This window comes from Xanthomonas citri pv. citri (genome assembly GCF_000961215.1).
Classification (GTDB): Bacteria; Pseudomonadota; Gammaproteobacteria; order Xanthomonadales; family Xanthomonadaceae; genus Xanthomonas; species Xanthomonas cissicola.
The window spans coordinates 1,436,945-1,667,630 of record NZ_CP008998.1; the positions used below are offsets into that span (position 1 = coordinate 1,436,945).

The following is a 230,686-nucleotide window of genomic DNA, read 5'->3' on the forward strand; positions in this document are numbered from 1 at the left end:
GGGCTATCTCTGGAAAGAGTGGTTCACCTCGGTGGATCACAAGCGCATCGGCGTGATGTACATCATCGTGGCGCTGGTCATGCTGCTGCGCGGCTTTGCCGACGCGGCGATGATGCGCACCCAGCAGGCGCTGGCCGGCGGCGGTGGCGAGGGCGTGCTGCCCCCGCATCACTACGACCAGATCTTTACCGCGCACGGCGTGATCATGATCTTCTTCATGGCCATGCCGTTCATGACCGGCCTGTTGAACCTGATCGTGCCGCTGCAGATCGGTGCGCGCGACGTGGCGTTCCCGTTCCTGAACTCGCTGAGCTTCTGGCTGTTCGTGGCCGGTGCGGCGCTGATCAACATCTCGCTGGGCGTGGGTGAATTCGCGCAGACCGGTTGGCTGGCGTATCCGCCGTTGTCGGGGCTGGAATACAGTCCGGGGGTCGGTGTCGATTACTACATCTGGGCATTGCAGGTGTCCGGCTTAGGCACATTGCTGACCGGCATCAACTTCTTCGTGACGATCATGCGCATGCGCGCGCCGGGCATGACCCTGATGCGCATGCCGATCTTCACCTGGACTGCGCTGATCACCAACATCCTGATCATCGCCGCGTTCCCGATCCTGACCGTGGCGTTGGCGCTGCTGGGTGCCGACCGTTACCTGGGCACGCACTTCTTCACCAATGACGGTGGCGGCAACGCCATGATGTACGTCAACCTGATCTGGATCTGGGGTCACCCAGAGGTCTACATCCTGATCCTGCCGGCATTCGGCATCTTCTCCGAGTTGATCGCGACCTACAGCCGCAAGCGCCTGTTCGGCTACACCTCGATGGTGTACGCCACCTCCTGCATCGGCGTGCTGTCGTTCGTGGTGTGGTTGCACCACTTCTTCACCATGGGCTCGGGTGCCAACGTCAATGCCTTCTTCGGCATCACGACGATGATCATCTCGATCCCGACTGGCGTGAAGATCTTCAACTGGCTATTCACCATGTTCCGCGGTCGCGTGCACATGACCTCGCCGGTGCTGTGGACGATCGGCTTCATCATCACCTTCACCATCGGCGGCATGACCGGCGTGATGCTGGCGATTCCGGCGGTGGACTTCGTGCTGCACAACAGCCTGTTTCTGATCGCGCACTTCCATAACGTGATCATCGGCGGCGTGGTGTTCGGTTACCTGGCGGGCCTGACCTACTGGTTCCCGAAGGCGTTCGGCTTCAAGCTCAACGAAAAGATCGGCAAGGCCTCGTTCTGGTGCTGGATCATCGGCTTCTTCGTGGCCTTCATGCCGCTGTACGTGCTCGGCTTCATGGGCATGACCCGTCGCATGAACACCTACAACCACCCCGAATGGGCGCCGTGGCTGTACGTTGCCGCCGTGGGTGCTGCGATCATCGGCATGGGCATCTTCTTGAACCTGGTGCAGATCGGTTACAGCGTGTGGAAGCGCAAGGAGCACATGGACTACACGGGCGACCCGTGGGATGGCCGTACGCTGGAATGGGCAACTTCCTCGCCGCCGCCGTTCTACAACTTCGCCGTGCTGCCGCACATCGACGACCGCGATCAGTTCTGGGCCGACAAGCAGAACGGCAAGGGCTGGGTGCGTCCGTCCAAGTACGAAGCGATCCACATGCCGCGTAACACCGGCGCCGGCGTCTACATCGGTGCCTTCAGCGTGCTGCTGGGCTTCGGTCTGATCTGGCACATCTGGTGGCTGGCCATCATTGGCCTGGTGGGCATGATCGGCAGCTTCATCGCACGCACCTTCGATGACGACATCGATTACTGGGTGCCGGCCGACGAAGTGGAGCGCATCGAAAACGCACGTTTCGCCCTGCTCGAACAGCAACAAGCGGCGCAGGCCGCGAAGGTGGTATGACCATGGCTTCCTCGACCACGCTTGACCACGCCGCCCACGTGGGCGGCCACGATCACGACCACGAGCATCACGACGGCGGTGGCAACACCGTCTTCGGGTTCTGGGTCTACCTGATGAGCGACTGCCTGCTGTTTGCCTGTCTGTTCGCCACCTATGCGGTGCTCTCCGGCGCCACGGTGGACGGGCCGACTGCCAAGGAGCTGTTCGATCTGAAGTTCGTGCTGGTGGAAACCTTCCTGCTGTTGTTCAGCAGCCTGAGCTTCGGCTTTGCGATGATTGCCGCGCACAAGCGCAAGATGGGCGGCCTGTACGGCTGGCTGGCGGTGACCGCGCTGCTGGGTATCGGCTTCCTGTGCATGGAAGTGTGGGAGTTCAACCATCTGATCCATGAAGGTGCCGGCCCGGGGCGCAGCGCGTTCCTGTCGGCGTTCTTCACCCTGGTGGGCACGCACGGCCTGCACGTGGCCTCCGGCCTTCTGTGGATGGCCGTGCTGGTGATCCAGATTTCCAAGAACGGCCTGACAGCGCGCAACAGCACGCGTCTGGCCTGTCTGAGCCTGTTCTGGCACTTCCTGGACATCATCTGGATCGGTGTGTTCACCGTCGTCTATCTGCTGGGAGCGCTGTAATGGCCAATCACCACCACACCGATACCGCTGCCGACGCGCATGCCGGCGGCCTGAAGTCCTACCTGATCGGCTTTGTGATGGCCGTGATCCTCACCGTCATCCCGTTTGCGATGGTGATGAGCGGCGCATTCTCCAAAGGCGTCACCATCGTGGTGATCTCGGTCATGGCCGCGGTGCAGATGCTGGTGCACATGGTGTACTTCCTGCATATGGACCGCACGCCCGAGCAGCGCTCCAACGTGCAGGTGGGCCTGTTCTCGCTGCTGATCATCGGCATCGTGATCGTGGGTTCGCTGTGGGTGCTGCACAACATGAACGTCAACATGATGCATTGAGACGGCCGCTAGCTGGATCGATGTCCCGTTGAAGAAGAAGCCGCCAAGCAATTGGCGGCTTTTTTTCGCCCGCAGCATGACCAATGGCATACGGGGAAGCACAGGCAGGCGCTTAGCATCGTGGACTTGCCTGTTTCAGGTCACCTGCGGAGTTGCGATGAAAATGCCCACCCTGTTGTCCGTGTCGTTGCTGGCGGCGTTGTCGCTGCCCGCGGCCGCGCAAACCGCACCGCCGCAGGACGTGCCGTTCGACGGCACCTTGAAGATCGACGTGGATGCCACCGATCTGGCGCACCGCATCTTCAAGGTCAAGACCACCATGCCGGCCAAGCCGGGCCCGATGACGCTGCTATACCCGCAGTGGATTCCCGGCAACCATTCGCCGACCGGACCGATCGACAAGCTTGCCGGTCTGGTGATCAAGGTCGATGGCAAGGTGGTGCCCTGGAAGCGCGACCAGTTCGACGTCTATGCGTTCAAGGTGGATGTGCCACAAGGCGCCACCGAGCTGACGGCCGAGTTCAAGTTCCTCTCGCCGCAGGCCGGCAACCAGGGCCGGGTGATGATGACCCCGGAAATGCTCAACCTGCAGTGGAACACCACGGCGCTGTACCCGGCCGGTTATTTCGCGCGCAACATCAAGGCGCAGGCCAGCGTCACGCTGCCGGCCGGCTGGAGCTATGCCACGGCACTGGAAACCGATCGCCGCGTCGGCGACACGGTGAGCTTCAAGCCGATCGATTTCGACGACCTGGTCGATTCGCCGATGTTCGCCGGCAAGTACTACAAGCGCGTGGAACTGAGCACCGGCAAGCAGCCGGTCTATCTCAACGTGTTCGCCGATGAAGCCAAATCGTTGGAGGCCAAGCCCGAGCAGATCAAGGCGCATGCTGCGTTGGTGCAGCAGATGGACAAGCTGTACGGCGCGCGTCATTTCGACCATTACGAATTCCTGCTGGCGCTGACCAAGAAGCTGGGCGGCATCGGCCTGGAGCATCACCGTTCCAGCGAAAACAGCGGCCCGCCGAATTACTTCACCGAGTGGGACAAGAGCTGGACCATGCGCGACCTGCTGGCGCACGAGTTCAACCACTCCTGGAACGGCAAGTACCGCCGTGGCGCCGACCTGGCAACGCCGAACTTCAACGTGCCGATGGGCGACAGCCTGTTGTGGCTGTACGAAGGCCAGACCCAGTTCTGGGGCGAAGTGGTGGCGGCCCGTTCGGGCCTGTGGACGCAGGACCAGGCGCGCGACATGCTGGCCGGCGTCGCGGCAACCTACGAGCGCGGCCGCCCCGGCATGGCCTGGCGCACGGTGCAGGACACCACCAACGACCCGACCATGTCGATGCGGCGTCCGAAGGCGTACCGCAGCTATCAGATGAGCGAGGACTATTACTCCGGCGGCCAGATGATGTGGCTGGAAGTGGATAGCAAGCTGCGCGCGCTCACCAACAACAAGCGCTCCATCGACGATTTCGCCAAGGCGTTCTTCGGCATGAAGAACGGCGATTGGGACGTCAATCCGTACACCTTCGACGACATCGTGAGCACGCTCAACGGCGTGGCCGCATACGACTGGGCCAGCCTGTTGCGCGAGCGCATGGACGGGCACGGTTCGTTGAACGGCGGCATCGAAGCCAACGGCTGGAAGCTGGTCTACAACGACGAGCCGAACCTGGCGATCAAGACCTACGAGAGCAACGAGAACGACGTCAGCCTGACCTATTCGCTGGGCCTGTCGCTGGAAGGCTCGGGTGAAGTCAACGAGGTGTTATGGGACAGCCCGGCGTTCAATGCCGGCATCATCAACGGCAACACCCTGGTGGCCGTCAACGGCCGCGCCTTCAGCGCCGATGTGATCAAGGATGCGATCAAGGCGGCCAAGGGCACCACTGCGCCGATCGAACTGCTGGTCAAGCGCGGCGACCGCTACGAAACCGTCCGCATCGACTACCACGGCGGTCTGCTGTATCCGCATCTGGAACGCGTCGCCGGCAAGCCGGATCGCCTGAGCGAGTTGTACAAGGCGCGCTAAGTGGCGCACGCCCACGTCGTTGACCGGCGTGGGATCGGTGGAATCCAAGCGGCATGGCCGGTCTTCACCGGTCATGCCGCTGTTGTGTGAGCGCAGCTGGTCGATCGCTTGCACTACACAACAGTAAGTCGTCGAATTGCCCGAATCCCGAATCCCGAATCCCGAATCCCGATTCCCGAATCCCGATTCCCGATTCCCGATTCCCGATTCCCGATTCCCGATTCCCGATTCCCGATTCCCGATTCCCGATTCCCGATTCCGCAAAGCCCTGCGTCGCGTACACTGAGACCGTCAGCCACTATCCTGCTGCTTCAGCAACGATGGGCAAGAACGATGGCGAAGGCGAAAACGGCCTATGTCTGCGGCGAGTGCGGTGCCGAGTACACCAAGTGGCAGGGGCAGTGCACCGAATGCGGTGTCTGGAACACGCTGAGCGAAATCGTGCTCGAAAGCGCCACCCCGGGCGGCAAGACATCGCCAGCGGCATCGCGGCGTAGCGGCTGGGCCGGCAAGGCCGAGGCACCCAAGATCACTGCGCTCAAGGACGTGCAGCAGTCCGAGCAGGCGCGCGTCTCCACCGGTATCGGCGAGTTCGATCGGGTGCTGGGTGGCGGGCTGGTGGAAGGGGCGGTGGTGCTGATCGGCGGCGACCCAGGGATCGGCAAGTCGACGTTGCTGCTGCAGGCGCTGGCGAGCATGGCCTCCACGTTGCCGGTGTTGTATGTGACCGGCGAGGAATCGCTGGCCCAGGTGGCCGGGCGCGCGGTGCGCCTGGATCTGCCGCTGGAAGGCCTGAACGCCCTGGCCGAAACCGGCATCGAAAACATCCTGCAGCACGCCAGCGTGGCCCGGCCGAAGCTGATCGTGGCCGATTCGGTACAAACCTTGTGGACCGAGTCGTTGACCGCAGCGCCGGGCTCGGTGAGCCAGGTGCGCGAGAGCGCAGCGCGGCTGGTGCGCTATGCCAAGGAAACCGGCACCGCGGTGTTTCTGGTCGGCCATGTGACCAAGGAAGGCGGCATCGCCGGGCCACGCGTGCTCGAGCACATGGTCGATGCGGTGCTGTATTTCGAAGGCGAGAGCGGCAGCCGGTTCCGCCTGCTGCGTGCGTTCAAGAACCGCTTCGGTGCGGTCAACGAACTGGGCGTGTTCGCCATGGGCGAGAAGGGCCTCAAGGAGGTCTCCAACCCGTCGGCGATCTTCCTGTCCGGCGGTAGCACCCAGCAGCCGGGCAGTTGCGTGATGGTCACCCGCGAAGGCACCCGCCCGCTGATGGTGGAGGTACAGGCGCTGGTGGATGCATCGCCGTTGTCCAACCCACGCCGGGTTGCGGTGGGTCTGGAGCAGAACCGGCTGGCGATGTTGCTGGCGGTACTGCATCGCCATGGCGGTATCGTGGTGGGCGACCAGGACGTGTTCGTCAATGTGGTGGGCGGCATCCGCGTGCAGGAAACCGCGGCCGATTTGCCGGTGCTGCTGGCAGTGCTGTCGTCGCTGCGCGACCGGCCGCTGTCCGAAAAGACCATCGCGTTCGGCGAAGTGGGGCTGTCTGGCGAAATCCGCCCGGTGCCCAATGGCGAGGACCGCCTGAAGGAAGCAGCGACCCATGGTTTCAAGCGTGCCATCGTGCCCCGCGCCAATGCGCCCAAGACCACCAGCATCAAGGGCATGGAAATCATTGCGGTGGAGCGCTTGAGCCAGGCATTGGAAGCGGCGGCGGACTGAAGCCGCGCGGTGCGCGCATGTTGCGATAGGCCAGGCCAGCGACCTGCCGACGCGACGCAAGCACCGCATTGGCCATGTTCGGGAGCAGCATGCAGCCATCGTTCCGACCGACTGCCGGACGACCATCGATGGTCGTCCGGCTTGGTCACTACAGGTGCGGCCGTCCTGTCACCTTCAAAAAACGCTGAGCGCAGAGGCGTCGCGCGCCTTTCAGACCTGCTCCGTGAGGCGGGCACGGCATGCGCCGCGGAGCAACCGGACGCCTGCAAACCGTTTGTCGGACAAACGCCGGGATTTGCATTTGGTTGTCGAGAAAGCGTTTTCAGAAAGAGTGAGGCTATGGCAACATGCGCGGCCCGTTGCACTGTGCACCGGATCACAGACACCGCTCACTGCCGTTTTCAGGAGAATCACGATGGAATGGATGTTGCTGCCGCTCAAGCGCTACGCCGACTTCAACGGTCGCTCGCGTCGCAAGGAATACTGGATGTTCGCGCTGATGCAGTTCCTGGTGCTGTTCGTGTTTGGCGGCCTGTTTGCCGTTGCCGCAGTGGCGATGGGGAACGAGAACGGCCCTGGCGCGCTGGCTTGGCTGATCTGTGCGGTCATGGTGATCGCTTGTCTGGCGTTGATCGTGCCCGGCATTGCAGTCACGGTGCGCCGCCTGCACGACCAGGACAAGTCCGGCTGGTTTTACCTGATCAGCCTGGTGCCGTATGTTGGCGCTTTCGTGTTGCTGGTCTTCATGTGCATCGAAGGCACGCCCGGCCCGAACCAATACGGCGAAAATCCCAAGCAGTAACTCGCGCGTTATGAAAGCGGACAACGGCGCAGGGGTCTCCCTGCGCCGTTGTCGTTTGTGAGTGCGCCAACGGTGCCATTGCGCGTCGCCCATAGGCGGAACGTCACTGCTCCGCAGACGGGTGTCCGGATCCGGATCCCCAGACATGGACGGTGGCGACACAGCGACATGCTTGGGGCGTCTTTCGCTCAGCAGTCCGGGGGCAGCTGACAGTGCCTCATTCGTCGCTGCCACACCGCTGTAGAGATGCAGCGATATCGCTCAACGCTGATCAGCATGTACCCCGCGCTGTGCAGTGAGCGATGCAGTTGCAGTCGTATGGCCCGCACCTGCAGAACTCGAATTGGGACACAGCCTGCGGGCCAGGTGCGCGTGTAGACCGCTCTGCCTTTGAGAGCGTGCCGACGCTCATCGTGTCATCAAACACCCTTCGCTTTAACGCAAGCGAGAGTGCGCAATGCAGATCGCAGATCGGCAGCGGTGCGCTTGCTCAGCAGGCGGCTGCGTGATGTGCAGGGCCAAGGCTTGGGCTCACGGCCTTGCTCATTGTCGTTGCCTCCGTATCGTGCAGCGCGAGCTCCAACTTGTAGCCGTGCGAATAGACGGTTCTGATGCGCACTGCGCTGCTGTCACTGCTCAGCTGCAGTTTCTTGCGCAACTTGTAGATGTGCTGCTCCATGGTGCGGTCGGTGAATTCGGTGTGGCTGCCCCAGACGGCCTTGGCCAGTTGGCAACGCCGGAAACACACGCCGGGGCTGGAAAAGAGCAGCCAGGCAATCGAGAACTCGCGTGCGGTCAATACGATCGGCTTGCCGTCCAGATAAACGGTATTTTCATCGCGGATCAACCGGTATGGACCAACGCTCAGGTGCTGCGTCTCCGGGCAGGCATGCGCCACCGGCGATATCGCCAGCGCCGCGCGCACGTGTAACTCGTGCGAATTGAAAGGCAGCGCAAGGACTTCCTGCGCGCCTGCGCGATACCAGGCCAGAATGTTGTCTGCGCAATCGAAACGTCCAAGCACGATCAACGGGGTGGGCTGGCCGCTATGGCAGCGCTGCCATGCCAGCAGTGAACTGTCATCGGCGGCGACATAGCTGGCATCGAAGATCAGCAGCTCGCACGGCGAATGCCGCAGCGTACGCAAAAGCTCCAGTTCATCGGAAAACGTCGAGACATTGCGCGCAAGCGGTGCGAGGCTGGCGTTGACCTGCGAGACCAGGCGCGCATCCTGCGTCAACAGGAACACCGATCCGGCGTTGGGGGGAGAGTGGTCGTTCATTTAGGCGGCCTTCGCGTGTCGGCGTAGAAGCCACGCATGGGGCGGGCGCCGGTGCTGGTCGGCCAATGCCAGGACAAAATCCATCTTCAAAGATCGCTGCATCGTCGGACCAGTCGGTTGGCGGGGGAGAGTCCAGCGGAGCTGGACGAATGGTATGTACCATTGCCGGGACCAAAAGTTTCACACTTGCGTACGCGGCTTCGGATTTGTCGCCAGCGGCTTTAGCTCGCGCTCATTTAGACGTAACAGAGCTCTTACATAGCGGGCATGTCTGGTCCGAATGCAATCGCTACATGCAGTCATGCAGCAAGGCATGGACCGACACGCGTGACCAGAGACATCGGTCCGCCGAGGTCTAGACCAACCTATTGCGATTGGTCGTGTGATCGCGCGTGACTGGAATAGGTCGGCAGTGATCTGCCCTCGTGTCATGTCTGCTTCTCTCGATCAAATGCGCTTGGGCATACGTGTCCGTACAGTCATCGGGCATCGCCTTGGTCATCGCCGACAGCCATCAATGCGCATGGACGCAGCGCGTTCGCAGACGTTGTCCGACTGTGCCTTGGATATTGGCGCAGACCGGCGACATCAATACTCAACCGGATGGCGCGAAATGTCTGGCGTTACGACGACGTCGACGGTGTGCAACTGCGCTTTGCGCCGCGAAAAAACGCATCACATGGATGTTTGACAGAGTGAGCTTTTTTGATTTTTTCGATGGCTTTCAGAGAGAAATTCTATTGGATCCGCTGCATACAATCGTTTGCGCCAGCGAGTTAGGCGCCTGTTGTCTTTTGCTCCGCCCCCCAAAGAGAGAGACCGGCATGATCCTTTCCACTTACTTTGCAGCGATCTCTGCGTTGTCCTACGCAGAACGTCTTCCTACGTATACGAGCAGGATGCTGGTTGGTGCTTGGCCACAGGGACTGCAACATCTCCAACAGCGACGCGACGGACAGGGCGCTGTGGATGGCGCCGATGATGAGGTCAGTTTGTTCGGTGCCAGCGGCGATGCGTTGCTGATCCTGGAATATCAGGAAGAGGCCGAAGATGCGTATCGGCAGGCCTTGAAGGCAATGCGCGGGCATCAGCGCCAATTGCGCCTGCTGTCGTGCAGGAACACCGCCTGGTTGATGCTGAGCCAGCGGCGCCTGAGCGCGGCGTTGAATTGCTTTGCGCAGTTGGCAATGGACCGCGAAACGTCGCCCAGCCTGTGCGGCGAGAGCCTGCTGGGCAAGTCGCTGACCCACTTCCATCTCGGCCAGAGTACGTTGGCCTTGCAGACCCTGGAGCGCGCCAGCGAGGTGCTGGCCGACCTGGAGAGCGGGGCGTCGGAATGGCTGCGGATCGCCAATGCGCTGCGTCTGGACATGATTGCGCAGCTGCGTATCCGTCGCTCCGATCGCATGAGCGACCATGTGTTCTGGCAAGCCACGCTGCGCCAGGAAGATGCCGCGCATGCCTTCGAGCCCAGCGACCTGCGCGCCTGCATCGCCGATCTGGCAGAAAGCATGCCGGTGCTGGCGCAGCGCATGCGGCATGTGCGTAGCCTGCTGCGTATTGCCGGTGGCGACACCTTCGGCTTCGACGCGCAGATCGACGCATTGCCGGCCGCGGCCACCGGCTGCCCGCCGTGCGCGCGTCAGGACGCGCAGGTGGAGCTGGCGCTGGCGGCATTGGCGGTGGGCCGTGCCGATCTTGCCGAGCGTGCGCTGGCCGGCGCCGGTCGGCATCATGCGCCGCGCTGGAATCTGGAGTTCGAGTACTGCCAGGCCAAGATCAGCCAGGCGATGGGGCGCACCGAACAAGCGTTACTGCTCTACAACCGCTACGCGCTGGACGCGGTGCAGTGTCTGCGCAGCGAAGTGCAAGCGCCGCGCTTGCTGGAAAGCGGCACACCGGCCCACGTCAGCGACGATATCTCCGCCCGGTTGCCGGCCAAGTATCGACGCGCCTACAGCTACATGATCACCAATGCGCATCGCTCGGATCTGTCGATCAACGAAGTGGCCGCACAGATCGGAGTCACCGGGCGCGCGCTGCAGCAAGCCTTCAAGTCGGCTACCGGGCTATCGCCGACGCAGGTGCTGCGCCGTTACCGGATGCAAAGCATCCGCGACGAACTGCTGGCCGAAGGCGGCTGCGGCAGTGTGTTGCAGGCGGCCAGTCGTTGGGGCGTCGGTAGTCGTTCGGCGTTGGCCAAGGGCTATCGCCAGCACTTCAATGAAGCGCCGATGGAGACCTTGCAGCGGTAATTTCCGCAACCCACGGATTGGTAGCGCTACCGATCCGTGGTGGGTCAACCCGACGCGGTGCAGTGCGCGTCGCTGTGCGCAACGGAGGGCAGGGGCCAAACTGAGACGTGCGTGCAATGTGGGGTTCCGGCTATCCTTTCCGGCTGGCACTGGCACCCAGGGGGACGCGTCCGAGGATGGGCGTCGTCGCCGAGGAAACGACGACCGATCATGCAAGATCCCACTCCCGGGGCGACCGACGCCTCGCAGATCCGCCGGGCAGGCGTCGATCTCAATGGACTGATGTCGGTCCTCAGCAAGCACCTGTATTCCACCCCGGTGGTGGCGCTGCGCGAGTTGGTGCAGAACGCGCACGATTCCATCCTGCGTCGTCGTCTGGAACAACCCGATTGGGACGGCGAATCGCGCATCGAGGTGCATGCCGATACCGCGCAGGGCATCGTGCGCATCGTCGATACCGGTGCCGGACTGACCCAGCAGGAGATCCACGACTACCTGGCTACCGTGGGCGTGGGATATACGCGCGGGCTGCGCCAGGGCGGCCACGAGGACAGCGGCCTGATCGGCATGTTCGGGCTGGGTTTCTTGTCCGCCTTCGTGCTGGCGCGGCGGGTGACCGTGCGCACCACCTCCTACCAGTCCCCCACGCTGGGCCATTGCTACATCTCCAGCAACGCCGAGCAGTACACGGTCAGCCCGATTCCTGCGCGTGCGCAGGTGGGCACCGAGGTGGTGCTGGAGTTGCACAGCGACTATCTGTCGTTGGCTCAGGAAGGACGGCTGCGCGAGATTCTGTCGCGCTATTGCGCGCTGTTGCGCGAGCCGATCTGGATCGGCGCTGCGACGCAGCCGATCAATCCCGAGCCGCCGCCGTGGCGCGTGCAGGACGCCGCACCGCTGCATCCGGTGCAGGCCTGGCGCCGTCAACGCGAGTTCGCCGCGCGCTTCGAGCGCAATTTCGAGCCGTTGTGCTGCATGCCGGTACGTGCGGAAGAGGGCAGCGATGCAGTCGGCCTGCTGTGGGTGCAGGACGGTGCGACCTACGGCACCAGCGACAACCGCAATCTCTCGGTCTTCCTGCGCGGCATGTTGCTGGATGACAACGCGCGCGAACTGCTGCCGCCGTGGGCGGGCTTCATCGGTGGGGTGATCGAATCCAATCGGTTGACGCCTACCGCAAGCCGCGAGGATCTGCAGCGCGATACGGTCTATAGCGCGGTGCAGCACGCCTTGTCCGAAGCCTTGGTGCAGGGCCTGGCCGATGTGGCGCGTCAGCAACCGGAGGCATGGCGACGCATCCTGCTGCGGCATAACGAAGCCCTGCTGGGCGCAGCGTTGTGCGATGAGCGCCTGTTCGGATTACTGCTGGAACACGTGCGGGTACCGACATCGCAAGGCGATCTGCCGGCACAGCAATTGCCATCGCGCGGCGCGGTGCACGTGATCCTCGATAGCGACAGCGGTTTCGAAGAAATGCTGTTCCGCGCGATGGGCGTGCCGGTCGCCTATGGCAACCGGTATGCGGTGGTGCCGTTTCTGCGGCGCTGGGCGCAGGCCAAGGGTGTGCGTCTGGTCGAGCTGGGCACCGAGCAGGGCAACCGCCAGCTGTTCCACCTCGATACGCTGCCGGCCGACGAACTGGCCTGGCTGGAACAGCATTTGGGCGATGGCGAAGCGCTGGTGCCTGCGCGTTTCAGTCCGCAGGAACTGCCGTTGGTGGTAGTGCCCGACCGCGAGGCCGAGCTCAAACGCCGCCTGGAGCAGGACGAGAGCGACAAGCGCGTGTCCACCGCCGCGTTGCGCCTGGCGCGGCAGTTCACCGCGCGCATCGAAGCGCGGCAGACCCAGCGGCTGTATCTGAATCTGGATAATCCCGCGCTGCAGGCCTTGCTGGACGCGCAGCGCGCAGGCAACCCACAGGCAGCGGTGGCGGCACGCTTGCTGCGCGCGCTCAAGGTGATCGTCTCGGCGCAAGGGCGCACGCAGCCGCAGGCGGGCAGCACCGAATCGGGCGTTTCCGATCTCAACAAGGCCTTCGGCGATTTCGCTGGGACCGTGACCCAATTGCTGGCGCGCTGAGCGCCGCATCGCAGGAGCGACACGATGGAAATCTGGAACTGGGTAGAAAAGCTGCAGGACGATCTGGGCGAAGCCGGCCAGCCGCAAAATGCGCAGCTGCTGACGCGGCTGACCGACCACATCTGCGATCTGCAGATCGACCGCGCCGAGGCCTTGTTGCCGGAGGCGCGTGCGCTGGGCAAGACGTTGGCCAACCCGTGGCTGGAGGTGTTCGTCGGGCATTGGGAAATGCGTAACCGGGTCGGCAATCTGTGCGAAGGCGAGCGTGCGCTGGGCGATGCGGTGGCGCTGTTCGAGCGTGCGCATCGCGCCGACGCAGTGGAGTGCCCGCAATCGGTCTGCGTGACCCAGGATCTGGCCGCGTGTTACGCCAACATCGATGGCCCGGGCTGGGTGGAAGAACGCATCGAGGTGTGCGACGAAACCCTGGGGCGCATCGACCCGAGCTGGTCGTGTTACCAGTGCCTGAGCTGCGAAAAAGCCGACGCATTGCTCGACGACGGGCGCGGTGACGCGGCGCTGCAGTATCTGGAGCAGCAGTCGCAGACCATCCTGGCCCATGGCGGTGAAATCTACGACGGCGTGCCGGACATGCGCATCTCGATCCTGCTTGCGCTTGGGCGTGCGCAGGACGCGCTGGCGCTGGTGGAACAGCGCGAACGCGACGCCGCGCGCGAAGGCGCCGAGTGGGCCAATTGCAGCCAGCCGCGCCGCCTGCAGAAAGCGCGCGCGTTGGCCCTGTTGCAGCGCGATGACGAGGCCATGGAAGCGCTGCTGCCATGGCGCGAGATTGCGCCGCGTTATCGCCTGCACTGGCTGCGTGCGGTGGCGGTGCTGGTGGCGCGCGCGCCCGAGCGCAATAGCTGGGACCTGGGCAGCCGCGTGCAGCAGATGCTCGACCATTACGCGCAGGTTGGCGCGCATCGCATCCTGATCGAGGCAGCCGAGCTTGCGATCGGGCTGGCACTGCAACGCGGCGCGGTGTGGACCGCGCGCCGGCATCTGGCGCTTGCGCGTGCGCATCTTCCCAAGCTGCGTCACGACCGCGGCGCAACGCAGTTGCTGGATGGTCTGGCCGCGCGCATCGATGCAGCGCCTGCGGGTGAGGCCGCGCCGGCGCCGGCCGCACACCTGCTGGAATGGTTGAACGCGCAAGGCGACGATGTCGTGCGCAATCCCGAGCGCGAAGCGCAGTGGCTGCTGCAGGCCGTTGCGCAGTGTCCGGACGATGCCGAGCTTGTCGACACCGCCGCATCGGCCTTGAGCGCCTGCGCGGCCGACGAAGAAGCCATCGCACTGTTGTGGTCATTCGTGCAGCGGCATGCCGATCGCGAAACCAGCCCCACGTTCCGTCTGATGAATCTGTTGCTCGGCCGCGGCGACGAAGCAGGTCTGCGCCGGTTGACGCAGCTGTATCGCCCACAGGCGCCGGTGGCGGCGTTGTGGTGCGAGGCGCAGCTGGCGCAGCGGCTGGCCGATTGGCCGGCGCTGGAGCAGGCCTGCACCGCACTGCTGGAACTGTCACCCGGCTCGCATGGTGCGCGTGGGCTGCTGGCGCGCATGTATCTCAACGCCGGCCGGTTTGCCGAGGCCGCCGCGGTCTATCGGCAACTCACCGAGCTGCTGGAAGAGCCGCGCTCTGCGCATTGGGACCACATGACGGCGGCCAGCGCGGCGCAGGATTGGGACGCGGTGCGTGCCTCTGCGCAGGCCATTGGCATGGAGCTGAGCAGCACCAGCGGCGTAGTCGAAGAGACCTGGGGCTGGGTGATCATTCGTTGCATGGATGATGGCGAAGTGGCCGAGTACTACGCGCGCCGCACCGGCCCGGTGACTGCGCGTATCGTCGAAAACGCGCCTGCGCATCGGCGCCAGCATGTCGGTGACTGGGTGGTGTTCGATGCCGAATTGCTGTATTCGCCGCCGGAAGACGAAGCCGAACGCGAGCGTTTCGTGCCGACCTACGCGCAGGTGCATGTGCTGCAAGCCGGTGGCTATGCCAATAGCTGGCTGGTGGACGGCGTGCATCCTGGCGACGAGGTCATCGAGGCGATGCGTGCAGACATGGAAATGCGCGGCTGGAAGATGTGGCTGCACAGTCGCGACGACTACCGCGTGGTCGACCCGGACCATCCGGATGCGTTCGACCCGGAGGATGCAACATCCGGACTGCCGGGCGTGTTGTTCACCGTGGCGCTTCCGGAAAACCTCGCCCCGCAGGAACTGCATCGCGTCCTGCGATGCACGACCTCGCGCTGGTCGCATCCGATGTGCTGGCTGCGGCTTGCCGAGGCCTGCGGCCAGGATCCGCAGCCGCATCTGGATGCGGTGGAGCGTTACGGGTTGTAGGGCGGCGATTCGCGTTATCCGGCGGCGGCCGGTCATGCGATCGCCGCCGGGATTGGGCATTCGGGGTGTGTGGCGTGCGTTCTGGCGTCACTTTTGATGCATAGCGATGCATCTGTTGTCGGGGATTCTGCCAATCCATTCATGGGTTTGCTGGCGGCGTTCATGTCGCTATACGGCGCCACCCTGGATGCAACGCCGCGCTTTCAGCGTGCCTTCTGAATTGAGCGTATTGCGTCCGAGCGCAGCGCGCAGGCAGATCGCCTCGTCACTGCCGTAGCGCTTCGGCCGGTGTACGTACCCCGGCGGCGGCCGCAATGTGCGCATGCCCGGCCCGGTGACAACACGCAACCGGTGGCACCACGCACTGCAGGTGATGCGGGGCAGGGATGGCGGCTGTCCGCGGGTATTTCCCGTTTCGCCAGGCACTTGCAGCGGAACAGCGCATGTCCGCAGGCGTGGACCGGCGCACGTTCGGCATGTGCGCGGCAATGTCACACTGCGCTCTTGGGCCCGGATGACTGCTACAGGTTGGCTCGCTGGTTGGCCAATCTGAATTGCTTTATTCTGCTACGCATCGGCGTGGGGGCGCCGCGTCGGTCAGGGCGCAGTCCAGCCCGCATGCCCAACCTCTTTTCTTTTGGTGGGTGATCTCATGGTGGCATTGCAGCAGCGCTCGATCGATGCGATTGGTGACCAGGAACACGCGTTGTTGGCCGCATGGTTGGAGTCCAGCCTGGGCAGCGATGCGCGTCTGTCGCGGCAGGAATTCGAAGCGCAGGCCGGCGAATTCCTGCGCTTGCTGGTGGCGTCGTTGAAGCACGACGGTAGCAGCCTGGACAGTGCCGAATGGAGCGAGGTGCGCCGCTTCCTGGAAAATCTCTCGCGCGACCGCGCCACGCGTGGTTTCGATTCGCAGGAAACCGCCAACTTCATCTTTTCGCTCAAGCGTGTGTTGTTTGCGTTGGTGCAGCGCCAATACGCCAGTCGCCCGGAAGAACTGGGGCAGCAGTTGTGGGCGTTGTCGGAATTGCTCGACCGCCTGGGCTTGTACACCGTGAAGGTTTTCCAGAAGACCCGCGAAGACATCATCGTGCGTCAGCAGGAAGAGATGCTGGAGCTGTCCACCCCGGTGGTGAAGCTGTGGGAGGGCGTGCTGGCGCTGCCGATGATCGGCACGCTGGATTCGCAGCGCACCCAGGTGGTGATGGAATCGCTACTGCAGCGCATTGTCGACACCGGCTCGGAAATCGCCATTATCGACATCACTGGCGTGCCAACCGTGGACACCCTCGTGGCGCAGCATCTGCTCAAGACCGTGACCGCGATCCGGCTGATGGGGGCCGACGCCATCATCAGCGGCGTGCGCCCGCAGATTGCGCAGACCATCGTGCATCTGGGCCTGGACCTGCAGGGGATCGTGACCAAGGCCAACCTGGCCGATGCGTTGGCGCTGGCGCTCAAGCGCACTGGCGTGGCCGTCAGCAGGGCGGACTGACATGGAGCGTATTCCGATCCTGCGGATGGGCCATCTGTTGTTGGTCACCATCCAGGTGGACATGCACGACCAGCTGGCGCTGCAACTGCAAGACGATCTGTCCGAGAAGATCAGCGCCACCTCTGCGCGCGGCCTGTTGATCGACATTTCCGCGCTGGATATCGTCGATTCGTTCATCGGGCGCATGATCAGCACCATCTCCGGGCTGGCGACGCTGATGGGCGCACAAACCGTGGTGGTGGGCATGCAGCCGGCGGTGGCGATTACCCTGGTGGAGTTGGGGCTGACCCTGCCGTCGGTGCGCACCGCGCTCGATGTCGAGCGCGGCATGCGCCTGCTGCAGCAACCCGATGCGGCTCCATGACGGCCGGCTCGCAACCGGTGCGCACCGAGCAGGATGTGGTGCTGGCGCGGCAGACCGTGCGCAAACTGGTGGTGCAATGCGGGCTGCGGCTGGTCGATCAAACCAAGCTGGTCACCGCGGCCAGCGAACTGGCGCGCAATACCGTGATCTACGGCGGTGGCGGCGACATGGACTGGGCACTGGTTGAAAGCGGCATTCGCAAGGGAGTGCAGCTGACGTTCCGCGACCAGGGACCGGGCATTGCAGACCTGGAACTCGCCTTGACCGATGGCTGGACCTCCGGCGGTGGCCTGGGGCTGGGACTGTCCGGCAGCCGGCGGCTGGTGGACGATTTCGTGCTCGACACAGCGCCGGGCGAAGGCACGCGAATCACCATCACCAAATGGAAGTGAACGTTACCGGCTTGGTGACCCGTTCGTTTCGTGTCGACGAAACCAGCCAGGTCGGACAGTCGCGCCGTGAGGCTACCGCCTTGGCGCAGATGCTCGCCTTCGATGAAGCCAGCTGTGGCCGGGTGGCACTGGTTGCCACCGAACTTGCCACCAACATGGTCAAGCACGGGCGTGGCGGCTGCCTGCAGTTGTCCACGGTGGCCGCGCGCGACGGCGGCATGGGCGTGGAGCTGTGCGCCATCGATGACGGCCCGGGCTTCGCGCTTACAGACGGCCTGCGCGATGGCTATTCCACCGCCGGAACGCCGGGCACCGGTTTGGGTGCGATCAAGCGCCAGGCGCAGCTGCTGGATGCGTCTTCCGATGCCAAGGGTGCGATCGTGTTGGCACGCGTGTTCGCCCAGCCACGCGCCGAGCTTGATCTGCCCTACGGCGCGCTACGCGTACCGCTGCATAACGAAGTGGTGTGCGGCGATGGCTGGCATTTGGCGATCGATGCGCAACGGGTGACCGTCAGCGTGATCGACGGCCTGGGCCACGGGCCAGACGCGGCCGATGCCGCCGATGCCGGCACGCGCGCGGCGGCGCTGGCCAGTGGCGAGCCCGGCGAGCGCATCGCGCGCCTGCATGCCGGCATGAGCGGCACGCGCGGTGGCGCGGCGGCGGTCATGCAGTTCGATGCCGGCAGCGGCCAGGTGCGCTTTGCCGGGGTGGGCAATATCGTCGCCTCGCTGTGCGATGGCGATGGGGTGCGCGGCATGCCCTCGCACCCTGGCATCGTCGGGGTTCAGTTCCGCAAGGCGCAACCGTTCGACTTTCCACACGCGGCCGGCAAGTTGCTGGTCATGCACAGCGACGGCCTGCAATCGCGCTGGACCCTGCGCGATCACCCGGGCCTGCTGTCGCGCCATCCACGCATCATTGCCGCAGTGCTGGCACGCGATTACGCGCGCGGCCGCGACGATTGCTGCGTGTTCGTCATGCGCTTGGGAGGCATGCAATGAATTCAACCACCGATCTGCCGGCAGCCGAGATGGCTGAACTTGAAAGCCTGCGCCAGCAGAACCAGGCCTTGCGCGAAGAGCTGGAAGAAACCAACCAAGGCGTGCTGGCCTTGTATGCCGAGCTCGACCAGCAGGCCGAACAGCTGCGCGACGTGTCCGAACTCAAGAGCCGCTTTCTGTCGTACATGAGCCACGAGTTCCGTACCCCGCTAGGCTCGATCCTGAGCATCACCCGGCTGCTGGAGGACGGCATGGACGGGCCGCTCAACGCCGAGCAGCTCAAGCAGGTGCGCTTTGTCAGCGGTTCGGCGCGTGAGCTCACCGAGATGGTGGACGACCTGCTGGACCTGGCCAAGATCGAGGCCGGGCGCATCACCATCTCGCCGGGCTGGTTCGACCTGATGGACCTGTTCGCGGCGCTGCGCGGCATGTTCCGGCCGCTCACCGATATGGGCAGTACCACGCTGATCTTCGAGGATCCGCCGGTACTGCCGATGCTCTACACCGACGACAAGAAGCTGGCGCAGATCCTGCGCAATTTCATATCCAATGCGCTCAAGTTCACCCCGCAGGGACAGGTGCGCGTGTTTGCGCAGCTGGAAGGCGACAGCCATGTACGCTTTGGCGTGCAGGACACTGGCATCGGCATTCCGGCCGAGCTTCACGAGGCCTTGTTCGAAGATTTCGTACAGGTGGACTCGCCGCTGCAAAAACGCCTGACCGGCACCGGCCTGGGGTTGTCGATCTGCAAACGGTTCGCCGAATTGCTGGGCGGCCGGGTGGGGACCAACAGCGTGGTCGGGCAGGGTTCTGAATTTTACGTGGTGCTGCCGGTGACCCTGGCAGCGGAGGAGACACGTGGGCAGTAAGCACCACATTCTGGTCGTCGACGACAACGCGGTGACGCGTTATTCGGTGCGGCGCGTGCTCGAACACCATCAGTTCGTGATCGAAGAAGCCGGCACCGGGACCGAGGGGCTTGCGAAACTGGCCACGCAGACGTTTTCTGCGGTGTTGCTGGACGTCAACCTGCCGGACATGAGTGGCTTCGACATCGTGCGGACGCTGCGTGCCGAGCCGCGCACCGCATTGCTCCCGGTGGTGCATGTCTCGGCGGCCTCGATCGCCACCGGCGACATGATCACCGGGCTGGATGCCGGCGCCGACGCCTACCTGATCCATCCGGTCGACCCCAACGTATTGCTGGCCACGTTGCGCACCCTACTGCGCGCACGCCGCGCCGAGGAGGCGCTGCGGATCAGCGAGGCGCGTTTCCGCGAAATCTTCGAACACATCAGCGCGCCGATTGCGGTGGTGGATGCCAACCTGCACATGCACGAGGCCAATGCCGCGTTCCAGCGTTTGATCGGGAGCGCCACGCCCGGCGCCGCGATCCACGCCGCCGGGTTGGATCAGGCCGCCGCTGTGCATGCCCTGACCACTGCGTTGGCGCAGCGCGAGCGCTGGAGCGGCACCTTGTCGCTGCTGCGCGATGGCAAGCTCTGCGAAACCGAATGGCGGGTGTCGCCCTACCGCGAGCCGGATCTGGGGCTGTTGCTGGTGGAAGACGTCACCGAGCAGCGCCTGCGCGAGCGCGAGCAGCGCCAGGAACTGGATACCGCCACCAGCGAGCTCGCGCATCAGATCGCGCAGCGCCAGCACACCGAAATCCAGCTGCTGCAGGCGCAAAAGATGGAAGCGCTGGGCAAGCTCACCGGTGGCATCGCGCACGACTTCAACAACCTGCTGACCAGCATCATCTCCGGGCTGGACATGATCCAGCTCGCAGTGGAATCCAACCGCATCGAACGGGTGCCGCGCCTGGCCGAGATCGCCACCGGCTCTGCGCACCGCGCCGCCGCGCTGACCCAGCGCATGCTGGCGTTCGCACGCAAGCAATCGCTGGACGCGCAACCGTTCGACGTCAACATCCGCGTGCGTTCGCTGGAAGACATGCTGCAGCGCTCGATCGGCGAAAACATCGCGCTGGAGCTGGAGCTTGCATCCACGCCGCTGGTGGCCATAGCCGATGCCAACCAGCTCGAAAACGTGGTGCTCAACCTGGTCATCAATGCGCGCGACGCATTGAAAGGGCAGGGCACCATCCGCATCCAGAGCGCGGCCTACACTGCGCACAACGATCCGGAACTGGACGACGGCGACTATGTCGCGGTGAAGGTGATCGACAACGGGAGTGGGATCGAGCCGGCCATTCTCGACCAGGTGTTCGAACCGTTTTTCACCACCAAACCCATCGGCGAAGGCACCGGCCTGGGTCTGTCGATGACCTACGGGTTCGCACGTCAATCCGGCGGCACCGCGCGCATCACCAGCACCGTGGGCCGTGGCACCACGGTGGCGTTGTTGCTGCCGCGTGGGCTCTCGGCCAACGAGCTGTTGCCGCCACCGGCGCCCAGCGTGCCACGCACGCGCAACGAGCGCATCTTGCTGGTAGACGACACCGACGTGGTGCGCATGATGGTGAGTGAAGTGCTCAGCGATGCCGGCTACCAGGTCATCGAAGCCGAGGATGCCAACGGCGCGCTGGAACAATTGCGCACCGAGGTGCATATCGACCTGGTGGTCTCCGATGTCGGCCTGCCCGGCATGAACGGGCGCGACATGGCCGATGTGGCGCGCATGCTACGCCCGGGTCTGCCGGTCCTGTTCATTACCGGCTACGCCGAAAACGCGGCCACGCGGCAAGAATTTCTCGCAGAAGGCATGGCCTTGCTGCCCAAGCCTTTCAGCCTCAACGATCTGCTCAACACGGTGGGGCAGATGCTCGACAGCAGCGTCCTGGCGCGGGCGTAGGGCGTTAAGCGGCTGCTGAAATGCATGCGTAGCTGCGGCGCGGGCGCGGCCGGCGTTGGGACCCTGCATGCACCACGCGTGCAGCCCCGTTCCTGCACGCCGCTCAGCGCGCATACGCGTACGGCCCGAATGTGGCGCCAAGAAAACCGCCGGCCGACTCGGTGCTGAGCACACTTGCATCGCCCTGTTCGAGCAGCGTCTGCCACTGCCCCTGGCCGACGGCGTAATCCACGTGCACGCGGGCGGCATCCAGCGCAAAGCGCAGTCTCACCGGTTGCGTGGCATCGGGCAGGGGGGCGCGTGCCAGTTCGGTGCCGGTGCCGGGCTGTTGCGATCCGGCGCGGCGATACAGCACCACCGCAGCGCCGCTGTCCTCGCGCACCAGCATCGCTGCCAGGAAGTTGCTCTCCTTGGCCACGATCGCCAGACCGGCCTGTTCGCCTGGCGCCAGCGCGCTGCCATCCACGCTGGCGACCAAGGTGGCGACCAAGGTGGCGTGATGGTGCTGCAGGCGATGACCCAGATAGGCCGGCGGACCACGGCCGAGATCGCCTAGCGCAACCTTTGCCGGGGTCACGCGCAAACCTTGCGCGCCGGGCTGATACCACGGTCTCGCGGGTGGGTGGATGGTCATCCATTGCATCGGCACGCGCGCATCCTGGAAGCGTTCGCTCCACTGCATCGGCCCGGTGGTCGGCAGGGTCTGCACGCCCGCCGGCAAAGGTGGGCGCGCGGTCACTGCAGGGACCGCGGCGCCATGCGGCAGCACCACCGGCCAGCCATCGCGCCATTGCACCGGCAACAGGAAGGTTTCCCGGCCCAGGTTGTAGTGATTGCCGCGGTAAGGGCGCGTCGCGAGGAACACCGCCCACCATGTGCCGTCCTTGAGTTCGATGAACTGCGCATGCCCGGCCGAGGTGATCGGCGCAGTGCGAGACGGGTCCAGGTCGCGTTGGGTGAGCACCGGATTGCCGCTCCAGGTCTCGTATGGCCCGGCGATCTGGCGGCTGCGGTAGATCATCTGCGCATGCTGCTCGCCGGTGCCGCCTTCGGCCGCGGTAAGGTAGTAGTAGCCATCGCGGCGGAACAGATGCGGGCCTTCGATGTGTTCGGGATTGGTCGCCGGCTTGAAGCCGGAATCCACGATCACCTGACGGGTGCCGACCAACCTCATGCTGGCCAGATCCAGCTGCTGCAGCCAGATGGCGCGGTGCCCGTCGTAGCGCATCTTGCCGGCCGGCACGTCGTTGTTGACCAGCCAGGCGCTGCCATCGTCATCGAAAAACAGCGAGGGGTCGATGCCCTTGGCGTCCAGCCAGATCGGATCGGACCATGGCCCGGCAGGATCGGTGGCGGTGATCAGGAAATTGCCGCCATCGCAGTAAAAACAGGTGTTGGCGATATAGAAGGTGCCAGCGTGGTGGCTGATGCTGGCGGCAAACAGGCCGCGGGTCAGTTCGTCGTTGCCGTAGTTGATCTGGGTTGGACGGTCGATCGCGTTGCCGATCTGGTTCCAGTGCACCAGGTCGCTGCTCTTGAAGACCGGCAGGCCGGGGAAGTAGCCGAAACTGGAATTCACCAGATAAAAATCGTCGCCGACGCGCACCGCCGACGGGTCCGGATGAAAGCCGGCCACGACCGGATTGCGGTATTGCGCGGCAGTTGGCACGGGGCCACCATCGTCGCCTTGGTAATCGATCTGCGTGATCAACGCGGTGCCGGCTTGTGCCAGCTGACAGATCAATGCGGCCAGCAGGCCGGCCATCCATGCGAGTCGTTTCAAGAGATCCCCGTGTGCCATGCCCTGGCGCAACGCCAGTACGACACCAGCATGACAGCACGCAGGGCGGCGTGGCATGACGTTTTGCGATGCCAGCGCTGCGTGATGGCATGCCTGCACGCGCGTGGCGGCGTGCGGTGATCGGGCGCTGCCACTTCGCTGCAACATTGCTGACATATCGTGCGCGCGGCGCCACGCGGCGCCACGCGGCGCCGCCAGCAGGCATGCCATGCCAAATGGCTTCGACGCTGTGTCATCACCTCGTATCACTTCTAGGATCAGTCCGCATGCCGTTGTACTCGCCTGTCTTTTCGTTGCCGGTGTCCGCTATTGCACAGGTCGCTGCGCGCCGCCGCACCGCCTTGCAGCGCACGCCGCTCGCGCGTGCCTGCGCGTGCCTGTTGCTAGCCTCGTTGGCGGCAACCGCGTCTGCGCAGCAAGCGCCGGCGGCCCAGGGCGAAGCCAGCCCCACCGCGCTGGACACGGTCACCGTCACTGCCGAGCACCGCGAGCAGAACCTGCAGGACGTGCCGGTCTCGGTCGGCGTGGTGCAGGGCGCAGCGATGCGCGACTACACCGCCGGTGGCGACGACACGCTGCTGGCGCTTTCCGGCCGCGTACCGGGCTTCTACGCCGAAACCACCACCGGGCGCATCTTCCCGCGCTTCTATATCCGTGGCCTGGGCAATATCGATTTCTACCTGGGTGCCTCGCAGCCGGTGTCCATCATCCAGGACGATGTGGTGCTGGAGCATGTCGTGCTCAAATCCAATCCGGTCTATGACGTGGACCAGGTCGAAGTGCTGCGCGGCCCGCAAGGCACGCTGTTCGGGCGCAACACCACCGCCGGCATCGTCAAGTTCGATACGGTCAAGCCCAGCGACACCTACACCGGTCGCGTCAACGCCAGCTACGGCAGCTACAACACTCTCTCGCTGGATGGCGGCTTCGGTGGCCCCATCAACGATGTGCTGTCGTTCCGTGTGTCCGCGTTGTACCAGCACCGCGACGATTGGGTGGACAACACCTTTGCCGGTAGCAGCGCCGACGGCACGCGCACGCCGCGCAAGGACGCGATGGGCGGTTACAACGACCGCAATGCGCGCTTGCAGGTCTCGCTCAAGCCCAACGATGCGTTCTCGCTGCTGGGCTCGGTGCACACGCGCGATTACGACGGCACGTCCACCTTGTTCCTGCGCAACGCGATCACGCGTGGCAGCGACAAGGTGGACGTGCCGCGCGACCGCGTGGCCTACGACGAAGGGCACGACAACCCGCAGGCGTATCAAACCGATGGCGGCTCGCTCAAGGCGATTTACGACTTCGGTGGCGTGTCGCTGACCTCCATCACCGCCTACGAAACCACTTCCGGCTACAGCCGTGGCGACACCGATGGCGGTGCTGCCGCCAATTACCCGGTCAATGGCGTGCCGAACGGCTTTGGCCAGTCGATGGGGCAGATCCGCGACCTGGACCAGTACACGCAGGAATTGCGCCTGGCCAGCGAAGGCGACGACGCCCTGCAGTGGCAGGTGGGCGCGTTCTATTTCGACGGCCGCGACATCACCGATTTCTATCAGCGTGCCTATTTCCTGCAGACCGCCGCGCGCAACCCGAACAACTGGGTGCGCCTGCGCAATACCAATACCTCGTGGGCCGGCTTCGGTCAGCTCAGCTACAAGGCGACCGACGCGCTGACGCTGACTGCCGGCATCCGCCAGACCAAGGACACCAAGCAAACCCGCCTGCTCAAGACCGCCGATACCGCGGCCGGTGTGGTGACCTACCGCGGCCGGCGCGATGTGCGCATGTCCGATACCCAGCCCAGCTGGGATCTGAGCGCGATGTATGAGATCGATCCGCAGCTGAGTGTGTATGCACGCGTTGCGCGCGGCTTCCGCGGCCCCACCATCCAGGGCCGCAGCGCAGTGTTCAATTCCGATTTCACCACTGCCGATTCGGAAACCATCCTGTCCTGGGAAGCCGGCATCAAGAGCAGCCTGTTCGAGAACCGTCTGCGCCTGAATGTCAGCGGCTTCACCTACACGGTCGACGATATCCAGCTCAACGGCAACGACTCGGACGGCAATGGCGTGCTGTTCAATGCCGACAAGGCCAAGGCCTACGGCATGGAAGCGGATCTGGACTGGCGCCCGATCTCCAACCTGTCGATCACCGCCGGCCTGAGCCTGTTGCATAGCGAAATCCACGACGAGCGCGTCTACGCCCAGGTCTGCGCGCTCAATGGCGTGGTGGTGTGCACGGTCAACGACCCGACCATTCGCGTAGGTGCCAACACCTTCGCCCAGATCGACGGCAACCCGCTGCCCAACGCGCCCAAGTACAACCTCAACCTGGCCGCGCGCTACGACATCCCGGTCGGCAACGACGGCGCGTTCTTCGTGTCCACCGACTGGAACAAGCAGGGCCAGACCAGCTTCGTGCTGTACGACTCCACCGAATTCCGCTCCGACGGCAATTTCGAAGGTGGCCTCAAGCTGGGCTACACCGGTGGCTACGGTGCGTGGGAAGTGGCGGCGTTCGCGCGCAACATCACCAACGAAAAGAACCTCAAGGGCGTGATCGAAAACTACATGGCCGCGGTCTACAACGAGCCGCGTGTCGTCGGGGTGTCGGTCAACGTCAACTGGCAGTGACGGGTTGATCGCCTGATTGCAGTCACTGCGGCGTCTGCGCCGCAGTGATGTTTCCTGCAGGTGGGCAGGCCAGCTGCGTGCATGCGCAGCTGACCTTCGTGTTGCGTCACCGCTTGCTCAGGACAGAGCGCACCCAGGTGACGATTTGCGTGCTGCTCACCGCGCCGGAATGACGGCCCAGTTCCTGGCCACCCTGGATGACCAGCAAGGTGGGAATGCTGCGGATGCCAAAGCGCGTGCCCAGCGCCGGATGCAGGTCGGTATCCACCTTGGCCAGGCGCACCTGCGGTTCCAATGCTGCGGCGGCTGCGGCAAATTGCGGCGCCATGCTCAGGCATGGCCCGCACCAGGGCGCCCAGAAATCCACCACCAACGGCAATGCGCTGCGCACCGCATGCTTGTCGAAATCTGCAGCCGACAAGGCCACCGGCGTCCCCGGGAACAGCGGCTTGTGGCAGCTGCCGCAGTTGGGTGCATCGCGCAGGCGCGTGGGCGCAATACGGTTCATCGCAGCGCAGCTCGGACAGGCGATCAGTAGCGGTGCGTCGGTCATGTGGGTCTCCAGTCGGCGGCGCTGCCTGCGCTATCTCCGGCCATCGCTGGCGGCGCATGCTGCATGCCGCCAGTGTAGCGATCACCACAAACGATTCCGTGCCGAACGCAGCGGCAGTACCAGCCTGCGCATGCCTGATCAACGTCCCGCGGGGCCATCGCGCGCTGCATCGCTCAAGCCGATTGACCCAGCGCCACGATCGGTACGAAGCCACCGTAGACCATGCGCTTGCCATCGAACGGCATCGGATTGACCGACGGGTCCATGCGTGGGTCTTCCATCATCTTGCGCATGCCTTCATCCCGGGTGGCCTTGTCCGGCCATTCGATCCAGGAAAACACCACGGTCTCTTCGGCGGTGGCATCCACTGCGCGATAGAAGTCGGTCCATTGCCCCGCTTGGACATCGTCACCCCAACACTCCACCACCCGCAGGGCACCGTACTCCATGATGACCGCATCGCCCATGCGGGCATGCGCGATAAAGGCTTCTTTGTTGGCCGTGGGGACGGCAAGCACGAAACCATCGATATACGACATAACCACCTCCGCAGATGGGCTGCACGGCGTGCACGTGAGGATGACCAAGAAGGGATATTTGGTGCGACCAACAACTGGAGAGCAGTGGGGCAGGAGCGTGCATCCAGCGCGCTGGCCGCACGAGCATACTGTGCATGGGGTGCAACGGCACTGCTTGAGCTGGCTGTCGCCTGGGCTGTCAGGCGCACTGCCGAGGTCCTGCCTGTCGGGCTCGCTGGCGCGGCGGCCGCGGATCTGTCGTGCCTCGATCGACGGCAGCGCCCTGCAAGCACTTTTGCTGGAGGCCGCGGCAGTGCATCGGCCAAGATGCGCTGGTCGCAAAGCTGCGCGAGCAACGGCAACGCGGTCGCCGCCACAGTGCGGCGGTCAGGCTGCCAGGTTGTGGCGGCGTAATCTTGCCTCGAACACCACGTCGCCGTCCTCGTTGCGCGCCTGCAGCGTACCGCCGTGTGCCTTGACGAACTGGTCGGCGATGAACAGGCCAAGTCCCAGCCCCTGGCTTGCATGGAAGCTGGCCTTGAACGGTTCGAACAGACGCGGCATCAGGCTGTCGGGAATGCTGCCGGCGTTGCGCACCGACAGGCGCAGGGTGTCGTGTTCGCGGCCATCCAGATGCACCTGCACCGGATGGCGTCCGCCATGCAGGACCGCGTTGCCGACCAGATTGGACACGACCTGCGCCAACCGGTCGCCGTCGCCATCGCCATCCAGGTCGCCCTCGGTGCGCAGGTCGATCGTGGTGTGCGGATTGGCCTGCGCCACTTCGCCCACCACGCTGTGCACCACCTCGCCCAGGTTGCATGGGCCGAACTGCATCGGCAAACCATCGGTGCGCAGGCGCGAAAAATCCAGTAATTGCTCGACCATGCGCGACATGCGGTGCGCGCTGTTTTCCAGGTGTTCCAGCGTGCGCGCAGCCGAACTGTCGGCATCGACATCCAGGCCGAGTTTGTCGGCGCACAGCAGGATCACCGACAGCGGTGTGCGCAGGTCGTGGGTGAGCACGGCCATCATGGTCTCGTTGAGCTTGAGCGCGCGTTCGAGCGAAGCATTTCTCGCCTTGAGCAGCCGCCGCTGCTGATACAACTCGATGAATACGTTGACCTTGCTCAGGATGATGTGCGGCTCGATCGGCTTGTGCAGAAAATCCACGGCGCCGGTTTCGTAACCCTGGAAGGCGCGCATCGGATCGTTCGGCGATGCGGTCAGGAAAATGATCGGCACATGCCGGGTGCGCTGCGAACCGCGCATCAATTCCGCCAGCGAAAACCCGTCCATCTCCGGCATGTGCACGTCCAGCAGCGCCAATGCCACGTCGTGTTCGAGCAGTAGTTCCAGCGCCTGCGCACCGGAGGCGGCGCACAGCACGCGGATGCCGTCGCGTTGCAGCAGCGCTTCCATGGCCACCAGATTCTGCGGCACATCGTCCACGATCAGGATCTTGGTCGATTCGGTGTCGTCGCTGCTTGCAGCCAGGCCGGTCGCGGTAAGGTTCATGCGTGAAAAGCTTCCAGTCGGGTGCAGATGGCTTGCAAGGTCAGCACCGCATCGGCGCCGGCGTGGGCGAGAGCGGAGGCGGGCATCAGCGACGCGGCGGCGTCATCGGGGCGCTGGATCCAGGCAATGCCGCCCATCGCACGCACCGCGGCCACACCGGCGCTGCCGTCGCTGCTGGCACCGGTGAGCAGGATTGCCAGCAGGCGTTCGCCGAAGACATCGGCAGCCGATTCGAACAGCAGGTCGATCGCCGGGCGCGAAAACAACACCGGGGCATCCATCGACAACGCCAGGCTGTCGCGGTCTTCCACCAGCAGGTGGTAGTCGGGCGGGGCGATGGTGACGGTGCCGGGCAACAGCGGCTGCTTGTCTTCGGCCTCGCGCACCGGCAGCGCGCAGCGCGCGTCCATCAGCTCGGCGATGTGGCTGGGGCGGTCGCGCGGCAGATGCAGCACGACCAACACCGGCATCGGCAAGTCTGCCGGCAGCCCGGACAACAACGCCTGCAGGGCCATCACGCCACCGGCGGATGCACCGATCACGATCGCATCGAAACGCTGGGCTGCAGACGCGCAGCTCATGCGGCTTTCCGATACAGCCGCTGCTCGCGCGCACAGGCTTCGAACGCCTGCGCGTGCGCGCCGAACTGCAGCGACTCCTTGCTGCCCAACCCGAGAAAGCCGCGATGCACCAATGCGTCGTAGAACAACCCCACCGCACGATCCTGCAAGCTGCGGTTGAAATAGATCAGCACGTTGCGGCAGGACACCAGGTGGACTTCGGAAAACACCGTGTCGGTCGCCAGGCTGTGGTCGGCGAAAACGATATTGCGTTTCAGGCGCCGGTCGAACACCGCACCGTCGTAAGCGGTGGTGTAGTAGTCCGACAGCGAGGTGCGGCCACCGGCGTCCAGATAGTTACGGCTGAACTGCGCGATACGATCGATGCCATAGGCGCCGGCTTCGGCCATGCTCAGCGCTTCGGGGTTGATGTCGGTGGCGTAGATCACCGCCTTTTCCAACAGGCCTTCTTCGTGCAGCAGGATGGCCAGGGACCAGACTTCTTCGCCGGTACTGCAGCCTGCCACCCAGAGCTTGATCGAGGGATAGGTGCGCAACACCGGTACCGCATGCTCGCGCAGGACGCGGAAATATGCCGGGTCGCGGAACATCTCCGAGACCTGCACGGTGAAGAACTGCATCGCCTGCGCAAAGGTGTCCGGCTCGTGCAGCAGACGGTGCTGCAGATCGGCCACGCGCGCGCAGTCGAAACGCGCCATTGCGTGGCGCATGCGCCGTCGCAACGAGGACACCGCATAGTCGCGGAAGTCGTAGTGATAGCGCTGGAACACCGCTTCCAGCAGCACGCGCAGTTCCAGGTCGAACAGCTCTACCGGGTTCATTGCCGCGAGCACCATACGCGGCAGAGCGAGACCAGCTTGTCCACGTCGATGGGCTTGGCGATGTAGTCGTTGGCGCCGGCTTCCAGGCAACGTTCGCGGTCGTCGGCCATGGCCTTGGCGGTCAGCGCGATGATGGGCAGATCCTGCCATTGACGATTGGCACGGATCTGCCGCATCGCGGTGATGCCATCCATCTCCGGCATCATGATGTCCATCAGGACCAGGTCCACCTCGTGCTTGGCCAGGTGCTCCAGCGCCTCGCGGCCATTGCGTGCGATCTGCAGCGTGACGCCCAGCGGTTCGAGCACGCTGGACAGCGCAAAGATGTTGCGCACATCGTCTTCGGCCAGCAGCACGGTGGCGCCGTCCAGCACCGCGTCGCGGCGGCGTGCTTCGCGCAGCAGGCGCTGCTGATCGCTGGGCAACGAGGCTTCCACGCTGTGCAGGAACAGCGTTACCTCATCGAGCAGACGCTCCGGCGAGCGCACGCCCTTGATGATGATGCTCTTGGAATACCGGCGCAGGCCTTGCTCTTCGTCGCGGGTCAGTGCGCGCCCGGTGTAGACGATCACGGGAGGGAAGGCGACCGCATCGTTGCCGGCCATGCGTTCGAGCAGGTCGTAGCCGCTGCCGTCGGGCAAGGCCAGATCGGTGACCATGCAATCGAAGGTGGAACTTGCCAGCTGGTCCATCGCCTCGGCAATGCTGCCGACCGCCACGATGTCCAGCTGGTCGCGCGCCAGCAGCAATTGCAGATTCGCGCGCAAGGCGCTGTCGTCTTCGACGATCAACAAACGACGCACTGCGCGTGCGTTGGTTTCTTCCAGCTGGCGGATCGCACCGGCCAGCAGTTCGCGTGTTGCAGGCTTGATCAGGTAGCCAACCGCACCAAGCTCCAGCGCAATCTGGCTGCGTTCCAACGCGGACACCACGTGGACAGGCACATGGCGTGTGGCCGGATCGCGCTTGAGGCGTTCGAGCACGCTCAGACTGGACGCATCCGGCAAGCCGATGTCGAGCAGGATGCCGCTGGGGCGCAGTTCGGCGGCCAGGCGCAGGGCTTCTTCTGCGTTGGGGGCCACCACGCAATCGAAATCCAGTTCGTGGGCCAGTTCCACCAGCGCTTGCGCAAAGCGGGTGTCGTCTTCCACCGCCAGGATCAGCCGGCCTGGGCGGCTGCGTTGGTCGCGATCGTCGTCGGCCCGCTGGATCGGTGCGGCATTGGGCGATGCGATCGGCACTGGCGCCATGTGGGCCGCCGCAAGAGCAGGTGCGCCGGATTGCGCACCTAGCGTGCTGCCAGTGCGTTGTTGCACGTGGGCTCCAGACGCCGGGGCTGCGACCGCGGCGACGTTCGCAGCTGCATCGGCAGGGCCGATCACCTCCGCAGGTGCGCCATCGGTCGGCAATTCCAGCGTAAAGCAGCTGCCGCGCCCCGGCTCGCTGTCCACACTGATGCTGCCGCCCATGCGTTGCGCCAGGTCGCGCGAAATCGACAAACCCAGCCCGGTACCGCCATAGCGGCGGCGCGTGCTGCCATCGGCCTGACGGAACGCTTCGAAGATCACCTCGCTCTGTTCGCGCGCGATGCCGATGCCGGTATCGGTCACCGCGAAGCGCACGCGGCCCGGCGCAGATGCCTGGACCAGCAGGCCGACCTTGCCGTGTTCGGTGAACTTGATGGCGTTGGCCAACAGGTTCTTGAGGATCTGCTGCAGGCGCTGGTTGTCGACGACCAACTGTGCCGGCGCACCGGCAGCTGCCGTGATCTCCAATGCCAGGCCCTTCTGTCGCGCCAGCGGTTCGAAGGTGTCGCGCAGGCGTTGCAGCACCGAACCGGTGACGACCGTTTCGTCGGCCAACTCCACGTGCCCGGCTTCGATCTTGGACAGGTCCAGGATGTCGTTGATCAGCGCCAGCAGGTCGTTGTTGGACGACAGGATCGCCTGCGCATACTTCACCTGCTCGGCGCTGAGCGTGCCGTCCTTGTTGTCGGCCAGCAGCTTGGCCAGGATCAAGGCGCTGTTGAGCGGCGTGCGCAACTCGTGCGACATGTTGGCCAGGAATTCCGACTTGTAGCGCGAGGCAGTGGACAACTCGTTGCTATTGCGCACCAGCTGATTCTGCGCGATCAACAAGGCCTGCTTCTGCGCTTCCAGTGCCTGGGTGCGCTCTTCCAGCTGCACGTTGGTCTGTTCTAGTTCTGCCTGCTGCACTTCCAGGTCGCTTTGCGACTGCTGCAGGCTACGGCTCTGTTCTTCGAGTTCCTCGTTGGCCACGCGCAGCTCTTCCTGCTGGGTCTGCAGTTCCTCGCTCTGTCGCTGGGTTTCTTCCAGCAGGGCCACCAGCTGCGCGCGCAGCAATGCGGTGCGCAGTGCCAGGCCGATGTTCTCGCCGCAGCGTGCCAACAGTTCTTCTTCGCGCGAGCCGGCGGTGCGTGGGTCGGTCACGCGCCCGAGCTCGATGATGCCGATCACCCGGTCGTCGGCGGTGATCGGCGCCAGCAGCAACTCCTGGCAGCTGCTCTGGCCCAGCCCGGAGGCAATCTGCAGATGACCGGCGTCCATGCCGCGGATGCGACGCACTGTGCCACGTTGCAGCACCTCGCCGAGCTGGCCGGCAGCGGTTGGCAGCGTCTGCGGCAGATCGGGCGGCAACGCCGCACCACCGGTGAGTCGCAGACGGTCGCCCTCGATGCGATAGAGCGCACCGACCTGCGCATCCAGCGTCTGACACAGTGCGCGCACCGCGGCGTCGGCCAGCTCCTGCGGCGCCTGATCGCCGCGCAAACTGGCCTCGACCGTGTTTTCTGCCTGCTGCAGCCACAGTGCGAATTCGGCCTGCCGGCGTGCGCGGATCGCCTGCATCACCACCAACGCCATCGCCAGGAACGACACGCCGCCAATGCTGCGATTGACCGAGGAAAAACTCGAATTCGTGCTCGGTGGCGCAAGCTGAAAACCAATCGCCAGCAAGATACACGACAGCACGCCCACGATGAGCGGCACCTGCGGGCGGTTCTGAAACACCGTCACGCCTACTGCTACGAAGTAGGTCAGCCACACCGCATAACCCAGCGGAGTCACCAGTTCCATGCCCAGCGTTCCCGCCATCAAGGCCCCCGCGATGACCCAAATCCAGCGGTCGCGTGTGGTCGAGATGGTTTGCATAAGGTGCGTGGACCGAACTGGAAGGGCAGTCATGGTAGCCGATAACTTTCACGCACAAATCGCCGGAAATTTGACGCTTTTTGCTGCCGCGTTGGCTTGCACGCAGCCTTCACGCAGCTATCAATATGGTCCCGCGCTTTTCTGGGGGAATCATCGCGCGATGGATGCGGAAACGGCCGTCGACAGCGCAGGGCCGCTTTCTTACGACAGCCGGCAGTGTCAACTGTTGGTGCAGAGCGTGTCCGATCATGCGATCTACATGCTCGATATCGGTGGGCATATTCGCAGCTGGAACCCCGGCGGCGAGCGCATCAAGGGCTACAGCGCAAGCGAGATATTAGGCACGCATTTCTCGCGGTTCTACCTGCCCGAGGATGCGCAACGCGACGAACCCAGCCGCAATCTGGAAATCGCCAAGCGGGAAGGGCGCTTCGCTGCCGAAGGTTGGCGCTTGCGCAAGGACGGCAGCCGGTTCTGGGCCAGCGTGGTGATCGAACCGGTGCTGGAATTCGGCGTGCTGGTGGGGTTTGCAAAAGTCACTCGCGATCTGACCGAGCGCCGTGAGGCGCAGCATTTGCTGCAACAGGCGCAGCAGGCGTTGCTGCAATCGCAGAAGGTCGAAGCCTTGGGTCGGTTGACGCTGGGCATGGCCCACGATTTCAACAACCTGCTCACGGTGATGGTGACCAGTCTGGATCTGATTGCGCTGCGCGCAGGCGAGGACGCGCGCACCCGCATGTTGATCGAAGTGGCGCAAACTGCGGTGGATCGCGGCACCTTGCTGACGCGGCAACTGCTCGCGTTCGCGCGCGGTCAACAACTGAACCCTGAGCGCCACCCGGTCAATGACATCGTGACGCGTTCGTTGGAACTGTTGCGGCGTGCCTGTCCGCCGGGTGTGAGCTTGTCGTTGCAGTTTGCCGACGCACTGCCGCATGTGCGCGTAGACCCCGGTCAGCTGGAGGCGGCGTTGCTCAATCTGGTCTTCAATAGTTGCGATGCGATGCCCTCTGGCGGCAGCATCGCGTTGCTCACTTCTGCTGCGCAGCGATCCGAACCGTCAAGCCCACAAGGCGTCCGTCGCCCATACGTCGCCCTTGCCGTACGCGACGACGGTCCGGGCATGTCCGCGCACGTTGCACAACGCGCCAGCGAGCCATTTTTCACCACCAAGGATGTCGGCAAGGGCTCCGGCCTGGGCTTGAGCCAGGTCTATGGCTTCGCATCCCAGTCCGGTGGCTTCGTCGAGCTTGAGACCGCACCTGGACGCGGCACTACCGTCACCGTGTTTCTCCCGGCCGTCGAGGAGGCCGAGCATGACTGAATCCCTTCGCCTGCTGATGGTGGAAGACCAAGAAGAACTGCGCGAATTGATCGGCGAAGCGCTGCGCGATGCCGGCATCAGCGTCGACACCGCCGATGATGGTCACAGCGCGTTGCGCATGGTGCGCGACAGTGGCCCGTACGACGTGGTGTTCAGCGATATCCGCATGCCCAACGGCATGTCGGGCATCGAACTGAGCGAGCAGGTGGCGCAACTGCTGCCGCAGGCGCGCGTGATTCTGGCCTCGGGGTTTGCCAAGGCGCAGTTGCCGCCGTTGCCGGCGCAGGTCGATTTCCTGCCCAAACCGTACCGCCTGCGTCAACTCATCGACATGCTCAAGGCCACCCCAGCCAACGCGTAGACGTTGGCTGGGCGTGCGGCCTCAACGGCTCTGGTAGTACACCTTGTCGATGGCGATCTCCACCGGTGCAGCCGGTGGATCGGCCACCAGCGTGAAGGGCTGTTTGACCGCCTGCAGATCCAGATCGTAGAAGGCGCTGAACGGGATGCTCACCTCGTGCCAGGCGCCATCGCGCACCAGTCCGTACTGGTTGCCGCCAGCGACAAAATCCACCCAGCTATCGCCGAAGCTGGTGTTGATGCCGATCTTGAATGTCGACGGCGTGGTGGTCTTGACGTGCAGTTTCAATGCACCGCCGGCATATGCAGCGAGATTGCGGTAGTCGCTCTGGATGCCCAATCCAAACCATGCCCCGGCGTTGGCGCGGTAGGCCATGACACTGCCGCCCTCGAAAGGCGCCTGCGCAATCGGGGTGAGATTGTTCCACAGATACAACTCGGCATCCTGGCCGAAGGTCAGCCGTGCACTGGTATCGGTCTGTTCGGTAAACACCCCGAACCGGCCCGCGGGCACGGCATGTTGCGTGCCCACGTACAACTGCGACCCTGGGTTCTGATACAGGCGGATGTAATCGACCTCCATTTTGCCAGGGAGCGGGGCCGTCACCGCAGCAGGCGAGGTCACACCAGTGAAGGTGCCGCCCACCGCCAGGTTGAGCAACAGATACTGCTGCTGATGGAATTCATGCAAGGAAGCGCCTTCGATATTGGGAATCGCAAATTCGAAGTATTGCTGCCCGTCGATCGAGACGCGGATGAATTGCGGGTCCCAGGTCAATCGGTACACATGAAAATCGTCATGCAGATTCACCGGGTTGGTGTAGCTGGTGTCGTAATCGGCCTGCGACCCGTTGTAGTCCCAGTGCACCGCCGCGCCGATGCGACGGTTCGCGGTGCCATTGGCGATCGCGGCGGCCATGCCGGCTTCCATGAGGTCGATTTCGCCGCGACCCGGCCACACGCCGATGGTGCCGAGCATCCAGTACGCCGGCCACAAACCGTTGCCCACCACCGGCGTTTTGATGCGCGCCTCCAGCGTGCCGTACGTGAAGTGCATGCGGCCCTCGGTCTTGAGCCGTGCTGAAGTGAACGGCATGCCGCCGAAGGCTTCGCGGCGTGCTTCGACCACCAACCTGCCGTTTTCGATCCGCGCATTCTCGGTGCGGCTGGTGTAGTACTGCATCTCGCCGTTGCCCCAGCCGCACAAGCCGATCTGGCATCCGTTGCCGACGTCGTAGGTCCATTTGGTGCCGTCGATGGAAGGCCCGTTGAAGTTGTCTTCCCATACCAGCGTCTGCGCACTCGCGCTCGTTGTAAGCGCGACGCCAAGCAGAACAGCGAACTGCACAGTCACAGCGCGTAGTGTGTTCATTGCGAGCCTCTCCTGGTACGGAATCAAATCCGTGGAGGGGCGACGCTGCGTAGCGGCTGCCTGGGTGTCAAAGAAAATGTCGTGCGTGCTTCAGATTCGTGGTGTTCATTCCGGAATAATCAATCATTGGCATGATGCCGGTCGCAAACCCTGCCGGCGACATGTTGCGCGGCAGCAGCCAGTGGCGCGGCGGATCGATGATGTGTGCTTTCCCCAATGCCGATTGCACGTCCGGATACGCGAAGCCGCGACCGCCTCAGCCGAACTCGCTTGCAAGCGGTTGCAAGACCGTGGCCTGTGGTACGCGTGCCCAGTGCGCATGGACGTGGTCTGTGCACGATAGATGCCGCGTACTGCCGATGCGCCGGCACACGTCTTGGCGAGCGATTGCAGTCCAGTGTTTTCAACTCCGAAACCGGGCCTCAACAACAGCGCCATCTGCCTTTAGAAACGGCGCATCGCCTGCAACGCGATACGCCTCCGGTACGCGCCTTGAACCTGTGGTCGCGTCGGCATGGCGACGTGATCACCAGGCACATGCGAAATGCAACGATCGCGCTCCCTTGCAAGGCGCGTCCGAACGAGGCAACCCGGTGCCCACATGGCTGGCCGTGTCCGGCACGTACGCCCTGTGCATTGCATCCGATCGCTCATTGCAGCTTGAGCATCACGATCGAATGCGCCGGCAGCGCCACGTTCACTGTCTTGCCTTGGACACGTGCGCCCTTGAATGCCACTGGCGCAACGGCCTGTGGCTGCGCATAGGTGTTGTACGTGGCGATCGCCGGTGCCGTCAGGATCTGTCCCTCCACCGCACGCAGCGGCAACCCTTCCACCTGCACGCTCACAGTCGCCGACGCGCTCGCGTCCAGATTGGTCAGTGCGATATACACATGGCCATCCTTCGCCTTGACCGCCGAGCCGTGCACTGCCGGCACCTGCGTATCGCCATGACGGTATTGCGGTGTCTGCAATTGCAGCGGCAGGTGGGTGGCGTCCTGGTAGGGCTTGTAAAGCGCAAACACGTGGTAGGTGGGCGTCAGCACCATCTTGTCGCCATCGGTGAGGATCATCGCCTGCAGCACATTGACCATCTGCGCGATGTTGGCCATGCGCACGCGCTCGGCATGCTGGCTGAAGATGTCGAAGTTGAGGGACGCCACCAGCGCGTCGCGCAGGCTGTTTTGCTGCTGCAGGAAACCGGGGTTGGTGCCTGGCAATGGCGCATACCAGGTGCCCCATTCGTCCACGACCAGAGCCACTTTCTTGGCTGGGTCGTACTTGTCCATGATCGCGCTGTGCTTGGTGATCAGCTCGTCCATCACCAAGGTGCGCGACAAGGTCTGGATCCATGCGGCTTCGTCGAACGTGGTCGACGACGCGCGCGGCGGCCAGCCACCGGGAATGGTGTAGTAGTGCATGCTCAGCCCGTCCATGAACTTGGAGGCCTCGCGCATCATCACTTCGGTCCAGTGGTAGTCGTCGTCGCTTGGGCCAGGCGCGATCTTGAGGATCTTCTGGCTGGCCGGCGACTTGACGAAGGTCTGGTAGCGGCGAAATACATCGGCTGCGTACTCCACGCGCATATTGCCGCCGCAGCCCCACAACTCGTTACCCACACCGAAGTAGGGAACCTGCCAGGGCGCATCGCGGCCATTGGCGCGGCGCTCGTTGGCCAGGCTCGAGCGTGTGGGCGCGGTCATGTATTCGGCCCACTGCGCGATCTCCTCCGGCGCAGCATCGCCCACGTTCCCGGCGATATAGGCCTGGGTGCCGAGCAGTTCGGTAAAGTCCATGAACTCGTGCGTGCCGAAACGGTTGGACTCTTCCACACCGCCCCAGTGCGTGTTGACCCTGATCGGGCGCTTGGCCGGCGTGCCGACGCCATCGCGCCAGTGGTATTCGTCGGCGAAGCAACCTCCGGGCCAGCGGATGTTGGGGACGGCAATGGCTTTCAGTGCGGCGACCACGTCGTTGCGATAGCCGTGCGTGTTGGGAATCGGCGACTCCTCGCCCACCCACACGCCACCATAGATGCCGGTACCCAGATGCTCGGCGAATTGGCCGAACAGTTGCCGCGACACCTGCGCGCCGGGCTGGTCCACGCGCAACGTGCCGTTGACCTTGACCTCGGCAGCGAAGCTGGCCGGCACGCTGGCAATCGAGGCGGCGACGAAAACGGCGTTCAACAGCTGCCTGCGCGATGCCTGCAACGCGGGGGAAATCCACTGCATCGGGTCGGTGCTCCTGTGCTGGTCGATGGTCGGGTGGGTGCTGCTGCGATGGGAAACGCGCTGCTAGCGTAGTGCCGGTGGCCGCCCTTTGTATTGCTGCAGCGCGGCCGTTGCAGGCGGGCGCGGCAGTCGCTTCGCCGCCGCAATCGCCTCGCCGGCCAGGATGTGCGCAGCAGCATGGTCGGCAGCCACCGCATGCGGCTATGCTCGCGGGCTACCTCATCGGCAGGACGATCCATGCAGCGAGTGTTCGGGCAGTTGCCAGACGGTGTCGAGATCCACGCGCTCACGCTACGCAGCGAGGCTGGTCTGGAAGCGGAGGTGCTTACCTACGGCGGCATCCTGCATACGCTGCAGTTGATCACCGCACAGGGTGTGGTGCCGCTGGTGCTGAACCTGCCGGATCTACCCGCCTATGCTGCCGACGGCGACAGCCTCAACATTCTGGTGGGCCGCTTCGGCAACCGCATCGCCGGTGCGCGTTACACCCTGGAGGGCGTCACCCACGTGCTGGCCGCCAATGAAGGGCGCAACCAGCTGCACGGCGGGCTGCGCGGCTTCGGACGACGGGTGTGGAGCGTGCTGGAGCAGGCGCCGGACCAGGTGCTGCTGGGCTACGACTCACCCAATGGCGAAGAGGGCTACCCCGGCAATCTGCACGTGCGTGCGCGCCTGCAGCTTCAGGGGTTGAGCCTGCAGCTGGAGTTCGAAGCGCACTGCGATGCCGCGACTGCGTTGAATCTTACCCATCACCCGTATTTCAATCTGTCCGGCGACCCGCAGCTGCGGGCCGCAGCGCAGGTGCTGCGCGTGCCAGCCGATCGCTACCTGCCGGTGGATGCCGAGTCGATCCCCACGGGCGAGATCGCATCGGTGACCGGTACGCCATTCGATTTCCGCCAACCTGCCGCGCTGGCAGACAACACCGACACGGCGCATCCCCAGATCATCCTCGGCAAGGGCTATGACCAGTGTCTGGTGCTGGCCGCCGACGCGGACTGCGTTGCCGAGCTGTACTCCCCGCACAGTGGCGTGGCGCTGCGTATCAGCAGCGATGCCCCGGCGGTGCAGGTGTACGAGGGCCAACATCTGGACGCCCACCATCCCGGACTGGGCCGTGGCGTATGCCTGGAGCCGCAGGATTATCCGGACGCCCCCAATCACCCCAACTTTCCTTCGACCATCCTGCGGCCGGGCGACACCTATCGCCGCCGTATCAGCTATCGCTTTGCCAACGCGGGGCCGGGCCAGCCCTGGGACGCCGTGCGTGCCGCGCTGGATGCGTGAGAGGTTTCAGAGCTGAGGAGTTAGCTGGGCTGCGTCGTGCGGGCGCGACCCAGTGCCGCTGATCGCAGTGTCAGTCTGGTGCGGGTCTATGCCCGTCGCAGGCTGCACAAGATCGATCCATGCGCGCCCGCCCAGCGCACGCGTACGCCCAAGGCGCTCAACGCGGCCCCAGCACCAGCTCGATGACGAACTTGCTGCCGAAGAACGATAGCACCAGCAGCGCCATCGCGGTCAGCGTCCAGTGCACCGCCTTGGTGCCGCGCCAGCCATTGCGCCAGCGGCCGATCAGCAGCGCACCGAACACGATCCACGACAGGATGCTGAGCACGGTCTTTTGCAATAGCCGCTGCGCCAGGAAGTCCTGCACGAACAACAGGCCGGTCAGCAGGGTCAGGCTCAACAGCACAAAGCCCACCGTGATCGTGCGGAACAGCAGCGTTTCAAGCTCGGTCAGCGGTGGCAGTGCGCGCAGCCAGCTATGGAAATCGCGCCGCCGCAGCGCGCGTTCCTGCAGCCACAGCATGATTGCCAGCAGCGCTGCGATGCCCAGGGTGGCGTAGGCCAGCAAGGCCAGCCACGCGTGCAATTCGAGTCGCCAGCCCAGATCCGAGCTGGGCTCGTGGCCGTAGGCGTGGTAGCTGGCCAACAGGATCGCCGAAAGCGGGAACACCACCACACCCACTGCCGCCATCCGCCCGCGGCCACCGAACACCGCCGTCAGCGCAGCCATGCCCAGCCCGCATAACGACAGTGCCGCGAAGAAGTGCATGTCCGGCCCGCCCGCGGTGCGCACCGCCACCAGCACGTGGTAACCGGCGTGCAACGCCACTGCAGCCAATGCGGGCGCCAGCCAGCGCGCAGGCGACTGGTTGCCATCGCGCAACACCGCCCAGGTGAGCAGCGCCGTGGCCAGCAGATACAGGGCGAACGCGATGAGAACGATTGTCATCGTGGAAGTTTCGCATGGTGGGGCGGGGATTGGGGATTGGCGAGTCGGGAATCGGGAATCGGGAATCGGGAATCGGAGAAGCCTGGGCCGCGGGTCGCTTGGGTTTTTGCTGGCAGGCAGGGGGGGCGGTACCTCGCAGCGAGGGAGCGCCTGATCAAGCGGGGTGCGCCGGGCGCCGGGGCAGGCCGCCAGCCGGTGCCGCTATAATCGGCACCCGTTTCCCCTCCGCGGTCCTTTGCGCATGTTCGAGTCTCTTACCCAACGTCTCTCCGGCACCATGGAGCGCCTGCGCGGCCGCGGCCGCCTGACCGAGGAGAACATCCGCGAAGCCACCCGCGAAGTACGCATCGCCCTGCTCGAGGCCGACGTGGCGCTGCCGGTGGTGCAGGCGCTGATCGAGCGCATCAAGGTGCGCGCAGTCGGTCAGGAAGTGCTCAAGTCGCTGACCCCGGGCCAGGCGCTGATCAAGGTGGTACGCGACGAGCTCACCGCCGTCATGGGCGCGGCCGCCACCGACCTCAACCTCAACGTGCCGGCGCCGGCCATCGTCCTGATGGCGGGCCTGCAGGGTGCAGGCAAGACCACCACGGTCGGCAAGCTCGCCAAGCACCTGAAAGAAAAGCGCAAGAAGAAGGTCATGGTGGTCTCGGCCGACGTCTACCGCCCGGCCGCGATCGAGCAGCTCAAGACCTTGGCCGAACAGGTCGGGGTGCTGTTCTTCGCCTCAGATGCGTCGCAGAAGCCGGTCGACATCGTGCGTGCCGCCATCAGCGATGCGCGCAAGTCCTTCGTCGACGTACTGCTGGTCGATACCGCCGGCCGCCTGGCGATCGATGCGGCGATGATGGACGAGATCAAGGCGCTGCACGCCGCGGTCAACCCCACCGAAACCCTGTTCGTGGTCGATGCCATGACCGGTCAGGACGCGGCCAACACCGCCAAGGCCTTCGGTGAGGCGCTGCCGCTGACCGGCGTGGTGCTGACCAAGACCGACGGCGACGCCCGCGGCGGTGCCGCACTGAGCGTGCGCTACATCACCGGCAAGCCGATCAAGTTCGTCGGTACCGGCGAAAAGATCGACGGCCTGGATGTTTTCCATCCCGACCGCGTCGCCAGCCGCATCCTGGACATGGGCGATGTGCTGTCGCTGGTGGAGCAGGTCGAGCACAGCGTCGACCAGGAAAAGGCCGCCAAGCTTGCGGCCAAGGTCGCCAAGGGCAAGAAGTTCGACCTCAACGACATGAAGGAACAGCTCGAGCAGATGCAGAACATGGGCGGTATCCATGGGCTGATGGACAAGCTGCCTGGCATGGGCCAGATCCCGGACAACGTCAAACAGCAGGTCACCGGCAAGGAAGTGCCGCGCATGATCGCCATCATCAATTCGATGACCAAGAAAGAGCGGCGCAACCCGGCGCTGCTCAACGGCTCGCGCCGTGCCCGCATCGCACGCGGCTCGGGCATGCAGCCGGCCGACGTCAACAAGCTGATGAAGCAGTATCAGCAGATGGAAAAGATGATGGGCAAGCTGGCCGGCGGCGGCATGAAGGGCCTGATGCGCAACATGAAGGGCATGATGGGCGCCATGGGCGGCCGCGGCGGCATGCCGTTCCGCTGAGCAACCTGCGCACGCCGCGCTGCGAAGCCATTCGCAGGCGCCCAGTGCGTGCATCTTGCGCTGGCCTGGTGCTTGCGTGGCAGGCCACATCAAAGTGGGCGGCCGTTGCGTCAGGTCTCGTCCTCTGGCGGTGCAACGTACGGGTTGTCGCGGATATCACCGCCTGTTTGCGTGGCGCCTGCGGACGTGCGGACTTCACTGTTCACTGCTGAAGACGCGGGCGACGCCAGCGGTGCCGCGCAGGCGATCGCTCGTCTGGCACAGCTCGACGCAGCAGCTCCATCATCCGTTGCCATTGCCCGGTCAATGCGCCGGTCGCATGCGAGGCGAGGGACGTCTGCTCAAGCTGTTCCGTGGGCCGGAGCTGGGCCATGTGTGGGTGAGCGCAATGCCGGCTAGTTGCAGGCAGCGTATCTGCCCTTTCGATGGCGATTAGTGCCTGGACTTGCGGCTATTCGGGCCACCGGCACGTCGCACCCAACCGGCTTCGGCGTTTATCGATTTAGCGCTTCTGAGGCGCTTATCTACAGCGTCGCAGCGCCGGCGTGCTCCGCGTTGGAGAATGTCTGGGTCCAAGAGTGGTGCCGGCAACGCATGCCGATGCCGGCGCATCAAGCGCAGCGACCATCTGCTGCGCAGCCGCCAGACCGGCGCGGCAGGTGCGCGTGTCCGTGCCGGCATCAGCGTCTGCCCATCGCGGTTACCATGCGCCATCTCATGGTGTGCGAAGTGATTGATGACCAGATTTTCCAACGTCGATGCCTTCCAGCAGCGCTTTGGGCTGCGCTTGCCGATCCTGCTCAGTCCCATGGCCGGCGCCTGCCCGGTGCCGTTGTCGGCGGCGGTTGCCAACGCCGGTGGCATGGGCGCGATGGGGGCCGTGTTATCGCAGCCGCACGACATCGTGGCGTGGATGGCAGCATTCCGTGAGGCCAGCGCAGGGCCTGCGCAGATCAATCTGTGGATTCCCGACCCGGCACCTGCGCGCGATGCGGCCGCCGAAGCGCGCCTGCGCGCGTTTCTTGCGCAGTGGGGGCCACCGGTGCCGGAGACAGCGGGCGATGCGACACCTGCCGATTTCGACGCGCAATTGGATGCCTTGCTCGCCGCGCGGCCAGCAGTCGCCTCATCGATCATGGGCATCTTCCGGCCCGATCAGGTGGCACGTCTCACGAATGCCGGGATCGCCTGGTTCGCCTGCGCCACCACATTGGACGAAGCGCTTGCGGCGCAGGCAGCAGGCGCCGATGCAGTGGTTGCGCAAGGGGCCGAAGCCGGTGGCCATCGCGGTGCGTTCGAGGCCGGTCGCGCCGCGCAGCAGATGACCGGGCTATTGGCGTTGTTGCCGCGTCTGGTCGATCGTCTCGATATCCCGGTGATCGCGGCCGGCGGCATCGCCGATGCGCGCGGCATTGCGGCAGCGCTGACGTTGGGCGCAAGCGCCGTGCAGATCGGCACCGGCTTGCTACGCACGCCCGAAGCTGCATTGCCGAGCGCCTGGGCCGACGCGTTATCTCAGGCAGAGCCGGAGCACACCCAGCCAACCCGTGCGTTCTCGGGCCGGTTGGGGCGCGCGCTGACCACACCATATGTCGGTGCAGCAAACGCTGCAGACGCACCGCCACCCGCGCCATACCCGGTGCAGCGCGGGCTCACCGCACCGATGCGCCAGGCCGCTGCGCGCGACAACCGCCTGGATGCGATGCAGGCCTGGGCCGGCCAATCCGCCTGGATGGCGCCCGCACAACCGGCTGCGCAGGTCGTGACGCAATGGTGGGAACAGGCGCAGGCGTTGTTGTGCCGTTGATCTTCTGTAATGGCATCGCCGCTACCGCGCAGCAGCTCGGTGCTGCGGCGTTGAACAATTACGGTCACTTCACCACGCTGCAAGTGCGCGATAACGCTGTACTTGGTCTGGACCTGCATCTGCAACGTCTGCAGCACGACAGCGCAGCCCTGTTTGGTGCTGCTGCCGATCCCGACGCCATTCGCGCGCAGTTGCGCGTTGCGTTGTCGGCTGCCGGCAGCACCGATGCGAGCGTGCGCATTACGGTGTTTTCGCAGGATTTCGACCTGCGCGATCCATCGCGCGCTGTCGCACTGGATGTGCTGATCTCGCTCTCGCCCGCCGCGCAGATGCCAGCGACCGCTGTGCGCGTGCAGCCGGCCCATTACGTGCGCGAGCAGCCGCTGCGCAAGCACGTCGGCACCTTCGCGCTGCTGCAGCTGCGCCGTCAGGCAATGCTTGCCGGGTTCGACGATGCGCTGCTGATCGATCCGCAAGGCCGGCTCGTGGAGGGTGCGTTCTGGAATCTGGGCCTGTGGCAGCAGGGCAGGGTCGTGTGGCCGCAGGGGCCGGCCTTGCCCGGCACCCGGCAGCGTCTGCTGCAGGCCGGGCTGCAAGCGCTTGGCATCGAGCAGGAGGCGCGCCCGGTCACGCTGGGTGAACTCCAGGCATTCGATGGCGGCTTCAGCTGCAATGCGCGCGGGCAACAAGCGTTGGCGGCAGTCGGGTCTGTGCAGTGGCCGGACGCCGCCGCCCAGCTGGCGATTCTGGAGCAGGCGCTGCAAACGCAGGCCTGGCAAGCGATCTGAGCGGCTCAGGGGTGACTTGGCTTCGCCGCCGGGGTGCGCTATAATCGCCGGCTTACCGCGCCACTCTGGCGACTGGGCAACTCAGGAAAACAACACCATGGTCAAGATCCGACTGACCCGCGGCGGCGCCAAGAAGCGTCCGTTCTACCACATCATCGTGACCGACGTACGCAGCGCGCGCGACGGCCGCAACATCGAGCGCCTGGGTTACTACAACCCGGTTGCCCAGGGCGCAGAACCGCGCATCGTGCTGGACGTCGCACGCGTCGACCATTGGGTCGGCAACGGTGCGCAGCTGACCGACAAGGTGCGTAACCTGTATCGCGAAGCCAAGTCTCAGGCCGCTGCGGCCTGATCTTGAGGGCCGGGTATCGCTACCTGGCCCAGAGTCGACGCAGATGAAGCAGAACGAGCGCCGCATCCTGTTAGGCAGGATTGTCGGCGCTTTTGGTGTCAAGGGTGAGCTGAAGCTCGAATCCTGGACCGAGCCACGGACCGCCATCTTCCGCTATCAGCCGTGGATCGTGCGCTCGCCGTCCGGACAGGAATCGGTGGTCAGCGGCGTGCGTGGGCGCGATCAGGGCAAGAATCTGATTGCGGTGTTCCCCGGCGTCACCGACCGCGACACGGTCGAAGCCATGCACGGGACTGAAATCTACGTCGCGCGCAGTGCGTTGCCGCCGCCCAAGCCCGACGAATATTACTGGGTGGATCTGGAAGAATTGCAGGTGGAAACCGTCGAAGGCGTCAAGCTGGGCACGGTGTCGCACCTGTTCTCCACCGGCTCCAACGACGTGGTGGTGGTGCGTGGCGATCGCGAACGGATGATTCCGTTTGTGTTCCCGGATTTCGTCAAGTCGGTCGACTTCGAAGCCAACCTGATCGTGGTGGACTGGGATCCGGATTTCTGATCAAAGCGGTGCCTCGGTGCTGCTCTTGCTCTCCCATTCCCTAACTCGACTCCCGATTCTCCAGTGCGCATCGACGTCATCAGCCTGTTCCCCGAGTTCATCGCGCAATGCGCGGCGTTCGGCGTGGTCGGGCGGGCGCAGGAGCGCGGCTTGCTGGAATTGCAGGGCTGGAACCCGCGCGAGCATGCGCAGGGCAACTATCGCCGCGTGGACGACCGTCCGTTCGGTGGCGGGCCCGGCATGGTGATGCTGATCGAGCCGCTGCGGGCCTGCCTGGATGCGGTGCAGGCCGCAGACGCGCGGCCAGCGCCGGTGATCTATCTCAGCCCGCAGGGGCGGCCGCTCACGCAGGTGCTCGCACGCGAGTTGGCGCAGTTGCCGCGCATGGTGTTGGTGTGTGGCCGCTATGAGGGCGTGGACGAGCGCTTTCTGGCGCAGGCGGTCGATATGGAAATCTCCATCGGCGACTACGTATTGTCCGGCGGTGAATTGGGTGCAGCGGTTGTCGTGGACGTTGTGGCGCGGTTGCAGGACGGCGTATTGAACGACGCCGAATCTGCCGCCCAGGACAGTTTTGAGGGCCCGCAAGGCCTGCTCGATTGCCCGCATTACAGCCATCCGGCGACCCATGCATGGGGCGATGTGCCGGATGTGCTGCGATCAGGCAACCATGCGGCAATTGCGCGCTGGCGCCGGAAGCAGTCGCTGGGCCGGACCTGGTTGCGCCGCCCGGACCTGCTCGACGAGGCGGGGCTGGAGAAGAACGATCGCCGTCTGCTGGACGAGTTTCGCCGCGAACTCGCCCCGGGCGACGAGAAATAAGGGCTCACCCCTAGCTCTTGCAAGATGGATTGGGGTACAATATGCGGCTTGCTGGCCAGCCTTGCGTCTGGCCCTCCTACGAACCTCGAGCAATCGCCGTGCGGCGACTGCCGGTCCAATATCACCAGACACGCGGTGCCCACCATGAGCAAACTCAACAAGACCATCCTGGCTGACTTCGAAGCCGCCCAGATCCAGCGCAAGCTGCCGGAATTCAACCAGGGCGACACCGTTGTGGTGAACGTCAAGGTGAAGGAAGGCAACCGCGAGCGCGTGCAGGCCTATGAGGGCGTGGTGATCGGTACCAAGAATGCCGGCCTGAACTCCTCCTTCACCGTGCGCAAGATCTCGCACGGCTTCGGTGTCGAGCGCGTGTTCCAGACCCACAGCGCCATCATCGACTCGGTCGAAGTCAAGCGTCGCGGTAAGGTGCGCGCCGGTAAGCTGTACTACCTGCGTGGTCTGGAAGGCAAGGCTGCCCGCATCAAGGAAGATCTGGCCGCCGCTGCGCAGGCCAAGGCCGCTCGCCAGGCTGCTGCCAAGGCGGAGTAAGCCGTATCGGCGGGCCGGTCCCGCCACTGCCAGACAGCCGCCTTCGGGCGGCTGTTTGCGTTTGTGGGAATGCACGTTCGGTTGCGGCATCCACGCATGAGGCACGCCGCACCTTGCGGGAATGCCTGCAGTAACCACGCGCGCTCGATCGGGAGTGGGCGGCGTGCGGAGGGTTAGTACCCATGGTCCCATGACGGTTCCAAGCGAACGCGCCTGGAATGGCTGCGGACCCGGCGGTACGCCTGCCGCAAACGCGACTCGAAAACGCGACTAACGCTGCGGTGCCCGAGGCCCGCCTGGCGCGTCGGTGAGCGGGGCTGGGTCGGCGACCGGCGAGGCCGGATGCGCCGGCACTTCCGCTGCAGCCGCAAGTTCCGCCGGATGCGTGGGTGTTGTCAGCATGCGCGCCTTGCGCCAGCCGCCCCAGCGGTAATACGCCAGCGACAGCAGCATCGAACAGGCCGAACTGATCGGAAAGCTCCACCATACCGCATCGGCGCCCAGATGCGGCAGCAGCACGTTGGCCAACGGCACGCGCACGCCCCACAACGAAAAGGCCAGGATCAACAACGGCGGAATCACCGCACCGGTGGCGCGGACCACACCCGAAACCACGAAGCTGACACCGAACAGCAGGAACGACCAGATCGCGATGTGGTTGAGGTGTCGCGCAACCTCCAGCGTGGCGCTGCCTTCGGGCAGAAACAGGGCCAGGGTCCAGCGATCGAACACGATCAGCAGCACGATCAGCAGGCCCGTCATCAGGAAATTGGCGGCGATGCCGGTACGCGCGACCGCATCCACGCGCGACCACAGACCGGCGCCCACATTCTGCGCGGCCATCGACTAACAAGCGGCGCCCACCGCCATGGCCGGCATCTGTACATAGTTCCATAGCTGCAATCCTGCGCCGAACGCAGCAGCGGTTTCAGTGCCGAAGCCATTGACCAGCGACAACATGGCGATCATCGACAGCGAGATCATCACCATCTGCAGGCCCATCGGCACGCCTTTGACGATCAACGCGCGCAGGATGGCTGGGTCGATGCGAAACAGCCGCAGGTCGCTCCGGCCCAGCCACAAGACATGGCGTTTTTTACGCAAATACACCAGCAATCCGGCCAGTGCGACGACCTGCGCGATCAACGTGGCCCAGGCCGCACCGGCAATGCCCAACGCCGGAAACGGGCCGATACCGAACAACAGCAGCGGGTTGAACACGATGTCCAGCAGCACCGACAGCAACAGAAAACGGAACGGCGTGCGCGCATCGCCGGTGCCACGTAATGCAGCCGACAGGAAGGCGAACAGGTACAGCGTGGGCATCGCCAGGAAGATCACCCGCAGATAGTCTTCGGCCAGCGCTTGCGAGGCGGCGGGCGTGCCCATGGCGATCAGCAAATGCGGTGCCAGGTACCAGCCGAGCACGGCGATCACGGCCGACAGCCCGCCGAAGAAGCTCGCGCTGGTGCCCATCACCTTGCGCGCCTGGGCGATATCGCGCGCGCCCATCGCCTGGCCGATCAGGATGGTCGAGGCCATGCCGATGCCGAACACCGAGCCGATCAGGAAGAACATGATGCTGTTGGCATTGGCCGCCGCGGTCAGCGCTTCTTCGCCGAGATAGCGGCCGATCCAGATCGCGTTGATCGATCCGTTGAGCGACTGGGCGATGTTGCCGGCCATGATCGGCAGTGCGAACAACAGCAGGTTCTTGCCGATCGGGCCTTCGGTCAGGACAGCGGATTTGGGCATCGCAGTCGTATCGTCGCGCAGAAGGTGCGCACACTAGCATTGCCCGGGTGAGCCCGGATGCAGCGCACTTGCGGCTATGTGGCGTGGGGCGCGCCGATCGTGGAGCGCGCTGCGCGCCTTGTCTGGCAGCGGCATGCGAAGCTGCCTAGGGTTTGTGCATGCATCGCAACGCGGCAGGTGGGCCTGGCGAGGATGGGGAAGCGTGTATCGGCTGGGCCGCAGCCATGGTCGGACGTGTTCGACAGCTGGCCTGCTGATGCGCCGGCCGAGCGCTGCATCGCGGTTGGATTCCTATGGATGCGCCCATTCGTCTATGACCCGGATGCCGGATCGCTGTGCGGCCCAAAGCAGCAAGGACGCAAAGCCCACTATGCTGTCGCGATGGTGATCCGTGCGACCCGTTTACTGCATCTGCTCGACGCCCTGCGCGGACGACGTCGGCCCGTGGCCGGTGCCCAGCTCGCCGCTGCGCTGCGCGTCAGCCTGCGTACGCTGTACCGCGATATCGCCACCTTGCGCGCGCAGGGCGCCGATATCCTCGGCGATCCCGGCGTCGGTTACGTGTTGCGTCCAGGCTTCCTGCTGCCGGCATTGAATTTCACCGAGGACGAACTGGAGGCCTTGACCCTGGGCGCGCGCTGGGTGGGGCGCCAGGCCGATCCGGAACTTGCGCAGGCGGCGCAGCGCGCGGTGGCGCGCATCACCGCCACGCTGCCCGGCACCCTGCGCGCATCGATCGAGACCAGCGGGCTGCTGGTGCCCGCGGCCGATGTTGCGCAACCGCCCGCACCGTGGCTGCCGATCCTGCGTCGCGGCATCCGGCTCGAACACGTGCTGCGGATGGACTACGCCGATGCCGAAGGCGCTGCCTCGCAACGGCGGGTCTGGCCGTTCGCGATGGCCTTTCTCGGCGGCTACGGCATGATCGCCACGTGGTGCGAACTGCGCGGCGACTTCCGCCACTTCCGTGCCGACCGGGTGCTGGCCCTGGCCGACGACGGCGAACGCTATCCCTCGCGCCGGCATCTACTGATCAAGCGCTGGCGCGCGGCGACCGGCTACGGAGCCGACTGCTGACAGCACCTGTCAGCAGGGCAGGACCAGACTGCAGGCTGTCCACCAGGGAAGTCTGCCCATGTCCACCGAGATCGTGCTCTACACCCACCCGCTGTCACGCGGCCGTGTCGCCCGCTGGATGCTGGAGGAAACCGGCCTGCCGTACCGGGCGGTCATCCTCGACTACGGCACCACGATGAAGGCGCCGGACTATCTGGCGATCAACCCGATGGGCAAGGTGCCTGCGCTGCGCCATGGCGACACGGTCGTCACCGAGAACGCGGCGATCTGTGCCTACCTGGCCGACCTGGTGCCGGAGCGGCACCTGGCGCCGCCGCCGGGATCGCCGGCGCGCGCCGATTATTACCGCTGGCTGTTTTTCCTGGCCGGCCCAGTGGAGGCGCTGCTGACCGCGAAGGAAAGCGGCGTGCTGGCACCGGCACGCAGCGCCGGCTACGGCCACGAAGCGGACCTTCTGCAGACCCTGGAACAGGCGGTCGCGGGCCGCGAACACCTGGCCGGCGACCGCTTCAGCGCGGCCGACCTATACATGGCGGCGGTGGTGGGTTTCTACACGCGTACCGGCATGCTGGAGCCGCGTCCAGCGTTTACCGCCTTCGCGCTACGGCATGCCGCCCGACCTGCGGCACTGCGTGCCAACGCCACCGACGATGCGTTGATCGCGGCGCATCCGAACCCGGATATGCCGCGCACCGTGGACATAACGAGCAGCTAGCGGAGACGGCGGTCCACCGGCGGTACTGCCCTGCGGTGCGGACCAAGCCGCACCTGGTCCTGCCCGCTTGAGTTTCGCAGCCGTGGCCCAAACATCGGGTGTGGCGCACGCCATCGTCGCCGAAGACGCCGGCAACCGAGCCGGCGTTTGCGCAAGATCGCAGCGCGCGCATGCACTGCGCACTGCGCGAGCCAATGCACGACACGAGACCGCGAAACGAATGAATCTAGAGCTGGAACAGGCGATGACGGTCAGGCTGGATGTCTGGCTGTGGGCAGCGCGCTTTTTCAAGACGCGCAGCCTGGCCAAGAACGCAGTGGACACCGGCAAGGTAGACGTGGCCGGGCAGCGTCCCAAGCCGTCGCGCGCGTTGCGCAGCGGCGAACAACTGCGTATCGACCGCGGCGGCGGAATCTTCGAGATCACCGTTGCCGCGCTCAGCGATGTGCGCGGCCCGGCGCCGGTCGCGCAGGCGCTGTACATCGAAAGCGACAGCTCGCGCGAGGCCCGCGCGCAATGGCGCCAGCAGCGCGCTGCCGAGCGCACCGGCTACCGGGCGCCCGAGGGTAAACCGGACAAGCGTGCGCGACGTTTGATCACGGCATTGGGCGATATCGACGCGTTGTAGCGCACTGTCGCAACAGGCTGTCATGCAATAGACCCGCAAACGCAAACGCCCCGGTGATTCGGGGCGTTTGCGTTACCAGGCACACGCACCTGCATGTTGGCAGGTGGGTGTGAGTGAGGACGCCTAGGCCAGATCGAAGCGATCCAGCTGCATCACCTTGGTCCAGGCGGCGACGAAGTCGTGCACGAACTTCTCCTGCGCATCGGCGCTGGCGTAGACCTCGGCCACCGCACGCAGGATGGAGTTGGAGCCGAACACCAGGTCCACGCGCGTGCCGGTCCAGCGAAGTTCGCCGGTGCTGCGGTCGCGGCCTTCGAACACCTCCTTCGCCTCCGAGGTGGCCTTCCACTCGGTGCGCATGTCGAGCAGGTTGGCGAAGAAGTCGTTGCTCAACACACCGGGACGGCTGGTGAACACACCATGCTTCGAGTCGCCGACATTGGCGCCCAGCACGCGCAGGCCGCCGACCAGCACGGTCAACTCCGGCGCGGTGAGGGTGAGCAGCTGGGCCTTGTCGATCAACAGCGCTTCGGCCGGCACTGCGTAGCGGCGCTTGGCGAAGTTGCGGAAGCCATCGGCCACCGGTTCGAGCACGGCGAAGGATTCCACATCGGTCTGTTCCTGCGACGCATCGGTGCGGCCGGGTGCGAACGGCACGGTCACCTGGTGGCCAGCGGCTTGCGCTGCGTGTTCCACTGCGGCGTTACCGGCCAGCACGACCAGGTCGGCCAGCGAGATCTTCTTGCCACCCGATTGCGCAGCGTTGAAGTCGGCCTGGATGCGTTCCAGCGTTGCGAGCACCTTGGCCAGTTGCTCGGGCTGATTGGCCTGCCACTCCTTCTGCGGGGCCAGGCGGATACGCGCACCGTTGGCGCCGCCACGCTTGTCCGAGCCGCGGAACGTGGAGGCCGACGCCCATGCAGTGGACACCAGGTGCGCCACGCTCAGGCCCGAGGCCAGGATGGTCTGCTTGAGCGCGGCGGCGTCCTGCGCATCGACCAGTGCGTGATCGACCGCCGGCACCGGGTCCTGCCACACCAACTCTTCGGCAGGCACATCAGCGCCGAGGTAGCGTGCGCGTGGGCCCATGTCGCGGTGGGTGAGCTTGAACCAGGCGCGAGCGAAGGCATCGGCGAATTGTTCGGGATGCTGCTGGAAGCGCCGCGAGATGGCTTCGTACGCGGGGTCGAAGCGCAGCGCCAGATCGGTGGTCAGCATCGTCGGGCGATGCTTCCTGGAGGCGTCGTGCGCGTCGGGAATGATGGCGTCGGCGTTCTTGGCCACCCACTGATGCGCGCCGGCCGGGCTTTTGCTCAGCTCCCACTCGAAACCGAACAGATGGTCGAAGTAATCGTTGCTCCATTGCGCAGGCGTGGTGGTCCAGGTGACTTCCAGGCCGCTGGTGATGGTGTCGGCGCCCTTGCCGCTACCGTAGCGGTTATGCCAGCCGAAGCCCTGGCTTTCCAGCTCGCCGGCTTCGGGTTCGGCGCCCACGTAGTCGGCCGGGCCGGCGCCGTGGGTCTTGCCGAAGGTGTGGCCGCCAGCGATCAGCGCCACGGTCTCTTCGTCGTTCATGGCCATGCGCGCGAAGGTGTCGCGGATGTCGCGCGCGGAGGCGATCGGGTCGGGGTTGCCGTCCGGGCCTTCCGGATTGACGTAGATCAGGCCCATCTGCACGGCGGCCAACGGGTTTTCCAGGTCGCGGGTATGCGGCACCTGGCTGTCGTCGTCCTTCACCAGCACCCCGTGCGCTTCGTCCACGCCGGGCGAACCGCGCGAATAGCGCTCGTCACCACCCAGCCACTTGGTTTCGCGGCCCCAGTACAGATCCTGATCCGGCTCCCAGGTATCTTCGCGGCCGCCGGCAAAACCGAAGGTCTTCAAGCCCATCGATTCCAGCGCGACGTTGCCGGTGAGAATCATCAGATCGGCCCAGGAAATGGCCTGGCCGTACTTTTGCTTGATCGGCCACAGCAGGCGGCGCGCCTTGTCCAGGCTGACGTTGTCCGGCCAGCTGTTGAGCGGGGCGAAGCGCTGCTGCCCACGTCCGCCGCCGCCACGTCCGTCGCCAATGCGATACGTGCCGGCGCTATGCCAGGCCATGCGCACGAACAGCGGGCCGTAATGGCCGAAGTCGGCCGGCCACCAGTCCTGCGAATCGGTCATCAACGCATGCAGGTCCTGCTTGAGCGCCTGTAGGTCCAGGTGCTTGAACGCGTCGGCATAGTTGAACGACGGGTCCAGCGGGTTGGATTTGCTCGAATGCTGGCTGAGCAGATCCACGCGCAGTTGCTTGGGCCACCAATCGCGATTGGTGGTTCCGGTACCGACGACGGCGTGGTTGAACGGGCACTTTGCTTCGGTGGTCATGGCAATACCTGTGTGCAGGAGCACTTGGGGAGCTGCGTGCCGAAGGTGCCGGCACGTGCTGGTGGAATCGAAATCGCGGGCGGTGCTTAAGACTGGGTCATCAGGAATGGGGAAGTTGCGTGCGATGCGGGCTGCGCATGGTCGCCTCGGTTGTCGATGCTAGCGCCTGCCTGGGTAGCCCGGAATGCATCGACGGGCAGTTTGGTGAGCGGCGCAAGCAAGCGCATCAGGCGGACTTATCGTGGAGGCGTTCGCACACGATAAAGAGCATCGATCATTTGGTGAATTCGAATTATTCAACCATATCGATAGTGTGCTGCTATGGATAGCACGCGAGTGCCCGACCAGCGTGCCGGATGGTGATCGCGGCGCAGTTGCGGCAATCAAGGCGTTCCCGCAACGGATGCACGCAACGGATGCATGTGACGATGCGTCGGAGACTCAGCGTCTCAGCGTTTGCCGAACAGGCTGCCGCCCAGTTTCATGACATCGCCCAGGCCCAGCTGCCCGTCGCCGTCCTGGTCCAGCACGCTGGTCAGTAACCCGCCGGCGGCGGGATGGCTGCGCACCTGCTGATGCTCCTGGGCCAGCGCAGGCCCGAGCTGGCTGCTGGATGCGGCTTCGCCGCTCAAAAAGCGCTTGGCCAGATACGCCATCACGATCGGGGCAAGCAGTTGCAGCAACTGACTGGCCTTACTGGTCTCCAGCCCGGTGGCCTGGCCCAGGCCGGCAGCGGCCTGCGGCGCCTTGTCGCCGAACAGATGGCCGACGATGCCGGCACCGTTGCCCTGCGCACCGGTGGCCGAGCCACCCAACAGCGAGCCGAGCAAGCTGCCGAGGTCCGGGCTGGCAGCATGGTCGCGTTGCAATGCGACCAGCAACGCATCGGTGCCACCGGCCTGCTGGCTATTGCGGCCCAGCGCGCCCATCAGCAGCGGCAGCGCGGCCTGCACTGCCGACCGCGCCTGCTCTGGCGCAATGCCCAGGCGGCCGGCGAGCTGCTGCAGCTGCGGGCCCTGCAATTGCGCAGCAAGTTGATCGGTCAACGAAGCGGATGTGGTCATCGGAAGGTTTCCTGTCTGGCGAAGCCTTGCGGCAGGGTGCGCCCGTCGCGCCGACAGATCAATCCAGCGACCTGCACACGCCAAGCCTGACGCGACACGATGCAGGACTGGGCAACCACGCAATCATGCGATCACGACTTCCAACCTGAGCGAACAAAACCCGCAAAGCAGGATCAAATCGATCCCCGAGTCCTGCAAGGCAATGCGTCCGAAAGCGCAGCTCACGCAGCTACGCTCTTACGATTCCCGATTCCCGATTCCCGATTCCCGATTCCCGATTCCCAGCCCTCAAAGCAACGCCTTCAACCGATACAGCGCCTCCAGCGCCTGCTTGGGCGTGAGCTCATCCGGGTCGAGCGCTTGCAAGGCTTCCTGCGCAGCGGAGGAGGGTGCGGTGAACAGTCCGAATTGTTGCGGCGCATCCAGTGCGGTGGGCGCCATCTGCGCGCTGTGGCTTTCGCCGCCGCGTTGTTCCAGTTCCGCCAGGCGCCGGCGCGCCTGCGTTACCGCCGCCTTGGGCAGCCCGGCAAGTGCGGCCACCTGCAGGCCGAAACTGCGATTGGCCGGGCCATCTTTCACTGCGTGCATGAACACCAGACGCTCGCCGTGTTCGACCGCGTCCAGATGCACGTTGGCGATACCGCTGGCGCCACCGGCATGCGATGCGTCGGCCAGTGCGGTGAGCTCGAAATAATGCGTGGCAAACAGCGTGTAGCAGCGATTGGTCTGCGCCAGATGGCGCGCGACTGCATCGGCCAGTGCCAGGCCATCGTAGGTGGAGGTGCCACGGCCGATCTCGTCCATCAGCACCAGCGATTGCGGGGTGGCGTGATGCAGGATGTAGCTGGTTTCGGCCATTTCCACCATGAAGGTCGACTGCCCGCGCGCCAGGTCGTCGCCGGCGCCGATGCGGGTGAGGATGCGGTCGATCGGCCCGATCACCGCACGGCTGGCCGGCACGTAGCTGCCGATATGCGCCAACAGCACGATCAGGGCGTTCTGCCGCATGTAGGTCGATTTACCGCCCATGTTCGGGCCGGTGATCACCAGCATGCGCCGATCGCTGTGCAGGTCCAGATCGTTGGGCTCGAACGGTTGCTCGCGTACCGCCTCCACGACCGGGTGACGGCCGCGTTCGATGCGCAGGCAGGGGGCGCTGTCCAGTTCCGGCTGCGACCAATCCAGTGCCTGCGCGCGCTCGGCAAAGCCGGCCAGGACATCCAGTTCGCTGAGTGCACCTGCGCAGCGCTTGAGACCTTCCAGCTCGGTGCCAAGCGCATCGAGCAGGCCTTCGTACAACAGTTTTTCGCGCGACAGCGAACGCTCGCGCGCGGACAGCACCTTGTCTTCGAAACTCTTGAGTTCTTCGGTGATGTAGCGCTCGGCGTTGGTCAACGTCTGCCGGCGGCTGTAGTGCAACGGGGCTTTCTCCGCCTGGCCCTTGCTGATCTCGATGTAGTAGCCGTGCACGCGGTTGTAGCCGACCTTGAGCGTGGCGATGCCGCTGCTGGCGCGCTCGCGTTGTTCCAGGTCGATCAAGAATTGATCGGCATTGGTGGACAACCGACGCAGCTCATCCAGATCGGCGTCGTAGCCGGTGGCGATCACGCCGCCGTCGCTGAGCTTGAGCGGCGGCGTCTCGGCCACTGCGCTGATCAACAGATGCGCGGTGGCATCGTGCTCGCCGAGTTCGGCATGCAGCGCCTGCAGGCGCGGCGAATCCAACGGTGCCAGGATTGCGCGCACCTTCGGCAACAGCGCCAGGCCATCGCGCAAGGTGGAAAAATCGCGCGGCCGCGCCGAGCGCAAGGCCACGCGGGTGAGGATGCGTTCCAGATCGCCGAGCGCACGGAAGGCTTCGCGCAGATCGGCATCGGCAGCTGCATCGATCAACGTGCCGACCGCATGGTGGCGCTGCACCAGCACATCGCGCAGGCGCAGCGGACGGTGCAGCCAGCGCCGGAGCAGACGCCCACCCATCGGCGTGACGGTGCTGTCCAGTACGCCGAGCAAGGTGTTGCGGGTATCGCCATCGACGCGGGTGTCCAACTCCAGATGCCGGCGCGTGGCCGCGTTCATCGAGATGGCCTCGCTGGCCACTTCCATCGCGATCGAGGTCAGGTGCGGCAAGCGCTGTTTCTGGGTCTCTTCGACATACCCGAGCAATGCGCCGGCGGCCGCCGTGGCGCAAGGTTTGTCGTCGATGCCGAAGCCGGACAGATCGTGCAGTTTGAAGAACGCCAGCAGCTGGCGGCGCCCGCTGTCGGCATCGAACAACCACGGCGGCCGGCGCCGCACGCCGATGCGCCCGCGCAGGAATTCGGGCCAGTTGTCTTCGTCGGGCACCAACAGTTCGGCCGGTTCCAGACGCGCGATTTCCGCTTCCAGCGCATCGGCGCTGTCCACTTCATTGACCAAGAAGCGGCCGCCGGCCAGATCGGCCCAGGCCAGGCCGTAACCTTGCTTGCTGCGCGAGATCGCCATCAACAAGGTGTCGCGACGTTCGTCCAGCAGCGCCTCGTCGGTGACCGTGCCAGGCGTGACGATGCGCACGACCTTGCGCTCGACCAATCCCTTGGCCAGCGCCGGGTCGCCGATCTGCTCGCAGATCGCCACTGACTCGCCCAGTGCCACCAAGCGCGCCAGATAGCCTTCATACGCATGCACCGGCACCCCGGCCATGGGAATCGGCGCACCGCCGGAGCTGCCGCGCTGGGTCAGGGTGATGTCGAGCAGCCGCGCAGCCTTGCGCGCGTCGTCGTAGAACAGCTCGTAGAAATCGCCCATGCGGAAGAACAGCAGCAGATCGGGGTAGTCCGATTTGGCTGCGAAGAATTGCTTCATGAGGGGTGTGTGCTCTACAGCCCCACCGGCGTTCTTGGTTTTTTCTTTGGGATCAGTGCTTTGCAAGAAATGTTCTTCCGGGATGTGGCAGTCAATCAGGGCCGATTTCGACGATTCGCCATGCCTTGTTGCACGGCGATTGCGACGACCCACTCAGCGGGACGAAATCCGTGTCGCGGCCAAACGGGCGGGTGGCTGAGGTCACGCAGCAGGTGGTGAGGGACCATGACCCGCCCGTGTCAGCGGGGGCTCCAAGTTTAAGCCCACATGCCGAAAAATCCTTGGCTGTCCGGTCCAGGGGAGGGTCGGACATGCGTCTCGGTGGACGATCGGCTGCCATGTCCAAGCCTCCGGGCGGAGAACGAAAGACCGGCGGGCTTCTGGACGACGAGCGGAAGTCCTCGCTGAGGTTTGCTTCTACATGGAAAAGCGGACTACAACCTACGAACCGGTGCGGCGCCTCCGGCAACGTGTGCGTCGCTTCGAACCGGGGCAGGGTCACCATGATCAGCCTGGCGCAGGTTCGTGTCGCAGCGCTGCAGCGGCTTGCGCTAATGCGAGAACCGCTGACGATTTACCCATCAGCAAATTTGGAATGCCAAGCGAACAAGCTGAGGGCGGTCACAGTGATGCACCTCCGCAGGCAGCTTAGGGCGATTGGTCGTTCGGATTGCCGCGCATCCGGCGCTCATCGCGTACGGCCTCAGCGGGAGACTGCCAGCTCCGCTTGTCTGAAAAGCACTGATGGCTTCGTCAGAATTATCTGATTGCAATGTAGGCCAAGCTCTCTAGTTCTGGGTTATGCGAACCCGAACGCTTTCGCCGTCAGTATCTTGGCATTGCCGTGGTCGTCTGAGAGCGCACTTTCGTGCGTGACAGCGCGTTGACAAGCCCATGGCTCTGAGCAACCTTCGTCAGCGCGAGAGCATTGGGGAATGACTGCTGGTCGCGCTTCGCGCGCTCTCGAAACCTTCTGCCTAGGGCTGGCCATTGCCTGCGTGGGCGAGCGCTGCTGCTTGCTGTGCGCAGCATTGGCCTGCCCATGGACACCGATGAGCTTCGTGCTGGCCTTGGTCAGTCGTCAACTTGGAAGATGCTATGGAATCGGGCAGGACCTCGCGTCAGAGACGCGTGTTTGGATTGGCGCTGGCTGCTTTGGTTGGACTGTCGCCTGCACTGGGTGCGGCCGAGGATGTCTACGACGACTATGGCAAGTTGATCCAATCGGGCGCAGTGGTGAAGAGCCCCGGCGACAAGCTCTTCGGGGACAGCATCAACCTCTATACGGGCTCGATGGAGATCGTCCAGACCGATGTGGATCTGAAGGGCAACAATGCGCTCCAAGTCCGTGTAGGTCGTCGGTTCACGGTGGGGAGCCCGACGAAGGGCCACTTCAAGCTTTGGGATTTGGATATTCCCTACATGCATGGTGTCTTCGGCTTTCCGGGTGGCAACATTGCTCCCGATGGCTGGGTGGTCAACGGGACCAGGGACACGGCCTACAGCCGCTGTAGCCGTTATGAGGTTCCCCCTGCCTTTGAAAATCAAGGTGGCTACTTTGACCCTTCGGAGTTTTGGAGGGGAAGCTTTCTTTATCGGCCAGAGAGCGGGGACCAAGAGCTTTTGCAGACCTCAGCCCAGGCGCTGCGGCCGAACGATGGCAGAACCTATCCCATCGTCTTGAAGGATGGTTCTGCCGTCCGCTGCCTGGCGTCGCTCGATGGCGCCAGCGAGTCGGGTGCTCGTGGCGAAGGGTTCGAACTGGTCGACACGCAGGGCAGCGTGTATGCGTTCAACCACATGGTTTCGCGCACGTATCCAGCCTTGAGCAAGTCGTCGCCTGTTCCCCAAGCCAATTCGGTGGGCACGGCATCTGCTGGCGGGGCGAGCATGACGACAGCAGGTATCGGGAACATTGTTCCCATGGTGGCCAACAACTACATTCTGGTTCGCAAAGAGGTCTTGATCTATCCCACGCGAGTGACCGATCGCTTCGGCAACACGGTGACGTACAACTGGAATCCTGGCGCCCCTTGGCAGCTGCTAAGCATCGTTGCCAGTGACGGCCGTCGAATCGACTTGTCGTATGCCGGGGGAGACGGCAACACCATCACGTCAGTGACCACTGGCGGGCGGACATGGTCTTACGGCTACAGCGACACCCTGGACACGGTGACGTTGCCTGACGGCAGCAGCTGGACCTTCGATTTGCTCGCTTTGTCCCGTGCACGTGTGACTTACGGCCAGCCACCAGGCTGCGACAACATCCGCCCGTGGTCACGCACCAACGTGGTCGGAAGCATCACGGCGCCCACGGGCGCTCGCAGCGATTACACGGTCAACTCGATGCTCATGGGACGGTCGTGGGTGCCCAGGGTGTGCCGGATCCAGGAGGCCTACTCGGACATCCCCTACCAGTTCTACGTCATGGCCGTCACCAGTCGTCGGATCTCTGGCCCCGGGTTGCCCGCACAGGGACTCACGTGGACGTATGACTACGGCACGCCCAATAACTGCTGGCAGCCAAGCCCCTACCCAAATCCCAGCGACCCTGCCAAATACGTCGAATGCAATGCCGGTTCCCCCATCACGCGGGACATCACGGTCAAAGATCCCGCTGGGCAGGTCACGCGCTACCGGTTTGGCAATCGCTACTGGTCCAACGAGGGTCTGCTTTTGCAGCAGGACTTCGGATGGAACGGGTCGACGGCCAAGCGCACAAAAATGAGCGACTACGCAGCGTTCGATGCAGCACCTTACGCGGCGAGGACCATGTATCCAGCCGGCAACTACGGGGACAACACCGTGGCTGCCAGGCAGCGGCCTGTGCGCCAGGTGATCACGATCGACAACGGCGACCAGTTCGTTTGGCGCATCGCGGACTGCAATGGGCAGCCGTGCTTCGATGAGTTCGCGAGGCCAACGCGCACTGAGCGGTTCAGTCCTTGGCACAGCCGCACCGACGAAACCGCGTATTACGACGAACGCGGGGCGTGGGTGTTGGGACAGACCGCCATGGCTCGCAACGTCAACACAGGCATCGCGATCTCTCAGATTGACTATGGTGCCAATGCATTGCCCCAGACGGAGCGGCGCAACGGAAAGGTGGTTGCGACTTATACCTACAATCCCGATGGGACCCTGGCCCAGGTCAAGGATGGCCTAGGAAATGCAACGACCCTGTCCGGTTGGAAGCGTGGCATCCCCCAGACGGTTGCAAATGCCGATGGCACGGCCAAGTCCGCCTCGGTGGACGACAACGGGTGGATCCGCCAGACCACCGACGAGAATGGATTTGCGACCACGTATGGTTACGACGCGATGGGCCGGCTGAATGCCACGAACTACCCATCGGGCGACAGCACAGCGTGGAACTCGACCGCACAGACATTCGAGCGGGTGGGTAGCGACGAATATGGCATCGGTGCCGGCCATTGGCGCCAGACCGTGACTACCGGGAACGCCCAGAAGATCACTTACTTTGATGCGCTGTGGCAGCCGCTGTTGACGCGGGAATACGACGCGGCAAACTTGGCGGGAACGCTGCGGACCAAGCGCTTCGCCTACGACCATGAGGGAAGGGCCGTCTTTGCGTCTTACCCGAGCAGCACCGAAGCGGCGAGCACTGGGATCTGGACCGAATTCGACGTGGTGGGCAGGCCCACGGCGATATCCCAGGACAGCGAGCAGGGATTGCTGACCACGATCACGCAGTATCTGCCTGGCGCACAAACCCTAGTCACCAACCCGCGAGGTGCTCAGACGCGCACGGGTTACCAGGTGTTCGATCAACCGGTCTATGACGCGCCTGTGTGGGTGCAGCTACCAGAGTCCAGCAGGACCAACATTACTCGTGACGTTTTCGGCAAGGCGATCAAGATCGAGCGGGGTGCTCAATGATATCGTGCATGGAAGCAGTGAATTCTGATCGTAGGGACACTCAAAGAATCGCCAATCGAAAGTCGCTCTTCTTCTCCCTCATTTCACTAGTGCTTGGTTTTCTCCTGCTGTCGGGATTTTTGGGTAGGGCCGAGGCTGCAAGGCAGTGCCCGGATGGATCGCCTGCAGGCCGGGGAAATGTATGTCCAGATGTTCCTGACAACGCTGCAGAATGGATCGGGTATAGCACGCCCGGTCAAATGGTCGTCGGGCAGACCTATGCAGTAAGCGCAACCTATAAGAACGTTGGCAATCAGGTGTGGGGTTCAAACCTCGGCTATAAACTGGGATACGCGGGAACTCCTAGTGTTGCGAGTCCCTGGGGGCTAGACCGAGTCCAGCTGCCTAGTGCTGTCTCGATCGACAGCAAAGTGACGTTTAACTTTAGCGTTACCGCTCCAACAACGCCCGGTCAGTATCAGTTCGTATGGCGGATGCTTCAGGACGGAAAAGCGTCGTTCGGTGGGTTCGGCTCCCAGACCGTGCAGGTCATTCCGTCGCTCATCAAAGGCAACATCGACGGCGTCACCTACAGTTCAATCTCTGGCTGGGCGTGTTCAACGTATTTGAACCGCTCGGTCGATGTGCACATGTATCTGGGGGGCTCCGCTGGCTCGGGAACCCTCGCGGGGGCCACTGCAGCCACATTGCCAAGTGATGCCGGTATCGCTAGCGCTTGTAGTGCTTCGGGCAGCAACTACCGATTCTCGTTCCCCCTCGATGAGAACTTCATCATCCAGAACGGCGGTAAGGCTATCTATATCCACGGGCTATCTCCGGTAGGTGCCTCAAACGACACCATTTCCGGGTCGGGCGCAGTGGCCGTGCCTGCATCGGTGATCAAAGGGCGGATCGAGGGTATCCAGGACAACAAGGCGATTGTCGGTTGGGCGTGTTCTGCAGGACTAAGCCGATCGATTGACGTCCATATGTATGCTGGCGGGCCCGCCGGCAGCGGCACGATTGCGGCCATCGCCAGTGCAAACCTTGCCAGCGAACCGGGCGTTGCCAGCGCTTGCTCATCGTCAGGAAGCAACTACCGCTTCTCAATTCCAGTGACCGAAGACCTGATTCGAAGCCAAGGCGGCAAGCCGTTCTATATCCATGGCATTTCTCCGGTCGGTCGGGACAACTCCCTCATTGATGGGTCGGGTGCACTCTCGATTCCTGCTATGCAGCGTAATGCTGCTTTCGTATCTCAAAACATGCCTGCGCAGCTCCCAACCGGACGTTCTGTCACCGGGTCCGTGCGGTTCACGAACACGGGAAATGTCACTTGGCGCCAGGGGCAGGGCTATCGGGCTGTGTTGGTTGGCGATACGCGAGGATGGTCGCCAGGCGAAGTGGGCCTGCCATCCGATGTTCCGCCTGGCGGCAGTGTGGACTTCAACTTCAGCCTCCGCGCTCCCCTTGGTGCGGGCGGCTACAACCTGCGTTGGCGAATGCGCGATGGTGCCGGTGATTTCGGCAATGAATCCAGCAACCAGGTCGTGCAGGTGGTGGCGCCGCCGCCGGTGGAGCATGGCGTTGGCCTGGCGGCCCGTAGCTACGTCTACGATGCGAACCAGCAGCTGTGCAAAGTGATCGAGCCCGAGAGCGGGTCGACCGTCATGGCCTACGACGCGGCTGGTAACCTGGCATGGTCGGCCAGCGGCCTTGACCTCCCCAGCACGACCAGCTGCGACCTGGAAGCCGCTGCTGCCAGTGGCCGCCAGGTGGTGCGCACCTACGACACTCGCAATCGCCTCAAGACCCTGCGGTTCCCTGACAAGAATGGCAATCAGGACTGGTCCTACACCCCGGACGGACTGCCTGCACAGGTCACGACCTGGAACGATGCCGGTAGCTCATCTGTCGTCAATGCTTACAACTACAACAAACGTCGGATGCTGACATCCGAATCGTCTGGTCAGACCGGTTGGTATACCTGGTCCATCGGCTACGGCTATGACGCGAACGGAGCACTTGCAAGTCAGGCCTATCCCACTGGGCTGTCGATCAACTATGCGCCCAATGCTCTTGGTCAGCCGACCGATGTGCGCGATCAATTTGGGAACGTCTACGCCTCCGGTATTGGCTACTACCCCAATGGAGCCGCGCGGCAGTTCACCTATGGCAATGGTGTGAGCCACTCGCTCGTGCTCAACGGGCGCCAGATGCCCCAGCAGGTGCGGGACAACAACGTCGCTTCGTTCGAGTATCAATACGACGCCAATGGAAACGTCGGCGCCATCATCGATCAGCAGCGGGGGACGGGCTACAACCGCTACATGGGGTATGACGGACTGGATCGCCTGATGGAGGCCGGCTCGGAGCGGTTCGGCGGCGACAACTGGAACCGCTATACCTACGACGTGTTGGACAACATCCTCACCGCCAAGCTTCCAGGTGTGCGCGAGAACAATTACTGGTATGACGCCAAGAACCGCTTGACCAATGTCCAGAACAATGCGGGCGCCACCACCGTCGGGCTGAGCTACGACCCGCAGGGCAACCTCAAGAACAAGAACGGTCAAGCCTATACCTTTGACTACGGAAATCGTCTGCGAGATGTCACCGGCAAGGAAAGCTATGCCTACGATGCCTACGGCCGTCGCACGATAGCTGGCCGACCCACGACGCGGACCGTTCAGGTCTATACCCAGGCTGGCCAGCTGTTCTACACAGAGGCGTCGGGCAAGGGCAACATGGAATACGTCTATCTCAATGGGAGCCTGCTTGCCACCCGTAACTCAGGAACCATCAAATTCCAGCACACCGATGCGCTGGGCAGCCCTATCGCTGTGACGGACACGGCGGGGCAGGTCGTGGAGCGAACCGACTATCAGCCCTACGGCAGCCCCATCGGCAAGACGGTCGATGGCATCGGCTACACCGGGCACGCCATGGATGGGGCGACCGGACTGACCTACATGCAGCAGCGTTACTACGACCAGGACCTTGGGCGGTTCTTGAGCGTGGACCCGGTGGCCGCGGACTCGGTGTTTGCAGCGAACTTCAATCGCTACTGGTATGCAAACAACAATCCTTACAAGTTCACTGATCCGGATGGAAGGCAGTCAGCTGCCGATAGGTATTACGGTGCAGCCGTAGGCTACATGCTTCGTAATGACCCGGAAAAGCTGCGTATATGGATGGCTGGCGAAGCTGCTGCGACTACTGAGGGTAGCCAGGCAGAGCAAGGTGCAGCGATGGGCCAAGCCGTAGGCGAGTTCGTCGATGCGGGAGATTTTTCAAACGAAGCGATCGCGGGTGCACTTTTAAAAGCCGCTGCAGCAGGGGTTACGCGTGGAAGGTCAGGCAGGCCGGGAGACTTCACCCGGGGTCAGCGTAACGCGTTCAAGAGGGAAAATGCACAGCGTAACGATGGTCAGATGAGATGTGATGACTGTGGAAGAGAGGTAAGGAATGTCGCCAGTGAAAAGGGCGTCCCGACCCCTCCAGACCAAGCCCAGGTCCATCATGACCCGCCGATCAAGGATGGGGGCGGACGTCACAGCGACGGTAAGGTAGTCTGTCCAGAGTGCCACCAGGACAGACATAGGCGAGAAGAGTAAAGATGAGCGCAGATGAGTTGATGTTCCGATTAGCGGTTGAGGATGCTTGGCCACCAGTTGCTAAGGAGTGCCTTGTCTGCACCGTTGTGTCGTCAGGCTATCGAATTGAAGTTCCACCTTTTTTTATAAAAGAAATGTCTGTAGGTGATTTGATTACTATCCAGCGTGACTCTGAAGGTGACGTCATTTCCTGGTCGCATTTGGTGAAGTCAAGCCGAAGCACCTTGTGGCTAATGGCTTACGGGGACTATTCGGTCGAAGGCGTGCTGGACGGGTTGAAGCGACTGGGCTGCAATGTTGAGGATCTGAAGCAGTTTCGTTACTTCTCTATAGATGTGCCTGAGGATTGCTCTCTTGCGGACTTAGACCAGTGTTTGGATGGGCTAGATGAAGAAAACTCCGCGTTGGCGTATCCGTCGTTCCGGCATTAATGATTGCTCAGCACCATCTCAAGAAGTAGGGGCGGCGGACGTAGTGACCTGCGGCTGGGACTTGTGAGTCCTTGACCGCGGGTGAGCCAATTCTCAGCCAGTGAGTTGTAGCCACAACAACAGCAGCTCGCGCAGCCGAGCCGCGTTGGACTACTGCGGATAGAGCCGCTACGCTGCTCGCGGGCTCCGGCGAGCCAGCAACGGTGCTTGCGGCCAACTTCAATCGCTACTGGTATGCGAACAACAATCCTTATCGGTTCAAATTTCTCGACCCAATACAAAGAGGCCTGCACTGATGCCGGCCTCGCAGTTTCCAGAGCTGATTCCTCTCGGTGACCGGCGTATTAATCGACTCCTCCATGTTTTGAGTTCTGTGCTGTCAGGCAGGAGTAAGACCTTCAGCTGGTCAACTGAAGCCACAACACGAGCAGCACCATGGGAAGTCCGCTGAGCATCGAGCTGACCCAGAAATCTCCCATCACGGTCAGCGGGGTCATCATCCACCCAAGATACCGAATACCCTCGGACGGCAGGCAAGCTGGAACGGCAGCGCCGGTAGCGTCACGCTGTCTTGCTTTCAGCGGTACATGGTGGCTTGTAGGAGCAGATTGGGACGCCTCCCGCGGATGCCATAGGGCTGAAGGCATCAATGTTCTGAGGCAGGCCGCCGTCAAGCCGCGAACGGCTGCGGTTTGCTTCGCACGCTCTCCAACGCCATCCGCCCCGGGGCCAACCCGCACGCGGTCCTTTGCACAACCGCTTTTGGCTTGGTGGGAGGACGCTTCGCCGTTGGAAAAGCTAAGATCGAAACTTGTGCAAAGTCGGAAGTCGCCAATGATCGATCGTCGTACCTTTCTTGCCACAGGTGTGGTGGCCGCTGCCGCCAGCTTCGGCGCGTCGGCAGCGCGCATTGCGCAGACGCCGCGTGCCAACGGTCCGGCGCCGTGGGGTGCGGTGCCCAGCCCGCGCCAGCTGCGCTGGCATCGGTGGGAGCAATACGCCTTCGTGCATTTTGCGATGAATACCTTCACCGACAAGGAATGGGGCTACGGCGACGAGGATCCGCGCAAATTCGATCCCAGCGATTTTTCAGCCGACCAGATCGTCGCTGCTGCGAAGGCCGGCAATCTGAAAGGGCTGATTTTCACTGCCAAGCATCACGATGGATTCTGCCTTTGGCCGACACGCCTGACCGAGCACTGCATCCGCAATTCGCCCTACAAAAACGGCAAGGGTGACATCGTCGGCGAGATGGCCGCGGCGTGTCGACGCGCCGGCCTGGCCTTCGGCATCTATCTCTCCCCCTGGGATCGCAACCACGCCGAGTACGGTCGCCCCGGCTATCTGGACTATTTCCGCAAACAGATCGTCGAACTCTGCACAGGTTACGGCGACCTGTTCGAGTTCTGGTTCGACGGCGCCAATGGCGGCGATGGCTATTACGGTGGGGCGCGCGAATCGCGCAAGATCGATGCGCCTGCGTACTACAACTGGCCGCGGATGATCGAGCTGGTGCATCAGCATCAGCCAATGGCATGTACCTTCGATCCGCTCGGTGCCGATATCCGGTGGGGCGGCAACGAAGATGGCATCGCCGGCGATCCATCCTGGCCGACGATGCCCAATGGGCCGTACACCCAGGAAAACGGCAATTCCGGCGTGCGCGGAGGAGCGCTGTGGTGGCCGGCCGAAACCAACACCTCGATCCGTCCGGGCTGGTTCTATCACGCCGACGAAGACGGCAAGGTGCGGAGCCCGGAGAATCTGGTGCGCTATTTCGACACCTCGGTGGCGCGCGGTACCAACATGAACCTCAATCTGCCGCCCGACCGACGCGGCCGCATCCCCGACCACGACGTGGCGGTGCTGCAGAGTTTCGGCGACGCGATCCGCGCCAGCTTCGCCATCGACCTGGCCAAGGGCGCCAAGGCCAGTGCCAGCGCCTCGCGCGGTGCCGGGTTCGAGCCGGCGCGCGTGCTCGATCGCCAGCCGGACAGCTACTGGTCCACGCCGGACGAGGTCACCACGCCAACGCTGACGCTGGAACTGTCGACGGTGCACAGCTTCGACCTGATCCGGTTGCGGGAGTATCTGCCGCTGGGCGTGCGCGTTACCCGCTTCGCGGTCGAAGCCGAGGTCGATGGGCAATGGCGGCGGCTGGCCGAGGCGCAGTGCATCGGTGCACAGCGGATCGTGCGCCTGGAGCGCCCGATCGCCGCACGCCGGGTGCGCCTGGTCGTGCTCGAGGCGCCGGTCTGCCCGGCGATCAGCGAATTCGCGCTGTTCCGCGCCGTTGCGCCGGTGCCGGTCGCGCGGCCGACGGCGAATGCACCGGACGTGCTGTCCACCGCCGGCTGGCGCATCGTCGAGGCGAGCGCGCCAGGGGCGGAGACCTTGCTCGACGACGATGCCAGCACGATCTGGATCACGCCCGCACCGACGCCGGGCCATCCCGTGCAGGCGACGATCGACCTCGGCGCGTCGCGTCAGGTTGCTGGGTTCAGTCTCACGCCCTCGCGCGCAGTGATGACCGGTGCGGCGCCGCCGAAGGGCTATCGCGCCGAAACCAGCGAAGATGGCCAACACTGGCAGCCGGCCGGCGCCGGCGAGCTCTCCAACATCGCCTATGCGCTCTCGACCCAGCGGCTGAATTTCCCAGAAGTCCGCCAGATCCGCTATCTGCGGCTGTCGTTCGCGGAAACTGCCGTGCCCGCCGAGCGGCTGGCGATCGCAGGGATCGGTGCGTTCTCGCGCTTGCGATGAGCGCGTGCGCTCCCGCGCGGCCATGCGCCGCGTGGGAGGGGATCGCTAGGTGGAGACAGTTCCGCGCGTTGAATGACATCAGGCGAAGCGATGAAGCGGGAACTGGCCGCATTCGCACCACGTGGTGAACCTGAATCTTCAACCTGCCTTGCACGCCACCGTTCCAGAGGGGGCGCTATGGTGCGCGGCGCATGACGCAAGCGAGTTGGTTGGATATGGAACAGAAACAACACGAGTGGATGCAGGCGGTGACCGAGGCGCTCAGCGATCTGCTGGCCGCGCGCGTGGCCCAGGCCACGCTGCTGGAGGCGATGCTGGTCTCGCATCCGGATCCGGTGATGCTCAGAAAGGCGTGGGATGAATTGTCGTCCCAGCGCATCGCCTATGTGGCGCAGAAGAAAGCCCTGGCCGACGACCCGCGCCCGATGGACGCCCAGACATTGGAGCAGTTCCGCGCGTGGGAAGAAAAGCTCAACCGCTATTTTCCGCGCGACCCGGCTGCCGGAGGTGCGCAGACCTGAAGCTGCCGCTGTCACGCAACCGGTAGGGAGCTGCCCCGTCAAGACTGCCGACGATGGCCTGGCCGTGGCCAGAGCCCGCAAGCGATCTTTCTAGCCGGAATCACCTGCTCGATCATCGCCGTCAGCAAACACACCGATGGATGGCCTTCGACTCGCCTATGGCATCGCGACGCTACCGAGGCCACCACTGGCCCAGGTAACGCAGCACGTTCGGTCGCCGTGCGTTTCAAGCCACCGATGCGCGCGATCGCGTGGGCTCGGCAGGCAGGCGTAGCGTGGACGAGGTCAGCCCAGGCGCGGTGGCCTGCAGCACAATTTCGCCGCTGCTGCGCGTGGTTTGCAGCAGTGCCGCACACAGGCCGTTGAACGCCTTGCGCCGCGGCGCCTTGTCGTCCTCGTGGCTGCTGGGATCGCCATTGCCGACCCCAATCAGCCGTGCGGGTCCGCGTAGCGCGAACTGCACCAGGCTGTCGGCGGTCGGAACCAGGCGGCCTTGTGCATCGAGGATTTCCACCTTCACCACGGCCACATCTTCGGCATCGGCACGCAGCGTGTTGCGATCGCAGCTCAAGCGAATCGCCGCCGGGTTGCCTGTGGTTTCGCGACGCTCGCTGAGTACCAGCTTGCCGCCGCGATAGCCGCGCGCTTCGATCGTGCCGGGCGCATAGACCACGCGCCATTCGACATGGCCGTAGGCCGGCACCTGCTGCAGGCCCTGGCTGACGCCATTGACCAGCAGTTCCACCGCCTCGAGATTGCTATGGCACCAGACCGCGATGCGGCCGTTGTCGTCGGGCTCCAGCAAGCCGTCCCAGTTCCAGTGCGGGAACAGATGCAGTACCGGTTCGCTGGTCCATTGCGCGCGGTAGTACCAGTAATTGTCTTTCGGAAAACCGCAGCTATCGAGTACGCCGAATTGCGAAGCCACATTGGGCCAGCGGTTGTAGGGCGTGGGCTCGCCGCGATAGTCGAAGCCGGTCCAGATGAAGCCGCCGGCAATGTAGGGGCGTTGCGCGACATAGCTCCACCAGGCTTCGGCGGTGCTGGCCCACCAGGGGTGGTCCAGGTCGTAGGCGCGGGTGTAACCGCGTTGGTCATCGCGCCGATAGTTGCCGCGCACCGACACGGTGCTGCCGGTTTCGCTGCCGTAGATCGGGATGTTGGGGTATTGCGCGTGGAAGCCGTCCATCTGGCTGGTGCGGTAGTTGAAGCCGACCACATCCACCACCTGGCCCACGCCATCGCCAAAACCTTTGTCCATCGCGAAGGTCGTGGGGCGGGTGGGATCCAGCTGGCGCACGCGTTGTTGCATGCGGGTCACGATGCGTGCACCGCGCGCGGTCACTTGCTGCGGCTCTTCGTTGCCGAGCGACCACAGGATGACGCTGGGATGATTGCGGCCACGCCGCACCATCGTTTCCAGTTCGCCCATCGCTTCCGGGTCGGTGGACATGCGGCGGGTTTCTTCGATCACCAACATGCCGAGGCGGTCGCACAGCGCGAGTAATTCCGGCGTGGCCGGATTGTGCGAACTGCGGTAGGCATTGCAGCCCATCGACTTGAGCTGGCGCAGGCGCCATGCATGCAAGGCGTCCGGAATGGCGGTGCCGACGCCCGCGTGGTCCTGGTGATTGTTGGTGCCATGCAGCTTGAGCGGTGCGCCGTTCAACAGGAAACCGCGTTGTGCATCGAAGGCGATGCTGCGTACGCCGAACGGCGTCACCAGCGCATCGACTGCAGTGCCGTCGCTATGCACGCTGGTAGTCAGGTGGTAGAGCTGCGGGGCGTCGATCGACCACAGCACCGCCTGCCCGAGCGGCAAGGTCTGTTCGACCACCTGCACCTGGCCGGGCGCGACGGTGGCCACTGCGCTGGACGCTTGCGCCACGGTGCGTCCATCCGGTGCGGTGATGCGCGCCTGCACCACGCATCGGCGCGGCGCGCTGCCCTCGTTGCGCACTTCGGTGGAGAGCTGCGCAGTGGCGTTGCCATCCTGCACGGTGCTGCGCACGAACACGCCGTCTTGCGGGATATGGACTGGGTCGGTCTTCTGTAGCCACACGTGCCGGTAGATGCCGGCGCCTTCGTAGAACCAGCCTTCGCCCAGCGTGGCATCCACGCGGATGGCGATGATGTTGGGCTTGCCGTAGTCGAGCACGTCGCTGAGGTCGACTTCGAAGCCGCAGTAGCCGCTCGCGTTGCGGCCGACGATGTGTCCATTGCAGAACACGATGCACTCACGAAACACGCCATCGAACACCAGGCTGATGCGCTTGCCCAGGTCGCTGGCCGGAATCTGAAGCGTGCGCCGATACCAGCCCACGCTGTTCTCCGGGAAACTCGTGCCCAGCGGCTTGTAGCCGTGCGCAGCGGCCGGGTCTTCCTCGGTGATGGAGGCCGAGATGGGCTCCTGCCGAAACGGCAGGCCGACGGCCCAGTCGTGCGGCAGATCCACCTGCTGCCAGGCACTGTCGTCGAACGCCAGTTGCGCGGCGGTCGCGGTGTCCTTGCCGGCCTTGGCGAAGGTGCGTTGGAACGTGCCGAATTCGAAATCGCGCGCCGCATCGCTGCCATGGCCCAGGTGGAAGCGCCAACCGAAGTCGAACAGCAGACGCTCACGCGGTGCCAGCGCTGCGTCGCCTAGTGCCGATGTCGAGACGCTGTTCTTGGCTGCAGGTGCAGCCGTCGCGCCAGCCGACGCCACTGTGCCGGCTGCGCCCACCGGCAGTGCGGCGCTCACCCCACTGGCAAGCATGCCGCGCAGCAACTCGCGCCGATTGATGCCGCTCATGGCTGCGTCCTTTTTTCGGCCTCTGCAGGGACGTGCTGGCTGTCCGCATGACGCTTGCGCGCGTCAGCTTTGATCGCTGCAGGCACACCGGTATACGGGTGGCGCATGAAGTCGATCGCCGGCAGCACCTCGTTGCCGTGCTTGAAGTCGAAGAAGCTGGCGTTTTCCCACGACGAGCCGGTACCCCAGCGCGTTTTGCAACGGCTGCTGGTCCATGCCGGCTCCCAATACACCACGCCGGCACCGCCGGTATCGATCACCAGCTGGGTGAGGTCCACCATGTAGCGTGCCTGGCCTTGCGGCGTGGCCGGGTAGCCGGGAATCAGCGAGTCTTCGCCGAGCAGATTGTGCGAGGTGTCGCCGGAGTCCAGCGTCCACGGATACGCGGTTTCCACCACCACCACATCGGCGTCGTAGCGGCCGCGCAGACGCCTGATGGTCCTGCCCAGCTCGGCCATCGATTGCGTGGACCATTTGCGGTAGTAGCTGATGCCGATCAGATCGAAATCGGTGACGCCGGCCTTGGCGGCGTCGGCGAACCACGGCTCCACATTTTCCGGCTGGGCGATATGCAGCATCACCCTTGGTTTGATCGCCGAGCGTGCGGCCATGTCGCGCACCGCCTTGATGCCGGCGTTGAACAGCTTGGCGTTGCGCTGCCAGTCGATGGGGCGCTTCTTGTCCCAGGGCGTGCTGTCCATCAGGTCGGAATTACTTTCGTTGCCCACTTGTACCAGCTCTGGCATCAAACCGGCGCGGTCGAGTGCGCTGAGCGTGTCGTAGGTGAAGCCATACAGCGTGCGCGCCAACTCGTCGGTGTCGGTGATGCTGGCCCAGGCCTTGGGGATCAATTGCTTTTCGCCGTCGGCCCAATCGTCGGAGTAGTGCAGATCTAACAAGACCTGCATGCCTTGCGCGCGTGCACGTGCAATGGTTTTCTTCACGTCGGACAGGTCGCTGTACTTGGTCCAGCGCGCATCGTTCCACAAGCGTACGCGCACCAGATTGGCGCCGTGGGCGTGGAAGAGTTCGAATGGATCGGTGACCACGCCGTTCTGGCGGTATTGCACGCCGCATTCTTCCATCTCGTTGACGTAGGACAGGTCCGCGCCGAGATACAACGCGGCGGGAGCCGGGGCGGCGTGTGCGAAGGTGGAAATGGCCAGCGCCAGGAGCGCGGGCGTCCAGAGACGGCGTGGTGAGCGCATGCAATTCCTCGACAGGGACAACGTGGAGCGGGTGACAGCATGCCGCAGGCGGCCGTGCTGCTGCGCGGCCGCTGTGCAGAATCCAAACGTGGCTTGCAGATTGGATTCCACACGGCGGCTGCGGTGTTATGCAGGTGTGCAGCGATCAGATCGGCTGCGCAGCAGCATGTGCAGCCGATCGAGCAATGCCTAGAACTTGTAGGTTGCTTCCAACTGGTAACGACGACCGAATACCTGGTAGCCGCCATCGTCCTGATTGGCCAGGCGATTGGGCTTGTTGTCGGTGTAGGCGCGCAGCGGCTCGTTGGTGAGATTGCTCGCCTGGAAGCGGAAGCCGAGCTGCTTGCTGTACTGCCAGTTCAGGCTCAGATCCACCGTGCCTTCGCTCTGCAGGCGCGCCAGCCGCGCGGCATTCCAGCCGTACACCACCGTGTAGGGGCTGTGGTACTTGTAGCCCACGCGCGCTTCGAAGGTGCCGCTGCTGTACCACAGGTCGAAGGTGCCGGTCTTGCGTGCCAGCCCGCTCAACGGCAGCGGGTTGTCTTCCGGCGAGAATTCCTTGAGGTTGGAATCCACCAGCGAATAGTTCGAGTAGACGCCGAAGTTTTCCATGTGCGGGATGAAGTAGAACGGCGTCTGGAAGGTGAGCTCCACGCCATTGATGTAGCCGCCACCGCCATTGAACGGCGCGCTGACCAGGTAATCCAGGCCGTTGATCACTTCGCGGTCGGTGCGGTAGCCGATGCTCGAATCCACTTCCTTGCGATACACGGCCAGGGCGGCGAGCGCTTCGGTATGGAAGTACCACTCGTAAGAGACATCGACCTGGGTGGCCTTGAACGGGTCCAGCTGCGGGTTGCCGCCGCTGCCGGTGAGCTGGCCAACGGTCACGCTGGGGTCGTCCAGACGGCGGCCGGTGCGCAGTTCGTCCAGCGGCGGACGCGCGATGACCTTGGCCACCGCAAAGCGCAGGATGCGCTGGTCGTCGATCAGGAAATTGAGCGTGGCGCTGGGCAGCACGTCGGTGTATTCCTTGCTGCCGGTGCTGGGCTGGATGGTGCTGCCGACCGAATCGAAACCCTCGCTGGTGGTCTTGGTGTTGACCAGGCGCACGCCGACATTACCGGTGACATCGGTGCCGAACAGCTGCGAGCTGAAGACCGCTTTGGCGAAGGCTTCGCGCACGTCTTCCTTGACGTTCCAATGGTCGAGCAGTTGTTCGTCGAGCGTGCTCGGGTCGAACCCGCCAAAGCCGATGCGTGCGATCTCGGCCATGTTGCCGCCGGTCAGCGTGGGCACGTTCAAGTCGGGCATGGTGACCGGGTAGATCAGGTCCTGATACTCCGAGATCGGCTGATCGTAGCCGGACTGGTTGCTGAGGAAGCGGCGGTTCTGTTTTTCGCGACGCGCGGCGCGTGCGCCGAGTTCCAGCGACGTGAACGGGCCGGCATCCACGGCGCGGCTGGCATTGAGTGCCAGCGCAGCGATCTTGTCGCGCAGTGCCTGCGGCTCGGTCTGCCCGGCAATGCCGTATTCGGGCGTGTCCGAGCTGGTGCTGATGGTGGGCGTGACGCTGCGACGGAAATCGAACGAGATGGTGTCCGGGTTGCTGCCGAAACGCACCGCCTGCCAGGTGTTGTCGCGCTTGGCCTGCGAAAACGACAGGTCGCTGCCCAGGGTCCACACATCGCCGCTCCACTTGGCGTTCAAACCGCCGGCGGTGAGTGTCTTGACCTCGTTGTAGTGGCTGACCACATGGTCGACCTGCAGGTTCGAATTGGCCAGCGTGCCGGCCACCACATCGCCATCGACGATGGTGTAGGACGAGCCCGGCGTGGTGTATGGATTGGTGCTGCCGGAGAAGGTGCTGAAGGCCAGCCCGTTGAACCAGTTCTGCAATTGGTCTTCGTCGATTTCGATGCGCGAATACAGGCCGTCGAACTTCAATTCGACATTGCCCGAGCGCCACTGCACGGTGCCCATCGCGCCAGTGCGGGTCTGGTCGATCAGCTTGAGCTGGTCGGCCGCGCCCCACGGGGTCGGGTCCACGGTGCCATCGCCATCCACATCGCGGGAGGTGGTGGCATCGGTATAGCCCCAGCTGCCGATCGACGAGCTGGCGTTCTTCTGCTTCTGGTACGTGGCGCCGAAGGCGACCGCCAGGTTGTCGTTGAGCTTGTGCACCCAGCTGGCGCCGAAGCGGCTGCCCCACGGGCTGTAGCCGTCCACATCCTTGGCGTGGTCGTAGAACACCGGGCCGGCGGTGCCGACGAATCCCGGCCCGGTGTAGTCCAGCGGGCTGATGGTGGAGATGTCCACGGTGGCCGCAAGACCGCCGGCGACCAGATCAGCCGACTGGGTCTTGTAGACCTTGACGGTGGAGACGATCTCGGTGGGGAACACTTCCCAGCGCACGGCGCGGTTGGGCTCGGAGGAGGCGATTTCGCGCCCGTTGACGGTGCCCATGGTCATGCGCGGACCCAGGCCGCGCACGGTGGCCAGGCTCTCGTTGCCGCGGTCGCGGGTGCCGTTGACGCCAGGCAGCCGCACCAGCGCCTCGGCCACGGTGACATTGGGCATCTGACCCATGTTGTCCGCGGAGATCACTTCCACGACATGATCGGACATCTGCTTGGCCTGCACCGCCTGATTCAGGCTGGCGCGCTGGCCGATCACGGTGATGTTGTCCAGCGTCACCGGCGTTTGCCCGTTGCCAGCAGCCGGGCTGGCGTCGCCTGCGGGCGGGGCGGCGGGAGCGCTGTCCTGTGCATGCGCGCCGAACGCGGTGGCCAGCACGCAAGCGATGGTGGTGTACAGGATGGCCGGAACTGGCGTGCGGCGCAGGCGCCGACTGGCCGGGTGGCCGCTATGGTGAACAGGCATCGGTTGATCCCTCCCAGGACAAAGTGACCGAATACGGTGGTAGCTGCTGGTGCGGCCAGCCGCATGGAGCGGGGCTGGCGCGTCCGCGCGGGTGTGGCCAGTGGTGCTGTGCTGCGTGATCAGTGTTGGTCGTTCGTGTGCGTGACGCCGAAAGCGCGCTGCGTCGCGCTGACGTCCCCCTGTCTTGCATGTGTCCGCTTCAGGGTAGAAGCGCAAGCCATTCCATTCCAATGAAGCATTTTGCGACAGCTATCTCGGCTTGGAATGCTGCGCTGCGGCACTCGCGTTTGCTTGTTCCCTCGGAGGTGAGGGCGTGATGCGGCAGAGGCTGCGGCATTGGGGCCGGTACTTGGCTGACGTGGCCCGATGGGATGGCCCAATGATGTTGCCGCTCTTGTGCGCGGCAGGAGCGCCAGATTGGTCGATGCAATCAGGCCAGGTGCAGTGCGTCCGTCGTTGCGATCGCGGGCCAACGCACGGTCACTCCCGACGACCAGATTCCATTCCCACCAAGCCGCTAACGCGCGCGCGCGGGCAGGCGTGGCAGCGCAGGGAATGCGCGCTGCACGCAGTCGCTGCGCTCGCATGTCAGGCAGCCCGGGCCGATCGGTACCGCATCGTCCACCGCGTTCAGATCCCAACCGCGCGCATACACCAGTTGGTCGGCGTGGCGCAGGTCGCAGCCCATGGCCAGGGCAAACGTCTTGCGCGGGCGGCCATACCCGGGTGGACCGCTGCTGACCTGGCGGGCCAGCCAGAAATAGCGCCGGCCGTCGGGCATGCGCGCGATCTGGGTAAGGATGCGGTCGGGCTGGTTGAACGCCTCATACACGATCCACAGCGGGCAGGCACCGCCGACATGCGAGAAATGGAAATCGGTGGCCGAGTGACGCTTGGACACATTGCCGGCGCGGTCCACCCGCATGAAGAAGATCGGCAAACCGGCTGCCCCCCGCCGCTGCAAGGTGCTGAGGCGGTGACACACCGCTTCGAAGCCCACGTCGAAGCGGTCGGCCAACCATTCGATGTCGTAGCGCGAGGTTTGTGCGCTGTGCAGGAACGCGCTGTACGGCATCACCAGCGCGCCGGCGAAATAGTTCGACAGGCCAATCCGCGAGAGCGCGATGCGCTCGGCGTCCGCGAAACCGGCATCGGCAATGCGCGCGTCCAGCAGCGGCGCGCATTCCAGCAATGCCAGCTGCGCAGCCATCTGGAACGCCTGCTGGCCCGGCCGCAAGTGCGCCGGCAGCCACAGCACGCGCGCCTGCGCATCTAAGCTCCGCTTGTCGCGATGCAGCTCGGGGGCGTCCTGCACCAGCAGGCCGTGACGCTCGGCCAGCCGTTGACGCAGCCGCAGCGGCAGATTTTCCGGGGTCAATCCAAGTTCGGCGCAAAGCGCTTCGGCGCGCTCGTCCAGTTCGGGCAGATAGTTGTGCGCGCGGTTGAAGTAGTCGCGCACCTGCTCGCCGGGCGAGAGCGATGGCATCGCGGCGTGCTCGACCCCGATCTGCAGTTCCAGCGCAGCGTTGCGTTCGAGCAGATGTTGATGGGCGCGGTGCAGATCCAGCAGCGCCTGGGCCACCTGCGGCAGGTTGCCGGTCAGCGCACGCAGTTCGGCCGGCAACAGCGTATGGCCCAGGCTGCGCAGCGACTCGTCCAGTGGCTCCACCAGTGCGGCCGGGTCGTCCAGGTCCAGCAGGCCGTCCAGCTCGCCCAGCGCGGTCTTGAGCCGCTGCTGGATGGCCAGGGTGAGTGGGCGCTGATTGCGCTCGATCTGATTCAGATAGCTTGGCGACAGTTCGAGCCGGCGCGCCAGTTCGGCCTGGGTCAAGCCATGGCGCTGGCGCAGCCGCTGCAGGCGCAGCCCGAGCTGGTGGCGGAGTTGAGCGTGCGACTGAGGCATTCGCAAGATTTGCAAAATTTTGTTCCCAGCTTAGCGCAATTAAGCAATCGCGGGCTGGGAATGGAAGGTATCGATGCGAACAATGCGAAGAAATGGCCCGCCACGGCCCGATGTCCTTCTTCACTAGCGAGCCCTGCAATGAGCGAATCCGTCCCCCGCGTCTCCCTGTTGATCGATGGCGAGTTGGTGGTGTCCGCCAGCACGCAGTGGCAGGATGTGGTCAACCCGGCCGACCAATCGGTGCTGGCCCAGGTGCCGTTCGCCACCACCGCCGAAGTGGATGCCGCGGTGGCGGCGGCCAGCCGCGCCTTCGTGACCTGGCGCAAGACGCCGATTGGCACCCGGGCGCGTATTTTTCTCAAATACCAGCAGCTGATCCGGGAAAACATGCCTGAACTGGCTGCGCTACTCAGCGCCGAGCAGGGCAAGACCCTGGCCGATGCCGAAGGCGATGTGTTCCGTGGTCTGGAAGTGGTGGAGCACGCCGCGGCGATCGGCAATCTGCAACTGGGCGAGCTGGCCAACAACGTCGCCAATGGCGTGGACACCTATAGCCTGCTGCAGCCGTTGGGCGTGTGCGCGGGCATCACCCCGTTCAACTTCCCGGCAATGATTCCGTTATGGATGTTCCCGATGGCGATCGCCACCGGCAACACCTTCGTGCTCAAGCCCTCCGAGCAAGATCCGATGGTGACCATGCGCTTGGTCGAACTTGCCCTGGAAGCCGGCATTCCCAAGGGCGTGCTCAACGTCGTGCACGGCGGCGAAGAAGTGGTCAATGCGCTGTGCGATCACCCCGACATCAGGGCGTTGTCGTTTGTCGGTTCCACCAAGGTGGGCACGCACGTTTATCGACGTGCCTCGCTCGCCGGCAAACGCGTGCAATGCATGATGGGCGCCAAGAATCACGCCGTGGTATTGCCCGACGCCAATCGCGAGCAGACGCTCAATGCGATGGTCGGCGCCGCGTTCGGTGCCGCCGGGCAGCGCTGCATGGCCGCCTCCACGCTGGTCTTGGTTGGTGAATCGCGCGCGTGGATTCCGGAGTTGGTAGCCAAGGCCAAGAGCCTGAAAATCGGCGCAGGTAACGCCCCGGGCACCGAGGTCGGTCCGCTGATTTCCTGCGCCGCGCGCGCGCGGGTAGAAGGCTTGATTGCCTCCGGCGTGGAGCAGGGCGCCACCTTGGAACTGGATGGTCGCGCACCACAGGTGCCGGGTTTCGAGCAGGGCAATTTTGTCGGCCCGACCATCTTTTCCGGCGTCAAACCCGGCATGCGGATCTACGACGAAGAGATCTTCGGGCCGGTGCTGGTGATCCTGGAAGCCGCCACGCTGGACGAGGCCATTGCCTTGGTCAACGCCAACCCCAACGGTAATGGCACGGCGCTGTTCACCCAATCCGGCGCGGCTGCGCGGCGTTTCCAGGAAGACATCGACGTGGGTCAGGTCGGCATCAACGTGCCGATTCCGGTGCCGGTGCCGCTGTTCTCCTTTACCGGCTCGCGCGCTTCCAAGCTCGGCGACCTGGGTCCGTACGGCAAGCAGGTGGTGATGTTCTACACCCAGACCAAGACCGTGACCGCGCGCTGGTTCGACGATCAGACGCTGGGCCATGGCGTCAACACCACCATTTCCCTCAAGTGACCCGATCGCCATGAATGCAGCCATCCAGCTCCATCCCAATACAGCCGATTTGAACGACGAGCAGGAAGCCTTCCGCGCCGCCGCCCGCGACTTCGCCGACAAGCAACTCGCCCCGCACGCAGCGCAGTGGGACGCAGAAGGTCACTTCCCGCGCGAGGCCATCGCCAAGGCCGCCGAACTCGGCTTTTGCGGTCTTTACACCGATGAAGGCGTCGGCGGCCTGGGCATGCGCCGGCTCGATGCGGCAGTGGTGTTCGAAGAACTCGCCACGGTGGATCCGTCCACCTCCGCCTTCATCAGCATCCACAACATGGCCACCTGGTTGATCGCCAGCTATGGCACCGACGCGGTGCGCGCGCAGTGGGGCCAGGCGATGACCAGCGGCGCCAAGCTGGGCTCGTACTGCCTGACCGAACCGGGCAGCGGCTCGGATGCGGCATCGCTGAAATCGCGCGCGCAGCGCGACGGCGACAGCTATGTGCTCAACGGCAGCAAGGCCTTCATCTCCGGCGCCGGCGCAACCGACGTGCTGGTGGTGATGGCACGCACCGGCGAAGACGGTGCACGTGGCATCAGCGCCTTCGTGGTGCCGGCCGATGCGCCTGGCATCAGCTACGGTCGCAAGGAAGAGAAGATGGGCTGGAACAGCCAGCCCACGCGCGGTGTGAGCTTCGAAAACGTGCGTGTTCCGGCCGAGAACCTGCTGGGCAAGGAAGGCGAAGGCTTCAAGATGGCGATGAAGGCGCTGGATGGTGGCCGCATCAATATCGCTGCGTGTTCGTTGGGCGCCGCGCAAGGCGCGCTGGATGCCGCGCGTCGCTACATGGGCGAGCGTCGCCAGTTCGGCAAGAAACTGGCCGATTTCCAGGCGCTGCAGTTCAAGCTGGCCGACATGGCCACGCAGCTGGTGGCTGCGCGGCAGATGGTGCACACCGCCGCGCGCAAGCTCGATGCCGGCAGCCACGATGCCACCGTGTGGTGTGCGATGGCCAAGCGCTTCGCCACCGATGCCGGTTTTGCCATCTGCGACGATGCCTTGCAGATCCATGGCGGCTACGGCTATATCCGCGAATACCCGATCGAGCGTTTGCTGCGCGACAGCCGTGTGCACCGCATTCTGGAAGGCACCAACGAGGTGATGCGCATGATCGTGGCGCGTCACTTGCTCAATGGCGAGGAGCAATTGCGATGAGCGATTGGGAAGGACGCCTCCATACCGGTCTGCAGGTCGAGCGCGATGGGCACGTCGCCATCGTGACCTTGAGCAACCCGCCGGCCAACACCTGGACCGTGCACAGCCTGGCGGCCCTGCGCGACCTGGTGCGCGCGCTGGATGCAGATCGCAGCATCTACGCGCTGGTGATCACCGGCGAAGGCGAGAAGTTCTTCAGCGCCGGTGCCGATCTCAAGCAGTTCGCCGATGGCGACAAGGCCAATGCACGTGGGGCTGCGCGCCGGTTCGGCGAAGCGTTCGAAGCCTTGAGCGCATTTCGTGGCGTGTCGATTGCCGCAATCAACGGCTATGCGATGGGGGGCGGGCTGGAATGCGCATTGGCGTGCGATCTGCGCATCGCAGAGCAGCACGCACAGCTCGCATTGCCTGAAGCCAGCGTTGGCTTGCTGCCGTGTGCCGGCGGCACCCAGAACCTGCCGCGCCTGGTCGGCGAGGGCTGGGCCAAGCGCATGATCCTGTTGGGCGAGCGTATCGATGCGGCAACCGCGCAGCGCATCGGCCTGGTGGAAGAGGTGGTCGGCAAGGGCGAGTCGCGCGCGCTGGCGGTTGCCTGGGCGCAGCGTGCCGGTAAACAGAGCCCGGTCAGTGTGGCGGCGTGCAAGCAGCTGGTGCAGTCCACGCGCCATGGCACCCACGCAGCGGCATTGATTGCCGAGCGCGAAGCCTTCGTGGATCTGTTCGAGCACGCCGATCAGGCCGAAGGCGTGGCCGCATTTCTGGACAAGCGCGCGCCGCAGTGGAGCAACCGCTGATGGCGCAGGTCAGCGCAACCGACGAGGCAGCGGTGCTGTTCGAGCAGCGTGCGTGCGCCGATGGGCACCGTATCGGCATCGCTACCTTGAATGCGCCCAAGACGCTCAATGGCCTGTCGTTACAGATGACGCGGCTGCTGGATGCGCAGTTACGTGTCTGGGCTGAGGATACGCAGATCGCCTGCGTGGTATTGCGTGGCGCCGGCGACAAAGCGTTCTGCGCTGGTGGCGATCTGCATGGCCTGTACCAGAGCATGCGCGCGCACCGCGATGCAGTGCCCGACGCTGCAGCGCGACGCGCAGCGCCGCAGGCCAACGTGCATGCTGCGGCATTTTTCGAGGAGGAATACCGGCTCGACTACCGCATCCATACCTATCCGAAGCCGCTGCTGTGTTGGGGCCACGGTATCGTGATGGGCGGTGGCATCGGCCTGATGTCCGGCGCTAGCCATCGCGTGGTCACCGAACGCTCGCGCCTTGCCATGCCGGAGATCAGCGTCGGCTTGTTCCCGGATGTGGGTGGCAGCTGGTTGTTGCGTCGCGTGCCCCAGGGTGCTGGCCTGTTTCTGGCGCTGACTGGTGCGCCGCTGGATGCCAGCGATGCGATGTACGCGGGGCTAGCAGATGTGCGCCTGGAGCATGCGCAGTACGTAGCGGTGCTGGATGCGCTAAGCGCGCACGCATGGACAGGCAATGCCGACGACGACCGCACCCAGCTCGGCGCATTCCTGCATGGCATCGCGCAACCGACCGAACCGGGCCCGTTGCAGCTCCACGCGCAGTTGATCGAACGCCTGGTATCCAGCGAGTCACTGGAGCACATCGTCGCTGCAATCATGGCGCTGCAAAGCGAAGACAGCTGGCTGCAGGCCGCACGCGCCACCTTGGCGGCCGGTGCTCCTGGATCGGCGCGCCTGGCCTGGGAGCTGTATCGCCGTCCGGGCACCACGACGCTGGCCGACACCTTTCGGACCGAATACGTGGTCGCATTGCATGTGGCGGCGCATGGCGATTTTGCCGAAGGCATCCGCGCGCTGTTGATCGATAAGGATCGTCAACCGCGTTGGCAGCCTGGATCGCTGGAAGAAGCCGATGCGCAGTGGGCCGCAGACTTCTTTGTCGCGCCCTGGTCGCCTGCATCGCATCCGCTTGCCGATCTGGGGGCAGGCGAGTTGGGTGTGCATTGAGTGGCTGGCAACTTGCGAAGTACGTTCGGCTCACGCCGGATTGCAGCGCGGTTGCCATGTCGCACCTGCGTCGTCGCAGCTGAAAACCGGCGGTGGCTCCGCGCGCGCCAGCAATCGGTGATGATCCCGGCCATCTATTGAAGATGGTCCTATTTTGGAAACCGACACCATGAGCAAGATCGCTTTTATCGGCCTGGGCAATATGGGCGGGCCAATGGCTGCCAATCTGATCAAGGCCGGGCATCAGCTGCGGGTGTTCGATCTCGCACCGGCTGCCCTGGATGCTGCCTCAGCGGCTGGCGCGCATGCTGCCAGCTCCGTGCAGGATACGCTGGTCGATGTCGAGGTCGTGATCTCGATGCTGCCTGCGAGCCGCCACGTCGAAGGGTTGTACCTGGGCGAATCCGGCATCTTGGCGCAGATCCCGGATGGTGCCCTGGTCATCGACTGCAGCACCATCGCACCGTTATCCGCACGCAAGGTGGCCGACGCGGCCAAGGCGCGTGGCCTGACGATGCTGGACGCCCCGGTCTCCGGTGGCACGGCCGGTGCCGCAGCCGGCACGCTGACCTTCATCGTCGGCGGCGCTGCCGATGCGCTGGAGCGCGCGCGCCCGGTGCTGCAGGCCATGGGCAAGAACATCTTCCACGTCGGCGACAATGGGGCAGGGCAGGTCGCCAAGCTGTGCAACAACATGGCCTTGGGCGTGATCATGGCGGCCACGGGCGAAGCGCTGGCGCTTGGCGTCGCGCAAGGCCTGGACCCTGCGGTGCTGTCGCAGATGATGGCGGTCAGCACCGGGCGCAGCTGGGCTACCGAGGTGTGCAACCCGTGGCCCGGCGTGCTGCCCAATGCGCCGGCGTCGCGTGGGTATAGCGGCGGCTTCGGCAACGACCTGATGCTCAAGGATCTGGGTTTGGTTGCCGAGTCGGCGGTGCAGGCCGGCGTGTCGATTCCGCTCGGTGAGCTGGCGCGCAACCTGTATGCAATGAACAGCCAGGCGGGCAACGGGGCGCTGGATTTTTCCAGCGTGGTCAAGCTGTTCGCCAAGCTCTAACGAGCCACCTGGCTCGCGCCGCGGATTGTTGGAAGGGCGGTGCGGACCAGACATGCTTCCAGGCCGTGACTGCAGGCCTCGCGCCCCGCAGTAGCGCAACCACTGCGCTCTGCGGCCCGCCGCACGGCTCGCGTGATGTGATGTCATTACGCACAGGTGTAATAGTCTCCGCCATCGCGTGCGCCTAAGGTGCGCGCATTGCAGCAGGCCACGATATCCATGGGACACGACCACAACCACGCACCCAGCGAAATCCGTCACGAAGCGCCCTTGTGGTGGGCACTGGGGCTGACCGCCACCTTCCTGCTGGCAGAGATCGTCGGCGCATTCGTGACCAACAGCCTGGCGCTGCTGTCCGACGCTGCGCATATGGCCACCGACACCGTCGGACTGATGATTGCGCTGGTCGCGGTGCGCCTGAGCCGTCGCCCGGCCGACGCGCGTCGCACCTATGGCTATGTGCGGCTCGAAGCGCTTGGCGCATTGGCCAACGGCGCGCTGCTGTTCGCAGTCGGCGCCTATATCTTGTGGGAAGCCGCGCAGCGCTTTCGCGCACCGCAGGACATCTCTTCCAGCGGCATGCTGTTGATCGCCGGCTTCGGCCTGGTGATCAATCTGGTCGCGATGAAGCTGCTGCACGCCGGCAGCGGCGAAAGCCTCAACGTCAAGGGTGCCTATCTGGAGGTGTGGAGCGACATGCTCGGCTCGGTGGCGGTGATCGTCGGTGCCTTGCTGATCCGCTGGACCGGCTGGCAATGGATCGACCCGGTGTTGGCCGTGCTGATCGGCCTGTGGGTATTGCCGCGCACCTGGGTGCTGCTGCGCGAGGCGATCAACGTGTTGCTTGAAGGCGTGCCCAAGGGGATCGACCTGGCCCAGGTGCAGCAGGCGCTGACCAGCCACCCTGGCGTCGAAGACGTGCACGACCTGCATGTGTGGGCATTGGCCTCCAGCACGCCGGCGCTCACCGCGCACATCGTGGTCAACGAGGCCACCGACCGCGACCGTCTGCGTGACGCGCTCGGCGCCCTGTTGCATGAGCGCTTCGATATCGCCCACGTCACCTTGCAGGTGGAAAGTGGCGACTGCGGTACTGAGCCTTGCGGCACACCAAAGCCGGCTGCAGACGCTGGCCATGACGCGCACCATGAGCACGGTCATGCGCACGGGCATTCCCATCATTAACGTCTGGTAGCAGCAGCTCGGCAGGTCATCAAATTAGCGTGGATCGACCGGCACAATCCACGGAAAGGGTCCGGCACTGGCGCAACCTACCTAGCGCAACCTATCTAGATCGACTGCGACTGCCAAGTAATCGGTGCCAGCATCTGCACGCTGCGACCCTGACGCAAAAAGAAGGCTGCCAACGGCAGCCTTCTTGCAAATCAGACTTTGTCGATAGATACCTGCCGGCCTCAGGCCACCGCTTCCCGTAACAACGGTGAGTCCCACCCCGGGCGCGGCGCGAAGCGTTCGCCATAACGGGCATGCAAGGCCTGCAGGCGCTCCAGTAGCGCGTCTGCGCCGACGCTGCGGATGTATTGGATCGGGCCGCCACGGAAAGGTGCGAAACCTGTGCCGAAGATGACGCCGGCGTCCAGCAGGTCTGCGTCGGCCACCACGCCGTCGTGCAGGCACGCTACCGCTTCGTTGAGCAGCGGCAGGATCAAGCGATCTTCCAAATCCGCCGGTGCAGCGTAACCGCTGGCAACCTCGGGTTTGACGGCGCGTCCGTTCTCCCACTTGTACAGGCCCTGGCCGTCCTTCTTGCCGCGCTTGCCGGCTTCCACGGTCGCCAGTGCCGCCGGGATGGGCAAACGCAGGAATGGCGCCAACTCGGCACCCACGCCGGCCGCCACATCCAGGCCCACGGTGTCGATCAATTCGATCGGCCCCATCGGCATGCCGAACTTCACTGCCGTCTTGTCCAGCACGGGGCCGGGAATGCCCTCGGCATACGCGGTGGCCGCTTCGAGCAGGTAGGGGAACAGCACCCGGTTGACCAGGAAACCCGGCGTGCCGGCCACCGGCACCGGGAACTTGTCCAAGGTCTTGCAGAACGCAGCCAGGCGCGCGACGTTGGCCGGATCCAGGCCATCGTGCTGCACGATTTCCACCAGCGGCATCATCGCCACCGGGTTGAAGTAGTGCAGGCCGGCAAATTGCGCCGGGCGCTGGATGTGGCCACGCAAGTCGGTCAGCGGAATCGACGAGGTATTGGTCGTCAGCAATGCATCCGGCTTGAGTTGCGGCTCGATCGATTGATACAGATCGCGCTTGGCCTGCGGGTTTTCGATGATCGCCTCGATCACCAGGTCGGCCTGCGTCACGCCCGCGCCGGCCAGGTCGCCGCGCAGACGCGCCGCCACTGCCGGCCGCTTGGCATCGTCCTTGACGCGCTTGGCGAACAGCTCGCCACCGCGTGTCAGCGCCGTATCGATAAAACGCTGCTCGCGGTCCTGCAATGTGACGTCGAAGCCCTTGTAAGCCGCCCAGGCGGCGATATCGCCGCCCATGACGCCGACGCCGATCACATGCACATGGCGAATTGGGGCTACGGCCACGCCGGCTGCGTCCTTGCCGCCCAGCCCTTTCAGACGCTCGGTCAGGAAGAAGATCCGGATCAGGTTGCGTGCGGTCGGCGTGCTGGCGAGTTTGACCACCGCCTTGCGTTCGGCCGCCAGGCGCGCCTGGATGCCGCTACCGCCCGCCCGCTCCCAGACGTTGATCAAGGCATAGGGCGCCGGGTAATGCTCCTTGCGCGCCTTGCGCCCCACCTGCTTGCGCATCTGCGGCGCCAGCAGTTTGCGCGCCAGCAAGGTGTTGGTGGCCCATGCGGTGGCGCGTTGCTTGAACGCACGGGTGGTGCCGGCGAGCGCCAGGCTGGCGGCCGCATCCACCAGCACGGCAGGCGCGGCGACCTTGTCGACCAGGCCCATCGCGCGCGCGGCCTTGGCCGACACCGTGCGGCCGGTGAGCATCAGATCCATCGCCGCCGGCGCACCGATCAGGCGCGGCAAGCGGGCGCTGCCGCCCCAACCAGGGAAGATGCCGAGCTTGGTTTCCGGCAGTCCGATGCGCGTACTGCCATCGTCGGAAGCCACGCGGTAGCGGCAGGCCAGCGCGATTTCGGTGCCGCCGCCCATGCAGAAGCCGTGAATCGCCGCGACGGTGGGGCACGGTAGTTCGGCTAGCTTCTGGAAGACCTGCTGTCCACGATGGATCGCATCGTTGACCGTGCCCTTGCGGTCGAATTCCTGGAATTCCTTCAGATCGGCACCGGCGATGAAGCCGTTGGGCTTGCCCGAACGCAGCACCACACCCGTTGGCGGATCCAGCGCCAGCCGTTCGACCAAGGCGCCCAGCTCCAGCAGTACCTCCTGCGAAAATGCGTTAACCGGTGCGCCCTGCCGATCGAGGCTGAGCACGACCACGCCGTCCTCGCGCAGATCGGCCTGCCAATGGCTGAATCGGAGCCCGTCGAAACCTGGAAGCATGCGTCTAGCCGTCCGGCGTTAGAATGAAAGGTCGTTATCATCCAGAGGTTGTTTCCTTCACGTCAAATACCCATACCTGTCGACAGGGGAGACCGGCGCTTGCGCGTGGCGTCGCCAGCGGTGCATCGCAGCCGCTACCCTGATGCGTGACGGTCGTACGGATCGGTATGAACTTTTCTTTTCAATGGCGGTCTCATTGCCCGACTTCGGTGGGCTGACAGGAGTGCGGCCCGACATGGCCGAAGTCGATACACCTCAGGAGCTGGACCTGGAACTGGTCCGGCGTGTGCAGCGCGGCGAAAGTGCGGCGTTCGATGTGCTGGTGCGCAAGTACCAGCATCGGATCGTTGCCTTGATCGGGCGCTACATCGCCGACTGGAGCGAATGCCAGGACGTTGCCCAGGACACGTTCGTGCGCGCCTACCGCGCGATCAACAGTTTTCGGGGCGACGCCCAGTTCTATACCTGGCTGCACCGCATTGCCGTCAACACTGCCAAGAACCATCTGGTTGCGCACAACCGCCGCCCGCCCACCGACGACATCGAGATCAGCGATGCCGAACAATTCGATGGAGCGACACGGTTGCGCGACACCGATACCCCGGAGCGCGAATTGATGCGACAGGAGCTGGAACAAACGGTGATGCGCGCGGTCCAAGCGCTACCGGAAGAACTTCGGTTGGCCATCACCCTGCGCGAGGTGGAGGGCCTGAGCTACGACGAAATCGCGCAAAAGATGGATTGCCCGATCGGAACGGTGCGCTCGCGCATCTTCCGGGCGCGCGAGGCCATCGACATCGAGCTGCGGCCTCTGCTGGAGACCGAAAGCGCTACCCGTGAGCGACACCGCGTATGAACCAGAACTCTGCCATGTCCACCACCGACAAATTCGAACTTCACTATCGCCAGCAGCTGTCTGCGCTGGTCGACGGCGAATTGAGTGCCGACGAGTCGCGATTTTTGCTGCGCCGTCTGGCCCACGACGAAGAATTGGCCGGCTGCCACGAGCGCTGGCAGTTGTGCGGCGATGTGCTGCGCGGTGCGGCCAGTGCGCCGGCGCCGCTGGATTTTGCGGCGCGTGTGCGCGGCGCCATTGCCGAGGAGCCGGCACCGCAAGCACAGCCGGCGGCCCGCCCAGGCGCACGTTGGCGCTGGGGCGGCGGTGCAGCGATTGCCGCTTCGGTCGCGGCGATCGCCATGTTCCTGGCGCGCGAGCGCCTGCCCGACACCGCCGCGCCCGGTGTTGAAACGACCCCCGTCTATGCCACAGCTGCCCAGCTTCCGCCTGCCTCGCAAGCGCCGCAGCTGCCTGAGGCACCGAAGGCGCCGGCCGCACCGGCTCCGGGAACGCCGGATGAGGTGGCCGCGCTTGCTGCAGCCGTGCCTGCCGCTGCGCTGGCATCTACTCGGCGCGGCGCGGCAACGCGCAACCAGCAAGTCGCACGCAGTGCGGCTGCGCGTCAGCAGCAGGCGCCGAGCCGCCTGGTCGCTGCGGCAGCCCCGGCACCCACGGGCACCGCATCTGCGGTTGCGGCGACGCCGTCCAACCCGTTCACGCATCCGGATACCACGCTGCAGGCACGCCCGTGGCCGCGCGCGGCCTTGTCCGGGGCTGGCGAAAGCTCGCTCAATGCCAGTTTCCGCCAGAGCCAGCCCGGCACGGCGTTCTATCCGTTCGAACCCGCGCCACAGGCAGTGACCAGCCCGGCGCCGAACCGGCCGGCACCGGCGCAGCCCCCGCAGGACTGACCCTGTCGCCGGCCTTCATCCGTTCGGCTATCTCCCTCCCATTATCGTGCCGGGCCCGTGTTGCTACGCGGGTTCTGGCTCCTGTCGCCCTGCCATCGGAGGCAACCTGATGAACCATCGCATCCGCACCCAGATGTTCGGCCTGATCGCCATGACCCTGCCGCTGGCCGCCTGCGCGCAGCAGCCCGCACCCGCTGCCAAGGACCTCGCCCCGATTGCTGCCAATCGCAGTGCAACGCCAGCGCCGCAGCTGGTGGCGGGGCTGCCGGACTTCACCAATCTGGTCGAGCAGGTCGGCCCGGGTGTGGTCAATATCGAAACCACCATTACCCGCAAGGATGCCATGGCGCGTCAGCAGCGCAGTGGCCCGGGTGGTCGTGGCGGTGGTGCGATGCCGGATGACGATCAGATGCCGGAATTCTTCCGCCGCTTTTTCGGGCCGGACTTCCAGATGCCGGGCGGTCCGCGGCAGGGGCCCGGTGGCGGCGATGACGACGGCGGCATCGCCGGCAAGTCGATGGGCTCGGGCTTCATCATCTCGGCCGACGGCTACGTCCTGACCAATCATCACGTGGTCGATGGCGCCAGCGAGGTGACCGTCAAGCTCACCGACCGCCGCGAGTTCAAGGCCAAGGTGGTGGGTAGCGACGAGCAATACGACGTGGCGCTGCTGAAGATCGAGGCCAAGGGCCTGCCGACCGTGCGCCTGGGCGATTCCAACACGCTCAAGCCGGGGCAGTGGGTGGTGGCGATCGGCTCGCCGTTCGGCCTGGATCACTCGGTCACCGCCGGCATCGTCAGCGCCACCGGCCGCAGCAATCCGTACGCCGACCAGCGCTACGTGCCCTTCATCCAGACCGACGTGGCGATCAACCAGGGTAATTCCGGCGGCCCGCTGCTCAATACGCGTGGCGAAGTGGTCGGCATCAATTCGCAGATCTTCTCCGCGTCCGGCGGCTACATGGGCATCAGTTTCGCGATCCCGATCGACCTGGCCTTCAGCGCGGCCGAGCAGATCAAGGCCACCGGCCACGTGAGTCGCGGCATGCTGGGCGTGGCGGTCGGCCCGATCGACTCGCTCAAGGCGCAAGGCCTGGGCTTGCCGGATAGCCGTGGTGCCCTGGTCAACGATATCCCGGCCGGTAGCCCGGCGGCCAAGGCCGGCATCGAGGTGGGCGATGTGATCCGGGCGGTGAACGGCAAGTCGATCGATGTCGCCAGCGATCTGCCGCCAATGATCGGGCTGATGGCGCCTGGTACCAAGGTGACCCTGGACGTCTTGCGCGACGGCAAGCCGCGCACCGTGACGGTCACCCTGGCACCGTTGCAGGACGGCACCGGGAACGCCGCGCCGCGCACCGCCGCCGAGGAGGCCAAGCCCGGCGCGCCGGCCAGCGTGGAGTTGCTCGGCCTGCAAGTCGCCGACCTGACCGCCGCCGAACGCAGCCGCCTGGGCCTGGAAGTGGGCGAGGGTGTGCGTATTGCCGCGGTCACGGGCGCGGCGGCACGCAGCACCCAGCCGCCGCTGTCGCCGGGGCTGATCATCGCCCGCGTGGGCCGGACCAAGGTCGGCAGCGTCGCCGAGCTCAACCGCGCCCTGTCCAGCTACAAGAAGGGCGACGTGGTCATGCTGCTGGTGACCGACGGCAAGGCGACCAGCTACGTGGCCTTGAAGGCCGGCGGCTAACGCAGGGAATGGAGAATCGGGAATCGGGAATGGCAAGAGCGGCTCCGCGATACGGGAGCACGCCTGGCTTTTCCGATTCCCCACTCCCGATTCCCAATTCCCGGCCCCAGAGGGGTCGGCCGTGCGATAATGCTGCGTTACCCTGACGACGGCTGCGCCGGCGCCCACCTCAATGTCCTCTGATTCAATGCGGAACATCCGCAATTTCTCCATCATTGCCCACGTCGACCACGGCAAATCCACCCTGGCCGACCGCATCATCCAGCTGTGCGGCGGCCTGCAGGCGCGCGAGATGGAGGCCCAGGTGCTCGACTCCAACCCGATCGAGCGCGAACGCGGCATCACCATCAAGGCGCAGTCGGTGTCCCTGCCGTACACGGCAAAGGACGGGCAGACCTACCACCTGAATTTCATCGACACCCCCGGGCACGTCGACTTCTCCTATGAAGTCAGCCGCTCGCTGGCTGCGTGCGAAGGTGCGCTGCTGGTGGTGGATGCGGCGCAGGGCGTGGAAGCGCAGTCGGTGGCCAACTGCTACACCGCGGTGGAGCAGGGGCTGGAAGTGGTGCCGGTGCTCAACAAGATCGACCTGCCCACGGCCGATGTCGACCGCGCCAAGGCCGAGATCGAAGCGGTGATCGGCATCGATGCCGAAGACGCGGTGGCGGTGAGCGCCAAGACCGGTCTGAACATCGATCTGGTGCTGGAAGCGATCGTGCATCGCATCCCGCCGCCCAAGCCGCGCGACACCGACAAGCTGCAGGCGCTGATCATCGATTCCTGGTTCGACAACTACCTGGGCGTGGTCTCGCTGGTGCGCGTGATGCAGGGCGAGATCAAGCCCGGCAGCAAGATCCTGGTGATGTCCACCGGGCGCACCCATCTGGTCGACAAGGTCGGCGTGTTCACCCCCAAGCGTAAGGAACTGCCGGCGCTCGGCGCCGGCGAGGTGGGCTGGATCAACGCGTCCATCAAGGACGTGCACGGCGCACCGGTCGGCGACACCCTGACCCTGGCCGGCGATCCGGCGCCGCATGCCTTGCCCGGCTTCCAGGAAATGCAGCCGCGCGTGTTCGCCGGTCTGTTCCCGGTCGATGCCGAGGATTACCCGGATCTGCGCGAAGCGTTGGACAAGTTGCGCCTGAACGATGCCGCGCTGCGCTTCGAGCCGGAAAGCTCCGAAGCGATGGGCTTCGGCTTCCGCTGCGGCTTCTTGGGCATGCTGCACATGGAAATCGTGCAGGAGCGCCTGGAGCGCGAGTACAACCTGGACCTGATCAGCACCGCACCGACCGTGGTGTATGAAGTGCTCAAGACCGATGGCACGGTCATCAACATGGACAACCCGGCCAAGTTGCCGCAGTTGAACCTGGTGCAGGAAATCCGCGAGCCCATCATTCGCGCCAACGTCCTCACGCCCGAGGAGTACATCGGCAACATCATCAAGCTGTGCGAGGAAAAGCGCGGCACCCAGATCGGCATCAACTACCTGGGCAGCCAGGTGCAGATCAGCTACGAGCTGCCGATGGCCGAGGTGGTGCTGGATTTCTTCGACAAGCTCAAGTCGGTCAGCCGTGGCTACGCCTCGCTGGATTACCACTTCGTGCGTTTCGACGCCGGCCCGTTCGTGCGCGTGGACGTGCTGATCAACGGCGACAAGGTCGATGCGTTGTCGTTGATCGTGCACCGCGGCCACGCCGATCGTCGCGGCCGCGAGCTGTGCGAAAAGATGAAAGACCTGATCCCCCGGCAGATGTTCGACGTGGCGATCCAGGCCGCGATCGGCTCGCAGATCATCTCGCGCTCCACGGTCAAGGCGATGCGCAAGAACGTGCTGGCCAAGTGCTATGGTGGCGACGTTTCGCGCAAGAAGAAGCTGCTGGAAAAGCAGAAAGAAGGCAAGAAACGCATGAAGCAGGTCGGCCGCGTGGAGATTCCGCAGGAGGCCTTCCTGGCTGTCCTGCAGATGGACAAGTAGCAGGGAATGGTGAATCGGGAATCGGGAATCGTAAGAGCCTGCGTGCTCCTGCTGTTCCTATTCCCCATTCGCGATTCTCGATTCCCTTTCCGAAGGAACATCAATGAAATGGTTTGAGATCATCCTGGTTGTCCTGACGCTGGGCAGCGGCTTCATCTGGCTGCTGGACAAGCTGTTTCTGGCCAAGCGGCGTGCGGCGCGTGCCGGGTTGCTGGACAGCGAGCCGGCGATCGTCGATTACTCGCGCGCCTTTTTCCCGGTGCTGGCGGTGGTGCTGATCCTGCGCAGCTTCGTGGCCGAGCCGTACAAGATTCCGTCCAGTTCGATGATGCCCAACCTGCTGATCGGCGATTTCATCCTGGTCAACAAGTTCGCCTACGGTTTCCGCCTGCCGATCACCAATACCAAGTTCATTCCCACCGGCGAGCCCAAGCGCGGCGACGTGGTGGTGTTCAAGCCGCCGCACGCGCCGGACCAGAACTGGATCAAGCGCGTGGTGGGCCTGCCGGGCGACAAGATCGGCTTCCACGGCGATACGCTGTACATCAACGACAAGCCGATGCATTACACGGTCAAGGGCGAGTACATCGGCAAGGGCAAGGGCGCCGAGATGACCGGCACCACGCTGCTGGTCGAGGATCTGCCGGGCCGCACGCATACCGTGCTGGAATGGCTGGACCGCAACATGCCGGCCGGGCAGGGCGACTGGACCGTGCCGGCGGACAGCTATTTCGTGATGGGGGATAATCGCGACAACAGCGAGGACAGCCGGTTCTGGACCCAAACGCACTTTCTGCCGGAAGCCAATCTGCGCGGCAAGGCGTTCCTGATCTGGCTCAATTGCGAAGGATGGTTCTGCAAGGGGAGTTTCGATCCATCGCGGATCGGGACTGGAATCCAGTAAATGCACGCACGGCGTGCCAGGGGAAGCACAATGAAGCGCAAGCAAAGCGGTATGACGTTGACGTCGTTCGTGGTGGTGCTGGCGGTGGTGGGATTCGGTCTGTACATCGGGATGAAGCTGTTCCCGATGTATCAGGAGTATTACGCAGTGCGTACGTCGATGAAGGGCCTGGCGAATGAGGCTGGCAGTGCCGACATGGATCCGTCCAAGTTGCAGGAAATGTTCTTCAAGCGGCTCGATATCAATGCGTCCGAAAGCGTGAAGCGCGAGAACGTCAAGTTCGAGCGGATCGAAGGCGGCTGGCGCATGAAGGTCAATTACGAAGTCCGCCGCGAGCTGGTTGGCAATCTGGATGTGGTCGGCAAGTTCGATACGGCACAGGATCTGACGAAGCGCGGTGTCGAATAGAACCTTCCAACGCGGTGATCCGATCGGGCACGCATTCGCCGATCCGGCTCTGCTCGCCCAGGCGCTGCGGCATCGCAGCGCCGGGACGCCGCACAACGAGCGACTGGAATTTCTCGGCGACGGCATCGTCAACCTGCTGATCGCCGAGGCGCTGTATCACCGGTGGCCCAAGGCCGATGAAGGCGCATTGACCCGTGCACGTGCCGAGCTCGTACGCGAAGGTGCGCTGGCAGTCATCGGGCGTACGCTCAATTTGGGCGAACGTCTCACGCTTGGCCCAGGCGAGCTGAAGTCCGGTGGTCACCGGCGCGATTCGATCCTGGCCGATGCGGTCGAAGCGATCGTCGCTGCCATCTACCTGGACTGCGGTTTCGAGCGTTGCCGTGCGGTGGTGCTGCCGTGGTTCGAAGCCTCGCTGGCGGCATTGCCGGTGGGCAAGGCAGAGAAGGATCCCAAGACCCGGCTGCAGGAATGGCTGCAGGCGCGCCAGCTGCCGCTGCCCACTTACGCGCTGATCAGCGAGAGCGGCGACGAGCATGCCAAGCAGTTCCACGTCGCCTGCATTCTGGAGCAGCCCGTTGCCCGCGCCGAGGGCCAGGGCACCTCGCGTCGCCTCGCAGAGCAACAGGCGGCGACTCTTGTCATCGCACAACTGGATTCAAACACGTGAGCGAAATCACTTCCCCTCACCGCAGCGGTAGCGTTGCGGTGATCGGCCGGCCCAACGTCGGCAAGTCCACCCTGACCAACGCCCTGGTCGGCGCGAAGGTCAGCATCGTCTCCAACCGGCCGCAGACCACGCGCCATCGGTTGCTGGGCATCGCCACCTTCCCGGAAGGACAGCTGGTGCTGGTCGATACTCCGGGATTGCACCGCGAGCAGAAGCGCGCAATGAACCGGGTGATGAATCGCGCTGCGCGCGGCTCGCTCGAGGGGGTGGACGCGGCGGTCCTGGTGATCGAAGCCGGCCGCTGGGACGAGGAAGACACGCTGGCGTTTCGCGTGCTCAGCGACGCCGGCGTGCCGGTGGTGCTGGTGGTGAACAAGGTCGACCGGCTCAAGGACAAGACCGCGCTGTTCCCGTTCCTGGCCCAGGTCAGCGAGGGGCGCACCTTCGCCGCCGTGCATCCGGTGTCTGCGCTCAAGCGCAAGGGCCTGGACGCGTTGGTCGGCGACCTGCTCAAGCTGGTGCCCGAAGCCGAGGCGATGTTCGGCGAAGACGAGATCACCGACCGCAGTCAGCGCTTTTTGGCCGGCGAACTGGTGCGGGAGCAGCTGATGCGTCAGCTCGGCGAAGAGCTGCCGTATGCCACCACCGTTGAGATCGAGCGTTTCGCCGAAGATGGCGCGCTGCTGCGCATCGGTGCGGTGATCTGGGTCGAGCGCGAAGGCCAGAAGGCGATCGTGATAGGCAAGGGCGGCACCCGGTTGAAAGAAATTGGCGGCAAGGCGCGCCTGCAGATGGAGCGCCTGTTCGGTGCCAAGGTGTTCCTGGAAACCTGGGTGCGCGTGCGCGAAGGCTGGTCGGACGACGAGGCGGCGCTGAAGGCGTTCGGGTACGAATGAGGCCGGGAAGGCCGGGACCCGGGACCCGGGTCCCGGGTCCCGGAAAAAAAAGCTGGGTCAGGCTTTTGGTCGGCATGCTGCCGAGGAGAGGTTTTTTCGTTTTTTTCAGATTTGGGTGCTGCGCTGACGGCATTGGCTCGGCGCTCGATCGCCGCGCCGCGCGGCACTTCGACGGCCGATCCGGCGCTTTTCCAGGGTCCCCGGTCCCGGATCCCCAATCCCGGCTTTCCCTCCCATGCTGATCGAGCACGAGCGCGGGTTCGTGCTGCATGTACGGGCCTGGCGCGAGACCAGCCTGCTGGTGGAAGTGCTGACCGAGCAACACGGGCGGGTGGGGCTGCTGGCGCGCGGTGTGCAGGGGCCGCGCAAGCAGGCGCTGCGCGCGGCTTTGCAGCCCTTGCAGCTGATCCAGTTCAGTGCCGTGCAGCGCGGCGAGCTGGCCCAACTGCGCCAGGCCGAAGCCCTGGATACCGCGCCGCGGCTAGCCGGCGACACCATGCTGGCCGGTTTCTACATCGGCGAATTGTTGCTGCGCCTGGCGCCGCGTCACGATCCAGTGCCCGAACTTTATGCCTGTTATGCGCAGGCACGTCGCCACCTGGCCTCCGATCTGCCGTTGGCGTGGGGCCTGCGCCGGTTCGAGCGCGACGTGCTGGAGGGGCTGGGGTTCGCTTTCGATCTGCAGCACGACAGCGAGGGGCAACCGATCGACCCGGCAGCACGATATCGGCTGGATCCGCAGGACGGCGCCTTGCGCGTGTTGAGCGAACGGCTAGCTCAGGATCGCCGCGAAACCGTCACCGGTGCGGCGCTGCTGGCGCTGGGCCAAGACGTCATGCCGGACGCGGACGACATGCCCGGCCTGCGGCGCAGCATGCGCGGCGTGCTGCTGCATCATCTGGGCGGGCGTGGCCTGAAATCCTGGGAAATGCTCGAGGATCTCGCGCGCCGTCGTTGATGGCGCGGAGCGCTGGACGCGCATGCGCGATTGCGCCGGCAAAAGTCCAGCTGCGGCCGGCGATACCACGACCCAGCAGCGAATTGAGCGAAGCGGGTACTCGGAACCGACAGACAGCACCTTGCCGGTCGGTTCCGAAAGCCCTTCGGCATGCACCCGACAACGACCGCCACTCTCGTTCTCCGATGTGGACCGGGCGAGCAGCAAATGCAGGCGCCCTGCGTCGAGCCCGGAGCTCGTCCAGGCAGTCAAGCGCCTGCAAGTGGAGACGGTGCTATCTGCAATACGCAGCTCGATCAGCAAAACGGCGATACATCGACCATGGCGGCGAGCCGGACGCGCACCGACGCCCGCGTCTTGCGCATCTCGTCAGGCAGGAGGCGCTGCGATGGGTTCGCTCAATGCAACAACGCAGCCACCGCCGCATGGAATTGGGTGCGTGCGGTGCGCGAGTGCGGGTCGCCGCGCAGCAGGCGCACCGCGCCGGCAAGCCGTGCCGCGCCGACGAAGCCGCAGCTGGCTTGCAACCGATGAAGATGGCTGCGTAAAGCCTGCTCGTCGCTGATCTGCAAGGCCGAATCCACCGCATCCCGTGTACTCGGCAGCTCGGCCAGGAACAGTTCGCGCAGGGCATTGAGATGATGCTGCTGGCCGTTGAGCGCACTCAGCGCAGCGGTCTCGTCCCAGTCGCTGGCGGCGATGTCCAGCACGCCCACCGGGGCCACGCTGTAGCGACCGCGTGCCAGGCCGCGCCGCACCGCCTGCAGCAGGCGCTCGGAGGTCAGCGGTTTGACCAGCATTTCCAGAAACCCGTCGGACTGCAAGCTGTTCTGCATCGACATGGTCGCGTCGGCGGTGTGCGCCAGTGCCGGCACGTCCGGGTGCAGCAGGCGCAATGCACGCAGCAGACCGCTACCGGTGCCATCGGGGAGGTTGACGTCGATCAGCCAGAGGTCATGGCGACGTTCGCGCGCGCGGTCGAGTGCGGAAGAAAGGGAATCGGCACAGTCGACCGTGGCCGGGAGACTTTCAAGGACAGCCTGTAAGAATCCGCGGCTGATCGGGTCGTCTTCCACCAGCAGTAGGCGTGGGTGGGGTTCCTGGCGTGTGGCCATGTTCATGCTGCCTCCTTGTCAGCGATGCCGCGTCCTGATTTGTCGCGCGCAGCGGGAGTTTGCCTGTGTTTGTGGGGCGCGACAATTGTTGCGCTGACCGGCGCGGCCTCCGTCGATCGCATCTGCGACAATACGCACCCTTTTTGCCCGCAGCTTGTCGCCACGTGGCCAGAACCAGAAACCGTCTCGACCGAACCCCCTTCCAGACCGCGGTCACCGACCTGAGCCATGACGGCCGCGGGGTCGCCCGCCGCGACGGCGAGGGCGGCAAGGTCACCTTCATCAGCGGCGCCTTGCCGGGCGAGTTGGTGCGCGCCGAACCTACCGCCCGTAGCCGGCATTTCGATGAGGCCAAGACCGTGGGGGTGCTGGAGGCATCGCCGCAGCGGGTCACCCCGCGCTGCCCGCACTTTGGCGTCTGCGCAGGCTGTGTGTTGCAGCATCTGGAGGAATCGCAGCAGATCGTGGCCAAACAGCGCGTACTGATGGATAACCTGGAGCGTATCGGTCATGTCACTCCGCAAGCCGTGCTGCCTGCGCTGACCGGCGACAACTGGGGGTACCGGCGCAAGGGCAGGTTCTCGGTGCGTCGTGTCGAGAAGAAGGACAAGACCTTGGTCGGCTTTCGTGAGCTCGACCCGCGGTTCGTGGCCGATCTGTCCGTTTGCTACACGGTGATTCCGCAGATCGGCGAGAAGATCCCCTTGCTTGCCGCGCTGATCGAAGGCATGGATGGCAAGCGCGACATTCCGCAGATCGAATTCATCGCCGGCGACGATGCGGTGGCCTTGACCATTCGGCATATGCAGCCGCTCAGCGAACGCGACCGCCAGGCCTGGATCACATTTGCCCAGGAGCACGGCTTTGCGATTTTTCTGCAGCCCGGCGGGGTGGACAGCGTGCAGCCGCTGTGGCCGCAGGAAGTGCCGCTATCGTTCCGCTTGCCGCAGTGGGATGTGGAACTAGCGTTCCGGCCGCTGGACTTTATTCAGGTCAACGCGTCGCTCAATCAGAAGATGATCGCGCATGCAGTCGCGCTGTTGGAGGCCAAGCCCGACGACCGCGTGCTGGACCTGTTCTGCGGCCTGGGCAACTTCACCCTGCCGCTGGCGCGCGTAGTGCGCGAAGTGGTGGGTGTGGAAGGCGACGCCGGACTTGTGGCACGGGCGAAGGAGAACGCCCAGCGCAATGGCCTGGACAATGCGCAGTTCTACGCCGCCGACCTGACCCAGGATCAGCGCAGCGCACCCTGGATGCGCCAGGGCTTCGACAAGCTGCTGCTGGACCCGCCGCGCTCGGGCGCCCTGGAAGTGCTGCAGCAGTTGCCGTTGAAGACGTTCCAGCGCATCGTCTATGTGAGCTGCCATCCTGGCTCGCTGGCGCGCGACGCCGGTTATCTGGTCAACGAGCAGGGCTTCACGCTGGTCTCGGCGGGCGCGATGGACATGTTCCCGCACACCGCGCACGTGGAAAGCATTGCGGTGTTTGAGAGGCGGTGAATCGGGAGTAGGCAGTAGGGAATCGTAACGGCGAACGGCTTATGCTTTTGCCATTCCCGATTCCCGATTCCCGATTCCCGATTCCCATGCCCACAGAAATCGAACGCAAATTCCTGGTCACCGGCGATGGCTGGCGCGACGCCGCGCATGCGGTGATTCCGATGGCGCAGGGCTATATCAACGACCAGGCGGCGCTGCGCAGCGGCACGCAGCATGCCTCGGTACGGGTGCGCATTCAGGGCGAAAGCGCATTTCTCAATCTGAAATCGCGCGAAGTGGGGCATACGCGGCAGGAGTTCGAATATCCGATTCCACTTGCCGATGCACGCGCATTGCTGGCGCTGTGCGTAGGCGGCCTGATCGACAAACGCCGGCATCTGGTCGCCTACCAGGGCCATGTGTGGGAAGTGGACGAATTCCTCGGCGACAACGCCGGTCTGATCGTGGCCGAGATCGAACTCGAACGCCCCGACGAAGCATTCGCCACACCGGAATGGCTCGGGACCGAAGTCACCGACGACGTGCGCTATTACAACCTGGCGTTGGCCTCGCATCCGTTCAAGCAGTGGAACGGGGATTTGTGATTCGGAATTTGGCACTCGCAAAGGCGGGCACGCGGCTCGGCGCCTCGGAGGCCTGATGCGGGAGGTGCAGTGGGTGATTCGCAAGAACAGATGATGCGCGGCACCAGGGCGCTTTGCAGCGCGACATCATGGCTCCCCAATTTCAGCAGTGGCAAACGCTTTGCGATTGCAGAATCCCGTCTATGCTCTGCCAATCCCGAATCACCACGAACGAACCCCAGCTCATGCGCATCGACATCTGGTCCGACGTAGTGTGCCCCTGGTGCTGGATCGGCAAACGCCGTTTCCAGGCCGCCCTCGCGGCGCTTGGTGCGCAGGCGCCGGCCCTGGATATTCACTACCACGCGTTCCAGCTTGATCCGGATGCCGGCCTGGAGCCGACGCCATTGCGCGAGGCGCTGGCGCTGAAGTTCGGCGGTACGGCACGGGTCGAGCAGATCCTGGCGCAGACCCAGGCCACTGCGCAGGCGGAGGGCTTGCCGCTGGATTTTGGCCGTGGGCAGGTGCAGGTCAGCACGCTGCGTGCGCATCGTTTGATCTGGCTGGCCAGCCACGAGGGCGATGTGGATGCGGTCATGGAAGCGCTGTTCCATGCGCATTTTGCCGAAGGCCGTAACGTCGGCGCGACCGACACGCTGGTGCGTGCCGGTGCGGCCGGCGGCCTTGCGGCGGCCCGTGTGCAGGCGATGCTGGAATCGGACGAAGGCAGCGTCGAGGTACAAGCGCAGCTGGCGCAGGCGGCCGCGTTGGGCATCCGCGCAGTGCCCAGTTTTGTGATCGACGGTCGTGCGCTGATCCAGGGCGCGCAGCCGCCGGAAAGTTTTGCGCAGGCGCTGCTGCAGTTGGCGGCCGAATCGACGCCAGTCGGCGGCCCTGATGCCTGCGGGCCCGACGGCTGCGCGGTGTGACGCATGCCTGCCGCATGCACCGTCACCTGGGCGATGCATGACACCGCCCGACCGCGTGCAGACGATCGCCGTGATCGGCGCCGGGCTGGCCGGGCTGGTCTGCGCGCAGCAGCTGCAGGCGGGCGGCCATGCGGTGACGGTGTTCGATCAGGCCCAGACCCCGGGTGGCCGCATGCGCCACTACAGCGCCGAGCAGTGGCAATGCGATCACGGAGCGCAGTATTTCACCGCGCGCGATCCTGCATTTGCAGCGGTCGTGGATGCCTGGATCGATGCCGGGATCGCCGCGCCCTGGCAGGCACGTATCGCAAGCTGGGACGGCACGCGGTTGCGCCGATCACAGAGCGCGCTGACGCGTTATGTAGGTGTTCCCGAGATGCCCGCGCCGGCGCGTACGCTTGCCGCGCAGTTGGATGTGCGTCTGTGTGCCGAGGTGCACGCGCTGCGGCGCGGCCGGCAGGGATGGCGCGTATCGGTGTCGCAAGACGCTGCAGAGCCTCTGTTCGACACGGTGCTGCTGGCCGTCCCGGCACCGAATGCGGCTGCGTTAGTCGCGCAGGCCGCGCCTGCGTTGCGGACGATTGCCGAGCAGGTGCGCATGCAGCCTGCATGGGCGGTGATGGCGCGCTTCGATGCGCCAATCGATCCAGGTTACGACGCGCTGTTCGTCAATGCCGGCGCGTTACGCTGGGTGGCGCGCAACTCCAGCAAGCCCGCGCGTGCGGGTGCGGAGACCTGGCTGCTGCATGCAACGGCCGAGTGGAGCCAGGCGCATTGCGATGCCATGCCTGGGCACGTCATCGCCAGCCTCGTGCCGGAGCTTGCGGCGCTCGGTTTGCCGATACCGCGGTCCTGCGATGCTTTTTTCTGGAAAGTCGCCAGCAGCGCCCCCGCGTTGCAGATCGGTTGCGTCTGGGACGCGCAGCTTGGCATGGGCATGTGTGGCGACTGGTTGGCAGGCGGCAAGGTGGAGGGGGCATGGCAGAGTGGAATGGCGTTGGCCCAGCTTGTGTCTGCCGGCGACGCGCCGCACAGCGCTTGCGACTGACGCTGTGCCAAGCAGCGCAGAACAGAGGGTGATGCGGTGCAAGTCCATACCGCGGTCATGGCAGTCGTTCGTGCATGCGTTCCCGGTGACTCGAATTTTTTTCGGGTCGAAGGCGTGCCCATGCGCCGCATCGGCCCGGACGCGCCCCGCATCCGGCATGATCGGGCGTCACTCTGATGCATGATTCCAGCGCACTTATCGCGCAAACCAACCCACAAACGCCGGCCCATACGCTGCGTTTGATTCTGGGCGACCAGCTCAATGCGCAACACAGCTGGTTCGCGACGCGCGATGCGGGCGTGGTCTATGTGTTGATGGAAGTGCGGCAGGGAACCGACTACGTGCTGCATCACGCGCAGAAGGTCCTGGCGATCTTCGCGGCCATGCGCGCGTTCGCTGCGGGATTGCGGCGTGCCGGGCATCGGGTGCGCTATGTGACGATCGACAACGCCAGCAACCGGCAGTCGATCCCGCACAACCTCGAGGCGCTGATGGCGCATTACCGTGCCGGAGATCTGGAATACCAGGCCCCGGACGAATGGCGGCTGGACGAAGCACTACAGCATTGGAGCGCCGCGCAACCCTTTGCCACGCGCATGGTCGACAGCGAACATTTTCTGACCGCGCGCAATGAGGTCGCCGCCTGTTTTCCTACCGGCAGCCCATGGCGCATGGAAGTGTTTTATCGGCGTATGCGGCGCCAGCATCGGATCCTGCTCGATGCCGCCGGCGAACCGGAAGGCGGGCGCTGGAACTTCGATCACGACAATCGTGCGCCGTGGCCGGGCGACCCGCCTGCGCCACAGGATTGGCGCACGACTCACGATCACAGCGCGGTATGGCACACGATCGAAGCCGCCGGCGTGCGCAGTTTTGGCGCACCGAACGCGCAAGCCCTGCCATGGCCGCTGGATCGCGATGAGGCCTTGCAGCATCTGGAGGCTTTCATCGCGCATGCATTGCCCGATTTCGGCCGCTACGAGGATGCGATGAGCACGCGTAGCCCGCGCCTGTTCCATTCGCTGCTCTCGTTCGCGCTCAACGTCAAGATGCTGCATCCGCGCGAAGCGATCGCGCGCGCCGAGGCGGCATGGCGGCAAGGGCATGCGCCGTTGGCGGCGGTGGAAGGCTTCATCCGGCAGATTCTGGGCTGGCGCGAATATGTGCGCGGTGTGTATTGGTCGCAGATGCCCGGCTACGCGGAATCGAATCATCTCGACCAGCATGCACCGCTGCCGCACTGGTTCTGGGACGGGCAGATCGGCATGCGCTGCCTGGCCGATGCGGTCGGCAATTCCTTGGCCAACGCGCATGCGCATCACATCCAACGGCTGATGGTGATCGGCAATTTTGCGCTGCTGGCGGGGCTGGACCCGCAGGCCCTGCACCGCTGGTACCTTGGCGTGTACATCGATGCCTTCGAGTGGGTGGAGCTGCCCAATACGGTGGGCATGAGCCAGTTCGCCGATGGCGGCCTGCTGGGCAGCAAGCCGTATATCAGCGGCGCGGCGTACATCGATCGCATGAGCGACTATTGCGATGGCTGTCGCTACCAGCGCAAGCAGCGGGTCGGGCCGAACGCGTGCCCGTACAACGCGCTGTACTGGGATTTCCTGCAGCGCCAGCGCCCGCTGTTGGGCGCCAACGAACGCCTGGCACTGCCCTACCGTCAGCTCGACGGTATGGCCCCCGAGATGCTGGCACAGGTGCGGGCCCAGGCCGCGTACTGGCGGGCCCACCTCGAGGTGCTGTGAGCCTGCTCGCAGCGCCCGCAGGGGCGCGCAGCTGAATGCGCGATCTGACGCTGCCACGCGCATCTGCGACAATGCCGCGCTGCGCCACCATGGCGCCTGGCCCGGGAGTCCCCCAACATGCTTCTGATCGGCGTTGCCGGTACCGAACTCAGCGCACAGGAACGCGATTGGCTGCAGCACGATGCGGTTGCCGGCGTGGTGCTGTTCAAGCGCAACTTCGCCTCGCGCACCCAGGTGGCCGAGCTGTCGGCCGCCATTCGCGCCGCCGCGCCGCGCCCGGTGCTGATCTGCGTGGACCAGGAAGGTGGGCGCGTGCAGCGGTTTCGCGAAGGATTCAGCGCGCTGGCGCCGTTGCAAAGCTTCGGTGCGCAATACGCCCAGGACCCGGAGGCTGCACTGGCCGCCGCGCGCGCGCATGCGCAGTTGATGGCCAGCGAAGTCCGCGCCAGCGGCGTGGACCTGAGCTTTGCGCCGGTGGTGGACCTGGGCCGCGGCAACCGGGCCATTGGCGATCGCGCCTTCAGCGATGAGCCGCAGATCGTGGCCACCTTCACGCGCGCCTATGTACAGGCGCTGCATGGGGCCGGCATGGCCGCCACGCTCAAGCATTTCCCCGGCCACGGCACCGTGCTGGAAGACACCCATGTCGACCACGCCAGCGACCCGCGGCCGCTGGAGGTGCTGCAGGCCGAAGACCTGGTGCCGTTCGTGGCGGGGATCGAGGCCGGCGCCGACGCCGTGATGATGGCGCACGTGGTCTACCCGCAGGTCGCCCCGGAGCCGGCCGGCTATTCGCAGCGCTGGATCGAGCAGATCCTGCGCGGCCAGATGGGCTTCCGCGGCGTGGTCTTTTCCGACGACATCGGCATGGCCGCCTCGTTCAGTGCCGGCGGGGTGGCGGGTCGTGTGCATGCGCATCTGGATGCCGGCTGCGACGTGGTGCTGGTGTGCCACCCGGAACTGGTCGCCGAATCGCTGCAGGCCGTGCAGGGCCGCAGCCTCAATACCGCCGCATTGATCGGCCTGATCGGCCGCGGCGCACTAGGTTGGGATGGCCTGCTCGCCGGCACCGATGCCTCATTTACCACTCCTCTTTCTGCCCATTTCGGAACAACTGCCTGATGTCCACGCTCACCATTTCCCAGGCCCTGGCCCAAGCCGATCTGCTGGTCGACCGTCCGGCCATCGATGCCGCCGTTGCCACCATCGCCGATGCGATCGCACGCGACTACGCCGGCGAAGTGCCGGTGTATCTCACCATCATGCACGGTGCGCTGCCGTTCTCCGGACAGCTGGCGCTGGAGCTGGGCGCACGCGGCCAGGACCTGCAATTCGATTACCTGCATGCCACCCGTTACCGCGGTGAAACCACCGGTGGCGAACTGGTGTGGAAGCACCGCCCGGCCACCGCGCTGTTCGGCCGCCGCGTGATCCTGGTCGACGACATTCTCGACGAGGGTTACACGCTGCAGGGCGTGCGCCAGTGGTGCCTGGAGCAGGGCGCCACCGACGTGCGCGTGGCGGTATTGACCGTCAAGCGGCACGACCGTTGCGTGCCGGGCGTGACGGCCGACTACGTGGGTGTGGAAGTGCCCGACCGTTACGTGTTCGGCTTCGGCATGGACGTCAACGAGCAGCTACGCGGCATTCCTGCCATCTATGCGATGAAGCAGTAACGCTCGAAATCCATGCCCGCATCGTTGCGGGCAGCTTGGCGCGCGCGTGCGCGCCCCATCATGTCTTTCGCTGCAGAGGTCGGTTGTGTCCGCAAATTCCATCGCATTGGCCGTCATCGGCGGCACGGGTGTCTACAAGCTCGCGCAGCTGGACGATGTGCAGTCGCACGACATACAAACGCCCTACGGCGCGCCGTCCGGGCCGATCCGCGTCGGCATGCTGCTCGGCCACCGCGTCGCCTTCCTGGCACGCCATGGCGAAGGGCATTCGCTGCAGCCGCACAAGGTCAATTACCGCGCAAACATCGGTGCACTGCAGCAAATCGGCGCATCGCGGGTGCTGGCGCTCAACACCGTGGGGGGGATCACCGAACAGTTTGGCCCGCGCGTGTTGGCGTGTCCGGATCAGCTGATCGATTACACCTGGGGCCGCGTGTCCACGTTCTGCGAAGAGCCCGGCAGCGAGGTGCAGCATGTGGATTTCGGCCACCCGTATTCGCCGATGTTTCGCAGCAAGGTCATTGCGGCTGCCAAAGTGACCGGCGTCACGCTGGTGGCCGGCGGTTGCTACGGCGCAACGCAGGGGCCACGACTGGAAACGGTTGCAGAGATCGCACGCATGCGTCGCGACGGCTGCGATCTGGTGGGCATGACTGGCATGCCCGAAGCTGGGTTGGCACGCGAAAAAGGCCTGGAATATGCGTGTTTGGCGATCGTGGCCAACTGGGCGGCCGGTTGCGGTGACGCGCAGGAAATCACCATGGCCGAGGTGTTGGCCAACGTCGATGCCGCTTCGTCCGGGTTGCCCGAGCTGATTGGCGAACTTGCACGCGGGTGATTGTCATCGGGGCATAAGCTTTGCATACTCGGCGCGTACGCACCGCCGTACACCACCCATTAATTATTGCAAAGGTCTCGCATCACCATGCCGAACGGTACCGTCAAGTGGTTCAACGACGCCAAGGGATTTGGCTTCATCTCACCGGAGGACGGCAGCGCCGATGTCTTCGCGCACTTCTCCGCGATCAATTCCAAGGGCTTCCGCAGCCTGCAGGAAGGCCAGCGCGTCAGTTATGACGTGACCCAGGGTCCCAAGGGTGCCCAGGCTTCGAACATCACGCCTGTCGAGTAATCTGACTCGATTGTGCGGTTGAAAACCCCGCCACGGCGGGGTTTTTTTTCGCCGGTTGTGCGCGGGCAGCGATAGCCAAACAGAGCAGGGACGATGCTACGAGCACTACGCATTGCGGTAGTGGGCTACGGAACCGCGGGGCAGGCATTGGCCGTGCTGCTGGGCGCCGATGGTCATCAACTGGAGGTATTCGAGCGCGCAGCTGCGCCCGGGCCGGTGGGCGCCGGTTTTCTGCTGCAACCCAGCGGGCTGCAGGTGCTCTGGAACATGGGCTTGCTGCCGCAGGCGCTGGCGCATGGCGCGCCGGTGCGCCGCCTGTATGGCGACACGCCGTGCGGGCGTGCGGTGATGGACATGCAGTACCGCGATCTGGATACACGCCTGATGGGTGTGGGCATGCAGCGCGGCGCGTTGTTTACGGTGCTGCGCGAGGCCTGGCCGCAGCACGCGCAACTGCATGTGGATACGCAGATCACCGCGATCGATCACGCGGGCGTGCGCGTTCAGGATCAACGCGGGCAATGGCATGGTCCCTTCGATCTGATCATCGCCGCCGATGGCTCGGCCTCCACGTTGCGTGCGCAGGCGCAGGGAACGCAGCTGGATCGCGTGTATCCATGGGGGGCGCTGTGGTGCCTGTTGCCGCGCGAAGACTGGCCCTTTGTGGACCAATTGCGTCAGCGCTATATCGGCGCACGCAAGATGATCGGCCTGTTGCCGGTGGGCACGCGCCCGGGCGACGACACGCCGCGGCTGAGTTTTTTCTGGAGCCTGCCGTGCAGCGATTTCGTTGCGTGGGAACAGCGCGGCATTGCCGCCTGGCGCGACGAAGTGGCGCAGATGTGGCCAGAGGCGCACGCGCGGCTTGCCACGGTGCAGGTGCATGGCGCATTGGCACGCGCGAGTTATCGCGATGCGGTGGTGTCGCGCTGGCATCGCGGCCGCTTCGTGCTTGCCGGCGATGCCGCGCATGCGATGAGCCCGCAATCGGGGCAGGGCGTGAACATGGCGCTGCTGGACGCATTGGCGATGCGCGATGCCTTGCGCGCGGGCGCCGATCTGGACGATGCCTTGCAGCGCTACCAGCGCGAACGCCAGGCGCATGTGGCGATCTATCACCGCTGGAGCCGCTGGCTGACACCGCTGTTCCAGTCCGAACGTGATCTCTGGGCACAAGGCCGCGACCTGCTGCTGCGTCCGATGGGACGCGTGCCGGGCGGACGTGGGCACATGTTGCGCGTGCTCAGCGGCACCCAGCATGGCTGGTTCGGCAAGCTGGTCTTGGCGCCGGATTTCGTTGACGCGTTATCGCAGCCGGTTGTGCGTGTGGTGGACGATAAAGCCGAAGCGGCCGCGTCGAGCAGCTAATAAAACGATATGCAGCCGTTAGGCGGGCGCAGCCGGTGCCCGCCGCGGCATGCACCACTCGGACCCCTCGGTTTTGAGCGCTCGGTTTGCAACCACCTGACGGCTGCCTGCCACGTTTTTAACCGTTCTTGGACGAAGCGTCGGCCGGCGCTTCGCGGCGCCGGCTAACGCACCGGCAGTGCCATCGCATCGCCTTCCACGCAGGCAACCAGGCGCTCGCCTTCGCTCAGCGTCGGCACGATGCCTGCGGTGAACTGCGAGAACGCTGGCAGGATGGTGACGCGCTCGCGCAACCAGAACGCTGGCCAGCGCCGTGATAGCCCCGGTAGCTTGGCCAATGGATGCAGATGCCCGCACAGCACGTGGCCGGTGGGATGCGGCAATGGGTCATGACGCAACACGAACGGGCCATCTTCGACCTGTTCGCCGGCCGCTTCGATGTGCAGATCCGCACCGGCCAGGGCGCGGTCGTGATTGCCGCGGATGGCGATCACGCGTAACGCGCAATGCCGTTCGCGCCATGCGCTCCAGCGTCGATGCCAGGCGGCACGCGGCGCGGGTCCGTGCAGCAGGTCGCCCAAAATCCATAGCGCCTGGACATCGCGTTGTGCCAGCAACGCATCCAGTCGCTCCAGATCGTGCGCGGTGCCGCCAGCCGGCAGGCCGATGCCGGCACGTCGAAACACGTCGGCCTTGCCCAGATGCAGGTCTGCGATCAATAGCGCGCGTTGTGCCGGCCGATACAATGCGCGTTCGCCGAGCAATTCCACGGTTTCGCCGGCCAGCTGCAGTTGCACGCTATCGCCCATGCTTGCGTTCCAGTTGTTCGGCAGCGCGCAATACGCGGGCCTTCCAGTCTTCGGTACTCAGTTGCCCACGCACGCGTTCGGCCCAGAGCGGAAACGATAAGGGCGTGAGGCTGCGCGGCTTGCGCAGGCGTAGCTCACGTCGCGCGCAATCTTCCAGGGCATGCGCAAGCCGCGCCAGTTCGAGCTGGCCTTCGAACACTTCGCGTTCGGCCTGGGCGAGCAGCAGGTGATCGGGGTCGAAGCGTTGCAATACGTCGTACAGCAGGCCGCTGGAGGCCTGCAGCTGGCGCAGGCTGCGCGGCGCCCGGCCAGGCAACGAGGGCGACAACAATCCGGCCACGCGTGCGATTTCGCGGAACTGCCGGCGTGCCAGTTCGCCCAGATTGAGGCTGTCGCGCAGATCGTCGAACAGGCCCGCAGGTGACAGCAGGGTCTGCAGCGCATCGGCATCGATGTCGACATCCTGCGCTGGCGACAGCACAAAGCCATAGTCGTTGGCAGCGAAGCTGAAGGTATTGCGGTGGCGCCGGCCCCAGCGTGCCGCGAGCAACGCGGCCAGGCCTTCGTTGACCTGCCTGCCGGCGAACGGGTAGACGAAGACGTGGCGGCCGTCGCGCGCCTTGACGCTTTCCACCAGCAGATGGTCCGGCCCAGGCAGCGAAGAAAGCGACGCTTGCAGGTGCAGCAACGGCGCCAGGGCCTGCATCTCCGGCGCATCGCCGGGATCGGCGAACACCGCTTCCACCTCGCGTCCCAGCGCCGACGATAACGGCATGCGCCCGCCCATCCATTTCGGCACCACGCCACTGCCGCCCTTTGCCACGCGCACGTAGGCGGTCATGTCTTCCAGGCGCACCAGTTCCAGCAGGCGGCCGGCGAACTGGAAGCGGTCGCCGCGGCGCAGACGGCCGATGAATTGTTCTTCCACCGCGCCCAGCCGCCCGCCGCGCAGAAACTGCACGCGCACGCTGCCGTCGCTGGTGATCGTGCCGATGGACAGCCGATGCCGCAGCGCGACGCGTCGGTCGATCACGCGGTACAGACCGTCGTCGTCGCGCATCACCTTGTGGAAGTCCGGGTAATGCGCCAGCGCGCTGCCGCCTTGCACGATGAAATCCAGCACCGCGTTCCACGTGGTTTTTTCCAGCGCGGCGAAGGCATCGGTGCCGCGCACTTCCTCGAACAACGCATCGGCGTGGAAGCCGCCGCCGAGGGCGAGGGTGACACAGTGCTGCGCCAGCACGTCCAGAGATAACCGTGGCGGTGGACGCGCTTCGATATGGCTGTGCACCAGCGCGCGCCGTGCCGCCGCATATTCGACCAGCTCCAGCGCATGCGAGGGTACGCACACCACGTGGCCTGATTCGCCGGGACGATGGCGTGCGCGCCCGGCGCGTTGCAGCAGGCGTGCGATGCCTTTCGGGCTGCCGACCTGCAGCACCTGATCCACGGCCGGGAAGTCGACGCCCAGATCCAGGCTGGAGGTGGCCACCACGCAGCGCAGGCTGCCGTCGGCCAGCCCGCGTTCGGCGGCCGCGCGTAACGCTGGATCCAGCGAGCCGTGATGCAGCGCCAGTGTGGCCAGATCCTCCGGCCACACCGCACTCAAGGCTTGATGCCATAGCTCGGCCTGCGCACGCGTGTTGGTAAACACCAGGCTGGTGCGCTGCTGCATGATCTTCTGCAGCACGCGCGCCAGTTGCGCCAGGCCAAGATGGCCCGCCCACGGAAACCGCTCGCCACTTTGCGGCAGCAGGGTTTCCAGCGTCATGGTGCGCGGTTTGACGCCGGAGACCAGCGCCGCCTCGGGGCGATGTGGCAACAGCACATCGCGTGCCTGCGGCAAATTACCCAGCGTTGCCGATAGCCCCCAGATGCGCAGTTGCGGCGTCCATCCGCGCAAGCGCGCAAGACACAATTGCAGCAATACGCCGCGCTTGTTGCCCAGCAGCTCGTGCCACTCGTCGACGATGACGCAGCGCAGCGCCGACAGTTGTGGCGCGGTATCCGCATACGACAACAGCAACGCCAGCGATTCGGGCGTGGTGACCAGCACGTCGAGCTTGCCGCTGCGTGCCAGCCGCTTGTCGCGCGCGCTGGCATCGCCGGTACGCAGGCCGACCTGCCAGTCCAGCCCCAAGTCGTCGACCGGCTTGCGCAGCGCGCGTGCAGTGTCGGCGGCCAGTGCGCGCAACGGCGTGATCCACAGCACTTGCAGATTGCGTTGCGGCTGGCGGCGCGCAGGCGAGGCGGGTTTGCCCGATTTGCGCGGGGAATTGCGCCCACGCGCGGCCAATGCCTCCAGTAACGGCCCGCCAAATGCCGCCAGCGTCTTGCCGCTGCCGGTAGGCGTGTGCAGCAGGCCCGATTTGCCGTCCAGATAGCGCTTCCACACCTCGCGTTGAAACGGCAGCGGCGCCCAGCCGCGCTGCGCGAACCAGGCACGCCACTGTTGCAACGGTGTGCCGTGCACTTGCTGTGTGGCGCTCACCGCGCCAGTGCCTGCAGGGTGCTCAGATGATCGGCTTCGGCCATCGGCTTGTCGTGACGCCAGCGCAGGATGCGCGGGAAGCGCACTGCGATGCCGGATTTGTGCCGCGCGCTGCGGTTCACCGCTTCAAACCCCAGCTCGAATACATGATGCGCCGTGACCGCGCGCACCGGGCCGAAGCGCTCGGTGGTGTTGGCGCGGATCCAGCGATCCAGCTGCAGGATTTCCTTGTCGTCCAGGCCCGAATACGCCTTGGCGATCGGCACCAGTTGGCCCTCATGCCACAGCCCGAAGGTGTAGTCGGTGTAGAGCGTGCTGCGTCGGCCGTGGCCGGCTTGCGCGTACAACAGCACCGCGTCGATGGTTAGCGGGTCGATCTTCCATTTCCACCAGTCGCCGCGACGGCGACCGGACTGATACATCGAACTGGCGCGCTTGAGCATCAGCCCTTCCACGCCGCGTTCGCGCGCTTCCACCCGCACGTGCGCTGCGGCCTGCCAATCGCTGACCTGCACCAGCGGCGAGGCGACGATGCGCGGATCTGCGAGCGCGAAGAGCACGCCTTCCAGCAGTGCGCGCCGCTCCCGTAGCGGGCGCTCGCGCAGGTCTTCGCCTGCCAATTCCAGTAGGTCGTAGGCCACCACGCGCGCCGGTGCGGCGGCTAAGGTCTTGGGCCCGGGCTTGAGCCGCTGGATGCGCGTCTGCAACGCGGTAAACGGCATTGGCAGGGGCTGTTCGGGTTGCCAGGCCAGCAGCTCGCCATCGATGACGGTGCCGTCCGGCAATTGCATTGCGGCGTGTTCGATTTCAGGAAAACGTCCATCCAGACGTTCTTCGCCGCGCGACCACAGCGCCGCTTCGCCGGCGCGGCGAATCAGTTGCAGGCGAATGCCGTCCCATTTCCATTCCAGCAGCCAGTCATCGATGGCGCCCAGCGTCTCGACCTCCGCCTCCAGCGGCGATGCCAGGAAGAACGGGTAAGGCTGCTGGCGATCGCCAGGCAGCTCTTCGCTGGTCAACAGCTCTGCAAGATAGGTTGGATGCGGCCGCCAACTGCCGAGCATGCGCTGCGCGATGCGCGCGATATCCACGCCCGACAATTCGGCCAGCGCCTGCTGCACGAGTCGCTGCGACACGCCCACGCGCAGCGCGCCGGTCAGCAGCTTGTTGAATGCCAGACGCTCGTCGAAGGCCAGGCTGCGCCATGCCTGCACGATGCAGGCCTTGCGCACGTCCACGTCCTGATTTGCGATGGGCAGTAGGCGCTGTTCGATCCACTGGGCCAGGGGCAGGTCGGCCGCCTCGGTGACCGGGTCGTCCAGCAGCAAGGCCAGGGTTTCGGCCAGATCGCCGACATGGTCGTAGCTGTCGGCGACCAGCCAGTCGGCAATGCCGGCGGTATCGGTGATCCATTCGCGCAGCTCGCCGCTGCTGGCAATGCGCATGCGCGCGCTGGCTACCTTGCCACCGGCCAGCAGGTACAGCGCCCATGCCGCGTCCAGCGCGGGTGCATCGCGGAAATACGCGACCAGTGCCGCGCGCTTGTCGAGCGTACCGGTGGCGCGATCCAGGGTGCGGTACAACGCCGCGAAACGTTTCACGTTAGCGCCTGTGGCGCCGCGCGTCGGTCGGCAGCACGCAGCTCCATTGCGCGTCGGGTGAACGCGGCAAGCGCGCGTGGGCGCCGCAGCGGTCGCGGTGGACCGATGGTGGCCGCCGGCGCATTGCGATGCACGCAAAACGCCAATGCATGACGGCGAAACACGAGCGCACCGCTCAGGCGGATGCGCGGACGCGCGCGAACATAACGACGTGCGGGCAGCGGGTTCATTCCTCGGCTCCGAAATCGGTGCGGAAGGCTTCTGCTGCGACGCCGCGCTCCCGCAAGTGTTGGATCAATGCATCGGTATTGCCATGGGTGGCAATGACGCGCTGTGCGCCGGTTTCTTCGATGGTGCGCAGCAAGTCGGGCCAGTCGGCATGGTCGGAGACCACAAAGCCGCGGTCGTAATTGCGCCGACGGCGATTGCCGCGGATACGCATCCAGCCCGAGGCGAAGCCCTGCTGCGCGCTGCGGAACCGGCGAATCCAGGCGCTGCCGGCCGCCGATGGCGGCGCGATGACCAACTGCCCGGCATAGTCGGCGCCACGCGCATGCTCGCTGACCGGCTGGGTGTCCAGCATCGGGACGCCCGCCTGGCGATAGACCTCCACGCCCACCGCGACCGCGCCATGCAGCAATGCCGGCTGCGTCTCCCAAGCGCGCAATTCGGCCAATACGCGTTGCGCCTTGCCCAGCGCATAGCAGTACAGGATGGCCGCTTCGCCGCGTTCGGCGCATTCGCGGCGCCAGGCAGAAATATCGGCCGCGACCTCGGAGGTGTCGGGCCAGCGATACACCGGCAGGCCGAAGGTCGCCTCGGTGATGAAGGTGTCGCAGGGCACCACTTCGAACGGCTTGCAGGTGGGATCGGCCTGGCGCTTGTAGTCGCCGGAGGCGACCCAGACCTCGCCATCCACCTCGATGCGCACCTGCGCCGACCCCAGCACGTGTCCGGCCGGATGCAGCGACACGCGTGCACGCCCCAGCTGAAACGCTTCACCATCCGCATGCGTGTGATAGACCTGGTCGCCCAGGCGCCATTGCAGGATGGACAGGCTCTCGCGCGTGCAGTGGTACTCGCCCATGCCGCTGCGGGCGTGGTCGCCGTGACCATGCGTAATCACCGCGCGCGGCACCGGCCGCCACGGGTCGATATGGAAATCGCCTTGAGGGCAATAGAGGCCCTCCGGCCCGAGTACCACCAGATCGCCGCGTGTGTGAGATGTCTCGTCGTTGCCGTTGCGCATGCGGCAACTCTGGCCAAGCCGGTGTGCAGATCCTGAGAATGGGAGCCGCGTACGGCGGTGCGTTCGCGCAGCACGCGCGCACCGCAGGTGCCACCACGACGCGGGCAGCCGCCAGGCGGGCGTGGCCGGCGAACGGAGGCGACAGATGCGGGCATGGCACGCGCCGCTCAGCTCACCGGCCACGTGCGTCCGGCCGCGCCCGCCTGGCGGCTGCGTAGTCGTTTTGTTAGCTGCTCTTAATGCCGCGTACGCCGCCCAGGCGAACGGACTGCGCTCGCTTCCACCGCCAGGGTGAAGCCGCGTTCTTCGCCGCCGTGCATGGCGCCGACATCGACCACGTGGCGACGGATCTCCTCGCCCTTACCGTTACGCACCACCACCACCACCGTGTATTCCCACGGATCGCCGTCGGCCGGGTGTCGGATGGTGCCGTCGACCTTGAGCGGCACGATCGGCGCCGGCTGCGCGTGTTGCGCAGCCGCCGAATCGAAGCGCAGGTGGTGCTTGCACGCAGGGCAGACGCTGGCGCTTTCCAGGATCGTCGCCTTGCAGTGCGGGCAGCTGCGCGTGGCGCCGGGCGTGCCCGGGCGAGGTGCACTCATGTGGCGTCGCTGTCTCCGCTGACCACCGGCTTGCTGGTCGTGACCGGCTTGCCGCCATCATCGCCCCAGCCGAAATCGGCCTGGCCGCGCATGCGCGCACCGGAGGCCACCGTGAGACTGCCGGCCTTGACGTCGCCGACCAACACACCGGACGTCTGCAGTTCGACCTGCGCGGCAGATTCGATGTTGCCCTCCAGCTCGCCGGCGATGATCACTTTGTTGGCGCGCACGCCGCCATTGAGCTTGGCGCCGCGTTCGATGGTCAGATCGCCCTTGACGTTGACATCGCCCTTGAAGCGGCCGGCCAGACGCACATGGCCGGCGCCTTCGATCTTGCCTTCGATGCTGATGTCGGCAGCAATCAGCGACTCTTTCGCCTCGCTGTGACGCTGCGTGGGCGCAGCTGCCGGTACGACGCTGGGCGTTGCGGCGGGCACCGGCGGTGCAGGGCTGGCCTCGGCAGTGAACAGCCTGCCATCGGCAGCAGCAACCTCGGGGGTGACCGGAACGCCGTCTTTCTTGTTGGGACCTTGATCGCGCCACATCGACATCGGACTGCCTCGCTTTAGGGGTCGAGGCCGACTATCGCTGTGCCACTGGATCTTTTTTGTGACGAACTCCGCAATCCACGATGGACGGTGTGCGTGCCGAAGCTGTCGGCGAACGCTGCGAGCAGCCGTCGGGCGGGGGCGCGCGGCGTACCAGGGCCGCGGTCTTGAGTGCTACATCCCGGTTTCGGGCGCGGGCGCGGGCGCGGGCGCGACTGGCTGGCTGCCGCGCGGTGGTCTTGGTCGCTGCTCTCAGTCCGCATTGTCCGTCGCAGCACCGTGTCGCTCCACCCGGTTGCGCCCCGCGTGCTTGGCGCGATACAACGCAGCGTCGGCTTTCTGGATCAGGCTCGCACCCTGTTCGCCATCGACCGGGAAGCTGGCCACGCCGATCGAGGCGGTCACCTTCGGCAAGGCGCGCGCACCGTCGCTGACCGCCAGTGCCGCGATGTAACCGCGGATCTGCTCGGCCACGCGCATGGCTTCTTCGCCATCGGCTTCGGGCAGAAGGACGGTGAATTCCTCGCCGCCGTAGCGACAGGCCACGTCCTCGGCGCGCAGGCGGGTCAGCAACAATTCGCCCACCGCTGCCAGCAACAGGTCGCCACCGGCATGGCCCTGGCTGTCGTTGAACTGCTTGAAATGGTCCACGTCCAGCATCAAGACCGGCAACGGCAACCCACGCCGTGCGCAGCGCGCCAACTCGTGGCTCAGCGATTCTTCCAGATAGCGGCGGTTATACAGCCCCGTCAGCGCATCGCGGATCGACTGCCGGCGCAGCGATTCGCGCAGGCGCAGGTTGCTCAGCGCCAACGACAACTGCTCGGCGGCCGCCTCGGCGATTTCCAGCCGCGGCATCGGCCCGGGGCCGGCTGCGGACAGGAACAGAAACCCCAGCTGGGTGCCTTGCGCCGACATCGGCAGGCAGGCGGTGGTGACCGACGCATCGTGTGCGGGTTCTTCGATATGCGCACACAGTGCATCCCGACCCAGGTCTTGGACGATGTGCGGCTGGCCGCGGCGCAGCGCCCAGCACTGCTCCGGCGACAGATGCGGCGCGCTGCGCACCAGCGGCTCGCCCCAGTGGCTGATCGCCTCGGCGCGGTCTTGCGAGGCGCGCAGCAGGTACACGCTTCCCGCCACGCCCGGCAGCAGGCTGGCCAGGGTACGGCTGCTGACCATCAACGCTTCTTCGGCACTGATGCAGCTCTGCAGCAGCCCGGTGTAACGGCTGAGCAGGTTGAGATCGGCGGTACTGCGCTGCAACGCGTCGATGCTCTGGCCCAACTCGCGATTGGCCTGCGCCGCCAGCTGTTCGGCCTGCGCGCGGTGGCGCAATTCGCGCATCAACAGCGCATAGACCATGCCCACCACCACCAGCCCGAACGGAATGCCGGCCAGTGCCAGCGCAAGCAACAGGTTGGCGCTTTGTTCGCTGCTTTGCGCGCGCTGTGCCAGCAGCTCCTGTTCGCGCTGCACCATCGCCAATGCCAGCTCGCGGATCGCGCTGGTGGTGCGGAAGGCGCTCTGCCGGATGTCGGCACGTGCCGGCTCCAGCCCACTTTGCGTATAAATGTCGAGCACGTGCTGAATCTGCCGCAGGCGGGTTTCCACCAGCCGTTGCAACTGCGCCAGGTGCTGCTCCTGTGCGGGGTTGTCGACGATCAGGCGGCGCAGGTTGTCCAGCAGGATCGGCAGACGTTCGACACTGGTCTGGTAGCCCAGCAGGTAGGCGTCGTTGCCGGTGAGCAGGAAGCCGCGCTGCGCCGACTCGGCATCGAGCAGGCGCGCCTGGATCTCGTCGACCCGCCCGATCACCTCATGGGTGTGCGACACCAGCGCGGCATCGGCCAGCGAACGGCGGGCACCGACGAAGATGCCGATTCCGATGACGACGAAGATCAGCGCAGAAAAAATCAGCGCCAGCTGGTTGCGGCGGCGCGACGTAAAAGAAGAGGACATATGCGAATGCTAGCCTGCCGGCCTCGACAACACGAGCCATCCGTCGGCCGAGACAACCGCGCCGGCACATGGCCGGCGCGTTGCGGGTGCTGCGAAAGGGGGGGGCGGACTCAGTGCTGCGCGTGGTCGGCGTCGTGCTTGTCGGCATTCTGTTCGGCCTTGTTGGCCATTTCGCGCGTCTTGTCGGCGGTGGCATCGGCTGCATTGGCGGTGGCGCGGCTGGCGTCTGCGGCCAATTCGCGCGCAGCCACGCGTGCGTCGGCGGTGGCGGCCTTCGCTTCCACTGCCGCGCGGTCGGCGGCCTGTTCGGTCGCGGCGGCGGCGTGCTTGGCGGCAGAAGCGGCATCGCGGCGGGCCTGCTCGGCGTCCGGGCCCTGACAGGCAGCAAGGGTAAGGGCGGCGATGGCGCTCAACGACAGCATGTGGATCGTCTTCATGGGTGGTCCTGTTCCTGTTCCGGTGTTGGAAGCCGGAGCTTATGCAGGAGGCGATGCAGTCTGCGTCAATGCGCAGCCGGCCATTCAGCCGCCGGGGAGACAGGCGCAATCTTGCAGGTTGTTCGTGTTCCTGTCGGCGGGCACGGCGTGCGAGGTTTGAATCGCAGGCAAAGAAAAAGCCGCTGGAAACCAGCGGCTTTTTCCGAACTCGCTTGGAGTCAAGAAGTGATTACTTCTTGGCTTCTTCTGCGGTGTCCTTAGCAGCCTTGGCGGTGTCTTCAGCCGTCTTGGCAGCGTCGGCAGCCTGGTCAGCAGCAGCGTCGGTCGCGGCGCCGGAAGCAGCCTGAGCAGCGTCAGCAGCGGTGTCGGCCGAAGCAGCGGCGGTGTTGGCAGCAGCCTGAGCGGCGTCAGCCGACTGCGAGCCCGAGGCAGCAGCCTGGTCAGCAGCGGTCTGAGCGTCGGCAGCAGCTTCGTTAGCCGAAGCAGCAGCGTCCTGAGCCTGTTCCGGCTTCGAGCAAGCGGTCAGGGCCAGGCCCAGAGCCATTGCGATCAGCAGCTTGTTAATGGTCATTGTTTCAATCCTCGTCGTTAGATTAGGCAACGCGCTATTGCGCGCCCCCGACATGATGACGGCCACAAGACGAGTGTCAAGCACACGCGCATTCAGTTTTGCAAAATCGCCGTTAAAGATAATTAAATCAATTCGATAGCAATGGCAGTGGCTTCGCCGCCGCCGATGCACAGCGTGGCGATTCCGCGCTTGCCTCCGCGGCTGCGCAACGCGTTCACCAATGTCACCACCAAACGCGCGCCGGATGCACCGATCGGATGACCCAATGCGCAGGCGCCGCCATGCACATTGACCTTATCGTGCGCGATGCCGAGTTGCCTGATCGGTGCCATCGCCACGACGGCGAAGGCTTCGTTGATTTCGAACAGATCCACATCGTCCAATCGCCAGCCGAGCTTGCTGACCAGCGACTGGATCGCAGCGACCGGTGCGGTGGTGAACCACTCCGGTTCCTGAGCGTGGGTGACATGGCCAACGATGCGTGCCAGCGGCGTCACGCCACGGCGTTGCGCGTCGTCCGCGCTCATTAGCACGGTGATTGCCGCGCCATCGGAAATACTCGAGGAACTGGCCGCGGTCACGCTGCCGTCTTTCTTGAAGGCTGGCTTCAGCGTCGGAATCTTGGCCACGTCGGACTTGCCCGGCTGCTCATCGCTGTCGACGACGACGTCGCCCTTGCGCGTGGCCACCGTCACCGGCACGATTTCGTCGGCAAACGCGCCGCTGCGCTGCGCCGCGTGCGCGCGTTCCACCGAGGCGATGGCGAACGCATCCTGGTCGGCGCGGCTGAAGCCGAACTTCTCCGCAGTGGCTTCGCCGAACACGCCCATGGCCTGGCCGTCATACGGATTGGTCAGACCGTCCCAGGCCATGTGATCGACCGCCTGAAAATTGCCGTAGCGGTTGCCGGTGCGCGAGTTGGGCAGCAGATGCGGGGCATTGCTCATCGACTCCATGCCGCCGGCCACCACGATGCTGGCCGAGCCGGCCTTGATCAGGTCGTGCCCCAACATGATCGCCTTCATTCCCGAGCCGCACACCTTGTTGATGGTGGTGGCGCCGGTCGAGGTAGGAATGCCTGCGGCGATCGCGGCCTGACGCGCAGGTGCCTGGCCCAGATTGGCCGGCAGCACGCAGCCGACGATGACTTCGGAAATATCGGCAGGCGCGATGCCTGATTGCGCGAGTGCGCCCTGGATAGCAGCCGCGGCGAGCGTGGGTGCCGGCACCGCATTGAATTGGCCGAGGAACGAGCCGATGGCAGTACGTTTGGCAGCAACGATGACGATGTCGGACATGAGCAGATACCGTTTAAAGTGAAACGATTATCTGCCTCATGGCGGCGCCGCGCCAGCGCGCGCCCCACGCGCCCGCTTTCCGATTTAAAGTAAGCAAAGCGTTATTCGGGCCCGGCTTGGGCCCCATCCATGGAATGGGTTCGGGGAGAACACCAATGAAGAAGCAAGACGTCGCCAGAACTGTGCTGGCCTCGGCGCTGGCCGTTGCGTTGTCCGCCTGTGGCGGCGGCGGTGGCGGGGGCGGTATCCGTCCAAGCACCCCGGCCGCACCGCCGGTGACCTCGCCACCGCCGCCACCGCCACCGACCTCGCCGCCGCCGCCGCCAGTAACGACGCCAACGACGCCGGAGCCGGCGATCGATGCGCATCTGGCACTGACCAACGCGCGTGCGGCGCAGGCGCTTGGCTTTACGGGTGCGGGGTATCGCATCGGTGTCATCGATACCGGCATCAATGCCAATCATCCGGCGTTGCAGGGGCGCGTCAGCGACAGCTTCATCTATGTGGATCCACGCACCAACAACACCGCGGTGGGCGATGTGGTCGGGCACGGGACCGTGGTGGCCGAGCTGGCCGCCGGGCGTGCGGTCGGGCAATGGCCCGGCGGCATCGCGCCGGGTGCGGGCCTGGTGTCTGCGCGCATCATCAGCGACCGTGCGCCGGAGGATGACGGCAGCGGCGACGGCAACGAGGTCGATGGGCCGCTTGGTCTGGGGCCGGTGCATGCCGATCTGATCAGCGCCGGGGTTCGCATCATGAACAATTCGTGGGGCGGCCTGTTTTGGAACGACCCGACGGTGACCAATCAGATTGCGCAGGAATACCGCCCTTTCATCCTCAGTCACGATGGGCTGGTGGTGTTCGCGTCGGGCAATGAATCGCGCTCGCAGCCTTCCGATACGGCGGCGCTGCCCAGTCAGCCTGGCCCGAACGGAACGCTGCCGGCGGCCGATCTGGAACGCGGTTGGTTGGTGGTCGGCGCGCTGGATACCGCCAACCCGACGCAACTGGCGTCGTACTCCAACGCCTGTGGTGTGGCGATGCGCTACTGCCTGGTCGCGCCGGGCACCTCGCTGTTCATCGACCCGGACGCCACCGCCGGCAACATCCGTTATTTCTACGGCAGCGGCACCTCGTTCGCAGCGCCGCTGGTCTCCGGTGCGGCCGCGCTGGTGTGGCAGGCATTTCCGTATTTCAACAATGATCTGGTGCGCCAGACCTTGCTGGGAACTGCCACCGACTTGGGGGCCGCGGGTGTCGACCCGGTATTCGGCTACGGCCTGCTCGACGTCGGCAAGGCGGTGCTGGGGCCGGCACGCTTCGATTGGGGCACGGTGGAGGTCGATGTCACCACCTTGCGTTCGACCTGGGCCAACGACATCAGTGGCACCGGCGGGCTGACCAAGCGCGGCACCGGCGCGTTGGTATTGAGCAGCACGGCCAATACCTTCACCGGCGATACCCAGGTACTCGGCGGCACCTTGCAGACCGCCAGCTTGCAGAGTGCGCGCGTGAGCATCGCCAACGGCGCGCGCCTGGTCGGCGCGGGCAGCATCGGTGGTCGGGTCGACAACGCCGGGACCTTGCAGGTCAACGGCGCGACCGCGTCCATTGCCGGCAACTACACCCAGGCCAGCAACGGTCGCCTGGCAGTGAATGTGGGTGACCGTTTGAATGTCGCGGGCACGGCGACCATCGCAGGCGACCTGCAATTGCTCGGTCGGCGCGACTACGTCGTCAACAACACGACCTACGCAGTACTGCAGGCGACCAATGGTCTGCAGGGCACATTCGACACGCTGAGCAGCGGGCCGGCGGTGACCTTTCTGAGCGCCACGCGCAGCTACGACGCCAACACCGCGTATGTGTCGCTGCAGCGCATGGATGTCACCGCGGTCGCCGCGTCGCTGGGCGCGATCGGCACCGCATCGATGGATGCGGCCATCCGCGTCGAGCAGGCGTTCCAGCAGGTCGATGCGCAGCAGTTCCAGGGCAATGGCGCACTCAGCGGCGCCTTCATTCGCGCTGCAGCCGCCTTGCAACAATCGCCCACGGCCAAGGCCGCCGCGGATTCGCTGCGCAGCCTATCCGGCCGTGCGCATGCCGACTCTGCGGCGATGACCTTCGACACCATCGATCTGGGTCGCCGCGCACTGGCAGCGCATTTCGATGGTCTCTCGCAACAGCCGCGTCTGCTGGGCAACTGGCAGCGGGCACTTGGCGGGCCGGGCGAGGGCGGTGCAACCACTTCGGGCTTTGCCACCTCCGGCTGGATGATGGGCAACGATCTGCGTTTGGCCTCCGGTGCGGTCACCGGGTTTGCGTTCGGCGAAACGCGCTCCAGCAGCCTGGGCGACCTGGATGGGGCACGCGGGCGCGATCGTCAGGTGCAGGCGCAGCTGTATTGGGGCACGACATTGGGCGCCGCGTACACGTTGGGCCAGATGGGCTTTGGCAACGTCAATCGTCAGATCGAGCGCACCCTGCAGCTGGGCGAAGACCGCAGCAGCGCCTTCAGCGACTACAGCGGCAGTTACCTCAGCAGCAATCTGGAAACCGGGTACCGCCTGGGCGGTGCGCATGCGAGCCTGACGCCGTATATGGGCCTGGATTATGTGCGTTTGCGCAGCGATGGCTTCCGCGAAAGCGGCGGCGATGGTTTCGGCCTGCGTGCCAACGCGAGTACGTCCTCGCGCGCGCAGGCGCTTGCCGGCGTGCGCTCGGCGTATCACTGGCGCGGTATCCAGTTGGGCGGTTACGCCGAATGGCAGCAAGCGCTGAGCAGCGATGGCTTGACGCTGGATGCCAGCTTCGTCGGGGTGGATGCGTGGGCACCGCTGCGTGGCATGCAACCGGCACGCTCGGGTGGTCTGTTCGGCATCACTGCTGCAGCACCGCTTGGCCAGCAGAGCCAGCTGCGTTTCGGTTACGACCAGCGGGTGGGCGAGCGCGGCGACGACCGTGCGCTGAGCCTGCGATACAGCGCCGATTTCTGATCGGCGCCTTGCCTGGCTGAGGCATGTGGTCCCTGTCCAGGCAGCGTGCCTGGACAGGGTTTCACTCGCCGCGCAGCTTGTGCAGGAAGCGCGGTGCGGTGCGGCCCAGCGGCAGTTTGAGCTTGCTGATGGCTTCGATGCGCGCTTCGGCAATCTGATCGGCCGCCTGCTGCGGCGAAACGTCCAGCTGCGTGGACAGATCGAAAACCTTTTCCAGGTTGTGATAGATGCTGCGGATCAGCCGCATCGCGCGCTCGCGGTTGTAGCCGTCGATCTCCAGCGACACATTCATCACCCCGCCGGCATTCACCACGTAATCGGGCGCATACAAAATGCCGCGCCGATGCAGCTCTTCGCCGATGGCGGCGCTGGCAAGCTGATTGTTCGCGGTGCCGCAGATGATCTTGGCCTTGAGTTGCGGCAGCGTGTCTTCGTTGATGGCGCCTTCCAGCGCGCAGGGAGCAAATACGTCGGCCGATACCTGATGGATTTCATCCGGGCGCACCGCTTCTGCGCCGTATTCGGCCACGGCGCGGTCGACCAACGCCTGATTCAGGTCGGCCACATAGAGTTTTGCGCCGCGCTCCTTGAGCAGCTTCACCAACTCCATGCCGATATGGCCCAGCCCCTGGATCGCGATACTGGCCTTGCCGACTTCTTCGTGGCCGAGCTTGCGGTTGAGCGAGGCCATCAGCGCCTGCAGCGCACCATAGGCCGTAAACGGGGCAGGGTCGCCGGAGCCGCGGTGCACCTGGTGCACGCCGGTGACGTACTCGCTTTCCAGGTAGATCTGCTCCATGTCGTTGACGTCGGTGCCGACGTCCTCGGAGGTGATATAGCGCCCGCCGAGGGTGTCGACGAATCGGCCGAAGGCGCGGAACAGCGCTTCGGTCTTGTCGGTCCGAGGGTCGCCGATGATGACCGCCTTGCCGCCGCCGACATTCAGGCCGGCCAGGGCGTTCTTGTAGGTCATGGTGCGGCTCAGCCGCAGCGCGTCGTTGAGTGCCGCCTCGCTACTGGCATAGGGGCGCATCCGCACGCCACCCAACGCTGGCCCAAGGCGCGTGCTGTGCAGGGCGATGATCGCCTTGAGTCCGGCATCGCGGTTGTGACAGAAAATCACCTGCTCGTGGCCGGTGGTATCGAGGGTTTCGAAAAGCATCGAAGGCTCCGCGGGGCTGCGTGATGTGCCTTCCCTGAAGCCGGGCATGCACCCGTGCCGTGGGAAACAAAAAACGCGACGTTTGCAGATCCTGTCCGATCACGTCGCGCTGCAACATTTTAAACCACGTCGGCAGTGGCTTGTGCATGAATCTGTTCACCAATGCCGATAGCGCTGCTGGCGGAACCACAGCGTCCCCAACCATTTGCTGCCTGCCGTGACCGGCAGACCGGCGTGCAGCGAATCGGCGTCCGGGCGGCCATCGGCATGCAGGTTGTCGAAGCAGACCAGCGTGCCGGGGCGTGGCCGCACGCGAACGCCAGCGATCGGAAACTCGGTGTCGCCACCCGCGCCGACGTCGTTGAGATAGACGCAGACGGTGCGCTGGCGGTTGCCGGCGGTGGGACGGTCGGCGGCGATCGTTCCGGGCGGCAGATAGTCGCGGTGCGCGCGGTACTGCTCGCCCGGCGCGTAGCACAGCACCGAGAGCGGTTCTGCGTGGGCGAGCGGTAGCTGTGCGCAGGCTGCCAGTCGTGCCTGCGCGGCACGCGCGGCGAAGTCTTCGATGATCGGGTCCAATGTCGCACCGCGGCTGGTACGGATCGGTGCGCGCTGGGTGCTGGCATCGTTGGGATCGATCACCTTCGAGGCACGCAGATGCGGTCGCGCCAGCAGCATGAGCAAGCGACATTCGTCGGCCGACAGGACCGCGGCATATTCTTCGATGCGTGGGGCCGTGTGGCGTCGCACCGGGCCAACACGCGGTGCGAATGCGATGCGGTGATCGGCGGTGTCGTCTGCGGGGTCTGGCGGCGCGATGTCCACCGCCGGTAGCGCGGTCATGCCCAGGGGCTGCAACTGCTGCAAGAGCTGTGCAGCGGCATCGGGCTGGGGCGGCACGCCTTCGCCACGCAGCAGGCGCTCGGCCAACAGTGCGGCCGACACGGCATCGCCGCCTGCCGCCGCACGTTCCAGCAAGGCGACGCAGTGCCGTTGCCGCTCCGGATGCGCCACACGCCCGCGCTGGATGGCGATGGCGCGTAGCGCTGGCGGGTAGTCGGCAGCGGCTGCCGACTGCAGTCGATCCTGTGCAGTGCCGGCCAGGGCCAGCGGCTGCTCTCCCACAGCCAGGGTCGCCAGCAGATAGCGTGCTGCCGCAGCGCCCTGCCGCTCGGCCAGCTCCCAGTGCGCACGCGCCTGACCGACGTCCATCTCGCAACCGACGCCATAGGCACGCATGCGCCCGGCTTCGACCTGCGCCAGCGCATCGCCGGCGGCGGCACTGCGCGAATACCAGGCAAACGCGTCTTCCGGCTGGCCGGCACGCACCAGCGCCTGGGCCAGCGCGTTGATCGCGCCGGGTTGCTGGCGTTGCGCGGCGCGGGTGAGGTCTGCAAGAGAGGAGGGTTGCATGCGCGCATCCTAGAGTGGCCGACGCCACGTAGCGAGCGGTTGTCAGGCGGAGGTAGGCGGCGCGCTCGGGACTGCAGTGTACGAGGGGGGACCTGCTCATTCCGAGCACCGGCCGCGTGCATGCTCGCCTGGCGGTGAGCGCAGTGGTTCGGTCAGCCGCGCTTCGTTTTGCACGCGTCCTGCACGATCAGCGATCGGTGGACAGGGCTAATTGCGTCAGGTACAGACGCAGGTCGAATTCCAGCTGGTGATAGTCCGGGGTCATGTGGTTGCAGAGCTGGTAGAAGGCCTTGTTGTGATCGGCCTCCTTCAGGTGCGCCAGTTCGTGCGCCACGATCATCTGCAAGAACGGTTCCGGCGCGTCGCGAAACACCGATGCGATGCGGATCTCGCGGCTGGCCTTCAAACGGCCGCCGTGCACGCGCGAGATCGCCGTATGCGTGCCCAGGGCGTGCTTCACCACCTGCAGGTGATTGTCGTACATCGCTTTGTGCAAGGTAGGCGATGAGCGCATGTAGCGCTCCTTCATCGCCTTGACGTACTCGTAGAGATGGCGGTCGGTGCGGATCGCGTGTCGGTCCGGGTAACGCCGCGCCAGCACGGTGGCGAGCTTGTCCTGTGCGATCAGCTCGCGTACCTGATCCAGGACGGCGGGCGGATAGCCGGTGAGGTAGCGAAGAGTGTCCATGGCGATCGGTCGCGGGCAAGCGCGCATGATCGCCGATGTGTCAGCCACTGACCATCCACGCGTGCGGACGCGTGACTACCGACCAGTTGCGCATGCGCACCGAGAGTCGATGGGGCAAGCGCGTGCATCGGTTGCGCTCAGTGCGGCTTGCACGATGCAATGCGGATGCGGCGCTTCGTCCGTACGGGCGTTCCCGCGCGCATCTTTAATCATTTCTCCAGGAGCGCGCGCGATCGCGTGGGCACGGCGCTTGCTCTGTGAATGCAATGCCCGTATTGCAGCGTGTGTCAGGCGTATTCACGAGTGCGGCACATTCGAATCGTTAGCGTGCGATGCATGTTTTGTGGCGCTGCGCCGCAAGCACACGATCGAACAACGGCACGGTGCCGACGAGGAGACAACATCATGATCAAGTGGGCCATCATTTTCGCAATTATCGGCTTGATCGCCGGTGCGCTGGGTTTCGGCGGCATGGCCGGCGCGGCGATGGGTATCGCCAAGTTCCTGTTCTGGGCGGGCATCATCATTGCCATCGTGCTGTTCGTGCTGGGCATGACGATTGCCAAGAAAGTGACCTGACGCATGCTGCACAGCCGGGTAGGCGCATCGCTGTCCGGCTGTGTTACCTGTGATGCGAAGGAGCGGCCAATGGCCGCTCCTTTCTTCTGCCGAGGCGCTGGCCCGCATGTCAGCTGCAGGCGATCTCAAGCGTGGCGTACGCCAAGCGCGCGCCTGGCTCAAACACCGGTATCCTCGGCAGTGGTATGCAGGGCGATATTGAGCTGATCGATGGTCACGATCCAGTCGGCATCGTCGAGGCGTTCTTCACGCAACAGCTGGGATTGGGCAGGCGTCCAGAACGGTGCTTCTTCCAGGCGCATCTCGCCCGGCAGCGGGAAGTGCTCGGCAATGAAGCTGCGAATGCTGGCCTCGTCGGACGGCAGGCCGAGCTGGGCGAAGAGTTCGGAAAACGGGTGGACGGGCTGTTCCATTGCTGTTCCTTCGTAAGTGCGGATGACGGAGTGCCTGGTCACTTGCCGCGCGTGGCGGCAGTGGCGTTGGCTCGATGCTAGTTCAACCAGCTTGAGCGTACTGTGCACATGCGGCTTGGATTTGCCTGCGCGAATGACCATATGTGTGTCCAGACCAGCGAGGTGTAGCGATCATGGCGACCGGATGGGCGGGTGATGGAGCGGTACAGGACCAGATCGATGCCACTGTCGACGATGCGATCAAGCGCGCACGGAGTCAGTTGCACCACGGGCCGAGCCTGACGCATTGCGAAGAGTGCGAGGCACCGATTCCCGAGGCGCGCCGCAAGGCAGTGCCCGGCGTGCATTTGTGCGTGAACTGCCAAGAAGCGCATGACTTGGAGCAGGCTGCGCAAAGCGGCTACAACCGTCGCGGCAGCAAGGACAGTCAGCTGCGTTGAGTGGTTGAGGGGGCATCTCCACGATGCAATTGCGACCGCGATCCCGGCATACGGCGCCGCTATCGCAAGCGTGCAACGCAGTGGAGCTTGCTGTAGTCGTTGGGGCTTGCCGCTTGCCGCCGTCGACGTGTTTGGGTTCTGCCACTGGCGAACTGGCCGCAGCAGAGCGTCTTCGCCTTGCGCCTAGTTGGCGTTGAAGCTGCCGGCCTCGCGCCAGCGACGCGTGGTGCGCTGGAAAAACAGGCTATTGGGGACTTGCAATACGCTGCCGGCACGCTCGCCGGTTTCTTCCAGCGTGGTGTAGATCACGTTGATATCGATCACACGTCCCTTCAAGCCGGGCTTGTCGCCGCCTTCGAGTACCTCGATGTGATCGTGCAGGCGAAACGGCCGCGTGGTGATGATCAGGAACGTGCAGAAGATATTGGACAGTACGCTCCATGCAGCGAAGAAGGCTACTGCGCCGACGGCTGCGAACCCGGTGAATGCGGTCCATAACGTGCCGCCCGAGACGCCGATGACCCGCAGCACCATCAGCAAGGCACTGATAGAAATGATGAAGCTGCCGACGCGGCGGATACCGATCATCATTTCGGCGGGCACGCTGTAGCGTGTGCACAGCCGCCGCAGCAGTTGCCGGAGCAGCAGGCGGACCAACGCGGCAACTGCCAGAATCAGCACGATCTTGACCGTCGGTACCGCAATCGCCAGCCATTCCGGATTCCAGTGGGGCAACAGGCTGCGGATCATGGCGGGCAACGCATCGGAGGCGGACATCACATCGTGCAGGATCAAAAGGGGCATCCATTGTAGCGGGCCAACTCTGCGCTGTAGGTGCGCAGAGTGAATGCATGCTCATCTGCGAATGCAGGAGTGCGGCAGATGGCAGGCACTCCATGAATGCATGCCTACCCGCGCATGCAGATGGAGTCGGTGGGTGCAAACCCGGCATGTTCGCGCGGATGCGGCGCAAGGTGCCGACGCGCCCGTAGCGTTCGGTCGCCGCGCATCGGCAACCCGTGCGAAGTCATTGCGCAGGTCATCGCCAGATGCGACACGACGTCGCATTGAAGTCGCATTCCTGCGCGATGCGGATGAATGACATCGACGGACGCCAGAAACAAACATGCCACCTTGCGGTGGCACGTTGGTACAACAGTTCGACTTCGCGGCACCATGCATTGCAACCTGCCGCGTGGTTGGCTGCATTAGGCAACCTTGTCGCCGTCGTTGCGCGCCGGGCCGAAGTTGGTGGTGAGCACTTCGATCCGGCCGCCGGTCTTGCGAAACGCAGCGATGTCGGCAGCGATGCGCTCACGACTGAGCGGCTGCGACTTACCTTCGCTGCGAGCGATGCTGGGCTGGGATTTCTGCTTGGTCGCGGGACGTGCCATGTGGCCTCCTGTAGCGGGGAAGTGCGGTGACACCGCATGCGGCTAGGGTGGCGCGCGCGGAAGCGGTGTCGAGAGTGCGACGGCGTTCGGTGCGCCATCGCGTTGGCACGCTGTGCGTGCCGTTGCAGGCAAGACGGCTAGGCGTCGAGCAGCAACCGCGCATTATAGGCAATGAAGTGGCAGCGCGTGTTAATCGTCCGGCCAGCGGGCTGCCTGCGCGGCCGCCCAGGCCAATCCCTGGACCACACCGAACGACGGATCGCCATGCACCAGGCGCGATTCGGGGAACGCAGCGGCCACGGTCTCGCGGATATAGCCGGCCCGCGACATGCCGCCGGTGAGGAACACCGTCGCCGGTGCGGCCGCCATGTCGGCGCGCACCTGTGCCAGCAGGCCTGCCAGTTCGCCCAGATAACTGGAAGCGGACGCGACCAACGCGTCGGCCTGCACGTCCACGCCCAGGCCGCGCTCGATGAAGTCGAGCGCGGCCTGGTGCCGATCCAGCTCGCTGAGCGCGATCTTGCACGCTTCCACGCCGCGATACAGACGCGCGGTGTTGCCGGTGTCCTGCAGGGCCTGCAGGCGCTTGTCGAAGGGGGCGGGCACGTCCTGGTACTTGTGCAGGCGGAATTCGCGCTGTCGCGTCATGTCTTGCACCATCGCCGCCTCTACGTAGTGGTGGGTAGGCACGCGCGTGATGCCGCGGCCGAACAGTGGCATGTAGGCCGCCAGGCTCAGCGCCAGATCGATATCGGTACCGCCACGCGCGATCCCCCAGGCACGGTGTACCTGCGGCGCAGCGCTGCCACCGACGCTGGCATGGGCAATGTCGGTGGTGCCGCCGCCGATATCCACCACCACGGTGTCGTGGCGGCTGTCGTGGCTGACGTGGTAATGCATCGCGGCCGCTGCAGGTTCTTCGAGAAAATCCACGTTGTCGAAACCGGCGGCGATCGCAGCGGTCTGCAGGATCTCCAGCGCCTGCGCATTGCCGGCCTCACCGATGGAACTGCGAAATTGCACAGGCCGGCCCAGGGTGGCGTAACGGATGTTGATGTCGAACTGGCGTGAGGCAGTCAGCCGAATGTGTTCCAGCACATGGGTGGCGATGCCGGTAATGGTCTGGCGCGCGCGCGGATGCAGGTTGTAGCCCAGCATCGACTTGGGACTTTGCACCAGGCTGCCTTCGCCCTCGAGAAAATACGCATCCAGCGCCTCGTCGCCGTAGACGGCGTTTTGCAGCAGGGCGGCGGAGGTGCGTGGCTCACGCACCTGCTCTTCCATCCACTGCCGCCGCACGATGCGGATCGCGTCGCGGCGCAGGCTGTCGTTGTTGGGGGTGCGGCCGGCAGCCAATGCATCGCGGCGGCCCGAGTCGATGAGCCGCTCCACCTCGTACTCCAGCGCTGGCGTCAGGCTGAAATCGTCCGGGTCGCGCATGGTCTCCGGAAAATACACCGTGGTGCGGAACTGCAAGGCCTCGCCGAAGCGCACCGGCACCACTTTCCCATCGACGATCGCCGCGGCGGCGGAATTGCTGGTACCGAAGTCGATGCCGAGTTTCATGCAGACAGGCCTGAGAGCGGGCCGCGCACTTTACTACGCCTGCCGCACCTGCCGTCGAGACCGGCAGCGTCGGTGACGCCATGGCCAAACGCGAAAGGGTTGTGTTGCGCACTGGCCCCGCCGCAGCCACGGGGGCGCGCGCCGGGTCAGGCCGCCAGCTCGGCCACGTGACCGTCGTTCAATTCCTGCGTGGTGGCCTCGCGCACTGCCACCACTTCGACCGCAAAGTGCAGTGTTTGCCCAGCGAGCGGGTGATTGCCGTCCACGGTGACCTGATCCGGGCCAACCTCGGTCACGGTGACCAGGACCGGACCCTGCTGCGTGCGCGCTTCGAACTGCACGCCGGGTACGACGTCGACATCGGTCGGAAACGCATCGCGCGGCACCTGCTGGATGAGCTGCTCATGACGCGGACCATAGCCCTGTTCGGGCACGACGTCGGCGGTGAGCGTATCGCCCAGCTGCTTGCCTTCCAGTGCCTGCTCCAGGCCGGGCACGATGTTGCCGGCGCCATGCAGATAACTCAGCGGCGTGTCGGGCGTGGAGCGGTCCAGCACTTGGCCGTTGTCGTCGGAAAGGGTGTAGTGAATGGTCGCAACGCGACCCTGGCTGATTTCCATTGGAAACCTCCATGACGGATGATCGAAGGGAATGCATCGGCTGATTCACGATGCGAAGAGGTGTCGCACGCACACCGTAGGCAATCGCACCGCATCATGCAACCGCAGCCGGTTTTGCGGTTGAGGCGGGGATCAGCTTGGCGGCACAACCGCCACGACCAGGCTCGCGCCAGATGCGTCGGCACGACCACGGATTGAAGCGTGATGTACGTCGTGCCGACCGTCCGCAGCGCGATCGGCGATTGCGGCGTTGGCGCTGCGTTTGATGGACCAACGCAGCGCCGTGGTGACCGGCAGGCATGCATCCACGACGTCTGCATGCCGCACGCTTCGGTCGGCCTCAGTCCGGCTCTGTTCTACTCTCGATCTGCGCCCGCCGTGCACGCCAGGTTTCCGGGGTCTGCGGCTTGACGAACAGTGCGGTGAGTTCGGGATGTTGCTGCTTGGCAGCGGCTTCGATCCGCCCGACGCAGGCCTCGATCTGCGGTGTGGTGCGGCTGTCTTCGAACTCGGCGCTCAAAGCTGCCACTACCTGGTTGGGGCCCATTTGCATGGTGAGCACGCCATTGGCCGCACGCACGTCCGGGTCGCTGGCGGCGATGCGCAACAGCGAGTCGGTGACATGCGCATGCGCCGGCTCGCCGATCAGCAGGCCCTTGGTTTCGCGCGCCAACAGGAATGCAGTAAACGCCAGTACCCCGGCGATGCCGATCGAAGCGATGCCGTCGAGTTCGGGCATGTCGAACAGTTGCGCACCGGCCAGACCGAGCAGCGCCATCAGCAAACCGATCAACGCAGCGCTGTCTTCCAGCAACACGGTGAAGGTGGTGGGGTCCTTGCTCTGGCGAAATGCCTGGAAATAGCCCATGCGGCCTTTCTTGGAGCGAAATTCGCGCACCGCCACCACCCATGAAATGCCTTCGAACACGATCGAGACGCCGAGCACGCTGTAAGCGACCAGATGGCTCTTGGCCGGCTCCGGGTTGCGCAGATGCACGATGCCTTCGTACAGCGACACGCCTGCACCCATCGCGAACACCAGCAGGGCGACGATGAAACTCCAGAAGTACAGCTCGCGCCCGTACCCGAACGGATGGGTTGGAGTGGGCGGCTGCGCGGCGCGGCGCAAGCCATACAACAGCAGAACTTCGTTGACGGTGTCCACCAGCGAGTGCACGCCTTCGCTGAGCATGGCCGAGCTGCCGGAGATGCCGGCGGCGATGAACTTGGCCACGGCAATGGCCAGATTGCCCGCCAGTGCCACGTACACCACCACGTGCGAACCTTTAGGCTTGCCTGGGCCATTGCCGCTGGCCGAGGGCTCGCTCTGTTCGACGTGAGGGGAGGACGGGTTTGTGCGCGGGGAAGGGGGCACTGGCTGATTGGACACGCGCGACCTGCGGGGCATTCGACAAGCGCCGCACTATCGCGCCATCGCCGTGCCGGGTGCGTGATCGCGTGGCAGGGCGGCTACAATCCACGCCCGCTTCGATCGAGGAATTGCATGCCTACCGTCCCCGCGTGTCCGCAATGCGGACTGGAGAACACCTATGTCGATGGCGCGATGTGGATCTGCGCCGATTGCGGCTTCGAATGGAGCGCGGGCGATGCCGCGGCAGACACGACGGTGGTGCGCGACAGCAACGGCAACGTGCTGCAGGCCGGCGACACGGTGACCGTGATCAAGGATCTCAAGGTCAAGGGCTCGTCGATTCCGCTCAAGCAGGGCACGGTGATCCGCAATATTCGCCTGGTCGAAGACGACGCCGAACACATCGAGGGCAACTCGGAAAAGATCAAGGGCCTGGTGTTGAAGACCTGTTTCCTGCGCAAGGCGTAAGCGCGGTTGACCAATGGCGCTGCAGTGTGCGTTGGCGCGAAGTCAATGCGCGATGTTGCCCGAATGCGCAATGCACCTGCGGATAGGGCATTGCTGGCCAGTTGCGCTAATCGCGCGGATGCACTGATGCCACCATGCAGCCGGTGCCGATGTAGCTGGCAGGCCACAGCCAACGACCGGGCTGCCGAGCAGAACCGCGTCGAGCAGGAGCGTCGCGCTCATCCTTGGCAATGAGAATGTCGCATCGTTGGCCAGCGTTGGCGTGCTGGCAATCGCGACGGTAGCGCGCGCACGCGCCGCGGCGAGGTCACGTGCCGTGATGGGGCGTTGCGGATCAGAAAGCCCAGGTGGCGACTGTCGGGCGCGCGTGGCAACTGGCGAAAGACCCAATGCCAACAACGCACGTGCGTGCGTGCGTGCGATGCGCAGGATGCCAGCAGCGGTTCGCCTGGCAATCGCCGATAGGCCGCATCGCGCCGGCGGCTGGCATGCGAGAGAGGCGGCCGGATATCCGCCACCAGCAGGCATGCAGTGCATCGGCCTCACCCACAGCGACCGCGCCGTGCCAGCCGGCAGGCGCGGTCGCGTGGTCAGGGGCTGATCAGGCGATTACTCGGGCAATGCGGGGTAATCGGTATAGCCCTTGGCACCGCCGCCGTACATCGTTGCCTGGTCGAGCTCGGCCAGTGGCGCGTTCTCGCGCAGGCGACGCACCAGGTCCGGGTTGGCGATGAACGGGCGGCCATAGGCGATCGCATCGGCGTAGCCGCTGCTGATGGCGTGTTCGGACATGCCGCGGTCGTAGCCGTTGTTGGCGATCCAGGCGCCGTCGAACTTGGCGCGCAGCGCGGCGTAGTCGAAGGCGATGTTGTCGCGCGGGCCGCCGGTCGCACCCTCGATCACGTGCACGAAAGCCAGCCCGCCGATCAGGTTGAGGCGCTCGACCGCACGTTCGAACAGCGGCTGCGGGTCGGAGTCGTGCGCGCCGTACACCGGGGTCACCGGCGACAAGCGCACGCCGGTGCGCTCGGCGCCGATTTCATCGGCAATCGCCTGCACCACCTCGGCAAGCAGGCGGGTGCGGTTTTCGATATCGCCACCGTAGGCGTCGGTGCGCTTGTTGGAGCTGTCGCGCAGGAACTGGTCCAGCAGATAGCCGTTGGCCGCATGCACTTCCACGCCGTCGAAGCCGGCATCGATCGCGTTGCGCGCCGCGATGCGGTAGTCCTCGATCAAGCCGGGGATTTCGTCCAATGCCAGCGCGCGCGGCTCGGACACGTCTTCGAACCCGTTTGGGGTGAAGGTCTTGCCCTCCGCGCGAATGGCGCTGGGCGCAACCGGCACTTCGCCCGGGGGCAGCACACTGGTGTGCGAGACGCGGCCAACGTGCCACAGCTGCAGCACGATCTTGCCGCCGCGACGATGCACTTCGTCAGTGACAGCGCGCCAGCCCTCGATTTGTTGCCTGGTATGGATGCCGGGCGTATCGAGATAGCCCTGGCCCAGCGGACTGATCTGGGTGCCTTCGGCCACGATCAGGCCGGCGGTGGCGCGCTGGCCGTAGTACTCGGCAGCAAGCGGCGAGGGCACCTGGCCGGCGACGGCGCGGTTGCGCGTCAGCGGGGCCATGATCACGCGGTTGGCAAGATCCAGTGCGCCCAGGCGCACCGGGGAGAACAAGGGGGATTGAGTGGATTTGGACATCAGCAACCAGTCGATTTGATCACGCGCCAGGCGCGACGCCGCGCCGATCGCGGTGCTTCGTAGCGATGGTGGTGGACTCAAGCAGATTCGAGCGATACAGATAGGACACAGCGTCCCTGTCGCGTTGAAAGCGGCGTAATTGCGATGGATTAGGCGCTGGCGCCCAACCGGGTCGTGGTGTCGCGCTTTCATGCTCTGCTGCATTGCACAATAATAGACCGCCCCCGCATTCCTGGAGTCGGGCATGACCGATACCGATCTTTCTTCGCCACGCGTGTCCCGGCGCGATTACGTGCTGATCCTGCTTGCGCTGGCGATGGGCGGCTTTGCGATCGGCATCAGCGAATTTTCCACCATGGGCCTGATGACGCAGATTGCGCAGGGCTTGCAGATTACCGAGCCGCAGGTCGGTCACGTCATCAGCGCGTATGCATTGGGTGTGGTGGTGGGTGCGCCCTTGCTGGCGATCCTGGGCGCGCGCTGGCCGCGGCGCACCTTGTTGCTGCTGTTGATGGTGTTCTATGCGCTGGGCAACGTGGCCAGCGCATTGGCGCCGGGCTACCACGCCATGCTGCTGTGTCGCTTCATCGCCGGGCTGCCGCATGGCGCCTACTTCGGCGTTGCGTCGCTGGTGGCCGCATCGATCAGCCCACCCAATCAACGTGCCACTGCAGTGGGGCGCGTGTTGTTGGGTTTGAGCGTTGCGCTGCTGGTGGGCAACCCGCTGGCGACCTGGCTGGGGCAAATCGTGAGCTGGCGCTGGGCCTATGCATCGGTGTCGGTGATTGCGCTGGGCACGGTCGCCGCTGTGGCGGTCCTGTTGCCGCCGCAGCCGGAGGAGCCGCGTCAGCAGCCGCTGCGCGAATTGCGCGCGTTCAATCAGCCGCAGGTGTGGCTGGCATTGGCGATCGGGGCGGTGGGTTTTTCCGGCATGTTCTGCGTCTTCAGTTACCTTGCGCCGACGTTGACGGCAGTGACCGGCGTCATCGCAGCGCGCATTCCGTTAGCGATGGTGGCATTCGGCGTGGGCGGGGTGCTGGGAAGCATCCTGGGCGGTTGGTTGTTCGATCGCATGCAGTTCCGCGCGGTGCCGGTGTTGCTGGTGTGGTCGGTGGTGGTGATGTTGACGTTTCCGCTGGCAGCGCAATCGGCCGTGTGGGTGTTCGTCTCCATCGTGGCGGTCGGCACCATGGGGGCGCTGGCGCCAGCCTTGCAGACACGCTTGATGGACGTGGCGGCAGAAGCGCAGACCCTGGCCGCAGCCTCCAACCACGCAGCGTTCAATACGGCCAATGCATTGGGTCCATGGCTGGGTGGCATGGCGATCACGGCAGGCTGGGGTTGGACCTCTACCGGTTACGTCGGCGCGGCCACCGCGCTCGGCGGGTTGCTGGTCTATGCAGCGGCGGTGTGGCAGGAACGTCATCAGCAACGTACGGTATTGAGGAGTTGCTGAGTTGCCGGTGCCGCGATGCGTCGAGCGTCCGCGGCGCCGTTTCGATCGGGTGGCAGCACTTGCGCCGCTGTGCAGCGATCCGCAGCAGACCACGTGGCATCGCTACAGCCATCTCACAGGGCGTCGGCGAGACTTCGCACTCAATCAAGCGGACCGAACAGTGCCATGAACGAGTTCACTCCACCGCCGTGGAAGCGCCCCAATCCCAGGGGCAAGGCGAAGTCGACGCCGTTGACCGATGCGCAAAAGGCAGCCGCCAAGCAGCGTGCTGAAGAGGCGGGGCGGCCGTATCCGAACCTGGTCGATAACATGTGGGCCAGTCGCCAGCCGAAGTGATCTTGACCTGCTGTTGGCATGGATGAATTGCAATTCATCGCCTGCACGATGGCGTGAGGATGATGCCCACATCGCTCACATATCGATTATGCGAGCGACGCGAGGATGAGGCCGTACACAACGCGACGGTACTGCAATCAACCCATCGATTGACTCGCTTCCCGAAGCATGCGCAGTGATCGCACAGCGCAGCGTCGGTCCATCCCAACCAGGAGCCCTACATGAGCATTCAGAGCAAAACCGAGCATAGCCTCAACGACCTCATCGCCATCTCGCGCGACGGCAAGGACTTCTACGAAGAAGCCGCGGCCAAAGTGGGCGATGCCGAGCTCGCGACGCTGTTCCGTCGCATTGCCGGCGTCAAGACCGACATCGTCAGCAGCCTGAGCAGTGTGGTCACCGCCGTTGGCGGCACGCCGGAACAGCACGGCACCCTGGTGGGCAGCATGCAGCAGTTCTACGGCAAGGTCCGCGCGACCCTGGGCGACACCAAGTACGGCTATGTGGCCGAGCTGGAAGAGTCCGAAGACCGCCTGTTGAAGGCTTTCGACGAGACCATCGCCGACCAGGACACCCCTGCTGCCGCACGCGACGCCGCGTTGCGCCTGCTGCCGGAAGTACGCGCTTGCCATGACGTCATGCGTAACCGCAAGCATGCGATGAAGAGCGCCGCGTAAGCTGCGCGTTGAACCGACGTGCATCGTCACCGATCCGATGCAGCTCGGGAGTAGGACGATAAAGGCGGAAACGGGTAGCGCACGCTGCCCGTTTCTTTTTGTGTCGCGGCGCGGCGCGAGTGCAGACCTGACACCGCGATCGCAGTTCCACGCAGTATAAAAAGGTTCCACATCCGCGTCATGCATGCCGGCATATTCGGCACGCGTGGCGTCTGCTAGTATCCGCCGCCCTTCTTCAGGCAGGCCCGCGTTGCGCGGTCGTGGCATCCACCCATGAAGCAACAGTTCCTGTACCTGTCATCGGCCGAGGCGCAGTTGTCGCTCGGGCTTGGGGAAGAGAAAACGACCGAACGTCTGTTTTTCGCGGTGATGGCCGATGCGCCCACTGCCGAACATGCCGCGCGGATTGCCGACGGCCTGTTGCGAGGCGGGCACGCCGAAGGCAAGCCGCTAGCGCGCGAACGGCTGCATGTGACCCTGCATCATCTGGGCGATTACGCCGGTGGTCTGCCGCCCTCGTTGGTGAGCCGCGCCAGCCAGGCCGCGACGCGCGTGCAGATGGACGCGTTCGCAGTGGAGTTCGATCGCGTCGGCACCTTCGGTGGCAGGCGCTCGCAACTTCCCTGCGTGCTGCGTGGCGAAGAGCAGGTGCGCGGGCTTTACGAGCTGCAGGGCGCATTGGGAAGGCAGCTGGCGCATGTCGGCATTGCCGGCGACGCGCAATACACGCCGCACATGACGCTGCTGTACTGCAATCAGGCAGTGCCGCAGCGGCGCTGCGATGCGCTTGCCTGGACCGTGCGCGACTTCGCGCTGGTGCGCAGCTTTCTCGGCCAGTCGCGTTACCAGATCGAAGGCCGCTGGTCGCTGCGCTGATGTGCATGGCCGCGCGTACGCGGTAGCCTGCGGACATGGACATCGCCACGCCATTGCCATTGCACGCCGACCACCTGGCCGCACTCGAACAGGCCTATGCCACGCCGCCGCGCGCTTATCACCACTTCGGCCACGTCCGCGCGGTGTTGCAGCACTACGCCGAGGTCGCAGCCGGGCCGGGCTGGCAGCAGCCGGTAGAGGTCTGGCTGGCGGTGCTATTCCACGATGCGGTGTATCAGCCCGGGCGCAGCGACAATGAAGCGCAATCGGCACTGATGGCGGCCGAATCCATCCCGCGCTGGTGGCCGCAGGCGCAGGTGGATGTCGAGCGGGTGCACGCGCTGATCCTGCTCACGGCCCGGCATGGGCAATTGCAGCCGCAGGACGTGGATGAAGACGCCGCGCTGTTCCTGGACTGCGACATGGCGATCCTGGCCGCGCCTGCAGCTGTGTTCGATGCCTACGATCAGGCCATCGCCGAGGAGTATCGTGGGCACGTACCCAGTGTGCTGTACCGGCTCAATCGCCGTCGGTTCCTGGCGGGTGTGCTCAAGCAACCGCGCATCTTCCTGAGCGATTACTTCCATATCCACCACGACAGTGCCGCGCGCGCCAATCTGCGCCGGCGGCTGGGGCGCTGAGCGTGACCGTCCGGTCCGGGCTGCATGCCCGGCTGAGTCCGATGCGCACGCTACAATGGCCGCATGCACGACAGCGCTGCTTCCAGCCCAGACCCACGCCCGATCGCCCCGCAGCCGCCTGCGCCCAACGAATGTTGTGAGAGCGGCTGCCCGCTGTGCGTGCACGATCTGTATGCCGAGGAGCTGACGCGTTACCGCCAGGCCCTGGCAGCGTGGGAAGCGCGCCAGCCGGCGGTCAGCCGCCCCGACGCGCAATGAGCACGGTCCTGCGCTTCGCGCTGCAGTCCGGAACGACTATCTTTGAACCACTTTTCCCGATGGTGCGACATGCGACGACTTGAAATGTGGAGCGCGCTCTGCGGCGCGGCGATGTTGACGCTGTCGGGCATGGCTGCCGCGCAGGCGCCGGAACCGGTCAGCCACGGCCGTTTCGAGCAGGTGCCGGTGCTGATGCCCAAGGGTGAGCCGCAACGGGTGGTGATCTGGCTGGCCGGTGCGGGCAATGCCGCCACGCGCCAGGCCCAGGCAGAAAGCCTGCGCGCCGACGGTGCGATGGTGGCGGTGGTGGACACCGCGCACCTGTACGCCGTGCTGCGCAAAGCCGGCGGCACCTGCACGTTCTCGGTCGGCGATGTGGAAAATTTTTCGCGCTACGTGCAGGCCTTCTATCACATCCCTACCTACCGTCTGCCGCTGCTGGTGGGCGATGGCGAGGGCGCCGCGTTGGCCTACGCGATCGCGGCCCAAGCCAAGCCGCATGTATTGGCCGGCGTGCTGACCGACGGGCTCTGCCCAGCCACCGTGTCCAACCAGGCGATCTGCCAGCCGGGTGTGCGCCCGGGGACCAACACGCTGTTGCCGGTGCCATTGCAGATTCCCTGGGTGCTTGCGGCCAGCCAGGACAAACGCTGTCCGGCGGCCGCCGAGGAGGGCTTCCTCAAGCAGGTGCCGCAGGCGCGCACCTTCCGGCGCTCAGCGCAAGGCGACATCCTGCCCGGCCTGCGTGCCGCGGTCCGTTCGCTGGGCGAGCAGAAGGGCGTGGCGTTGCCGCCGCCGCCCGGCGGTCTGGCGGATCTGCCGGTGGTGGAGCTGCCGGCCAAGCCGGACGGCGACAGCGACGACGACACGTTCGTGATCTTCGTTTCTGGCGATGGCGGTTGGGCCGGGCTGGACGAAGAAGTGGCCGACGCACTCGCCGCGCAAGGCATTCCGGTCGTTGGCCTGGATTCGCTGCGTTACTTCTGGACCGAGCGCACGCCGCAAGGTTTTGCCGACGACCTGGATCGCATCGCCCGCATCTATGCGCAGCGCTGGGATCGTCAGCGCGTGGTATTGATCGGGTTTTCGCAGGGTGCCGACGTGCTGCCGGCCGCCATCAACAAACTGCCGGCGGCGACCAAGCAGAACCTGCGCATGACGGCGCTGTTGTCGGTCGGCAAGCTGGCCGACTACGAATTCCACGTCAGCAACTGGCTGGGCTCGGATGACGAGGGCCTGCCGATCGCACCGGAAGTTCAGCGTCTGCCGGCCGGCACGACGGTGTGCATCTACGGCCAGGACGACGACGATGCGCTGTGCCCAAGCCTGCCCGCAAACGTGGCCAGGCGGGTCGCACTGCCGGGCGATCACCACTTCAAGGGCGATTACGCGACCCTGGCCAAGACGATCATGGACCAGTTGCACGCGCTGTCGAAGCCGTAAGGCCGGACATCGTTTGATCTGATGGCGCCGACCTTGGTCTTGGTCGGTTGCGCGGTGCCGCCTCCGGTTTCGGGGCAGGCTGTAACTCCATCCCTGGAAGCTCGATGGCGGCATTCATGCCGCCATACAGTCCCGCCCCGAATGGCACACCGCGCTTCCATGATGTGCGGCAGCTTCTTGGCAAACCGGCATTTCAGGAACTGGAATGCGCCTGGGATTTCGATATCCGCGCTGGTGAGCGGCTAGGCAGTGCCGCCAGACCGGCATGCCTGGCGCCAGCGTCGCGCGCGGCCTTATTCCTGCCGCCCGGGATCGGCCGAAATCAACCGGGTGACATCCAGCAAGGCGGCCGGCAAATGCATGCCGCCGGGGGCGACCAGGTAGCGTGGGCGCCAGGTCGGGGCGAACTTCGACTTGAAGCGGCGCAGACCGCTGAATCCATAAAAACGCTCGCCGTGCCGCGCGACCAGGCTGGCGAAGCGGTTCCAGCGCCCGGCCAGGCGATGCTCGGCCAGGCCCGACAACGGCGCCATGCCCAGCGAGAACCGCGTGTAGCCGTTGGCCTGGCCCCATAGGAACAACTCGATGAACAGGAAATCCATGGTGCCCTTCGGTGCCTGCGCGCTGTGCCGCATCAGGTCCACCGAGAGTTCGCCGCCGGCCGGTGCCCACCACACGTTGGCGAATGCCACGATCTGTCCTTCGGCCTCGGCCACCGCCACCGGGAAGCGACGCAGGTAATCCGCATCGAAGCTGCCCAGCGAGAAGCCTTTCTCTTCGCCGGATTTTTCTTCCAGCCACTGTTCCGACACCTCGGCCAGACGCGGCAATACCTCCTCCACCTGTTCGGGCTGCAGCATGCGGAAGCTCAGGCCGCCGCGCTTGCCGCGATTCCAGGCCTGGCGCAGGTCGGCGCGGTCGCGGCCTTCCAGGGTAAAACCTTCCAGCGGCACGATCGCCTCTTCGCCCAGCTTGACCAGGGTCAGCCCCATGTCGAGATAGGTCTGCCAGTACCGTTCGCCGACCTGGTAGAACACCGGGCGCAGGCCCATGTGGTCGGCCTCTTCGCGGAAGCGCCAGATCAGCGCGCACGCCACCTCTGGCGGGCCGACCGGGTCGCCCATGGAAATCAGCGAGCCGCCATAGCGCTGCATCATCACAAAGCCACGGCGCTGCTCATCCAGCAGAAACGCCTTGTCGCCGGTCAGCGCCAGGCAGGCCTGGGTATCGGTGCTGGTGGCCAGGATCGGTGCCAGCGTCTGCAGCGTCTGTGCATCGGCCGCCGGCATCGGCCTGCGCCCACCCCGCAGCAGGCGCGCCATGCCGAACACGATGACGCCCACGCACAGGATCAGCGCGGCGCGCAACGCACGCGGCGCATTGGCCGAGGTGGCGAACTGCCACCACAGATCGTTGCTGTATTCGACATGGCTGTAGACGAAGAACAGCAGCCAGAACGTGGCCACCAGCACCAGGCCCAGGTTGCTCAGCCAGCGCCACGACCAGGCCTCGTCCAGCAGCGCGCCCTGGCGATAGAACTCGCGCCGCGCCGCCCACAGCGCAACCGCTGCCAGCGCTGCCGACAACGACACCGAGATATGGCTGCCGCGCAGCAGCGCCAACGGCGGCAGCAGCAAGCACACGCCCAGCGCCAGCACCCAGGCCGCATGGCTGCGGCGTTGCAGGCCCTGGCCGATCAGCAGCAGCATCATGCCGCCCAGGCTGACCAGCAGATGCGAGGTTTCGATCAGCGGCAGCGGCGCCACTTCCTGGCGCGCGCGCGGTGTCGGCAGGGTGCCGTCGATCACCAGCGCGGCACCCACCGCAAACACCGCCAGCGCCAGAATCTGCGGCAGCCACGGCCGCAGGGCCTTCCACACGGTACGCGCAGTGCTGGCGCCGACGCGTACCGGCGCGCGCAGCCCGGAGGCGGCCGCCATGGCCACCGAGATCAGCAGTGGCACGATGTAATACGTGACGCGGTAGGCCAGCGCCGCCGCCAGGACCGCGGCGGGGGGCACGTGCGGCAGCAGTTTGAGCAGGCTCCACTCGAACACGCCCAGGCCGGCCGGCACGGTGGAGATCAGTCCGGCCACCACGGCCACCAGCCAGATGCCGATGAAGCCGAAGTAGCCGGTACCGGGCTCCGGTGGCAGCAGTACGTAGAACGCGGCCGCGGCCAGGCCCAGCTCCACCACGCTCAGTGCGGTGACGCCCAGCACCGTGGTGCGGTCCGGTAACCAGAACCGGTGGGTACGGATGCCGAACTCGCGGCCCTGTTTGCCGACCAGCACCAGCATGGCGCCGTAGCCGACCAGCAGGACGATGCCGGCGATGCGGATGGCCTGCGCAGTAATCGGCAACGCGCGCGCGGCCGCTTCCGGTTCCAGCAGCAATGCCAGACCCAGCAGCACCCAGGCCCCGAAGATGAAGCCCAGGGTGCTCATCAGCACCACCTGGCCGATCTCGGCCAGGGTCAGGCCCACGCTGCCGTAGCCGCGCAGTCGCACGGCGCCGCCGGTGAGTGCGGCAAAGCCCAATGTCTGCCCGACCGCATGCGCCATGAAGGCGGTGATGCCCACCCGTGCCGGGTGCAACTGCTTGCCGGTGCGCTTGAGCCCCACCCAGTCGAAGCCCACCAGGCACGCGTAGCTGCTCAAGCCGAGCAGCAGCGTCAGTGCGATCTGCCCCGCGCCCAGCGCACGGAACGCATGCCGGATCTGGCGGTAACCGTGGTCGGTGAACTGCGACGACAGCGCATGCAGGGCCATCGCCAGGATCGCCAGGCTGATGACGACCGGCAGGGCGCGACGCCAACCGCTGGCGGACGTTTCGGAAGACGCGGGGGTATCCGTCATGAGGGCAACGGGATCTGCTGAAAGGGAAGGAGGGTGCATGCACGAGGTGTGCCGCGGGCGCGTTTGCAATGCATGGGCCGGTCGGGTTGAAGGTGCATGCAGCGTGGTTGCGAAGGTGCCGACATCCAGTGAACGCGAGGGTTCGATCGTACCGACACAGTGTCTGTGCGGGCCGGCCGCGCGCATCATAGGGCAAAGCCGCACACGCGTGCCGAACGAACACGACAGGACCGCCATGACAGTTGGAAGGCAGACAGGCTGCTGATGCGCAATCCACCCGATTCCCCAACGTTCGCGCCCCGCGCGCGGGCCCTGCCGCCGCGCTGGAGCGGCCACGCCGGCCGCGTCGCCGCCATCGCGGGCATGGTCTTCATCGGGCTGGTGCTGGTGCTGCAATGGTTGCGCCGCGATCTATGGTGGGTGGATGCGCAACTGAGCGCCTATCTGCACGGCCCGTATGGTTTGTTGCTGCGCACCGCCTACTGCCTGCTGGCCGCCAGCATGGCGTGGCTGGCGCGGGGTCTGTATGCGGCGTTGGCGCCGGCTGCGCGTAGCCGCACCGTGCTGGGTTTGTTCTGGATGGCGGCAGTGGGCCTGTGCATGGTCTCGATCGGCGACAGCTGGATGCCCGAGCTGGCGCCGGAGGCGGCCGCGATGGTGCATGTGCTGTCGGCGGATACGACGTTTCTGTGCGTGATTGCGGCGGTGCTGCTGCAGTCGTGGTACTTCCGGCGCGATGTGCGGTGGCGTGCGCACTTTCCTTCGGCCTTCCTGCTGGGCTGGGCAGCGTTTGCTGTGTTGCTGTTCCATGTCACCGTGACCAGCGCACCCTTGGGCATCAGCCAGAAGATCGCCATCGTGCTGATCGTGGTCTGGATGGTGCGCGCGGGCACCGTGTTGGCGCGCTGCGAGCGCGACGGGGCTGCACGCCTGCCGCATTCGCGGGACAATGCAGGGGTCAATCAACCGTAGGAAGCCTGAAATGCTGCAGCGATTCGATGCGGGTCCGCGTATGTCCGAAATGACCGTCCATGCCGGCGTGTGTTACCTGGCCGGCCAGATTGCCGAGGACACCAGCCAGGACATCACCGGGCAGACCCGCCAGGTGCTGGGCGAGATCGACAAGCTGCTGGCGCTGGCGGCCAGCGACAAGACCAAGATCCTGCGTGCGGAAATCTTCCTCGCCGACATCGCCGATTTCGATGGCATGAACGCGGCCTGGGACCAGTGGGTGCCGCACGGCTTCACGCCTGCCCGCGCCACCGTTGAAGCCAGGTTGGCGCGGCCGGAGTGGAAGGTGGAAATCGTGGTGACCGCTGCGGCGGGCTGATCGCACCACCGGGTGCGGCACTGGATGCGGTGCGCGCGATGGCACGCACCGCTTCAGCGCAACCAAGTGACTGCTGCGCGGTTGTCGCGGTGCGCGCACGTACGCGTGGTGCAAGGGTGGCCGGCAGTCATGGTCGCAACAACTGCCGGCGGTGCAGTCAACGTTTGACGAAACGGTAGTGCGCCACGCCCCATTCGCGGCCCTGGTCGTAGCCGAACAATTCCGCGCAGGCCAGCCAGAACATCCGCCAGCGCTGCCACCAACGCTGCGCGTCGTCGCCGTAGGTCTGCTTCAACAGCGGCATGATCTGGTCGCGGTGGCGGTCCTGGTTTTCCAGCCAGGCGTTGGCGGTCTTCTCGTAATGCTCGCCCGACAGCAGCCAGCGTTGTTCGATCACCACGTCCTGCTGGAAATGCAGCAGGGTATCGGCAGCCGGCATCAGCCCGCCGGTAAAGAAATGCCGGCCCATCCAGTTGTCTTCGCCGGCCACTTCGAACGGGTAGGCCAGATCACGGTGGCAAAAAATGTGCACGAACAGCTTGCCGCCCGGTGCCAGCCAGCTGCCGACGCGTGCGAGCAGGTCGCGGTAGTTGCGCATGTGCTCGAACATCTCCACCGAGACCACGCGGTCGAAGTCGCCCGATGGCAGGGTCAGCGCGTTGACGTCGGCAGTGATCACCTGCACGTTGCTCAGCCCGCGCACGCGACACTGCTCCAGAATGTGCGCGCGCTGCGGGCGCGAGTTGGAGACCGCCGTGATGCTGGCGTTCGGATAGCGCTCGGCCATCCACAGGGTCAACGAGCCCCAGCCGCAGCCCAGTTCCAGGATGCGTTGACCATCGGCCAGTTCGGCGCGCTCGCCGTACAGCGCCAGCATGCGTTCTTCGGCGGCATCCAGATTGGGCGTGGTGGCGTCCCAATAGCAGCTGCTGTACTTGAGCCGGCGGCCCAGGCACAGGGTGAAGAACTGCGGCGGCAATTCGTAATGCTGGCGATTGGCCGCATCGGTTTCGATCGCGATCGCGCTGGCCCGCAGGCTGTCGATGAAGGCGCGCTGCCGCTCGCCGTTGACATCGGCATCGTTGCCGCGCTCATCGCGCAGGCGCTGCGCGCACAGGCGACGGATGCCGTGGCGCAAGACGGCATCGGGCAGCACACCGGATTCGGCGAGCCGCGTGGCGAAGGCTTCTTCAGGCTGCGCGGAGGGCGGGACGGTAACGGTAGACATGCAACTCTCCAGGCAACTCAGGACGAAGGGGGAAGTGGAAAGAACGCGCTGGTGCTGCGCTGGTACTGCGCATAGTCCTCGCCACGCGAGCGCAGCGCCTGCTGCTCGGTATAAGGAATGCCGGTGAAGCGATACAGAAACACGAACATCACCACCGGCCCGAGCGCGCACAGCGCCACCGGCCACGGGCCGGCACCGACGGCCAGCGCCAGATACGCGAACCAGTGCACGAACTCGAAAAAGTAATTGGGGTGGCGCGAATAACGCCATAGACCAGTGCGGCAGGTCTTGCCGCGATTGGCCGGGTTGGCCTTGTGCGCCGACAACTGCCGGTCCGCCAATGCCTCGCCACCGACCGCGATCAACCACACGACGATCGCGATGCCTGTCCATGCGCTCCATTCCGCGTGTGGATTGCTCGCAGCGGCCAGGAACGGCACCGCGAACAGCACCACCACCACGGCCTGCGCCAGGAAAAAACCGAGAAATTTGCCCTGGCTGCCATTCCAGTGCTCGCGCAACGCGCGGTACCGGCCATCTTCGTGCGGGTCGCCGAATACGCGCACGCCCAGGTGCAGCGCCAGACGCGCCCCCCACACGCCCCCAAGCACCGCCACCAGCGCGCGCGGTAGCAGTGCGCCATCGGCCATCCATGCGCAATACGGCGCCGCCAGCGCCAGGCAGCCCGCCCACAACACATCCACCGGGCCGGCGTTGCCGCTGCGGCGTTGCCACAGCCAGCCGACCACCATCACCACGCTTGCGAACACGCCCACATGCAGCAGTGACCAGGCAGTCATTGCAGTTCTCCAGTGGGGTCATCGGGCAATGGTCGCGCCAGCCGGCGTGCATACAGCGACAACACGCCGCAGGCCACGCCCCAGCCGATGCCCACGGCGAGCACGGCATGCAGGTAGGGCGGCTGAAATTCCACCGCGTGCCAGCTGCGTTGCGCCAGCCAGTACGAAAATGGCCCGAAGATGGCGCCCAGCACCACAGCCAGCCACGGCCGCTGCATTGCCGTGGCCAGCGAATGGTTGAGGGTGAGCGCAAAGCCCAGCCACAACGCCAGGATCCACGGCGGCGCCAGCAGGCTGCCCGGCCACGGCGCGGCGTAGCGCACCCAATTGCCCGCTGCCAGCGTGGTGTCCAGCAGCAATCCCAGCGACAAGGCTGCCACCATCAACTGCACGTCGCCGGGTGCGCGCCGCGCTGGCCACAGCTGATACAGCGCAAAGACGGCCAGCGCCAGCAGCGTTGGCCAGATGCGCGCATGCGCAGCGGAGCTGACCGCCATCAGCCACAGCACCTGCAGGCCGAGGTAGTTGCCGAGCTGCTTCATGCGTCGGCGGTGAGGCCCGGCACGAATTGCGGCGGGCGTGCACCGGGCTTGTTTAGCCACAAATGCACATCGCCGATCGAGCGTTCCAGAAAACCGGCCTCGCAATAGGCCAGGTAAAACTCCCACATGCGGATGAAGCGCTCGTCGTAACCCAGCGCACGCACCTGCGGCAACTGCGCCATGAAACGCTGCCGCCACGCACGCAAGGTCAACGCATAGCTCGGGCCGATGTCTTCCAGGTTGAACAGGCGCAGATCGCTGGCGCGCGCGACTGCGCCGGTCATCGCCGCGACCGACGGGATGAAGCTGCCAGGGAAGATATGCCGTTTGATGAAGTCCACCGAATGCAGCGCCTGTTTGTAGCGGTGGTCTTCGATGGTGATGGCCTGGATCAGCGCTTCGCCATCGTCAGCCAGCAGGCTGCCGACCTTGGCGAAGTACGTATCCAGATACTGGTGGCCGATGGCTTCGATCATCTCGATCGAGACCACGCGGTCGAAGCGGCCTTCCAGGTCGCGGTAGTCGCGCAACAGCACCGTCACCCGATCGCTCAGACCTGCCGCGGCGATGCGTTGGTTGGCCAGCTCGAACTGCTCGCGGGAAATGGTGGTGGTGGTGACGCGGCAGCCGTGTTCGCGTGCGGCGTGCAGTGCAAAGCCGCCCCAGCCGGTGCCGATCTCCACCACATGATGGTGCGGCGCCAGGCGCAGTTTCTGGCAGATGCGTTCGAGCTTGCGGGTCGCCGCGCGCTCCAGTGCCGCTTGGCCCTGCGCCTCTTCGCCGTCGACAAAGATGGCCGACGAGTACATCAGGTTTTCATCCAGAAACAGTTTGAACAGCGGGTTGCCCAGGTCGTAATGCGCGGCGATATTGCGCCGGCTGCCGCTGCGGGTATTGCGCGCAAACGCATGCAGGCTGCGCATGGCCAAGCCGCCCAGGCGCGCGGTGCCGGTCTCCATCGCGTCCAGCCGCTCGCGGTTGCGCAGCAGCAGCCGCATCAACGCCACCAGGTCGTCGCACTGCCACTGCCCATCCATATACGACTCGCCCGCACCGACGCTGCCGTTGAGCGCCGCCTGCCGATAAAAACCGGGGTCGATCACGCGCAACTGCATCTGCAAGGCCTGCGCGCCAGTGGCCGTGCCAAGCGTGGCGACAGTACCGGCTTCATGCAGCTGCAGCTGTCCATCGCGCAGTTGCCCAAGCGTGGCCAGCAGGCGCTTGCGCAGCAGACGGTCCGTCCAGGAGGCCGCGCGCGGCGCAGCGTGATCGGGCAGGGACGTGGCGTTCATCGGGGTTCTCGCACAGGCGGGTGAGGGTGGTCGTGGACCGGGTTGCCGCGCAGCCACAGGCGCAAGGCCTGCCAGTGGATGGCGATCACCACCCACACCGTCATCAACGGATAAGCCAGCAATGTGCACGCCAGGTTGCGCGCGGTGAGCGGTTGACGTTGCAGCACCAAGGTGGCGTCGAAGCGGCGCGTACTGCTGTTGTCGATGGCACCGCCGGCATCGTCGCCAACGGCGTCCAGCACATCCATATGCACACGCAACTGCGCATCCGGCACGCTGAAGCGCCAGTCGTAGCGCTGCTGCATGCCCATGAACGGCGAAACGTGGAAGCGCTTGTCGAAGCGCCACGCATGCACATCGCGATGCGTGCGCGCCTGCGCCACCGGCAGCACGTAGGTATGGCGTTGCTGCCAGGGCGTGTTGGTGATTTCTGCCACGATCCAGCGCAGGCTGTCGTGGCGATCGAAGCAATAGTAGAAGCTGACCGGGTTGAACACGTGACCGAAATAGCGCAGATGCGTCAGCAGCCGGATCGCGCCCTCGGGGCGCTCGCCGGTGTGCGTGTGCACGCAGTCGCGCACCGCCTGGTCCAGCGGAATGCTCGCATCGCCCAGATAGTCGCTGCGCCGGAACTGCGCCAGATTGGCGCGCCCCACCGACCACAACCAGCGTCGTGCGAACACCTGATCCAGCTCGGACAGATCCAGATACATCAGGAACAGGCGATAGCGGAAATGCAGCGCCTTGGGCATGAAGCGCCGGTGCCGCACCCAGCCGGTGTAGATCGCGCTGCGCAATGGCCTCGCCACGCGACCGGCGCCGCTGCCCTCGGTAGGGGGCAACGGCACCGCGTCGTGGTGGGCGTCGCGCAGCAGCTGCATCACCAGTGCACTCCCAGGCCATGCGCGACGTCCACGCCGCTGCGCAGGCCGTCTTCGTGGAAACCGAAGCCCCACGCGGCGCCGGCAAACCAGGTGTGCTGCACGCCCTGGATCTCGGCCTTGCGCGCTTGCGCCGCCACTGCCGCCGCGTTCTGTACCGGATGGCGGTAGCGCATGCGCCGCAGCACCTTGCCGGGGTCGATCTCGTGATTGCGATTGAGGCTGACGATGAACGGCTGCGGTGACGCGATCGACTGCAGTGCGTTCATCCAGTAGCTCACCGTGCAGGCGGCGTCCGGGTCGGCCGGCACGTGCGCGTTCCATGCTGCCCAGGCGCGACGGTCGCGCGGTAGCACGCTGGCATCGGTGTGCAGCACGGTGTCGTTGTCCTGGTAGGTGATGCCACCGAGGATGTGTCGTTCGGCCGGCGTGGCGTCGCTGAGCAAACCCAGCGCATCGTCGGCATGGCAGGCCAGCACCACGTGGTCGAAATGTTCCTCGCAACGCGAAGCCTTCAGCACCACGCCATTGGGCGTGCGGCGGATTGCCTGTACCGGCGTGGACAGGCGCTCGATCACCTGCCAGCGTCGCCGCAGCGCACGCACGTAGCTGTTGGACCCGCCACGCACCACCTGCCACTGCGGGCGCCCGCTCAGTTGCAGCATATGGTGATTGGCCATGAAGCCGATCAGCTGGCCCATGGGAAATTCGAGAATGGTCTGCGAAGGCGAGGACCACAGCGCGGACGCCATCGGCACCAGGTGCTGGTCGCGGAACGCATCCGAATAGTCGTGCCGCTGCAGATACGCGCCCAGCGTGCTGAAACGCTCGTCGCTGTGCAGCACCGCCGGTGCCTGGCGATAGAAGCGGCGCAGGTCGGCCAGCATGCCCCAGAAGCGCGGGCTGAGCAGATTGCGGCGCTGGCAGAACAATCCGCTCAGGCTGCCGGCGTTGTATTCGAGCCCGCTGCGTGCATCGTGGACCGAAAAGCTCATCGTGGTCGGCTGCGCGGCCACGTCCAGCTCGGCGAACATGCGCGTGAGCAGCGGGTAATGCTGCGGATTGAACACAATGAAGCCGCTGTCCACCGCATAGCGCTGACCTTCCAGGTCGATGTCGTGCGTGTGCGTATGCCCGCCCAGATAATCGGCGGCCTCGAACAAGGTCACCTCGTAGCGCCGCGACAACAGCCACGCTGCACCGAGGCCGGCGACTCCGCTGCCGACCACGGCAATTCTGCCCTCGCTCATCGCTTCACCCGTTCGGCGCGCTGGGTGAGCAGCTTCGGCATCGGCTTGAGGTCCCACACCAGCCCCACCCACGACATCGCGGTGAGTCCGTACCAGGTCATGTCGTATTCCCACCATCGCAATCCCTGGCGCGCCGAGCCTGGGAAGAAATGGTGATTGTTGTGCCAGCCTTCGCCGAAGGTGAGCAAGGCCAGCAGCCAGTTGTTGCGGCTGTCGTCGCGGGTGTCGAACCGCCGGCTGCCGAAACGATGCGCCAGCGAGTTGATGGTGAAGGTGGCATGGAACAACGCCACGGTGGAGATCACAAAGCCCCACACCAACAACTGCGCGCCGCTGGTTTTCAGCGCGGGCGCAGCCACTGCCAGCCAGTCGCCGAGCAGGTACAGGCCCAGCGCCAGCAGCACCGGCATCACGATGTCGAAGCGGTCCAGAAAGCGCAGTTCGGCAAAGCGGCGCAGGTCGGGAATCACTTCCCAGTCGGTGCGGAAATTACGCGGGGTCAGGAACCAGCCGGTATGGCTCCACCAGAAGCCGTGCTGCGCCGGCGAATGCGGATCGCGGCCGGTGTCGGTATGTCGATGGTGGTTGCGATGATGCGCCGCCCACCACAACGGCCCGCGCTGCACGCAGGTGGCCCCGATGGCGGCGAACACGAATTGCAGCACCCGCGACGTCTTGAACGCGCGGTGCGAGAAGTAGCGGTGGTAAAAACCGGTGAGCGCGAACATGCGCAGCGCGTACAACGCCACCGCCATGCCCACCGCAAACCAGGACGCACCGACCCAGAACACCGCCAGGCAGGCCAGGTGCAAGGCGATGAAAGGCACCGCACGTAGCCAGTCGATGCGATCGGCACGCGCTTCGTCCAGGGGCTCGTCGGTTTGCGAATCCACCCAGCGCCGCAGGCTGCCGACGCGTGCGGCCAGCCCGCCACGCGGTGGTGCGGTGGCGGGCTGCGGCGCTGCGGCGTGAGGGTCCAGGCCAGTGCTCGGCACGCGTGATTCTCCATAGAGTAGTCGTGACCCAGTACGGACGCTGCCGGCAAACAGATGCACCAGGCCGCTCGATCGTCGCACGCATGGGTGGGGTTCGCTTGGCGTCGCGAACGAATCGCGCAGCTGCGCACACATTGCCCGCGTCACAGAATACCGGCGCGGATGAGGCTGTCTTGGAGAGCCCCGCCTGCGAAGTGGCCGCAGGCGAGGTCAGGCGCGCTGGATCAGGGAGCCATCGCCAGCGTGCTGATGCCGCCCTTGGCCACCACGGTGCCGGTGGCAACGCCACCGGGTGCGCCGCCTGGCGGCTCCAGCGTGACGGCCAGAATGGCCTCGTTGCTCAACATGGGCATCAACTGATCGGGAATCTGCGCACGGCGTGCACGTTGATCGTCGAAGGTGCCCATCGAATGCGCCTTGCCATCGGGGGTGATCAGCCACAACTCCGGCACCTTGTCGGCGGTGGCGGTGCGGTCCAGCGGCGTCACCGTGATGGTGTGCTTGTCGGCGTCCATCAAGGCCACATAACCCGGGCGACCGTCTTCGGTGGCCAGGGTCGAGGTCATGGCGATCCCGGTCGCGGCAGGTGGATTGGTCGCAGGCGGGGTGACCGGGGTCTGCACCACTTCGCCAGTGTGCGGCGGCTGCACCGGCGCCGGCGGCGTACGCAGGTTGAGCAGGGCGAGCACGCAGACCGCTGCCGTGGCCAGGCCACCGACGCTGGCCCAGCGCCAGAACCGCACGCTGTTCCACAACGGCGCTGCAGGCGCGGTCGTGCTGACCGGCGCTGCAGACGGCACCGCGCGCAAGGGCGTATCGAAGCCCAGCGCCTGACGCACGCGTACCCACACCTGGTCCGGCGGCGTCTGCGCCACGATTTCTTCCAGCAGCGGCGCCAGCAGTTCCTGCCACTGCAGCACTGCCTGGGCGAACTGGCCGTCGGTGGCGATGCGTTGTTCGGCCGCCAGGCGTTCTTCTGCGCTCAGCAGGCCAAGCACGTATTCGCCGGCAAGCACGTCGCGCGGCGGTTCCTGGTCGATGGGAAAGGGCGTACTCATCGTTCCAGACATGCCTTGAGTTTGGCCAGACCCCGACGGATCCAGCTCTTGACCGTGCCGATCGGCGTATCGGTGCGCGCGGCGAGTTCCTCGTAGGTGATGCCTTCGAAGAACGCCGTGCGAATCAACTCGCTGCGTGGCGGTTCCAGTTCGGCCAGGCAGTGATCGATGCGTCGGCGCGTGCTCGCGCGCTCGGTGCGATCCAGCGGCGAGGCATCGCTGGCACGTAGTTCGCCGGCATCGTCCAGCGCCACATTGCGGCGCTGCGGTGCGTTGGCGCGCAGGTGATCGATCGCCTTGTTGCGCGCGATCATCGCCAGCCAGGTGAGCCCGCGTGCGCGGCTCGGGTCGAACTGCCCGGCCTTGTGCCAGATCAGCGTGAACACGTCCTGCAGCACCTCTTCGGCTTCGGCACGTTGCGGGATCATCCGCAGGCACACGCCGAACAGCTTGGCGGAGGTCTGCCGATACAGCGCTTCGAAAGCATGCCGGTCGCCGCCCGCGGTTGCGGTCAGCAGGCGTCCGGTCTCATCGTCGTCGTGGCCAGGAATGGCACTCATGCGGTCGGGCGTTGGGTGAGGTGGGGGCGATGCTACCGGACTGGGCCGAGCGTGTCTTTCACTTACGCTGGAACCACAGCAGCACCGCGGCAAGCAACAACAGGATCTCCACGCCGGCAAGCGCAACCGTGGGTGCGGAGACCGGCCACAAGCGCGAGAGCGAGACGCTGCGGAACAGCACGATGGGGACATAGAACGCCAGGGCGACCACCAAGCCGGTGCGGGCTTGGTCGATCCACGCGAAGTAGCCGAACAGGAACGCCATGCCCAACTGCAACCCGCCGTAGATGACCAGATACTCCGATTGCCCGGCCGGCGAGAGCTGGGTATAGCCCACTGCCGTTGCGGTCTTGGTCGGAGAGAGCGTGCACCACACCGCCAGGACGAAGTAGAGCACTGCATTGATCCAGAGATAGGCTTTTGCCACGACGGTGCTCCTGTACGGGGAATGGGTGCCCGGGCCGTTGTACGCAAGCGCGCGTGGTCGGACGTGAAGATGGCGCGGGCGTGGTTCACGAGGCGCTGCACGAGGTGGCCAGCGGCTGCTCGCGCGCCTGACGTACTTCCTCGGCACTGGCCGCGCGCGCGGGGGTGTCCGGAAAGACGATGCGCACGCGCGGATAGCGGCCGTTCGCATCGCGCAGATTGCCGACTCCGCGGAACTCGAGCAGCCGCTTGTCGGCGAGCGAATAACGCACCTCCAGCGATGGCACCGCCGCGCCGTACCAGGCATCCAGACTGATGCGGAAGCGCCGCTGGCCGGCGGCATCGCCCAGGCGTTCGACCCGGAAGCCCAACTGCCGCTGCAGGCTGGGCAAGACGAAGTCCACCTTTTGCGGCGCGCGTGCAATGGCGTCCCATTGGTCGCGCAGATAGGCGTCGAACCCGGCATCGATCACCCGCGCGCCGCCGCCAGGCGGCAGCGTGGTGCGGCGTTCGGGTTTGCCTGGGGCGAGCTGATACATTTCGCGTGCGCCATTGCGTTGGCGCACGCCTTCGCGATATCCGTCGCGTCCATCGATCAGGCTGAAATCAGGCGAGCTGCCGCCGCCATCGACCTGCTTGCGCGCGAACGCTCGCCCGTCCGGGCAGCGGTACAGCACCAGCCGCCCGCCATCGTCGAGCAACCAGTGCGACTCGCGATACCGCAACGCGCCGCTCTCGCCATCGAACGCATCGCCGTCCACCCGCGTCACCGCGGCTGCGCCGAGCGGCAGGCTGCCCAGCACCAGCAGCAACAACGGCGGAATCGGCCGGCTACGGACGATGAGCGCGGCGAGGGTGGCGGCAAGTGGACGCATCGGCAGATCCTCGATGGGAGTGCCTACCAATACGGGCGCGGCCGCAGCACGGATGCGCCGGCTGCGTCAGGACGTTCCTGACGGCGAGGTGGTTGTGGGCGCCTGGCGCGGCTGGCCTGGCAGTGGTTGGTGGTGGCGTTGATGGCGCTGACGTGCTGACGTGCTGACGTGCTGACGGCGGTGTGCCGTCACGAGTGGTCCTGCCGCAATGCGCGAACGAGAGTGACAACAAGCGGTGCCACATGCCAGGGCGAGCGCGCAGGGTGCAACGTTTCCAACGGTGGGCGCATGCGCGCAGCGCGATCACCTGGCCTGCTTGGGCTGCGGTGGCTCGCGAGAGATGGCTGCCAACGGTCCGCAGCATGGCGCATCGGCATGTCGGGGCGCATGTTTCGTGCGCATGCCGACACGGCGCGCAGCCAAGCGCGGTTGTAACCCGGATAGTCGGACCAATGCCAACCCGCTTGCGGCGGTGTCGATGCTCCTGGTGCTGGCTTTCCGACCTGGATGCGGCAGACCATTGATCGATAGGGGCATCCCCTGCATGTCGCGCCAGCTCGAATCTGCCTTGCGCAGCAGATGACCATGCCGGAATGCACGCCAACCCATGACCACGCAGACATCGGCTGGACGCGGCATCGCGCCGAGCGTCGCGCTCAGGCGGTTGGATGCAACTCGATGCAATCCACCGGGCAGGCCGGCAGACACAGTTCGCAACCCGTGCACAACGGCGCGATCACCGTGTGCATGTGCTTGGCGCCGCCGACGATGGCATCCACGGGGCAGGCCTGGATGCACTTGGTGCAGCCGATGCAATCGGCTTCCACGATCCAGGCCACCTGCGGCAGTTTGTGTGCGCCGCGACTGCGATCGTAGGGACGTGGCGGCACGCCCAGCACCTGCGCCAAGGCGCGTGCCCCGGCATCGCCGCCGGGCGGGCAGTGATTGATCGTCGCCAGGCCATCTGCCATCGCCTGCGCATACGGACGACAGCCGTCATACCCGCATTGCCCGCATTGGGTCTGCGGCAGCAGGCGGTCGAGGCGTTCGACCAGATCGGGTGCAGGGGCAGGCATCGCGGTCATCTCAATGCAGCAGATTGCCGCGATACCAGCGTTGTTGCGCAAGCGCGAGCATCGGTTTGTCTTCGCGGCTGTCGCCATAGGCGTGCACGCAGTCGTACCGAGGCAGCTCGTATTGACTGCGAATCCGCGCAACCTTGTGCGGCCCGCAATCGCCGTCGGCGTAGCGCCCGCTCAGCGCGCCACCGGTGTGTTCGAGCCGGTTGCAGATCAGCGACAGCCCATGCTGCGTGCACCAGGGCTGCAGGTACAGATCCAGCGAGCCGGAGACAAGCACTACCTCATGCCCTCGCGCCTGATGCCAGTCGATGCGTTGCATCATTTCTGCGCGCAACACGCCCGGCAGTGCAGTGCGCGCGTAATCGGCGCCATGCATGGCCATCTCGTCCAGCGAGCGACCACTGAACACGATGCGCGTCACCCGCGTGCGCAGCGCGGCAGCGGACACCACGCCCAGCCGATAGCCCAGCACCCACGGGCCGACCTGCCACTTTGCCGCGGCCAGCTGCGCGGGCGTGGCCACCTTGCGCAGGAAGCGCGCATAGGTGTCGCAGGTGGTGACGGTGTGATCGAAGTCGAACAGGGCGAGGTGCATGGCGCGGGGATGGTGGATTGGAGTTGGTTGAAGCTGTGCCGGATGTCCCTTCTCCCACCGGGACATTGTCCTCCTTCATGGGGGAGAAAGTGCCCCGCAGGGGCGGATGAGGGTACGAGCGGAGCCACGTGCAGTGACAACGACACCAGAGCTTCGCCGCGTACCCTCACCCCAACCCCTCTCCCGCAGGAGAGGGGGCTTGAGAGCGTGCTGTTCGCGCATCCCTCATTACTTCGTGTTTCCCACACGTTTTGTCAGCCTCTCAAGCTCAAATCGGTGTGTGGATGTCGGGTGCGGCGATTCTCAAGCTCGCAATCAGCAGACCTTGCAGACTCCGCTTTTACGATTCCCGATTCCCAACTCCCAATCCCATCACCTGACCGGCATGCCCGGCTGTGCGCCGCTGTCGGCGTCCAGCAGCGCCAGGGCGCCGCCGTCGAAGCCAGCCGACAAGATCATGCCTTCGCTGATGCCAAAGCGCATCTTGCGCGGGGCCAGGTTGGCAATGAACACCACGCTGCGGCCGACCAGCGTTTCCGGTTCGCGATAGCTGGCGCGAATGCCGGAGAAGATCTGCCGCGTGCCCAGTTCGCCGGCGTCCAGTTCGAAGCGCAGCAACTTGTCCGAGCCTTCCACGAATTCGCACGCCAGCACCTTGCCGATGCGCAGGTCGAGCTTGGCGAAATCGTCCATGCCGATGAAGCCGGGAGTGGCGATGGGGGATTGGGGATTCGCCGCTGCAGCGGGCTTTGCGTCCGCCTTGGCCGGTGCAGGCTTGGAGGCGGTAGCCGGTGTTGCAGGTGCGGCGAGGGTGTCCTTGGAAGCGTCGGTCATGGCGTCGATCAGTTTGGGGTCGATACGGGTAAACAGGGCGGTATAGGGCTGGATCGTGTGCGCCGTCAGCGGGCCGATCACGTCTTCCCAACTGGTCATCGGCGCCGACAGGAAGGCTTCGGCTTCGGCGCAGGTGCGCGGCAGGATCGGCTTGAGCGCGGCCACCAGGATGCGGAACAGGTTCAGGCCCTGCGTGCAGACCGACTGCAGCTGCGCATCGGCGCCATCCTGCTTGGCGATCACCCACGGCTTGGTGTCGTCGATGTATTTATTGGCCTCGTCGGCCAGCGCCATGGTCTGGCGGATCGCGCTGGCGGCATCGTTGCGTTCGTAGGCCTCGCGGATCGGTGCCAGGGCGGCGACGAAGCGGTCGTACTGGGCGGCATCGGGTAGGGCGTCGGCCAGTTTGCCATCGAAGCGCTTGCCGATGAAGCCGGCGCAACGGCTGGCCAGGTTGACGAACTTGCCGACCAGGTCCGCATTCACGCGTGCGATGAAATCGCCCAGGTTGAGGTCCAGGTCGTCCACGCCGCCGGAGGACTTGGCCGCGAAGTAGTAACGCAGCGCTTCCGGTTCCAGGCCGACATCCAGGAAGGTCCGCGCCATCACGAAGGTGCCGCGCGACTTGGACATCTTGGCCCCGTCCACGGTGAGGTAGCCGTTGACGTGCAGGCGGGTCGGCGCGCGGTGGCCGGTGCCGTGCAGCACGGCCGGCCAGAACAGGCCGTGGAAATTCACGATGTCCTTGCCGATGAAGTGATGCAGCTCGGTCTGGGTGCCGGCGACAAGATGCGCTTCGAAATTTTCGCCCATCTGCGCGCACAGCGTCTTGAAGCTGCACAGGTACCCGATCGGCGCATCCAGCCACACGTAGAAATACTTGCCCGGCTGGCCGGGAATCTGGAAGCCGAAATACGGCGCATCGCGCGAGATGTCCCAGGCGCGCAGGCCGCCCTCGGCATCCAGCCATTCCTTGAGCTTGGCCTTGACCCCGGGAAGCGCCACATCGCCGGCAAGCCACTCGCGCAAAAATCCGTCGAAATGGCCCACTTCGAAGAAGAAATGCTCCGAATCGCGCAGTTCCGGGGTGGCGCCTGAAATCACCGACTTCGGTTCCTTCAGCTCGGTCGGCGCATAGGTGGCGCCGCACACTTCGCAGTTGTCGCCGTACTGGTCGGGGCTGCCGCAGTTGGGGCAGATGCCCTTGATGTAGCGGTCCGGCAGGAACATGCCCTTGGCCGTATCGTAGAACTGCGCCACCGAGCGCCGGCTGATATGGCCGGCGGCCTCCAGCTTGGCGTAGAAGGCTTCGGTGAGCTCGCGATTGACCGGCGAATTGGTCGAATCGTAGTGGTCGAAGGTCACGCCGAACGCCGCGAAATCGCGCTCGTGGCTGGCCTGGACGTTGGCGATGAAGGCTTCCGGGGTCACCCCGGCCTTCTCGGCAGCCAGCATGATCGGCGTGCCATGGGTGTCGTCGGCACAGACGAACCAGGTCTTGTCGCCGCGCAACCGGCGCGCGCGCACCCAGATATCGGCCTGGATGTAGCCGACCAAGTGGCCGAGATGCAGCGGGCCGTTGGCATACGGCAGGGCAGTGGTGACGAGTGCGGTGCGGGTCATGGCAGGCGTAATGCGGGGGACACGCGATTATCGCACTAGTCGGGAATAGGGAGTCGGGAATCGGGAATTGGTTGAAGCGGCCGGTTGCCGTGCGGCCGGTGCGTTTCGGTGCTTTGCCGGCGTCTGCATGCACGAAGTCTGCCAGCGTCACTGCGTCACTGCGTCACTCGCGCACCGGCATCTCGGTCTGACGAACATGAAAAAGGCGCCCCGAAGGACGCCCGCTCTTACGAATCCCGACTCTCGAATCGGTTACTCGCGCACCCACGTCTGGGTCCGGCCCAGCGCTTCGATGCCGACGTAGCCGCGCATCTGCAGCTTCTTGCCGCCGTCGGTGAGGGTGATCTTCGACTTGTAGGTCTTGCCTTTGGCCGGGTCGAGTACCGAGCCACCGCTCCACACCGCGGTGCCGTCGGGCTTGAGGCCCCACAAGATGGTCATGCCCTTGATCGGCTTGCCCTTGAGCGCGCCATCGCACTTGTCGCAGACCGGGTTGGGCCCTTTGGACGACTGCAGGATCTCGACCACCTTTCCGCTCAGCGTGCCATTGGCGGCCTGCTCGATCTGCACCACCGATTTGGGCTTGCCGGTTTCATCGTCGATGGTCGTCCAGCGGCCCACCGGCGAATCGGCCGCATGGGCCATCAACGAAGCGGCCGCCAGCGGCAGGGCGAGCAACAGGGTCTTGAAGGTCTTGCGCATGGTTCCCCTCCCAGGGTTTGCTTGGGCCACCGTCGGCGGCCTGATCGCGAATGTATACCGTGGAGTATGGTTGCGGAAAGATGCACTGCGGGATGCGTTCATGCGCGCGCTGCAGGCACCGGCGTGGCCCAGGGCGATGACTGACCTTGCGCTGATCGCGCGCCACAGCAGACGCGCGGGAGCAGCGCATGCCGTGCTCTGTCCTACGCATGCTGCTTCGGTGATCGCCGATCAGTTGGCCGCCAGGCTGATCCGCTTCCGATTGTCGTCCGGCACGCGGTCAATCAGCCTGTTGTCGGGGTCGAAGCCGGCTTCGATGGGCAGGGCGTCCACCGTCAGCGTGAAGCTGGGCGTGGCGCTGGTGACGTGCCGCCGCTGTAGCGCCAGCACCGGCGCAGGTGCGGTCTTGCCGGCGGGCTGGCCGTAGATCCCGACCTCGATCCAGTCGTCCATCGGCACTGCATGTTCCTTGCCGCGGCCATCGGCCTGCAACTTGGCCGCCTGCGCCTGCACGGTTACATCGAAGCGTCCATCCGGGCGCTTGCGGGCCTGCGCGCTCACCACACGGTTGTCGTAAAACGTGATCCTCTCGAACAGGTCGGTGATCATTGCTTGCTGATCGGGGCCTGCTTCGGCACGAATGGCCTGTAGCAGTTCGGCCGAGGTGGTGTAGGGCGCTTGCTGAAACGCCTTGGCCTGCAGGAAACGCTGCAACGCGCGATTGAGCGCCTGTTCGCCGATCTCCTCACGCAGGCGATAGAACGCCAACGAACCTTTGCGGTAATGGATGTACTGCTGGTTCTCCACCCGGTACAACGGCAGTTCATCGAGCGTTTCGCCGCCGCGCCCTTCCAGGTAGCGGTCCAGTTCGTATTTAAGGAAGCGGCGCATGTGCGCGCGCCCGTATTCGCGCTCCATCACCATCAGCGCCGAGTACTGCGCCAGCGACTCGGACAACATCGTGGCGCCCTGCACATTCGCACCGATCACCTGATGCGCCCACCACTGATGCGCCACTTCATGCGCGGTGACGTAGAACACGTAGTCGATGTCGTCCTTGTCGCGCAGGTCGGCGATGAACCCGATCGATTCGGAGTACGGGATAGTGTTGGCAAACGACTGCGCAAACCCCGCATAGCCCGGGAACTCGATGATGCGCACCTGATGATGCTGGTATGGGGTGAAATTGGCTTCGTAATAGGTCAACGATTTCTGCACGCCTTCGATCATGCGTTGCACGTTGTACGGGTGCTTGGGGTCGTAATAAATCTCGATCGGAACGTTTTTGTAATAGCCCTTGCGCACCTGCCAGCGCGCCGACAGGTACGCATAGAAGTTGAGCATCGGGCGATCCATCACGTAGCGGAAGCAACGCCTGCCAGCCTGCCGGAATTCCTTCTGCAGATAGCCCGGTGCCAACGCAATCTGGTCCGGTGCGGTGCAGATGGTGCTGGCGAAGCTGAGCCAGTCGGCATCGTCGCTGACGTAGGTGTTGGCGCGTGCGGCCTGGTCTTCCAGTTTGGGCATGCGCGTCGGCTCGCCCAGACCACGCTTGCGGCGGTCGTTGCGGTCGGTGATCTCGGTCTGGGTGTTGTAGCCGAACCAGGGCAGTGCCCGACTATTGAAAAAGCTGCCATTGGCGACCAGATCGGTCTGTGCCTGCCCGGCGGTGATGCCATGCGGGTGCTGGTCCACGCGGAAGCGGAACACGCGCTCTTCGCCAGGTTGCAACGGGCGCTGCAGGCGATAGATGCGGTAGCCAGCCGGGATGTCGTGGGTGATCAGCGTCTGCCCGCCCAGGTCCACGTTGACCAGGCTACGGTCGCCAGCGCGCCCCTGCATGCCGATGTGCACCTGGTTGATCGGAACGCTATGGGAATTACGCACGGTCCAGGTGGCATCGATCACGACCGACTGCGTTTCCGGGTGCAGATCGACATGATTGTCCACGGCAATGATGCGCGGCTGCGGCAGGTCCCTGTACTTGCGGTAATCGCGCTCGTAGCGTGCCTGCAGGTCCAACTGCTGCTCCGGCGACAGGAAACTGTTGTAGACGTTGGTGTTCCAGTACAGCCAGCCGCCGATCGTCGCAAAGCCAAGCAGGCTCACCGCCAATGCCGCGCCGGTGGGGCTGCGCAGGCGCTGCGATGCCAGGCGCAGCCACTGGCGCAGTCCATGGCCGACGCCACGCGGCCAGAACGCCGAGGACAGCAGCAACAAGGCCAGCAGGAACACGCCCCAATAGCCCTGGAACCACAGCTGCCCGGGCAAGAAGTGGCCGAAGCCGTTCATGTCCGAATACGGGGCGTTGGGCCAGCTTCCGAAGTTGTACAGGTTCTGCGTGTAGTCCAGCATCGACAACGCCGATTGCCCGATCAACACCAGCATCAGCATCGCATAGCCGACGAACTTGTTGTTGCTCAAGACCTGCAGCACCAGGGCCATACCGCCCATCAGCACATACAGCACCGAGCCAAGCGCCAGCGTCTTGAGATACAGGAGCGGCTCGATCGTGGTGTAGCCACGGCCAAGTTGCAGCGCGATCGAGGTCAACGCCCCGGCGAGCTGGAAGCTGGCGATCACGGCCAGCAAGGCGACGAACTTGCCGAGCAGGGGAACCCAGTCCGGCACCGGCATGGCATCGGTGATGCCGTCGGTGTGGTTGCTGCGTTCTTTCCACACCAGTTCGCCGGCATAGAACAGCACCACGATGATCAGCAGAAAGCTGTAGCTGTTCTGCAGCGCTTGCAGCATCAATGAGGTGACCGGCAGCACGGCGGTGCCGTACATGCGTGCATTGAACAATGCGGTGGGGATGAAGTTGGCCAGGCCCAGCATCAGCAGCACCACGAACGGTGCGCTACGCAGCACGCCGAGCGTATCGAAACGGATCTGGCGCAGCAGTTGCCGGATTGCGGTGCTGGCCGAGAAGGCGGGCGTCACGCTGAGACGGGTGGTGTTGACGCGCACGCTGGCTGCCTGCGCGCTGGAGGATGCGGCAGGCGCCACGCCGCGACGACGACGCGTGCCGCTGCGTTCGGTGCGGAACAGTGCAAAGGTCGCGGCGAACAACACACCGCTCATGCCCAGCCACAGGGCGCGATTGGCGAGCAGGTAACCCGTCAATGGGGGAAGCTGCAGGTTGCGTTGTTCCGCCGACCAGTAGCGCAGCGTTTGCGACAGTGCGCGGATGCCGAGTGGATCGGACAGGGTCGCAACCCAAACGTTGTCCAGGTCCGATAGCAGCGCCCGGCTCACGCCATACAGCACGAAAAACACGATGACGCCGATGTAGACCCACAGGATGCTACGCGTGGTCACCGCAAGCACCGACAGCAGCGCGGTGGTGAACAGCAGGTTGGGCAGCACCAGCACCAGCAGCGACCACAGGTACGGCAGCAGCGCGACCGGCCCGAGCCGCGCCTGGTCGATCCATGGCATGAACTGCGCCACAAACATGCCCAGCGCGATCACCAGATACATCACCGTGCCGGCAATCAACGCTGCAGCGATGCGGCCTGCCAGGTAATCGCGGCGGCGCACGGGTGTGGAAAATACCAGCTCTGCGGTGCCCAACTCGAAATCGCGCAGCAAGGCATTGCTGACAAACAGCGCAGCCACCAATAGGCCGAGCAAGCTAAAAATCGCCAGCACGCTGGCAATCACGGTTGGCGCATTGCGCAGTACATTGCCGATGCCGCCACCGATCTGCACGGCATCGCTGGACAGCGCGGCGAAGGCCAGTAACGCATACAGCGCGGCCAACAACCACAAAAACGGCGAGCGCAGTTGTTCGCGCAGCTCGAAGCGCAGGAACGCCAGGATCATGGCCGTGCTCCGTCAGGCAGCCAACGCCTGCTTACGCAGGCGCTGGAAATAGACATCCTCAAGATCGGGAGCGACTTGTTCGAAACCCGGTTCCGGGCAGTCCGCACTGAACACGTGGATCACCGGATGGCCGGCGATCAGGCGCGTGGACAACACGGTGAAGCGCGCTTCGTAGTCGGGTAGGGTGCCCTTGCTGACCTGCTTGCGCCAGACCTGCTGGCTGAGCATGTCGATGGCATCGGCCGGCCGCCCGGTCAGCAATACCTGTCCCTTGTTCATGATGGCCATCGTCGGGCACAGGTCGGTGACGTCTTCGACGATGTGGGTGGACAGGATCACCACCACGTTCTCGCCGATTTCGGCCAGCAGATTGAGGAAACGGTTGCGTTCCTCCGGATCCAGCCCGGCGGTCGGCTCGTCGACGATGACCAGCTGCGGGTTGCCCAGCAGCGCCTGCGCAATGCCGAAACGCTGGCGCATACCGCCGGAATAGGTGCCGAGCTTGCGCTTGCGCGCGTCCCAGAGATTGACCTGCTGCAGCAGGCGTTCCACCACTTCCTTGCGCTGTGCCCGGTTGGTGAGCCCCTTGAGCACGGCGAAATGATCGAGCAGGTCGAGCGCGCTCACCTTCGGGTACACGCCGAAATCCTGCGGCAGATAGCCCAGCCGGCGTCGCAACAGGTCCTTGTCCTTGAGCACGTCGATGCTGCTGCCGTCGGCAGCGGTCAGCGTCACGCTGCCCGAGTCCGGCTCCTGCAAGGTGGCGAGCGTGCGCATCAGCGAGGACTTGCCGGCACCGTTGGGGCCAAGCAATCCGAACATGCCGCGGGGAATGTCGAGCGAGACGCCTTGCAGCGCATGCACGCCATTGGCGTAGGTCTTGGACAACGCGCGGATCTGCAACATGGACGGTTCCTTTGCCCTGGGTACTGACGATCTTCACGGCGTCGCCGCATTGCCGCATGCGCCGGAAGTCATGCCATGTTGACGCGCAGATGCAGTGGATGTGACCGTGCCGCACAACCGGCTGCGAGGTCTGCCGGTTCTAAGCGGCCTCGTACAACTCCAGCGGCAACTCATCCGGGTCGGCGAAGAAGGTGAAGCGGCGGCCGGTGTATTCGTCGATGCGGATGTCCTCGGTGGCCACGCCGTGCGCGTTGAGATGCGCGACCGCGCTGTCCAGATCTGCGACGCGAAACGCCAGGTGGCGCAGCCCTTGCGCTTCCGGGCGGCTGGGGCGTGCCGGGGCAGCGGGGAACGAGAACAACTCGATCTGTCCGCCATCGGGCAGCGCCAGATCCAGCTTCCACGAATCGCGCGCCTCGCGGTAGTGCTCGTCGAGCACGCGCAGGCCCAGGATCTGGCAATAGAACTGTTTGGAACGCGCGTAGTCGCCGGCGATGATCGCCACATGGTGGATTCCGGCGAGCATCATGCGGCGCTCCAACGCAGTGTTTCTGGCGATGCGATCACTCTCGACGTGTTCGACCATGCGCAGCGCGTAGGCGCACTGGCAATCGAACGCGCAACAAGCTCGGCATCGCTTGCGCGGGACGCGCCGTTTGGATTGGGCCTGCGCGTAGGCAGGGCCGCGGTGGCGAGGCGGCGCGCGGATGTGTGCAAAGCCGTAAGGCGGTGATGGGGCATGGGAAGGGGGCGAGCAGAAACCGATCAGCAGCATACCCGCGCGCCAGTGAGCGGTAGGTCCTGCATCACAACTCGACTGCGCGCGGCTGTGCCCGTCTGCATGCACGTGGCAGGATGGAGTCCCCCGACCATTCGCCCCCATGCCCGAGCCGTCGTCCGCCACCGCACCGCAGTTCCAGCGCAGCATGCAGGTGCGCCATCTGGTGATGCTGTCGCTGGGCGGGGTGATCGGCACCGGCCTGTTCTTCAACACTGGGTACATCATTGCCAGCACCGGCGCGCTGGGCACGGTACTGGCGTATCTGATCGGCGCACTGGTGGTGTACCTGGTGATGCAATGCCTGGGCGAGCTGGCGGTGGCGATGCCGCAAACCGGTGCGTTTCATGTGTATGCCGCGCGCTACCTCGGCCCGGCGACCGGCTATGTGGTGGCGTGGTTGTATTGGTTGACCTGGACGGTGGCATTGGGTTCGAGCCTGACGGCCGCAGCGTTCTGCATGCAGTACTGGTTTCCGCACAGCCTGGCGTGGCCGTGGTGTCTGCTGTTCTGCGCGCTGATCTTCGGCCTGAATACAGTTTCGGCGCGCTGGTTTGCCGAAGGCGAGTTCTGGTTTTCGTTGATCAAGGTGATCACCATCCTGGTGTTCATCGTGCTTGGCGGCGCGGCGGTGATCGGTCTGTTGCCACTGGCCGACGGTTCGCCCGCACCCGGGCTGCGCCATCTGCGCGCCAACGGCTGGTTCGCGCACGGTACGCTCCCGATCTTGATGACGATGGTGGCGGTGAATTTCGCATTTTCCGGCACCGAGTTGATCGGCGTGGCGGCCGGCGAAACCGCACAGCCTGCACGCGCGATTCCGCTGGCAATCCGCACAACGCTGGTGCGGCTGGTGGTGCTGTTCGTCGGCACGGTGCTGGTGCTGGCGGCGCTGCTGCCTGCCAGACGAGCGGCCGTGGAAACCAGCCCGTTCGTGCGCGCCTTCGAGCTGTTGGGCATTCCATATGCAGCCGACATCTTGAATGCGGTGATCCTCACCGCGATCCTGTCGGCGGCCAATTCCGGGCTGTATGCGGCCGCGCGCATGCTGTGGTCGTTGGCCAATGAAGGCACGTTGCCGAGCGGCCTGGCGCGCTTGACCGGCCGCGGCATCCCGTTGCGTGCCGTGTCGCTGAGCATGCTGGGCGGCTTGCTGGCGCTGCTCACCGGCGTGTATGCGCCCGAAACGGTGTTCGTTGCGATCTCGGCAGTCTCGGGCTTCGCCGTCGTGGTGGTGTGGCTGAGCATTTGCGCCGCGCATTACCGCTTCCGTCGCCAATGGCTGCGCGATGGCGCTGCGCTGGAAACGCTGGCGTATCGCGCGCCGTGGTACCCGTGGACCCCGATTCTGGGCTTTTCGCTGTGTCTGCTCGCCTGCATCGGGTTGGCATTCGATCCGCAGCAGCGCATTGCGTTGTGGTGCGGTATTCCGTTCGTCGCGCTGTGCTATGGCGCCTACGCACTTACCCAATGGCTTGCGGCCCGGAGACTGTACGCATGACGATTCTTCCGCGCCAGCCGCGCGCCAATGCGCCTTTCAGCCAGGCCCTGCAACACGACGGGTATGTGGTGCTGGATGGCGCGCTGGCCACCGAGCTGGAGCAGCGCGGCTGCGATCTCAACGATGCGCTGTGGTCGGCGCGCGTGCTGATGGAGCAGCCGGAGCTGATCTATCAGGTGCATCGCGATTACTTCGCTGCCGGTGCGCAATGCGCGATCACCGCCAGTTATCAGGCCACGCCGCTGGGATTTGCCGCACGCGGACTGGATGTTGCGCAAGCGCAGGCGTTGATCGCTCGCAGCGTAGCGCTGGCGATGCAGGCGCGTGCCGATCATCTGACGCTGCACCCGCATGCCGCGCCTTTGTGGGTGGCAGGCTCGGTGGGACCGTATGGCGCGTATCTGGCCGATGGCTCGGAATATCGTGGCGACTACGTGCTGCCGATCGAGCAGTTGATGGACTTTCATCGTCCGCGCATCGCGGCGCTGGCTGAGGCTGGCGTGGATCTGCTGGCCTGCGAGACGCTGCCCTCGGCCAGCGAAATCGTGGCCCTGCGGCAGTTGCTGCAACACGAATTTCCGCAGCTGCATGCCTGGTTTTCCTTCACCTTGCGCGATGCGGCGCATCTGAGCGACGGCACGCCGCTGGCGCAGGTGGTGCCGGCGCTGGATGCCTGTGCGCAGGTGATCGCGGTGGGCATCAACTGCATTGCGCTGGATCAGGCGACCGCTGCATTGCACAGCCTGTCGGCGCTGACCGCGCTGCCGCTGGTGGTATACCCGAACTCGGGCGAGCACTACGACGCCAGCGACAAGCGCTGGCATGCCGGTCGCGGGGCTGCGCTCACGCTGGCCGACCAGCATGCGCACTGGCTGGCGGCTGGCGCGCGCTTGATCGGTGGCTGCTGCCGCACCGCACCGCGCGATATCGCCGCGCTGGCGGCCGCGCGTGCGGCGGAGTGACTCGGCTGACGAACGCGCGCTCACCCCGCGTGTCACACCCGGCCGGCATCGTTGGGATTGCCACCGCAGCATGCAAAGGGCGAGCCGAAGCCGGGCTTTGCCAAGCACTCCAAGCCTCAACCTGCGCCAATCCCAAGGCCAACCCGCAGTGACGGGTCAGCAGCGTCCAATCATCGCGACGGCGCGCGTCAGCCCTTCTGCGTGGCGATCCAGCGCTGGATCTTGTCCTGCAAGATATCCAGCGGTACCGAGCCGTCCTTGAGCACTTCGGTGTGGAAGGCGCGGACATCGAAGCGCGGACCCAGCTCGCGCTGCGCCTGCTCGCGCAATTGCGCAATCTTCATCTCGCCCACCTTGTAGGCCAGTGCCTGGCCGGGAATGGCCATGTAGCGGTCTACCTCGGCTTCGGCATCGGCGCGGCTCATGGCGGAGTTGTCCACCATGTAGTCGATGGCCTGGGTACGCGTCCAGCCCTTGCTGTGCAGGCCGGTATCGGTGACCAGGCGAATCGAGCGCCACAACGCGTTCTGCAGATAGCCGTAATAGTTGTACGGGTCGTCATACAGCCCTAGCTCGCGGCCAAGCGATTCGGCATACAGACCCCAGCCTTCGATGTAGGCCGTTTCGCCGCCCAGGCGGCGGAACTTGGGCAGGTCGGTCAACTGCTGCTGCAAGCCCAGCTGGTAGTGGTGGCCGGGCACCGCTTCGTGCAGGTACAGGCTTTCGGCCTCCCAGGTCTTGCGCGACGGCAGGTCCGAGGTGTTGACGTAGAAGATGCCCGGCGTGCTGCCGTTGCCGCTGGGGCGCATGTACGAGCCGCTGGCCGCCGATTGCGCACGCTGCGGTTCCACCGCACGCACTTCCAGCGCCGGCATGCCCTGGGTGTTGAACAGCCGCGGCGCCGCCAGCTGCACGCGGCCCTGCAGGCTGCGATACGTACTCAGCAACTCGGCGTCGCTGCGGAAGCTGAAGCGCCGGTCGGTCTGCATGAACTTGTAGAACTTGGGCAGGTTGCCGCGGAATTTGACCTGCTTGGCCAAGGTCTGGATGTCGCCCTGCAGGCGAGCGACCTCATCCAGGCCGATCTGATGCACCTGCTCCGGGGTCAGGTCCGTGGTGGTGCTCTGGCGCACATCATAGGCGTACCACGCCGCGCCGTTCGGCAATGCCGCCAGCCCATCGCTGTCGCGGCAGGCGGGCAGGTATTCGGTGGCGATGAAGCCACGCAAGGCGCGGTAGGCCGGCATGATGCGCACTTCGATCATGCGCTTGTACTCGGCGGTGATGCGCTGCTTGTCGGCCTCGGGCATGTCGGCGGGCAGGTTGCGCACCGGACCCCAGAACAGGCTGTCTTCGGCATTGCGCGCGATGATCGCATCCAGTTGCGGCAACACCTTCTGCATCAGCACCTTGGGCTGCACCACGCCGGCCTGCATGCCCGCACGCATGTTGGCGATGGCCTGCTCGAACAGGTCGGGAATGCCGAGCGCTCGCCGCGACCAGTTGTCGTAATCCTTGACCGTCTTGAACGGCTGCGCGCCGGTACCCGAGCCCAGCACCACCGCGATGCTGGCGATGTTGTAGAACTGGTTGATCGGCAGCATCCAGCTGGGGAACTGCTCGGCGGCCAGCGCGCTGCGCGCATCGCGTACGAAGATCTGGTAACTGAGCAGATCCTGTCCGCTCAGCCCATCGGGCCCCAGCGCCTCGGCCTTGCCCAGCCACAGCACGGTGAAATCGTGCGACTGCTGGCGGAACGCCGGCGACAGGAAGTTCGGCAACTGGTCGTTGTAGCGGCTCTCGCCCTGGAAGGTGGCCTGCAGCGGGTTGAGCTTGAGCGAGGCGTCCCAGTACTGGTCGTACAGCAGGTTGAGCTGTTGCGCCTTGGTCAGCACCACCGGCGCGGCAACCGCGCGTGGCCTCACCTTGGCTGCCTTGCTGCCCTTGCCCTTGGTGTTTTTGGCTGCCGGCTTGGCGGTCTTCTTGCCTTTGCTCGCCTTCGCGCGCGTTTGCGTGGTCTGTGCCTTGGCGGTCTTCTTCTTGGCCGCATCGGCCGGCGCCGCCAGCGACAGGCTCACGAGGGCGGCCATGGCCAGGGACAGCAGGCGGGAAAAGCTGAGGGGCATTACCGGCTCCGGAAACAAGCGAGCGGGGAGCTTGCCCGATCCGCACGGTTACGGCCACCCATTGGCGGCCTACCGCCTATCGGCAATTCATGCGGCGCATGGGCGCGGTGCTGCGCCCGCGCGATGTGATGCGCTGCGACATGGCCAGCAAGGCGGCGTGCAAGTCACAGTTCGGTGGGCTGGCTCGCGGCGCCGCGATGCGGACCACTGTTGGCAAGGTGTTGCCGCCGCACCCCATTGCGGCGCGACGACCCTGGCTGGGAGACAGCCCGGCTCAGGCGGCAGCGGCTTCTTCGCGCAGCTGCTCGGCACGCTCGGCGCCCAGGTACGCAGTAATGCCGCGGCGTGCCAGATACAGCAGCGGGATCAGCAAGACCGCAAAGCCCATCTTGTAGATGTAGTTGAGCGTGCTCACTGCCAGGAACTGGTCGATCGACCAATGCTGCGGGCCGAGCACGAAGGCGATATAGATCACCACGAAGCTGTCCACCACCTGCGAGACCGCAGTGGAGCCGGTGGCGCGCAGCCACACGTGTTTTTCGCCAGTGACGCGGCGGATGCGGTGGAACACCGAGACATCGATCAACTGGCTGAACAGGAATGCCACCAGCGAGCCGCCGATGGTCCACAGCCCTTGCCCGAACACTGCCGCAAATGCCGCCTGGTAATCGGGCACGCCCTGGTTTTGCGCCGCAGTGACCCACCAGCCGGCCGGCGCCAGCGCGATGGCCGCGAATGCGAACACGAAGCCGTAGCCGATCAGCACCACCGCCACCCACGAGATGAAACGCACCCCGCGGCTGCCGAAGAACTCGTTGATGGTGTCGGTCATGATGAACACGATCGGCCACAGCAAGGTGCCGGCGGTGAAGCTGAGCGAGCCGCGCTGGCCGAACAGATTCCAGTTCAGTGGCGCAATGCCGAGCGTGTCTTCCAGCGCGAAGATCTTGACGCCAATGAACTCGGCCAGCGCCGCGTTGACGCAGAAGAAGGCCGCCAGTGCAATGAACAGGCGGACCGCACGATCATCGAGGGTGCGCACATGGTTCATGGTGTCAGCGATCCGCAGTTCGGGTGAAGGGAACCGATTCGGGCGCCACGGCGCCACCGGAAATGATGAAGCTCATCGCCTGATCCACGCTCCAGTCGGTAGGCGTGAGCAGCTCCACCGGCACGATTTCCAGGTAGCCGGAGGTGGGGTTGGGCGTGGTGGGCACGTAGACTGCGGCCAGCTCGCGGCCGGTGCCCTGTTCCTTGATCACGCGGGTGACCAGGCCCACCGATTTCATGTCGCGATGCGGGAAATCGATCAGCACCACGCGCTGGGTGCTGCCGGGCTGGGTCTGCAAAATGTCCAGCAGCTTGCGCGCGCTGTCGTAGACCACGCTGGCCAGTGGAATGCGCCGCATGATGGCCTCGAACCAGCGCAGCAAGCGCTGGCCGATCACGCGCCGGCTCAGGATCCCGACGAACAGGATGACCGCTACCGTGGCGATCAGGGCGATGGTGTTCTGCACCCACAGCGCCTTGAACCAGCCCAGATAATCGGGGAACGAGGCGGCGATGCGTTCGGACAACGGCACCACCCACGGGCTGCTGATGCCCGAAAGCAGCGAGAAAACGAACTTCACCACCACCCAGGTCAACCAGACCGGTAGCAAGGTGAGCAACCCGGTCAGAAAGACCCGTTGCAGGGAAGGGCGGACGTGCGGAGTAGGGGATTCGGACATCGGCATAGTGTAGGCATTCGGCCACGCTCGGTGGAGCTGGGGCCGGGGTTTGGCAGCAGGCATTCGCGATTGGCAAAAGTGTTTCGCGTGCCTCAAGCCTGCGCAATCCCGTTATTCCGGTACCTATATCGACACAGGCGTGGCGGTACCCGCAGCCGAGCGGCAGCGGGCGACCCGTGCAGCCCTTCTTCCATTGGGAAAGCATGGCGCGCAGAGGCGGAGGGGGCGAGGTCTGCAGCGCCCGGATCCTTTCAACGACTTGATGAGACCGTCGCCCATTGCCAGCGCGTGGTGTGGTTGCCCAGTGTCACGCAGGTCGCCAAACACACGGCTGCCGATGGTGCGCAGCCCAAAAGAACGCAATGCGTCTGTGCCCGTCGCGGGCCTGTGCCGATGGCACTAAGATGCGCAGCTCCCAGGGATGGATCGTTCGCACGTGCTCGCCAAATTCCTCAAAGCCGCCTTGCTCGGTGTCTGCATCCTGATCGCAGCAGCGCTGGCGCTCTATGCGATCTCCAGGTATTGGCCGATTCCCGAATCGCAGCGTCAGGCGTTGGCGCAGCTGCGCCAGCCGCTTCCACCGTTGCGCGGGAGCAACATGTTCGGGGCGCTGTGGTCGCTGTCGTACGCGATTCCGGAGGCGCAGCGCGAGGCAGTGCTGGCCCAGGACGTGGAGCGATTCAACCGGCTGCCGGAGCATGCGGCATTCCAAAGCGCCGCTGCAGGCTATCGGCGCCTGCCGGGTTGGCCGTCCGGCGCGCCTGCGCTGTGCATGGCCAGCGCTGGCGGATGCTTGCAGCGCGTGCGCGAACGACCGCAGGCCTATGCCGCTGCGCTGGCAGCACAGGCACCGATGCTGGCGCGGATGCGGGCGTTGGCGCAACACGCCGACTACCGCAGCCCGTTCCGTGCACGTGTCGATACGCCGCTTCCCGAACTGCCGCGCATGTCCTTGTCGATGACGACCAGCGCCTTGGAGTTTGTCCAGGGGCGCACCACCCAGGCCTTGTCCGGGGTCTGCACCGATGCGCAGGTTGCCCGTGTACTGATGCGCAGTAGCGACAATCTGGCGATCACGATGATTGGCGCGGCGATGCTGCGCGGCAATGCGCACCTGTTTGCCGACATGCTGGCCGAATTGCCGGCGCAGCATCCCTTGCCCGCGCAATGCGCCGCTGCATTTGCGCCGCTGCCGGTGGATGAGATCGCGCTGTGTCACGCGTTGCACGGTGAATCGCGGATGGTGTTTTCGATGCTGCAGGAGGATGCGTTGACGCGAGGCAGCCAATCGTCCTGGCAAGACCGGTTCCCGCTACGGTTGCTGGACGACGAACGCACCCAGGCCTTGCTGGCGCCCACCTTTACCTGGGCCTGCAGCGCGCCGGTGCGGACCTTGCTGGCACAAGATCAGCCGGTTCCGCAGACGCTGATCCCGTTGCCGCAGACCGCATCGGTGGCCTGCATCGCCAATGCAACCGGGTGTTTGCTGGCAAGCGTGTCGCGTCCGGACTACGCCAACTATCAGCGCAAGATGCAGGACGCCGCCGCTGCATTGCGCGCGCTGTCTGCGCTGCAGTGGTTGCGCGATCATCCTGCGCAGACAATGCCGCTGACGCAGCGGATCGCCGCGCTACCGCCTGCGTTGCGTGGACAGGTGCGCCCGCTAGGCGCCGGAAACGACGGTAAGAGCCTGACGCTTCGGCAGTACGCACGACCGGAGGGCGGGGCAGGCAATGATCGCTGGCCCGTGCCAGGCAGTGCGATCGCGGCCACACAGGCAGCCTCATCGGCTCGATAAAACAAGCCGCCTTCTGCACTGCCAGGCACAGGTCGCAAGACTGGTGCAGGCGGTCTACGCTTGCATGCGCAACGCTGGTATCCGCAGCAGCTGCCTGACGACCACCGGCGGACAGCCGTCAACGCCGGGCGAGCAGTCGCCAGGTGAGCTTGGAGGCGCGCATGCATCACCGTGCGTGGCATGGCCGATGCGAACCAACGGCCATGCCTGCCTGGGATCTGCGCAGGGGTGGGTTGGCTGCCTGAAGCGGCCGGAGGTCAGGACGACTCAAGGACGTGAATGCACTGCGCGCGTCGCTGTCTCCCGCCGCATGACGCATGCGGCCTTGTTCGCTGTCATCGGCATTCCGCACGTAAAAACGACATGCCGCGTCCTTGCGGGACGCGGCACGTGATGGCGCCACTGTATCTTGGAGATGGACGGCGCACCCAACAGCTGTGTTCAGAAGCGGAAGTTCAACCAGCCCATCACGAAGGTCGAATCGCCGTAGCCGGCCTTCTCCAACGCCGGCCCGGCCATCAGATGTTCGGCGCGGAAGGTCACCGACCAGTTCGGGTCGATGTTCCAGGTGGCGTTGATGCGCGGCATGGTGCCGATGCGGCGCTCGCCGGTGTTCTGAGTGCGTGCGTAGGCGCGCGCCTGGTTGTTGTAGATCGCATCGCTGGTGGTCTGGCGCCACAGCGTTTCCCACTCCAGGTTCACGGTGAGCTTGGAGGTCGGCGAGAACGTCAACGTCGGTGCGGCAGTGACCAGGTTCACCGGGCCGAAGAACGTGGCCCAGCTGAAGTAGATCGTGTTGCCGTACAAGAAGTTGTTGTTGCGCAGCGTGCCGGTGCCGGAGGTGCCGCCGCCACCGGAAGCGATTTCGCTATGGAAGCCCAGGCGTGGCTTCCAGCCCGATTCGCTCAGCGACCAGGCGTTGGAGGTACTGGCCATGTAGGCGCGCAGGTCGCGTCCGCCGAAGCTGCCGCGCTGCACGGTCACGAACGAATCGGTGCGCAGCTTGCCCACGTTGCCCCACAGGCGCAGACCGTAGTAATTGCGGTTTTCTTCTGCGGTCTGACGGCCCCACACCTGGTTGTCGTTGCGGAACTGATAGAAGAACGGCTCCAGGTACATCGGCTTGGCCGTCGCCAGGCGGTAGCCACCGACCACGCCGCGAAAGTGCCGCGAGCGGTCGATGCGATCATCGCCGAGGCCTTCGGTGCCATCGATGTTGAAATTGAAATCGAACAGGTCAACACGCGTCCTGTCGCCGATTGCCCAGGCGCGCGCGCCGTTGAAGGTCACGAAGATATCGGTGTTGTCGCGCAGCGCCATCAGCGTGGTCGGGCCATCGACGAACACCTGACGTCCGACGCGCAGGCCGGTGTCGGCGCTGCCGATACGGCCTTTCACGTCGAAGAACACCTGCTGCAGGATCGCGTTGTTTTCCTGTGTGCCGGTCTTGGTCCCCTCGTTGCGCCCGTCCAGGCTGCCATGCGCCAATTCCGTGTACAGACGGAAGTGCTCGCCCACATGGAAGTCCGCACCGAAGAAGGCGCGCAGCAGATACTGCTGCTGCGAATGGCTGCCGGGAATCAGGCCCGGATTGGTGATGGTATTGCTGCGCACGCGCAACTCGTTGCTGAGCGACACATACACATCGCCGTCGTCGTTGAGCGGGATGTACTTGAGCGGATCGAACGGACTCTTGCGCTTGGACGGATCCTTCAGGTACGACCAGTCTTCGGCCCAGCGCACCTGCCACATATTGCCGCCTTGTTTGGCGCCCCACCCCTGCGCTTCGAGCGGATAGCCCTTGGCGGTCGCCGGTGCGGCGGTGGCCGGCGCTTTCGCTGGCTCGGCCACGACCTGTTCGGCGTTGGCCGGGGCCGGTTGCACCTGCGCAAAACCCAGTGCGGGCAGCGCCAACCCAATCGCAAGGCACAGGCGCCGGGTGGCACCAAAGGAAGTTTCAGCCGTGGCCGGCTGCGCCAAGCGTGTCAATTGCATCGTGTTGCCCCATCGAAAAGTGAAAAACCCCTGAGTGAAGCTTATCGGCGCAGGGGACACCGACTGTAGTGAAGCCGGGCCAGAAAGGCAGTAACCCAAAGGTTCTAAGCTCATGAACGCACTGGGGTTTGCGCAGGCGGGCGCGACAGGAGTCGGGAATCGGGAGTCGGGAATCGCAAGGGCAGCGGCATGCCTACGGCGAAGCAGCCACTTCTGCTCGCCCGATTCCCAATTCCCGATTCACCATTGCCATGACTACCGGCACATTCACTATAGCTAGGTTCTACATAGCATCATCTTCAACCTAGCGGAGATGGCCGATGAGCGAGGCGGATGTCCACCTACGCAAATTTCAGAAGGAACTGAGCGCGGGCACGGTGTCGCTGGCCTTGCTGGCCGTCCTGGCGCAGGCCGATGCACCGCTGTACGGCTACCTCATCGCCAAGCGGCTCGAGCGTCTGGAAGGCGTGCTCAGCGGCAAGCAAAGCGCCCTGTACCCGGTGCTGCGCAATCTGGAAGGGGCCGGATTGCTAGAGAGCCATGTCGAGCCCTCGGCCTCCGGGCCGCCGCGGCGGTATTACCGCATCACCGAGAGCGGGCGTGACTGCCTGCGCGACTGGACCGCCGCCTGGCGTGCCACCCGAGATTCTGTTGATTCAGTGCTGGAGGGGAACCACTCATGAACACGATTGCACAGGCACGTCCGTTGCCGACCACCATTGGCGATTACCTGCTGCAGCTGCGCCAGGCGCTGGCCGGGGCAGATCCGGCAATGATCCAGGACGCGCTTTACGACGCCGAAGACTATCTGCGTTCCGAGCTGGCAGAACAGAAAGGCAAGAGCGAGGCCGAGGTCATTGCCGGCGTGGCCAGCAGCTACGGTGCGCCGGAGGAAGTGGCGGAGATCTACCGCGAAACCGAAGTGACCGTGGCACGCGCGCTGCGCCCCCCGGTGCCACCGAAGCGGGCATCGTGGATCGGCACGTTCTTCGGCGTGGCCGCCGACCCGCGCACCTATGGCGCATTGTTCTACATGTTGCTGTCGCTGCTTACCGGGGTGTTCTATTTCACCTGGGTCGTGACCGGCGCCAGCCTGTCGGTGGGGATGTTGATCCTGATCATCGGCGTGCCGCTGCTGGTGTTGTTCTTCGGCTCGGTGCGGGTGTTGTCGCTGGTGGAGGGCCGCGTGGTCGAAACGCTGCTTGGCGTGCGCATGCCGCGTCGCCCGCAACACCCGGGCCTGCAGGGCGGTTGGCTGCAGCGCATCGGCGCGATGTTCACCGACGCGCGTACCTGGAGCACGATGCTGTACTTCCTGCTGATGCTGCCGCTGGGCATTCTCTATTTCACCGTGTTTTGCACGCTGCTGTCGCTGTCGTTGGGCCTGGCCGCTTCACCGATCGCGGTGTTGTTCGACAACGTCGCAGTGCTGACCTGGGATGGGGTGGACGTCACCAGCGCCTGGCTGACGCTACCGTTGTGCGTGGTGGGCGTGCTGTTGTTGTTCGTTACGCTGCATCTGGCGCGCGCGTTCGGCACGTTGCACGGCATGTTCGCCAAGCAGCTGCTGGTCAAGGGCGGAGAGGCGGCGGCGTGATGCGCCTTCCGAGATGTCGGTATGCGCAGGGTGGTGGTGCTTGCTCGCTGGCATGACCGCTCTGGCGGCTGCAGGCAGACCGAGATGAAAATCCCCGGCATTGCCGGGGATTTTCTTGGGTAACTCAGGCGCGTTTGCCGCGTTTGCGGATCGGGGTCACGGTGGCCAGGTCGCGGCTGCCGACCGGATCCGCATCGTAGCGCGCGATGAATTCGCGGACCTGCGGATACACCACCTCGCGCCAGCGGCGGCCGCTGAAAATGCCGTAGTGACCGGCGCCTTCAACGACCAGATGACGACGGTGCGCCGCGTCGATGCCGGTGCACAGATCGTGCACCGCCTCGGTCTGGCCGAGGCCGGCGATGTCGTCCAGTTCGCCTTCGATGCTCAGCAACGCGGTCTTGCGGATCGCCGATGGCTTGACCAGCTGGCCGTCCACTTTCCACTTGCCCTGCGGCAGCAGAAACTCCTGAAACACCACGCGAATGGTGTCCAGGTAATACTCGGCCGGCATGTCGAGCACAGCGTTGTATTCGTCGTAGAACTGCCGATGCGCCTGCGCATCCTGCAGATCGCCCTTGACCAGATCGGTGTAGAAATCCCAGTGCGACATCACATGCCGGTTCGGGTTCATCGACAGGAAGCCGGCGTGTTGCAGAAAGCCCGGATACACCTGCCGGCCATGGCCCGGATACGGGAACGGCACGGTGTGGATCAGGTTGTTCTGGAACCACTCGATGCCGTTTTCCGTGGCCAGGTTGTTGACCTGGGTGGGGCTACGACGCGCATCGATCGGCCCGCCCATCATCACCAGCGAGCGCGGCGTGGGCTCGTCGTTGCTGGCCATCAGCGACACGGCCGCCAGCACCGGCACGGTGGGCTGGCACACGCTCACCACATGCAGGCGCTCGGCGCCGATATGGCGGATGAACTCCTGGATGTAGGTGATGTAGTCCTCGAGCCGGAACGCGCCGGCTTCCAGCGGCACCATGCGTGCATCCACCCAATCGGTCACATAGACCTTGTGGTTGCGCAGCAGGGTGCGCACGGTGTCGCGCAGCAACGTGGCGTGGTGGCCGGACAACGGCGCAACCACGAGCACGGCGGGCTGCTCCTTCATCTTGCCGATCAGTTCGACGTGGTCGCTGAAACGCTTGAAGCGCAGCAACCGGCAGAACGGCTTGCTCAGCACTTCGCGTTCGATGATCGGCAGCGAATGACCATCGACCTCGACATCGTCGAGCGCCCAGGCCGGCTTTTCGTATTCCTTGCCCAGACGGTGGAACAGCTCGTTGCTGGCGGCCATGCGCTCGGCGCCCGGGAGCGATGCCCACAGGCTGTCCGGGTCGGAAAACATCTTGGCGTTCGCCTGGGCCTGATGTACCCAGGGGGCTAGCAGATTGCGGGTCAGCTCATGCAGTTGATAAAGCATTCCACCCATCCGTGCGGTTTTGCTGCCGCGCAGCATACCGGTTTTGGCGCATTTGCACCTTAATGGGGCTGCGAACAGTTGAGGCTGTCACGGCGTGATGGCCGCCGTCTCTAAACGAGAAACCGGCTTGCCTGCCAGGCGCGACGACAGGATTTGCCCACTACGGATGCGTGCCTCTGGAACGCCGGCGCAGCTCATGTGGGCAGCGGCCCGGAGCGGGGGTGAAGACGCTGGGCGACGTCCCTCGACCCAGCAATGGAGGTGGAGCCACCCAACCGTTCTTCTGTCTAGGCGACGCAGTGACCGGATGCGATGCTCGTTGGCAACCACCTCCCGGTCAGCCGCGCTCCAGCGCCGATGCCTGGTCAGCCAGCTGCGGCGACAGCCAGCAGTGCGACCCCAGCGCAGCGAAGCCCACGCTGGCGAAGCGTTTGCGATACCAGCGCGCCGGTCGCGCCTGGAAGCCGTCGTGATCGCCCTCGAACGCATCTTCTTCGGCGAAGGCTTCCAGGAACGCAACGCCTGCGCACATCTCGGCCAATCCGGGCAGGCCCTGATTGAATTCGCGGGTGGGCACGTAATGCAGTACGTCCGAGCAGATCAGCAAGTCCACCGGCGCGCACGGGCGCAGCCAGGCGAAATCGCCGAAGCGGGCGGGGTGGATCTGGCGGCTGCGGCCATAGCGCTGCACCGCATAGGCGCTGCTGTCGAAACCCAGATAACTCAGCTTCGGCCGCAACGCCAGCAACGGCGCGCGCCACGCGGCTTCGCCGCAGCCGACGTCGAGCACGCTGCGGATCGGCCGTTCCAGGTAGTACTCGGCCTGGGTCACGGCGAGTGCGACCTTGCGTCGCAGGCGTGCGGGGTCGGCAAGGCCGGCATCGCGATACCAGCGGCGGAAATAGTGGGCGTCGTAGTGTTTGGGGTCGGACTGCTGCATGGACGTCGGCTGCTTTCGCGTGCGCGGATAGGTGAAAATGCGGGCCATCCTACGCGAGCCAGCGGAGCCAGCGCATGACCCTGTATTTGTGGATCAAGACCTTCCATCTGTTGTTCGTGATCGCCTGGATGGCCGCGGTGTTCTATCTGCCGCGCATTCTGGTCAACATCGCCGAAGCCGGCAGCGACACCGCGGTGCGCGCGCGCCTGGTGTTGATGGGGCGGCGACTCTACAAATTCGGCCACAGCATGCTTGGTCTGGCGCTGCTGCTGGGCGCGGTGCTATGGCAGGGCTACCGGGTCATTCCGGATTTCCCGACGATGGTCGCTGGCGGCTGGCTGCACGCCAAGCTGTTCGCGGTTGCGTTGATCCTGGCGCACTACATCGTGGCCGGCCGCTGGGTCAAAGGCGCCGAACAGGGGCGTGCAGTGCCCAGCGGTCGGGCATTGCGCTGGTTCAACGAAGTGCCGGTGATCCTGCTGGTCGGCGTGATCTGGCTGGTGCTGGCCAAGCCGTTCTGAGCGCATTGCGCACCGCACCTGCGCACGCCTGACGGTTTCGGCGCGCAGGTGACAGAGCTGCCACTGCTGAAAAAAATGCGGGGCCTTCCGGTATCCCGCCGCGAATGCCTGCGGTGCCTTATCGTTGGGACGGCCAGTGACGTCGAGATGTGCGCGCCGGGCAAGGGTCGATGAATCCTGGAGGCTGCGCTAGAGCGAATGTGAGCTTATGCACCTGTCGGGTGTTGCTTGCGCAGCATCTCCAGATACCGTTTCTGGTGTCCGGCAAATCCCTTCTTGCCGTATAGCGCGTAAATTTTGCCGAAGGCAGCACAGGCGCGTGCCTCATCTCCGAGCTGCAGCATCGCTTCGCCTTCGGTCATCAGCACAAGATGGTCGGTGTGGTCTGGGTCGTCGTACATCAGCGCCATCACCTCGAGCCATCGATGCACGTTTTCCTGATCGTGCAGGTCGGCGTAATCCTTGACGAAACTTGCAGACAGGCTTTGCGGGTAATAGTCCCAGTTCGCTTTGGGTTCGGGGATCAGCGCCCAGGCCTGTAATCCCAGGGCGAGCGATTCGGCCAGGGCGCCGCTGCGAAACCGTTGTGTGGATTGCTCCAGCAGGTGATCGATCTCGGCTCTCAGAACTGCCTCGATTTCGGGCTTCCTTTGCACGGTGATGGCCTTGATCAGGTTGCCGAGCGATTCAATGCATGTGGCCTACAGCTGCGCGGGCGCCTTGTTGGCTGCTCTCAGGCGCCGGTGTCCAGTTCGCGCAGGCCCTTGCGCGCCAGGTCGACCCAGGCGCGTTGCTCGCGCTGGTAATGCTTGGGCGAGGCGGCGGCGTGACGCAGCACCTGTTCGTACACCGCCCTGGCCTGGTCATTGCGTGCGATGCGCTGCAGCAGTTGTGCATAGCGCACGCGTGCTTCTTCGCCCGGATAGCCTTGGGCCAGCGTGTCGTACTCGTGCAGCGCAGCGTCGGTGTCGCCACTGCCTTCGACCGCGCGTGCATACAGCAGGTGCCCGTCATGGGAGCGGAAGCTGGGGTTGGCTGCGATCAAGGCATCCAGGGTCTGCCGCGTCTGCTGCGGTTGGCCCAGCCCGAACTGCGCCTTGGCCAGGCCGAGCATCAGGTGCGGATCGTCGCGATAGAGCCCACGCAAGGCCCCCTGGTAATGCTCGGCGGCCTGGGCGTAATCGCCGCGCGCCAGCAACGTCTCTGCGAGCTGGCGGCGATTTTCCGGAGTGTCGGCCACATCCAGCCGGCGCGAGGCGTCGCGCTGTTCGCGCTGCGGGTCCAGGGTACTGCGCACGCGCTTGAGGCTGCGGCGTGCGTTGGGGTGGTTGCGCAGATCCGGGATGACCGCCACGCACACATAGACCAGCACCGCCAGCAGGGAAAACGCCAGCAGCAGGAAGATCCAGTACAAGGGCCGCCCGCTGCGCACGACGTGGACGCAGCAGGCGGCTTGCAGCAGCAGTGAGATCAGCAGGAGCGGAGACATGCAGGTGTGGCGTCCTTTCCATGGCCGCGCACTTGGCGCGGCCGGCCTTCGTGCGAATCAATGCCCTTCGTAGGCACCATAGCTGCGCAGTCGCTCGTAGCGCTGCTGCAGCAACGTATCCACTGGAATCTTTTCCAGCGCGTCCAGCTCGTTGAGCAGTACCGCTTTCAGACGCTTGCCCATCTGTTCGGGATTGCGATGCGCACCGCCGGTGGGTTCACGGATCACCTTGTCGACCAGGCCCAGGCCTTTCAGGCGCTTGGCGGTCAGACCGAGCTGTTCGGCGGCGTCCTTGGCCTTGGCCGCGTCCTTCCACAGGATCGAGGCGCAGCCTTCCGGCGAAATCACCGAATAGGTGCCGTATTCCAGCATCAGGGTGCGGTCGCCCACGCCGATCGCCAACGCGCCGCCGGAGCCGCCTTCGCCGATCACGGTGCAGATCACCGGGATTTTCAGCTCGGCCATTTCCAGCAGGTTGCGCGCGATCGCCTCGGACTGGCCGCGCTCCTCGGCACCGATGCCCGGATACGCGCCGGGCGTGTCGATGAAGGTCAGCAGCGGCAGGCGGAAGCGTTCGGCCAGCTTCATCAGGCGCAAGGCCTTGCGGTAGCCCTCCGGGCGCGGCATGCCGAAGTTGCGTGCCACCTTGGTCTTGGTATCGCGGCCCTTCTGGTGCCCGATGATCACCACCGGGCGGCCGTCGATACGGCCCAGGCCACCGACGATGGCCTTGTCGTCGGCGTAGGCGCGGTCGCCGGCCAGTTCATGGAATTCGTCGCAGATGGTGTTGATGTAGTCCAGCGTGTACGGGCGCTGCGGATGACGCGCCAGCTGCGAGACCTGCCAGGCCGACAGATCGCGGAAGATCTGCGCGGTGCGCACGCGCAGCTTGTCGCGCAGCGCACGCACTTCGGTCTCCACGTTGACCGCAGGCCCGGTACTGGCCTTGCGCAGTTCCTGGATCTTTGCTTCCAGATCGGCGATGGGTTGCTCGAAGTCGAGGTAGTTAGGATTCATGCAATGGCGTCGTCAACGTAAGGCGGGGAGTGTAGCTGAAGCGCTGCCTTCGGCCCGTACGGGGGCGTTGGGAGCGGAATCGGGAATGGAGAATCGGGAATCAGAGCAAGGTATCCGGCCGCCGTGCTTTTGCGATTCCCCATTCCCGATTCCCCCTTCTCACGCCCACGGAGGGCTGTACTTGATCTTCACCGTCCGCACCGCAGGGTCTGCGCGCAGGCTGTCCATCAGCTGCTGGTCGATCCGCACCGAGTGGTTGCCGTTGAGGTCGAGCATGCCGGCCACACCGCCGCTGGGCGCGCGCAGCAGCAGGTCCAGGCGCAGGGGCGTCTTGCCGGGGCGGTGCTTGGCCAGCAGGGCGTCGATGCGCTTGAAGGCCTGCTTCTCGCGCAGGTCCAGGCGCAGCGACAGCCGCTGCGCGTGGTCGGCGCAGATCTGCTCGTAGTCCCAGCACTGGCGGATGCGCAGGCTGTAGCCGCCGTTGAATTCGTCCTCGCGCAGGCCGCCCTTGACGATCAGGATGCGGTCGCGGGTGAGCAGGTGGCCGAACTCGGCCATCGCGTCGGAGAACGCGCTGCATTCGACCCGGCCGCGGCCGTCTTCGAGCTGCACGAACACCTGGCTGTCGCCCTTGCGGCGCACGCCGACGACCTGGCCGGCAAGAATGGCGCCGACCTCCGGGCGCCAGGCGCGTTTTTCGCCATCGCCGCCGCCCCCACCGCCACCACGCTGTTGCGAGGCCAGGATCTTTTCCAGCGCACCCAGGTCGCAGCCGACCAGCTCGCGGACTTCGTCGCGGTGCGGGTCGAACGGGTGGCCGCTGAGGTAGAAGCCCAGCGTTTCGCGCTCGCCGGTGAGCAGCTGGCCCAACGGCCATTCCTTGCTTTCGGGCAGGTCCAGGCGCATTGCCGGTGCGCTCGGGTCCGGCCCGCCGAACAGCGAGTTCTGCCCGGAGGCGCGCTCACGCGCCATCTGCTCGGTGGCCTTCATCACCTCCGGCAACTGCAGCATCAGCGAGGCACGGTTCTTGCCCAGGCCATCCATGGCGCCGGCATTGATCATCGCTTCCAGCGTGCGCCGGTTGAGCTTTGCGGTGCCCACGCGCGTGCAGAAATCCAGCAGCGTGGTGTAGGGACCGCCGCGCTGGCGTTCTTCGACGATTGCCTCGCAGGCGCCCTGGCCGACGCCCTTGATCGCGCCCAGGCCGTATTGGATGGTGTCCGGGCTGGCGGCCTCGAACATGTACGCCGACTCGTTGACGCGCGGCGGTTTGACGGTGAGGCCGAGGTTGCGCACCTCATCCAGAAAGCCCACCACCTTGTCGGTGTTGTCCATGTCCGAGGACAGCGTGGCGGCCATGAATTCGGCCGGGTAATGCCGTTTCAGCCACGCGGTCTGGTAGCTGACCAGCGCGTAGGCGGCGGCGTGCGACTTGTTGAAGCCGTAGCCGGCGAACTTCTCCATCAGGTCGAAGATTTCGTCGGCCTTGGCTGCGCTCACGCCGCCCTTGGCCGCACCTTCGCGGAAGATTTCGCGGTGCTTGGCCATTTCGGCCGGCACCTTCTTGCCCATCGCGCGACGCAGCAGGTCGGCGCCGCCCAGCGAATAATCGCCGACGATCTGCGCCATCTGCATCACCTGCTCCTGATACACCATGATGCCGTAGGTGTCTTTCAGGATGACTTCGGTGCGCGGATCGGGGTAGACGATCTCCTGCTGGCCGTGCTTGCGCGCGTTGAAGTCCGGGATCAGGTCCATCGGGCCAGGACGGTACAGCGACACCAGCGCGATCAGGTCTTCGAAGCGGTCCGGGCGCGCGTCCTTGAGCAGGCGGCGCATGCCCGAGGATTCGAACTGGAACACCGCACCGGTATTGCCCGAGGCGAACACGCCCTTGTAGGTGGGCACGTCGTCGAGCGGAATGGCGGTGATGTCGACCGGGTCGATGCCGGCGCGCGCATGGCGCACGTTGATCGCCTTGACCGCCCAATCGATGATGGTCAGCGTGCGCAGGCCGAGGAAGTCGAACTTCACCAGGCCCACCGCCTCGACGTCGTCCTTGTCGAACTGGGTCACCGGGTTCTTGCCGCGGCCGTCTTCGTCGTGTTCGGCGAACAGCGGGCAGAACTCGGAAAGCGGATCGGGCGCGATCACCACGCCGCCGGCGTGCTTGCCGGCGTTGCGGGTGAGGTCTTCGAGCTGGCGCGCCAGATCCATCAGGTCGCGCACGTCGTCTTCGACCTGGTAGCGCTGGATCAGATCCGGCGAGGCCATCTCCGAGTCCTTGCCTTCGCCCATCGCGTCCTTGAGCGTGATGCCCAGGATGTTGGGGATCAGCTTGGCCACGCTGTCGACCAACCCATACGAAAAGCCCAGCACGCGGCCGGCATCGCGCACCACCGCCTTGGCGGCCATGGTGCCGTAGGTGATGATCTGGCTGACGCGTTCGCGGCCGTACTTGCGCGCCACGTAGTCGATGACTTCGTCGCGCCGGTCCATGCAGAAGTCGATATCGAAGTCGGGCATCGACACGCGCTCTGGATTCAGGAAGCGCTCGAACAGCAGGTTGTACGGCAGTGGGTCCAGGTCGGTGATCTGCAGCGCCCAGGCCACCAGCGAGCCGGCACCGGAACCGCGGCCCGGGCCGATCGGAATGCCCTGGTTTTTGCCCCACTGGATGAAGTCGGCCACGATCAGGAAGTAGCCGGGAAAGCCCATCTTGATGATGGTGTCCAGCTCGAATTCGAGCCGGTCCACATAGTCCTGGCGGGTCTTGCCCGGCGCGATCGGGTTCTTTTCCAGGCGTGCGGCCAGACCCTGTCGCGACTGGCTGCGGATCCAGGTGTCCAGCGTTTCGTCTTCCGGCACCGGGTAGGCGGGCAGGAAGTAGGTGCCCAGGCGCATCTCGATGTTGCAGCGCTGCGCCAGCGCGTGGGTGTTGTCGATGGCGTCGGGGATGTCGGCGAACAGCGCCGCCATCTCCTCGCTGGACTTCATGTATTGCTGGTCGCTGTAGTCGCGCGGGCGCTTGGGATCGTCCAGCACGCGGCCGGAGGAAATGCAGACGCGCGCTTCGTGCGCATTGAAGTCGCTGGCGTACAGAAAACGCACGTCGTTGCTCGCCACCACCGGCAGCCCGCGCACGCCCGCGGCGTGCAGCGCGAACTGGTTGAAGCGTTCCTCGCCATCGCGGCCGGTACGGGTGAGCTCCAGGTGCAGGCCATCGCCGAACACGCGCTGCCAGTCGGCCAGCTGTTGCTCGGCCAGATCCGCGCGGCCCTCGTTGAACAGGCGCCCGGCCAGGCTGTCGCGGCCGGCCAGCGCAAACAGGTTGGCGTGCCCGGCCTGCAGCCATTCCGGATGGATCGCCACGCCGCCTTCGGGGCGGTGGCCTTCCATCCAGGCGCGGGTGAGCAGCCGCGACAGGCTCAGGTAGCCTTCACGGTCGCGGCACAGCAGGGTCATGCGCCACGGCGTCATGTCCGGCGTGGCGATCATCACGTCGGCGCCGGCGATCGGCTTGATCCCGACGCCTTCGGCGGCCTTGTAGAACTTGACCAGCGCGAACAGGTTGTTGAGGTCGGTGACTGCCAGCGCGGGCATGTCGAGTTCGACTGCCCGGCTCAGCAGGTTGGCCTGCTTGGCTTTTTTCGGGTCAGCCTGATCCGGTTTCTCGGGCACACGGATGGTGGAATCCGCCAGCGAGAACTCGGTGTGGACGTGCAGATGGACGAAGCGGGAAGTGGACATGCGGGACCGGAATAATGCGCGGTCAGGGTACCGGCGGGGGCGGGGGCGAACAAGGCTTGACAGCGGGGGGCGGGACCCGGGACCGGGGACCCGGAAGGGCGGTCAATCGCGTGCTGGGCCGGCGCTGCACAGGCATCGGAGGACTGCAGGGCCGAGACGAGTGGAATGATGTGTGCCTGGAGCTACTGCGCACGGCACGCGATGTGCGGCTGTTCAGGCTCCGACGCGCAGCCGGACACGCCGATGCCGACCCTGGCGTCTCTTACAGCGGCGCAACCAGTTGCCCGACCTGCAACTGCTCCAGGTCCCGGGTCCCGGGATCCGGTTCCAGGCCTTCACGGCCTTGCAGCGCCAGACGCACCGGCGCAAAACTGCGCCGATGTTGCGGGCATGGCCCGTGGGTTTGCAACGCGGCCAGATGCACCGGCGTGCTGTAGCCCTTGTGCTGATCGAAGCGATATTCCGGGTGGCGCGTGTGCAGTTCGTGCATCAGCCGGTCGCGCGTCACCTTGGCCACGATCGAGGCGGCCATGATGGCGCGGTCCAACGCGTCGCCACCGATCAATGCCTCGGCCGGGCAGGGCAGCCCCTTGGGCACGCGGTTGCCGTCGATGCGCGCGAACCCGGCCACATGCGCCACGCCTTCCACTGCGCGCCGCATGCCGAGCATGGTCGCCTGGTAGATATTGATGCGGTCGATCTCTTCGCTGTCGATCAACACCACCGACCACGCCAGCGCCCGGTCGACGATGCGCGCATACAGCTGCTCGCGCCGCTCGGCCGTGAGCTGCTTGGAATCGTCCAGCCCGTTGATGCGCGGCTTGCCGGGGTCGAACACCACGGCGGCAACGGCCACCGGCCCGGCCAGCGGGCCGCGGCCAGCTTCGTCGACACCGGCGATCAGGCGGGAATCGGGAATGGGGAATGGGGAATCGTGGAAAAGCCCGTCCTGCGTCGCCGGAACGACAACCGCGCCATTGGAGGTAGAGCGCCTCATGCGCCGGCTCCTGCCGATTCCCGATTCTCCATTCCCGATTCGCGCTGCGACAGCAGCCCAGCCACCGCATCCGCTGCCCGCGCCGACGCATCGCGGCGCAACTCTGCGTGCAGGGCCAGGTAGCGCGGCTGCAGGGCGGCGACCTTGTCGGGGTGTTTGAACCAGTCCAGCAGTGCCACGCACAGTCGCTCGGGGGTGCAGTCGTCCTGCATCAGTTCCGGCGCCAAGTCGTCATTGGCCAGGATATTGGGCAGGGCGTAGCGGTTGACCTTGAGCAGGCCCAGCAGCTTGACGATACGGTAGGTGAGCGGAGCGACCTTGTAGCCCACCACCATCGGGCGCTTGACCAGCATCGCTTCCAGCGTGGCGGTGCCGGAGGCCAGCAGTACCACGTCGGCGGCCAGCATGGCGGTGCGCGCCTGGCCGTCGAGCAGATGCGAGCGCATCACCGGCAGCGACGAGCGTGACAGCTGCTCGGCCAGCAGTTGCTTGCAGCCCGGATTGGCGGCCGGTACCAGCACATGCAGATTGGGCAGGTGCTCGGACACCAGCCAGGCCGCCTGGAAAAAGGTGTCGCCGAGCCGGCTGATTTCGCCGTGCCGGCTGCCGGGCAACACTGCCAGGACGGTGCTGGAGGCGGAGAGGCCCAGCGTTGCGCGCGCCGCTGCGCGGTCGGACTGGTAGGCGATATCGTCGGCCATCGGGTGGCCGACAAAGCGGGCGTCCACGCCATGCTTGGCATAGATCGGCGGCTCCATCGGAAACAGGCACAGCACCAGATCGGCGCTGACGCCGATTTTTTCGGCACGCTTCTCGCGCCACGCCCACACCGACGGGCTGACGTAGTGCACGGTCTTGATCCCGCGCTGCTTGAGCCAGCGTTCCACCGGCAGATTGAAATCCGGCGCGTCGATGCCGATGAACACGTCCGGCTTCCACGCCAGCACCCGCTCGCGGAACGCGCTGCGCAGCTTGAGCAGGCGCGGCAAATGCCGCAGCACCTCGGTCAGGCCCATCACCGCCAGCTCGCTGGCATCGAACCAGGTCTGGCAACCGACGCCACGCATCGCATCGCCACCGATGCCCACGAATTCGGCATTCGGATAGCGCAACCGCAATTGCTCGATCAGCCCCGCGCCGAGAATGTCGCCAGAGGCCTCGCCGGCGATCAGCGCGATGCGAGGTGCGCGCTTGCGCGCACCGGGAATCGGGAGTGGGGAATCGGGAATCGGTAGCGCAGTCGTAACGCTGCCGACCGACGCGCCGTTGCGCTGGCCGTCCACGATTCCCGACTCCCGATTCCCAATTCCCTTCATCGCAACAAGGGCCGTTCTGCTGCTTCGATGAACTCGAGCATCCCGCGCACATCGTCGCTGCTCTTGGCCTGTTCGGCCAGCTGCAGCTTGGCATCTGCCAGCGGCAGGCCGGCCACGTACAGCGTGCGGTAGGCGCGCTTGATCGCGGTGATGCGTTCGGCGTCGAAACCGCGGCGCTTGAGCCCTTCGCTATTGATGCCGCGCGGACGTCCCAGCGATTCGCTGCCTACCATGGTGAACGGCGGGACGTCGCCGTTGGTCAGCGCGCCCATGCCCAGGAAGGCGTGCGCGCCGATACGGCAGAACTGATGTGCGCCGGCAAAACCGCTGATGATCACGTAGTCGCCGACGGTGACGTGGCCGGCCAGCGTGGTGTTGTTGGAGAACACGCAGTGGTTGCCCACATGGCAGTCGTGCGCCACGTGCGTATAGGCCAGCATCCAGTTGTCGTTGCCGACCACGGTGATGCCGCCACCGCCGCCGGTGCCGCGATTGATGGTGACGAATTCGCGGATCACGTTGCCGTCGCCGATCACCAATTCGGTCCGTTCGCCGGCGTACTTCTTGTCCTGCGGTTCGCCGCCGATCGCGGCATGGCCGATGAAGCGGTTGTTGCGACCGATCCGGGTCGGGCCGTGGATCGAGCAATGTGGCCCCACCTCGGTGCCCGCCCCGATCTGCACATCGGCGCCGATCAGCGAGAAGGCGCCGACGCGCACGTCGTCCGCCAGCGTTGCCGATGGATCGATGACCGCCGTCGGATGAATCAAAGGTGTTGAATCGCGCATCGTGTCTTACTCCGAAAGCGGGTGATTACCTGGCGCCGGCGCACATCACCTCGGCACTGGCCACCACTTCGCCATCGACCTTGGCTTCGCCGTAGAAGCATCCCACGTTGCGGATCAGGCGCTTCATCTGCACTTCCATGATCAACACGTCGCCCGGCACCACCTGCTTGTTGAAGCGGGCCTTGTCCACCTTGACCATATAGAACAGCTGCGACAAGGCATCGCGGCCCAGGCCGAGCTGGGTCATTACGCCGCCGACCTGCGCCAGCGCCTCGATGATCAGCACGCCAGGCATGACCGGACGGTTCGGAAAATGGCCCTGGAAGAACGGCTCGTTGATGCTGACGTTCTTCTGCGCCACGATCCACTTGGTTTCAAGATCGAGTTCGAGGATGCGGTCGACCAGCAGAAACGGGTAACGGTGCGGGAGCAGCGTCTGGATCTGACTGACGTCGATCGGCAGTTCGTAAACGTGGTGGCTCATTCTTTCTCCTTGCCCACAGCCAGGATGCGCCTAGCGAGCACATCAAGCTGCTTGAAGCGCGCGGCGTTTTTGCGCCACGTGCGATTGTCGGTGAGAGGGGTGCCGGACGAATACTCGCCCGGCTCATGGATGGAATTACGCACGACAGACTTGCCGGTGATCACCACCTTGTCGCAGATCTCCAGGTGGCCGACCACGCCGACATGCCCACCCAGCAGGCAGTAACGGCCGATCTTGGCGCTACCGGCAATGCCGGTGCAGCCGGCAATCGCACTGTGCGCGCCGATCCGGCAGTTGTGCGCGATCTGCACCAGGTTGTCCACGCGCACGTCTTCTTCAAGCACGGTGTCTTCCAGCGCGCCGCGGTCGATGCAGGTGTTGGCGCCGATTTCGCAGTCGTCGCCGATGACCACACCGCCGAGCTGCGGCACCTTGATCCAGTGCCCGGCATCCATGGCCAGGCCGAAGCCATCGGCGCCGATCACCGCACCAGGGTGGATGCGCACGCGCTTGCCCAGCCGCACGCGGGTGACCAGGGTGACGCGGGCAAGCAGCTCGCTGCCGGCGTCCACCACGCAGTCCTCGCCAATGATGCTGCCGGTACCGATCACGCAGCCATCGCCCACGCGACTACGCGCGCCGATGCTGACGAACGGACCGACATGCGCGGTGGCCGAGACCTGGGCGGTCGGGTCGATCACCGCAGAGGCATGGATGCCCGGTTCGCGCACCGGTGCCAGATCGAACAGCGCGGCGATCTTGGCGAACGCGGTATACGGGTCCTTGGCGACCAGCGCGGTGCCTTTGGCGGCCTCGGCATCGTCGGCACGCAGCACCACGACAGCGGCCTGGGTGTCGGCCAGTTGCGGACGATAGCGTGGGTTGGACAGGAAGCTCAGCTGGCCTGCACCTGCATGGGCCAGGGTGGCGACGCCGCTGACTTCGGTGGTGCCGTCACCGACGACGGTCAACCCGAATTGTTCGGCAATCGCACTGGCGGTCAATCGCATCAGGGTAAACCTCGCGTAAACGATAAGTGGCTGGTTTAACAGCTCGAAAACGTCGTCAAGAGTTGGCTAAACAATCGAGCGTATTGCTTGCCGGGCCGCAACGATGCGGCGAACCCAGGAAGAAACATATGAAAACTGTTCTCTCCATTTTCGGTAGCGTGATCCTGCTGGGCGCAGTCACCAGTGCATCGGCCGACGATTTCGCACAGCAGCGCACCAACGCTCTGAGCTTCTGGGACCAGCAGGTGCAGTGCGTGGACGCATCCGATTGGGGCGCCACCGCCACCTGCCTGGGCAATGTCTGGAACGACTACTTCTAACGCTGTTTCCTACCAGGGTGTTCAAACAACAATGGCGGCCCGGGCGTCCGGGCCGCCATTGTTTCGCGTGCCAATCTTAGAACTGGCCGCCGAAGGTGAACTGCAGACGCTCGATCTCGTCGTTGTCTTCCTTCTTCAGCGGGAATGCATAGCTGATCGAAATGGGGCCGACCGGCGCGCGCCACAACAGCGCCACACCGGTGGAGGCGCGCAACTCGTTGGCCTTGAAGTTGTCCACGCCGTTGTACACGTTGCCGAAGTCGACGAATGCCGAAACGCGCGCCGACGGGCTGTCGAACAGCTTGGGGAAATACATTTCCACCGAGCCCACCGTCTTGAACGATCCGCCCAGCGGCTGGCCGCGGGTATAGCCATTGATCGCTTCCGAACGCGGGCCCAGGGTGTTGTCTTCGAAGCCACGGACCGAATTGGTGCCGCCGGCGTAGAAGTTCTCGTAGAACGGCAGGCCGGTGGCGGTGACCGTGCGGGTGCTGCCATCCGGGTTGGTCAGCACGCGGGTGCTGTCCTTCCCGTAACTGTCGCCGTAGCCCAGTTCGAAGCGCGTGTTCAACACCAGCGCCGGAATGATCGGCCAGTAGTTGGAGATCTGGTAGTTGAGCTTGTAGTACTCGACCGTGGAGCCGGGCAGGGTGGTCTCCAGACCCACACGCTGGTACATGCCGCGAGTCGGCATGAAGAAGTCGTTGCGGGTGTCGCGTGCCCAGCCCAGCTCGGTGCGCCAGGCATGGAAGGTGCGCGTGCCGATCGCATTGATGTAGTCGATGATCGCCTGCGGTGTGGTGCCCGCGAAAGTGGTGATCTGGTTGCTGTCGATACCCACCATCGCCGAGACGGTGTCGTTTTCGGTGATCGGCACACCGAACACCACCTGCGCCGAACCGTTCTTGCTGTTGAATTGCGCGGTGTTGAAGTCCGAATAATCCAGTGCACGCCAGGACAGGTTGTAGCCCAGCGACACGCCGTCGTCGGTAAAGAACGGGTTGGTGTAGGAGAACGCGTAGCGCTGCTGATAGCTGCTGCGCGAGGCCTCCACTGCCACGCGGTTACCACCGCCCAGGAAGTTGTTCTGCGACAACTGCACCGAGGTGGTCACACCGAAGCTCTGCGAGTAACCCAGGCCGAACACGAAGCTGCCGGAGGTGGTCTCCTTGACGTTGTAGACCACGTCGACCTGGTCGTTGCTGCCGGGCACCGCGGGCGTTTCCACATCCACGCTTTCGAAGTAGCCCAACCGCTGCAGACGGATCTTGGAACGGTCGATCGCCGCCTGCGAGTACCAGGTGTTCTCGAACTGACGCATTTCGCGGCGCAACACTTCGTCGGAGGTGCGGCTGTTGCCCTTGTAGAGGATGCGGCGCACGGTCACGCGCGGTCCGGGCACCACCTGCAGGTTCACTGCCACGGTGCGGTCCTCGCGATTCGGCGTCGGGATCGGGTTGACCTTGGCGAACGCGTAACCGACGTTGCTCAGCGTGTTGGTGATCGCATCGGAGGTGTACTCCAGCAGCGCACGCGAGAAGATGTCGCCGGCCTTGGGGATCACCAGGCGCTCGATGTCGGCCTGCGGCAGCACGGTGTCGCCGGTGACCTTGATTTCGGAAATCTTGTACTGCTCACCCTCGGTGACGCCGGCGCTGATGAACATATCGCGCTTGTCGGGGCTGATCGAGACCTGGGTGGAGTCGATGCTGAAGTCGACATAGCCGCGGTCCAGGTACCAGGAGTTGAGCTTTTCCAGGTCGCCGGACATCTTTTCCTTGGAGTACTGATCGTCGCGGCGGTACCACGAGGCCCAGTTGTGCTCCTTGGATTCCCAGTTGTCCAGGATGTCCTCGTTGGCGAACTTTTCCGTACCGATCAGGTTGACATGGCGGATCTTGGCCGCCTTGCCTTCCTTGATCGCGATGGCCACGTCGACGCGGTTACGGTCCAGCGGGCTCACCGTCGGGGTGATTTCCACGTTGTACTTGCCGCGGTTGTTGTACTGGCGGGTCAGTTCCTGGGTCACGCGGTCCAGGCTCAGGCGATCGAAGGTGCCGCCCTCGGACAGGCCGATGTCACCCAGGCCCTTGAGCAGTTCCTCGGACTTGATGTCCTTGTTGCCGGTCACGGTGAGCTTGTTGATCGCCGGGCGCTCCTTGACCGTGATCACCAGGATGTTGCCCTGGCGGTCCAGCTGCACGTCCTCGAAGAAGCCGGTGCGGTAGAGCGCCCGGATCGCGTCGGCCACCTTTGCATCGTCCACGGTGTCGCCGCGGTTCACCGGCAGATAGGTGAAGACGGTGCCGGAGGCGATGCGCTGCAGGCCGTCGACGCGAATGTCGCTGGCAACGAACGGCTCGACGGCCAGAGCAACGGCCGGCAGGCTGAGGCCGGCGGCAAGAGCGAGGGCAAGCAGGCGGCGAGTGGGAAGACGCGTCATGTCACATCCGGTTGGAGTCGTATTCGGGTGTTGCTGGATGCCGGCGTATGACGACGACAACAGGCGGAAAGAGTGGAGCAGCTTCATCGTGGAACCAGGCCGAGGATGTCGTTGTAGAACGCCAGTCCCATCAACCCGGCCAGGGCCGCCAGGCCGACGTATTGTCCGGCAATCATGGCCCGTTCGCTGATCGGGCTGCCCTTGATCAACTCGATAAGGTAATACAGCAGATGCCCACCGTCCAAGATCGGGATGGGCATCAGGTTGATGATCGCAAGGCTCAACGACAGCAGCCCGAGAAAATACAGGAACCAGTCGAGCCCGCGTTCGGCCGAGGCATTGGCAGCGCGCGCAATGGTGACCGGGCCGGAGATGTTCTTGACCGAGGCCTGGCCGGTCAGCATGCGCTTCATCATGCCCAGCGAATCGGCGGTCATCCGGCCGGTTTCGCGGATCGCGGCCGGCACGGCGGCGAACAGCCCGTACTGCTGGCGGCTGTCGTATTCCGGAGCCGGAGCGGCGGCCGGACGCACGCCGATCATCCATTGGCCCTGCGGCGACTTGCGCGGGGCGATTTCCAGCGCCAGCCGGTCTTCGCCGCGCGCCACCTCGATCATGCCCGGCCCGCCGTGGGCGCCCAACGCCTGCACCTGCGGAATGATGTCTTCGGCCGAGCGGATCGGCTGGCCGTCGATGGCCACGATGCGGTCGCCCGGCTTGAGCAGGCCATCGGCCACCGAGCCCTTCACCACTTCGGCGATCACCGGTGGCTGCAGCATGAATTGCCAGCCGATGCCGGCCAGGGCGGCCACGCGGCGTTCGTCGAAACCGACCGGCAACTGCGACAGGCGCAAGGTGTGTTCGCTGCTGCTCGCAGTGTCAGAGGCAGTCAGGACGCGGACATCGCGCCTGTCCATTGCCGCAGTGGTGAGCTGCATGCTGGCGTCGCTCCAGCTGCTCACGCTGCGGCCGTCGATGCGTACGATGCGCTCGCCTGGCGTCAGCCCGGCTTCGGCGGCCAGGCCATCGGCGCGGCCGACGGTTGCCGAATAATCCTGCTTGCCTACCACGAACATCGCCCACAGCATCGCCATGCACAGCAATAGATTGGCGATGGGACCCGCCGCGACGATCGCGATGCGCTGCCACACGGTCTTGCGATTGAAGGCCTGGTCCTGCTCGGCCGGATGCACGTCGCCTTCGCGCTCGTCGAGCATTTTGACGTAGCCGCCCAGCGGAATCGCGGCAACCACGAACTCGGTGCCGTGGCGGTCGCGGCGCATCCACAACGGTTTGCCGAAGCCCACCGAAAAGCGCAGCACCTTGACGCCGCAGCGCCGCGCGACCCAGAAATGCCCGAATTCGTGAAAGGTCACCAACACGCCCAGGCTGACGATCATCCACCAGACCGAACCGATGAAATCACCCATGGGTGCAACTCGCGTGCGTGGAACGATCAGGCATGAAGGGCGTGGTGGGCGAGGGCGCGTTCAGTGATTTGCCGGGCTTGCGCATCGGCAAAAAGCAGGGTGTCGAGGGAATCGGCATTGTGCCGCTGGAGCGTTGTCAGCGTGTGTTCGACCAACGCAGGGATCGCTAGGAAACCCACCTGGCCCTGAAGAAACGCTGAAACAGCCACTTCATTGGCCGCGTTCAGGATCGCCGGGGCGGTGCCGCCGGCCCGTAACGCGTCCCAGGCCAGGCGCAGACATGGGAATGCGGCGGTGTCGGGGGCCTCGAAATCCAGCCGGCCCTGGCTGAGCAGATCCAACCCGCCGACGCCGGATTCGACCCGCTCCGGCCACGCCAGGCCGACCGCCAGGGTGGTGCGCATGTCCGGCAGGCCAAGCTGGGCAAGGGTGGAGCCGTCGACGAATTCCACCAGGGAATGCACCAGGCTCTGCGGATGCACCAGCACATCGATCTGCTCGCCCGGCAGTCCAAACAGGTGATGCGCCTCGATGACTTCCAGGCCCTTGTTCATCAGGGTCGCCGAATCCACCGAGATCTTCGGACCCATCGACCACTTGGGATGCGCCACTGCTTGCGCGGGCGTGACCGCCGCCAGCGCCGCGCGGTCGCGGCCACGGAACGGGCCACCGGAGGCAGTCAGGATGACCCGGCGTACGCCGCGGCTGGCGTCGCAAGAGCGCAGGCACTGGAAGATGGCGCTGTGTTCGCTGTCGATCGGGATGATTTCAGCGCCGGCGGCGGCTGCGGTGCGGGTCAGCAGCTCGCCGGCCAGGACCAGGGATTCCTTGTTGGCCAGCAGCAGACGCTTGCCGGCGCGCGCCGCCGCCAGCGTAGACGGCAGCCCGGCCGCACCCACGATCGCGGCCACCACGGTGTCGCACGCATCGCTGCTCGCCAGTGCGTCCAGCGCCTCGGCACCGGCGTGCGCCTGGGTCGCAAGGCCCCGTGCGCGCAGGCCATCGCGCAGCGCCGGGTACAGCGTCGCATCGGCAATCAGCGCATGCGCAGGCCGGTGGGTCGCGCACAGCGCCAGCAGCTCATCGACCTTGCTGCCGGCCGACAGCACGCTGGCACGCAGCCGCTCGGGGTGGCGGGCGATCACGTCCAGCGCCGATGTGCCGATCGAGCCGGTGGCGCCGAACACGGCGACCTGACGGGGAGAGGAGCCAGCCATGCCTAGAATCCGAGAATTTCCTTGCCGAGTGCGAACACCGGCAGGGCAGCGAGCACGCCATCGATGCGGTCCAGTACGCCGCCATGGCCCGGAATCAGCGTGCCCGAGTCCTTGGCGCCGGCGTGGCGCTTGAGCAGGCTTTCGAACAGGTCGCCCAGCACCGATGCCAGCACTGCCAGTGCGGAGACCAGCACCAGCTGCGGCACATGTGCCAGCGTCAGCCCGGCCAGCCAGCCGAACGCGCAGGCAACCGCAATGCCGGCGAGCAGGCCTCCGAGCAACCCTTCGATGGTCTTGTTGGGGCTGACCCGCGGCGCCAGCTTGTGCTTGCCGAACGCGCGGCCAGCGAAATAGGCGCCGGAGTCAGCCGCCCACACCATGGTCAGCGCGGTCAGCAACCACAGGTTGCCCTTGTCCGGGCTGGCATGCAGCAGCACCAGCGCCGCCCACGCCGGCAGCACTGCCAGGGTGCCGGCGGCCAGCTTGAGTGCGCGCGCCTGGCCGTTGCCATGATCGGCACCGAAGGTGAAAAAACGCAGCCACAGCAGCGCCAACAGCCACCACGCCACGCCCACCAGCGACGCAATCTGGAACAGCACCATGGAGCCGGCCGAGGCCCACACCATCAGCACCATCAGCAGCAGATTGAGCATCAGCAGCACGGTGCGCGGCAGGCTGTCGTCGATGCCGGAGAGCTTGAGCCACTCCCACAGACCGGTCAGGAACAGGACCGCCGCCAGCGCTGCCAGCCATTGGGTGGGCAGCAGCACGATCGCGCAAATCGCGAGCGGCGCCATGATCAGCGCGGCAATCACGCGAGTCTTGGTCATGCGGAGGAGCTCTCCGTCGCCTTGTCGGCGATCTGTGCGCTGGTCAGGCCGAAGCGACGTTCACGCCCGGCATAGTCGTCCAGCGCTTGCTGCAGCACGCCGGCATCGAACTCCGGCCACAGGGTTTCGGTGAACCACAGCTCGGTGTAAGCCAGCTGCCACAACAGGAAGTTGCTGATGCGGGTGTCGCCACCGGTGCGGATGAACAGGTCCGGCGCGGGCAGGTCGGCCAGGGCGACCCGGCTGGACAGCAGCGCTTCGTCGATCTGCTCTGGCTGCAGGCGGCCGGCGGCGACGTCTTCGGCCAATGCGCGGGCAGCCGAGGCGATATCCTGGCGGCCGCCGTAACTGGCTGCGATGCTCAGCACCAGCCGCGAGTTCGCTGCGGTGCTGCGCTCGGCGCCGGCCATGCGGTCGCGCAAGGGTGCGGCAAAGCGGCTGCGGTCGCCGATGAAGCGCACCTGCACGCCACGTCGCTGCAGTTCTTCGACCTCGCGGTCGAGCGCATGCAGGAACAGCTTCATCAGCGCGTCGACCTCATCCTGCGGACGGCCCCAGTTTTCACTGGAGAACGCGAACAGGGTCAGCGCCGAGACGCCTTTTTCCAGGCAGAAATCGATCGTGCGATTGACCGCGCGCGCGCCGGCACGGTGACCGATGACGCGTGGACGACGCCGACGCTGCGCCCAACGCCCATTGCCATCCATGATGATGGCGATGTGGCGCGGCACAGCAGCAGAGAGGACTGGATGCATGGCAGGCGACGCCACGATCAGACCGTCATCAATTCCTGTTCCTTGCCTTTGACGACCTCATCCACGTCCTTGATGGCCTTGTCGGTGAGCTTCTGGATATCGTCCTCGGCGCTGCGGGCTTCGTCTTCGGTGACGGCCTTGTCCTTGAGCAGATCCTTGACCTGCTGGTTGGCGTCGCGGCGGATGTTGCGGATGGCCACCTTGCTGTCTTCGCCCTCGCCATGCACGGACTTGCTGAGCTCCTTGCGGCGCTCCTCGGTCAGCGGCGGCAGGTTCAGGCGGATCACGGTGCCGACCACGGTCGGGGTCAGACCCAGATCCGAGGCGTAAATGGCTTTTTCCACGTCCTTGATCATGCCCTTGTCGAACAGGCTGATGACCAGCGAGCGGCCTTCGGACACGCTGATGCTGGCAACCTGATTCAGGGGCGTGTCGGCGCCGTAGGCCTTGACCTTGATGCCGTCCAGCAGCGCCGGCGAGGCACGGCCGGTGCGGATGGTGGTGAGGGAATGGCGCAGAGCATCGATGCTCTTGGTCATGCGCGTCTGCGCGTCTTGTTTGATCTGGGTGAGCATCGCCGGGAATCCGTGTGGAGCTGAATCCGGAGATTATAGCCGGGACTGAGGTTTCACGACTCGCGGGCCGTCAACACCCGCGCAGCGGTTCACTTGCCGCTGGAGGCGCTCGACGGACAGGCATCGACGCAGGCGTCAGCACTGCGCTCAACGATTCCCGATTCCCCAATCCCGATTCCCAGCCTCAGCTGCGGCCCTGCACCAACGTGCCGATCTGCTCGCCATGCAGGATGCGCAGCAGCACGCCCGGTTCGCTCATGCCGAAGATGCGCAGCGGCAGGTCACTGTCGCGCGCCAGTGCGAAGGCGGCGGTATCCATCACTTCCAGGCCCTGCAGGATCACCCGGTCGTAGGTCAGGCTGTCGTAGCGCACCGCATCGGTGTGCTTCTTCGGATCCTTGTCGTACACGCCGTCGACCTTGGTCGCCTTGAGCAGCAGGTCGGCACCGATCTCGATCGCGCGCAGCGCTGCGCCCGAGTCGGTGGTGAAGAACGGGTTGCCGGTGCCGGCGGCGAAGATCGCGATGCGACCCTTTTCCAGGTGACGGATCGCGCGGCGACGGATGAAGTCTTCGCAGACGTCGTTGATCTTGATCGCGCTCATTACGCGCACCTTGGCGCCGAGCTTTTCCAGCGCATCCTGCATCGCCAATGCATTGATCACCGTGGCCAGCATGCCCATGTGATCGCCGGTGACGCGGTCCATGCCGCTGGCAGCCAGGCCGGCGCCGCGGAAGATGTTGCCACCGCCGATCACCAGCGCCACCTGCGCGCCGGCCTGCTGGGCTTCGATCACCTCATGCGCCAGACGATTGATGACTTTGGGGTCGATGCCGTAATCCCCGTCTCCCATCAGCGCCTCCCCGGAAAGTTTGAGAAGAATGCGGCGATAGGAAAGTTCGGACATGGGGAGACCTCGGGGGTGGGGGATCGGCAAACGCCGGCAATTCTAGCGGAAGCCTGTCACCTGGCGTGGTAAAAATTCCTTTGTTGGCAGTGGCGTGACCGGTTGCTCAATGCGCGCGCGGGTTCGGCGGCGTTGGTACGTCGGTCGCATCGTAAGCGGTGACGCGGTTGCGGCCGCGATGCTTGGAGCGATACAGCGTGCTGTCGGCGGCCTGCAACAGATGGTCGATGCTGTCGAACTGGCGCTCGGCACCGCCGTGCGTGGCAAGACCCGCAGAGAAGGTGATATGCAGTGGGCCGCCCTGCAGTTGCGCCATCGGCGTGCGCGCGGTTTCGGCCAGGATGCGTTCGATCACCATCAGCGCCGCATCGGCAGGTGTATTGGGCAGGATCACCAGGAATTCTTCGCCGCCGTAGCGCGCCACCAGGTCGCTGGTGCGCACCATGCGTTGCAGCGTTTGCGCGAAATTGCGCAACACTTCATCGCCGACCAGATGTCCGTGCGCATCGTTGACGCGCTTGAAGTCGTCCAGGTCGATGAAGGCGATCGACAGCGGCCAGCCCTGCCGCGAGGCCAGTTCGAACTCATGCGTCAGCGCGGTACCGAGCTGATGCCGATTGAATACCCCGGTCAACGCATCGCGGCTGGCCTGTTCGGCCAGGTGGCGCATGCGGTTTTCCGATTCGTCGGCATGCCGGCGCGCTTCGGCCACGTCCTGCAATTCGCGCAGGCTACGCAGCATCGCCAGTTCACGCGCCTGCTCGAAGATCATCTGGATGTGCTCGGGCTGCGGCACGCGGATGTCGAACAGGGCTTCCAGTTCCGGTAGCGATTCGGCGATGCGTTCGATCACTTTTTCGAAGCGTTCGGCATCCAGCTCCAGCACGTCCTGGGCCTGCTGCTGCGCATGTTCGGTTGCGGCGACCGCACTGGCCGAGAGCCAGATATCGGCCAGGCGCCCGGATAGCGCCACGCAGGCCATGAACGGTTCCAGGCCTGCCGGCTCTTCTTCGCTCTGCGCAATCGCATTCTGCAGATACGGCGGCAGCTGCCACTGATGCGCCAGCCAGGCGCCGACTTCGGCATGCGTGGCGCCCAGCTGTTCGCGTTCGGCATCCAGCAGCGCGGTGTTGTCGGCGGCCTGTTCCAGCAGCGGCCCGTATAGATCCGGCGCACCTTGCAGCAGGGCCAACTTGCCGATGTCCTGCAGCAGGCCGGCCAGCATCAATTCTTCGGGCTTGCGGATGCCGTAGGCCTGGCCGAGGATGCGACTGGCCAGCGCGCATAGGCCGGCGCGTCGCCAGATGCGCTCATGCAAGGGGTGGGCGATGAAGGTGCTGCGAACGCCGTGCACCATCGAAAAGCCCAGTGCCAGGCTCAAGGTCGCGTTGAGGCCGAGCATGGTCAGTGCCTGGCCGAGATTGTCGATGCGGCGGCGACTGGCGTAGAGCGGGGAATTGGCCACCCGCAGCATGCGTGCGCTCAATGCCATGTCCATGCCGATGACCTTGGCCGTGGTGGTCATGTCCACGTCCGGATCCTGCGCAAGTTCGATGATGCGCAGCGCAACGCCAGGCGGCGAGGGCAGGTTGCGGCAGTAGTGCAGGGCGGCCTGGAGATCTGGTTGCATGAGTCATTGCCAACAGTGGCCACAAGCATACAGCTGCGGTCGTTGAGTGGGGCGCGCCATGCTCCGCCATCGCCGCGCCACAAGACATGCGTGATGGAACGCGAAAAGCCTGGTCGGCATCTTGGGGTAACGGCAATGCCGATGACATCTGTAGAGTTGAGGCCGCTTTGCCGCTGTGCCGGATGCGTTCGCTTCAGGTTCGCGCCGGTGTGCGGATGCGCGATCGACAGGCAAAAAAAAGCCGCGGCATGCCGCGGCTTTCCTTCGAGCGGGGAAGATCAGGCCAGGCCGGCCTGCTTCATCACTTCGGCGGCGTAGTCTTCCACCACCTTCTCGATGCCTTCGCCAACGGCCAGGCGCTGGAAGCCGATCACTTCGGCGCCGGCGGCCTTGACTGCCTGCTCGACGGTCTGGTCGGTGTTGAGCACATACGGCTGGCCGTACAGCGTTACTTCGTTGACGATCTTGCTGATCTTGCCGCTGATGATCTTTTCCAGGATCTCGGCCGGCTTGGCCTTGTCCTTTTCGGACATCTTGGCCAGTTCGATTTCCTTTTCCTTGGCAACGAATTCGGCCGGAACGTCGGACGCCTTGACGTGCGGCGGGTTCATCGCCGCGATGTGCATGGCGATGCCGCGCGCCAGCTCGATGTCGCCACCCTTCAGTTCGACCAGCACGCCGATACGGCCGCCGTGCACATAGGCCGCGACGTTGTTGGCGCTGTCGATACGGACCAGGCGACGCACCTGCAGGTTTTCGCCGACCTTGGCGATCACCGCAGCGCGACGCTCTTCGATGGTCTCGCCGCTGTCGAGCTTGACGCTCTTGAGCGCTTCGGCATCGGCAGCGTCCGAGTTCAGTGCGGCATTGGCCACAACCTCGGTGAAGGCCAGGAAGTTCTCGTCCTTGGCGACGAAGTCGGTCTCGGAGTTGACTTCGACCAGCACGGCCTTGCCGCCGGCCTGGGCGGTGGCGATGCGGCCTTCGGCGGCAACGCGGTCGGCCTTCTTGTCGGCCTTGGCCAGGCCCGACTTGCGCAGCCACTCGGCCGCGGCGTCGATGTCGCCTGCGTTTTCGACGAGTGCCTTCTTGCACTCCATCATGCCGGCGCCGGTGCGCTCGCGCAGTTCCTTGACCAGGGAAGCAGTGATTTCCATGGAATTACCTCATATGGACGAATGCGTGCGGCGGAAGTGATTCCGCCAGTAGGAGACGGTGCGGCATGCCGCTGCCCCCGTAGATGTATGCAGTAGCCTCAACGACGGAGCGCGAGGGCGCCGTCGGGACTGCGGCCGCACAGCATGGTGCGGCCGCATTGCACGCCGATTACTCGGCGGCGTCAGCCTTCTTGTCGCCCTTCTTGGCCGGAGCGCGACGGCCCTTGCCTTCGTCGGCGGCGTCGGCCGAGAACTCTTCTTCGCGCACCGACGCCGAGTTCGGCGCAGCAGCCTTGCCTTCCAGCACGGCATCGGCAGCGGCGCGTGCGTACAGCTGCACGGCGCGGATGGCGTCGTCGTTGCCCGGGATGGCGTAGTCGACCAGGGCCGGATCGTAGTTGGTGTCGACCACGGCGATCACCGGAATGCCGAGCTTCTTGGCTTCCTTGATGGCGATGTCTTCATGGCCGATATCGATCACGAAGATCGCGTCGGGCAGACGGTTCATTTCCTTGATGCCGCCGAGCGAGGCGTCCAGCTTCTCGCGCTCGCGACGCAGGCCCAGCACTTCATGCTTGACCAGCTTGTCGAAGGTGCCGTCGGTCTCTGCCGCTTCCAGCTCCTTCAGGCGGGCAACCGACTGCTTGACGGTACGGAAGTTGGTCAGCGTGCCGCCCAGCCAGCGCTGGGTCATGAACGGCATGTTGCAACGCTCGGCTTCTTCCTTGATGGACTCGCGCGCGCTGCGCTTGGTGCCCAGGAACAGCACGGTGCCGCGCTTCTGCGCAACCGAGGAGAGGAAGTTCATCGCGTCGTTGAAGAGCGGAACGGTCTTCTCGAGGTTGATGATGTGGATCTTGCCGCGCGCGCCGAAGATGTACGGCGCCATCTTGGGGTTCCAGTAGCGGGTCTGGTGGCCGAAATGGACGCCGGCTTCCAGCATCTGACGCATGGTGACTTGGGGCATTGCAGTAACTCCGTAAGAGCGGAATCGCCGTGCGCGGCCCTGACTTTTTGAAGAGTCCGCACATGGATGTGCGGGTTCTTGCGAGAGGTTCGCAGTAAACGCACGTAATTCCGGGGTTGGGCTTCCCTGTTGCCTCCGCGACGAACCCCTTGTGAGGGCACCCCGGCGCGGATGGCGGCAGCAGGTGTGAATTCGTCGGTGACGTCCGACGTGGACGACGCAATGCGCAAGAGACGCAAAACAGCCGGCGGAGTATAGCCGGCGAGTCAACGTGATGCAATTGGCGGGAATCGGGAATCGGGAATCGGGAATCGGGAATCGCAGAGCCTGGTGCGCTTGGGCGTTCACGAGCCCGCGATCAGCTAGCGCAATCCGCTTGACCCATTCCCAATTCTCAATTCCCCACTCCCGGCTCCAAGGCCAGCGTGCTTTCGATATCGCTGTTGATACGCGCCACGAAGCGGCCGCTGCCTGCGGGCAGGTTGGCGGGCAGGGTCCATTGGCGGGTCTGGCCGGGGAGGACGTAGCCGGCCAGGTCGTTGCGGATGTTGCGGCGGGTACCGCCGGCATCGATATAGGCCAGGTCGGCCAGGCGCGCATGGCTGGGGCCGGAATTGTAGATGCGCAACGCGCGCTGGCTGCCGTGCCCGGCCAGGCTGGCATGCAGCGCCGGTTGCGCTGCGCGGGCCTGGCTGGGCTGTGCAAACACGGGGGTAGAATAACGCAGCAGGTCGGTCTCGTTGCCGATCGCGTGCTGGGTCACGACGAGCCGGTAGCTGTCTTCGGCCTGCGTGGGGCTGGGGCCGAGGCGGATCACGCGCAGCAGTTGCCGGCCCTGCGATGGTATTTCGAAATGCGCCGGGCTGACGGTGGCGCCGGTGGCCGGCTCGAGGAGTTCGCGCTCACCGTCCTGGCGCCAGCGGTAGAGCTTGGCGTCGGCACGCCATGGCTGGGCGGCCTGGTTGTAAAGCCAGACCGTTACCTGATCGCTGTCGGCCGGGATATGCGCGGTGGTCGGCGCGATGGCGATCTCGGCAGCACTGGCGGCGCCGCTTCCTGCCATACCGCCCAGGACCAGGGCCAACAGATCGCGAAGGTAACGGGCAGTGGCCATGCTCAGAACGCGATGGTGGTGATGCGCGCGCTGCCTGCGGGCATCGGCCCGGCAAGTGCGCTGGCGTCCTGGCCGGTGCTGGTGACAGCGGGTGCCTCATTGCTGCTGGGCGGCTCGGCGATCGCCATCGGCGTGCCCCTGGAGCAACTGGCGCGCGGCGGCGCGGTACGCAGTTCGCAACCGCTGAGCAGGCGCAGGCCGATGTGCAGGGTGGAGTTCTCCGGCCCCCGCGCAGTGGCCGCGTTCGCCACGGTAGAGGTCGCGACGCCAGTCAGAGCAACCAGGGTCAGTCGCTTCAGGAGGGTGACCTGCGTCATGGAGGCAATCGTTTACATTGGAGACGTAAGAAATAGCGACGCCCCCGATACGAACTTTATTAACTGTCAGTAAGTGATGGAGACGGTCACCGTGTCTGTGTAGGCGCCGGCAATCGGCAGTTGTGGGGCCGGCGCGCGTCCATACACCGTGACGGTCTGGGTGGTGCCATTGCCGGTACCGGACAGCGTGTCCACCCCGATGACGGTGCCCCACCGATTGCTGCGCCCGGTATTGCTGTAGAGCTCGTAGTCGATGTAATTGGCGCTGCTGGCGTGACGCATGCGCCGCACGCTGCCGCTGGCATTGCTGCCATTGTCCAGCCCGATATTCCAGGCGGTGCGGTTGGTGCAGGCCAGGCTGATGGTGGAGGAGCGATCGATGGCGGTGTCGATGCTGCCGGCGATGCTGCCGAAGTCCAGATCGGTGGTGACGTAGGCATTGCAGCGAGCCGGCACAGTGGCCGAGGCGGTGAACGGGAAGGCGTTGCTGGCAGTCTTGGAGCCGGTGCCGCCAGCGGTGCAACTGCTCGGCAGCGAGGGCATCCCGGTGATGCTTTCGTTGTAGGAGTAGCGCAGCACGGTGTCGGCGCCGCCAAAGCTGCTGGTGTGGTTGCCGACCGAAAGGATCTGGTTGGCCGGAATCCGCCCATACACGGTGATGGTGGTGGTCTGCGAGCCGCCGGTGATCACCGGGACGGTGTAGGACAGTGTCAATGTCCGCGGCGAGGGAGCGGCCGACCCGGTGGCGCCCCAGATCTGCGTGCGTGTTGCCTCGCTGTAGATCTGGAAATCCAGGCTGTCGCTGGTGGAGTTGAGCATGCGGCGCGGGGCATACACGCCGCTGCTGGCACTGCCGGGGCCAAGGTCCAGGCAGAGGCTGACTTGTGCATAGCCCAGCACGCTGAGCGCGGCCGTCGCGCAGGAGACATTGAGTGTTGCCACTGCATCGGTGGTGCCGTTGGCCGCCACGTTGCCGAATGCCAACGGCGTGCCGAGGGTGACGGTGCAGGTGGTGTCCGCGTGCGCCCGCTCGCTGGGCCAAAGCCACAACATCGCGATCGTCAGCGCGAGCATCAGGCGCCAACACGTGGACATGCTCATGGCGTGGTCTGCTCAGGGATGCACTGCAGCGGGCCCACTCGCGGGATGCCGCCCGGGTCGGCTGGATACGCGAACTGCGCAACGCAACGGCCCTGGGGCAGGTCCACCATGAGGCGGTTGTCGCGTTGCAGGTTGTCCAGATAGGTTTCGCCGTCGTAGCCGACCACCACGCGGTCGGTGCTGCCGTCGCGCTGCACCATGCTGCCGACGGGCAACGGCGCGCCGTGCGCATCGTGCAGCACGATGATGGCGGCGCGCACGCGGGTGATGCCGAAGCGCACCGCCACACCGGATTGCTGGCGCGGTGTCACCGTGGTGTCGACCCGGTCCACGCGCAGGTCCGCCGGCAGGCTCAAGGTGTCGATGGAGAGCTGGTTGCGCTGCCAGGATTGCAGTGGCGTGACCAGCAGGGTGCCGCGCGCGTCGGTGACCCCGATCAAGCGGTTTTCCAGCCGCACCGGAATGCCGGGCTGGCCGTCGGTGGTGACCACCGCGAACGCGTCCTGGATATCGCGCGCGGCGAAGGTGCGGCCGTTCATCCACACCAGGCTGCCGCTGGCGCTGGCATAGCCGAAGCTGTCGCCGTCCTGGGTTGCTGCGCCGAGGTTGTAACGGCCGACCCGGTTCAACCAGCCCAGTTCGGCCAGCCCGCCGCTGGCATCGTCGCCGGCACGTCCTTGCAGGCGCCAGCCGATGCCGCCCAGATCGCCATCGCCAGGCAGCGGCTGGCTGACATCGGCCACCACGCCGGTGCGGTCGCCGTTGCGCTGCATCGATGCGCTGGCCTGACGCACTTCGCCGAAGGTGGTCGACAGCGACAGGTACAGGCTGCGATCGCTGGGGACATCCAGATTCTGATTGCCCGATAAATTGGCCGCCCAGTTGCGCCCGAAGCTGCGCGACCAGAACACGCTCGCATAGCGCGAGGTATCGCCCTGCGGATAGCTCAGCCGCACATAGCTGGTGCCGAGCGAACCGATCGGGTCGACGTTGACGCCGAGTGCTGCGCGGTCGCTGACGCGCGCTGGCAGGGCGCCTTGCAACGCGCCCAGGTCGCGGTAATCGCCATGGGTGCGCTGGCTGCCCAGATTGACGTTGAAACGCCGGTTGTTCCAGGCGTAGCCCAGCACGTACTGGCCGCCACGCAACGCGTCCATCCGGCCGTGCGCGTAGGCGGCGTTGAATACACCGCCCACGCCAAGCAACCACACGCCGCCCGCGCCTGCATTGATCACGCCACCGCCAGTTTCGGCATGCGCTTCGATCGTGAAGTCGTCGCGCAGGCCTTCGCGAAAGGTGGCGCTGGCCACACGACGTTGGTCATAGGAAAACGAGCGCACGCCGTAGTCGCGGCGCAGATGGCCGATGCCGGCCGACCATTCGGAAATGCCGCGCGCCAGCAACTGCGGTGTGCCATAGAACGCAAAATCCAGCCGACGCACGCGGCCGAACGCATCGGTCACCACGATCTGCGCCTGGCCCGTGCCGCTGATGCCCGGTTGCGCGGCCAGCTGAAACGGGCCGGCCGGCACCTGGCCGCTGTACTGGCGCATGCCGTCCACATACAGCTCAACGGTGGAAGGCACCGCCGCTTCGCCGAGAAAGCTCGGCGTGGGCGTCAGTACCCGATATGGTTGCAAGGCGTAATTGCGGCCGATCTGCACGCCGCCCAGGCGGATCGAGCGGCTCCAGTCGACAAAGCCGCTATAGAAATCGCCCACGCTCAGGCTGGTGGCGCTATCCGGGAAATCCATCTGCCAGGCACTATCCAGGCGCACCGCTTCGCTGCGCCAGCGTTTGTCCTGTGGACGGTCGTAGGCCAGAAAGACCGCAGTGGTATCGACCATGCCGCGCCCGATGCCGAAGGCGCGCACTTCGGTGGCCAGCGACGCGCTGCTGACGCCGGCGTTGCGGGTGGCATACAGGTCGTAATTGAGCAGCATGCCTGGCGATGCGCTGGCACTGGGCGGAGCCACTTCTTCGGCTTTCAGCACCGTGGTGGACAACGACAGCTGCGCCAGCGGCGCCTGCAGCGCGAGCCGCTGCAGCGCGGCGTCGTAGCGCACTTCCACGTCGGGCAGGCGGTCCAGATCGACCAATTCGCCAGGGACGCGGTCGGCCAGGATGAAGCCGAGTTTGCGCAGGGTTTCCACCGAGCCGCGCAGCCGCCCGTCGACCAGTTCGAACGGCGCCAAGCCGCGGTCGGCCTGGTTCAAGGTCACGTCCAGATAGAGTGTTTGCGGCTGTGGCGTGGCGCTGGGCGGCGGCGGATCGGGAAGCGACGCCACATCGGCCAGATCGCCGGCTGCGGCGCTGCCCAGGCAGCTGGCGGTCGCAAGCAGCGTCATCGCCAGTCGCGCCGCATCAAGGCGCCGTCGGCGCGGCCAACAAAGTACGTTCGTCAGCCTCACCATTGATCCTTGCGATGATGGTGCCGCGGCCGAACTGCGCCAGCGGCGCACCCAGCGACCAACGCATGGTCTGCCCGGGCAGTACATAACCGACCAAGCCGTTCAATGCGGTCTTGGTTGCGCCATCGACCTGGTGCCGCAGGTCGGCGACCTGCGCATGGCCGGTGCCGGTGTTGCTGATCTGGATCTGCGCCTTGCCATCGCTGCCGGCGACCACCTGCGCGCTCAGGGCCGGCGACGGTTCGGTATTGCCGGGCGGCAGCAGGAAGACCGGCACCGAATAACGCAGCACGAACTGCATGCCTTTGCGGTCGGCATCGGCGCTGGGCAGCTCGTCGACGATGATGCGGTAACACTGCTCCTGCCCGCTCGGGGCAGGCCCGGCGCGGATGACCCGGATCAACTGGCGTTCGCCAGCGGCCAGGGTGCGCATCGGCGGGCTGACCAGCAGATCCTGGGTGGGGTCGAGCTGATCCTGCCCATCGCGCTGGGTCCAGCGATAGGCGCGGGTCTGCACCTGGACCGGCGTGCTGCCGCTGTTGCTCAGCCACAGGCCGTCGGCGGTCTGCTGGGCACTCAGGCTCAGCGATGTAGGGGCCAACTGCAGGCTGGCGGCATGCGCCGGCCTCGGCAAGCCGCCGTTGGCCATGACCAGCGCCGTCGCCAGCCCGGCCGCCATCAGCCAGACCGGTAAACGTGACAACGGGCGGTGATGCACAGGCATGCGCGGACTCAATAGACGATCGTGGCAGTGATCGTGTCCTGGTAACTACCGGTCGCGGGGTTGTTGGCCGACGGGTTGGTCACGCGACCGTAGACCGGGTAGACCTGATTCAGGCCGGTGGCGGTGCGGCTGAGCGTGTTGGTGCCGGTGGTGCTGCCCCAGACCGTGCTGCGGCCCAGATCCTGGTAGAGCTGATAGGCGATGTAGTTGTTGGTGGTCACCAGCGCGTCGGTATTTTTCATGCGGCGGGTGGTGACGTCGTTGGCGGTGCCGGCATTGCTGCCCGCGCTCAATGCGATGTTGTACGGCGTCAGCGCGGTGCACTGGGCGGTCACGCTGCCGTTGGCGTCCGCATTGGCGGTCGAGGTCGAGAGCACCGAGCCGAAGTCGACGTCCGTGGCGGACGCAGCGGTGATCGTGCAGGCCTTGGTGACCGCGATCTTGACGTTGAACGTGGTGGTGTCTGCCGCGCTCGCCAAGCCAATGGTCGAGAGCAGGCCGAGCGACAGCAGGACAGGGCGGACAGTACGCATGGACATTTCCTTGACCGTTCTGGTCATTGATGACGCGACGAGTCGTCGCCTTCCCTGCAATGCATCAGCTGTGCCAAACATAACGCCGAATTCACGCGCTATCTAGTTGTCTTCACTCGTTTTAATCGTAAAAGTGCGATGTCTTACGGATGGCTTCGTTAAGGCAAGTTTTGACGCTGAGTGCACTGCGTCACGCATGAATGGGAGGCCGCGCCGGTTTTTTGCTGTGCGGTCCGCTTGAGGCGACCCACGGCGTCTCATAAAAAACGCAGGCGCGGGTCGTTCAGATTCAGCCCGGATCGGCGATAATCGCGGCCATGAGCGTCAATCTGAAAACCAAAGAAGAAATTGAACTGATGCGCGTCGCCGGCCGCTTGGCCGCCGAGGTGCTCGATGTGGTGGCACCGCACGTGAAGCCGGGCGTGACCACTGCCGAGCTGGACCGCATCTGCCACGACCACATCGTCAACGTGCAGGGCACCATCCCCGCCAATGTCGGCTATCGCGGCTTCCCCAAGAGCGTGTGCACCTCGGTCAACAACGTGATCTGTCACGGCATCCCGAGTGCGGCCAAGGTGTTGAAGGACGGCGACATCGTCAATATCGACGTCACCGTCATCAAGGACGGCTGGCACGGCGACACCAGCCGCATGTACTACGTCGGCACTCCGTCGGTGATGGCCAAGCGCTTGGTCGAAACGACGCATGAAGCGATGTGGCGCGGTATCCGGGCGGTCAAGCCGGGTGCCACGCTGGGCGATGTGGGCCATGCGATCCAGAAGTTCGCCGAAGCCGAGCGCTTCAGCGTGGTACGCGATTACTGTGGCCACGGCATCGGCAAGGTGTATCACGACGAGCCGCAGGTGATGCATTACGGCCGCCCGGGCGAAGGGTTGGTGCTCAAGCCGGGCATGACCTTCACCATCGAGCCGATGATCAACGAAGGCACCTATCACCATAAGACGCTGCCCGACGGCTGGACCGTGGTCACCAAGGACCGCAAGCTGTCTGCGCAGTGGGAACACATGGTTGCGGTCACCGAAGACGGCGTGGATGTGTTGACGCTGTCGGCCAATTCGCCCGCGCCGGTATGACGGACACGCCGGCGGAGCGACCCGACCCGGGCGTCGCCGGCGACGCGGACTGGGCCGCGCAGGCCCGTCCGCTGCTGGTGCATGTGGACATGCGCCTGTGCAAACGCTTCGATCAGGGTGAGCCGATCGAGCGCCTGGTCGCGTTGCGCGCACGCGCGGTCGACCAATTGATGCGCAATGCCTGGATGCGCTGTATTCCGGCCGATAGCGGTTTGTCGCTGCATGCGGTCGGCGGCTATGGACGTGGCGAATTGTTTCCGCGCTCGGATGTGGATGTGCTGGTGCTGGGCGACACCGCCGCGCAACAGCAGCACGAGCAGGCCCTGGCGCGCCTGTTTGCGCTGCTCTGGGATGTGGGCCTGCCGATCAGTCACGCGGTGCGCTCGCCGGCGCAGTGCACCGCTGCGGCGGCCGACCAGACCGTGCTCACTGCCTTGATCGAATCGCGCGCGCTGGTGGCCGACGCCCAGGCGCGCGCTGCGCTGGCCACGGCGATCGCGCCGCCGCAGGTGTGGCCGCCGCGCGATTTCTTCCAGGCCAAGCGCGAGGAATTGCTGGCGCGCCATCAGCGCTTCGGCGACACCGCCGATAATCTCGAACCTGATATCAAGGACGGCCCCGGCGGTCTGCGCGATCTGCAGACGCTGGGCTGGATGGCCTTGCGCGCGTTCGGGGTCAAGGACCTTGAGGCCTTGGTCGGGCTGGGCCATGTCGGCTTCGACGAAGCCGCCGCGTTGCGTCGCGAGCGCGAAGAGCTTGCCCGTCTGCGTTTCGGTCTGCACATCGTGGCCAACCGGCCGGAAGAGCGCCTGCGGTTCGATTATCAAAAGACCCTGGCCGAACGGTTGGGGTTCGCCGACGACCCGGAAAGCCTGGGCGTGGAAAAAATGATGCAGCGCTTTTATCGCAGCGCTGCGTTGATCCGCCGCATCAGCGACCGCTTGTTGCAGCGCTTCGAAGAACAGTTCGATGGCGAAGCGACGCCGGAACCGCTGGGCGGCGGCTTCAGCCTGCGCCGCGGCTATCTGGCTGCCGACACCGAGAGCTGGCCGGACGGCGATGTGCTGCAGGTGTTCGCGCTGTTTGCGCAATGGGCCGCGCATCGCGAGGTGCGCGGACTGCATTCGCTGACCGCGCGCGCGCTGGCCGAGGTCCTGCGCGACCTGCCGGCATACGAGGTTGCCGATGCGACCGCCCGGGAACGCTTCATGGCGTTGCTGCGCGGCCCGCGTGCGGTGGAGACGCTCAATCGCATGGCGCGGCTGGGCGTGCTGGGCCAGTGGATTCCGGCATTCGCCAGCGTTTCCGGACGCATGCAGTTCGACCTGTTCCATGTCTACACGGTGGACCAGCACACCTTGATGGTGTTGCGGAACATTGCGCTGTTTGCCGCAGGCCGTGCCGATGAACATTTCTCGATCGCGCACGAAGTCTGGCCGCGTCTGCGCAAGCCGGAACTGCTGTTGCTGGCGGGCCTGTTCCACGACATCGCCAAGGGCCGCGGCGGCGATCATTCGGAACTGGGCGCGGTGGATGCGCGCGCGTTCTGCCTGGCGCATCGCTTGAGCGAGGGCGATACCGAGCTGGTGACCTGGCTGGTGGAGCAGCATTTGCGCATGTCGGTCACCGCGCAGAAACAGGACATTTCCGACCCGGAGGTGATCCATCGTTTCGCGACCTTGGTCGGCACCCGCGAGCGTCTGGACTATCTGTACCTGCTCACCTGTGCCGATATCGCCGGCACCAGTCCCAAGTTGTGGAACGCGTGGAAAGATCGGCTGTTGGCGGATCTGTATTTCGCTGCGCGTCGCGCGTTGCGCGAGGGCCTGGAACACCCACCGCCGCGCGAAGAACGGCTACGCGAAGCGCGCGAGTCGGCGCGCACCTTGATGCAGGCGCAAGGGCATGACGATGTCACCATCGACCGGCAATTCGCCGGCATGCCGGACGAGAATTTCCTGCGCTTCCGTCCCGAGCAATTGGCGTGGCAGGCGGCCTCGCTGATCGAAGTGGAGATCGGTCAGACCCTGGTCAAGGCGCGTCGCGCGGTGCCGGATAACGACGCGCTGGAAGTGTTCGTGTATTCGCCGGACCGCGACGGGCTGTTTGCGGCCATTGTGGCAACGCTCGATCGCAAGGGCTACGGCATCCATCGCGCACGTGTACTGGACGCGCCACACGATGCGATCTTCGACGTGTTCGAAGTGTTGCCGCAGGAGACCTATGCCGACGGCGACCCGCAGCGGCTGGCGGCAACGCTGCGCCAGGTACTGGCCGGCGATCTGCAGAAGGTGCGCCCGGCGCGCCGTGCAGTGCCGCGCCAGTTGCGGCATTTCCGCTTCGCACCGCGGGTGGAGTTCAGCGAAAGCGCCGGCGGCCGCCGCACCCGCATCAGCCTGGTCGCACCCGACCGCCCCGGCCTGCTCGCCGATGTCGCGCACGTGTTGCGCATGCAGCACCTGCGCGTGCACGACGCGCGTATCGCCACTTTCGGCGAGCGTGCCGAAGACCAGTTCCAGATCACCGACGAGCATGATCGCCCGTTGTCCGAATCCGCCCGGCAGGCGCTGCGCGATGCGTTGTGCGCCTGCCTTGACCCTGTCTAGCTAGCAACTCCGGAGACCCCCATGGCCACCAGCAAGAAAACCGCGCCCAAGCAGAGCGCGACCACCACCAACGCAGCGTCCAAGCGCGCGAATGCTCCGAGCGGCAAGGCTGCCAAGGTGCCGGCTGCTGCCGACTCCGAGCCAGGTGTTGGCGTCGGCAAGCAGGGCGCGGCAGCGGGCGCTGTCGGCAAAAAGACTGCTGCATCTGATGCAGCAAGCCAGAAAACCGTTGCAAAGAAGACTGGCGGCAAGACCGCGACTTCCGCTGCACCGCGCGTGGCCAGGCAGCCGACCAAGGTGGTTGCTGCACCGGCCGCAAAGAAGGCCGCTGCGGCAAAGAAGCTGCCGATTGCCGAGCAGGCCGTGCACAGCGCCTCCACGCAGGTCGGCAGCGACGAACTCAAACTGGGCATCGAAAGCGCATTCGAACGGCGCGCCACGCTGACCATGGACGAGATCGACGGTTCCACCCGTGCCATTGTCACCCGCGTGATCGACGGACTGGAAAGCGGGCAGTTCCGCGTCGCCGAGCCGGACGGGCAGGGCGGCTGGACCGTCAACGAATGGCTGAAAAAAGCGGTGCTGCTGTATTTCCGCGTCAACGAGATGGCAGTGATCGACGCCCAGCCAGCGCCGTTCTGGGACAAGGTGGAATCGCGCTTTGCCGGCTTCCATGAAGCCGAATTCCGCAAGGCCGGCGTGCGCGTCGTGCCGGGTGCGGTGGCGCGTCGCGGCAGTTACTTCGGCAAGGACGTGGTGCTGATGCCGAGTTTCACCAACATCGGTGCCTATGTCGGCGAAGGCACCATGGTCGATACCTGGGCTACCGTGGGGTCGTGCGCGCAGATCGGCAAGCACTGCCATTTGTCCGGCGGCGCCGGCATCGGCGGCGTACTCGAACCGCTGCAGGCCAGTCCCACCATCATCGAAGATCACTGCTTCATCGGTGCGCGCTCGGAGGTGGTGGAAGGCGTGGTCATCGGGCACCACAGCGTGATCGGCATGGGCGTGTTCATCGGCCAGAGCACACGCATCTACAACCGCGCCACCGGCGAGATTTCTTACGGCTATGTGCCGCCGTACAGCGTGGTGGTGTCCGGGCAGTTGCCCTCCAAGGACGGCTCGCACTCGCTGTATTGCGCGGTGATCGTCAAGCAGGTGGATGCCAAGACGCGCAGCAAGACCAGCGTCAACGAACTGTTGCGCGGTCTGGCGGATTAATCCATTTCGCATCCGCAACAGCTGCCGCGCAGCGCCGGCCAAGGATGCGCCTTTGGCGCGCTCGGTTGCTGCAATGACACGCGCGTCCCAACGCGCTTGCAAGTCGCTTGCCGGTCGCTTCGCGCGCAGTTCCATCGCAACCCCTTTCGATAAGCGAGGGGCTCTGCACCGCCCTTGGGGATATTTCGCATGACCACGCTCTACGGACTCAAAAACTGCGATACCTGCAAGAAAGCCACCAAGTGGCTGGATCGTTTTGGTGTGGCGTATACGTTTGTCGACTATCGCGATCACAAGCCGGAGCCGCAGACCCTGGCGGAGTGGGCGGAGCAGGTCGGTGGATTCGATGTGTTGATCAACAAGTCCTCTACCACGTGGCGGCAGTTGCCGGACAACCGCAAGGCGGCGGGCAGTGCAGCCGAATGGAAGCTGTTGCTGCGCGAGTACCCGCAGCTGATCCGGCGGCCGCTTGTCATCGCCGACGATGGCGCCCTGCATCAGGGCTTTTCCGATAACGGCTTCAAGAAGCTATTCGGCATTGGCTAAGCGACTGCGGTTTCCGACGGTGCCGCGGACCGTGTTGCCGCTATCGTCGCGACGCGTTACGTCTCGCACGCTGATCGCGCGCTCATCCGCTGGGCAAGCCGTTCGACGTCGCGCAGGCAATGACGCGATGATTGCCTGCAAACCGGTTAGCTGCCACCGCTGCAACCGCTGCAACCGCTGCAACAGCGACCAAAATACGCCGATCGATGCAGACGCAATCCCTCCATCAACGCCGCAGATGCGGCTCTATTGCGGTGACGTTTCATGAGCGATGTGCTGGAGTTGACCTGTGACCTCATTGCACGTGCCTCGATAACGCCGGCGGATGCCGGTTGTCAGGCCGCGATTGCGCAGCGCCTGCGCGCAGCAGGCTTCAGCTGCGAGCACTTGCGCCTGGGCGAGGTCGAGAATCTGTGGGCAACCCATGGCAGCGGTGCGCCGGTGCTGGTGTTGCTCGGGCATACCGATGTGGTGCCGCCGGGCCCGCGCGAGGCGTGGACCAGCGCCCCGTTCGATCCGCAGATCCGCGACGGCGTGCTGTATGGGCGTGGTGCGGCGGACATGAAAGGCAGCGTCGCCGCATTCGTCGTCGCCGCAGAGCAATTCGTCGCTGCGCATCCATCCCATACAGGCACGCTGGCGGTGTTGCTGACCTCGGACGAAGAGGGCGATGCCATCGATGGCGTGCGCCGGGTTGCCGAGGTGTTTCGCGAACGCGGGCAAACGATCGACTGGTGCATCACCGGCGAACCGTCGTCCACCGAGCGCCTGGGCGATCTGTTGCGCGTCGGCCGTCGCGGCAGCCTGTCCGGTACGTTGACCGTCAAGGGTGTGCAGGGGCATGTGGCGTATCCGCACAAGGCGCGCAACCCGATCCACCTGGCAGCGCCTGCGCTGGCCGAACTGGTGGCGCGGCAGTGGGACGACGGCTTCGAAAGCTTTCCGCCCACCAGCCTGCAACTCTCCAACATCCATGCCGGCACCGGCGCCAATAACGTGATTCCTGGCGAGCTGCAGGTGGCCTTCAATCTGCGCTATACCCCGCACTGGGACGCGCCGCGCCTGGAGGCCGAAATCACCGCGCTGCTCGATCGGCACGCGCTGGACTACGCGCTGCGCTGGCATCGCAGCGGCGAGCCGTTCTACACCCCGGAAGGGCGGTTGCGCAGCGTTGCACGTGAGGTATTGGGCGAGTTCGCCGGCGCGCCGCCGGAAGAAAGCACCGGTGGGGGCACCTCCGATGCGCGCTTCATCGCGCCATTGGGCGCGCAGTGCATCGAGGTGGGCCCGGTCAATGCCAGCATCCACCAGGTCGACGAGCATGTGCGCGTGGCCGACCTGCAAGCGCTACCGGCGCTGTATCGCAAGTTGATCGAGCGCCTGCTGGTCGGGTGAGCGGGCCACGCAGACGCCGTTGTTGCCACTGAAACAGTTGCGTCGGTGCAGCCGAACCGTTAGCGTCGGCGACATGGTCATTCGCCTCGCCAATCTCGATAACGCCAACCGCAACACTCTGCGCGCGAATAATCGTGCGCGGCCGATGCGGGTCTGCGACTAGGCGACGTCCACCAAACGCCCAGGAACCAGAAAAACCCGCATCGGCCGATGCGGGTTTTTTTTATGGGTGTCGATCCGTGCAGCACGCTCTTACCGGCCGCCAATCCACGCAGTTCTTCAGGAGTGTTTCCATGTGTTCCATCTTCGGTATTTTCGGCCTGCAACCCGGTGACGACCTGCAGGCGCTGCGCCGGCAGGCGCTGGAATGTTCACAGCGGCAGCGTCACCGCGGGCCCGACTGGAGCGGCGTCTACGTCGATACCGGCGCCATCCTGGTGCACGAGCGCCTGGCCATTGTCGATCCGGCCGGCGGCTCGCAACCATTGCTCTCCGAAGACGGGCAGCTCGCCCTGGCGGTCAATGGCGAGATCTACAACCATCGCGAACTCAAGGCGGAGCTGCTGCAGCCGTACGCGTTCCAGACCGGCTCCGATTGCGAGGTGATCAATGCGCTGTATCGCGAAGATACGCCTGCTTCGTATCTCAACCGCCTCAACGGCATCTTTGCATTCGCGCTGTGGGACAAGACGGAAGGGCGCGTCATCATCGCGCGCGACCCGATCGGTGTGGTGCCGCTGTACTGGGGGCATGATCGCGAAGGCCGTTTGCGTGTGGCGTCGGAACTGAAATCGCTGGTGGACGACTGTGCCGATGCGGCGCAGTTTCCGCCGGGCCATTGGTACGACAGCGCCACCGGCGCACTGAACCGTTACTACGAACGCGCCTGGCGCCAATACGGCGCGGTGGAAGGTGTACAGGTGCAACTGCAGGAATTGCGCGAAGCCTTCGAGCGCGCCGTGCACCGTCAGCTCATGACCGATGTGCCGTACGGTGTATTGCTGTCCGGTGGACTGGATTCTTCGCTGGTTGCGGCCGTCGCCGCGCGCTACGCCCGTCACCGCATCGAAGAAAACGACATCACCGAAGCCTGGTGGCCGCGCCTGCATTCGTTCGCGATCGGCTTGAAGGGCTCGCCAGATCTGGCCGCGGCCGAAGTGGCCGCCGCAGCGCTCGGCACGGTGCATCACGGTTTCGAATACACCTTCGACGAAGGCCTGGATGCATTGCCCGACGTCATTCGCCACATCGAAACCTATGACGTCACCACCATTCGCGCCTCCACACCGATGTTCTTGCTGGCGCGGCGGATCAAGGCGATGGGCGTCAAGATGGTGCTTTCCGGCGAAGGCAGCGATGAGATCTTCGGCGGCTACCTGTATTTCCATAAGGCACCGAATGCGCGCGAATTCCACGAAGAGCTGGTACGCAAGCTCGACGCGCTCAACAACTACGACTGCCTGCGCGCGAACAAGTCGATGATGGCCTGGGGCGTAGAGCCACGTGTGCCGTTCCTGGACCGCGAATTCCTGGATGTGGCGATGCGCATGGATGCCAGGTTCAAGATGATCGACAAGACCAGCAGCGGGGCGACGCGCATGGAGAAGGGTGTACTGCGCGAGGCATTTGCCGGCTACCTGCCCGAATCCATCCTGTGGCGTCAGAAAGAGCAGTTCAGCGACGGCGTGGGTTACGGCTGGATCGACGGGCTGAAGGCGCATGCGCAGTCGCAGGTCAGCGACCGCGAACTCGCCGCCGCCGACCGACGCTACCCGGTCAACCCGCCGCAGACCAAGGAGGCGTATTTCTATCGCAGCTTGTTCGAGCAGTTTTTCCCTGGCCAGGCGGCGGCGGAAACCGTGCCGGGCGGCAAGTCGATCGCCTGCTCGTCGCCAACGGCGATTGCCTGGGATGCGAGTTTTGCCGCGATGGCCGACCCATCGGGCCGCGCGATTGCCGGGGTGCACGCGCAGGCGCTGGCTTCGTAAAGGCTGCAGTCACTGCAGCGGCCGGCGTGCATCGCTGCACGGCCGGCCGCTGCGTTGACTGGCGCGTCTTATTGCTCGTGCCGCACGCAGTACCCATAGCGCTGCGGATCGATATCCACACCCGCCATGTCGGCCTGGTTATTGCCCCAAAGGTTCGGCTTGAAGTCGGCCGACGTGCAGTTGGCCGCGCGGTCCACGCCGATGGTGTAGGTAAACGGCGTGTTGGCGAAACGGTTGTTCTCGAAGACGTTGTCCTGGCTCATGCTGTTGTCCCAGCACAAAATTTCCGGTGTGCGATAACGAATCGCGCAGGCCAGAAACACGCCGGCCACCTTGTTGCCATCGAATTGATTGTTGCTGAAGCGATTGCGCCTCGCATCGGAGAGATAGATGCCCTGGCTGCCGTTGCGCTCGAAACGGTTGTTGCGGATCTCGCTGTCTTCCAGGTGTTCGGTGGTCAGGCCGGCGGCCACGTTGTCGTGGATATAGTTGTTGACCATCGTGACCTTGGCGGTGCGGTTGAACGAGACGCCGTCCCAGATTGCGCCCGACACATCGTTGTTTTCGATGGTGATCTCGCGGGTGTCGTACTCGCTCAGCAGGCACGCGCTGCGGCACTTGTTGACCTGCAGGCCTGCAAGCCGGATGCCTTGTCCGGACCGCACCACCACCGCGCTGTTGCTCAGGTAGGGGCGCTCGGGCATGAACTCCTTATCGCCTGTGCTCGCTACGATCTGCATGTCTTCGATGCTGACGTTGCGGATCACACCGGTGGGCTGCTGGTTTTCGTAATCGCCGACCACCAGCACCGGCTGCTGCACGCCGTCGGCCATGCGCACGATGGTGCTGGGGCCCTGGCCGCGCAGGGTAAAGTTGCCGCGATGGATCGATACCAAGCCATTGAGCGGGAACTCGCCTTTCTCCAGGCAAAGTACCGTGGGCTTGTCGCTTTGCGGCAGTTTGTCGATGGCTTTCTGCAGGTCCTGGCCAGGACGTACCTTGGCGGTGCATGCAGCCACTGGCGCATCCGGCGGGCCGGATTTGGCTGGCGGCGCGGCCGAGCAGGCAGTGGCAAACATCAGTGGCAACAGGGCGGAAACGGAGCGGGCAAGCAAAGGCATGCGGATTCCGGTCAGTGGGGGGAGGAGGGCGATGTGCGGAGCAAGACTCCACATTCGCGACGGACTCTAGTGTGTCCCACCGGACGTTAAGTTCCAGCCCATGCGCAGCCGTGCGATTCGGCGCAGGTTCATTACGTTCCTGCAGTCGAGGCTGTTTTGCCCATTGCGAGAGGTCGCTTCGCTGACCTGCATCACATTGCAAGCGAAACGCCGTGCAGTCAGCGCCCGATTTGCCTTGCACTGCACGGAGCGCAGTTTCAAGCCACGACTTGCGCTTGTTTACAGCTGTTTTGCACATGCAACCGGTAGAGCGGGCCAGGCGCGCTCTGTCCTTCAACAGAAAGAAACACGTGATTTGAGCGGGTGGCAACCGCAGGCACGATGCGCTGTTTGCGTTGCCATCGCAGCTGGCTGGTGGCGCGCCACATATTCGCCGCGCGCTCGTCAGAAGCTGTAAGCCAGCTGCGCGTAAATGCGACGCGGCTCGCCGGGGAAGTGTCCGGCGCGCGTATTGAACCCGCTCGCCGCATAGACCTTGTCGAACAGGTTCTTGACGTTGATCTGCAGTTTCCACGCGTCCCACTGCGTCTGCCAGCTGATGTCGTAAATGGCATACGGTTTGACGCGTTGGCCATCCAGGCTGACGCGTTCGCCCACGTAGTCGGCACCGAAGGCGATCGCCGAGCGCCACATCGGCAGGTCGTAGCGCGTCCACAGGCCGAAGGTGTTGCGCGGTGCATTGGCGAAGCGATCGCCAGAGGCATTGGTGATGCCATTGGTGCCTGCATCGAGCACACGTGCATCGTTGTAGGCATACGTGAGATTGAGCACCCAGCGCTCGGTCAGGTCGGCCAGCAGGTCGACTTCGAGTCCTTCGCTGCGCACCAAGCCAAGCGCAGAGAGCTGATTGACACCCTCGACGACGCGTCCGTTCGCCTGCACGATGTTGCTGCGCTCGATGCGATACAACGCCGTGTTGAGGGTGAGTCCGCCATCGTTGAGCGCAGTCTTCAGGCCCATTTCCCATTGCGTACTGCGTTCCGGAGCGAACGGTCCGCCCACGCTGCTGTCCTGATTGGCCGCGTCCTGCGGCAGGAAACCGCTGGCATAGCTTGCGTAGGCATTGATGCCATCGCGTAACACCACGGTGCTGCCGACGCGCCAACTGACATCGTTGCCGGTGACGCGCGAACCACCCAGCAGGTTGTCGTCCTTGAAGCCGTCCCAGCGTAGCCCCGCCATTGCATACCAGCGCGGCGTCAGCGTGAGTTCGTCCTGCAGATATGCGCCGTAGCGTTGACTGCGCGTGCTGGTGGCGCGCCAGGGCAGGGCATCCAAACCGTAATCGTAGAAGCCGCTGCGGCCGTATACCGGGTTGAACAAATCGATGCCAGGCACCGGGCCGCGCACGCGTCCGGTGTCTGCGGTGTTGGCGGTTTGCGCGCGGAAATCCGCGTCCAGCCGGTAGTAGTCCGCGCCCATCAGCAGCTTGTGCTCGATCGCCCCGGTACTGGTGCGGAATATCGCGTTGACGTTGCTGGAGATCGCATCGTTGTCGCGGTATTGATTGCGCAGCTGCCGGGTCATCCATTCGGCGGTGCCGTCGCGATCGCGGTCGATCAGACCCATCGGCTCGTGATAGATCTGATGCTCTCGGTTCTTGAACCAACGCAGCGCCATGTCCACCTCCCACGCGCTGGACGGTGCAAACCGATACTGCGCAAGCGCCACCTTGGCACGCATGTCCAGGAAATCGGTAGGTTCGTTGTGGTTCCAGCGCCGGTCGGTGAGGAAGTTGCCGTCGTTATCGACCGGCACGCCGCGCAGTCGGTTGCCGCCCAGGTTCTGGGTGATGTCGGTATATTGCAGGGTGAGCTCGCCGGTATCGCCCAGATCGAAGGCCACCGACGCATCGCCGATCTTGCTCTGGCTGTCGGTATTCCAACGAAACCCGTCTTCGCCATCGACATAGGCGCCGATGCGGTAACGGATGCGGCCATCTTCGCGCGCAGGGCCGGTGGCCTCGAAGGAGGCTGCACCGAAGGATTGATTGCCCAGCTGCAGTTCGATGCGGCGCGCCGCCTGATGACCGGGCTTGCGCGTGACATAGTTGATCACACCCCCGGGTTCGCCACCGCCGTACAGCGCTCCGGCTGGACCCTTGAGCACTTCCACGCGTTCGATGTTGAACAGCTGCGGCACCGAGAACCCGGCATACGGGTCGCCGCGCAGACCGTCGTACAGCACGTTTTCCTGGCGGAAACCGCGCAAGGTCACACCGGCATAGCTGAAGAAACTGATGCCGCTGATGCTGCGATACAGATCGGTGATCTGCCGCGCGGCCTGGTCGTCGATCAACTCGCGCGGCAGCACCTGCACCGATTGCGGCACCAGCGCCAGCGGGGTATCGGTGCGCGTGGCAACAGCGGCGTCTTCGGACTTGTAGAGCGTCTGCGCACGGCCGATGACATCCACGCCATCCAGCTCGGTCACGGCTGGCGTGGTGGTGTGTTGAGCGAAGGCGGACAGGGTGTGCAGAGCGAGCGCGGCGGCGAGCGCGGTGACAAGAAGCGTGGGGCGCATTGGTCACTAATGGGAATGGTTATCAAATGCATCTTAGCATGATGTGGTTGCTTGATCACGGAGATCGCCGAGGTGCCGGGCGCGATGCTTGGTGGAGGATGCATGCGCGCGCGCGCACGCGCGCACGTGTGCGGATCCATACATCCGAGATGCGAAAGATGCAGAACGCGCAAAATGCAGAAGGCATGCGTGCACAGCTTCCCTTCCCCCGCCGGGACATCGTCTCCTTCATTGGGGAGCAGGGCGCCCGAAGGGCGGATGAAGGCGGGTGCGAAGCCTGATGGGCGCGCGCGAAGGGTCACATTGCGCACTAATCAGTAGTGCGTGGTGCCCGTAACCTCCCCCCCCACCAAGGGGAGAGGCGCTTTGTGGAGCAGCGATGCTCGAACGTCTTCCTCCTTCTTCGCTGGACGCTGCGCAGCTGCGTTGCCGCCCGCTCTTACTGCGGACGCGATTGCAGCGTGTAACGCGTGGCGGTGGGCAAAAATGGTGTGGGTCTGCCATGCACCCAATCGTCGTGCCCCGCGCCCCAGAACGGCGACAGCGGGTGGCCGCTCTGGCCGCCGGGCATGTGCACGATGCCGTCCTGCTCGTGGCCGGGCGAAACCACCATGCGCTCGGAGGCGCCAAAGGCCGGGCCTTGCACGCGCGGCATGTCGCGGTCGCCCGGCAGTTGATCGGACGGCATGCAGAGCCAGCGCTTGGCCAGGGCGGGCAGTGCACGCGCGATGGGGTGGCAGATGGCGGCGGTGTTGCGCTGGCCCCAGGTGTGCTGGCCGCGCGGTTCGCTTTGTGCGTCTTCAGCAATCAGGTCTGACTGCGCACTGCGCGCGGCATCGTCGAGTAACTGCTCCCAACTTGCGACGGCGGGCGATAACAGGTGGGCCGGGCGCTGTTGCAGCAACGGCCAGACGATGCCCTCCAGTTGCGCGCGACGTGGCGGCAGGAACTCCGCGCCAAGTGCGGCTTTTGCCGGTGCCAGCAGGCCGGCTTCCACCGCCTCGATGGTCTTGCTGCGAAATTGGCGCACGATGCGATAGCTGGCCGAGTCAGTCGAGGCGCGCCCATCCCAGTGGCGCGTGGCGTGAGCAATCTGTTGCAGTGCCGGGTCCTTGCTGTGCTCGACCACGCTACGCAGCAGTTGCCACTAGCGCGTGAGCAGCACGGCGCGATCGTCGAGCTGGATGGCGAGCAGATCGCGTTCGTTGAAGCGCTGCTTTGCGAAAAGATCCTCGCGAATCTGCTGCGCACGCGCGCCAAGGTCGTAACCTGCGTTGCCAAGCGTGGCCAGTTGTTGCGCATCGACGATACGGTTGTTGGCGGTCCAGAGCCGGTGCGACGGCGGATCGATCAACGCAGGCGCAGCATCGCTGCGCAGCGACCATGGCAGGCAGGTGCCCGACATCGAAGGCGTTGCAGCCGCCTCTGCAGGTGCGCTGGATGCTGCCTCAGGTGCGGGCGTCGATGTCGCCAATTCGGCAATCCCGCTCGGGCCGCACCCGGCATTGCGCGCGGGGCGCGCGCCGATCAGGCGCCAGGCGATGTGCCCGCTGCGATCGGCAAGCAGCAGGTTCTGCGCCGGAATGCCGGAGCGGTCGGCCACCGCAAACGCTGCCTGCAGATCGCCCGCTGTGCTCATCTGGGCGAAGTCCAACCGGATCGCACCGGGCAACTGCGCCGCCCAGCGCAATGCCAGCGCGCTGCCGTCGGCGTTGACGTGCAATACCGGTCCCCACGCCGCTTCACTGACCTCGAACTGCACCGGCGCTGCGCCCGCCACGCGGATGGTTTCCACGTGCCTGGTCAGTGCTTGCGGGTGACCCAGTGTAGGTGCGGGAATACGCGCGAAATCCGCAGTGTCGATGTAACTGTTGGTAAATGCCCAAGCCACATGCCCGTTGCTGCCCACGACCACCGCCGGCAGACCCGGCAGGGTGAATCCGGTGACATCCACCTTGCCCTCGGGCGCATTGCTGTCTGCATAGCGCAGCCGTGCGCGGAACCAGATATTGGGCGCGCGCAGGCCCAGGTGCATGTCGTCGGCAACGATGGCGCGGCCGTCGGCGGTGAGGCTGCCATCTACCGCGAAGTTGTTGCTGCCCGGCGTCGGCGTTTCCGCGTGTGGTGCGGCAGGCGGATGCGGTAGACGCCGTAGGTCCAGCGTGGCCGCATCCGGCACGCTGGCATCGCCTTGTGGCGGCCCGAACAACGGCGCGTCCCAACTGGAGCCCTGATGGTCGAGCAGTGCCGCCAGCGCAGGGGGCACCACGGCACGGATGCGCGCGGCGGCCAGCTCGGTCTGGTTGTCGCTGTCCTGCAGGTCTGCGTACATCGCGAGGCCGGTGAGGATGGAGTCGTCCAGCGTCCACGCACGCGGTGTCTGGCGCAGCAGCAGATAGGGCCAGGGCCGCACGCGCAGTGCTGCCAGTCCTGCATTGACGCCATCGGTATACGCTTGCAATGCGGTGCGCTGGCTGCCGGTGGCGATATCCAGGCTGGCCTGCACGCGCGCGCGCAGGCGATGCACGCGGTTGCGCTTGTCCAGGTCCACGGCCTTTGCGCCAAACAGCTCGGACAACTCGCCGGCCGGTGCGCGGCGCATCAGATCCATCTCGAAATAGCGTTCCTGCGCATGCACGTAGCCGAGCGCACGCATCGCATCGAGCTGGTTTGCTGCATCGATGGTGACCACGCCCAGCCGGTCGCGCTGCACGCTGACCGACGCAGCCAGGCCGCTGAGCGCGCTGTCGCCATCCAACTGCGGCAAGCTGCCGCGCATCAACAGATACAGTCCCAGGCTGGCCGCCAGGACCAGCAACCCGATTCCCAGCAGCAGCCTGCCCAGCCATTGACGCATTGTCGGTTCCTTGGAGCCCGGTGAAAGTGTGGCCGGCGGACATGACCGTGGCGGGTCTGGCCGCAAGCGCAACTGAAAGTGATTCCGATTAGATCATTGCCTGTCCGCTTAGGGCACCATGCGCGCATTGCGTCGCTGGAGCACACCATGAAAGGCCATCCCGAAGTCGTCGATTACCTCAAGCAGCTGCTGCGCGGCGAATTGGCGGCACGCGATCAATATTTCCTGCATTCGCGCCGGTACGAGGATCAGGGCCTGATGGCGCTGTACGAGCGCATCAACCATGAGATGGAAGAGGAAACCGAGCACGCCGACGCGCTGCTGCGGCGCATCCTGTTCCTGGAAGGCGACCCGGACATGCGCCCGGCCGAATTCACCCCCGGCAAGACGGTGGTCGAAATGCTGGAGCGCGACCTGGTGGTCGAGTACGAAGTGCGCGCTGCGCTCGCTGCCGGCATGAAGCTGTGCGAAGAACATGGCGACTATGTCAGCCGCGACGTGCTGCTCAAGCAGCTGCAGGACACCGAAGAAGATCATGCATGGTGGCTGGAGCAGCAGCTTGGCCTGATCAAGCGCATCGGGCTGGAGCTGTACCAGACCTCGAAGATCGATAAGGGCCACGTCGCCGGTTGAGCCGGCAACGACGCTGCCCAGTCGACTGGCTGACTGGCGGGCTGACGCAGCGTGAACCGGCTCGGCATGAAGTACGCGTGCCTGGCCATTCCCGACGATGGTCTGTGCGACCTGCCTGCCACTCCCGCAGCCGGCTGCAGGAGTAGGTTTTGACGTGCTTTGTTGCAGGCCTGCCGCATGGGGCAATGCCGCGCTGGCCTGATCAGCCGGCGGCGCTCGCCGCATGCAAGCCATGCAATTGCGACGTGATGGGCGTGCAACATCCGACGGCCGTTTCAGCGGCGTTGCAGGCGATAGACGGCAGTCGACAACCCAGTGACACCTTCATCGCGGAAGCGTGGTTCCTGATCGAGGATGTCGCGCCGTTCCAACTGGTCTACCTGCCAGGCAGCATCGAAAAGTGCATGCACGTGCGTTGCGTCCACCGAGAATGGCGGGCCGGCCTTTTCTGCCTGCGGATATTCCAGGGTGATCAGCAGGCCGCGGCAGTGTGTGGGCAACTGCACATAGACCGTTTGCAGGTAACGCTGGCGCAGTTCGGCCGGTAGCGCGACCAGTGCTGCACGGTCGTAGACGGCCGTGCAGTCGGCCAGCACGCTGGCGTCCAGCGCGAATGCATCGCCGCAGATGATCTCGATCGGGCCGGCGATGAAATGCTCGCCAGCAGCGCTGGTGTGACGTTGCGGTTGAAGGCCTGCCTCATCGAAGAATTGCGTCACCGCCAGCGGCGACAGTTCCACGCCAAGCACGCGATGGCCTTGCGACGCCAGCCAGTGCATGTCCAGCGTCTTGCCGCACAGGGGCACCAGCACGCGCGATTCCTTCGGCAAATCAAGCGCGTGCCAGTGCTTTTGCAGCAGCGGCAACACCTCTTGCTGATGAAAGCCGGTGTGTCCCAGCTGCCAACGTTCCAACCAGAAGTTCGTGTCCATGCGTTGCCTTGCCAGTGGCTGTCTCCACTGTGGTCATGTGAGAGTGGGGCGTGGTGCGTTCTGAAGCGGTGCGCAGCGTTGGCAGGCCGTTGCGATGGCATCGTTGTGCCTGGAATGAGCGAATACTTGATGCCAGTGCATCAGCAATTTTATTGCCTGGAACGCCCCAGGTGTTCGGACGCCTGGTCGCGTTGCACAGGAGCAGTAGAGGTTCAACTGCCCTGCAGCGGAGACGTGCCGCGTTGAAGAAGAACGAGTTCCTCGGCAAGTGCAGACTCTTGCGTGTAGTGGACAAGGCCGCAGAAATCCATATCGACCATGATGCCCTCGCCAAGGTATCCCCAGCTTTCCTGTCCCGGAAGGTAATCGGCTGTGTCCATGCACGCGATGACCTTGCCACGATACAGCGTGTCGATCTGGATCAGATCACCTGATTTCGCTTCGTGGTTATCCGAATATTGCACATAGCCTCCTGGCTCGATGACGGCGCCCCAGCAGCCTGAGGCGACCGCAATCCCAGCCGCGCCGCTGCGCGCCGCATGGGTGAACAACCGTTACTGCACCTCCAAGCCGTCCACCTTTTGCCGCGCCCCAGCAGCCTGAGGCGACCGCAGTGCCAGCCGCGCCGCCGCGCGCCGGACGAGTGAATTGCCGTTTGCTGCACCTCCAAGCCGTCCACCTTTTGCCGCGCCTCAGCAGCCTGAGGCGACCGCAGTGCCAGCCGCGCCGCCGCGCGCCGCAAGGGTGAACAACCGTTACTGCACCTCCAGGCCGTCCACCTTTTGCCGCGCCCCAGCAGCCTGAGGCGACCGCAATCCCAGCCGCGCCGCCGCGCGCCGCATGGGTGAACAACCGTTACTGCACCTCCAAGCCGTCCACCTTTTGCCGCGCCCCAGCAGCCTGAGGCGACCGCAGTGCCAGCCGCGCCGCCGCGCGCCGGACGAGTGAATTGCCGTTTGCTGCACCTCCAAGCCGTCCACCTTTTGCCGCGCCCCAGCAGCCTGAGACGACCGCAATCCCAGCCGCGCCGCCGCGCGCCGCATGGGTGAACAACCGTTACTGCACCTCCAGGCCGTCCACCTTTTGCCGCGCCCCAGCAGCCTGAGGCGACCGCAATCCCAGCCGCGCCGCCGCGCGCCGCATGGGTGAACAACCGTTACTGCACCTCCAGGCCGTCCACCTTTTGCCACCCACGCGGCAACAACGATCCACGGCTCGCCCGCGCACCCACATACGTGTCCAGGTCCTTGAACGACAGGCTCATGGTACGAGCGCCGCTGCGCACCAGCAGGGTGTTGCCCGGTGCGACCGCCACCACGGCCACCACACGTTCGGTGCCGAGCTTGGCCTTGGGGATCTCGATGATCTTGTTGCCTTTGCCCTTGTCCAGCTCGGGCACGTCGGTGGCCGGCACCGCCAGCAGATTGCCGGCGCTGGTCACGGCGACGATGCGATCGGTTTGCGGGTTGCTCACCTGGGCCGGCGTCAGCACATGCGAGCCGGTGGTCAGGTTGAGCATCGCCTTGCCGGCCTTGTTGCGGCCGGTCAGGTTTTCGAAACGGGTAACGAAGCCGTAGCCATGCGAGGACGCCAGCACGAAGCGGGTGGCGTTGTCGGCACTGGCCATGACCTGGAACGCCGCGCCAGACGCCGGCGAGAACCGTCCGGTCAACGGTTCGCCATTGCCACGCGCCGAGGGCAGGGTGTGCACGGCGGTGGAATAGGCGCGGCCGTCCGAATCCAGGAACGCCACCTGGTGCGTGCTGCGGCTGCGCACCGCCGCCAGCAGGCCATCGCCATCGCGGTAGGACATGCCGGCCGGATCGACCTCGTGCCCCTTGGCCGCGCGGACCCAGCCCTTTTGCGACAGCACCACGGTCATCGGTTCGCTGGCCACCATTTCGGTTTCGTCGATGGCCTGTGCGGCGCCCCGTTGCACCAGCGGCGAACGACGCGCATCGCCGAACTTCTTGGCGTCGGCAGTCAGTTCGTCCTTGATCAGCTTCTTCAGCTTGGTCTTGCTCTCCAGGATCGCCATGATCTGCGCGCGCTCCTCGGCGAGCGCTTCCTGTTCGCCGCGGATCTTCATTTCTTCCAGGCGCGCCAGTTGGCGCAGCTTGGTTTCCAGGATGTATTCGGCCTGTTCTTCGCTCAGCGCGAAGCGCGAGATCAGCACCGGCTTGGGTTCGTCTTCGCTGCGGACGATGCGGATCACTTCGTCCAGGTTGAGGAAGGCGATCAACAAGCCTTCCAACAGGTGCAGGCGACGCTCGACCTTCTGCAGGCGATGGTTGAGGCGGCGGGTCACCGTATCGCTGCGGAAGCTCAGCCATTCGCTCAGCAGGTGCTTGAGGTTCTTGACCTGCGGGCGGCCATCCAGGCCGATCACGTTGAGGTTGACGCGGTAGCTGCGTTCCAGATCGGTGGTGACGAACAGGTGGCCCATCAGCTGTTCGGCATCGACGCGATTGGAGCGCGGCACCAGCACTACCCGCACCGGGCTGGTGTGGTCGGACTCGTCGCGGATGTCTTCCAGCCACGGCAACTTCTTGGCGCGCATCTGCTGGGCGATCTGCTCGATCACCTTGGACGGGGAGACCTGGTAGGGCAGCGCATCGATGAAGATGTTGGCGTGCTCTTTCTTGTAGGTGGCGCGCGCGCGCACGCTGCCGTGACCGGTTTCGTAGATGTTCCGCAGGTCCGCAGCCGGAGTGATGATCTCGGCGGTGGTCGGGTAATCCGGGCCCAGCACGTGCTCGCACAGGTCGGCGACGCTGGCATCGGGATCATCGAGCAGCCGCAGCAATGCACTGACGATCTCGTTGAGATTGTGCGGCGGCACGTCGGTGGCCATGCCCACGGCAATGCCGGTGGTGCCGTTGAGCAGCAGGTGCGGCAGGCGTGCCGGCAACCAGGTGGGTTCTTCCAGGGTGCCGTCGAAGTTGGGCGCCCAATCGGTGGTGCCCTGGCCAAGCTCGCCCAGCAGCACTTCGGCGATCGGGGTCAGCTTGGACTCGGTATAGCGCATCGCTGCGAACGACTTGGGGTCGTCGGTGGAGCCGAAGTTGCCCTGGCCTTCGATCAGCGGGTAACGGTACGAGAACGGCTGCGCCATCAGCACCAGCGCTTCATAGCAGGCGCTGTCGCCATGCGGGTGGTACTTACCGATCACATCGCCCACGGTACGCGCGGATTTCTTCGGCTTGGCGGCGGCATTCAGGCCCAGCTCGCTCATTGCGTAGACGATGCGCCGCTGCACCGGCTTCAGGCCGTCGCCCAGGAACGGCAGGGCGCGGTCGAGCACCACGTACATCGAGTAGTCGAGATAGGCGCGTTCTGCGTACTCGCGCAGCGGTAGTTGTTCGAAGCCGTGGAAGGTGGGGCGGGTCAGATCGGTCATGTAAAGCCAGGTCCTGCGTGAAGAGGAACCCGCACCGGGGTACGGGCTCGAAGAGCGCCGATTATCCGGATGCGGCGGGGGATGCCAAGCCGCGTGCATGGGAGCCGGCCAGATAACGGGTTGGCGGGGCGCCGAAATGGCGATGGAACACGCTGACGAAGGCGCTGGGGCTGCTGTAGCCAAGCTGGTCGGCCACCTGCGCCACCGCATGGCCCTGGCTCAGCCGCCGCAGGCCTTCGGTCAGCCGGGCCTGCTGCCGCCACTGCGCAAAACTCAGGCCGGTCTCGTCGCGGAAATGCCGGCTCAGGCTGCGCGGCGACAAGCCGCCCCAGTCGGCCCAGGCGTCGAGCGGGCGTGGGTCGGCGGGCGTGTCGAGCAACTGGCGGGCGATCCGCAGCAGCCGGCGGTCGGCGGGCATCGGCAGGTGCAGGTGGTCGATCTGCACCTGGCATAGCTCGTCCAGCAGTACCGCAGCCAGGCGTTGCTGGGTGGCATCCAGCGGCTGATCCAGCGGCCAGCTGGCGGCCCGCATGATGGCCTCGCGGGCCAGCCCGGTCAGGCGGATCACGCCGCCCTGCGCAGGCAGGGCGGCGCAGGCATCCGGCCGCACAACCACGCCCCAGCCGCGCATCGGCCCGGCCAGTTCCACGGTGTGCTGCTGCCCGGGCGGCATCCAGCCTGCGCAGCCCGGCGGCAGCGACAAGGCGCCTTGTTCGGTGTGCACGGTGAGCACGCCGTGCTCCACGTACATCAGCTGACCGCGGACATGCGCGTGCCAGGCAGTTTCCGGCGCCCATACCTCGCGCAGCTCTGCCAGGAAGGCGATCAGCACCGGCCCATCGGTCTTTTCGAAGCTGGCGCGTACGCCTGGCGGCAAGGCGTCGATCTGGGTTGGCGGGTTTTCGATACTCATTGGCCCAATTGTATTACCGAGCCAGCGCACGCGCCGCGTAAGGTGGCGATCCTTGCGGGCGGTTTAATCCCCTGTGGAATAATTGCGTTGACAAATATATTTTTCGGAACAAAATGTGCCGCATGAATGTTTCGTCTTCCGCCACACCGTCGTTCGGCCTGTTGCTGCGCCAGGTGCGCGATGCGCTGATGCGCCAGCTCGATGCCGAGATGAAGGGCGAACTGCCCGATTTCGGCTTCAGCCACTACGTGGGCCTGAAGATTTTGGCGGTGCGCTCGCCGTGCACGGCCAATGAGCTGGCGCTGGCTCTGGACCAGACCCCGAGCGCGGTGACCCGCCTGCTCGACAAGCTTGAAGCGCTGGGCGCAGTGCGGCGCGAGCCGCATGCGCAAGACCGGCGCGCGCTGCAGATCGTCATGACCGAGCAGGGCGTGGCGCTATGGGAGCGGCTGCGCCTGCGCGGCGAACGCGCCATCGAGCACGGCCTGCGCGACCTGTCCGCGGTCGAGCGCGAACTTCTCACCTCACTCCTTATCCGTGTCCGCGATGCACTCAACTCATGAACGTTGCTAGTTCTTCGACCCAGATGCTGCGCCCGCGCTCGATGCGCCTGGCACAGCCGCTCGTCATCACCGCCCTGGCACTGGCGTTGGCCGCCTGCGCCAGCAGCCGTGGCCTGAATCCGCAAGGCACCGTGCTGGATCCGAGCACGCTGCATGCAGAGCGCACCCTGGCGCAGCAAACCACGCTGAGTCCGGCCGCATGGCCGGCCAGCGATTGGTGGCGCGCGCTGGGCGATGCGCAGCTGGACGCGCTGATCGCCGAAGGCCTGCAGCACAGCCCCAGCCTCGCGGCGGCCGATGCGCGCCTACACCAGGCGCAGGCACGTATCGGCAGTGCGCAGGCCGAGCGCGGCCCCAGCCTCTCGGTGTCCGGTGGCTACACCGGCCTGCAGCTACCTGAATCCATGGTCGGCGAAGAGCTCGGCGGCAGCTATGGCGGCAGCGCGCAGGTCGTGCTGGATTTCCGCTACGGCGTCGATCTGTGGGGCGGCAAGCGCAGCGCGTGGGAAGCGGCAGTCGACCAGGCGCATGCGGCCGAAGTGGATGCGCAGGCGGCACGATTGAACCTGTCGTCGGCGATTGCCGAAGGCTATGCGCAGCTTGCGTACGCGTGGAGCCTGCACGACCTGGCCAACGACGAATTGAGCCGTGCGCAGAAGACCCTGGAGCTGACCCGGCAACGCCGCAGCGCCGGCATCGACAGCGAGTTGCAGGTGCGTCAGGCGCAAGCGCGCGTACCGGCTGCGCAGCAGCAGTTGCAATCGGCGCAGCAGCAGATCGACGAAGCCCGCACCGCGCTGGCCGCCTTGGTCGGGCAGGGCCCGGATCGCGGTTTGGGCATTGCCCGGCCTGTATTCGGTGCGGGCATCGCCACGCAGTTGCCGAGCATGCTGCCGGCCGATCTGCTGGGCCGTCGCCCCGACGTGGTGGCGGCACGCTGGCGCGTGGAGGCGGCCGACAAGGACATCGCAGTCGCCAAGACCCGCTTCTATCCCAGCCTCAACCTCACCACGCTGGGCGGTGTGATCAACCCGGATGTCGGCAAGTTGCTGGAAAGCGGCTCGGTGTTCGGACTGGTCGCGCCGGCGTTGAGCCTGCCGATCTTCGACGGCGGCAAGCTGCGCGCCAATCTGGCCGGCAGCGATGCGCAATACGACCTGGCCGTGGCCGACTACAACCAGAAAGTGATCTCCGCGCTGCGCGAGGTGGCCGACCAGGT

186 protein-coding genes, 1 other RNA gene and 2 pseudogenes (2 of these 189 cut by a window edge) are annotated in these 230,686 nt (G+C 65.0%); 88 read left to right on the forward strand and 101 right to left on the reverse strand.

Annotation, left to right across the window (positions count from 1 at the left end; translation table 11 throughout):
* From cyoB to AMD14_RS06935, 6 genes are all read left to right on the forward strand, one after another.
* On the forward strand, window positions 1-1,879 hold the 3' portion of the coding sequence (gene cyoB, locus AMD14_RS06910; protein ID WP_003484298.1) for a cytochrome o ubiquinol oxidase subunit I. Its footprint begins 122 nt before the window's first position; 1,879 of the gene's 2,001 nt are visible here — the last part of the coding sequence; its start codon lies beyond the left edge, outside the window; it ends in the stop codon at window positions 1,877-1,879.
* Entirely contained in the window at window positions 1,876-2,508 is a 633-nt protein-coding gene (cyoC, locus tag AMD14_RS06915; RefSeq protein ID WP_171843833.1) for a cytochrome o ubiquinol oxidase subunit III, read from the forward strand. Before cyoB ends, cyoC begins: the two co-directional genes overlap by 4 nt.
* Window positions 2,508-2,843, forward strand: coding sequence for a cytochrome o ubiquinol oxidase subunit IV (cyoD, locus tag AMD14_RS06920; RefSeq protein WP_003484294.1), 336 nt, complete (start codon window positions 2,508-2,510; stop codon window positions 2,841-2,843). Before cyoC ends, cyoD begins: the two co-directional genes overlap by 1 nt.
* Window positions 2,844-3,000: 157 nt before the next feature.
* Window positions 3,001-4,881: a M61 family metallopeptidase gene (locus AMD14_RS06925; RefSeq protein WP_157860650.1), complete on the forward strand. Its 1,881-nt coding sequence runs from the start codon at window positions 3,001-3,003 to the stop codon at window positions 4,879-4,881.
* A gap of 333 nt (window positions 4,882-5,214) precedes the next feature.
* Window positions 5,215-6,606 (forward strand): DNA repair protein RadA, encoded by a 1,392-nt coding sequence (radA, locus tag AMD14_RS06930; protein WP_003484290.1) that lies wholly within the window; start codon window positions 5,215-5,217, stop codon window positions 6,604-6,606.
* Window positions 6,607-7,021: 415 nt separating this feature from the next.
* Window positions 7,022-7,408: a DUF805 domain-containing protein gene (locus AMD14_RS06935; protein ID WP_003484288.1), complete on the forward strand. Its 387-nt coding sequence runs from the start codon at window positions 7,022-7,024 to the stop codon at window positions 7,406-7,408.
* A 490-nt stretch (window positions 7,409-7,898) separates the two neighbouring features.
* On the opposite strand, the gene AMD14_RS06940 is transcribed toward AMD14_RS06935, so the two are convergent.
* On the reverse strand, window positions 7,899-8,690 hold the full coding sequence (locus tag AMD14_RS06940) for a response regulator transcription factor (protein ID WP_011050804.1): 792 nt from the start codon (window positions 8,688-8,690) through the stop codon (window positions 7,899-7,901).
* A gap of 899 nt (window positions 8,691-9,589) precedes the next feature.
* On the opposite strand from AMD14_RS06940, the gene AMD14_RS06945 reads away from it, so the two are divergent.
* The 9 genes from AMD14_RS06945 (at window position 9,590) to AMD14_RS06985 (ending at window position 21,442) form a co-directional block, all read left to right on the forward strand.
* The gene (locus AMD14_RS06945) at window positions 9,590-10,945 is read left to right on the forward strand and encodes a helix-turn-helix transcriptional regulator (RefSeq protein ID WP_170913494.1); all 1,356 of its coding nucleotides are present in this window, start codon (window positions 9,590-9,592) and stop codon (window positions 10,943-10,945) included.
* 210 nt (window positions 10,946-11,155) lie between these two features.
* Complete coding sequence (locus tag AMD14_RS06950; RefSeq protein ID WP_011050806.1) at window positions 11,156-13,024, forward strand: ATP-binding protein; 1,869 nt, start codon at window positions 11,156-11,158, stop codon at window positions 13,022-13,024.
* A 24-nt stretch (window positions 13,025-13,048) separates the two neighbouring features.
* Window positions 13,049-15,373, forward strand: coding sequence for a tetratricopeptide repeat protein (locus AMD14_RS06955; protein ID WP_011050807.1), 2,325 nt, complete (start codon window positions 13,049-13,051; stop codon window positions 15,371-15,373).
* A gap of 652 nt (window positions 15,374-16,025) precedes the next feature.
* A complete protein-coding gene (locus AMD14_RS06960; protein ID WP_005914660.1) occupies window positions 16,026-16,868 on the forward strand; it encodes an STAS domain-containing protein in 843 nt (280 codons plus the stop codon).
* 1 nt (window position 16,869) lies between these two features.
* A complete protein-coding gene (locus tag AMD14_RS06965) occupies window positions 16,870-17,232 on the forward strand; it encodes an STAS domain-containing protein (protein ID WP_005928774.1) in 363 nt (120 codons plus the stop codon).
* Entirely contained in the window at window positions 17,229-17,624 is a 396-nt protein-coding gene (locus AMD14_RS06970) for an anti-sigma regulatory factor (protein ID WP_003484271.1), read from the forward strand. Before AMD14_RS06965 ends, AMD14_RS06970 begins: the two co-directional genes overlap by 4 nt.
* Window positions 17,615-18,628 carry an ATP-binding protein gene (locus tag AMD14_RS06975; protein ID WP_011050809.1) on the forward strand — a complete coding sequence of 338 codons (1,014 nt, stop codon included), beginning with the start codon at window positions 17,615-17,617 and terminating at the stop codon, window positions 18,626-18,628. The genes AMD14_RS06970 and AMD14_RS06975 overlap by 10 nt, the downstream gene beginning before the upstream one ends.
* Complete coding sequence (locus AMD14_RS06980; protein WP_040260405.1) at window positions 18,625-19,497, forward strand: sensor histidine kinase; 873 nt, start codon at window positions 18,625-18,627, stop codon at window positions 19,495-19,497. Before AMD14_RS06975 ends, AMD14_RS06980 begins: the two co-directional genes overlap by 4 nt.
* On the forward strand, window positions 19,487-21,442 hold the full coding sequence (locus tag AMD14_RS06985) for a response regulator (RefSeq protein ID WP_003484266.1): 1,956 nt from the start codon (window positions 19,487-19,489) through the stop codon (window positions 21,440-21,442). The genes AMD14_RS06980 and AMD14_RS06985 overlap by 11 nt, the downstream gene beginning before the upstream one ends.
* A 103-nt stretch (window positions 21,443-21,545) precedes the next feature.
* Here the strand turns inward: AMD14_RS06985 and AMD14_RS06990 are convergent, their stop codons facing one another.
* Complete coding sequence (locus AMD14_RS06990) at window positions 21,546-23,207, reverse strand: glycoside hydrolase family 43 protein (RefSeq protein WP_045714560.1); 1,662 nt, start codon at window positions 23,205-23,207, stop codon at window positions 21,546-21,548.
* 302 nt (window positions 23,208-23,509) lie between these two features.
* Between AMD14_RS06990 and AMD14_RS06995 the strand changes: the two genes are divergently transcribed.
* Window positions 23,510-25,879: a TonB-dependent receptor gene (locus AMD14_RS06995; RefSeq protein WP_011050812.1), complete on the forward strand. Its 2,370-nt coding sequence runs from the start codon at window positions 23,510-23,512 to the stop codon at window positions 25,877-25,879.
* A gap of 106 nt (window positions 25,880-25,985) precedes the next feature.
* On the opposite strand, the gene trxC is transcribed toward AMD14_RS06995, so the two are convergent.
* The 6 genes from trxC to AMD14_RS07025 all read right to left on the reverse strand — a co-directional run bounded on the left by trxC (window position 25,986) and on the right by AMD14_RS07025 (window position 33,040).
* Window positions 25,986-26,432 (reverse strand): thioredoxin TrxC, encoded by a 447-nt coding sequence (gene trxC / locus AMD14_RS07000; RefSeq protein WP_011050813.1) that lies wholly within the window; start codon window positions 26,430-26,432, stop codon window positions 25,986-25,988.
* A 173-nt stretch (window positions 26,433-26,605) separates the two neighbouring features.
* Window positions 26,606-26,971 (reverse strand): DUF1428 domain-containing protein, encoded by a 366-nt coding sequence (locus AMD14_RS07005; RefSeq protein ID WP_005923552.1) that lies wholly within the window; start codon window positions 26,969-26,971, stop codon window positions 26,606-26,608.
* Window positions 26,972-27,337: 366 nt separating this feature from the next.
* Complete coding sequence (locus AMD14_RS07010; protein ID WP_003484256.1) at window positions 27,338-28,468, reverse strand: hybrid sensor histidine kinase/response regulator; 1,131 nt, start codon at window positions 28,466-28,468, stop codon at window positions 27,338-27,340.
* On the reverse strand, window positions 28,465-29,049 hold the full coding sequence (locus AMD14_RS07015) for a chemotaxis protein CheB (protein WP_003484254.1): 585 nt from the start codon (window positions 29,047-29,049) through the stop codon (window positions 28,465-28,467). The genes AMD14_RS07010 and AMD14_RS07015 overlap by 4 nt, the downstream gene beginning before the upstream one ends.
* On the reverse strand, window positions 29,046-29,894 hold the full coding sequence (locus AMD14_RS07020; protein WP_026006954.1) for a CheR family methyltransferase: 849 nt from the start codon (window positions 29,892-29,894) through the stop codon (window positions 29,046-29,048). Before AMD14_RS07020 ends, AMD14_RS07015 begins: the two co-directional genes overlap by 4 nt.
* Window positions 29,867-33,040 (reverse strand): response regulator, encoded by a 3,174-nt coding sequence (locus tag AMD14_RS07025; protein WP_015462967.1) that lies wholly within the window; start codon window positions 33,038-33,040, stop codon window positions 29,867-29,869. Before AMD14_RS07025 ends, AMD14_RS07020 begins: the two co-directional genes overlap by 28 nt.
* 160 nt (window positions 33,041-33,200) lie before the next feature.
* On the opposite strand from AMD14_RS07025, the gene AMD14_RS07030 reads away from it, so the two are divergent.
* On the forward strand, window positions 33,201-34,364 hold the full coding sequence (locus AMD14_RS07030; protein WP_011050815.1) for a PAS domain-containing hybrid sensor histidine kinase/response regulator family protein: 1,164 nt from the start codon (window positions 33,201-33,203) through the stop codon (window positions 34,362-34,364).
* The gene (locus AMD14_RS07035) at window positions 34,357-34,725 is read left to right on the forward strand and encodes a response regulator (protein ID WP_005914675.1); all 369 of its coding nucleotides are present in this window, start codon (window positions 34,357-34,359) and stop codon (window positions 34,723-34,725) included. Before AMD14_RS07030 ends, AMD14_RS07035 begins: the two co-directional genes overlap by 8 nt.
* A 21-nt stretch (window positions 34,726-34,746) precedes the next feature.
* Here the strand turns inward: AMD14_RS07035 and AMD14_RS07040 are convergent, their stop codons facing one another.
* The 3 genes from AMD14_RS07040 to AMD14_RS07045 all read right to left on the reverse strand — a co-directional run bounded on the left by AMD14_RS07040 (window position 34,747) and on the right by AMD14_RS07045 (window position 38,330).
* Window positions 34,747-36,096, reverse strand: a complete 1,350-nt coding sequence (locus AMD14_RS07040) for a glycoside hydrolase family 16 protein (protein ID WP_040107589.1) — start codon at window positions 36,094-36,096, stop codon at window positions 34,747-34,749.
* A 67-nt stretch (window positions 36,097-36,163) separates the two neighbouring features.
* On the reverse strand, window positions 36,164-36,325 hold the full coding sequence (locus AMD14_RS24995; protein WP_162829061.1) for a hypothetical protein: 162 nt from the start codon (window positions 36,323-36,325) through the stop codon (window positions 36,164-36,166).
* A 421-nt stretch (window positions 36,326-36,746) separates the two neighbouring features.
* Complete coding sequence (locus AMD14_RS07045; RefSeq protein ID WP_015462969.1) at window positions 36,747-38,330, reverse strand: alpha-N-arabinofuranosidase; 1,584 nt, start codon at window positions 38,328-38,330, stop codon at window positions 36,747-36,749.
* A 237-nt stretch (window positions 38,331-38,567) separates the two neighbouring features.
* On the opposite strand from AMD14_RS07045, the gene AMD14_RS07055 reads away from it, so the two are divergent.
* On the forward strand, window positions 38,568-39,617 hold the full coding sequence (locus AMD14_RS07055) for an aldose epimerase family protein (protein WP_015472389.1): 1,050 nt from the start codon (window positions 38,568-38,570) through the stop codon (window positions 39,615-39,617).
* A gap of 157 nt (window positions 39,618-39,774) precedes the next feature.
* Here AMD14_RS07055 and AMD14_RS07060 read toward each other — a convergent pair whose 3' ends face one another.
* Window positions 39,775-40,566 (reverse strand): cytochrome C assembly family protein, encoded by a 792-nt coding sequence (locus tag AMD14_RS07060; protein ID WP_003484236.1) that lies wholly within the window; start codon window positions 40,564-40,566, stop codon window positions 39,775-39,777.
* Between the two features lie 241 nt (window positions 40,567-40,807).
* On the opposite strand from AMD14_RS07060, the gene ffh reads away from it, so the two are divergent.
* From ffh to rplS, 7 genes are all read left to right on the forward strand, one after another.
* A complete protein-coding gene (gene ffh, locus AMD14_RS07065) occupies window positions 40,808-42,184 on the forward strand; it encodes a signal recognition particle protein (RefSeq protein ID WP_011050819.1) in 1,377 nt (458 codons plus the stop codon).
* Window positions 42,185-42,920: 736 nt separating this feature from the next.
* Window positions 42,921-43,991, forward strand: a complete 1,071-nt coding sequence (locus AMD14_RS07070) for an NAD(P)H-dependent flavin oxidoreductase (RefSeq protein ID WP_015472388.1) — start codon at window positions 42,921-42,923, stop codon at window positions 43,989-43,991.
* A complete protein-coding gene (locus tag AMD14_RS07075; RefSeq protein WP_011050821.1) occupies window positions 43,982-44,779 on the forward strand; it encodes an aminotransferase class IV family protein in 798 nt (265 codons plus the stop codon). The genes AMD14_RS07070 and AMD14_RS07075 overlap by 10 nt, the downstream gene beginning before the upstream one ends.
* Before the next feature lie 97 nt (window positions 44,780-44,876).
* Window positions 44,877-45,134 carry a 30S ribosomal protein S16 gene (rpsP, locus tag AMD14_RS07080; protein WP_003484223.1) on the forward strand — a complete coding sequence of 86 codons (258 nt, stop codon included), beginning with the start codon at window positions 44,877-44,879 and terminating at the stop codon, window positions 45,132-45,134.
* Window positions 45,135-45,177: 43 nt separating this feature from the next.
* Complete coding sequence (gene rimM, locus AMD14_RS07085) at window positions 45,178-45,690, forward strand: ribosome maturation factor RimM (protein WP_011050822.1); 513 nt, start codon at window positions 45,178-45,180, stop codon at window positions 45,688-45,690.
* A 63-nt stretch (window positions 45,691-45,753) separates the two neighbouring features.
* Complete coding sequence (gene trmD / locus AMD14_RS07090) at window positions 45,754-46,512, forward strand: tRNA (guanosine(37)-N1)-methyltransferase TrmD (protein ID WP_003484218.1); 759 nt, start codon at window positions 45,754-45,756, stop codon at window positions 46,510-46,512.
* A 144-nt stretch (window positions 46,513-46,656) separates the two neighbouring features.
* Window positions 46,657-47,064, forward strand: a complete 408-nt coding sequence (rplS, locus tag AMD14_RS07095) for a 50S ribosomal protein L19 (RefSeq protein ID WP_003484215.1) — start codon at window positions 46,657-46,659, stop codon at window positions 47,062-47,064.
* Window positions 47,065-47,334: 270 nt separating this feature from the next.
* Here the strand turns inward: rplS and AMD14_RS07100 are convergent.
* A pseudogene (locus AMD14_RS07100) lies at window positions 47,335-48,819 on the reverse strand (MATE family efflux transporter).
* A gap of 381 nt (window positions 48,820-49,200) precedes the next feature.
* Here AMD14_RS07100 and AMD14_RS07110 point away from each other — a divergent pair.
* From AMD14_RS07110 to AMD14_RS07120, 3 genes are all read left to right on the forward strand, one after another.
* Window positions 49,201-49,896, forward strand: coding sequence for a helix-turn-helix transcriptional regulator (locus AMD14_RS07110; RefSeq protein ID WP_011050825.1), 696 nt, complete (start codon window positions 49,201-49,203; stop codon window positions 49,894-49,896).
* A gap of 58 nt (window positions 49,897-49,954) precedes the next feature.
* A complete protein-coding gene (locus AMD14_RS07115) occupies window positions 49,955-50,611 on the forward strand; it encodes a glutathione S-transferase family protein (RefSeq protein ID WP_015462974.1) in 657 nt (218 codons plus the stop codon).
* 220 nt (window positions 50,612-50,831) lie between these two features.
* A complete protein-coding gene (locus AMD14_RS07120) occupies window positions 50,832-51,239 on the forward strand; it encodes an RNA-binding S4 domain-containing protein (protein WP_011050827.1) in 408 nt (135 codons plus the stop codon).
* A 123-nt stretch (window positions 51,240-51,362) separates the two neighbouring features.
* Here the strand turns inward: AMD14_RS07120 and katG are convergent, their stop codons facing one another.
* The 3 genes from katG to mutS form a co-directional block, all read right to left on the reverse strand.
* Window positions 51,363-53,609: a catalase/peroxidase HPI gene (katG, locus tag AMD14_RS07125; RefSeq protein WP_011050828.1), complete on the reverse strand. Its 2,247-nt coding sequence runs from the start codon at window positions 53,607-53,609 to the stop codon at window positions 51,363-51,365.
* A 449-nt stretch (window positions 53,610-54,058) separates the two neighbouring features.
* A complete protein-coding gene (locus AMD14_RS07130) occupies window positions 54,059-54,673 on the reverse strand; it encodes a DUF937 domain-containing protein (protein WP_005914697.1) in 615 nt (204 codons plus the stop codon).
* A 288-nt stretch (window positions 54,674-54,961) separates the two neighbouring features.
* Window positions 54,962-57,517, reverse strand: coding sequence for a DNA mismatch repair protein MutS (gene mutS / locus AMD14_RS07135; protein WP_005914698.1), 2,556 nt, complete (start codon window positions 57,515-57,517; stop codon window positions 54,962-54,964).
* Window positions 57,518-58,603: 1,086 nt separating this feature from the next.
* Here mutS and AMD14_RS07140 point away from each other — a divergent pair.
* The 5 genes from AMD14_RS07140 (at window position 58,604) to AMD14_RS07160 (ending at window position 68,728) form a co-directional block, all read left to right on the forward strand.
* Window positions 58,604-61,417, forward strand: coding sequence for an RHS repeat protein (locus tag AMD14_RS07140; RefSeq protein WP_040107590.1), 2,814 nt, complete (start codon window positions 58,604-58,606; stop codon window positions 61,415-61,417).
* Window positions 61,414-65,013, forward strand: a complete 3,600-nt coding sequence (locus AMD14_RS07145; protein ID WP_011050832.1) for an RHS repeat domain-containing protein — start codon at window positions 61,414-61,416, stop codon at window positions 65,011-65,013. The genes AMD14_RS07140 and AMD14_RS07145 overlap by 4 nt, the downstream gene beginning before the upstream one ends.
* A gap of 2 nt (window positions 65,014-65,015) precedes the next feature.
* Complete coding sequence (locus tag AMD14_RS22980) at window positions 65,016-65,444, forward strand: DUF4265 domain-containing protein (RefSeq protein ID WP_099521965.1); 429 nt, start codon at window positions 65,016-65,018, stop codon at window positions 65,442-65,444.
* Between the two features lie 834 nt (window positions 65,445-66,278).
* Window positions 66,279-68,207: an alpha-L-fucosidase gene (locus AMD14_RS07155; RefSeq protein WP_011050833.1), complete on the forward strand. Its 1,929-nt coding sequence runs from the start codon at window positions 66,279-66,281 to the stop codon at window positions 68,205-68,207.
* 191 nt (window positions 68,208-68,398) lie between these two features.
* Entirely contained in the window at window positions 68,399-68,728 is a 330-nt protein-coding gene (locus tag AMD14_RS07160; RefSeq protein ID WP_003488253.1) for a hypothetical protein, read from the forward strand.
* Window positions 68,729-68,954: 226 nt separating this feature from the next.
* On the opposite strand, the gene galA is transcribed toward AMD14_RS07160, so the two are convergent.
* From galA to AMD14_RS07180, 4 genes are all read right to left on the reverse strand, one after another.
* Window positions 68,955-71,519 (reverse strand): beta-galactosidase GalA, encoded by a 2,565-nt coding sequence (gene galA / locus AMD14_RS07165; RefSeq protein WP_011050834.1) that lies wholly within the window; start codon window positions 71,517-71,519, stop codon window positions 68,955-68,957.
* The gene (locus AMD14_RS07170; RefSeq protein ID WP_011050835.1) at window positions 71,516-72,727 is read right to left on the reverse strand and encodes a glycoside hydrolase family 53 protein; all 1,212 of its coding nucleotides are present in this window, start codon (window positions 72,725-72,727) and stop codon (window positions 71,516-71,518) included. Before AMD14_RS07170 ends, galA begins: the two co-directional genes overlap by 4 nt.
* Window positions 72,728-72,916: 189 nt before the next feature.
* The gene (locus tag AMD14_RS07175; RefSeq protein WP_011050836.1) at window positions 72,917-75,610 is read right to left on the reverse strand and encodes a TonB-dependent receptor; all 2,694 of its coding nucleotides are present in this window, start codon (window positions 75,608-75,610) and stop codon (window positions 72,917-72,919) included.
* 517 nt (window positions 75,611-76,127) lie between these two features.
* Window positions 76,128-77,513 carry a helix-turn-helix domain-containing protein gene (locus AMD14_RS07180; RefSeq protein WP_011050837.1) on the reverse strand — a complete coding sequence of 462 codons (1,386 nt, stop codon included), beginning with the start codon at window positions 77,511-77,513 and terminating at the stop codon, window positions 76,128-76,130.
* Between the two features lie 138 nt (window positions 77,514-77,651).
* On the opposite strand from AMD14_RS07180, the gene AMD14_RS07185 reads away from it, so the two are divergent.
* The 6 genes from AMD14_RS07185 to AMD14_RS07210 all read left to right on the forward strand — a co-directional run bounded on the left by AMD14_RS07185 (window position 77,652) and on the right by AMD14_RS07210 (window position 84,572).
* Window positions 77,652-79,157 (forward strand): CoA-acylating methylmalonate-semialdehyde dehydrogenase, encoded by a 1,506-nt coding sequence (locus AMD14_RS07185; RefSeq protein WP_015462978.1) that lies wholly within the window; start codon window positions 77,652-77,654, stop codon window positions 79,155-79,157.
* 10 nt (window positions 79,158-79,167) lie between these two features.
* A complete protein-coding gene (locus tag AMD14_RS07190) occupies window positions 79,168-80,349 on the forward strand; it encodes an acyl-CoA dehydrogenase family protein (protein WP_011050839.1) in 1,182 nt (393 codons plus the stop codon).
* Window positions 80,346-81,143 (forward strand): enoyl-CoA hydratase, encoded by a 798-nt coding sequence (locus AMD14_RS07195; protein WP_011050840.1) that lies wholly within the window; start codon window positions 80,346-80,348, stop codon window positions 81,141-81,143. The genes AMD14_RS07190 and AMD14_RS07195 overlap by 4 nt, the downstream gene beginning before the upstream one ends.
* Window positions 81,143-82,330 carry an enoyl-CoA hydratase/isomerase family protein gene (locus AMD14_RS07200; protein ID WP_015462979.1) on the forward strand — a complete coding sequence of 396 codons (1,188 nt, stop codon included), beginning with the start codon at window positions 81,143-81,145 and terminating at the stop codon, window positions 82,328-82,330. Before AMD14_RS07195 ends, AMD14_RS07200 begins: the two co-directional genes overlap by 1 nt.
* Window positions 82,331-82,484: 154 nt before the next feature.
* On the forward strand, window positions 82,485-83,387 hold the full coding sequence (gene mmsB, locus AMD14_RS07205; protein ID WP_171843834.1) for a 3-hydroxyisobutyrate dehydrogenase: 903 nt from the start codon (window positions 82,485-82,487) through the stop codon (window positions 83,385-83,387).
* 219 nt (window positions 83,388-83,606) lie between these two features.
* A complete protein-coding gene (locus AMD14_RS07210; protein ID WP_003488234.1) occupies window positions 83,607-84,572 on the forward strand; it encodes a cation diffusion facilitator family transporter in 966 nt (321 codons plus the stop codon).
* 230 nt (window positions 84,573-84,802) lie between these two features.
* Here AMD14_RS07210 and AMD14_RS07215 read toward each other — a convergent pair whose 3' ends face one another.
* Window positions 84,803-86,884, reverse strand: a complete 2,082-nt coding sequence (locus tag AMD14_RS07215) for a 3-hydroxyacyl-CoA dehydrogenase NAD-binding domain-containing protein (protein WP_011050843.1) — start codon at window positions 86,882-86,884, stop codon at window positions 84,803-84,805.
* A 235-nt stretch (window positions 86,885-87,119) separates the two neighbouring features.
* Between AMD14_RS07215 and rpoE the strand changes: the two genes are divergently transcribed.
* From rpoE to recO, 9 genes are all read left to right on the forward strand, one after another.
* Entirely contained in the window at window positions 87,120-87,740 is a 621-nt protein-coding gene (gene rpoE / locus AMD14_RS07220) for an RNA polymerase sigma factor RpoE (protein WP_003488227.1), read from the forward strand.
* Complete coding sequence (locus AMD14_RS07225) at window positions 87,737-88,633, forward strand: sigma-E factor negative regulatory protein (protein ID WP_003488224.1); 897 nt, start codon at window positions 87,737-87,739, stop codon at window positions 88,631-88,633. Before rpoE ends, AMD14_RS07225 begins: the two co-directional genes overlap by 4 nt.
* A gap of 109 nt (window positions 88,634-88,742) precedes the next feature.
* Complete coding sequence (locus AMD14_RS07230; protein WP_003488221.1) at window positions 88,743-90,320, forward strand: DegQ family serine endoprotease; 1,578 nt, start codon at window positions 88,743-88,745, stop codon at window positions 90,318-90,320.
* Between the two features lie 187 nt (window positions 90,321-90,507).
* The gene (gene lepA, locus AMD14_RS07235; protein ID WP_015462980.1) at window positions 90,508-92,298 is read left to right on the forward strand and encodes a translation elongation factor 4; all 1,791 of its coding nucleotides are present in this window, start codon (window positions 90,508-90,510) and stop codon (window positions 92,296-92,298) included.
* A 103-nt stretch (window positions 92,299-92,401) separates the two neighbouring features.
* Window positions 92,402-93,202 (forward strand): signal peptidase I, encoded by an 801-nt coding sequence (gene lepB, locus AMD14_RS07240; RefSeq protein WP_003488217.1) that lies wholly within the window; start codon window positions 92,402-92,404, stop codon window positions 93,200-93,202.
* Window positions 93,203-93,610: a DUF4845 domain-containing protein gene (locus AMD14_RS07245; RefSeq protein WP_011050845.1), complete on the forward strand. Its 408-nt coding sequence runs from the start codon at window positions 93,203-93,205 to the stop codon at window positions 93,608-93,610.
* The gene (gene rnc / locus AMD14_RS07250) at window positions 93,600-94,280 is read left to right on the forward strand and encodes a ribonuclease III (protein ID WP_003488212.1); all 681 of its coding nucleotides are present in this window, start codon (window positions 93,600-93,602) and stop codon (window positions 94,278-94,280) included. Before AMD14_RS07245 ends, rnc begins: the two co-directional genes overlap by 11 nt.
* Window positions 94,277-95,176, forward strand: coding sequence for a GTPase Era (gene era, locus AMD14_RS07255; protein WP_003488210.1), 900 nt, complete (start codon window positions 94,277-94,279; stop codon window positions 95,174-95,176). The genes rnc and era overlap by 4 nt, the downstream gene beginning before the upstream one ends.
* Before the next feature lie 235 nt (window positions 95,177-95,411).
* Window positions 95,412-96,134 (forward strand): DNA repair protein RecO, encoded by a 723-nt coding sequence (gene recO / locus AMD14_RS07260; RefSeq protein ID WP_011050846.1) that lies wholly within the window; start codon window positions 95,412-95,414, stop codon window positions 96,132-96,134.
* A 398-nt stretch (window positions 96,135-96,532) separates the two neighbouring features.
* Here recO and AMD14_RS07265 read toward each other — a convergent pair whose 3' ends face one another.
* The gene (locus AMD14_RS07265) at window positions 96,533-97,255 is read right to left on the reverse strand and encodes a response regulator (RefSeq protein WP_003488206.1); all 723 of its coding nucleotides are present in this window, start codon (window positions 97,253-97,255) and stop codon (window positions 96,533-96,535) included.
* Between the two features lie 158 nt (window positions 97,256-97,413).
* Here AMD14_RS07265 and rlmD point away from each other — a divergent pair, with 158 nt between their 5' ends.
* From rlmD to AMD14_RS07315, 10 genes are all read left to right on the forward strand, one after another.
* Complete coding sequence (gene rlmD, locus AMD14_RS07270) at window positions 97,414-98,748, forward strand: 23S rRNA (uracil(1939)-C(5))-methyltransferase RlmD (protein ID WP_005931150.1); 1,335 nt, start codon at window positions 97,414-97,416, stop codon at window positions 98,746-98,748.
* A gap of 86 nt (window positions 98,749-98,834) precedes the next feature.
* A complete protein-coding gene (locus AMD14_RS07275; protein WP_003488202.1) occupies window positions 98,835-99,332 on the forward strand; it encodes a CYTH domain-containing protein in 498 nt (165 codons plus the stop codon).
* A 224-nt stretch (window positions 99,333-99,556) separates the two neighbouring features.
* Window positions 99,557-100,240, forward strand: a complete 684-nt coding sequence (locus AMD14_RS07280; RefSeq protein ID WP_005934166.1) for a DsbA family oxidoreductase — start codon at window positions 99,557-99,559, stop codon at window positions 100,238-100,240.
* Between the two features lie 37 nt (window positions 100,241-100,277).
* The gene (locus AMD14_RS07285; protein WP_011050849.1) at window positions 100,278-101,288 is read left to right on the forward strand and encodes an NAD(P)/FAD-dependent oxidoreductase; all 1,011 of its coding nucleotides are present in this window, start codon (window positions 100,278-100,280) and stop codon (window positions 101,286-101,288) included.
* A gap of 176 nt (window positions 101,289-101,464) precedes the next feature.
* A complete protein-coding gene (locus AMD14_RS07290) occupies window positions 101,465-103,042 on the forward strand; it encodes a cryptochrome/photolyase family protein (RefSeq protein ID WP_011050850.1) in 1,578 nt (525 codons plus the stop codon).
* A gap of 117 nt (window positions 103,043-103,159) precedes the next feature.
* Window positions 103,160-104,164 carry a beta-N-acetylhexosaminidase gene (nagZ, locus tag AMD14_RS07295; protein WP_011050851.1) on the forward strand — a complete coding sequence of 335 codons (1,005 nt, stop codon included), beginning with the start codon at window positions 103,160-103,162 and terminating at the stop codon, window positions 104,162-104,164.
* Window positions 104,164-104,718: a hypoxanthine-guanine phosphoribosyltransferase gene (locus tag AMD14_RS07300; protein WP_003488192.1), complete on the forward strand. Its 555-nt coding sequence runs from the start codon at window positions 104,164-104,166 to the stop codon at window positions 104,716-104,718. Before nagZ ends, AMD14_RS07300 begins: the two co-directional genes overlap by 1 nt.
* 85 nt (window positions 104,719-104,803) lie before the next feature.
* Window positions 104,804-105,556, forward strand: coding sequence for an S-methyl-5'-thioinosine phosphorylase (locus AMD14_RS07305; RefSeq protein WP_011050852.1), 753 nt, complete (start codon window positions 104,804-104,806; stop codon window positions 105,554-105,556).
* An 87-nt stretch (window positions 105,557-105,643) separates the two neighbouring features.
* Window positions 105,644-105,850 carry a transcription antiterminator/RNA stability regulator CspE gene (cspE, locus tag AMD14_RS07310; protein WP_003488188.1) on the forward strand — a complete coding sequence of 69 codons (207 nt, stop codon included), beginning with the start codon at window positions 105,644-105,646 and terminating at the stop codon, window positions 105,848-105,850.
* A gap of 93 nt (window positions 105,851-105,943) precedes the next feature.
* The gene (locus tag AMD14_RS07315) at window positions 105,944-107,218 is read left to right on the forward strand and encodes an FAD-dependent oxidoreductase (protein ID WP_011050853.1); all 1,275 of its coding nucleotides are present in this window, start codon (window positions 105,944-105,946) and stop codon (window positions 107,216-107,218) included.
* Between the two features lie 164 nt (window positions 107,219-107,382).
* Here AMD14_RS07315 and pdeM read toward each other — a convergent pair whose 3' ends face one another.
* The 11 genes from pdeM to AMD14_RS07370 form a co-directional block, all read right to left on the reverse strand.
* The gene (pdeM, locus tag AMD14_RS07320; protein WP_015472371.1) at window positions 107,383-108,027 is read right to left on the reverse strand and encodes a ligase-associated DNA damage response endonuclease PdeM; all 645 of its coding nucleotides are present in this window, start codon (window positions 108,025-108,027) and stop codon (window positions 107,383-107,385) included.
* Window positions 108,017-110,518, reverse strand: a complete 2,502-nt coding sequence (locus AMD14_RS07325; RefSeq protein WP_011050855.1) for a ligase-associated DNA damage response DEXH box helicase — start codon at window positions 110,516-110,518, stop codon at window positions 108,017-108,019. The genes pdeM and AMD14_RS07325 overlap by 11 nt, the downstream gene beginning before the upstream one ends.
* The gene (locus AMD14_RS07330) at window positions 110,515-112,119 is read right to left on the reverse strand and encodes an ATP-dependent DNA ligase (protein WP_011050856.1); all 1,605 of its coding nucleotides are present in this window, start codon (window positions 112,117-112,119) and stop codon (window positions 110,515-110,517) included. The genes AMD14_RS07325 and AMD14_RS07330 overlap by 4 nt, the downstream gene beginning before the upstream one ends.
* Window positions 112,116-112,349 carry a hypothetical protein gene (locus AMD14_RS07335; RefSeq protein WP_003489440.1) on the reverse strand — a complete coding sequence of 78 codons (234 nt, stop codon included), beginning with the start codon at window positions 112,347-112,349 and terminating at the stop codon, window positions 112,116-112,118. The genes AMD14_RS07330 and AMD14_RS07335 overlap by 4 nt, the downstream gene beginning before the upstream one ends.
* On the reverse strand, window positions 112,346-113,368 hold the full coding sequence (locus tag AMD14_RS07340; RefSeq protein WP_011050857.1) for a ligase-associated DNA damage response exonuclease: 1,023 nt from the start codon (window positions 113,366-113,368) through the stop codon (window positions 112,346-112,348). Before AMD14_RS07340 ends, AMD14_RS07335 begins: the two co-directional genes overlap by 4 nt.
* 236 nt (window positions 113,369-113,604) lie before the next feature.
* Window positions 113,605-113,970, reverse strand: a complete 366-nt coding sequence (locus tag AMD14_RS24570) for a hypothetical protein (RefSeq protein ID WP_003489443.1) — start codon at window positions 113,968-113,970, stop codon at window positions 113,605-113,607.
* On the reverse strand, window positions 113,967-114,521 hold the full coding sequence (locus tag AMD14_RS07350) for a bactofilin family protein (protein WP_003489446.1): 555 nt from the start codon (window positions 114,519-114,521) through the stop codon (window positions 113,967-113,969). The genes AMD14_RS24570 and AMD14_RS07350 overlap by 4 nt, the downstream gene beginning before the upstream one ends.
* A gap of 249 nt (window positions 114,522-114,770) precedes the next feature.
* On the reverse strand, window positions 114,771-116,480 hold the full coding sequence (locus AMD14_RS07355; protein WP_011050859.1) for a diguanylate cyclase: 1,710 nt from the start codon (window positions 116,478-116,480) through the stop codon (window positions 114,771-114,773).
* 110 nt (window positions 116,481-116,590) lie between these two features.
* On the reverse strand, window positions 116,591-116,917 hold the full coding sequence (locus tag AMD14_RS07360; protein ID WP_005921547.1) for an XAC1346 family secretion chaperone: 327 nt from the start codon (window positions 116,915-116,917) through the stop codon (window positions 116,591-116,593).
* 229 nt (window positions 116,918-117,146) lie between these two features.
* On the reverse strand, window positions 117,147-117,488 hold the full coding sequence (locus tag AMD14_RS07365) for a hypothetical protein (protein WP_003489455.1): 342 nt from the start codon (window positions 117,486-117,488) through the stop codon (window positions 117,147-117,149).
* Window positions 117,489-117,610: 122 nt separating this feature from the next.
* Window positions 117,611-118,786 (reverse strand): thiolase family protein, encoded by a 1,176-nt coding sequence (locus AMD14_RS07370; protein ID WP_011050861.1) that lies wholly within the window; start codon window positions 118,784-118,786, stop codon window positions 117,611-117,613.
* Between the two features lie 155 nt (window positions 118,787-118,941).
* Between AMD14_RS07370 and AMD14_RS07375 the strand changes: the two genes are divergently transcribed.
* Complete coding sequence (locus tag AMD14_RS07375) at window positions 118,942-121,782, forward strand: autotransporter serine protease (protein WP_011050862.1); 2,841 nt, start codon at window positions 118,942-118,944, stop codon at window positions 121,780-121,782.
* 61 nt (window positions 121,783-121,843) lie between these two features.
* On the opposite strand, the gene AMD14_RS07380 is transcribed toward AMD14_RS07375, so the two are convergent.
* The 4 genes from AMD14_RS07380 to AMD14_RS07390 form a co-directional block, all read right to left on the reverse strand.
* Window positions 121,844-122,944: a Glu/Leu/Phe/Val dehydrogenase dimerization domain-containing protein gene (locus AMD14_RS07380; RefSeq protein WP_005924809.1), complete on the reverse strand. Its 1,101-nt coding sequence runs from the start codon at window positions 122,942-122,944 to the stop codon at window positions 121,844-121,846.
* 156 nt (window positions 122,945-123,100) lie between these two features.
* Window positions 123,101-124,357 carry a 2OG-Fe(II) oxygenase gene (locus AMD14_RS24575; RefSeq protein ID WP_011050863.1) on the reverse strand — a complete coding sequence of 419 codons (1,257 nt, stop codon included), beginning with the start codon at window positions 124,355-124,357 and terminating at the stop codon, window positions 123,101-123,103.
* Window positions 124,358-124,373: 16 nt separating this feature from the next.
* A non-coding RNA gene (locus tag AMD14_RS23005) (sX9 sRNA) lies at window positions 124,374-124,451 on the reverse strand.
* Between the two features lie 93 nt (window positions 124,452-124,544).
* Window positions 124,545-125,072 (reverse strand): M48 family metallopeptidase, encoded by a 528-nt coding sequence (locus tag AMD14_RS07390; RefSeq protein ID WP_033479570.1) that lies wholly within the window; start codon window positions 125,070-125,072, stop codon window positions 124,545-124,547.
* 378 nt (window positions 125,073-125,450) lie between these two features.
* Between AMD14_RS07390 and AMD14_RS07395 the strand changes: the two genes are divergently transcribed.
* A complete protein-coding gene (locus AMD14_RS07395) occupies window positions 125,451-125,624 on the forward strand; it encodes a DUF1328 domain-containing protein (RefSeq protein WP_003489471.1) in 174 nt (57 codons plus the stop codon).
* A 158-nt stretch (window positions 125,625-125,782) separates the two neighbouring features.
* Here the strand turns inward: AMD14_RS07395 and AMD14_RS07400 are convergent, their stop codons facing one another.
* Complete coding sequence (locus tag AMD14_RS07400; RefSeq protein ID WP_015462985.1) at window positions 125,783-126,037, reverse strand: DUF2789 domain-containing protein; 255 nt, start codon at window positions 126,035-126,037, stop codon at window positions 125,783-125,785.
* 173 nt (window positions 126,038-126,210) lie between these two features.
* Between AMD14_RS07400 and AMD14_RS07405 the strand changes: the two genes are divergently transcribed.
* A complete protein-coding gene (locus tag AMD14_RS07405) occupies window positions 126,211-126,477 on the forward strand; it encodes a DksA/TraR family C4-type zinc finger protein (RefSeq protein WP_005911632.1) in 267 nt (88 codons plus the stop codon).
* 183 nt (window positions 126,478-126,660) lie between these two features.
* Here AMD14_RS07405 and AMD14_RS07410 read toward each other — a convergent pair whose 3' ends face one another.
* The 5 genes from AMD14_RS07410 to AMD14_RS07435 all read right to left on the reverse strand — a co-directional run bounded on the left by AMD14_RS07410 (window position 126,661) and on the right by AMD14_RS07435 (window position 131,447).
* Window positions 126,661-127,254 carry a mechanosensitive ion channel family protein gene (locus AMD14_RS07410; protein ID WP_026006972.1) on the reverse strand — a complete coding sequence of 198 codons (594 nt, stop codon included), beginning with the start codon at window positions 127,252-127,254 and terminating at the stop codon, window positions 126,661-126,663.
* A 431-nt stretch (window positions 127,255-127,685) separates the two neighbouring features.
* Entirely contained in the window at window positions 127,686-127,871 is a 186-nt protein-coding gene (locus tag AMD14_RS07420) for a hypothetical protein (RefSeq protein ID WP_003489485.1), read from the reverse strand.
* Between the two features lie 189 nt (window positions 127,872-128,060).
* On the reverse strand, window positions 128,061-129,437 hold the full coding sequence (locus AMD14_RS07425; RefSeq protein ID WP_011050865.1) for an Hsp70 family protein: 1,377 nt from the start codon (window positions 129,435-129,437) through the stop codon (window positions 128,061-128,063).
* A gap of 146 nt (window positions 129,438-129,583) precedes the next feature.
* Window positions 129,584-130,057, reverse strand: a complete 474-nt coding sequence (locus AMD14_RS07430; protein WP_011050866.1) for an FKBP-type peptidyl-prolyl cis-trans isomerase — start codon at window positions 130,055-130,057, stop codon at window positions 129,584-129,586.
* A 340-nt stretch (window positions 130,058-130,397) separates the two neighbouring features.
* Entirely contained in the window at window positions 130,398-131,447 is a 1,050-nt protein-coding gene (locus AMD14_RS07435; RefSeq protein WP_015472365.1) for a cation diffusion facilitator family transporter, read from the reverse strand.
* A 114-nt stretch (window positions 131,448-131,561) separates the two neighbouring features.
* On the opposite strand from AMD14_RS07435, the gene AMD14_RS07440 reads away from it, so the two are divergent.
* Entirely contained in the window at window positions 131,562-131,897 is a 336-nt protein-coding gene (locus AMD14_RS07440; RefSeq protein WP_003489493.1) for a zinc ribbon domain-containing protein YjdM, read from the forward strand.
* Window positions 131,898-132,506: 609 nt separating this feature from the next.
* Here the strand turns inward: AMD14_RS07440 and AMD14_RS07445 are convergent.
* Complete coding sequence (locus AMD14_RS07445) at window positions 132,507-133,601, reverse strand: alkene reductase (protein WP_075150140.1); 1,095 nt, start codon at window positions 133,599-133,601, stop codon at window positions 132,507-132,509.
* 244 nt (window positions 133,602-133,845) lie between these two features.
* On the opposite strand from AMD14_RS07445, the gene AMD14_RS07450 reads away from it, so the two are divergent.
* The 7 genes from AMD14_RS07450 to AMD14_RS07480 all read left to right on the forward strand — a co-directional run bounded on the left by AMD14_RS07450 (window position 133,846) and on the right by AMD14_RS07480 (window position 139,288).
* Window positions 133,846-135,057 carry an MFS transporter gene (locus AMD14_RS07450; RefSeq protein ID WP_015462987.1) on the forward strand — a complete coding sequence of 404 codons (1,212 nt, stop codon included), beginning with the start codon at window positions 133,846-133,848 and terminating at the stop codon, window positions 135,055-135,057.
* Between the two features lie 165 nt (window positions 135,058-135,222).
* Window positions 135,223-135,393, forward strand: a complete 171-nt coding sequence (locus AMD14_RS25000; protein ID WP_015462988.1) for a hypothetical protein — start codon at window positions 135,223-135,225, stop codon at window positions 135,391-135,393.
* Window positions 135,394-135,614: 221 nt separating this feature from the next.
* Window positions 135,615-136,070 carry a PA2169 family four-helix-bundle protein gene (locus AMD14_RS07460; RefSeq protein WP_003485469.1) on the forward strand — a complete coding sequence of 152 codons (456 nt, stop codon included), beginning with the start codon at window positions 135,615-135,617 and terminating at the stop codon, window positions 136,068-136,070.
* Window positions 136,071-136,343: 273 nt separating this feature from the next.
* Window positions 136,344-136,946 carry a 2'-5' RNA ligase family protein gene (locus AMD14_RS07465; protein WP_003485467.1) on the forward strand — a complete coding sequence of 201 codons (603 nt, stop codon included), beginning with the start codon at window positions 136,344-136,346 and terminating at the stop codon, window positions 136,944-136,946.
* 35 nt (window positions 136,947-136,981) lie between these two features.
* Window positions 136,982-137,587 carry an HD domain-containing protein gene (locus tag AMD14_RS07470; protein WP_011050871.1) on the forward strand — a complete coding sequence of 202 codons (606 nt, stop codon included), beginning with the start codon at window positions 136,982-136,984 and terminating at the stop codon, window positions 137,585-137,587.
* A gap of 63 nt (window positions 137,588-137,650) precedes the next feature.
* On the forward strand, window positions 137,651-137,845 hold the full coding sequence (locus AMD14_RS07475) for an oxidoreductase-like domain-containing protein (protein ID WP_003485464.1): 195 nt from the start codon (window positions 137,651-137,653) through the stop codon (window positions 137,843-137,845).
* Window positions 137,846-137,914: 69 nt separating this feature from the next.
* Entirely contained in the window at window positions 137,915-139,288 is a 1,374-nt protein-coding gene (locus AMD14_RS07480) for a virulence factor (RefSeq protein ID WP_005911646.1), read from the forward strand.
* 293 nt (window positions 139,289-139,581) lie between these two features.
* On the opposite strand, the gene mprF is transcribed toward AMD14_RS07480, so the two are convergent.
* Window positions 139,582-142,146: a bifunctional lysylphosphatidylglycerol flippase/synthetase MprF gene (gene mprF / locus AMD14_RS07485; RefSeq protein ID WP_005924858.1), complete on the reverse strand. Its 2,565-nt coding sequence runs from the start codon at window positions 142,144-142,146 to the stop codon at window positions 139,582-139,584.
* 264 nt (window positions 142,147-142,410) lie between these two features.
* Here mprF and AMD14_RS07490 point away from each other — a divergent pair, with 264 nt between their 5' ends.
* Both AMD14_RS07490 and AMD14_RS07495 read left to right on the forward strand, forming a co-directional pair.
* Entirely contained in the window at window positions 142,411-143,118 is a 708-nt protein-coding gene (locus AMD14_RS07490) for a DUF998 domain-containing protein (protein WP_003485459.1), read from the forward strand.
* Window positions 143,119-143,128: 10 nt separating this feature from the next.
* Window positions 143,129-143,476, forward strand: a complete 348-nt coding sequence (locus AMD14_RS07495; RefSeq protein ID WP_003485457.1) for a RidA family protein — start codon at window positions 143,129-143,131, stop codon at window positions 143,474-143,476.
* A 157-nt stretch (window positions 143,477-143,633) separates the two neighbouring features.
* On the opposite strand, the gene AMD14_RS07500 is transcribed toward AMD14_RS07495, so the two are convergent.
* The 18 genes from AMD14_RS07500 to gloA2 all read right to left on the reverse strand — a co-directional run bounded on the left by AMD14_RS07500 (window position 143,634) and on the right by gloA2 (window position 163,482).
* On the reverse strand, window positions 143,634-144,704 hold the full coding sequence (locus tag AMD14_RS07500; protein ID WP_003485455.1) for an SAM-dependent methyltransferase: 1,071 nt from the start codon (window positions 144,702-144,704) through the stop codon (window positions 143,634-143,636).
* A 17-nt stretch (window positions 144,705-144,721) separates the two neighbouring features.
* Window positions 144,722-145,504 carry a DUF1295 domain-containing protein gene (locus tag AMD14_RS07505; protein ID WP_011050873.1) on the reverse strand — a complete coding sequence of 261 codons (783 nt, stop codon included), beginning with the start codon at window positions 145,502-145,504 and terminating at the stop codon, window positions 144,722-144,724.
* On the reverse strand, window positions 145,501-146,046 hold the full coding sequence (locus AMD14_RS07510; RefSeq protein ID WP_011050874.1) for a DUF2878 domain-containing protein: 546 nt from the start codon (window positions 146,044-146,046) through the stop codon (window positions 145,501-145,503). Before AMD14_RS07510 ends, AMD14_RS07505 begins: the two co-directional genes overlap by 4 nt.
* The gene (locus tag AMD14_RS07515; protein WP_011050875.1) at window positions 146,043-147,338 is read right to left on the reverse strand and encodes an SAM-dependent methyltransferase; all 1,296 of its coding nucleotides are present in this window, start codon (window positions 147,336-147,338) and stop codon (window positions 146,043-146,045) included. The genes AMD14_RS07510 and AMD14_RS07515 overlap by 4 nt, the downstream gene beginning before the upstream one ends.
* Entirely contained in the window at window positions 147,335-148,219 is an 885-nt protein-coding gene (locus AMD14_RS07520; RefSeq protein WP_003485446.1) for a DUF1365 domain-containing protein, read from the reverse strand. The genes AMD14_RS07515 and AMD14_RS07520 overlap by 4 nt, the downstream gene beginning before the upstream one ends.
* Window positions 148,219-149,469, reverse strand: coding sequence for an NAD(P)/FAD-dependent oxidoreductase (locus AMD14_RS07525; protein WP_011050877.1), 1,251 nt, complete (start codon window positions 149,467-149,469; stop codon window positions 148,219-148,221). The genes AMD14_RS07520 and AMD14_RS07525 overlap by 1 nt, the downstream gene beginning before the upstream one ends.
* Complete coding sequence (locus AMD14_RS07530; protein WP_005911662.1) at window positions 149,466-150,464, reverse strand: acyl-CoA desaturase; 999 nt, start codon at window positions 150,462-150,464, stop codon at window positions 149,466-149,468. Before AMD14_RS07530 ends, AMD14_RS07525 begins: the two co-directional genes overlap by 4 nt.
* 224 nt (window positions 150,465-150,688) lie before the next feature.
* Entirely contained in the window at window positions 150,689-151,522 is an 834-nt protein-coding gene (locus AMD14_RS07535) for an anti-sigma factor (RefSeq protein WP_015472360.1), read from the reverse strand.
* On the reverse strand, window positions 151,519-152,082 hold the full coding sequence (locus AMD14_RS07540; RefSeq protein ID WP_003485439.1) for a sigma-70 family RNA polymerase sigma factor: 564 nt from the start codon (window positions 152,080-152,082) through the stop codon (window positions 151,519-151,521). The genes AMD14_RS07535 and AMD14_RS07540 overlap by 4 nt, the downstream gene beginning before the upstream one ends.
* Window positions 152,083-152,140: 58 nt before the next feature.
* On the reverse strand, window positions 152,141-152,509 hold the full coding sequence (locus AMD14_RS07545) for a hypothetical protein (protein ID WP_003485437.1): 369 nt from the start codon (window positions 152,507-152,509) through the stop codon (window positions 152,141-152,143).
* Between the two features lie 85 nt (window positions 152,510-152,594).
* Window positions 152,595-153,383 (reverse strand): hypothetical protein, encoded by a 789-nt coding sequence (locus tag AMD14_RS07550; RefSeq protein ID WP_005924884.1) that lies wholly within the window; start codon window positions 153,381-153,383, stop codon window positions 152,595-152,597.
* 656 nt (window positions 153,384-154,039) lie between these two features.
* Entirely contained in the window at window positions 154,040-154,468 is a 429-nt protein-coding gene (gene rnfB / locus AMD14_RS07560; protein WP_049811777.1) for an Rnf electron transport complex subunit RnfB, read from the reverse strand.
* Between the two features lies 1 nt (window position 154,469).
* On the reverse strand, window positions 154,470-155,060 hold the full coding sequence (locus AMD14_RS07565) for an HAD family hydrolase (RefSeq protein ID WP_015462990.1): 591 nt from the start codon (window positions 155,058-155,060) through the stop codon (window positions 154,470-154,472).
* A 372-nt stretch (window positions 155,061-155,432) separates the two neighbouring features.
* Window positions 155,433-157,517: a methionine--tRNA ligase gene (gene metG, locus AMD14_RS07570; protein ID WP_011050884.1), complete on the reverse strand. Its 2,085-nt coding sequence runs from the start codon at window positions 157,515-157,517 to the stop codon at window positions 155,433-155,435.
* Window positions 157,518-157,769: 252 nt separating this feature from the next.
* Window positions 157,770-158,219: a DUF2147 domain-containing protein gene (locus AMD14_RS07575; protein ID WP_003485424.1), complete on the reverse strand. Its 450-nt coding sequence runs from the start codon at window positions 158,217-158,219 to the stop codon at window positions 157,770-157,772.
* Between the two features lie 231 nt (window positions 158,220-158,450).
* On the reverse strand, window positions 158,451-162,047 hold the full coding sequence (locus AMD14_RS07580) for an ABC transporter permease/M1 family aminopeptidase (protein WP_011050885.1): 3,597 nt from the start codon (window positions 162,045-162,047) through the stop codon (window positions 158,451-158,453).
* 12 nt (window positions 162,048-162,059) lie between these two features.
* The gene (locus AMD14_RS07585; RefSeq protein ID WP_003485420.1) at window positions 162,060-162,953 is read right to left on the reverse strand and encodes an ABC transporter ATP-binding protein; all 894 of its coding nucleotides are present in this window, start codon (window positions 162,951-162,953) and stop codon (window positions 162,060-162,062) included.
* 139 nt (window positions 162,954-163,092) lie between these two features.
* Complete coding sequence (gene gloA2 / locus AMD14_RS07590) at window positions 163,093-163,482, reverse strand: SMU1112c/YaeR family gloxylase I-like metalloprotein (protein WP_011050886.1); 390 nt, start codon at window positions 163,480-163,482, stop codon at window positions 163,093-163,095.
* A 352-nt stretch (window positions 163,483-163,834) separates the two neighbouring features.
* Here gloA2 and mmuP point away from each other — a divergent pair, with 352 nt between their 5' ends.
* Window positions 163,835-165,232 carry an S-methylmethionine permease gene (gene mmuP / locus AMD14_RS07595; RefSeq protein WP_011050887.1) on the forward strand — a complete coding sequence of 466 codons (1,398 nt, stop codon included), beginning with the start codon at window positions 163,835-163,837 and terminating at the stop codon, window positions 165,230-165,232.
* On the forward strand, window positions 165,229-166,194 hold the full coding sequence (gene mmuM, locus AMD14_RS07600) for a homocysteine S-methyltransferase (RefSeq protein ID WP_011050888.1): 966 nt from the start codon (window positions 165,229-165,231) through the stop codon (window positions 166,192-166,194). Before mmuP ends, mmuM begins: the two co-directional genes overlap by 4 nt.
* A 188-nt stretch (window positions 166,195-166,382) precedes the next feature.
* Here mmuM and AMD14_RS07605 read toward each other — a convergent pair whose 3' ends face one another.
* From AMD14_RS07605 to AMD14_RS07615, 3 genes are all read right to left on the reverse strand, one after another.
* On the reverse strand, window positions 166,383-168,320 hold the full coding sequence (locus AMD14_RS07605; RefSeq protein ID WP_003485413.1) for a DUF885 domain-containing protein: 1,938 nt from the start codon (window positions 168,318-168,320) through the stop codon (window positions 166,383-166,385).
* Between the two features lie 274 nt (window positions 168,321-168,594).
* Entirely contained in the window at window positions 168,595-169,371 is a 777-nt protein-coding gene (locus AMD14_RS07610; RefSeq protein WP_015462991.1) for a queuosine precursor transporter, read from the reverse strand.
* 4 nt (window positions 169,372-169,375) lie between these two features.
* Window positions 169,376-170,050 carry a DUF502 domain-containing protein gene (locus tag AMD14_RS07615; protein WP_011050890.1) on the reverse strand — a complete coding sequence of 225 codons (675 nt, stop codon included), beginning with the start codon at window positions 170,048-170,050 and terminating at the stop codon, window positions 169,376-169,378.
* Window positions 170,051-170,471: 421 nt separating this feature from the next.
* Here AMD14_RS07615 and AMD14_RS07620 point away from each other — a divergent pair, with 421 nt between their 5' ends.
* Window positions 170,472-171,848, forward strand: a complete 1,377-nt coding sequence (locus AMD14_RS07620; RefSeq protein WP_015462992.1) for a hypothetical protein — start codon at window positions 170,472-170,474, stop codon at window positions 171,846-171,848.
* A 441-nt stretch (window positions 171,849-172,289) separates the two neighbouring features.
* On the opposite strand, the gene AMD14_RS07625 is transcribed toward AMD14_RS07620, so the two are convergent.
* Window positions 172,290-173,843: an alginate export family protein gene (locus AMD14_RS07625; protein WP_015462993.1), complete on the reverse strand. Its 1,554-nt coding sequence runs from the start codon at window positions 173,841-173,843 to the stop codon at window positions 172,290-172,292.
* Between the two features lie 320 nt (window positions 173,844-174,163).
* Here AMD14_RS07625 and AMD14_RS07630 point away from each other — a divergent pair, with 320 nt between their 5' ends.
* Both AMD14_RS07630 and AMD14_RS07635 read left to right on the forward strand, forming a co-directional pair.
* Entirely contained in the window at window positions 174,164-174,526 is a 363-nt protein-coding gene (locus AMD14_RS07630; protein WP_003485401.1) for a PadR family transcriptional regulator, read from the forward strand.
* Window positions 174,523-175,440 (forward strand): sensor domain-containing protein, encoded by a 918-nt coding sequence (locus AMD14_RS07635; protein ID WP_015462994.1) that lies wholly within the window; start codon window positions 174,523-174,525, stop codon window positions 175,438-175,440. The genes AMD14_RS07630 and AMD14_RS07635 overlap by 4 nt, the downstream gene beginning before the upstream one ends.
* A gap of 124 nt (window positions 175,441-175,564) precedes the next feature.
* Here the strand turns inward: AMD14_RS07635 and AMD14_RS07640 are convergent, their stop codons facing one another.
* Both AMD14_RS07640 and AMD14_RS07645 read right to left on the reverse strand, forming a co-directional pair.
* Window positions 175,565-176,908: a polyhydroxyalkanoate depolymerase gene (locus AMD14_RS07640; protein ID WP_015472356.1), complete on the reverse strand. Its 1,344-nt coding sequence runs from the start codon at window positions 176,906-176,908 to the stop codon at window positions 175,565-175,567.
* Window positions 176,909-177,209: 301 nt separating this feature from the next.
* Complete coding sequence (locus tag AMD14_RS07645) at window positions 177,210-177,812, reverse strand: methyltransferase (RefSeq protein ID WP_011050894.1); 603 nt, start codon at window positions 177,810-177,812, stop codon at window positions 177,210-177,212.
* Between the two features lie 74 nt (window positions 177,813-177,886).
* Between AMD14_RS07645 and AMD14_RS07650 the strand changes: the two genes are divergently transcribed.
* Window positions 177,887-178,333 carry a CopD family protein gene (locus AMD14_RS07650; protein ID WP_003485394.1) on the forward strand — a complete coding sequence of 149 codons (447 nt, stop codon included), beginning with the start codon at window positions 177,887-177,889 and terminating at the stop codon, window positions 178,331-178,333.
* Between the two features lie 206 nt (window positions 178,334-178,539).
* On the opposite strand, the gene AMD14_RS07655 is transcribed toward AMD14_RS07650, so the two are convergent.
* From AMD14_RS07655 to lpxD, 9 genes are all read right to left on the reverse strand, one after another.
* Window positions 178,540-178,989: a hypothetical protein gene (locus AMD14_RS07655; RefSeq protein ID WP_003485392.1), complete on the reverse strand. Its 450-nt coding sequence runs from the start codon at window positions 178,987-178,989 to the stop codon at window positions 178,540-178,542.
* 77 nt (window positions 178,990-179,066) lie between these two features.
* Entirely contained in the window at window positions 179,067-179,822 is a 756-nt protein-coding gene (locus AMD14_RS07660) for a tetratricopeptide repeat protein (protein ID WP_005911702.1), read from the reverse strand.
* Between the two features lie 57 nt (window positions 179,823-179,879).
* Window positions 179,880-180,839 carry an acetyl-CoA carboxylase carboxyltransferase subunit alpha gene (locus AMD14_RS07665; RefSeq protein WP_003485388.1) on the reverse strand — a complete coding sequence of 320 codons (960 nt, stop codon included), beginning with the start codon at window positions 180,837-180,839 and terminating at the stop codon, window positions 179,880-179,882.
* Between the two features lie 159 nt (window positions 180,840-180,998).
* The gene (gene dnaE, locus AMD14_RS07670) at window positions 180,999-184,589 is read right to left on the reverse strand and encodes a DNA polymerase III subunit alpha (protein WP_011050895.1); all 3,591 of its coding nucleotides are present in this window, start codon (window positions 184,587-184,589) and stop codon (window positions 180,999-181,001) included.
* 262 nt (window positions 184,590-184,851) lie between these two features.
* A complete protein-coding gene (locus tag AMD14_RS07675; RefSeq protein ID WP_011050896.1) occupies window positions 184,852-185,586 on the reverse strand; it encodes a ribonuclease HII in 735 nt (244 codons plus the stop codon).
* Entirely contained in the window at window positions 185,583-186,869 is a 1,287-nt protein-coding gene (lpxB, locus tag AMD14_RS07680; RefSeq protein ID WP_011050897.1) for a lipid-A-disaccharide synthase, read from the reverse strand. The genes AMD14_RS07675 and lpxB overlap by 4 nt, the downstream gene beginning before the upstream one ends.
* 29 nt (window positions 186,870-186,898) lie before the next feature.
* Window positions 186,899-187,690, reverse strand: a complete 792-nt coding sequence (gene lpxA, locus AMD14_RS07685; RefSeq protein WP_003485381.1) for an acyl-ACP--UDP-N-acetylglucosamine O-acyltransferase — start codon at window positions 187,688-187,690, stop codon at window positions 186,899-186,901.
* A gap of 25 nt (window positions 187,691-187,715) precedes the next feature.
* A complete protein-coding gene (gene fabZ, locus AMD14_RS07690) occupies window positions 187,716-188,174 on the reverse strand; it encodes a 3-hydroxyacyl-ACP dehydratase FabZ (RefSeq protein ID WP_003485378.1) in 459 nt (152 codons plus the stop codon).
* Window positions 188,171-189,184: a UDP-3-O-(3-hydroxymyristoyl)glucosamine N-acyltransferase gene (gene lpxD, locus AMD14_RS07695; RefSeq protein ID WP_005911713.1), complete on the reverse strand. Its 1,014-nt coding sequence runs from the start codon at window positions 189,182-189,184 to the stop codon at window positions 188,171-188,173. The genes fabZ and lpxD overlap by 4 nt, the downstream gene beginning before the upstream one ends.
* Before the next feature lie 128 nt (window positions 189,185-189,312).
* Between lpxD and AMD14_RS07700 the strand changes: the two genes are divergently transcribed.
* The gene (locus AMD14_RS07700; protein ID WP_011050898.1) at window positions 189,313-189,504 is read left to right on the forward strand and encodes a hypothetical protein; all 192 of its coding nucleotides are present in this window, start codon (window positions 189,313-189,315) and stop codon (window positions 189,502-189,504) included.
* 76 nt (window positions 189,505-189,580) lie between these two features.
* Here the strand turns inward: AMD14_RS07700 and bamA are convergent, their stop codons facing one another.
* The 16 genes from bamA to AMD14_RS07780 form a co-directional block, all read right to left on the reverse strand.
* The gene (bamA, locus tag AMD14_RS07705; RefSeq protein WP_003485373.1) at window positions 189,581-191,947 is read right to left on the reverse strand and encodes an outer membrane protein assembly factor BamA; all 2,367 of its coding nucleotides are present in this window, start codon (window positions 191,945-191,947) and stop codon (window positions 189,581-189,583) included.
* Between the two features lie 83 nt (window positions 191,948-192,030).
* On the reverse strand, window positions 192,031-193,377 hold the full coding sequence (gene rseP, locus AMD14_RS07710; protein ID WP_011050899.1) for an RIP metalloprotease RseP: 1,347 nt from the start codon (window positions 193,375-193,377) through the stop codon (window positions 192,031-192,033).
* A gap of 26 nt (window positions 193,378-193,403) precedes the next feature.
* Entirely contained in the window at window positions 193,404-194,594 is a 1,191-nt protein-coding gene (locus AMD14_RS07715) for a 1-deoxy-D-xylulose-5-phosphate reductoisomerase (protein WP_005911720.1), read from the reverse strand.
* 2 nt (window positions 194,595-194,596) lie between these two features.
* Window positions 194,597-195,424, reverse strand: a complete 828-nt coding sequence (locus AMD14_RS07720; protein ID WP_003485370.1) for a phosphatidate cytidylyltransferase — start codon at window positions 195,422-195,424, stop codon at window positions 194,597-194,599.
* Window positions 195,421-196,179, reverse strand: coding sequence for a polyprenyl diphosphate synthase (gene uppS, locus AMD14_RS07725; protein ID WP_040107740.1), 759 nt, complete (start codon window positions 196,177-196,179; stop codon window positions 195,421-195,423). Before uppS ends, AMD14_RS07720 begins: the two co-directional genes overlap by 4 nt.
* Window positions 196,180-196,196: 17 nt before the next feature.
* The gene (gene frr, locus AMD14_RS07730; protein ID WP_005921623.1) at window positions 196,197-196,754 is read right to left on the reverse strand and encodes a ribosome recycling factor; all 558 of its coding nucleotides are present in this window, start codon (window positions 196,752-196,754) and stop codon (window positions 196,197-196,199) included.
* Window positions 196,755-196,938: 184 nt separating this feature from the next.
* A complete protein-coding gene (gene pyrH / locus AMD14_RS07735; protein WP_011050901.1) occupies window positions 196,939-197,661 on the reverse strand; it encodes a UMP kinase in 723 nt (240 codons plus the stop codon).
* Window positions 197,662-197,767: 106 nt separating this feature from the next.
* Window positions 197,768-199,291: a sensor domain-containing diguanylate cyclase gene (locus AMD14_RS07740; protein WP_005924972.1), complete on the reverse strand. Its 1,524-nt coding sequence runs from the start codon at window positions 199,289-199,291 to the stop codon at window positions 197,768-197,770.
* Between the two features lie 278 nt (window positions 199,292-199,569).
* Entirely contained in the window at window positions 199,570-200,448 is an 879-nt protein-coding gene (tsf, locus tag AMD14_RS07745) for a translation elongation factor Ts (RefSeq protein WP_003485364.1), read from the reverse strand.
* 169 nt (window positions 200,449-200,617) lie between these two features.
* The gene (gene rpsB, locus AMD14_RS07750; RefSeq protein ID WP_005911732.1) at window positions 200,618-201,415 is read right to left on the reverse strand and encodes a 30S ribosomal protein S2; all 798 of its coding nucleotides are present in this window, start codon (window positions 201,413-201,415) and stop codon (window positions 200,618-200,620) included.
* Between the two features lie 394 nt (window positions 201,416-201,809).
* Window positions 201,810-202,529: a fimbrial biogenesis chaperone gene (locus tag AMD14_RS07755; protein ID WP_011050902.1), complete on the reverse strand. Its 720-nt coding sequence runs from the start codon at window positions 202,527-202,529 to the stop codon at window positions 201,810-201,812.
* A gap of 2 nt (window positions 202,530-202,531) precedes the next feature.
* The gene (locus AMD14_RS07760; RefSeq protein WP_015472353.1) at window positions 202,532-202,846 is read right to left on the reverse strand and encodes a hypothetical protein; all 315 of its coding nucleotides are present in this window, start codon (window positions 202,844-202,846) and stop codon (window positions 202,532-202,534) included.
* 66 nt (window positions 202,847-202,912) lie between these two features.
* Window positions 202,913-203,947, reverse strand: a complete 1,035-nt coding sequence (locus AMD14_RS07765) for a Csu type fimbrial protein (protein WP_015462997.1) — start codon at window positions 203,945-203,947, stop codon at window positions 202,913-202,915.
* The gene (locus tag AMD14_RS07770; protein ID WP_011050904.1) at window positions 203,944-206,295 is read right to left on the reverse strand and encodes a fimbria/pilus outer membrane usher protein; all 2,352 of its coding nucleotides are present in this window, start codon (window positions 206,293-206,295) and stop codon (window positions 203,944-203,946) included. Before AMD14_RS07770 ends, AMD14_RS07765 begins: the two co-directional genes overlap by 4 nt.
* Before the next feature lie 16 nt (window positions 206,296-206,311).
* Window positions 206,312-207,082, reverse strand: coding sequence for a fimbrial biogenesis chaperone (locus AMD14_RS07775; protein WP_011050905.1), 771 nt, complete (start codon window positions 207,080-207,082; stop codon window positions 206,312-206,314).
* An 8-nt stretch (window positions 207,083-207,090) separates the two neighbouring features.
* On the reverse strand, window positions 207,091-207,615 hold the full coding sequence (locus AMD14_RS07780) for a Csu type fimbrial protein (protein ID WP_003485350.1): 525 nt from the start codon (window positions 207,613-207,615) through the stop codon (window positions 207,091-207,093).
* A gap of 317 nt (window positions 207,616-207,932) precedes the next feature.
* On the opposite strand from AMD14_RS07780, the gene map reads away from it, so the two are divergent.
* From map to asnB, 6 genes are all read left to right on the forward strand, one after another.
* Window positions 207,933-208,709, forward strand: coding sequence for a type I methionyl aminopeptidase (gene map / locus AMD14_RS07785; protein ID WP_015462998.1), 777 nt, complete (start codon window positions 207,933-207,935; stop codon window positions 208,707-208,709).
* Window positions 208,706-211,315, forward strand: coding sequence for a [protein-PII] uridylyltransferase (locus tag AMD14_RS07790; RefSeq protein ID WP_011050907.1), 2,610 nt, complete (start codon window positions 208,706-208,708; stop codon window positions 211,313-211,315). The genes map and AMD14_RS07790 overlap by 4 nt, the downstream gene beginning before the upstream one ends.
* Window positions 211,316-211,336: 21 nt before the next feature.
* Window positions 211,337-212,536, forward strand: a complete 1,200-nt coding sequence (gene dapD / locus AMD14_RS07795; RefSeq protein ID WP_015472351.1) for a 2,3,4,5-tetrahydropyridine-2,6-dicarboxylate N-succinyltransferase — start codon at window positions 211,337-211,339, stop codon at window positions 212,534-212,536.
* A 189-nt stretch (window positions 212,537-212,725) separates the two neighbouring features.
* A complete protein-coding gene (locus tag AMD14_RS07800) occupies window positions 212,726-213,082 on the forward strand; it encodes an arsenate reductase (RefSeq protein WP_003485342.1) in 357 nt (118 codons plus the stop codon).
* 264 nt (window positions 213,083-213,346) lie between these two features.
* Window positions 213,347-214,477, forward strand: coding sequence for a succinyl-diaminopimelate desuccinylase (gene dapE, locus AMD14_RS07805; protein WP_011050908.1), 1,131 nt, complete (start codon window positions 213,347-213,349; stop codon window positions 214,475-214,477).
* Between the two features lie 293 nt (window positions 214,478-214,770).
* Window positions 214,771-216,465, forward strand: coding sequence for an asparagine synthase B (asnB, locus tag AMD14_RS07810; RefSeq protein ID WP_011050909.1), 1,695 nt, complete (start codon window positions 214,771-214,773; stop codon window positions 216,463-216,465).
* 68 nt (window positions 216,466-216,533) lie between these two features.
* On the opposite strand, the gene hpaM is transcribed toward asnB, so the two are convergent.
* The 3 genes and pseudogenes from hpaM to AMD14_RS07830 form a co-directional block, all read right to left on the reverse strand.
* Entirely contained in the window at window positions 216,534-217,586 is a 1,053-nt protein-coding gene (gene hpaM / locus AMD14_RS07815) for a type III secretion-associated outer membrane-bound protein HpaM (protein WP_040260446.1), read from the reverse strand.
* A 444-nt stretch (window positions 217,587-218,030) separates the two neighbouring features.
* Entirely contained in the window at window positions 218,031-220,169 is a 2,139-nt protein-coding gene (locus AMD14_RS07820; protein WP_011050911.1) for a TonB-dependent siderophore receptor, read from the reverse strand.
* A 439-nt stretch (window positions 220,170-220,608) separates the two neighbouring features.
* A pseudogene (locus tag AMD14_RS07830) lies at window positions 220,609-223,026 on the reverse strand (penicillin acylase family protein).
* A 147-nt stretch (window positions 223,027-223,173) separates the two neighbouring features.
* Between AMD14_RS07830 and bfr the strand changes: the two are divergent.
* Window positions 223,174-223,659 carry a bacterioferritin gene (gene bfr, locus AMD14_RS07835; protein ID WP_003485327.1) on the forward strand — a complete coding sequence of 162 codons (486 nt, stop codon included), beginning with the start codon at window positions 223,174-223,176 and terminating at the stop codon, window positions 223,657-223,659.
* A 275-nt stretch (window positions 223,660-223,934) separates the two neighbouring features.
* Here bfr and AMD14_RS07840 read toward each other — a convergent pair whose 3' ends face one another.
* The 4 genes from AMD14_RS07840 to AMD14_RS07855 all read right to left on the reverse strand — a co-directional run bounded on the left by AMD14_RS07840 (window position 223,935) and on the right by AMD14_RS07855 (window position 228,904).
* Window positions 223,935-224,591, reverse strand: coding sequence for a thiopurine S-methyltransferase (locus AMD14_RS07840; protein ID WP_011050914.1), 657 nt, complete (start codon window positions 224,589-224,591; stop codon window positions 223,935-223,937).
* Between the two features lie 212 nt (window positions 224,592-224,803).
* Window positions 224,804-225,142 carry a hypothetical protein gene (locus tag AMD14_RS07845; protein WP_015463001.1) on the reverse strand — a complete coding sequence of 113 codons (339 nt, stop codon included), beginning with the start codon at window positions 225,140-225,142 and terminating at the stop codon, window positions 224,804-224,806.
* A 605-nt stretch (window positions 225,143-225,747) separates the two neighbouring features.
* A complete protein-coding gene (parC, locus tag AMD14_RS07850; RefSeq protein ID WP_011050916.1) occupies window positions 225,748-227,991 on the reverse strand; it encodes a DNA topoisomerase IV subunit A in 2,244 nt (747 codons plus the stop codon).
* A gap of 61 nt (window positions 227,992-228,052) precedes the next feature.
* Window positions 228,053-228,904: an AraC family transcriptional regulator gene (locus tag AMD14_RS07855; RefSeq protein WP_015463002.1), complete on the reverse strand. Its 852-nt coding sequence runs from the start codon at window positions 228,902-228,904 to the stop codon at window positions 228,053-228,055.
* Window positions 228,905-229,026: 122 nt separating this feature from the next.
* On the opposite strand from AMD14_RS07855, the gene AMD14_RS07860 reads away from it, so the two are divergent.
* A complete protein-coding gene (locus tag AMD14_RS07860; protein WP_003483498.1) occupies window positions 229,027-229,467 on the forward strand; it encodes a MarR family winged helix-turn-helix transcriptional regulator in 441 nt (146 codons plus the stop codon).
* A gap of 23 nt (window positions 229,468-229,490) precedes the next feature.
* Window positions 229,491-230,686, forward strand: partial view of an AdeC/AdeK/OprM family multidrug efflux complex outer membrane factor gene (locus AMD14_RS07865; protein ID WP_011050918.1) — the 5' portion only. It continues 295 nt past the right edge of the window; 1,196 of the gene's 1,491 nt are visible here — the first part of the coding sequence; the start codon lies at window positions 229,491-229,493; its stop codon lies beyond the right edge, outside the window.

Excerpts from the sequence above, each read along its gene's own strand:
- cyoC (WP_171843833.1), top strand. The coding sequence starts at position 1,876 with ATGACCATGGCTTCCTCGACCACGCTTGACCACGCCGCCCACGTGGGC.
- cyoD (WP_003484294.1), top strand. The coding sequence starts at position 2,508 with ATGGCCAATCACCACCACACCGATACCGCTGCCGACGCGCATGCCGGC.
- AMD14_RS06925 (WP_157860650.1), top strand. The coding sequence starts at position 3,001 with ATGAAAATGCCCACCCTGTTGTCCGTGTCGTTGCTGGCGGCGTTGTCG.
- radA (WP_003484290.1), top strand. The coding sequence starts at position 5,215 with ATGGCGAAGGCGAAAACGGCCTATGTCTGCGGCGAGTGCGGTGCCGAG.
- AMD14_RS06935 (WP_003484288.1), top strand. The coding sequence starts at position 7,022 with ATGGAATGGATGTTGCTGCCGCTCAAGCGCTACGCCGACTTCAACGGT.
- AMD14_RS06940 (WP_011050804.1), bottom strand. The coding sequence starts at position 8,690 with ATGAACGACCACTCTCCCCCCAACGCCGGATCGGTGTTCCTGTTGACG.
- AMD14_RS06945 (WP_170913494.1), top strand. The coding sequence starts at position 9,590 with ATGCTGGTTGGTGCTTGGCCACAGGGACTGCAACATCTCCAACAGCGA.
- AMD14_RS06950 (WP_011050806.1), top strand. The coding sequence starts at position 11,156 with ATGCAAGATCCCACTCCCGGGGCGACCGACGCCTCGCAGATCCGCCGG.
- AMD14_RS06955 (WP_011050807.1), top strand. The coding sequence starts at position 13,049 with ATGGAAATCTGGAACTGGGTAGAAAAGCTGCAGGACGATCTGGGCGAA.
- AMD14_RS06960 (WP_005914660.1), top strand. The coding sequence starts at position 16,026 with ATGGTGGCATTGCAGCAGCGCTCGATCGATGCGATTGGTGACCAGGAA.
- AMD14_RS06965 (WP_005928774.1), top strand. The coding sequence starts at position 16,870 with ATGGAGCGTATTCCGATCCTGCGGATGGGCCATCTGTTGTTGGTCACC.
- AMD14_RS06970 (WP_003484271.1), top strand. The coding sequence starts at position 17,229 with ATGACGGCCGGCTCGCAACCGGTGCGCACCGAGCAGGATGTGGTGCTG.
- AMD14_RS06975 (WP_011050809.1), top strand. The coding sequence starts at position 17,615 with ATGGAAGTGAACGTTACCGGCTTGGTGACCCGTTCGTTTCGTGTCGAC.
- AMD14_RS06980 (WP_040260405.1), top strand. The coding sequence starts at position 18,625 with ATGAATTCAACCACCGATCTGCCGGCAGCCGAGATGGCTGAACTTGAA.
- AMD14_RS06990 (WP_045714560.1), bottom strand. The coding sequence starts at position 23,207 with ATGGCCGGCCTGCTGGCCGCATTGATCTGTCAGCTGGCACAAGCCGGC.
- AMD14_RS06995 (WP_011050812.1), top strand. The coding sequence starts at position 23,510 with ATGCCGTTGTACTCGCCTGTCTTTTCGTTGCCGGTGTCCGCTATTGCA.
- trxC (WP_011050813.1), bottom strand. The coding sequence starts at position 26,432 with ATGACCGACGCACCGCTACTGATCGCCTGTCCGAGCTGCGCTGCGATG.
- AMD14_RS07005 (WP_005923552.1), bottom strand. The coding sequence starts at position 26,971 with ATGTCGTATATCGATGGTTTCGTGCTTGCCGTCCCCACGGCCAACAAA.
- AMD14_RS07010 (WP_003484256.1), bottom strand. The coding sequence starts at position 28,468 with ATGAACCTTACCGCGACCGGCCTGGCTGCAAGCAGCGACGACACCGAA.
- AMD14_RS07015 (WP_003484254.1), bottom strand. The coding sequence starts at position 29,049 with ATGAGCTGCGCGTCTGCAGCCCAGCGTTTCGATGCGATCGTGATCGGT.
- AMD14_RS07025 (WP_015462967.1), bottom strand. The coding sequence starts at position 33,040 with ATGCAAACCATCTCGACCACACGCGACCGCTGGATTTGGGTCATCGCG.
- AMD14_RS07030 (WP_011050815.1), top strand. The coding sequence starts at position 33,201 with ATGGATGCGGAAACGGCCGTCGACAGCGCAGGGCCGCTTTCTTACGAC.
- AMD14_RS07035 (WP_005914675.1), top strand. The coding sequence starts at position 34,357 with ATGACTGAATCCCTTCGCCTGCTGATGGTGGAAGACCAAGAAGAACTG.
- AMD14_RS07040 (WP_040107589.1), bottom strand. The coding sequence starts at position 36,096 with ATGAACACACTACGCGCTGTGACTGTGCAGTTCGCTGTTCTGCTTGGC.
- AMD14_RS07045 (WP_015462969.1), bottom strand. The coding sequence starts at position 38,330 with ATGCAGTGGATTTCCCCCGCGTTGCAGGCATCGCGCAGGCAGCTGTTG.
- AMD14_RS07055 (WP_015472389.1), top strand. The coding sequence starts at position 38,568 with ATGCAGCGAGTGTTCGGGCAGTTGCCAGACGGTGTCGAGATCCACGCG.
- AMD14_RS07060 (WP_003484236.1), bottom strand. The coding sequence starts at position 40,566 with ATGACAATCGTTCTCATCGCGTTCGCCCTGTATCTGCTGGCCACGGCG.
- ffh (WP_011050819.1), top strand. The coding sequence starts at position 40,808 with ATGTTCGAGTCTCTTACCCAACGTCTCTCCGGCACCATGGAGCGCCTG.
- AMD14_RS07070 (WP_015472388.1), top strand. The coding sequence starts at position 42,921 with ATGACCAGATTTTCCAACGTCGATGCCTTCCAGCAGCGCTTTGGGCTG.
- rpsP (WP_003484223.1), top strand. The coding sequence starts at position 44,877 with ATGGTCAAGATCCGACTGACCCGCGGCGGCGCCAAGAAGCGTCCGTTC.
- rimM (WP_011050822.1), top strand. The coding sequence starts at position 45,178 with ATGAAGCAGAACGAGCGCCGCATCCTGTTAGGCAGGATTGTCGGCGCT.
- rplS (WP_003484215.1), top strand. The coding sequence starts at position 46,657 with ATGAGCAAACTCAACAAGACCATCCTGGCTGACTTCGAAGCCGCCCAG.
- AMD14_RS07110 (WP_011050825.1), top strand. The coding sequence starts at position 49,201 with ATGGTGATCCGTGCGACCCGTTTACTGCATCTGCTCGACGCCCTGCGC.
- AMD14_RS07115 (WP_015462974.1), top strand. The coding sequence starts at position 49,955 with ATGTCCACCGAGATCGTGCTCTACACCCACCCGCTGTCACGCGGCCGT.
- AMD14_RS07120 (WP_011050827.1), top strand. The coding sequence starts at position 50,832 with ATGAATCTAGAGCTGGAACAGGCGATGACGGTCAGGCTGGATGTCTGG.
- katG (WP_011050828.1), bottom strand. The coding sequence starts at position 53,609 with ATGACCACCGAAGCAAAGTGCCCGTTCAACCACGCCGTCGTCGGTACC.
- AMD14_RS07130 (WP_005914697.1), bottom strand. The coding sequence starts at position 54,673 with ATGACCACATCCGCTTCGTTGACCGATCAACTTGCTGCGCAATTGCAG.
- mutS (WP_005914698.1), bottom strand. The coding sequence starts at position 57,517 with ATGAAGCAATTCTTCGCAGCCAAATCGGACTACCCCGATCTGCTGCTG.
- AMD14_RS07145 (WP_011050832.1), top strand. The coding sequence starts at position 61,414 with ATGATATCGTGCATGGAAGCAGTGAATTCTGATCGTAGGGACACTCAA.
- AMD14_RS22980 (WP_099521965.1), top strand. The coding sequence starts at position 65,016 with ATGAGCGCAGATGAGTTGATGTTCCGATTAGCGGTTGAGGATGCTTGG.
- AMD14_RS07155 (WP_011050833.1), top strand. The coding sequence starts at position 66,279 with ATGATCGATCGTCGTACCTTTCTTGCCACAGGTGTGGTGGCCGCTGCC.
- AMD14_RS07160 (WP_003488253.1), top strand. The coding sequence starts at position 68,399 with ATGACGCAAGCGAGTTGGTTGGATATGGAACAGAAACAACACGAGTGG.
- galA (WP_011050834.1), bottom strand. The coding sequence starts at position 71,519 with ATGAGCGGCATCAATCGGCGCGAGTTGCTGCGCGGCATGCTTGCCAGT.
- AMD14_RS07170 (WP_011050835.1), bottom strand. The coding sequence starts at position 72,727 with ATGCGCTCACCACGCCGTCTCTGGACGCCCGCGCTCCTGGCGCTGGCC.
- AMD14_RS07175 (WP_011050836.1), bottom strand. The coding sequence starts at position 75,610 with ATGCCTGTTCACCATAGCGGCCACCCGGCCAGTCGGCGCCTGCGCCGC.
- AMD14_RS07180 (WP_011050837.1), bottom strand. The coding sequence starts at position 77,513 with ATGCCTCAGTCGCACGCTCAACTCCGCCACCAGCTCGGGCTGCGCCTG.
- AMD14_RS07185 (WP_015462978.1), top strand. The coding sequence starts at position 77,652 with ATGAGCGAATCCGTCCCCCGCGTCTCCCTGTTGATCGATGGCGAGTTG.
- AMD14_RS07190 (WP_011050839.1), top strand. The coding sequence starts at position 79,168 with ATGAATGCAGCCATCCAGCTCCATCCCAATACAGCCGATTTGAACGAC.
- AMD14_RS07195 (WP_011050840.1), top strand. The coding sequence starts at position 80,346 with ATGAGCGATTGGGAAGGACGCCTCCATACCGGTCTGCAGGTCGAGCGC.
- AMD14_RS07200 (WP_015462979.1), top strand. The coding sequence starts at position 81,143 with ATGGCGCAGGTCAGCGCAACCGACGAGGCAGCGGTGCTGTTCGAGCAG.
- AMD14_RS07210 (WP_003488234.1), top strand. The coding sequence starts at position 83,607 with ATGGGACACGACCACAACCACGCACCCAGCGAAATCCGTCACGAAGCG.
- AMD14_RS07215 (WP_011050843.1), bottom strand. The coding sequence starts at position 86,884 with ATGCTTCCAGGTTTCGACGGGCTCCGATTCAGCCATTGGCAGGCCGAT.
- rpoE (WP_003488227.1), top strand. The coding sequence starts at position 87,120 with ATGGCCGAAGTCGATACACCTCAGGAGCTGGACCTGGAACTGGTCCGG.
- AMD14_RS07225 (WP_003488224.1), top strand. The coding sequence starts at position 87,737 with ATGAACCAGAACTCTGCCATGTCCACCACCGACAAATTCGAACTTCAC.
- AMD14_RS07230 (WP_003488221.1), top strand. The coding sequence starts at position 88,743 with ATGAACCATCGCATCCGCACCCAGATGTTCGGCCTGATCGCCATGACC.
- lepA (WP_015462980.1), top strand. The coding sequence starts at position 90,508 with ATGCGGAACATCCGCAATTTCTCCATCATTGCCCACGTCGACCACGGC.
- lepB (WP_003488217.1), top strand. The coding sequence starts at position 92,402 with ATGAAATGGTTTGAGATCATCCTGGTTGTCCTGACGCTGGGCAGCGGC.
- AMD14_RS07245 (WP_011050845.1), top strand. The coding sequence starts at position 93,203 with ATGCACGCACGGCGTGCCAGGGGAAGCACAATGAAGCGCAAGCAAAGC.
- recO (WP_011050846.1), top strand. The coding sequence starts at position 95,412 with ATGCTGATCGAGCACGAGCGCGGGTTCGTGCTGCATGTACGGGCCTGG.
- AMD14_RS07265 (WP_003488206.1), bottom strand. The coding sequence starts at position 97,255 with ATGAACATGGCCACACGCCAGGAACCCCACCCACGCCTACTGCTGGTG.
- AMD14_RS07275 (WP_003488202.1), top strand. The coding sequence starts at position 98,835 with ATGCCCACAGAAATCGAACGCAAATTCCTGGTCACCGGCGATGGCTGG.
- AMD14_RS07280 (WP_005934166.1), top strand. The coding sequence starts at position 99,557 with ATGCGCATCGACATCTGGTCCGACGTAGTGTGCCCCTGGTGCTGGATC.
- AMD14_RS07285 (WP_011050849.1), top strand. The coding sequence starts at position 100,278 with ATGACACCGCCCGACCGCGTGCAGACGATCGCCGTGATCGGCGCCGGG.
- AMD14_RS07290 (WP_011050850.1), top strand. The coding sequence starts at position 101,465 with ATGCATGATTCCAGCGCACTTATCGCGCAAACCAACCCACAAACGCCG.
- nagZ (WP_011050851.1), top strand. The coding sequence starts at position 103,160 with ATGCTTCTGATCGGCGTTGCCGGTACCGAACTCAGCGCACAGGAACGC.
- AMD14_RS07300 (WP_003488192.1), top strand. The coding sequence starts at position 104,164 with ATGTCCACGCTCACCATTTCCCAGGCCCTGGCCCAAGCCGATCTGCTG.
- cspE (WP_003488188.1), top strand. The coding sequence starts at position 105,644 with ATGCCGAACGGTACCGTCAAGTGGTTCAACGACGCCAAGGGATTTGGC.
- AMD14_RS07315 (WP_011050853.1), top strand. The coding sequence starts at position 105,944 with ATGCTACGAGCACTACGCATTGCGGTAGTGGGCTACGGAACCGCGGGG.
- pdeM (WP_015472371.1), bottom strand. The coding sequence starts at position 108,027 with ATGGGCGATAGCGTGCAACTGCAGCTGGCCGGCGAAACCGTGGAATTG.
- AMD14_RS07335 (WP_003489440.1), bottom strand. The coding sequence starts at position 112,349 with ATGAACCCGCTGCCCGCACGTCGTTATGTTCGCGCGCGTCCGCGCATC.
- AMD14_RS07340 (WP_011050857.1), bottom strand. The coding sequence starts at position 113,368 with ATGCGCAACGGCAACGACGAGACATCTCACACACGCGGCGATCTGGTG.
- AMD14_RS24570 (WP_003489443.1), bottom strand. The coding sequence starts at position 113,970 with ATGAGTGCACCTCGCCCGGGCACGCCCGGCGCCACGCGCAGCTGCCCG.
- AMD14_RS07350 (WP_003489446.1), bottom strand. The coding sequence starts at position 114,521 with ATGTCGATGTGGCGCGATCAAGGTCCCAACAAGAAAGACGGCGTTCCG.
- AMD14_RS07355 (WP_011050859.1), bottom strand. The coding sequence starts at position 116,480 with ATGTCCTCTTCTTTTACGTCGCGCCGCCGCAACCAGCTGGCGCTGATT.
- AMD14_RS07360 (WP_005921547.1), bottom strand. The coding sequence starts at position 116,917 with ATGAAGACGATCCACATGCTGTCGTTGAGCGCCATCGCCGCCCTTACC.
- AMD14_RS07365 (WP_003489455.1), bottom strand. The coding sequence starts at position 117,488 with ATGACCATTAACAAGCTGCTGATCGCAATGGCTCTGGGCCTGGCCCTG.
- AMD14_RS07370 (WP_011050861.1), bottom strand. The coding sequence starts at position 118,786 with ATGTCCGACATCGTCATCGTTGCTGCCAAACGTACTGCCATCGGCTCG.
- AMD14_RS07375 (WP_011050862.1), top strand. The coding sequence starts at position 118,942 with ATGAAGAAGCAAGACGTCGCCAGAACTGTGCTGGCCTCGGCGCTGGCC.
- AMD14_RS07380 (WP_005924809.1), bottom strand. The coding sequence starts at position 122,944 with ATGCTTTTCGAAACCCTCGATACCACCGGCCACGAGCAGGTGATTTTC.
- AMD14_RS24575 (WP_011050863.1), bottom strand. The coding sequence starts at position 124,357 with ATGCAACCCTCCTCTCTTGCAGACCTCACCCGCGCCGCGCAACGCCAG.
- AMD14_RS07390 (WP_033479570.1), bottom strand. The coding sequence starts at position 125,072 with ATGCGCGCTTGCCCGCGACCGATCGCCATGGACACTCTTCGCTACCTC.
- AMD14_RS07395 (WP_003489471.1), top strand. The coding sequence starts at position 125,451 with ATGATCAAGTGGGCCATCATTTTCGCAATTATCGGCTTGATCGCCGGT.
- AMD14_RS07400 (WP_015462985.1), bottom strand. The coding sequence starts at position 126,037 with ATGGAACAGCCCGTCCACCCGTTTTCCGAACTCTTCGCCCAGCTCGGC.
- AMD14_RS07405 (WP_005911632.1), top strand. The coding sequence starts at position 126,211 with ATGGCGACCGGATGGGCGGGTGATGGAGCGGTACAGGACCAGATCGAT.
- AMD14_RS07410 (WP_026006972.1), bottom strand. The coding sequence starts at position 127,254 with ATGTCCGCCTCCGATGCGTTGCCCGCCATGATCCGCAGCCTGTTGCCC.
- AMD14_RS07420 (WP_003489485.1), bottom strand. The coding sequence starts at position 127,871 with ATGGCACGTCCCGCGACCAAGCAGAAATCCCAGCCCAGCATCGCTCGC.
- AMD14_RS07425 (WP_011050865.1), bottom strand. The coding sequence starts at position 129,437 with ATGAAACTCGGCATCGACTTCGGTACCAGCAATTCCGCCGCCGCGGCG.
- AMD14_RS07430 (WP_011050866.1), bottom strand. The coding sequence starts at position 130,057 with ATGGAAATCAGCCAGGGTCGCGTTGCGACCATTCACTACACCCTTTCC.
- AMD14_RS07440 (WP_003489493.1), top strand. The coding sequence starts at position 131,562 with ATGCCTACCGTCCCCGCGTGTCCGCAATGCGGACTGGAGAACACCTAT.
- AMD14_RS07445 (WP_075150140.1), bottom strand. The coding sequence starts at position 133,601 with ATGTCCAAATCCACTCAATCCCCCTTGTTCTCCCCGGTGCGCCTGGGC.
- AMD14_RS07450 (WP_015462987.1), top strand. The coding sequence starts at position 133,846 with ATGACCGATACCGATCTTTCTTCGCCACGCGTGTCCCGGCGCGATTAC.
- AMD14_RS25000 (WP_015462988.1), top strand. The coding sequence starts at position 135,223 with ATGAACGAGTTCACTCCACCGCCGTGGAAGCGCCCCAATCCCAGGGGC.
- AMD14_RS07460 (WP_003485469.1), top strand. The coding sequence starts at position 135,615 with ATGAGCATTCAGAGCAAAACCGAGCATAGCCTCAACGACCTCATCGCC.
- AMD14_RS07465 (WP_003485467.1), top strand. The coding sequence starts at position 136,344 with ATGAAGCAACAGTTCCTGTACCTGTCATCGGCCGAGGCGCAGTTGTCG.
- AMD14_RS07470 (WP_011050871.1), top strand. The coding sequence starts at position 136,982 with ATGGACATCGCCACGCCATTGCCATTGCACGCCGACCACCTGGCCGCA.
- AMD14_RS07475 (WP_003485464.1), top strand. The coding sequence starts at position 137,651 with ATGCACGACAGCGCTGCTTCCAGCCCAGACCCACGCCCGATCGCCCCG.
- AMD14_RS07480 (WP_005911646.1), top strand. The coding sequence starts at position 137,915 with ATGCGACGACTTGAAATGTGGAGCGCGCTCTGCGGCGCGGCGATGTTG.
- mprF (WP_005924858.1), bottom strand. The coding sequence starts at position 142,146 with ATGACGGATACCCCCGCGTCTTCCGAAACGTCCGCCAGCGGTTGGCGT.
- AMD14_RS07490 (WP_003485459.1), top strand. The coding sequence starts at position 142,411 with ATGCGCAATCCACCCGATTCCCCAACGTTCGCGCCCCGCGCGCGGGCC.
- AMD14_RS07495 (WP_003485457.1), top strand. The coding sequence starts at position 143,129 with ATGCTGCAGCGATTCGATGCGGGTCCGCGTATGTCCGAAATGACCGTC.
- AMD14_RS07500 (WP_003485455.1), bottom strand. The coding sequence starts at position 144,704 with ATGTCTACCGTTACCGTCCCGCCCTCCGCGCAGCCTGAAGAAGCCTTC.
- AMD14_RS07505 (WP_011050873.1), bottom strand. The coding sequence starts at position 145,504 with ATGACTGCCTGGTCACTGCTGCATGTGGGCGTGTTCGCAAGCGTGGTG.
- AMD14_RS07510 (WP_011050874.1), bottom strand. The coding sequence starts at position 146,046 with ATGAAGCAGCTCGGCAACTACCTCGGCCTGCAGGTGCTGTGGCTGATG.
- AMD14_RS07515 (WP_011050875.1), bottom strand. The coding sequence starts at position 147,338 with ATGAACGCCACGTCCCTGCCCGATCACGCTGCGCCGCGCGCGGCCTCC.
- AMD14_RS07520 (WP_003485446.1), bottom strand. The coding sequence starts at position 148,219 with ATGCAGCTGCTGCGCGACGCCCACCACGACGCGGTGCCGTTGCCCCCT.
- AMD14_RS07525 (WP_011050877.1), bottom strand. The coding sequence starts at position 149,469 with ATGAGCGAGGGCAGAATTGCCGTGGTCGGCAGCGGAGTCGCCGGCCTC.
- AMD14_RS07535 (WP_015472360.1), bottom strand. The coding sequence starts at position 151,522 with ATGAGTACGCCCTTTCCCATCGACCAGGAACCGCCGCGCGACGTGCTT.
- AMD14_RS07540 (WP_003485439.1), bottom strand. The coding sequence starts at position 152,082 with ATGAGTGCCATTCCTGGCCACGACGACGATGAGACCGGACGCCTGCTG.
- AMD14_RS07550 (WP_005924884.1), bottom strand. The coding sequence starts at position 153,383 with ATGCGTCCACTTGCCGCCACCCTCGCCGCGCTCATCGTCCGTAGCCGG.
- rnfB (WP_049811777.1), bottom strand. The coding sequence starts at position 154,468 with ATGACCGCGATGCCTGCCCCTGCACCCGATCTGGTCGAACGCCTCGAC.
- AMD14_RS07565 (WP_015462990.1), bottom strand. The coding sequence starts at position 155,060 with ATGCACCTCGCCCTGTTCGACTTCGATCACACCGTCACCACCTGCGAC.
- metG (WP_011050884.1), bottom strand. The coding sequence starts at position 157,517 with ATGACCCGCACCGCACTCGTCACCACTGCCCTGCCGTATGCCAACGGC.
- AMD14_RS07575 (WP_003485424.1), bottom strand. The coding sequence starts at position 158,219 with ATGCGCAAGACCTTCAAGACCCTGTTGCTCGCCCTGCCGCTGGCGGCC.
- AMD14_RS07580 (WP_011050885.1), bottom strand. The coding sequence starts at position 162,047 with ATGATCCTGGCGTTCCTGCGCTTCGAGCTGCGCGAACAACTGCGCTCG.
- AMD14_RS07585 (WP_003485420.1), bottom strand. The coding sequence starts at position 162,953 with ATGTTGCAGATCCGCGCGTTGTCCAAGACCTACGCCAATGGCGTGCAT.
- gloA2 (WP_011050886.1), bottom strand. The coding sequence starts at position 163,482 with ATGATGCTCGCCGGAATCCACCATGTGGCGATCATCGCCGGCGACTAC.
- mmuP (WP_011050887.1), top strand. The coding sequence starts at position 163,835 with ATGCCCGAGCCGTCGTCCGCCACCGCACCGCAGTTCCAGCGCAGCATG.
- mmuM (WP_011050888.1), top strand. The coding sequence starts at position 165,229 with ATGACGATTCTTCCGCGCCAGCCGCGCGCCAATGCGCCTTTCAGCCAG.
- AMD14_RS07605 (WP_003485413.1), bottom strand. The coding sequence starts at position 168,320 with ATGCCCCTCAGCTTTTCCCGCCTGCTGTCCCTGGCCATGGCCGCCCTC.
- AMD14_RS07610 (WP_015462991.1), bottom strand. The coding sequence starts at position 169,371 with ATGAACCATGTGCGCACCCTCGATGATCGTGCGGTCCGCCTGTTCATT.
- AMD14_RS07615 (WP_011050890.1), bottom strand. The coding sequence starts at position 170,050 with ATGTCCGAATCCCCTACTCCGCACGTCCGCCCTTCCCTGCAACGGGTC.
- AMD14_RS07620 (WP_015462992.1), top strand. The coding sequence starts at position 170,472 with ATGGATCGTTCGCACGTGCTCGCCAAATTCCTCAAAGCCGCCTTGCTC.
- AMD14_RS07625 (WP_015462993.1), bottom strand. The coding sequence starts at position 173,843 with ATGCAATTGACACGCTTGGCGCAGCCGGCCACGGCTGAAACTTCCTTT.
- AMD14_RS07630 (WP_003485401.1), top strand. The coding sequence starts at position 174,164 with ATGAGCGAGGCGGATGTCCACCTACGCAAATTTCAGAAGGAACTGAGC.
- AMD14_RS07635 (WP_015462994.1), top strand. The coding sequence starts at position 174,523 with ATGAACACGATTGCACAGGCACGTCCGTTGCCGACCACCATTGGCGAT.
- AMD14_RS07640 (WP_015472356.1), bottom strand. The coding sequence starts at position 176,908 with ATGCTGCGCGGCAGCAAAACCGCACGGATGGGTGGAATGCTTTATCAA.
- AMD14_RS07645 (WP_011050894.1), bottom strand. The coding sequence starts at position 177,812 with ATGCAGCAGTCCGACCCCAAACACTACGACGCCCACTATTTCCGCCGC.
- AMD14_RS07650 (WP_003485394.1), top strand. The coding sequence starts at position 177,887 with ATGACCCTGTATTTGTGGATCAAGACCTTCCATCTGTTGTTCGTGATC.
- AMD14_RS07660 (WP_005911702.1), bottom strand. The coding sequence starts at position 179,822 with ATGTCTCCGCTCCTGCTGATCTCACTGCTGCTGCAAGCCGCCTGCTGC.
- AMD14_RS07665 (WP_003485388.1), bottom strand. The coding sequence starts at position 180,839 with ATGAATCCTAACTACCTCGACTTCGAGCAACCCATCGCCGATCTGGAA.
- dnaE (WP_011050895.1), bottom strand. The coding sequence starts at position 184,589 with ATGTCCACTTCCCGCTTCGTCCATCTGCACGTCCACACCGAGTTCTCG.
- AMD14_RS07675 (WP_011050896.1), bottom strand. The coding sequence starts at position 185,586 with ATGAGGCGCTCTACCTCCAATGGCGCGGTTGTCGTTCCGGCGACGCAG.
- lpxA (WP_003485381.1), bottom strand. The coding sequence starts at position 187,690 with ATGCGCGATTCAACACCTTTGATTCATCCGACGGCGGTCATCGATCCA.
- fabZ (WP_003485378.1), bottom strand. The coding sequence starts at position 188,174 with ATGAGCCACCACGTTTACGAACTGCCGATCGACGTCAGTCAGATCCAG.
- lpxD (WP_005911713.1), bottom strand. The coding sequence starts at position 189,184 with ATGCGATTGACCGCCAGTGCGATTGCCGAACAATTCGGGTTGACCGTC.
- AMD14_RS07700 (WP_011050898.1), top strand. The coding sequence starts at position 189,313 with ATGAAAACTGTTCTCTCCATTTTCGGTAGCGTGATCCTGCTGGGCGCA.
- bamA (WP_003485373.1), bottom strand. The coding sequence starts at position 191,947 with ATGACGCGTCTTCCCACTCGCCGCCTGCTTGCCCTCGCTCTTGCCGCC.
- rseP (WP_011050899.1), bottom strand. The coding sequence starts at position 193,377 with ATGGGTGATTTCATCGGTTCGGTCTGGTGGATGATCGTCAGCCTGGGC.
- AMD14_RS07715 (WP_005911720.1), bottom strand. The coding sequence starts at position 194,594 with ATGGCTGGCTCCTCTCCCCGTCAGGTCGCCGTGTTCGGCGCCACCGGC.
- AMD14_RS07720 (WP_003485370.1), bottom strand. The coding sequence starts at position 195,424 with ATGACCAAGACTCGCGTGATTGCCGCGCTGATCATGGCGCCGCTCGCG.
- uppS (WP_040107740.1), bottom strand. The coding sequence starts at position 196,179 with ATGCATCCAGTCCTCTCTGCTGCTGTGCCGCGCCACATCGCCATCATC.
- frr (WP_005921623.1), bottom strand. The coding sequence starts at position 196,754 with ATGCTCACCCAGATCAAACAAGACGCGCAGACGCGCATGACCAAGAGC.
- pyrH (WP_011050901.1), bottom strand. The coding sequence starts at position 197,661 with ATGTCCGAACTTTCCTATCGCCGCATTCTTCTCAAACTTTCCGGGGAG.
- AMD14_RS07740 (WP_005924972.1), bottom strand. The coding sequence starts at position 199,291 with ATGCAACCAGATCTCCAGGCCGCCCTGCACTACTGCCGCAACCTGCCC.
- tsf (WP_003485364.1), bottom strand. The coding sequence starts at position 200,448 with ATGGAAATCACTGCTTCCCTGGTCAAGGAACTGCGCGAGCGCACCGGC.
- rpsB (WP_005911732.1), bottom strand. The coding sequence starts at position 201,415 with ATGCCCCAAGTCACCATGCGTCAGATGCTGGAAGCCGGCGTCCATTTC.
- AMD14_RS07755 (WP_011050902.1), bottom strand. The coding sequence starts at position 202,529 with ATGGCCACTGCCCGTTACCTTCGCGATCTGTTGGCCCTGGTCCTGGGC.
- AMD14_RS07760 (WP_015472353.1), bottom strand. The coding sequence starts at position 202,846 with ATGACGCAGGTCACCCTCCTGAAGCGACTGACCCTGGTTGCTCTGACT.
- AMD14_RS07765 (WP_015462997.1), bottom strand. The coding sequence starts at position 203,947 with ATGAGCATGTCCACGTGTTGGCGCCTGATGCTCGCGCTGACGATCGCG.
- AMD14_RS07770 (WP_011050904.1), bottom strand. The coding sequence starts at position 206,295 with ATGACGCTGCTTGCGACCGCCAGCTGCCTGGGCAGCGCCGCAGCCGGC.
- AMD14_RS07775 (WP_011050905.1), bottom strand. The coding sequence starts at position 207,082 with ATGCCTGTGCATCACCGCCCGTTGTCACGTTTACCGGTCTGGCTGATG.
- AMD14_RS07780 (WP_003485350.1), bottom strand. The coding sequence starts at position 207,615 with ATGCGTACTGTCCGCCCTGTCCTGCTGTCGCTCGGCCTGCTCTCGACC.
- map (WP_015462998.1), top strand. The coding sequence starts at position 207,933 with ATGAGCGTCAATCTGAAAACCAAAGAAGAAATTGAACTGATGCGCGTC.
- AMD14_RS07790 (WP_011050907.1), top strand. The coding sequence starts at position 208,706 with ATGACGGACACGCCGGCGGAGCGACCCGACCCGGGCGTCGCCGGCGAC.
- dapD (WP_015472351.1), top strand. The coding sequence starts at position 211,337 with ATGGCCACCAGCAAGAAAACCGCGCCCAAGCAGAGCGCGACCACCACC.
- AMD14_RS07800 (WP_003485342.1), top strand. The coding sequence starts at position 212,726 with ATGACCACGCTCTACGGACTCAAAAACTGCGATACCTGCAAGAAAGCC.
- dapE (WP_011050908.1), top strand. The coding sequence starts at position 213,347 with ATGAGCGATGTGCTGGAGTTGACCTGTGACCTCATTGCACGTGCCTCG.
- asnB (WP_011050909.1), top strand. The coding sequence starts at position 214,771 with ATGTGTTCCATCTTCGGTATTTTCGGCCTGCAACCCGGTGACGACCTG.
- hpaM (WP_040260446.1), bottom strand. The coding sequence starts at position 217,586 with ATGCCTTTGCTTGCCCGCTCCGTTTCCGCCCTGTTGCCACTGATGTTT.
- AMD14_RS07820 (WP_011050911.1), bottom strand. The coding sequence starts at position 220,169 with ATGCGCCCCACGCTTCTTGTCACCGCGCTCGCCGCCGCGCTCGCTCTG.
- bfr (WP_003485327.1), top strand. The coding sequence starts at position 223,174 with ATGAAAGGCCATCCCGAAGTCGTCGATTACCTCAAGCAGCTGCTGCGC.
- AMD14_RS07840 (WP_011050914.1), bottom strand. The coding sequence starts at position 224,591 with ATGGACACGAACTTCTGGTTGGAACGTTGGCAGCTGGGACACACCGGC.
- parC (WP_011050916.1), bottom strand. The coding sequence starts at position 227,991 with ATGACCGATCTGACCCGCCCCACCTTCCACGGCTTCGAACAACTACCG.
- AMD14_RS07855 (WP_015463002.1), bottom strand. The coding sequence starts at position 228,904 with ATGAGTATCGAAAACCCGCCAACCCAGATCGACGCCTTGCCGCCAGGC.
- AMD14_RS07860 (WP_003483498.1), top strand. The coding sequence starts at position 229,027 with ATGAATGTTTCGTCTTCCGCCACACCGTCGTTCGGCCTGTTGCTGCGC.